This window comes from Mesorhizobium loti CJ3sym (genome assembly GCF_000472785.1).
GTDB lineage: Bacteria > Pseudomonadota > Alphaproteobacteria > Rhizobiales > Rhizobiaceae > Mesorhizobium > Mesorhizobium loti_E.
The window spans coordinates 56,145-226,182 of the sequence record NZ_AXAL01000013.1 but is presented as its reverse complement, the minus strand read 5'-3'; the positions used below and the strand labels follow the sequence as shown (position 1 = coordinate 226,182).

General features: G+C 62.9%; 164 protein-coding genes, 1 tRNA gene, 2 rRNA genes and 3 pseudogenes (1 of these 170 running past the window's edge). 78 read left to right on the top strand and 92 right to left on the bottom strand.

Translation table 11 applies throughout. The annotated features are described in order from the left end of the window. The 5 genes and pseudogenes from A3A9_RS0119840 to A3A9_RS0119820 all read left to right on the top strand — a co-directional run. Window positions 1-2,462, top strand: a 23S ribosomal RNA gene (locus A3A9_RS0119840); the annotation flags it as partial. A gap of 171 nt (window positions 2,463-2,633) precedes the next feature. Continuing rightward, a 5S ribosomal RNA gene (gene rrf / locus A3A9_RS0119835) occupies window positions 2,634-2,748 on the top strand. Window positions 2,749-2,952: 204 nt separating this feature from the next. After that, window positions 2,953-3,029, top strand: a tRNA-Met gene (locus A3A9_RS0119830). 148 nt (window positions 3,030-3,177) lie between these two features. Next, window positions 3,178-3,681: pseudogene (locus A3A9_RS0119825) on the top strand (FGGY-family carbohydrate kinase); the annotation flags it as partial. Further along, a complete protein-coding gene (locus A3A9_RS0119820) occupies window positions 3,678-5,294 on the top strand; it encodes a GMC family oxidoreductase (protein ID WP_027060329.1) in 1,617 nt (538 codons plus the stop codon). The pseudogene A3A9_RS0119825 and the gene A3A9_RS0119820, both read left to right, overlap by 4 nt. Before the next feature lie 5 nt (window positions 5,295-5,299). On the opposite strand, the gene A3A9_RS0119815 is transcribed toward A3A9_RS0119820, so the two are convergent. Continuing rightward, window positions 5,300-6,217, bottom strand: a complete 918-nt coding sequence (locus tag A3A9_RS0119815; protein ID WP_027060328.1) for a LysR family transcriptional regulator — start codon at window positions 6,215-6,217, stop codon at window positions 5,300-5,302. A gap of 132 nt (window positions 6,218-6,349) precedes the next feature. On the opposite strand from A3A9_RS0119815, the gene A3A9_RS0119810 reads away from it, so the two are divergent. Further along, window positions 6,350-6,988, top strand: a complete 639-nt coding sequence (locus A3A9_RS0119810) for a DsbA family protein (RefSeq protein ID WP_027060327.1) — start codon at window positions 6,350-6,352, stop codon at window positions 6,986-6,988. Between the two features lie 38 nt (window positions 6,989-7,026). Beyond that, window positions 7,027-7,638 carry an NAD(P)-dependent oxidoreductase gene (locus tag A3A9_RS0119805; RefSeq protein ID WP_027060326.1) on the top strand — a complete coding sequence of 204 codons (612 nt, stop codon included), beginning with the start codon at window positions 7,027-7,029 and terminating at the stop codon, window positions 7,636-7,638. On the opposite strand, the gene A3A9_RS0119800 is transcribed toward A3A9_RS0119805, so the two are convergent. Beyond that, window positions 7,639-8,442, bottom strand: coding sequence for a hypothetical protein (locus A3A9_RS0119800; protein ID WP_152536139.1), 804 nt, complete (start codon window positions 8,440-8,442; stop codon window positions 7,639-7,641). Between the two features lie 180 nt (window positions 8,443-8,622). On the opposite strand from A3A9_RS0119800, the gene A3A9_RS0119795 reads away from it, so the two are divergent. Continuing rightward, window positions 8,623-9,405, top strand: a complete 783-nt coding sequence (locus A3A9_RS0119795) for a DeoR/GlpR family DNA-binding transcription regulator (RefSeq protein WP_027060324.1) — start codon at window positions 8,623-8,625, stop codon at window positions 9,403-9,405. Window positions 9,406-9,454: 49 nt separating this feature from the next. Here the strand turns inward: A3A9_RS0119795 and A3A9_RS0119790 are convergent, their stop codons facing one another. Genes A3A9_RS0119790 through A3A9_RS0119755 form a run of 8 tightly spaced genes read right to left on the bottom strand, consistent with a single transcriptional unit; the run spans window position 9,455 to window position 18,208 of the window. Then, window positions 9,455-10,531 (bottom strand): ABC transporter ATP-binding protein, encoded by a 1,077-nt coding sequence (locus A3A9_RS0119790; RefSeq protein WP_027060323.1) that lies wholly within the window; start codon window positions 10,529-10,531, stop codon window positions 9,455-9,457. After that, window positions 10,528-11,328 (bottom strand): ABC transporter permease, encoded by an 801-nt coding sequence (locus tag A3A9_RS0119785; protein ID WP_027060322.1) that lies wholly within the window; start codon window positions 11,326-11,328, stop codon window positions 10,528-10,530. The genes A3A9_RS0119790 and A3A9_RS0119785 overlap by 4 nt, the downstream gene beginning before the upstream one ends. A gap of 2 nt (window positions 11,329-11,330) precedes the next feature. Beyond that, complete coding sequence (locus tag A3A9_RS0119780; protein WP_027060321.1) at window positions 11,331-12,191, bottom strand: ABC transporter permease; 861 nt, start codon at window positions 12,189-12,191, stop codon at window positions 11,331-11,333. A 59-nt stretch (window positions 12,192-12,250) separates the two neighbouring features. Then, window positions 12,251-13,255, bottom strand: a complete 1,005-nt coding sequence (locus tag A3A9_RS0119775; RefSeq protein ID WP_027060320.1) for an ABC transporter substrate-binding protein — start codon at window positions 13,253-13,255, stop codon at window positions 12,251-12,253. 59 nt (window positions 13,256-13,314) lie between these two features. Then, a complete protein-coding gene (locus A3A9_RS0119770) occupies window positions 13,315-14,784 on the bottom strand; it encodes an aldehyde dehydrogenase (protein WP_027060319.1) in 1,470 nt (489 codons plus the stop codon). A gap of 10 nt (window positions 14,785-14,794) precedes the next feature. Then, the gene (locus A3A9_RS0119765; protein ID WP_027060318.1) at window positions 14,795-15,832 is read right to left on the bottom strand and encodes an LLM class flavin-dependent oxidoreductase; all 1,038 of its coding nucleotides are present in this window, start codon (window positions 15,830-15,832) and stop codon (window positions 14,795-14,797) included. Further along, window positions 15,829-17,628, bottom strand: a complete 1,800-nt coding sequence (locus A3A9_RS46315) for an alpha/beta fold hydrolase (protein WP_027060317.1) — start codon at window positions 17,626-17,628, stop codon at window positions 15,829-15,831. The genes A3A9_RS0119765 and A3A9_RS46315 overlap by 4 nt, the downstream gene beginning before the upstream one ends. Continuing rightward, a complete protein-coding gene (locus tag A3A9_RS0119755; protein WP_027060316.1) occupies window positions 17,621-18,208 on the bottom strand; it encodes an amino acid synthesis family protein in 588 nt (195 codons plus the stop codon). Before A3A9_RS0119755 ends, A3A9_RS46315 begins: the two co-directional genes overlap by 8 nt. Before the next feature lie 134 nt (window positions 18,209-18,342). On the opposite strand from A3A9_RS0119755, the gene A3A9_RS0119750 reads away from it, so the two are divergent. Then, window positions 18,343-19,017: a GntR family transcriptional regulator gene (locus A3A9_RS0119750; RefSeq protein ID WP_027060315.1), complete on the top strand. Its 675-nt coding sequence runs from the start codon at window positions 18,343-18,345 to the stop codon at window positions 19,015-19,017. 6 nt (window positions 19,018-19,023) lie between these two features. Here A3A9_RS0119750 and A3A9_RS0119745 read toward each other — a convergent pair whose 3' ends face one another. Then, on the bottom strand, window positions 19,024-20,445 hold the full coding sequence (locus A3A9_RS0119745; protein ID WP_033838683.1) for an ROK family protein: 1,422 nt from the start codon (window positions 20,443-20,445) through the stop codon (window positions 19,024-19,026). Window positions 20,446-20,530: 85 nt separating this feature from the next. Next, window positions 20,531-21,439, bottom strand: coding sequence for a tagatose-bisphosphate aldolase (locus A3A9_RS0119740; protein WP_027060313.1), 909 nt, complete (start codon window positions 21,437-21,439; stop codon window positions 20,531-20,533). Between the two features lie 287 nt (window positions 21,440-21,726). Here A3A9_RS0119740 and A3A9_RS0119735 point away from each other — a divergent pair, with 287 nt between their 5' ends. The 4 genes from A3A9_RS0119735 (at window position 21,727) to A3A9_RS0119720 (ending at window position 25,953) form a co-directional block, all read left to right on the top strand. Next, window positions 21,727-22,626 carry a sugar-binding transcriptional regulator gene (locus A3A9_RS0119735; RefSeq protein WP_027060312.1) on the top strand — a complete coding sequence of 300 codons (900 nt, stop codon included), beginning with the start codon at window positions 21,727-21,729 and terminating at the stop codon, window positions 22,624-22,626. 437 nt (window positions 22,627-23,063) lie between these two features. Continuing rightward, complete coding sequence (locus A3A9_RS0119730) at window positions 23,064-24,041, top strand: ABC transporter substrate-binding protein (protein WP_027060311.1); 978 nt, start codon at window positions 23,064-23,066, stop codon at window positions 24,039-24,041. A gap of 102 nt (window positions 24,042-24,143) precedes the next feature. After that, window positions 24,144-25,205, top strand: a complete 1,062-nt coding sequence (locus A3A9_RS0119725) for an ABC transporter permease subunit (protein ID WP_027060310.1) — start codon at window positions 24,144-24,146, stop codon at window positions 25,203-25,205. Then, a complete protein-coding gene (locus A3A9_RS0119720) occupies window positions 25,198-25,953 on the top strand; it encodes an ATP-binding cassette domain-containing protein (protein ID WP_027043364.1) in 756 nt (251 codons plus the stop codon). The genes A3A9_RS0119725 and A3A9_RS0119720 overlap by 8 nt, the downstream gene beginning before the upstream one ends. A gap of 123 nt (window positions 25,954-26,076) precedes the next feature. On the opposite strand, the gene A3A9_RS0119715 is transcribed toward A3A9_RS0119720, so the two are convergent. From A3A9_RS0119715 to A3A9_RS0119695, 5 genes are all read right to left on the bottom strand, one after another. Further along, complete coding sequence (locus A3A9_RS0119715) at window positions 26,077-26,865, bottom strand: ATP-binding cassette domain-containing protein (RefSeq protein ID WP_027060309.1); 789 nt, start codon at window positions 26,863-26,865, stop codon at window positions 26,077-26,079. Continuing rightward, window positions 26,862-27,866: an ABC transporter ATP-binding protein gene (locus tag A3A9_RS0119710; RefSeq protein ID WP_027060308.1), complete on the bottom strand. Its 1,005-nt coding sequence runs from the start codon at window positions 27,864-27,866 to the stop codon at window positions 26,862-26,864. The genes A3A9_RS0119715 and A3A9_RS0119710 overlap by 4 nt, the downstream gene beginning before the upstream one ends. Beyond that, window positions 27,863-28,693: an ABC transporter permease gene (locus A3A9_RS0119705; RefSeq protein ID WP_027060307.1), complete on the bottom strand. Its 831-nt coding sequence runs from the start codon at window positions 28,691-28,693 to the stop codon at window positions 27,863-27,865. The genes A3A9_RS0119710 and A3A9_RS0119705 overlap by 4 nt, the downstream gene beginning before the upstream one ends. Further along, on the bottom strand, window positions 28,690-29,676 hold the full coding sequence (locus A3A9_RS0119700) for an ABC transporter permease (RefSeq protein WP_027060306.1): 987 nt from the start codon (window positions 29,674-29,676) through the stop codon (window positions 28,690-28,692). The genes A3A9_RS0119705 and A3A9_RS0119700 overlap by 4 nt, the downstream gene beginning before the upstream one ends. 267 nt (window positions 29,677-29,943) lie before the next feature. Continuing rightward, the gene (locus A3A9_RS0119695; protein WP_027060305.1) at window positions 29,944-31,554 is read right to left on the bottom strand and encodes an ABC transporter substrate-binding protein; all 1,611 of its coding nucleotides are present in this window, start codon (window positions 31,552-31,554) and stop codon (window positions 29,944-29,946) included. A 365-nt stretch (window positions 31,555-31,919) separates the two neighbouring features. On the opposite strand from A3A9_RS0119695, the gene A3A9_RS0119690 reads away from it, so the two are divergent. Next, window positions 31,920-33,110 (top strand): M24 family metallopeptidase, encoded by a 1,191-nt coding sequence (locus tag A3A9_RS0119690; RefSeq protein WP_027060304.1) that lies wholly within the window; start codon window positions 31,920-31,922, stop codon window positions 33,108-33,110. 191 nt (window positions 33,111-33,301) lie between these two features. On the opposite strand, the gene A3A9_RS0119685 is transcribed toward A3A9_RS0119690, so the two are convergent. Genes A3A9_RS0119685 through A3A9_RS0119675 form a run of 3 tightly spaced genes read right to left on the bottom strand, consistent with a single transcriptional unit; the run spans window position 33,302 to window position 35,784 of the window. Next, window positions 33,302-33,718, bottom strand: coding sequence for a cupin domain-containing protein (locus tag A3A9_RS0119685; RefSeq protein ID WP_027060303.1), 417 nt, complete (start codon window positions 33,716-33,718; stop codon window positions 33,302-33,304). A gap of 4 nt (window positions 33,719-33,722) precedes the next feature. After that, complete coding sequence (locus A3A9_RS0119680) at window positions 33,723-34,577, bottom strand: phosphoenolpyruvate hydrolase family protein (RefSeq protein ID WP_027060302.1); 855 nt, start codon at window positions 34,575-34,577, stop codon at window positions 33,723-33,725. A gap of 10 nt (window positions 34,578-34,587) precedes the next feature. After that, a complete protein-coding gene (locus A3A9_RS0119675; RefSeq protein WP_027060301.1) occupies window positions 34,588-35,784 on the bottom strand; it encodes a Tm-1-like ATP-binding domain-containing protein in 1,197 nt (398 codons plus the stop codon). A 50-nt stretch (window positions 35,785-35,834) separates the two neighbouring features. Here A3A9_RS0119675 and A3A9_RS0119670 point away from each other — a divergent pair, with 50 nt between their 5' ends. The 7 genes from A3A9_RS0119670 to A3A9_RS0119640 all read left to right on the top strand — a co-directional run bounded on the left by A3A9_RS0119670 (window position 35,835) and on the right by A3A9_RS0119640 (window position 42,536). Then, on the top strand, window positions 35,835-36,518 hold the full coding sequence (locus A3A9_RS0119670; RefSeq protein ID WP_027060300.1) for a TetR/AcrR family transcriptional regulator: 684 nt from the start codon (window positions 35,835-35,837) through the stop codon (window positions 36,516-36,518). A gap of 359 nt (window positions 36,519-36,877) precedes the next feature. Further along, a complete protein-coding gene (locus A3A9_RS0119665; protein ID WP_027060299.1) occupies window positions 36,878-38,194 on the top strand; it encodes an ABC transporter substrate-binding protein in 1,317 nt (438 codons plus the stop codon). Window positions 38,195-38,263: 69 nt separating this feature from the next. After that, a complete protein-coding gene (locus A3A9_RS0119660) occupies window positions 38,264-39,169 on the top strand; it encodes a carbohydrate ABC transporter permease (protein ID WP_027031165.1) in 906 nt (301 codons plus the stop codon). A gap of 1 nt (window position 39,170) precedes the next feature. Continuing rightward, a complete protein-coding gene (locus tag A3A9_RS0119655) occupies window positions 39,171-40,130 on the top strand; it encodes a carbohydrate ABC transporter permease (RefSeq protein WP_027060298.1) in 960 nt (319 codons plus the stop codon). Then, the gene (locus A3A9_RS0119650) at window positions 40,127-40,351 is read left to right on the top strand and encodes a hypothetical protein (RefSeq protein ID WP_027043349.1); all 225 of its coding nucleotides are present in this window, start codon (window positions 40,127-40,129) and stop codon (window positions 40,349-40,351) included. The genes A3A9_RS0119655 and A3A9_RS0119650 overlap by 4 nt, the downstream gene beginning before the upstream one ends. Continuing rightward, a complete protein-coding gene (locus A3A9_RS0119645; protein ID WP_027060297.1) occupies window positions 40,348-41,451 on the top strand; it encodes an ABC transporter ATP-binding protein in 1,104 nt (367 codons plus the stop codon). The genes A3A9_RS0119650 and A3A9_RS0119645 overlap by 4 nt, the downstream gene beginning before the upstream one ends. Beyond that, a complete protein-coding gene (locus tag A3A9_RS0119640) occupies window positions 41,451-42,536 on the top strand; it encodes an ABC transporter ATP-binding protein (RefSeq protein ID WP_027031161.1) in 1,086 nt (361 codons plus the stop codon). Before A3A9_RS0119645 ends, A3A9_RS0119640 begins: the two co-directional genes overlap by 1 nt. Before the next feature lie 12 nt (window positions 42,537-42,548). On the opposite strand, the gene A3A9_RS0119635 is transcribed toward A3A9_RS0119640, so the two are convergent. Both A3A9_RS0119635 and A3A9_RS0119630 read right to left on the bottom strand, forming a co-directional pair. Then, on the bottom strand, window positions 42,549-42,980 hold the full coding sequence (locus A3A9_RS0119635) for a DUF4437 domain-containing protein (protein WP_027060296.1): 432 nt from the start codon (window positions 42,978-42,980) through the stop codon (window positions 42,549-42,551). Between the two features lie 121 nt (window positions 42,981-43,101). Then, window positions 43,102-44,073: an AraC family transcriptional regulator gene (locus A3A9_RS0119630; RefSeq protein WP_027060295.1), complete on the bottom strand. Its 972-nt coding sequence runs from the start codon at window positions 44,071-44,073 to the stop codon at window positions 43,102-43,104. A 184-nt stretch (window positions 44,074-44,257) separates the two neighbouring features. Here A3A9_RS0119630 and A3A9_RS0119625 point away from each other — a divergent pair, with 184 nt between their 5' ends. After that, window positions 44,258-45,472: an MFS transporter gene (locus A3A9_RS0119625; RefSeq protein ID WP_027060294.1), complete on the top strand. Its 1,215-nt coding sequence runs from the start codon at window positions 44,258-44,260 to the stop codon at window positions 45,470-45,472. Window positions 45,473-45,510: 38 nt separating this feature from the next. On the opposite strand, the gene A3A9_RS0119620 is transcribed toward A3A9_RS0119625, so the two are convergent. After that, window positions 45,511-46,089 carry a TetR/AcrR family transcriptional regulator gene (locus A3A9_RS0119620; protein ID WP_027060293.1) on the bottom strand — a complete coding sequence of 193 codons (579 nt, stop codon included), beginning with the start codon at window positions 46,087-46,089 and terminating at the stop codon, window positions 45,511-45,513. A 96-nt stretch (window positions 46,090-46,185) separates the two neighbouring features. On the opposite strand from A3A9_RS0119620, the pseudogene A3A9_RS41245 reads away from it, so the two are divergent. After that, window positions 46,186-47,093, top strand: a pseudogene (locus tag A3A9_RS41245) (SDR family oxidoreductase). A 12-nt stretch (window positions 47,094-47,105) separates the two neighbouring features. On the opposite strand, the gene A3A9_RS0119610 reads toward A3A9_RS41245, so the two are convergent. Further along, window positions 47,106-47,453 (bottom strand): GFA family protein, encoded by a 348-nt coding sequence (locus A3A9_RS0119610; RefSeq protein ID WP_027060292.1) that lies wholly within the window; start codon window positions 47,451-47,453, stop codon window positions 47,106-47,108. Window positions 47,454-47,569: 116 nt separating this feature from the next. Here A3A9_RS0119610 and A3A9_RS0119605 point away from each other — a divergent pair, with 116 nt between their 5' ends. Continuing rightward, window positions 47,570-48,868, top strand: a complete 1,299-nt coding sequence (locus tag A3A9_RS0119605) for an amidase (RefSeq protein WP_027060291.1) — start codon at window positions 47,570-47,572, stop codon at window positions 48,866-48,868. A gap of 1 nt (window position 48,869) precedes the next feature. Here the strand turns inward: A3A9_RS0119605 and A3A9_RS0119600 are convergent, their stop codons facing one another. From A3A9_RS0119600 to A3A9_RS0119580, 5 genes are read right to left on the bottom strand one after another with little or no spacing between them, the layout of a single operon-like run. Continuing rightward, a complete protein-coding gene (locus tag A3A9_RS0119600; protein WP_027060290.1) occupies window positions 48,870-49,268 on the bottom strand; it encodes a hypothetical protein in 399 nt (132 codons plus the stop codon). A 42-nt stretch (window positions 49,269-49,310) separates the two neighbouring features. Continuing rightward, the gene (locus A3A9_RS0119595) at window positions 49,311-50,297 is read right to left on the bottom strand and encodes a hydroxyacid dehydrogenase (protein ID WP_027060289.1); all 987 of its coding nucleotides are present in this window, start codon (window positions 50,295-50,297) and stop codon (window positions 49,311-49,313) included. A 2-nt stretch (window positions 50,298-50,299) separates the two neighbouring features. Further along, window positions 50,300-51,019 (bottom strand): FadR/GntR family transcriptional regulator, encoded by a 720-nt coding sequence (locus tag A3A9_RS0119590; RefSeq protein WP_027060288.1) that lies wholly within the window; start codon window positions 51,017-51,019, stop codon window positions 50,300-50,302. Between the two features lie 2 nt (window positions 51,020-51,021). Continuing rightward, the gene (locus A3A9_RS0119585) at window positions 51,022-52,191 is read right to left on the bottom strand and encodes a mandelate racemase/muconate lactonizing enzyme family protein (RefSeq protein WP_027060287.1); all 1,170 of its coding nucleotides are present in this window, start codon (window positions 52,189-52,191) and stop codon (window positions 51,022-51,024) included. 60 nt (window positions 52,192-52,251) lie between these two features. Further along, window positions 52,252-53,139: a sugar phosphate isomerase/epimerase family protein gene (locus tag A3A9_RS0119580; RefSeq protein ID WP_027060286.1), complete on the bottom strand. Its 888-nt coding sequence runs from the start codon at window positions 53,137-53,139 to the stop codon at window positions 52,252-52,254. 402 nt (window positions 53,140-53,541) lie between these two features. Between A3A9_RS0119580 and A3A9_RS0119575 the strand changes: the two genes are divergently transcribed. The 3 genes from A3A9_RS0119575 (at window position 53,542) to A3A9_RS0119565 (ending at window position 56,862) form a co-directional block, all read left to right on the top strand. Continuing rightward, window positions 53,542-54,597: a sugar phosphate isomerase/epimerase family protein gene (locus A3A9_RS0119575; protein ID WP_027060285.1), complete on the top strand. Its 1,056-nt coding sequence runs from the start codon at window positions 53,542-53,544 to the stop codon at window positions 54,595-54,597. A gap of 11 nt (window positions 54,598-54,608) precedes the next feature. Beyond that, a complete protein-coding gene (locus A3A9_RS0119570) occupies window positions 54,609-55,796 on the top strand; it encodes a Gfo/Idh/MocA family protein (protein WP_027060284.1) in 1,188 nt (395 codons plus the stop codon). A gap of 214 nt (window positions 55,797-56,010) precedes the next feature. Then, entirely contained in the window at window positions 56,011-56,862 is an 852-nt protein-coding gene (locus A3A9_RS0119565; RefSeq protein ID WP_027060283.1) for a sugar phosphate isomerase/epimerase family protein, read from the top strand. Window positions 56,863-57,020: 158 nt separating this feature from the next. On the opposite strand, the gene phnE (A3A9_RS0119560) is transcribed toward A3A9_RS0119565, so the two are convergent. From phnE (A3A9_RS0119560) to phnG, 14 genes are all read right to left on the bottom strand, one after another. Beyond that, a complete protein-coding gene (gene phnE / locus A3A9_RS0119560) occupies window positions 57,021-58,388 on the bottom strand; it encodes a phosphonate ABC transporter, permease protein PhnE (protein ID WP_027060282.1) in 1,368 nt (455 codons plus the stop codon). A 1-nt stretch (window position 58,389) separates the two neighbouring features. Further along, a complete protein-coding gene (phnE, locus tag A3A9_RS0119555) occupies window positions 58,390-59,361 on the bottom strand; it encodes a phosphonate ABC transporter, permease protein PhnE (RefSeq protein ID WP_027060281.1) in 972 nt (323 codons plus the stop codon). Between the two features lie 55 nt (window positions 59,362-59,416). Further along, complete coding sequence (gene phnD, locus A3A9_RS0119550; protein WP_027060280.1) at window positions 59,417-60,325, bottom strand: phosphonate ABC transporter substrate-binding protein; 909 nt, start codon at window positions 60,323-60,325, stop codon at window positions 59,417-59,419. A gap of 88 nt (window positions 60,326-60,413) precedes the next feature. Beyond that, window positions 60,414-61,271: a phosphonate ABC transporter ATP-binding protein gene (gene phnC, locus A3A9_RS0119545; protein ID WP_027060279.1), complete on the bottom strand. Its 858-nt coding sequence runs from the start codon at window positions 61,269-61,271 to the stop codon at window positions 60,414-60,416. 132 nt (window positions 61,272-61,403) lie between these two features. Then, a complete protein-coding gene (locus A3A9_RS0119540; RefSeq protein WP_027060278.1) occupies window positions 61,404-62,114 on the bottom strand; it encodes a DUF1868 domain-containing protein in 711 nt (236 codons plus the stop codon). Between the two features lie 86 nt (window positions 62,115-62,200). Continuing rightward, the gene (locus A3A9_RS0119535) at window positions 62,201-62,818 is read right to left on the bottom strand and encodes a DapH/DapD/GlmU-related protein (protein ID WP_027060277.1); all 618 of its coding nucleotides are present in this window, start codon (window positions 62,816-62,818) and stop codon (window positions 62,201-62,203) included. Next, on the bottom strand, window positions 62,815-63,522 hold the full coding sequence (phnL, locus tag A3A9_RS0119530; RefSeq protein ID WP_027060276.1) for a phosphonate C-P lyase system protein PhnL: 708 nt from the start codon (window positions 63,520-63,522) through the stop codon (window positions 62,815-62,817). The genes A3A9_RS0119535 and phnL overlap by 4 nt, the downstream gene beginning before the upstream one ends. 208 nt (window positions 63,523-63,730) lie before the next feature. After that, window positions 63,731-64,507, bottom strand: a complete 777-nt coding sequence (gene phnK / locus A3A9_RS0119520; protein WP_027060275.1) for a phosphonate C-P lyase system protein PhnK — start codon at window positions 64,505-64,507, stop codon at window positions 63,731-63,733. Then, complete coding sequence (locus A3A9_RS0119515) at window positions 64,504-65,403, bottom strand: alpha-D-ribose 1-methylphosphonate 5-phosphate C-P-lyase PhnJ (protein ID WP_027060274.1); 900 nt, start codon at window positions 65,401-65,403, stop codon at window positions 64,504-64,506. The genes phnK and A3A9_RS0119515 overlap by 4 nt, the downstream gene beginning before the upstream one ends. Further along, window positions 65,400-65,918, bottom strand: coding sequence for a hypothetical protein (locus A3A9_RS44100; protein WP_152536138.1), 519 nt, complete (start codon window positions 65,916-65,918; stop codon window positions 65,400-65,402). Before A3A9_RS44100 ends, A3A9_RS0119515 begins: the two co-directional genes overlap by 4 nt. Then, complete coding sequence (gene fosX, locus A3A9_RS0119505; protein ID WP_027060272.1) at window positions 65,915-66,334, bottom strand: FosX/FosE/FosI family fosfomycin resistance hydrolase; 420 nt, start codon at window positions 66,332-66,334, stop codon at window positions 65,915-65,917. Before fosX ends, A3A9_RS44100 begins: the two co-directional genes overlap by 4 nt. Continuing rightward, window positions 66,331-67,443 carry a carbon-phosphorus lyase complex subunit PhnI gene (locus tag A3A9_RS0119500; protein ID WP_027060271.1) on the bottom strand — a complete coding sequence of 371 codons (1,113 nt, stop codon included), beginning with the start codon at window positions 67,441-67,443 and terminating at the stop codon, window positions 66,331-66,333. The genes fosX and A3A9_RS0119500 overlap by 4 nt, the downstream gene beginning before the upstream one ends. Before the next feature lies 1 nt (window position 67,444). After that, window positions 67,445-68,056 carry a phosphonate C-P lyase system protein PhnH gene (gene phnH, locus A3A9_RS0119495; RefSeq protein ID WP_027060270.1) on the bottom strand — a complete coding sequence of 204 codons (612 nt, stop codon included), beginning with the start codon at window positions 68,054-68,056 and terminating at the stop codon, window positions 67,445-67,447. Continuing rightward, window positions 68,056-68,517, bottom strand: coding sequence for a phosphonate C-P lyase system protein PhnG (gene phnG, locus A3A9_RS0119490; RefSeq protein WP_027060269.1), 462 nt, complete (start codon window positions 68,515-68,517; stop codon window positions 68,056-68,058). The genes phnH and phnG overlap by 1 nt, the downstream gene beginning before the upstream one ends. 112 nt (window positions 68,518-68,629) lie before the next feature. Between phnG and phnF the strand changes: the two genes are divergently transcribed. Continuing rightward, entirely contained in the window at window positions 68,630-69,379 is a 750-nt protein-coding gene (gene phnF / locus A3A9_RS0119485) for a phosphonate metabolism transcriptional regulator PhnF (RefSeq protein ID WP_027060268.1), read from the top strand. A 14-nt stretch (window positions 69,380-69,393) separates the two neighbouring features. Here phnF and A3A9_RS0119480 read toward each other — a convergent pair whose 3' ends face one another. The 6 genes from A3A9_RS0119480 to A3A9_RS0119455 form a co-directional block, all read right to left on the bottom strand. Continuing rightward, the gene (locus tag A3A9_RS0119480; protein ID WP_027060267.1) at window positions 69,394-70,410 is read right to left on the bottom strand and encodes a zinc-binding alcohol dehydrogenase family protein; all 1,017 of its coding nucleotides are present in this window, start codon (window positions 70,408-70,410) and stop codon (window positions 69,394-69,396) included. A gap of 130 nt (window positions 70,411-70,540) precedes the next feature. Continuing rightward, window positions 70,541-71,506, bottom strand: a complete 966-nt coding sequence (locus A3A9_RS0119475) for an ABC transporter permease (protein ID WP_027031130.1) — start codon at window positions 71,504-71,506, stop codon at window positions 70,541-70,543. Between the two features lie 25 nt (window positions 71,507-71,531). Further along, the gene (locus tag A3A9_RS0119470) at window positions 71,532-73,055 is read right to left on the bottom strand and encodes a sugar ABC transporter ATP-binding protein (protein WP_027060266.1); all 1,524 of its coding nucleotides are present in this window, start codon (window positions 73,053-73,055) and stop codon (window positions 71,532-71,534) included. Between the two features lie 157 nt (window positions 73,056-73,212). After that, window positions 73,213-74,208, bottom strand: a complete 996-nt coding sequence (locus A3A9_RS0119465) for an ABC transporter substrate-binding protein (protein ID WP_027060265.1) — start codon at window positions 74,206-74,208, stop codon at window positions 73,213-73,215. 335 nt (window positions 74,209-74,543) lie between these two features. After that, window positions 74,544-75,542 carry an aldo/keto reductase gene (locus tag A3A9_RS0119460; protein ID WP_027060264.1) on the bottom strand — a complete coding sequence of 333 codons (999 nt, stop codon included), beginning with the start codon at window positions 75,540-75,542 and terminating at the stop codon, window positions 74,544-74,546. 62 nt (window positions 75,543-75,604) lie between these two features. Further along, window positions 75,605-77,110, bottom strand: a complete 1,506-nt coding sequence (locus A3A9_RS0119455; RefSeq protein WP_027060263.1) for a UxaA family hydrolase — start codon at window positions 77,108-77,110, stop codon at window positions 75,605-75,607. A 249-nt stretch (window positions 77,111-77,359) separates the two neighbouring features. Here A3A9_RS0119455 and A3A9_RS0119450 point away from each other — a divergent pair, with 249 nt between their 5' ends. From A3A9_RS0119450 to gndA, 6 genes are all read left to right on the top strand, one after another. Next, the gene (locus A3A9_RS0119450) at window positions 77,360-78,262 is read left to right on the top strand and encodes a GntR family transcriptional regulator (protein WP_027060262.1); all 903 of its coding nucleotides are present in this window, start codon (window positions 77,360-77,362) and stop codon (window positions 78,260-78,262) included. Window positions 78,263-78,478: 216 nt separating this feature from the next. Next, a complete protein-coding gene (locus A3A9_RS0119445; RefSeq protein ID WP_027060261.1) occupies window positions 78,479-78,835 on the top strand; it encodes a DUF2946 family protein in 357 nt (118 codons plus the stop codon). Window positions 78,836-78,934: 99 nt separating this feature from the next. Next, complete coding sequence (locus A3A9_RS0119440; RefSeq protein ID WP_027060260.1) at window positions 78,935-79,480, top strand: copper chaperone PCu(A)C; 546 nt, start codon at window positions 78,935-78,937, stop codon at window positions 79,478-79,480. 39 nt (window positions 79,481-79,519) lie between these two features. Then, entirely contained in the window at window positions 79,520-80,038 is a 519-nt protein-coding gene (locus A3A9_RS0119435) for a YcnI family protein (RefSeq protein WP_027060259.1), read from the top strand. A gap of 54 nt (window positions 80,039-80,092) precedes the next feature. Then, window positions 80,093-81,730, top strand: coding sequence for a copper resistance CopC/CopD family protein (locus A3A9_RS0119430; protein ID WP_027060258.1), 1,638 nt, complete (start codon window positions 80,093-80,095; stop codon window positions 81,728-81,730). Between the two features lie 152 nt (window positions 81,731-81,882). Continuing rightward, on the top strand, window positions 81,883-83,310 hold the full coding sequence (gene gndA, locus A3A9_RS0119425) for an NADP-dependent phosphogluconate dehydrogenase (RefSeq protein ID WP_027060257.1): 1,428 nt from the start codon (window positions 81,883-81,885) through the stop codon (window positions 83,308-83,310). A gap of 223 nt (window positions 83,311-83,533) precedes the next feature. Here the strand turns inward: gndA and A3A9_RS0119420 are convergent, their stop codons facing one another. Beyond that, on the bottom strand, window positions 83,534-84,577 hold the full coding sequence (locus A3A9_RS0119420; protein ID WP_027060256.1) for a LacI family transcriptional regulator: 1,044 nt from the start codon (window positions 84,575-84,577) through the stop codon (window positions 83,534-83,536). A gap of 404 nt (window positions 84,578-84,981) precedes the next feature. Here A3A9_RS0119420 and A3A9_RS0119415 point away from each other — a divergent pair, with 404 nt between their 5' ends. From A3A9_RS0119415 to mgrA, 7 genes are all read left to right on the top strand, one after another. Then, window positions 84,982-86,238, top strand: a complete 1,257-nt coding sequence (locus tag A3A9_RS0119415; protein WP_027060255.1) for an ABC transporter substrate-binding protein — start codon at window positions 84,982-84,984, stop codon at window positions 86,236-86,238. A 175-nt stretch (window positions 86,239-86,413) separates the two neighbouring features. Further along, on the top strand, window positions 86,414-87,310 hold the full coding sequence (locus A3A9_RS0119410; protein ID WP_027060254.1) for a carbohydrate ABC transporter permease: 897 nt from the start codon (window positions 86,414-86,416) through the stop codon (window positions 87,308-87,310). After that, entirely contained in the window at window positions 87,307-88,230 is a 924-nt protein-coding gene (locus tag A3A9_RS0119405; RefSeq protein WP_027060253.1) for a carbohydrate ABC transporter permease, read from the top strand. The genes A3A9_RS0119410 and A3A9_RS0119405 overlap by 4 nt, the downstream gene beginning before the upstream one ends. After that, a complete protein-coding gene (locus A3A9_RS0119400) occupies window positions 88,230-89,330 on the top strand; it encodes an ABC transporter ATP-binding protein (protein WP_027060252.1) in 1,101 nt (366 codons plus the stop codon). The genes A3A9_RS0119405 and A3A9_RS0119400 overlap by 1 nt, the downstream gene beginning before the upstream one ends. A gap of 60 nt (window positions 89,331-89,390) precedes the next feature. Beyond that, complete coding sequence (locus A3A9_RS0119395; protein ID WP_027060251.1) at window positions 89,391-90,137, top strand: sugar phosphate isomerase/epimerase family protein; 747 nt, start codon at window positions 89,391-89,393, stop codon at window positions 90,135-90,137. Window positions 90,138-90,148: 11 nt separating this feature from the next. Beyond that, a complete protein-coding gene (locus A3A9_RS0119390) occupies window positions 90,149-91,291 on the top strand; it encodes a Gfo/Idh/MocA family protein (RefSeq protein WP_027060250.1) in 1,143 nt (380 codons plus the stop codon). A gap of 130 nt (window positions 91,292-91,421) precedes the next feature. Next, window positions 91,422-92,468, top strand: coding sequence for an L-glyceraldehyde 3-phosphate reductase (gene mgrA, locus A3A9_RS0119385; RefSeq protein WP_027060249.1), 1,047 nt, complete (start codon window positions 91,422-91,424; stop codon window positions 92,466-92,468). A gap of 76 nt (window positions 92,469-92,544) precedes the next feature. Here mgrA and A3A9_RS0119380 read toward each other — a convergent pair whose 3' ends face one another. Beyond that, on the bottom strand, window positions 92,545-93,642 hold the full coding sequence (locus tag A3A9_RS0119380; RefSeq protein ID WP_027060248.1) for a S1 family serine peptidase: 1,098 nt from the start codon (window positions 93,640-93,642) through the stop codon (window positions 92,545-92,547). A 397-nt stretch (window positions 93,643-94,039) separates the two neighbouring features. On the opposite strand from A3A9_RS0119380, the gene A3A9_RS0119375 reads away from it, so the two are divergent. Both A3A9_RS0119375 and A3A9_RS0119370 read left to right on the top strand, forming a co-directional pair. Beyond that, the gene (locus A3A9_RS0119375) at window positions 94,040-95,128 is read left to right on the top strand and encodes a trypsin-like serine peptidase (RefSeq protein ID WP_027031110.1); all 1,089 of its coding nucleotides are present in this window, start codon (window positions 94,040-94,042) and stop codon (window positions 95,126-95,128) included. 296 nt (window positions 95,129-95,424) lie between these two features. Further along, on the top strand, window positions 95,425-97,197 hold the full coding sequence (locus A3A9_RS0119370; RefSeq protein WP_245279080.1) for an MORN repeat-containing protein: 1,773 nt from the start codon (window positions 95,425-95,427) through the stop codon (window positions 97,195-97,197). A 182-nt stretch (window positions 97,198-97,379) separates the two neighbouring features. Here A3A9_RS0119370 and amrB read toward each other — a convergent pair whose 3' ends face one another. The 5 genes from amrB to A3A9_RS0119345 all read right to left on the bottom strand — a co-directional run bounded on the left by amrB (window position 97,380) and on the right by A3A9_RS0119345 (window position 105,514). Then, complete coding sequence (gene amrB, locus A3A9_RS0119365; protein WP_245279079.1) at window positions 97,380-99,074, bottom strand: AmmeMemoRadiSam system protein B; 1,695 nt, start codon at window positions 99,072-99,074, stop codon at window positions 97,380-97,382. Further along, a complete protein-coding gene (locus tag A3A9_RS0119360; RefSeq protein ID WP_051371025.1) occupies window positions 99,071-102,103 on the bottom strand; it encodes a caspase family protein in 3,033 nt (1,010 codons plus the stop codon). The genes amrB and A3A9_RS0119360 overlap by 4 nt, the downstream gene beginning before the upstream one ends. 2 nt (window positions 102,104-102,105) lie before the next feature. After that, window positions 102,106-102,819, bottom strand: a complete 714-nt coding sequence (locus A3A9_RS0119355) for a DUF4760 domain-containing protein (protein WP_027060244.1) — start codon at window positions 102,817-102,819, stop codon at window positions 102,106-102,108. Further along, window positions 102,816-103,193: a hypothetical protein gene (locus A3A9_RS0119350; RefSeq protein ID WP_027060243.1), complete on the bottom strand. Its 378-nt coding sequence runs from the start codon at window positions 103,191-103,193 to the stop codon at window positions 102,816-102,818. Before A3A9_RS0119350 ends, A3A9_RS0119355 begins: the two co-directional genes overlap by 4 nt. A 119-nt stretch (window positions 103,194-103,312) precedes the next feature. Beyond that, complete coding sequence (locus A3A9_RS0119345) at window positions 103,313-105,514, bottom strand: caspase family protein (protein WP_202596394.1); 2,202 nt, start codon at window positions 105,512-105,514, stop codon at window positions 103,313-103,315. Window positions 105,515-105,757: 243 nt separating this feature from the next. Here A3A9_RS0119345 and A3A9_RS0119340 point away from each other — a divergent pair, with 243 nt between their 5' ends. Continuing rightward, window positions 105,758-106,162 (top strand): Fur family transcriptional regulator, encoded by a 405-nt coding sequence (locus tag A3A9_RS0119340; protein ID WP_027060241.1) that lies wholly within the window; start codon window positions 105,758-105,760, stop codon window positions 106,160-106,162. Window position 106,163: 1 nt separating this feature from the next. Here the strand turns inward: A3A9_RS0119340 and A3A9_RS46495 are convergent, their stop codons facing one another. From A3A9_RS46495 to polA, 3 genes are read right to left on the bottom strand one after another with little or no spacing between them, the layout of a single operon-like run. After that, window positions 106,164-106,511, bottom strand: a complete 348-nt coding sequence (locus A3A9_RS46495; RefSeq protein ID WP_430515891.1) for a macro domain-containing protein — start codon at window positions 106,509-106,511, stop codon at window positions 106,164-106,166. After that, window positions 106,436-106,630: a hypothetical protein gene (locus A3A9_RS45250; RefSeq protein ID WP_202596392.1), complete on the bottom strand. Its 195-nt coding sequence runs from the start codon at window positions 106,628-106,630 to the stop codon at window positions 106,436-106,438. The genes A3A9_RS46495 and A3A9_RS45250 overlap by 76 nt, the downstream gene beginning before the upstream one ends. A gap of 7 nt (window positions 106,631-106,637) precedes the next feature. Then, window positions 106,638-109,589 (bottom strand): DNA polymerase I, encoded by a 2,952-nt coding sequence (gene polA, locus A3A9_RS0119330; RefSeq protein ID WP_027060240.1) that lies wholly within the window; start codon window positions 109,587-109,589, stop codon window positions 106,638-106,640. A gap of 525 nt (window positions 109,590-110,114) precedes the next feature. Here polA and A3A9_RS0119325 point away from each other — a divergent pair. The 9 genes from A3A9_RS0119325 to A3A9_RS0119280 all read left to right on the top strand — a co-directional run bounded on the left by A3A9_RS0119325 (window position 110,115) and on the right by A3A9_RS0119280 (window position 118,449). Continuing rightward, on the top strand, window positions 110,115-111,500 hold the full coding sequence (locus A3A9_RS0119325; protein WP_027060239.1) for a M20/M25/M40 family metallo-hydrolase: 1,386 nt from the start codon (window positions 110,115-110,117) through the stop codon (window positions 111,498-111,500). A 78-nt stretch (window positions 111,501-111,578) separates the two neighbouring features. Continuing rightward, window positions 111,579-112,199: a ribonuclease D gene (locus A3A9_RS0119320; protein WP_027060238.1), complete on the top strand. Its 621-nt coding sequence runs from the start codon at window positions 111,579-111,581 to the stop codon at window positions 112,197-112,199. Window positions 112,200-112,290: 91 nt separating this feature from the next. Then, complete coding sequence (locus tag A3A9_RS0119315; protein ID WP_027060237.1) at window positions 112,291-112,491, top strand: hypothetical protein; 201 nt, start codon at window positions 112,291-112,293, stop codon at window positions 112,489-112,491. Between the two features lie 168 nt (window positions 112,492-112,659). Beyond that, window positions 112,660-112,914, top strand: a complete 255-nt coding sequence (locus tag A3A9_RS0119310) for a GlsB/YeaQ/YmgE family stress response membrane protein (protein ID WP_027031098.1) — start codon at window positions 112,660-112,662, stop codon at window positions 112,912-112,914. Window positions 112,915-112,996: 82 nt separating this feature from the next. Beyond that, window positions 112,997-113,143, top strand: coding sequence for a hypothetical protein (locus A3A9_RS45245; RefSeq protein ID WP_027031097.1), 147 nt, complete (start codon window positions 112,997-112,999; stop codon window positions 113,141-113,143). Between the two features lie 28 nt (window positions 113,144-113,171). Next, window positions 113,172-114,086 (top strand): hypothetical protein, encoded by a 915-nt coding sequence (locus A3A9_RS0119300; protein ID WP_027060236.1) that lies wholly within the window; start codon window positions 113,172-113,174, stop codon window positions 114,084-114,086. 194 nt (window positions 114,087-114,280) lie between these two features. Continuing rightward, the gene (locus A3A9_RS39120; RefSeq protein ID WP_051371031.1) at window positions 114,281-115,249 is read left to right on the top strand and encodes a hypothetical protein; all 969 of its coding nucleotides are present in this window, start codon (window positions 114,281-114,283) and stop codon (window positions 115,247-115,249) included. Between the two features lie 98 nt (window positions 115,250-115,347). After that, the gene (locus A3A9_RS0119285) at window positions 115,348-117,633 is read left to right on the top strand and encodes a transglycosylase domain-containing protein (protein WP_027060234.1); all 2,286 of its coding nucleotides are present in this window, start codon (window positions 115,348-115,350) and stop codon (window positions 117,631-117,633) included. A gap of 63 nt (window positions 117,634-117,696) precedes the next feature. Next, the gene (locus A3A9_RS0119280) at window positions 117,697-118,449 is read left to right on the top strand and encodes an SDR family NAD(P)-dependent oxidoreductase (protein ID WP_027031095.1); all 753 of its coding nucleotides are present in this window, start codon (window positions 117,697-117,699) and stop codon (window positions 118,447-118,449) included. Between the two features lie 64 nt (window positions 118,450-118,513). Here A3A9_RS0119280 and A3A9_RS0119275 read toward each other — a convergent pair whose 3' ends face one another. After that, a complete protein-coding gene (locus A3A9_RS0119275) occupies window positions 118,514-119,698 on the bottom strand; it encodes an MFS transporter (protein WP_027060233.1) in 1,185 nt (394 codons plus the stop codon). A 100-nt stretch (window positions 119,699-119,798) separates the two neighbouring features. Then, window positions 119,799-120,719, bottom strand: a complete 921-nt coding sequence (locus A3A9_RS0119270; RefSeq protein WP_027060232.1) for a zinc-binding dehydrogenase — start codon at window positions 120,717-120,719, stop codon at window positions 119,799-119,801. Window positions 120,720-120,819: 100 nt separating this feature from the next. Between A3A9_RS0119270 and A3A9_RS0119265 the strand changes: the two genes are divergently transcribed. Beyond that, a complete protein-coding gene (locus A3A9_RS0119265; protein WP_027060231.1) occupies window positions 120,820-121,626 on the top strand; it encodes an AraC family transcriptional regulator in 807 nt (268 codons plus the stop codon). 268 nt (window positions 121,627-121,894) lie between these two features. Further along, a complete protein-coding gene (locus A3A9_RS42170) occupies window positions 121,895-122,953 on the top strand; it encodes a CBS domain-containing protein (RefSeq protein ID WP_027060230.1) in 1,059 nt (352 codons plus the stop codon). Window positions 122,954-123,025: 72 nt separating this feature from the next. Here A3A9_RS42170 and ybaL read toward each other — a convergent pair whose 3' ends face one another. From ybaL to A3A9_RS44090, 3 genes are all read right to left on the bottom strand, one after another. Beyond that, on the bottom strand, window positions 123,026-124,804 hold the full coding sequence (gene ybaL / locus A3A9_RS0119255; RefSeq protein WP_027060229.1) for a YbaL family putative K(+) efflux transporter: 1,779 nt from the start codon (window positions 124,802-124,804) through the stop codon (window positions 123,026-123,028). 221 nt (window positions 124,805-125,025) lie between these two features. Further along, window positions 125,026-125,472 (bottom strand): host attachment protein, encoded by a 447-nt coding sequence (locus A3A9_RS0119250; protein ID WP_430515890.1) that lies wholly within the window; start codon window positions 125,470-125,472, stop codon window positions 125,026-125,028. Window positions 125,473-125,665: 193 nt separating this feature from the next. After that, window positions 125,666-125,872, bottom strand: coding sequence for a hypothetical protein (locus A3A9_RS44090; protein WP_152536137.1), 207 nt, complete (start codon window positions 125,870-125,872; stop codon window positions 125,666-125,668). Window positions 125,873-125,898: 26 nt separating this feature from the next. Here A3A9_RS44090 and cysG point away from each other — a divergent pair, with 26 nt between their 5' ends. The 7 genes from cysG (at window position 125,899) to A3A9_RS0119215 (ending at window position 133,253) form a co-directional block, all read left to right on the top strand. Continuing rightward, window positions 125,899-127,350: a siroheme synthase CysG gene (cysG, locus tag A3A9_RS0119245; protein WP_027060227.1), complete on the top strand. Its 1,452-nt coding sequence runs from the start codon at window positions 125,899-125,901 to the stop codon at window positions 127,348-127,350. Further along, complete coding sequence (locus tag A3A9_RS0119240) at window positions 127,347-127,640, top strand: DUF2849 domain-containing protein (RefSeq protein WP_027031089.1); 294 nt, start codon at window positions 127,347-127,349, stop codon at window positions 127,638-127,640. The genes cysG and A3A9_RS0119240 overlap by 4 nt, the downstream gene beginning before the upstream one ends. A gap of 44 nt (window positions 127,641-127,684) precedes the next feature. Beyond that, entirely contained in the window at window positions 127,685-129,355 is a 1,671-nt protein-coding gene (locus A3A9_RS0119235; protein WP_027060226.1) for a nitrite/sulfite reductase, read from the top strand. Then, on the top strand, window positions 129,330-130,094 hold the full coding sequence (locus A3A9_RS0119230) for a phosphoadenylyl-sulfate reductase (protein WP_027060225.1): 765 nt from the start codon (window positions 129,330-129,332) through the stop codon (window positions 130,092-130,094). The genes A3A9_RS0119235 and A3A9_RS0119230 overlap by 26 nt, the downstream gene beginning before the upstream one ends. Window positions 130,095-130,205: 111 nt before the next feature. Then, window positions 130,206-130,739, top strand: coding sequence for a DUF934 domain-containing protein (locus tag A3A9_RS0119225; RefSeq protein WP_027060224.1), 534 nt, complete (start codon window positions 130,206-130,208; stop codon window positions 130,737-130,739). A 95-nt stretch (window positions 130,740-130,834) separates the two neighbouring features. Further along, the gene (locus A3A9_RS0119220) at window positions 130,835-132,442 is read left to right on the top strand and encodes a GMC family oxidoreductase (protein ID WP_027060223.1); all 1,608 of its coding nucleotides are present in this window, start codon (window positions 130,835-130,837) and stop codon (window positions 132,440-132,442) included. A gap of 190 nt (window positions 132,443-132,632) precedes the next feature. After that, window positions 132,633-133,253, top strand: a complete 621-nt coding sequence (locus A3A9_RS0119215) for a DJ-1/PfpI family protein (RefSeq protein ID WP_027031085.1) — start codon at window positions 132,633-132,635, stop codon at window positions 133,251-133,253. Window positions 133,254-133,298: 45 nt separating this feature from the next. On the opposite strand, the gene A3A9_RS0119210 is transcribed toward A3A9_RS0119215, so the two are convergent. Both A3A9_RS0119210 and A3A9_RS0119205 read right to left on the bottom strand, forming a co-directional pair. Next, window positions 133,299-134,321: a fatty acid desaturase gene (locus A3A9_RS0119210; RefSeq protein WP_027060222.1), complete on the bottom strand. Its 1,023-nt coding sequence runs from the start codon at window positions 134,319-134,321 to the stop codon at window positions 133,299-133,301. Window positions 134,322-134,461: 140 nt separating this feature from the next. Continuing rightward, entirely contained in the window at window positions 134,462-134,656 is a 195-nt protein-coding gene (locus A3A9_RS0119205) for a hypothetical protein (protein WP_027060221.1), read from the bottom strand. Between the two features lie 229 nt (window positions 134,657-134,885). Between A3A9_RS0119205 and grpE the strand changes: the two genes are divergently transcribed. Then, entirely contained in the window at window positions 134,886-135,518 is a 633-nt protein-coding gene (gene grpE, locus A3A9_RS0119200; protein ID WP_027060220.1) for a nucleotide exchange factor GrpE, read from the top strand. A 102-nt stretch (window positions 135,519-135,620) separates the two neighbouring features. Next, window positions 135,621-136,253 carry a trimeric intracellular cation channel family protein gene (locus tag A3A9_RS0119195; protein WP_027060219.1) on the top strand — a complete coding sequence of 211 codons (633 nt, stop codon included), beginning with the start codon at window positions 135,621-135,623 and terminating at the stop codon, window positions 136,251-136,253. 91 nt (window positions 136,254-136,344) lie between these two features. Here A3A9_RS0119195 and A3A9_RS0119190 read toward each other — a convergent pair whose 3' ends face one another. The 6 genes from A3A9_RS0119190 to A3A9_RS0119165 form a co-directional block, all read right to left on the bottom strand. Beyond that, window positions 136,345-137,220, bottom strand: a complete 876-nt coding sequence (locus A3A9_RS0119190) for a GNAT family N-acetyltransferase (RefSeq protein ID WP_033838676.1) — start codon at window positions 137,218-137,220, stop codon at window positions 136,345-136,347. A gap of 288 nt (window positions 137,221-137,508) precedes the next feature. Beyond that, a complete protein-coding gene (locus tag A3A9_RS0119185) occupies window positions 137,509-139,791 on the bottom strand; it encodes a PAS domain-containing hybrid sensor histidine kinase/response regulator (protein WP_027060217.1) in 2,283 nt (760 codons plus the stop codon). Window positions 139,792-139,946: 155 nt separating this feature from the next. Beyond that, window positions 139,947-140,936: an MDR family oxidoreductase gene (locus A3A9_RS0119180; protein WP_027060216.1), complete on the bottom strand. Its 990-nt coding sequence runs from the start codon at window positions 140,934-140,936 to the stop codon at window positions 139,947-139,949. Between the two features lie 54 nt (window positions 140,937-140,990). Further along, window positions 140,991-141,476, bottom strand: coding sequence for a signal peptidase II (gene lspA, locus A3A9_RS0119175; RefSeq protein ID WP_027060215.1), 486 nt, complete (start codon window positions 141,474-141,476; stop codon window positions 140,991-140,993). A gap of 13 nt (window positions 141,477-141,489) precedes the next feature. Continuing rightward, on the bottom strand, window positions 141,490-142,347 hold the full coding sequence (locus A3A9_RS0119170; protein WP_027060214.1) for a TrmH family RNA methyltransferase: 858 nt from the start codon (window positions 142,345-142,347) through the stop codon (window positions 141,490-141,492). A 17-nt stretch (window positions 142,348-142,364) separates the two neighbouring features. Next, the gene (locus A3A9_RS0119165) at window positions 142,365-143,450 is read right to left on the bottom strand and encodes a class I SAM-dependent rRNA methyltransferase (protein ID WP_027060213.1); all 1,086 of its coding nucleotides are present in this window, start codon (window positions 143,448-143,450) and stop codon (window positions 142,365-142,367) included. Window positions 143,451-143,582: 132 nt separating this feature from the next. On the opposite strand from A3A9_RS0119165, the gene A3A9_RS0119160 reads away from it, so the two are divergent. From A3A9_RS0119160 to A3A9_RS0119150, 3 genes are all read left to right on the top strand, one after another. Further along, on the top strand, window positions 143,583-144,272 hold the full coding sequence (locus A3A9_RS0119160) for a helix-turn-helix transcriptional regulator (protein ID WP_027060212.1): 690 nt from the start codon (window positions 143,583-143,585) through the stop codon (window positions 144,270-144,272). 73 nt (window positions 144,273-144,345) lie between these two features. Then, entirely contained in the window at window positions 144,346-144,726 is a 381-nt protein-coding gene (locus A3A9_RS0119155; RefSeq protein WP_027060211.1) for a VOC family protein, read from the top strand. After that, window positions 144,723-145,157 carry an EVE domain-containing protein gene (locus A3A9_RS0119150; protein WP_027060210.1) on the top strand — a complete coding sequence of 145 codons (435 nt, stop codon included), beginning with the start codon at window positions 144,723-144,725 and terminating at the stop codon, window positions 145,155-145,157. Before A3A9_RS0119155 ends, A3A9_RS0119150 begins: the two co-directional genes overlap by 4 nt. Here the strand turns inward: A3A9_RS0119150 and A3A9_RS0119145 are convergent. The 4 genes from A3A9_RS0119145 to sppA all read right to left on the bottom strand — a co-directional run bounded on the left by A3A9_RS0119145 (window position 145,154) and on the right by sppA (window position 147,867). After that, entirely contained in the window at window positions 145,154-146,119 is a 966-nt protein-coding gene (locus A3A9_RS0119145) for an ornithine cyclodeaminase family protein (RefSeq protein WP_027060209.1), read from the bottom strand. The two genes, A3A9_RS0119150 and A3A9_RS0119145, sit on opposite strands and share 4 nt — an antisense overlap. A 37-nt stretch (window positions 146,120-146,156) precedes the next feature. Beyond that, window positions 146,157-146,513 carry a hypothetical protein gene (locus A3A9_RS0119140; RefSeq protein ID WP_027060208.1) on the bottom strand — a complete coding sequence of 119 codons (357 nt, stop codon included), beginning with the start codon at window positions 146,511-146,513 and terminating at the stop codon, window positions 146,157-146,159. A gap of 31 nt (window positions 146,514-146,544) precedes the next feature. Continuing rightward, window positions 146,545-146,829, bottom strand: a complete 285-nt coding sequence (locus tag A3A9_RS0119135) for an integration host factor subunit beta (protein ID WP_006200394.1) — start codon at window positions 146,827-146,829, stop codon at window positions 146,545-146,547. 81 nt (window positions 146,830-146,910) lie between these two features. Then, window positions 146,911-147,867, bottom strand: a complete 957-nt coding sequence (gene sppA, locus A3A9_RS0119130; protein WP_027060207.1) for a signal peptide peptidase SppA — start codon at window positions 147,865-147,867, stop codon at window positions 146,911-146,913. Between the two features lie 357 nt (window positions 147,868-148,224). On the opposite strand from sppA, the gene lptC reads away from it, so the two are divergent. From lptC to ptsN, 6 genes are all read left to right on the top strand, one after another. Further along, complete coding sequence (lptC, locus tag A3A9_RS0119125; RefSeq protein WP_027060206.1) at window positions 148,225-148,938, top strand: LPS export ABC transporter periplasmic protein LptC; 714 nt, start codon at window positions 148,225-148,227, stop codon at window positions 148,936-148,938. Further along, complete coding sequence (locus A3A9_RS0119120) at window positions 148,925-149,524, top strand: LptA/OstA family protein (RefSeq protein ID WP_027060205.1); 600 nt, start codon at window positions 148,925-148,927, stop codon at window positions 149,522-149,524. Before lptC ends, A3A9_RS0119120 begins: the two co-directional genes overlap by 14 nt. Beyond that, window positions 149,524-150,342, top strand: a complete 819-nt coding sequence (lptB, locus tag A3A9_RS0119115) for an LPS export ABC transporter ATP-binding protein (protein ID WP_027060204.1) — start codon at window positions 149,524-149,526, stop codon at window positions 150,340-150,342. The genes A3A9_RS0119120 and lptB overlap by 1 nt, the downstream gene beginning before the upstream one ends. Window positions 150,343-150,616: 274 nt before the next feature. Further along, window positions 150,617-152,149: an RNA polymerase factor sigma-54 gene (rpoN, locus tag A3A9_RS0119110; RefSeq protein WP_027060203.1), complete on the top strand. Its 1,533-nt coding sequence runs from the start codon at window positions 150,617-150,619 to the stop codon at window positions 152,147-152,149. Window positions 152,150-152,412: 263 nt separating this feature from the next. Then, window positions 152,413-152,997: a ribosome hibernation-promoting factor, HPF/YfiA family gene (hpf, locus tag A3A9_RS0119105; RefSeq protein WP_027060202.1), complete on the top strand. Its 585-nt coding sequence runs from the start codon at window positions 152,413-152,415 to the stop codon at window positions 152,995-152,997. 82 nt (window positions 152,998-153,079) lie between these two features. Then, entirely contained in the window at window positions 153,080-153,544 is a 465-nt protein-coding gene (gene ptsN / locus A3A9_RS0119100; RefSeq protein WP_027031063.1) for a PTS IIA-like nitrogen regulatory protein PtsN, read from the top strand. Window positions 153,545-153,674: 130 nt separating this feature from the next. On the opposite strand, the gene A3A9_RS0119095 is transcribed toward ptsN, so the two are convergent. Both A3A9_RS0119095 and A3A9_RS0119090 read right to left on the bottom strand, forming a co-directional pair. Next, the gene (locus A3A9_RS0119095; protein WP_027031062.1) at window positions 153,675-153,929 is read right to left on the bottom strand and encodes a DUF1150 family protein; all 255 of its coding nucleotides are present in this window, start codon (window positions 153,927-153,929) and stop codon (window positions 153,675-153,677) included. A 64-nt stretch (window positions 153,930-153,993) separates the two neighbouring features. Continuing rightward, on the bottom strand, window positions 153,994-154,419 hold the full coding sequence (locus tag A3A9_RS0119090; RefSeq protein WP_027031061.1) for an Hsp20 family protein: 426 nt from the start codon (window positions 154,417-154,419) through the stop codon (window positions 153,994-153,996). Between the two features lie 291 nt (window positions 154,420-154,710). Between A3A9_RS0119090 and A3A9_RS0119085 the strand changes: the two genes are divergently transcribed. Then, complete coding sequence (locus tag A3A9_RS0119085) at window positions 154,711-155,652, top strand: nucleoside hydrolase (RefSeq protein ID WP_027060201.1); 942 nt, start codon at window positions 154,711-154,713, stop codon at window positions 155,650-155,652. Between the two features lie 39 nt (window positions 155,653-155,691). On the opposite strand, the gene A3A9_RS0119080 is transcribed toward A3A9_RS0119085, so the two are convergent. The 9 genes from A3A9_RS0119080 to A3A9_RS0119040 all read right to left on the bottom strand — a co-directional run bounded on the left by A3A9_RS0119080 (window position 155,692) and on the right by A3A9_RS0119040 (window position 162,469). Beyond that, on the bottom strand, window positions 155,692-156,306 hold the full coding sequence (locus tag A3A9_RS0119080) for a LysE family translocator (protein ID WP_027060200.1): 615 nt from the start codon (window positions 156,304-156,306) through the stop codon (window positions 155,692-155,694). Between the two features lie 107 nt (window positions 156,307-156,413). Further along, window positions 156,414-157,862, bottom strand: coding sequence for an amidase (locus A3A9_RS0119075; RefSeq protein WP_027060199.1), 1,449 nt, complete (start codon window positions 157,860-157,862; stop codon window positions 156,414-156,416). Window position 157,863: 1 nt separating this feature from the next. After that, entirely contained in the window at window positions 157,864-158,769 is a 906-nt protein-coding gene (locus A3A9_RS0119070; RefSeq protein ID WP_027060198.1) for a ribokinase, read from the bottom strand. A 144-nt stretch (window positions 158,770-158,913) separates the two neighbouring features. After that, window positions 158,914-159,399, bottom strand: a complete 486-nt coding sequence (locus A3A9_RS0119065; RefSeq protein WP_027060197.1) for a hypothetical protein — start codon at window positions 159,397-159,399, stop codon at window positions 158,914-158,916. Next, window positions 159,371-159,889 (bottom strand): hypothetical protein, encoded by a 519-nt coding sequence (locus A3A9_RS0119060; protein WP_027031055.1) that lies wholly within the window; start codon window positions 159,887-159,889, stop codon window positions 159,371-159,373. The genes A3A9_RS0119065 and A3A9_RS0119060 overlap by 29 nt, the downstream gene beginning before the upstream one ends. Beyond that, window positions 159,856-160,248, bottom strand: coding sequence for a hypothetical protein (locus A3A9_RS0119055; protein ID WP_027060196.1), 393 nt, complete (start codon window positions 160,246-160,248; stop codon window positions 159,856-159,858). Before A3A9_RS0119055 ends, A3A9_RS0119060 begins: the two co-directional genes overlap by 34 nt. 20 nt (window positions 160,249-160,268) lie before the next feature. Further along, a complete protein-coding gene (locus tag A3A9_RS0119050; protein ID WP_027060195.1) occupies window positions 160,269-160,739 on the bottom strand; it encodes a hypothetical protein in 471 nt (156 codons plus the stop codon). A gap of 220 nt (window positions 160,740-160,959) precedes the next feature. Next, complete coding sequence (locus A3A9_RS0119045; protein ID WP_027060194.1) at window positions 160,960-161,838, bottom strand: methylated-DNA--[protein]-cysteine S-methyltransferase; 879 nt, start codon at window positions 161,836-161,838, stop codon at window positions 160,960-160,962. A 136-nt stretch (window positions 161,839-161,974) separates the two neighbouring features. Then, entirely contained in the window at window positions 161,975-162,469 is a 495-nt protein-coding gene (locus A3A9_RS0119040) for a DUF2244 domain-containing protein (RefSeq protein ID WP_027060193.1), read from the bottom strand. Window positions 162,470-162,491: 22 nt separating this feature from the next. Here A3A9_RS0119040 and nth point away from each other — a divergent pair, with 22 nt between their 5' ends. Further along, on the top strand, window positions 162,492-163,298 hold the full coding sequence (gene nth / locus A3A9_RS0119035) for an endonuclease III (RefSeq protein ID WP_027060192.1): 807 nt from the start codon (window positions 162,492-162,494) through the stop codon (window positions 163,296-163,298). On the opposite strand, the gene A3A9_RS0119030 is transcribed toward nth, so the two are convergent. After that, entirely contained in the window at window positions 163,292-163,747 is a 456-nt protein-coding gene (locus A3A9_RS0119030; RefSeq protein ID WP_027060191.1) for a DUF2214 family protein, read from the bottom strand. The genes nth and A3A9_RS0119030 overlap by 7 nt on opposite strands. A gap of 210 nt (window positions 163,748-163,957) precedes the next feature. Here A3A9_RS0119030 and A3A9_RS0119025 point away from each other — a divergent pair, with 210 nt between their 5' ends. Both A3A9_RS0119025 and A3A9_RS0119020 read left to right on the top strand, forming a co-directional pair. Further along, window positions 163,958-164,497 (top strand): GNAT family N-acetyltransferase, encoded by a 540-nt coding sequence (locus tag A3A9_RS0119025; protein WP_027060190.1) that lies wholly within the window; start codon window positions 163,958-163,960, stop codon window positions 164,495-164,497. A gap of 63 nt (window positions 164,498-164,560) precedes the next feature. Next, window positions 164,561-165,661 carry an OmpA family protein gene (locus A3A9_RS0119020; RefSeq protein ID WP_245279078.1) on the top strand — a complete coding sequence of 367 codons (1,101 nt, stop codon included), beginning with the start codon at window positions 164,561-164,563 and terminating at the stop codon, window positions 165,659-165,661. 3 nt (window positions 165,662-165,664) lie between these two features. On the opposite strand, the gene A3A9_RS0119015 is transcribed toward A3A9_RS0119020, so the two are convergent. Beyond that, a complete protein-coding gene (locus A3A9_RS0119015; RefSeq protein WP_033838675.1) occupies window positions 165,665-168,142 on the bottom strand; it encodes an EAL domain-containing protein in 2,478 nt (825 codons plus the stop codon). Between the two features lie 250 nt (window positions 168,143-168,392). After that, window positions 168,393-168,848, bottom strand: a complete 456-nt coding sequence (locus tag A3A9_RS39115) for a hypothetical protein (protein ID WP_245279077.1) — start codon at window positions 168,846-168,848, stop codon at window positions 168,393-168,395. On the opposite strand from A3A9_RS39115, the pseudogene A3A9_RS46490 reads away from it, so the two are divergent. Further along, a pseudogene (locus A3A9_RS46490) lies at window positions 168,847-169,002 on the top strand (citryl-CoA lyase); the annotation flags it as partial. The gene A3A9_RS39115 and the pseudogene A3A9_RS46490 overlap by 2 nt on opposite strands. Window positions 169,003-169,164: 162 nt before the next feature. Here the strand turns inward: A3A9_RS46490 and A3A9_RS0119005 are convergent. Both A3A9_RS0119005 and A3A9_RS0119000 read right to left on the bottom strand, forming a co-directional pair. Continuing rightward, window positions 169,165-169,641, bottom strand: a complete 477-nt coding sequence (locus A3A9_RS0119005) for an NUDIX hydrolase (RefSeq protein WP_027060187.1) — start codon at window positions 169,639-169,641, stop codon at window positions 169,165-169,167. Window positions 169,642-169,765: 124 nt separating this feature from the next. Then, window positions 169,766-170,038, bottom strand: the 3' portion of a protein-coding gene (locus A3A9_RS0119000) for a hypothetical protein (protein ID WP_027060186.1). The gene runs 36 nt beyond the window's last position; 273 of the gene's 309 nt are visible here — the last part of the coding sequence; its start codon lies off the right edge, out of view; its stop codon occupies window positions 169,766-169,768.

Here is a 170,038-nt window from a genome sequence, read left to right as displayed (position 1 = left end):
CTTCTGGAAAGTAGGGCCATAGTGGGTGACAGCCCCGTACGCGTAATGCAATCAATCGTCCTCGAGTAAGGCGGGACACGTGAAATCCTGTCTGAAATTGGGGGGACCACCCTCCAAGCCTAAGTACTCGTGCATGACCGATAGCGAACTAGTACCGTGAGGGAAAGGTGAAAAGCACCCCGACAAGGGGAGTGAAAGAGTACCTGAAACCGGTTGCCTACAAACAGTGGAAGCCCAAGGTTCGTCCTGGGTGACCACGTACCTTTTGTATAATGGGTCAGCGACTTAGTGTGACGAGCAAGCTTAAACCGATAGGTGTAGGCGCAGCGAAAGCGAGTCTGAATAGGGCAATTCAGTTCGTCGCATTAGACCCGAAACCGAGTGATCTAGCCATGAGCAGGTTGAAGGTAAGGTAACACTTACTGGAGGACCGAACCCATAACTGTTGCAATAGTTCGGGATGACTTGTGGCTAGGGGTGAAAGGCCAATCAAACTCGGAAATAGCTGGTTCTCCGCGAAATCTATTTAGGTAGAGCGTCGACCGAATACCCCAGGGGGTAGAGCACTGGATGGGCTAGGGGTCCTCACCGGATTACCAAACCTAACCAAACTCCGAATACCTGGGAGTACTAGTCGGCAGACACACGGCGGGTGCTAACGTCCGTCGTGAAAAGGGAAACAACCCTGACCTACAGCTAAGGTCCCCAAGTTATGGCTAAGTGGGAAAGGATGTGAGGATCCCAAAACAACCAGGATGTTGGCTTAGAAGCAGCCATCATTTAAAGAAAGCGTAACAGCTCACTGGTCTAAATAAGGGTCTTTGCGCCGAAAATGTAACGGGGCTAAAGCCATACACCGAAGCTTAGGGTTTGGTCCGCAAGGGCCAAGCGGTAGCGGAGCGTTCTGTAAGCTGATGAAGCCATACCCGTGAGGGGTGGTGGAGGTATCAGAAGTGCGAATGCTGACATGAGTAACGTAAGGGGAGTGAGAGACTCCCCCGCCGAAAGACCAAGGGTTCCTGCTTAAAGCTAATCTGAGCAGGGTTAGCCGGCCCCTAAGACGAGGCGGAAACGCGTAGTCGATGGGAACCACGTTAATATTCGTGGGCTTGGAGGTAGTGACGGATCATTGAGGTAGTCCAATCTTATCGGATTGAACGGGCTGCTGCGTGGTTCCAGGAAATAGCTCCTCCTTATAAACCGTACCCGAAACCGACACTGGTGGTCTGGTAGAGTATACCAAGGCGCTTGAGAGAACTATGCTGAAGGAACTCGGCAAATTGCACGCGTAACTTCGGAAGAAGCGTGACCCTTTTCTACGCAAGTAGAGGAGGGTGGCACAGACCAGGGGGTAGCGACTGTTTATCAAAAACACAGGGCTCTGCGAAGTCGCAAGACGACGTATAGGGTCTGACGCCTGCCCGGTGCTGGAAGGTTAAGAGGAGGGGTGCAAGCTCTGAATCGAAGCCCCAGTAAACGGCGGCCGTAACTATAACGGTCCTAAGGTAGCGAAATTCCTTGTCGGGTAAGTTCCGACCTGCACGAATGGCGTAACGACTTCCCCGCTGTCTCCAGCATAGACTCAGTGAAATTGAATTCCCCGTGAAGATGCGGGGTTCCTGCGGTTAGACGGAAAGACCCCGTGCACCTTTACTATAGCTTTACATTGGCATTCGTAGTGGCATGTGTAGGATAGGTGGTAGGCTTTGAAACCTGGGCGCCAGCTCAGGTGGAGCCACCCTTGAAATACCACCCTTATTACTATGGATGTCTAACCGCGGCCCGTTATCCGGGTCCGGGACAATGTATGGTGGGTAGTTTGACTGGGGCGGTCGCCTCCTAAAGAGTAACGGAGGCGCGCGATGGTGGGCTCAGAACGGTCGGAAATCGTTCGCTGAGTGCAATGGCATAAGCCTGCCTGACTGCGAGACTGACAAGTCGAGCAGAGACGAAAGTCGGTCATAGTGATCCGGTGGTCCCGCGTGGAAGGGCCATCGCTCAACGGATAAAAGGTACGCCGGGGATAACAGGCTGATGACCCCCAAGAGTCCATATCGACGGGGTTGTTTGGCACCTCGATGTCGACTCATCGCATCCTGGGGCTGGAGCAGGTCCCAAGGGTATGGCTGTTCGCCATTTAAAGCGGTACGTGAGTTGGGTTCAGAACGTCGTGAGACAGTTCGGTCCCTATCTGCCGTGGGTGTAGGAATATTGAAAGGATCTGTCCCTAGTACGAGAGGACCGGGATGGACGGATCTCTGGTGGACCTGTTGTGGCGCCAGCCGCATAGCAGGGTAGCTATATCCGGACGGGATAACCGCTGAAGGCATCTAAGCGGGAAACCCACCTTAAAACGAGTATTCCCTGAGAACCGTGGAAGACGACCACGTTGATAGGCCGGGTGTGGAAGAGCGGCAACGCTTGAAGCTTACCGGTACTAATAGTTCGATCGGCTTGATCGTTCTCATTCCTTATGCTCATCTCGATTGGCGACAATCCTTTGGATTGCGCCGGGATGACAGGGCACATAAAGACCAGCGAACAGCCCCGAGAGGCCCCCGACAGCTCCGCTGCCGACGTCTCTCTATGCTCCTTCGCTCAAAAAGCTTCTCGAACAACGTGCGTTTTGCCGACCTGGTGGTTATGGCGGAGCGGCTGCACCCGATCCCATTCCGAACTCGGCCGTGAAACGCTCCAGCGCTGATGGTACTTCGTCTCAAGACGCGGGAGAGTAGGTCGCTGCCAGGTCTGCTAAATGCACGTTGAAACTCTCATCCAAAAATCGGATCGAGAGAAATCTTCTCTCTACGAACAGGCCCGCCAACGGGAACACGGGCCGCGAAAGCGGCCCTTTCATTTGGTGGTCAATATCGCAATCGCCCCTGGACGATTGCAGCATTAAGCAAGCAAACGCTTGCCTAGTTTAGCAAGCAAGCGCTTGCTAAGAGGTGACGCGGGGTGGAGCAGCCCGGTAGCTCGTCAGGCTCATAACCTGAAGGTCACAGGTTCAAATCCTGTCCCCGCAACCAAACTCTTGAAAATGGCCCGCCCTCGTGCGGGCCTTTTTTGTACCCGGATGGCGGGCAGACTGGCCCTGCGCTAATGTAAGCCATCGCTGACCGATGATCAAATAGCCACCATTTCGGCCTTTGCAACGCTTTTCGCGATGCAGCATGCTTGTCTCATCCTTCGGATCGGGCTTTTGAGAAGAACGGTCGCAATACGTCGGCGACGCGCGCCGGCTTCTACGGCATCGCCGGCTGGCACACGCGGGCACATCTGTTGCGGGCGCTGTTCGAGGGCGTCGCCTTCGAGCACAAACGCCATGTCGAGACGTTGCACAAAGCCGGCGCCGATTTCGATCATGTGGTGCTGTCCGGCGGTGGTTCGCGCAGCTCGGTCTGGCCGGAGATCTTCGCCGATGTGCTCGGCGTGCCCGTCACCGTGGCGCGCAGCCGCGAGACCGGAGCCTTGGGAGCAGCCATCGCGGGGGGCACCGGCGTCGGCATCTTCGCGGACTACAGCGCCGGTGCCGCCGCCATGACGGCCGCCGCCCGACAGTTCACACCAAACGAGGTGGTTGCCGAGGCATATGCACGGCGGTATCTGCTTTACAGCGAGATCAACAAGGCGATGGTGCCGCTATGGGAGCGCATCGCCGGACAAGAGGCCCGCACGTGACTGAAGCCTCACCGTCCCCGTTTGGCGATTATGACTACGTCATCGTCGGTGCCGGCTCGGCCGGCTGCGTGCTCGCCAACCGGCTCTCGGCCGATCCGCGCAACCGGGTGTTGCTGCTCGAAGCCGGCGGCAGCGACCGCTACCACTGGGTCGATATCCCGATCGGCTACCTCTTCTGCATGGGCAATCCGCGCACCGACTGGATGATGAAGACCGAGCCGGAGGCCGGCCTCAATGGACGCAGCCTCAACTATCCGCGCGGCAAGGTGCTCGGCGGCTGTTCATCGATCAACGGCATGATCTACATGCGTGGCCAGGCCGCCGATTATGATGGCTGGCGCCAGGCCGGCAATACTGGCTGGGGCTGGGACGATGTGCTGCCTTACTTCCTCAAGTCGGAAGACCATCATGGCGGCAAGGGCGCCATGCATGGCAGTGGCGGCGAGTGGCGCGTCGAACGCCAACGCCTGTCATGGCCGATCCTCGACGCCTTCCGGGATGCCGCCGAGGAACTCGGCATTCCGCGCACCGACGACTTCAACACCGGCACCAATGAAGGCTCCGGCTATTTCGAGGTCAACCAGCGCAATGGCGTGCGCTGGAACACGTCGAAAGCGTTCCTGCGTGGCATTGCCGCGCGCAAGAATCTGCGAGTCGTGATCGACGCCGAGACGGAGCGGCTCGAGTTCGAAGGCCGGCGCGTCACGGGCCTCGTCTTCCGAAAAGACGGTGGCCTGCATCGCGTGTCCGCCGGCCAGACCCTTCTTGCCGCCGGTGCCATCAACTCCCCGAAGATCCTCGAACTCTCGGGTGTCGGCCGGCCAGACCTGCTCTCGGGAATTGGCGTGGATGTCCGTCATGCCTTGCCGGGCGTCGGCGAAGGTTTGCAGGACCATCTGCAGATCCGCACCGTCTTCAAGGTCGCCAATGTCGCCACGCTCAACCAGCGCTACCACAATCTGATTAGCCGCGCGTCGATGGGGCTGGAATACGCGCTCAGGCGCAGCGGGCCGCTGTCGATGGCGCCGAGTCAGCTCGGCATCTTCGCCAGGAGCGATGCGCGTCTCGCAACACCTGATCTCGAATACCACGTGCAGCCGCTGAGCACGGATCGGTTGGGCGAGCCGCTGCATCGCTTTCCGGCAGTGACGGTATCGGTCTGCAATCTGCGCCCGGAAAGCCGGGGCACGGTGCATATGGGATCGTCCGATGCGCGCGAGGCAGCGAAGATCCAGCCGAACTATCTCTCTACCGAAGGAGACCGCAGCGTCGCCGTCGCTTCACTGCGTCATGTCCGCGGTTTGATGAAGGCAAAGGCGATAGCACGCTTTGCACCGGAAGAGATGCTGCCTGGTGCGCAATATGACGGCGACGAAGACCTCATCCGCAAGGCAGGCGATATCGGCACGACGATCTTCCACCCGGTCGGCACGTGCAAGATGGGCTCGGACCCGATGGCGGTGGTCGACGATCGCCTCAGGGTTCACGGGCTCGATGGGCTGCGCGTGGTCGATGCCTCGATCATGCCGACAATCGTGTCGGGCAACACCAATTCTCCCGTGGTGATGATCGCGGAGAAGGCGGCCGAGATGATCCTGCGGGAGTCTCGCTGACGGCATCACGCAATGGCAGCGCTGCGCGATCGTCTTTTCTCGGCAGCCGCCATCAGGTCGACAAAGGCGCGCACCTTGGCGGGCCGGAACCGGGCCGGTGGAAAGACCGCGTGGATGCCGCCGGTCGGCAAGGTCCAGTCGGCAAGCACCGGCACCAGCCGTCCCTCGGCGATATCGTCGCTGACGCTGTAGTCGGGGAAGATGCCGAGCCCGATGCCGGCGAGCACGCAGGCCAGGGAAGCCGGACTCTTGTCGCACATGATGACCGGGTTGAGCTCGGTCAGCACCTTTTCGCCATTTCTGGAAAACAGCCATTGGCCGACGCCACGCAGCTGGGCATTGCCGACCCAAGCCAGCGATCTCGCCTGGCGCGGGGTCGCGTCGCGCGGCAGGCTTGCCGCAAAGGCCGGGCTCGCCACCACGACCTGCCTTATCGTGCCCAGGCGCCGCGCCTGGTTGGAAGAATCGGCAAGCCAGCCGACGCGAATGCCAAGATCGATCTGCTCGTCAACCAGATTGCTCACCGCGTCATCGAAGATCGCTTCGACGCGCATCTGGGGATAAGCCTTCAGGTATGCCGCCATGACCGGCGCCACCATCTTGGTTCCGTAGTCGAGTGGTGCGGTCAGCCTCAGCATTCCGGCCGGTTCGACGGCTGCGTGAGAGATTTCTCCATAGGCCGCTTCCGCCTCGCGCAGAATGATCATCGCACGGTCATAGAAGAGGCGACCCTCGCCCGTCGGCGTGACACGCCGGGTCGTGCGCTGCAGCAGCGTCGCGCCCAGTTCTTCTTCGAGCCTGCCGATCTGATGGCTTACGACAGCCTTGGCGACGCCAAGCCGATCCGCGGCTGATGTGAACGAACCGGTTTCCATCACCGTGGTGAAGTAGACGAGACGGTTGAGGTTCAGAAGGTCGGCCAATGTGCTGCCTTTTGTCCGATTCAATCAGACAGTTTGTATTATTGGCGCCTGTTTATCGCAAGACCGCTGGCTGCCACATATGGCTCGGATATTTGACGGGCCGGGCTGCGGGCACCAAGGATGGCGACGACGATGAGCAATGCAGAAGTGACGTACCTTTTCGATCCGCTCTGCGGTTGGTGCTACGGCGCCACCCCGATGCTGGACAGGCTGTCGGCCATCGGCGCGCTTATCGAACTGCTGCCGACCGGCCTGTTCTCCGGTGCCGGTGCGCGGCCGATGGATGAAGGCTTTGCCGCCCATGCCTGGGCGAATGACCAGCGAATCGAACGTCTGACCGGACAGAGGTTCACGCAGGCCTATCAGCGCAATGTCCTCGGCATCCGTGGCACCTTGCTGGACTCGCATGCCGCGACCCTCGGCATCAGCGCCGCCGGCCTGGAGGACCCCAGCCGCCGGCTGACCGCTCTGAAGGCGATCCAGCGGGCGCGCTATGTCGATGGCCGCGATGTCGTGACTGTCGAAGGTGTCGTTGCCGTGCTCGTCGACGCTGGCATGGCGGATGCCGCCGCAATGCTGAAGCAGCCGACCGAGACATTGCTGACCGCTCACCTCGACCTGGTTGGCCGAGGCCGCGCGCTGTTCCAACGCTTGCATGCCAATGGCGTGCCTTCGCTTGCGGTCATTCGCAACGAAACGCCCCGGCTCATCGGTTCGAACGCGCTGTTCGGCAGCTTCGACAATCTTGTCGCCCATATCGCGGCGGCGTGATCTCTCTAACTGACCTCCAACAAAGACTGGAAAAAGACATGGCAAAAGTTGCTCTCATCGGCGCATCGGGCGCAGTCGGTTCGCGGCTGCTCAAGGAGCTCTCCGACCGTGGCCACACGGTCACCGGCATCGCGCGCAGCCCGGAAAAGATCGCGGCGCTGCCCGGCGTCACCGCCAGGAAGGGCGATGTCTTGGACAGGCAAGCCCTCACCGATCTGATCCGCGGCCATGATGTGGTGATCAGTTCGGTGCATTTTCTCGACAGCGACACCGACACGCTGATCGCCGCCGTGCGCGCTTCCGGTGTGAAGCGTTATCTCGTTGTCGGTGGCGCCGGCAGTCTTGAAGTCGCGCCCGGCAAGCGTTTGGTCGACACCCCCGAATTCCCCGCGATCTACAAGGCCGAGGCGCAGAAGGGCGCCGACTTTCTCGACACATTGAAGACCGTCGGCGACCTCGACTGGACCTTCCTGTCGCCGTCCGCCATGTTCATTCCGGGCGAGCGCACCGGCAAATACCGCCTCGGCAAGGACACGCTTCTCGCTTCGGACAAGGGCAGCAGCATTTCCTTCGAGGACTACGCCATCGTCATGGTCGACGAGATCGAGAAGCCTGCCCATGTCAGGCAGCGTTTTACGGTCGGCTATTGATCAAACGGCAGCGGCCGTGTCTCGATCGAGGCCGGCCGACGCCAGCCGCATCAAGGCTTCGCGAACGCCGACACGCCGATAGGTTTCGGTGACGAGGCCGTCCTGCCTCAGCTCCTGGCGGCGGCGTTCGACGAAGGCGCGTTCCTCGGCGGTCAAATCGTGCTCACGCTTGCGTAGCCAGTCCTGATAGGACGAATCGAGTTCCTTGACCGGCTTGGCCGCGGTCGAAACCGAGGCCGGCCGGCTGTCGGTGTAGCGGGGCCGCAAGGCACTGTTGGGATTGTATTCGGTCCGCCTGTCGTTGCCTGAAATGACCAGGTCGGGATCCGAAACCCGACCCGACGGGTCGTAGACGAAGGCCGATGCGATGCGGTCGAGCGCCGCATCGACTTCCTTAGGCCGATGCACGACCTCGCGTGGAGCGCGATCGGGAACCGCCAGCCTTGTGATGCCGCGATCATTGATGGCGTCGAGCACTTCACGATGATCGAGCGAGGTGATGATCTCGCGCCGGGCCGGCCAGAAATCATAGGGCGCATGCGCGCCATAACCCTTTCCGATGTGGAAGGCATAGATTTCGGGATAGACAGTCAGCTCCGTGCGGCGGCTCGGCTTGATGTCGTAAAAGGAGGTGATGGCGATCTGCAGCAGATGGGTGGCGCCGATGCCGCCAAGCGCATCGTCGATCACCAGGCCGAAGCGATCATGCGGATTCCAGTCCGGCAAGGCCTGCGCGATCGAGGCGGGCTTGCCGTCGATCTCGACGTCGAACATATCTGCCTTCAGCAATGTCACGACATGCATTGCGGTCTCCGTCATCTTCCGCCGATTCGTCGAAACGTAATCAAAACAGCAGCGCTTGCGCTTGTCAGCCGGCATCCGGCTTGAACCGTTCGAATCGAGGCAGGTCAGCTAGGTCTCGCGAGACTCCTTCCCCATCAGCGTCGGCATGGTTAATACTGCCGACTTCGCGGAGAATCGATCATGGAGCACAGCCGGCTATCGAAGAAGGAGCGGCATGCGCTTATCCTGTCGGAAGTGCGCCGCTCGGCCTCGATCCGTATCTCCAGGCTCGCTTTGCGCCTGGGTGTCGCCGGCGAAACGATCCGCCGCGACCTGATCGAGCTTGGTGATGCGGGACTGCTTAACAGAACCTATGGCGGCGCGACGATCTCGCTGGTGACCTCCGAGCCGGTGATCGCCGAGCGCAGCCAGACCATGATCGAGGAGCGTGCCAGGATCGGGCGTGGTGCGGCCGAACTGGTCGAGAAAGGCCAGATCGTGATGATCGATGGCGGCTCGACGACTTACGAGGTGGCGCGCAGTCTCTCGCAGCTGAAGCGCGAGTTGACCATCATCACCAATTCCATCGGCGTGGCGTCGGTGACTGGGGCCAATCCGACCTTCCGGGTTATCCTGTGCCCCGGCACCTATGACAGCCGCGAAGCCAGCGTGTTCGGCGAGGATACGGTGGAATTCGTCCGGCGCTACAATGCCGACATTGCTATCATCGGCGCCTCGAGCCTGTCGGTGGACGGGCCCAGCGACATGATCTCGGGAGCGGCGGCGGTCAAGCGGGCAATGATTGCGCGCGCGCTGTCGACAGCGCTGGTGGTGACCAATGACAAGTTCGGCCGCAACAGCCTCGAACGCGTCTGCGCGCTCGGCGAGCTGTCCGACATCGTCACCGATCGAGAGCCGCAACCGGCGCTGCGCGCTGTCATTGAGGCGGCTGGGACGGAACTTCACATAGTCAGCGACGGCTGATCGGAGCTACCGGAAGGCGAAGTCCGAATCTGCAGGAAGATGCCGGCCATCAGGCCGGGAACAGGAACGCCGAAGCGGGATCGAAAAAGATGCGCTGACCTGACGGGGCGGTGCTGTCTGCTTCTTTTGCGTCCGAGGTTGGCCTGACATCGATCTCGTCGCCGCCGGCCGTGCGCGCCACGACCCGCCGGCGATCGCCGAAGAAGGCGGTATCGACGATCTCGACGGCGAGTGCCGCACTTGTCGGCCCGGGCGTCAGGCGGAAGGCTTCCGGGCGCACCATCATCCGAACCTTCTGGCCTTGGCCGAAGGACGTTGTCGTCTTGACGCCGGTCACGATCGAGCCGTCGGCCAGGCGGATCGTCGATGCGCCATCCGCGGTTTGCAAATGCTCAGCCGACAGGAAATTCGAGTTGCCGATGAAGCCGGCGACAAACTCGCTCGCCGGTCTGAGGTAGAGATCCTCGCCGGTGCCGATCTGTTCGATGCGGCCTTCCCTGAACAGGGCGATGCGATCCGAAAGATGCAGCGCCTCCTCCTGGTCGTGCGTGACATAGAGGATGGTGACGCCCGTTTCGCGGTGGATGCGGCGGATCTCGGCCTGGATCTCCTGGCGCAGCTTCTTGTCGAGCGCCGACAGCGGTTCGTCCATCAACAGGATCGGCGGATCGTAGGCGAGCGCGCGGGCAAGCGCCACGCGCTGCTGCTGGCCGCCCGACAGCGCGCCCGGATGGCGGTCGGCGAAGTTTTCGAGGCGCACCAGTGCCAGCATGTCGGCGACCTTGCGCTTGACCTCGCCATCCGGGCGGCGGCGCACGCGCAGCGGAAAGGCGACATTCTCGGCGACGCTCAGATGCGGAAACAGCGTGTAGCGCTGGAAAACCATGCCGATGTTGCGCTTGTGCGACGGCACCGAAAGCAGCGACCTGTCCTCCAGAAGCACATCACCTGAGCTCGGATCCTGGAAACCGGCGATGGCGTAGAGCGTGGTCGACTTGCCGGAGCCCGACGGGCCGAGGAACGTCAGGAACTCTCCCTTGGGCACATCGATGGTGACGTCATGGACGGCGACGAAGGCGCCGAACGTCTTTCTCACCGCGCGTATGGACAGGAACGGTCGGGTCATCTGGACAATTTTCTGCGAAGGAGTGCGGTCACGATCATCAGGCACAAGGTCAGGCCGACAAGCAGGCTGGAGGCGGCTGCAACGACTGGGCTAAGGTCGGCGCGCAGGCTGCCCCAGATCTTCACCGGCAAGGTTTGCAAGGTCGGGCTCGCCATGAAGATCGCCACCACGACCTCGTCCCATGAGGCCAGGAAGGAGAAGATCGCCGCCGAGAAGATACCGATCCTGATCGACGGCAAGGTGATCCTCAGCCGCGCCTGCAGCGGGCTGGCGCCGCAGATTATGGCCGCGTCCTCGATGGATTTGTCAAAGCCCTCGAGCGCCGCGGTGATCGGAATGATGGCGAAAGGCAGCGCCAGGATGGTGTGGGCGATGACGAAACCGACCGTAGTGCCGGCGAGGCCGATGCGCAGGAAGAAGGCGTAGATGGCGATGGCGAACACGACTACCGGCAGCACCATCGGCGTCAACAGCAGTCCACGCAGGACCTGGCGTCCGCGAAATTCGCCCCTGACCAGGCTGAAGGAGGCGAACAGGCCGATGACGACGGCGAGGATGGCGGCCATGGCGGCAATCCGGGCGCTGGTCAGTGCGGCATCGATCCAGGTCGGGTCTGCCAGCAATTGCTGGTACCATTTCAGCGTCCAGCCGGGCGGCGGGAAGGCGAGCCAACGCGACGAGCCGAATGAGAGGAGCACGATGAAGACCACCGGCAGCAACAGGAAAGCCGCGACTGCCGCCGTGAAGCCGACAAGCGCCACGCGCAGCCATCCGAGCCTGTCATAGTCGAGCAGCATCCTCAGATCCCTCCGCCGGCGCGCTTGGCGCCGACCAGGCGAAGCTGGATCGCGTAGAGCGCCATGGTGACGACGAGCAGGACAAAAGCGGCCGCACTTCCGAGCCCCCAGTTGAGCAGCGACTGCACCGTCTGGGCGATCATCTCGGCCAGCATCATGTTGGATGTACCGCCAAGCAGGGCAGGCGTGACGAAGTAGCCAAGCGACATGACGAAGACCATCAGCCCTCCGGCGGCGATGCCGGGAAGCGACAGCGGCAAAAGGATGCGGCGGAAGGCCTCGAACGGGCTTGCGCCGCAAAGGGCGGCCGCGCGCAGCGTCATAGGGTCGATGGCGCGTAAAGTGCCGACCAGCGGCAGGATCATGAAGGGCAGCATGATGTAGACCATGCCGATGGTGACTCCGGCCAGATTGTTGATGAGCGGCAGCGGCTCATGGATGATGCCCAAACCCATCAGTGCCCTGTTGATCACGCCGGTGCGCTGCAGCAGCACCATCCACGCATAGGTGCGGGTGAGAAGGTTCGTCCACATCGACAGGATGATGATGCCGAAGACGATCGAGCCCAGGGCCGGCGGCATGATCGCCAGCATCCAGGCAACGGGGAAAGCCACCAGGATGGTGACGGCTGTGACGACCGATGCGACCAGGAAGGTGTTCAGGAACACCCGCACATAGGTGCCGCTGCCGAAAAGCGCCGCGTAGTTCTGCAGGCCTGGTTCGGGATCGGTGACGCTGCGCAGCAGCAAAGCGACCACCGGCACGATGAAGAACAGGCCAACCAGAAGCAGGGCCGGCAAGGCGCTGCCGCTGCCGGCTGGCAGGCCGGCAACCGAGCTGCGTCTGAAAGAACTTCCCTGCATCGAGCGGTCCTGTCTCGAAACGGCGCGCGCAAGCAGCGCCCCGTCGGTCTGCAACGGTGTCACTTGGTCTGCCAGGCATACCAGCGCGTGGCGATCTCGCCGCGGTGCTCGGCCCAGTAGTTCATGTCGAGGTTGATCTGGCCGTCGACATGGGCATCGGGCAGGGCCTTGACGGCATCGGCGGGCATCTCCGCCTTGGCCTTGGTGTTGATGGGCGCATAGCCGCTTGCCTCGGCGAATTTCGCCTGGCCGGTCGGGCTGGTCGCGGCGGCGAGGAACTTCATCGCGCTGTCCTTGTTCTTGGCGCCCTTCGGCACGACGAGCACGTCGGCTGCGGTGAGGTTCTGGTTCCAGGCGACACCGACATCGGTGCCATCCTGCTGGAGGGCGAAGACACGCCCGTTCCACAACTGACCGAACGCAGCCTCGCCGGAAGCAATCAGCTGCTGCGATTCAGCGCCGCCGCCCCACCAGACGATATCGGATTTGATGGTGTCGAGTTTCTTGAAGGCACGGTCGAGATCAAGCGGATAGAGCTTGTCCGCCGGCACGCCGTCGGCCAGCAAAGCGATCTCGATGACGCCCGGCGCCGACCATTTGTAGAAGGTCCGCTTGCCGGGAAACTTCTTGGTGTCGAACATGTCGGCCCAGCCGGTCGGTTCGCCCGTGACGGTGCCCTTGTTCCAGGCGAGCACGAAGGAATAGTAGAAGCTGCCAACGGAGTGCTCATTGCTGAAGCGCGGGTCGAGATCGGCCTTGGGCACGACCGCATAGTCGATCGGCTCCAGCAGCCCGTCCTTGGCGGCCTTGATGGCGAAGTCCATTTCCACGTCGACGACGTCCCAGGTGACATTGCCGGCGTCGACCATGGCCTTGAGCTTGCCGTAGTCGGTTGGTCCATCTTGCAACACCTTGATGCCGGAGCTGGCTTCGAAGGGAGCCGCCCAGGATTTGGTCTGTGCTTCCTGCGTGGTGCCGCCCCAGCTGGTGAACGCCATCTCGTCGGCCTTGGCGGCGGTCGCCGCGAGCAGTCCGGCCAGCAGGCCGGTCAAAATCAGTTTCATGTCATTCTCCTCTGTTGGTCTGTTCTTGTTTTTCTCAGTGCACCTGCGTCCCGCGGTTCTCAGCGCATGACGAAGGGATCGGGAATCGGCTCGTCCGAGGTGTTGATCCAGACGGATTTCGAGCGTGTGTAGTCTCTGATGGCATCGAGCCCGCCTTCGCGGCCGAGGCCCGACAGGCCGTAGCCGCCGAAGGGAACGAGCGGCGATACGGCGCGATAGGTGTTGACCCAGACGACGCCGGCATGGATGTCGCGCGCCATGCGGTGCGCCCTAGCGAGATTGCTGGTGAACACGCCCGAAGCCAGGCCGAAGGGCGTGTCGTTGGCAAGCGCCAGCGCTTGCGCCTCGGTGTCGAAAGCAACCACGCTGAGCACTGGCCCGAACAATTCCTCGCGCACGCAGGGCAGGTCGCTGCCGCCGGCATCGATGATGGTCGGTGCATAGTAGAAGCCGCTGCCGGCTGGCCGTGTTCCGCCAGTGATGAGCGTGCCGCCCGAGACAAGGCTCTCCGCGACGATCTTCTCGATCCAGTCCCGTTGGCGCAGCGTGGCGAGCGGCCCCATTTCGGTCGCCGGATCCTGCGGATCGCCGATGCGGATCACCTCGGCCTTGCGCTTCAGCCGGGCGAGGAATTCATCCTTCACCGAACGCTCGACCAGCAGCCGCGAGCCGGCGACGCAGCTCTGGCCGGTCGCGGCGAAAATGCCGGCGACCACCGCATTGGCGGCGCTGTCGAGATCGGCGTCGGCGAAGACGACGACCGGGCTTTTGCCGCCGAGTTCGAGTGTGGTGTAGGCAAGGTTCTCTGCTGTGTTCCTGACGATGGCACGCGCCGTCGACGGACCGCCGGTGAAGGCGACGCGCGAAACCAGCGGATGGCTGGTCAGGCGCCGGCCGCAATCATGGCCAAAGCCGGTGAGGATGTTGACGACGCCTGGGGGAAAGCCGGCCTCATGAACCAGTTCGGCAAAAGCGAGCAGCGGCGCTGGCCCGTCCTCGGAGGCCTTGAGCACGATGGTGCAGCCGGCGGCAAGCGCCGGACCGAGCTTGACGGCCGAGAGGAAGAGCTGGGAATTCCACGGCACCACCGCGGCAACGACGCCGATCGGCTCGCGGCGAATGGTGACGTCGAGATCCGGCTTGTCAACAGGCACATGAGCGCCTTCATGCTTGTCGGCCAGCCCGCCATAGTAGCGGTAGTAGTCACCGACATAGGCGATCTGGGCGCGGGTCTCGCGGATGATCTTGCCGGTGTCGCGTGTCTCGAGCTCGGCCAGACATGCGGCATTGGCAGCGACGAGGTCGCCGAGCTTGACCAGCAGCTTGCCACGCGCTGTCGCGGTCATCCTTTGCCATGGGTTTGAGCGCAGCGCGCGGTGCGCCGCCTCGACGGCACGGTCGACATCGGCTTCGCTCGCCGCCGGCATCCTGGCCCATGCCGCGCCGGTCGACGGGTCGACACTGTCGAACGTGGCGGACGGCTCGTCGAAGCGGCCGTCGATGAAGTTCCTGAAGGGGGCGTCGGTCATGGGCTCGCAATCAGAGGAAGGCCGGCATCACCCGGTCGATGAACAGTTGCAGCGATTTCATCTTGCGCTCGTGCGAAAGCCCGCTGTCGATCCAGATCGAGTACTGGTCGTAGCCAAGCGCTTCATAGGATTTCAGCCGGGCGATGACCTCATCGGCCTCGCCGATCACCAGGTTTTGCCTGATCTTGTCCGGCGCGTATTGCGGCATGGCCGCGATCTCGTCCGGCGTCAGCGGCTCCAATATGCCTTGATGCACTGGTTTCTTGTTCTGGAACCAGGCGCCGAACTGGCAATAGAAAGTCGACAGGTCCTGCGTGAGGCGATCGGCGTCGGCCGCGTCCTCGGCAACGAAGGTGTGCATCAAAAGCATGATTTCCGGTCGTTCGATCTCGGGATGCGCGGCGCAGGCGGCGTTGAAGCGCTGCATCAGGCTCGTCACCTCGTCATCGCCGGAAGCCAGCGGCGTTACCTGAACCTTGCATCCGTTGGCGACGGCGAAATCGTGCGAGTTCGGGTCGCGAGCCGCCACCCAGATCGGCGGGTAGGGTTTCTGCAGCGGCTTGGGCGAGGAGGTCGTGGCAGGGAATTGCCAGAACTCGCCGGAGAGTTCGAAGTCGCCGTCCCAGAGGCCGCGGATCGCCGGTATGATCCCGCGCATGCGCTGGCCGGCGCCCCAGGCGTCAAGACCGGGAAAGAGGCGCTGATATTCATAGCTGTAGGCGCCGCGCGCGATGCCGATGTCAAGCCGTCCGCCGCTGATGACGTCAGCCATCGCCGCTTCGCCGGCAAGCTTGATCGGGTGCCAGAAGGGCGCAATCACGGTTCCGGTGCCGAGGCGGATATGGCTGGTCTTGGCGGCGAGATAGGCGATGTTGATGAAGGGATTGGGCGAGATGGTGAATTCCATGCCGTGATGCTCGCCGATCCAGGCGGTCTCGAAGCCTGCCTGTTCGGCCATCAGGACCAACTCCTCGAGCTCGGTCACAAGCTCGGAATGCGGCTTGGCCAGGTCCGACCGTTCCATGTGCACGAAGAGCGAGAATTTCATCGCTGGTCACCTGTATTGACGGTGGAAGCGCTGGGTCTGGCGAGCGGCCGGACCTCGCCTTCGACATCGTTGCCGACATAGACGCCGAATGCATCCACCGAGCATTCCCTGATATAGCGGGTGAGCATCGAGCGGATCGCCGGATCGGCGATCTTCAATCCTTCGATCGCGTCGATCTCGATGAGCCTGATGCCGCGATCGCTGGAAGCGGGCACGTCGAACGTGCCGCGATAGTAGACATGTGTGCGTGAAACGGTTCCGGCGTCGTCCCAGACGGCGAACAGGAAGCCGAGCTGGGCCTCGATGGCCTTCGCAGCGAGCAGCCCTCGCAGACTTTTGCCATCGCCGGCCGAGCCCAACCCGCGGCCGCGCGGTAGCTCGAAACCGTCCGCGGTTTCCAGGAACAGGATCCGGCCACCATTTTCGAGGATGGCGCCGACATCGGTGCCAGGCTGGGTGGCGGCCAGCGCGTCCTGGCTGAGGCCGGGTGCGACATAGGCGCCGCGGCAATAGCCGAGCGGCTGCGCGGAATTGTGCTCGAAATCGCGGACGCGGCCGATGAGGATCGAATGATCGCCTGCCACGACCAGCCGCTCCATGTCGCAGTCGAAGGATGCCACGGAGCCGTCCAGCACGGGGCTGCCGGTGCGTCCCGGCCGCCAGGCGACTGAGGCGAACTTGTCGGCCGCTTTCGAGGCGAAGATGCCGGAGGCTGCCTTTTGACCCTCATTCAGGACGTTGATGGCGAAGCTTTTCGATGTCGCGAAGACGGGATGGCCAAGCGCCTTGTGTGCGATGCAGACCAGCACCAGGGGCGGATCGAGCGAGACAGAGGTGAAGGAGTTGGCGGTGAAGCCGCGGGGCTCGCCTTCGGGGCCGATCGTGGTGACGATGGTGACGCCGGTAAGGAAGGAGCCAAGCGCGCGGCGGAACTCGCCGCTGTCGAACCCGGTATTCGCCTCCGCAGTGCCGTTTTGCTCGATCGCTTCGTCCTCTGCGAGGAAGTCAACGATATGGCGCGTGGTGAGGTCCGGTGCCGCGACCGCCATCATGTGCTTCTCGCCCGGCAGCACCGTGCAGCGGCCATGCGGCGCCAGCCGTGCCATCGCGGCCGACATTGCGGGCGAAGAGTTCCTGTCCTCGGAGCCGGTCATGAACAGGGCCGGCACGGCCAGCGTCGGCAGGCGGTCAGCATGATCGCCGTCGGCACGAGCAAACAGGCGATAGGTGCGGGCATAGCCTTCCGGGTCGACCGCGCTCAGTGCGGATGCCGTCTTCTGTGCTGCCGCCTCCAACTCGGCCGGCACCGGATCTCCGAACCAGCGCGCGATGGTCTGTGCCGTGCCGGCCGTATCGCTGCGGCCGTTGAGCGCTACCGCACGCTGGCGAACGGCTTCGGCCAGTTCAGGCGGACGCCGGAACACGGCGTTCAGGGAAACGATCCGGTGGACGCGCTCCGGCGCGCGTAGCGCGAGTTCCTGGGCAACGAGCGCACCCATCGAGTGGCCAATGACGGATACTTTGTCGAGGCCGAGATGGTCGAGCAGGCGAACGGCCTGGTCGGCGTAGTCGGCCAGTTCCGGGTGCTGCGGTGGCAGCGGCGAAAGGCCATGGCCGAGCATGTCGATGGCGATCACGTCAAAGCCGCCGGCCATGCGCTCGATCTGCGGCCGCCAGATCGCGGCGTTCATGCCGACGCCGTGGATGAACAGCACTGGCGTGCCCGATCCGGCGCGGATGAAGCCGGTGCCGTCGGGAGCCGTTCCCTGTCGAGCCCATGCGGAAGCATCAGCCATGCACGTCCCCAAGCTCCTTGAGGTCCTGATAGCGGTCGCCGATGCGGTGATGCGGGCGACCGCCGATCGAAGCGCCAAGCGCGACCACCAGTTCGTCCGGCGCCGGCGCATCGCCGATCTGGAAATGCACGGTCAGGTAATGCGAGCGCCGTCCCTCGTCATTCTTGTCCATCAGCGGGATCATGATCGGCGTGTTTGGCCCGCCGCGCAGATTGGTGAAGGCAAGATAGGTCTTGGCGCCGACGGCGCGGCGATAATGATTGCCGAAATGCAGCGTGTGGATCAGCGCGGAGGCATGCTCGATCTCGCCCGACGTGCCGCAAATGGCGGCCTTGCCATAGCCCTCGATCGCCTCGCCGGAACCGGCGATCTCAATGATCTCGCGGGTCAGGATCTCTCCCAGCACCGGCGCGCAGGCGCGGATTTCGGGCGACAGATCGTCGGTGAAGCCGCGACCGGCCCAGGGATTGGTCAGCACCGCGGCGACGCCGACCAGGCGCAGCGGTCGGGGTGCAGCCTTGCCGCCTTCGATCAGCGTGTTCTCGGTATAGGTCACGATCTTGCGGATGGCAGGTTGCATGAAATCCTCGGGTCGGCGATGCCTTGGGACCATGCGATCCCCATATCATCTTATGGTATACCATGCTATGGAGCGCCAAGTACCTTGTCAACCGGGCATGGAATCTGTTTTCGTGGCGGCGCAGGAGGCAAGACATGCCAAACGACACGCTTCGCATCGACCGCAGCGCCAAGACCTTGAGGACGCTGGCGCTAGAGCGCATGCGCGAGGCGATCATGGATTTCCACTTCCAGCCTGGCGAAAGGCTGATCGAGCGGCCGCTTTGCGACCAGCTCGGCGTCAGCCGTTCCGTCGTGCGCGAGGTTCTACGCCAGCTGGAGGCCGAGGGGCTCGTGCAGATGATCCCGGGGCACGGGCCGGCCGTAGCCAGGCCGGACCTCGGCCGCACCGACGAGATCTATGAGCTCAGAGCGCTGCTGGAAGGCATTGCGGCCCGAGCCTGCGCCCTGTCGGCCACCGGCGAGCAATTGGCAACGCTCGAACGCGCGCTGGCGGATCTGTTCGAGGCATGGGCATCGGGGACGCCGCCGGCGGTGATGCGGGCGACGACGAAATTCTATGAGGCGCTGTTCGAGGCCGCCGACAAGCGCGTCGCCTGGGAAATTGTCAGCGGGCTAAATGTCCGCATCAATCAGCTTCGTTCGATGACCATCGTCTCGGCCAACCGTCGCGAAGCGGCCATCGCCGAGATGAACGAGATCATGGATGCGATCCGCGCACGCAAGCCGGAAGAGGCGGAAGCCGCGGCGCGGCGCCATGTCGAATCCGCCTGGCAGATCGCCCGCACGGCGCTGCGGCCGCCGGCATGAAGCCGCCTACGCACCGTTGGCCATGACCGTTCGCAACCAGGCCGTGATGGCATCGAAGTCGATCGGCTTGGTCGTGTCGACGTCGAAGAGCGGTCCGCGCCGCAGCGGTTCGGCGCGCTTGGCGAGCTCGATCAGTTCGGGAATATAGGCGGCCCCGGGATGGCCGGCGGGGCGCTGGTCGAGCCGGGCGCCATAGCGCTCGGCAAGGACTTCGCCAGGCGCGTGGCACCAGATTTCAACGGTCTGCTCGACACCGGCTTTTCGCAGATGATCCTCGAGAATCTCACGCGGCTGAAAGCCGAACCAGGCATCGACGACCACGGTGGTGCCGGCTGGAGCTTCGCCGACGACCGACCAGATCGCCTGGTAGCTGGCGCGGCCGAGCGTGCGGTTGAACAGGCGGTCGCCGCCGCCGAGCACTTCGAGGAACGGGTTCTTGATCGTGTCGAGCGCGAGCAACGGCCATCCCATGCGGTCGGCGATGCCGCGCGAGACCGTACTCTTGCCGCTGGCGGGGATGCCGTTGACGAGCACGGCGCGCCTGGCGCGGCTGGACTGGGCTGATGGCTCTGCCAGTGCCTGCAGGCCAGCGCCGATTACGCCGGCATCGTCGCCGAGCTGCGCGGGCTCGACGTGGCATTGGTACCAGGGCGCCAGTGCTGGCGCGCGGTCGAGCGCTGCATGTGCCGCCCGGCCGAGGCCGCCGCCAAGCAGCACCAGATCGGGCGCAAGCACGGCAACGGCCGTGTCGATGGCGGCACGCAGAGGCCTTGCCCAACCGTCCAGGATGCCGTGCGCCGTGGTATCGCCTGCCGCATCACGGGCAAAGAGCTGATCGACAGAAATGTCGGCGCCGAGCCCGGCGCGCGCAATGTGGCGGCCGAGCGCCGTGCCCGAACTGGTGGTTTCGACGCAGCCGCGGCGGCCGCAGGCGCAAACCTCGCCATTGACGTCGACAGTGATGTGGCCGAGCTGGCCCGCCGTTGCCGAGCCGCGCGTGATCCGCCGATCCTGAGCGACGGCGCCGCCAATGCCGGTGCCGATGGTGAACATGACGATGTTGCCATGGCCGCGCCCGGCGCCGAGCGCCATTTCGGCGGCCAGCGCCATGTTGCAGTCATTGTCGATGATGACGGGCTTGCCTGTCATGTCTTCCAGGCGTTGAGCCAGCGCAACCGAGGCGAGGTTGACATAGCCGCCCGAGAGGACGGCGCCGCGCCGCGCATCGACGCGGCCGGGGACACCGACGCCGATGGCCTTCACATCCGGCGTGTCGAGAAGGCGCACCATGTCGGCGATGCGGCCGAGCACTAGCTCCGGGTAGGGCGCGCTTTTCTCGGAAACGCGCTTGAGGATTTCACCGGTCTCGGAGATGCGGGCGGCACGCAGATTTGTGCCGCCAATGTCGATTCCTATGCTGAGAGGCATGGCGTCCTGCATTTGGTTTCACGCAATTCCGAACGCAAAACCGCTTCACACTTTTGCTGGAATAGCTCTAGTCCAAATTCGACTATCAGGCAGCGGCCTTCTGCCGGTAGTGCCCGATCACGGCCTGGATTTCACGCAATCGCGGCACTGCGATGGTCTTAAGCCTTTCGCGCTGGATGTCACGGTCGAGCGAGATGCAATCCTTCCACAGCGAGCGGCCGGCGATGACGCCCGAGGCGCCATTCTGCATGGCGATTTCGACCTGCCCGAGGAAGGTGGCGTGGTTGACGCCAGCCGAAAGCACCGCCCATGGCACCTCGCCGGCCATTGCAGTGATGTTGGCGCAGGCTTGTGGTGTTCCGGGATAGGGAAGCTTCAGCACCTTGGCGCCGCACTCCAGCGAGATCCTTGTCCCTTCTTCAACAAGCCATGGCGTTTTGGCCGCATAGTCCTCGGGGCTTTCCCCGTCGAGCTGATAGGTCAGGAATTCGACGACCAGCAACAGGTCCTCCTGTCCGAAATCGGCGATGCACTGGCGCAGGATGGCGATGTTGTGCTCGTTGGCTTCAGGCTTGTCGGCCCTGAGATACACCATGATCTTGCCCCCGGTGCCGCCCAGCGCCCGGACGCGGCGCGCGTCAATGTCGGGAACAAGGCGCGACAAGCGGTAGCCCTCGGGCGAGACATCAAAACCGGAGGCATCGAGGCCGATGAGCAGCGCCGTATCGCGGTTCAGTACGCCTTCGTCGACAATCCGCGGCACCGCGCAGAGCGGGTCGAGCAGCACGCAGGATGCAGCACTGGCGAGATAGCGGGTGATATCCGCCTTGGTGTCGCCAAGCATGTCGTTGGTGATCTTGGCCTGTTCGGCCGGATCGGACGCCAGCAAGGTCCGCATGCCGCCGCGCTGGTCGCAGGCGATGGCCACCATGGCCCCATCCTTGCCGCATATCTGCTGGTAGCCGCGCAGTTCCGCGGTGGTCATCTTGGTCATGGTCTCAATCCGATGTTGGCGCTCTCTCGCCGAGGGCGCGGATCCCGTGGAAACAACGATGTTCAGTTCTGCCCGCCTTGCCGGCAGGGAGATTTTTTGCGGCGGTGCCGCGCCATCCACCCTCGCGAACAGTGTCTCGCCGACCCTGCGGCCTGGAGCGGTCGCACGTTGCGAGTTGGCTGGATTTGCGCGATAACTCCCGTCGGCGTATGCGTGTGTAACACGTTGCTGAAAGGAATTGCAAGCTGTCTGTTCCCTCTATCCAGGATGCCACCGCATCGCGGACGATGCTGCACACGGTCGCCAAGCTGCATTACGTGGAGGAGATGTCGCAGGTCGACATAGCCCGACAGCTTGGCGTCTCCACCGCGACGATTTCGCGCCTGCTGCAGCGGGCCCGGGCGGAAGGCATCGTGCGGATCGAGGTTCTCGACCTGGCGACGCCGGAGGACATCACCAGGCAGCTGGTCGACGGGTTGAAATTGCGGGATGCCGCGGTGGTCGAGACGCCGGCGGCAGGCACGCTGGCGGCGCTCGCGGCACCGCTTGGCGGGCTGCTGAGACAGGCGCAACTGATGGCTGGCTCCGTCGTCGCCATCGGCTGGGGGCGCGCCGTACGCGAAGTGATCCGCGCCGGCCTGCCGCGTATTCCCGGCGTGCTGACCGTGGCCGCCACCGGCGGCATGCAGCAGCATGCGGCGCATTTTCAGGTCAACGAGTTCGTGCGGCTCGCCGCCGAGGAGTTCGGCGGCACGCCGCATTTCATCCATGCGCCTTATCTGCCGTCTACCGAATTGCGCGAGGTCTTCCTGCGCGACACCGTCATCCGCGACGCTGTTGCCTTGTGGGAGAAGACCGATGTCGCGATCGTCGGCATCGGCCTGCCGCATGCCATCAATGCACCCGAGGCAAGTGCCGCCACGCCGAGCGAGCAGGCGCTGGTTCATGCTGCCGGCGATGTGCTGCGCCATTATTTCGACGCCGAAGGCACGCTGATCGCCTGGGAAGGGGAGAGCCGGATGATCGCCATGTCGCCGACGCAACTGCGCGCCGTGCCGCTGGTGATCGGCCTTGCCGCGTCGCCCGAGAAGGCGACGGCAATCATCGGTGCCGTTCGCGCCGGGCTGATCAACACGCTGGTGACGGATACGAAGACGGCGCAGGCCATCCTAGCGGCGCTCGCGTAGCGACAGCAATGCTGCCGCGATCGGTGCTCGGGTGAGCCCAGGGCGTAGCCACGAAACCAGTTGTGTCGCCGAAGGCCCCGGGCAATAGTCGAGCGGGGCTCCGAGGAGCAGTCGCATGTTGTACGGTGTGAAAAACCCGGTGCTGTCAGCTCGGAAAAACCGAGTTGCAATTTATTTCTGCAAAGTGTTACAAGTTCAAACGCCCGCCGGCAAGGCGAGGCGTGGGGCACAGTTTGCCGGACCTCGCGGAGGCGGAGGAACGGGGCTGAGGCCAGATGTGCCGGTCGGCTGACCGGCTGACATATCTACTGGAGGGCGCTTGGGAGGAGCTGCCCGCGAAAGGCAAACAGGCGTTCCCGGCCGTCGGCATCCGAACGGATGGCGGCCATTCCAATGTCACTTGCAACGGCAGATCTGCCAACAATGAGGAGGATGTCATGAAGAAGATTGTTGCCGCGCTCGCGGCGCTCGCTGTCAGCGCGACCGTGCTGATCGCACCCGCACAGGCGCAGGACAAGAAATACACCATTGCGCTCATTCCGGGCCTGACTACCGACGGCTTCTACATCACCATGCGCAAGGGCGCCCAGGCGGCGGCCGACGCGCTTGGCGTGACCCTGGTTTTCCAGGGTGCGCCGGACTTCAACCCGGTCACCCAGGTGCCGGTGCTCGACGCGGTCATCGCCAAGAAGCCTGACGCGATCCTGATCGCGCCGACCGACAAGGTTCAGCTGGTCGAGCCGCTGCGCAAGGCCAATGACGCCGGCATTCCGGTCATCACCGTCGATACTTTCATCGGCAGCGGCGTCTACCAGACCGGTGCGGGCGATGCCGATTTCCCGCTGGCTTACATCGCCTCGGACAATGTGCTCGGCGGCGAGATCGCCGCACGCGCGCTGGCCACCGCCATTGGCGACAAGGGCAAGGTCTATGTGTCGAACGTCAAGCCCGGCATTTCGACCACCGACCAGCGCGAAGAGGGTTTCAAGAAGGAGATGGCCAAGCATACTGGCATCACCGTGCTGGAGACCCAGTTCAATGACGACGACGCCAACAAGGCTGCCTCGCAGTTGCAGGCGGTATTTGCCCGCAACCCCGACCTGGTCGGCGTGTTCGGCGCTAATCTGTTCTCGGCACTGGGCGCCGCCAACGGCGTCAAGCAGGCCGGACAGACCGGCACCGTCAAGGTTGTCGCCTTCGATGCACCGACCAGCATCGTTGACAACATCAACACCGGCCTTGTCGACGTGGCGATCGCCCAGCATCCCGCCGAGATCGGCTATTACGGCGTCGTCTCGGCCTATGCCCATCTGACCGGTCATTCGATCCCGGTCACCATCGGCACCGGCTTCACGATCATGAACAAGTCCAACATCGCGGACCCGAACATCTCGAAGTATCTCTACTCCGAGTAAGTCCGGACGAGCTTGGCTCCTCCCGGCTCGCCGGGAGGAGCCTGCGCCGGGTTCTCGCCGGAGGCGGGACCTTTTTGATGGCAGCCGCGCTGCGGAGTTTCCATGACCTCGACATCACCAGCCCAGCCGGCCGACAAGCATGTCGCCCCGCAAGCCGATCACGGCGACCCGGCCAGGAGCCTAATCGCCCGCATCGCCGAAGGGCGCGCCTGGCTGTTCCTCGCCGGCCTGATCATCTGTTTCGAGGTCTGGTCGCGGCTCGCCTTCGGCGCCACCTTCATGCTCAACCCATTCAACCTGCAGTCCATCGCCATCTTCGCCGTGGCGCCGCTGCTGCTGGCGACCGGCCAGACCTTCGTCATCATCTCCGGCGGCATTGATCTCTCGCTCGGCTTCATCATGGGCCTCGCCGCTGTCATCGCCGCGCACGCCACCAACATGGCCGGTGCTGCCATTCCCTTGCCGCTGGCGATGCTGGTGGGCATCCTCGCCTCGGTGATCGTTGCCGGCGTGCCCGGCGTCATCAATGGCCTGCTGATCTCGCGGCTCAAGGTACCGCCCTTCATAGGCACGCTCGGCATGTTCGGCGTCGCGCGCGGCGCTGCCTTCCTGCTTGCCGGTGGCACGACCGTGCCGGTGCAGAATTCCTGGTTCGCGCTGCTCGGCAACGGCAAGTTCTATGGCGTGCCCTATCTGGTGTTGATCACCGCGGTCTTCGTCATCGTGATGCACTATCTGCTTAGCCAGACCCGGTTCGGCCAGCACAATTATGCCATCGGTGCCAATGTGCAGGCGGCTCGGCGCGCCGGCATCGACATCAGGGGCCACATATTGCGGCTCTATGTGCTGTCGGCGATGTGCGCCGGCCTTGGTGGGGCGCTCTACGCCGCACGCTTCACCGCGGGAGCGGCGCAGGCCGGCGAGCCCTTGCTGCTCGACAGCGTCGCGGCCGTGGTGATCGGCGGCGCCAGCCTGTTCGGCGGCTCCGGCACCATCTTCGGCACCGTCGCCGGCGCTCTGGTGATCGCGGTCATCCAGTACGGGCTGGTCTTCGTCAATGTCGAGCCGTTCTGGCAGTTCATCGCCGTCGGCGTCGTCATCATCATCTCAGTCCTTATCGACCAGGCGCAGCGCCGGTTCAGTGGAGCCCGTCAGGATGAATAGCAGCAACCAGACCACGCCCCTGCTGGAAGTCCGCAATCTGTCGAAACACTTCGGCGCGGTGCGTGCGCTCAACGACTTCTCCATGGCCGTGCGACCGGGTGAGGTGGTGGCGCTGGCCGGCGACAATGGCGCCGGCAAGACGACGCTGATCAAGGCGATATCGGGTGTGTTCCAGCCGACTGGCGGCGAAATCCTGCTTCGGGGCCAACCAGTGACTTTCGCGACGCCGCAGGAGGCGCGCGAAAAGGGCATCGAGACGATCTACCAGGACCTCGCGCTCGCCGACAATCTGTCGATCGGCGCCAACATCTTCCTTGGCCGCGAACCGATGCGCAAGGCGTTCGGCTTCCTGCCGGTGCTCGACCGCAAGGCCATGGCCGAGGCGGCCAAGGCGACGATGGGGCGGCTCGACTTCCATGTGAGCCGGCTCGAAGCCCCGGTCAGCAATTTCTCCGGCGGCCAGCGCCAGGCCGTCGCCATCGGCCGCGCCGTCTACTGGGATGCGCAGATCCTGATCATGGACGAGCCGACCGCCGCTCTTGGCGTGCCGGAGCAACGCAAGGTGATTTCGCTGATCCATCAGCTCAAGGCGCAGGGGCGCGGCGTGATATTCATCTCGCACAATCTGCAGGACATCTTTGCGGTCTCGGACCGCATCGTTGTGCTGCGGCGCGGCGTCCAGGCTGGCGAGCGCAAGATTTCGGAAACCAACCATGACGAGGTCGTCAAGCTGATGGTCGGCGGTTAGAGCAATTCCAGGAAAAGTGTCCAGCGGTTTTCCGTCAGGAATTGCGTCAAAACAAAGAGTTAGAGCAGCTCGCCGTTTCCGTGAAACGGTGAACTGCTCTAAGCCGCAGCTTTCGAGGCACGGTTACGGCCGGCCAAGCGATCTGGTTCTGTTCAATCGGGGTGCTGCCGCCACCAGTGCCTTGCCGATGGCCGATTGCGGCGCGTCGATGACGTCACGGGCGTCGCCGCTCTCGGCAATCCGTCCGGCGTCGAGAAGGATAACGCGGTGGGCGACGGCGCGCACAACGCCGAGATCATGTGAAATGAAGAGATAGGCGATCCGTTCTTGGCGTTGCAGATCGAGCAAAAGCTCGAGAATCTGTCCGCGCACCGAGACGTCGAGAGCCGACACCGCCTCATCGAGCACGATCAGCGAGGGTTTCGTGGCGATGGCGCGAGCGATGGCGACGCGCTGCCGCTGGCCGCCGGAGATTTCGTGGATGGCGCGGGGCGCGAGATCTGCCGACAGCCCGACGCGTTCCAGCAATGCGGCTACGCGGCGCGGGCGCTCGGCGCGGGAGGCGATGCCATGGATGCGCAAGGGATCGTCGAGCACGCGCGCCACCGTGGCGCGTGGGTTGAAAGCAGCAAGCGGATCCTGGAACACCATTTGCAGGCGCGCGCGCTGTGCTCTTAGCGCGGCGCTACCCAAAGCCAGGAAATCATTGCCCTCGAATTCGATGCCGCCGGCATCCGGTTCGATCAGGCGGAGCACCAGCCGCGCGATCGTCGACTTGCCGCTGCCGGAAGGACCGGCCAGTGCCAGCGTTTCGCCGGGCTCGATGGTGAATGAGACGTCGTCGACGGCGTTGATGGTCTTGCCGCCGCGACGATAGCGCCTGGTAAGGTTGGACACCATGAGCAAACTCATGCGTGGAGCCCGGCCTGGTTCAGCAGTGGTTCGGCGTCGAGGCCGATATGGGCGTCGAGCAGCGCGCGTGTGTAGGCCTGGGTCGGAGCGCCGACAATCTGCGCGGTCGTGCCAAGCTCGACCAACTGGCCGTGGCGGAAGACGGCAATGCGCTCGGCAAGCTCGGCCGCCAGGGCGATGTCGTGGCTGATGAACAGCAGCGTCATACCATCCTCGGTCACCAGCCGCCGGATCAAGGCGACGATCTCGGCCTGCACGATGGTGTCGAGCGCGCTGGTTGCCTCGTCGGCGATCAGCAATTTCGGGCCGGCGGCGATTGCGGCGGCGATTACCGCGCGTTGCTTCTGACCGCCGGAGAGCTGATGCGGGAAGGCGTGCAGGGCTGAGTCCGGGTCGGGCAGGCGGACGCGTTCGAGGAGGGTTTTGGCCTTGGCGTATGCCTGCGGCCAGCTGAGGCCGAGATGGGTGCGGGCGACTTCGGCGATTTGTTTGCCGATGGGCATGACGGGGTCGAGGCTGGCGGATGGGTCCTGGAAGATGAAGCCGATGTCACGGCCGCCGAGGGGGATTTTGCTGGGCTCGGATTTGAAAGGCTGGCGTTCCGTCACACCCCCCTCTGTCCTGCCGGACATCTCCCCCGCAAGGGGGGAGATCGGCTGCTTCTCCGACGGCTCCCCTTCGGCAATGTAGGTGATTGGCGAAAGCGCAGATGAAGGAGCAATCTCCCCCCTTGCGGGGGAGATGTCCGGCAGGACAGAGGGGGGTGCCTCGGCACCGGAGGATAGCCAAGACCACGCAACGCTGCCTTTGATCCTAGCTGACGCCGGCAACAGTCCCGCAATCGCCAAAGCCAGAGTGCTCTTGCCTGATCCACTCTCCCCGATGATAGCCAGGCAGTCGCCAACCATAATGTCTAGGCTGATCCCCTTCAGCGCCGCCACCTCACTGCCATCGCGGCGGTAGGTCACCGTCAGGTCGCGGATCGACGCCAGCACGGTCACGACAGGCCTCTCCTGACCGCCGTCGTCTCGACAATGCCTTCACCGGTCAGATAGACGCCGAGCACTGTCAGCACCAGCGCTATGCCCGGTACGATCGACAGGAATGGGGCAGTACGCAACACGGCGCGGCCTTCCGCGATCATGCCGCCCCAGGTGACCCGGTTGGGGTCGCCGAGGCCGAGGAAGGAGAGTGCCGCTTCGGTGAGGATGGCGGCGGCGACGATCACCGAGGACATTGCCAGCACTGGGGGCAAGGCATTGGGCAGCACCTCGCGAAAGGCGATTTCGAGCGGATGCATGCCGATGGCTCGGGCGCTGGCGACATAGTCGCGTTCGCGAATGGAGAGGACTTCGGCGCGGGCGATACGTGCCGGTCCGGTCCAGGTGCCGAGCGCTATTGCCGCAACGACAACGCCAAGCGATGGCCCGACGACGCTGACGAAGGCCAGTGCCAGCAGGAAGCTCGGCACGGTCTGGAAGGCATCGGTGATGCGCATCAGCACCTCGTCGACGAGGCCGCCGGCGAAGCCGGCCAGCGTGCCGACCACAGAGCCGATGGCAAGCGCGGCCGCCGCCGCCGCAAGACCGACAGCCAGCGAGGTGCGGGCGCCATGGAAAAGCTCGGCCAGCACATCGCGGCCGAGCCGGTCGGTGCCGAGCGGCAGCGACCAATCATTGAACGGTGGCAGCAGCGCGGGCCCGGCAATCGCTTGCGGGTCGCCGGGAAACAGCAGCGGCGCGATGAGCGCCATCGCAATCAGTGCGCCCAGCAGGACAACGCCGGCGACCGCCTCGGGCGTTCGCAGAAAGCGACGCAGCGGGTTCATGCGCCGGCCTCGCTGGCGCCGACGCGCGGGTCGAGGAAGGCATAGGCGATGTCGACGAGCAGGTTGATGACTATGACCAGGACAGCGCTGACCAGGATGATGCCGAGCAGCAGCGGCGTGTCGCGCGAAGCCACGGCTTCCTGCGCCAGCCGGCCGAGGCCGGGCACGGAAAAGACGCTCTCGACGACGACGCTGCCGCCGAGCATCTGCGCCGATTGCAGGCCAAGCATGGTGATAAGCGGCAAGAGCGCGTTGCGGGCAACATGGGCGAGAACGATGCGGCGGCGCGAAAGCCCCCTGGCCCGGGCGGCCAGGACAAAATCCTGGCGCCAGGCTTCAGCCATGCCAGCGCGCATCATGCGCAGATAGAGTGCGAGGTAGATGAAGCCGAGAGCCGAAACCGGCAGGACAAGGTGGACGGCGATGTCGGCGGCGCGGGCAAGCCCGGTCTTGTCCGAGGCCAAGCTCTCGATGCCGCCGATCGGCAGCCAGCGCAGGTCGACGGCAAAGACAACGATCAACACCAGGCCGAGCCAGAAACCCGGCACGGCATAGAGCGCCAGCGAGCCGATCGACAGGAAGCGGTCGCGAAAGCTGCCCGGCCTGGCGCCAGCATAGATGCCGAGCGCCGAGCCCAGCCCAAAGGACAGCGCGGTGGCGCTGACCATCAGCAGCAGCGTGTTGGGCAGGCGTTCGAGGATCACGTCGCGGATCGGCCTGGAGAAGGTCACTGACTGGCCGAGATCGAGATGCAGCAGCGCCCAGAGATAGTTGGCCAGCCGCGTTAGTTCCGACTGGTCGAGACCCCAGCGATGACGCAGCAATTCGATCATGCCGGCATCGCCGCCGGTCGAGACGATGTAGGCATCGACGGCATCGCCTGGGGCGGCTTCGAGTAGGAGGAAGGTGCCTGTGATGACGATCAGCAGCACGAAGACGCTGCCGACGAGGCGACGGCGTATGAGGGTGAGGGCGCGGGTCATGGCGAAGCCGCACTCGGACTAAGCCATATGCGTCGAGTTCTACGGCGCCCCTCTCTGTCCTGCCGGACATCTCCCCCACAAGGGGGGAGATCGGCCGTTGTCTCTGTCTTCGCCAATTTCCGAAGCTGCAGGATTGAGCGAGGCGCAAAAACTGCCAATCTCCCCCCTTGTGGGGGAGATGTCCGGTAGGACAGAGGGGGGCGCGAAGGAATTCTCACCGTGGAAGCTGAGCACCCGACTACACGATGTGCAAGCCTTGAGAGTACACTACCCCGCCAGATACGTGTCCGCCCAGTTCGACACCGCCCAGCGCGGGTTGTTGGCGATATTCCCAACCGTATCACGCGCAACGCTGATGAAGCTCCATTCGGCGACGTTGATCAGTGGCAGGTCGGCGGCCACCTCCTTCTGGAACTCCTTGTAGAGGTCGGTGCGTGCCGATGTGTCGAGTGTCTCGGAGGCCCTGGCGATCAGCGCGTCGAGAGCATCGTTCTTGTAGCCGCCCTGGTTGGAGAACGGCACGCCGTCGGGAATGCCACTCTGCACCAGGATGGTGGTGGAGATCGCCGGGTCGCCGCGGAACACCGGTGGGCCGACGGCAAGGTCGAAGGCGTGGTCGGTGTAGACCGCCTTGATGTGCGCGGCCGAGTCGTTGTTGACCAGCTCTGCGTCGATGCCTATTGCCGCCAGCGCCTGGCGCAGATAGTCGCCGAACTGCTTGGTCTCGTTGAAATAGGGGGCTGGCAAAAGTTTCAGCGTAAAGCGCTTGCCGTCCGGGCCTTTCTTGTAGCCGGCCTCGTCGAGCAAGGCGTTGGCCTTGGCGACGTCGAATGGGTAGGTCGGCACGTCTGCGGTGTAGAATTGCGGATCGTTCTTCGGCACCGGGCCGGTGGCGGTGGCGGCATAGCCGAGGAACACGGTCTTGACGACGAAATCCTTGTCGATGGCATGCGCGATCGCCTGCCGCACTTTCACATCGGCCAGTTCCTTGCGGCGATGGTTGATCTCGACGACGAGCTGATAGGTCAGCCCTTCATAACCTTTGCTGATCACCTTCAGGCCCGGCACCTTTGAGATGCGGTCGAGGTCGGCCAGCGGCACGGCGGAGAAGGCGGCAAGCTGGATTTCTTCCGCTTCCAGCGCGCTCGCGGCCGACGTGCGGTCGGGCAGAACCTGGTAGATGATCTCGTCGAGGTACGGCTCGTCCTTGCCCCAGTAATCGGTGTTCTTCGTCAGCCGATAATATTGGCCGGCCTTGTACTCGCCGAACTTGAACGGTCCGGTGCCGATCGGTGCATTGTTGGCCGGGTTGTCCTCGATCTTGCCGACCTCGTAGATATGCTTCGGCACGACGCTCGACAGCGCCGGCAGCGCGTTGCGGATCAGCTGGAACGGCGTTGGCTTGGCGAATTTGAAGATGGCGGTGAGATCGTCCGGGGTCTCGACGGCAGCCAGATCCTTGAAAACGGTGCGGCCGAGGTTTTGCAGCGGCTTCCAGATCTGCAGCGCCGAGAAGGCGACGTCGGCGGAGGTGAACGGCTTGCCGTCATGCCATTTGACGCCGTCGCGCAGTTTGAAGGTTACCGAGAGCCCATCGGGGGCACCTTCCCAGGAGAGCGCCAGGCGTGGCGCAAGCCCGTCCTTGCCGTCGAAGGAGGCTTCAGCCAGCGTTTCGACGATCTTGCTGGAAATGAAGAAGACGCCGTTGGACGCGACGATCGCCGGGTTGAGGTTGCGCGGTTCGGAATCGGCGGCAAGCACCAGCCGGCCGCCCTTCTTCGGCGTCTGCGCCCAGCCTGATATCTGCATGGCGGTGGAGGCGAGCAGCATCGCCGAACCGGCAAGCATCTTGCGTCTGGAAATCGTGAAACCTGACATGATCGAACTCCGTCCTCTCCGCGACCCGATCGGCGCGACAACACCCCTCGGATGCCGGTACCGGCATCCTTGCGGCGGCGATTATGAGCCTTGCCGAGGGTTTCGCCAGAGACGGAATTGGCGCATCCTCGCTTGGCTTTGAAATTTTCGTCCGCTGGACCAGTTTAGAGTAATCGACCCACTCAGTCTATCTGGTAGGACCAGATTTGGCGAGCGGATGACGAATGACGACTTGGTGACCGCTGGGCCGCGCTCATAGCGGATTTCTGGCTAGACCAGAGTGCGCAAAATGGTGCAGATTTGATCGACAACCAAGGGATCGCGGCGCAACAGCCGGCGATCCCAGGCAATTCAGGGAGAGAGAGATGAACATTGCTCCAGGCAAGAGTGCCGTCAGCACTATTCCGTTTGACCAGGCGAGGGTCGACCGGTTGATGGAGGAGGCCGGCATCGATGTGCTGCTGGCGACGTCCAAGCACAACACGCAATATCTGCTGGGTGGCTATAAATTCATCTTCTTCGCCGCCATGGATGCGATTGGCCACAGCCGTTATTTGCCCATCGTCGTCTATGAGAAGGGTGGGCCGGATCACGCGGCTTATATCGGCAACCGCATGGAAGGCGGCGAGCACCAGAACCATCCGTTCTGGACGCCGACGCTGCATGCTGCCTGCTGGGGCACGCTGGATGCCGCCAACCTTGCCGTCGAGCATTTGCAGAAGATCGGCAAGGCGGGTGCGCGCATCGGCATCGAGCCAGGCTTCCTGCCGTCGGATGCCTACACGCTGATCCGCAAGGCGCTGCCGGACGCCAAGCTGATCGATGCGACAACGATGCTGGAGAGCATGCGGGCGATCAAGACCGATGCGGAGCTAGAGAAGCTGCGCACCGCCTCCGAGCTGATCACCGATTCCATGCTGGCCACCATCCAATGGGCGCGCGAAGGCACGACCAAGGCCGAGATGATCGAGCAGATCAGGCGCGAGGAGACCAATCGCGGCGCGCATTTCGAATATTGCCTGCTGACGCTGGGCGCCAGCCACAACCGCGCCGCCTCGCCGCAAGCGTGGAAGAAGGGCGAGGTGATGTCGATCGATTCCGGTGGCAATTATCACGGCTATATCGGCGATCTCTGCCGCATGGGCATTCTGGGCGAACCGGATGCCGAGCTGGAAGATCTGTTGGCAGAAGTCGAGACGGTGCAGCAGGCGGCATTCTCGAAGGTGAGGGCAGGCACCATCGGCGGCGATATGATTTCGCATGCCGAGGGCGTGCTGAAGGCGTCCAAGGTCGCGCCCTATACGGATTTCTTCGCCCACGGCATGGGCCTGATCACGCATGAAGCGCCGTTCCTGATGACCAACCATCCGGTAACCTATGAGGGCACCTATGCGACCAAGCCGCTGGAGAAAAACATGGTGCTGTCGGTCGAGACGACCATGCTTCACCCGACACGAGGGTTCATCAAGCTGGAGGATACGCTGGCGGTGACGGATGCTGGTTATGTGATGTTCGGTGATCGGGGCAGGGGGTGGAATAGGGGTGGGGTGGTTTAGCGCGAACGGCACTCCCCCTCACCCGGATTGCCATCCGAATTGCGAAGAGCAATTCGGGCCAATCCGACCTCTCCCCGAGGGGAGAGGAGCCTGCCGGCGCTGGCGCCCGTCTCTTCTCCCCTCGGGGAGAAGGTGGCCGCGAAGCGGCCGGATGAGGGGGCCTCGCCGCAGACTCGGAACGAGCGGGAGGATTACTGCCCAGCCGGAATCAGCCTGAAATCCGGCAACTCCCGCAAGCCCAATTCCGGTCCGGCAGGCGAATAGACGACAAACAGCTGCATCGGGCCATCACCGGTATTCAGCGTCGAATGAAATCGGCTTTCCGGCACATAGATGGTGCAGCCGGGGCCGACCTTCTCGACCACCGGATTGCCTTGCTCATCCTCGACCATCTGCTCGCCATGGCCGGAGATGACGAAGATGATTTCCTCGGCACCCGGATGGTTGTGGCGTGTGTGGCCCTTGCCGGAGGGCAGATCGACGACGCCGCCGGAAAAGCGCTCAGCGCCGTTCACTTCCGGCGCCACTGTCAGCGACAGTTTCCCCCAGTCGAAGCCGAACGCGCTGACGTCCTTCGGGTAGACAAACACCTTGCTCCTGTCGGTCATTTCCTCATCCCTTCTTTTTCTTCTGGTCATTCAGCGTGACGGCCTTGAAATCGGCGGTCTGCCTGGCGATCGCGGCTTCCGCCGGCAGCCGCTCCATCGAGCTCGCGCCATAAAAGCCGTGCAGACCCTTGCAGCGATCGAGGATGTAGCGGGCGTCGTCCGGCATCGAGATCGGCCCGCCATGACAAAGCAGGATGACATCCTTGCGCACCGAACGCGCGGCATTGGCGATGGCGTCGATCTCGACCACGCAGTCGTCGAGCGACTTGGCCGAGGTGGCGCCGATCGAGCCGCCGGTGGTCACGCCCATATGGGCTACGACGATATCGGCGCCGGCTTTCGTCATGGCGCGGGCCTCGTCGGGATTGAAGACGTAAGGCGTGGTCAACAGGTCGAGCTTGTGCGCTTCGGCGATCATGTCGACCTCGAGCCCGAAGCCCATGCCGGTTTCCTCGAAGCTCTGCCGCATATTGCCGTCGAACAGGCCGATGGTCGGAAAGTTCTGCACGCCGGAAAAGCCGATAGTCTTCAGCTCGGCCAGCAGCAGCGGCATGATGACGAAGGGGTCGGTGCCGTTGACGCCGGCCAGGACTGGCGTGTGTCTGACCACCGGCAGCACCTCATAGGCCATTTCCTTGACGATCTCGTTGGCATTGCCATAGGCGAGCAGGCCGGCGGCCGAGCCGCGCCCAGCCATGCGGTAGCGGCCGGAATTGTAGATGATGATGAGGTCGATGCCGCCGGCTTCCTCGGCCTTGGCTGACAGGCCGGTGCCGGCGCCGCCGCCGACGATCGGCACACCCTTGTCGATCATCCCCCGGAATTTCTTCAATATGTCCTTGCGCGGTATGGCTGGCATGTCAGGTCTCTCAGTGTCTGGCGATGTCGAGGAAGGCGGCGGTTGCCGCCTGGGCGAATTCGGGATCGTTGATGTGCAGCGGCAGGCGCGTCACGCGGCGCGTTGCCTTCGGCTTGATCGTGCGCTCGATGGCTTCGAACAGGATGGCATCGGCCTGCGGATCGAAGAAGGCGCCGCCCTCGATGTCGAGCGCCGAGACACCCTTTTCCGGAATGAGAAAATGCACAGGCCCCTCGCAAAGGGCGAGCCTGCCGCCGATCCATTCGCCGATCTGGCGGCATTCGTCCGCGGTTGTGCGCATCAGCGTGACGTTTGGATTGTGCTCGTAGAACAGCCGGCCGCGATAGCGTTCCGGAATGGTCGAGGGCGCCCAGAAATTGACCATGTCGAGCGCGCCGACCGAGCCGACATAAGGCAGGCCCGTGCGGGCAATCGCGCCGAAACGATCCTGCGTGGCCGGCAGCACGCCGCCGAACAAGAGGTCGCAGACCTCGGTCGTGGTGATGTCGATGACACCTGACAGCAGGCCGCTGTCGGCCAGCTTCTCCATGCTGCGGCCACCGGCGCCGGTGGCGTGGAAGACCATGCAGTCATAGATGTTGCGTAACTGGTCGGCGATGGCCGTCACGCAAGGCGTGGTGACGCCGAACATGGTGAGGCCGATCGATGGCTTGCCGTCGGGCAGCGGCGCCGGGCTTGCTGCCATGCCCGCTATGGCCTGGGCGGCATTGTGCAGGACAACGCGCGAAAGCCGGTTCAAGCCGGCCATGTCGGTCACCGATGGCATCATGATGATGTCGGAGACATCGACATAAGGGGCGGTGTCGCCGGAGGCGAGCGTCGAGACCATGATTTTCGGCAGGCCGAGCGGCAGCGCGCGCATGCCCGATGTGATGATCGATGTGCCGCCGCCGCCGCCAATGCCGATCACGCCTGATATGTCGTTGCGCGACTGGACGAAGCGGGTGAAGGCGACGCCCATGGCGGCAACCGCGGCGCCACGGTCATCGCCGCCGAGAACGGCTGTGTTGCCGTCCGGGTGATGGCTGGCCACCTGCTTCGCGCTGATGTCGACAGGAACGGTTGCATCGCGTGTTCCGACATCGACGCGAGAAACGGCAGCGCCCGTGGCGGCGACGGCATCGGCCAGGAAGGCGAGTTCCTCGCCCTTCGTATCGGCAGTGCCCACGACATAGATGCGCTTCATGGGCGTTTCCCAGCCATTGCAAATGTTTGAGACGCGCGTATCATATTGATATGGATATCTCACGTCAACAAGCCGCCACGAACGACGACACCGGTGAGAGAGCCGAGCGTGGACCTCGAGCGCGCACGAAACGGTTGATGCTGGAGACGGCGACAAGGCTGATGCAGGCGGGCGTGACGCCGTCGGTCAGTGAAGTTGCCGAGGCGGCCGAGGTTTCCCGCGCCACAGCCTATCGCTATTTCCCGAGCCAGGCGGCGCTGGTGCATGCCGTGGTTGACGAGGGGCTCGGTCCGATCCTGACCTGGCAATCGACCTCCGGCGATGCCGAGCGCAGGGTCGCTGAACTGTTCGACACGGCGATGCCGCGCATCGAGGCCTTTGAGGCGACGTTCAAGGCGGCGCTTAAACTATCGCTCGATCAGTGGGCGAGGCGCCAGGCCGGCACGCTGGACGGCGAGCCAGCCTTCACGCGCGGTCATCGCGTCGACTTGCTGCAGCAGGCGATCGCGCCGCTCAAGGGCCAGCTGCCGCCGCGTGACTTCAAGCGGCTGGCGCAGGCGCTGTCGCTGATTTTCGGTGTCGAGGTGCTGGTCGTGCTCAAGGATATCTGGGGGCTGGACAGCCGCAGGACGAGGTCCGTCGCGCAATGGGCGGCAGGCGCATTGGTGCGCGCGGCGGTCGCGGAATCGATCGATGAAGGAGGCGGCGTCGATTCAAGGGCGGTTGTCGAGTAGGGCCTATCTGGTTCGACCAGATTTGCATGCCGACTACCGATATTAGCCTTGGCGTGGGGTGCTGTGCAACGCCCGTGCGTATCACTGAGTAGGAAAACCATTGGAAAACAGGCAGATAAAGCTTGAATTCCGCAGGGACGATCAGGTCCGGCTGCCAAGAAAGGGCTTGACGCCGACGCAAAATTGGTAATACCAGATTAGGAAAGAAAAGTGGGTCGAAAGTGAGGGCTGCGATCCGTTTTCCGGCAGGGCGAGGAGGCCCGGAACCGGAAAGGTGCGATCACGGGAGGAACTACCAGGGCCGGCTTCGTCGCCGGCTCGCATGACAAGGTAGAATGCGCACAAGGGAGGAAATCATTATGCGCAAGTTAATGACCAGCGTGCTTGCTGGTATCGGCTTAACGCTTGCCTGCGGAACGTCTGTCTACGCGCAGGAAAAGTCGCTCACCATCTTCTGGGCCGAATGGGATCCGGCCAACTATCTGCAGGAACTCGGCAACGAGTACGAGAAGGAAACCGGCGTCAAGATCACAGTGGAAACCACGCCGTGGTCCGACTTCCAGACCAAGGCCTTCACCGAGTTCAACGCCCATGGCGACGCCTATGATCTGGTCGTCGGCGACTCGCAATGGCTCGGCGCCGGCTCGACCGGTGGCCACTATGTCGACCTCACCGACTTCTTTAAGAAGCACGACCTCGGCAATGTGATGGCGCCGGCGACGGTGAAATATTACTCGGAGTATCCCGGCAACAGCGGCAAATACTGGGCCATCCCGCTCGAGGGTGACGCTGTCGGCTGGTCCTATCGCAAGGACTGGTTCGAGGATCCCAAGGAAAAGGAAGCCTTCAAGGCCAAGTATGGCTACGACCTCGACGTGCCGAAGGATTTCAAGGCGCTGCGAGACATCGCGGAATTCTTCTACCGGCCGGATCAGAAGAAATACGGCATCGCCATCTATACCGACAATTCCTATGATGCGATGGCGATGGGTTTCGAGAACGCGCTGTTCTCCTATGGCGGCGATCTGGGTGACTACGCGACCTACAAGGTCGATGGCCACATCAATTCCGAAAAGGCGGTGGCCGCACTCGACGCCTACAAGGAACTCTACAAGTTCACGCCTCCGGGTTGGGCCAAGTCGTTCTTCGTCGAGGACAACCAGGCGATCACTGAAAACCTGGCCGCGATGAGCATGAACTTCTTCGCGTTCTTCCCCTCACTGATCAATCCGGCGTCCAATCCGAACGCCAAGAACACCGGCTTCTTCGCCAACCCGCCGGGACCGAACGGCGACCAGTTCGCCGCTCTCGGCGGTCAGGGCATTTCCATCATCTCTTACTCGAAGAAGCAGGAAGAGGCGACGAAGTTCCTTGAGTGGTTCATCAAGGACGAGACCCAGAAGAAGTGGGCGGCCCTTGGCGGCTACACCTGCAGCGCCGCGGTGCTCAAGTCGCCGGAGTTCCAGAGTGCCACGCCCTACAACAAGGCCTTCTATGAGACCATGTTCAAGGTGAAGGACTTCTGGGCCGTGCCGGAATACGCCGAACTGCTGCAGCAGCTCAACCAGCGCGTCTATCCCTACATGATCGGCGGCGAAGGCACCGCCAAGGAAACGCTGGACGCTCTGGCTACCGACTGGAACGCGACGTTCAAGAAGTACGGCCGCGTTCAGTAACAATCATGCATCACGGAGGGGGCGTTGGTGCCTCCTCCGTTTCTTTTTCTGCAAACGGGAGCAGGGGTCTTGGCGACCACGATGATCACAACGCTGGACAGGTCCTCGCGGGCGGTCGCGCGCGGCCTGAGCGACATTTCGATCCGCAACCTCTTCATTATCCCGACGGTCCTGTTCCTGATCGTCTTCAACATCTTTCCGCTGATCTATTCGCTTGGCTATTCCTTCACCGACTTCCGCGCGTCGACCAACGCGCCGGCGAATTTCGTCGGGCTGCAGAACTATCGCGACCTGCTCAACGACCCCTATGTCTGGTCCAACTTCGCCATTACCGCGAAATACGTCATCATCTCTGTCGCCGGCCAGCTGCTTGTCGGCTTCGGCGTGGCGATGCTGCTCAACAGGGATATCCCGCTCAAGGGTCTTATCACCACGCTCCTGCTGCTGCCGATGATGTTGTCGATGGCTGTTGTAGGGCTGTTCTGGAAGTTGCTCTATGACCCATCATGGGGCGTCATCAACTATGCGCTCGGGCTCGGCAATTTCGAGTGGCTGGCCGACCCAAAGATGGCGCTCTACGCGGTTGCGCTGACCGATATCTGGATGTGGTCGCCCTTTGTCATGCTGTTGTCGCTGGCCGGGCTGTCGGCGGTGCCGAAGCACCTCTACGAAGCCGCCGCGATCGATCGTGCCGGGCCGTTCTACACCTTCTTCCGCATCACGCTGCCGCTGGTGGCGCCGATCCTGATGATCGCGGTCATCTTCCGCACAATGGAAGCGTTCAAGACCTTCGACCTTGCCTACATCCTGACCAGCCAGCCGACGGCCGAGCTGATCTCGATCCGGCTCTACAAGATGGCGTTCCAGGAATGGCAGACGGGGCGTTCCTGCGCGCTCGCCTACATCGTGCTGATCATGGTGCTGGCGATCACCAACATCTACGTCAAATATCTCAACAAGGTGAAGGAGCGCTGAGATGGCCGCAGTCCGCACTTCTTCCGAAATCGGCTTCAACCGCATCGCCATCGTCGCCGTTTTGGTGGTGACCATCATCTTCCTGGCGCCGATCTACTGGATTGCCTCGACGGCGTTCAAGCCGCGCAATCTGGCCACGACCATCCCGCCGACGGTCGTCTTCCAGCCCGAGATTTCGCCCTTCGTGAAGCTGTTCACCAAGCGCTCGCAAATGCGCAGCCCGCCGTCGCCGGAAGAGTACGCGGCGGCCCCATGGTGGGAACGCGTCGTCTTCGACGGCGGCGAAAAGATCGTGCGCGACGGCAAGGACCAGGTGCAGTGGTCGGGCTATCCGAGCCGCTTCCTGAACTCGCTGATCATCGCCATCACCTCGACCGTGCTGGCGGTCGGCATGGGCACGTTCACCGCCTATGGCTTCTCGCGTTTCAAGGTTAAGGGGGAGGCGGATCTGCTCTTCTTCATCCTGTCGACGCGCATGCTGCCGCCGGTGGTGGTGGCGATCCCGATGTTCCTGATGTACCGCGCGGTCGGACTCAACGATTCCCACATCGGCCTGATCATCCTCTACACCGCCTTCAACCTGTCCTTCTCGGTGTGGCTGATGAAGGGCTTCATGGACGAGATACCGAAGGAGTATGAGGAAGCAGCCCTGGTCGACGGCTACACGCGCATGGAGGCCTTCTTCAAGATCGTGTTGCCGGAGGCCGCCACCGGCATCGCGGCCACCGCTGTGTTCTGCTTCATCACGGCGTGGAACGAATATGCCTTCGCGCTGATCATGACCAACCGCCGCGCCCAGACCGCGCCGCCCTTCATCCCGAGCCAGGTCGGCTCCGGCCTGCCGGACTGGACGGTGATTGCCGCCGGAACCTTCCTGTTCCTGCTGCCGGTCGCGATCTTCACCTTCCTGCTCCGCAACCATCTGTTGCGCGGCATGTCCTTTGGAGCGATCCGCAAATGAGCTTTCGCGCCATCAATCAGAAATATCTGGAGCCTGGTAGTCAAGTGCTCATGGTGCTCGGCATCGTAGCGCTCTGCCAGCCCTGGAACATGTTGCTGCACACATACGGCCTGACCATCATCCTGATCGGGCTAATCGGCTTCAACATCACCTCGAAGATCGCGCCTGAAGAGGAGGCCGGCACCGGTCATGCCGCGCGAAATCCGGGAGCACAGCATTGACCCAGATCGAGCTTCGCGGCGTCCAGAAGTTCTTCGGCGCCGTCCAGGTCATCAAGGACCTCAACCTAAAGATCGCGGACAACGAGTTCATCGTCCTGCTCGGCCAGTCGGGCTGCGGCAAGACGACGACCTTGCGCGCGGTCGCCGGGCTGGAAACGATCGACGAGGGCGACATCCTCATCGACGGCAAGCCGGTCCAGCATCTCAAGGCCGCCGATCGCGACATCGCCATGGTGTTCCAGTCGTTCTCGCTTTACCCGCATATGAGCGTCTACGAGAACATCGCCTTTCCCTTGCGCGCCACGCGCAAGAGCAAGGCGGAGATCGACCAGGAAGTGCGCTCGGTCGCCAAGACGCTGCAGATAACCGATCTGCTGGCCAAGAAGCCATCGGCGTTGTCGGGCGGCGACATGCAGCGTGTCGCCATCGGTCGGGCGCTGGTGCGACGGCCGAAGGCGATGCTGATGGACGAGCCGATCGGCGCGCTCGACGCCAAGCTGCGCGAGGAGATGCGCGCCGAGATCAAGCGGCTGCACATCAAGCAGGGCTCGACCACCATCTATGTCACGCACGACCAGATCGAGGCGATGAGCCTCGCCGACCGCATCGTCATCATGCATGAGGGCGTGCTGCAGCAGGTCGGCTCGCCCGACGAGGTCTATTCGCGCCCGGCCAATCTGTTCGTGGCGCAATTCGTCGGCAGCCCGGTGATGAATGTCGCCGACGCGGCGGTTGCCGAGACGGCGTCGTCGGCTTCGGTAACGGTGGGTGGAGCGGCTTCGGGTTTCGAGTTTCCGCGCACGCTGCTGTCGAAGCTCAACGGCCATGCCGGTGGCGAACTGGCGCTCGGCATCCGGCCGGAAGGCGTGCTCATTCGCCGTGACGCGGCGGAGGGGTTCATGGCGGTCGAGACGCAGATCGTCGAACCGCTTGGCTCCTTCGACATCGTCGACCTGAAGGTCGGCTCGAAGATGCTGCGCGCGCGCACCAAGAGTGGCTTCGTCGCCGGGCCGGGTGAGAAAGTCTTTGCCCGGATCGATCCGACGCAGGCCCATTTCTTCGACAAGGCAAGCGGCAAATCGCTTGATGTGAGACTGTAATGGCCCATATCCAGCTCAAGAACATTTCCAAGACCTTCGGCAACCACACGGCTCTGACCGGGCTCGATCTCGATATCGCCGATGGCGAGTTCTTCGTGCTGCTCGGCGAAACAGGGGCTGGCAAGACGACGACGCTGCGGCTGATCGCTGGTCTCGAAAAGCCCAGCGAAGGTCAGGTCTTCATCGACGGCGTCGATGTCGCCGACTGGGGCGCGGCCGAGCGCGACGTGGCGCTCGTGCTGCAGCAATACTCGCTCTATCCGCGCTACACGGTGCGGGAGAACCTTGAATTCCCGCTAAAGCCGAAGATCCGCCGTCTGCCCGACGCCGAGATCAAGGATCGCGTCGACCGCGCCGCGCGTACACTGCGGATAGAACATCTGCTCGATCGCAAGACCGACCGGCTGTCGGGCGGCGAGATGCAGCGCGTCTCGATCGGCCGCGCCATCGTGCGCAAGCCGCGTGTGTTCCTGATGGACGAGCCACTGTCGGCGCTCGACGCCAAGCTGCGCGAGGCGCTGCGCACGGAGTTGAAGAACCTGCAGATACAGCTTGGCGCCACCTTCCTGTTCGTCACCCACGACCAGATCGAGGCGATGTCGATGGGTGACAAGGTCGGCGTCTTGAATCATGGCCGCATCGTCCAGACCGGCACGCCGCACGAGATCTACAACAACCCGCGCGACACCTATGTGGCAAGCTTCGTCGGCTCGCCGCCGATGAACCTCATCGACGGCAGATTGGTGAACGGCCGCGCGGTGATGGCGCCGTTGAATTTCGAATTGCCTTTCTCAGGGGGAGCCAAGACGAGTGCGGCGACCGACGGTCGCCCGCTCGTCTTCGGCATCCGTCCCGAGGATGTCTATCTCGAGAGCGGCGCGCCGGTCGAGGCACGCGTCCACGATGTCGAGAACCATGGCGTGGAGAAGATCCTGACGCTGCGGGTCGGCGACACGACGCTGCGCGCCACGGTGCCGGCCAGAACCGATGTCGCCATCGAACAGCCGGTGCGCTTTGCCTGGAACCCGGACAAGGTTGTGCTGTTCGACAAGGGCAGTGGTGTCAGCTTGCGGCACGCGTCGTAAGCCGCACCTCGCCTATTTCGGCAGGTAGGTTTCGTAGGGCGTGTCGTTGAGCAGCAGGATCACGCACTCCGTGTCGGACAGACAGGCGTCGTCATGCATCTCATTGGCCTTCTGGGTCCAGTAGGATCCCGGAGGCAGTTCGACCTTGGTCGCTTCGCCACCTTGCGGCTGCCAATGTGCCCACAGCCCCTTTATGACCACCGCGCGGTAGTCGGCGGTGTGCGCATGGACCGGAGCCCGCCAGTTGCCGGGAACCTTCAGCAATGTTCCTGCCAGGCCCTTAGCCCTATCGCCCCACAGCGGTCCGAGGCGCTGCGGCTGGTCTGGCGCCTCGGCAACATAGGGGATCTTGTCGGCCGGAAGATAGCTGTCCTCAAGGGCGAAGGCGCGAGTGGGAAAGACGCACAGAGTGGCGAGCACTAGAAATGCAGAACGATTGGGCATGGCGGTTCCTCCGCCTGCCAGACTATGGCGGTTCTGCCGGCGTGCAATGACATGCCGTCCAAAAGATTTGGCAATTTCTCCAGCCCGGAGAGGGACTGACGGGACGTACCGAATCCGAATCTCAGCTGTGGGTGTTGCTGTCGCCGGTATTGCGCAGATGGCTCGGCGCCACGCCCATCACCCGCTTGAAGGCGCGGCTGAAGGAGGCTTCCGAGTCGTAACCCAGTTTCGCCGCCGTCACCGACACCCTCAAACCGTCGCGGGTAAGCCATTGCCGCGCCTGGTGCATGCGCACGCGCAGCACGTATTTGGCCGGCGTTTCGCCGACGACAGTGGCAAAGCGCTGGGCGAAGGCGGAGCGCGAAGCGCCCATCATCCTGGCCAGCGCCTCGACCGTCCAGTCGCGGTCGGGCTGCAGGTGAATGGCGGCGAGCACCTTGCCGACATCGGGATTGCGGACGGCGGCAATCCAGCCGGAGGCATCGCCGCAGCCATTTTCCACCCAGGAGCGGATGATGGTGGCGGCGAGCACGTCGGCAAGGCGCGCCAGAATACCGCCGGAACCGACCCGGTCCATCGTCACTTCGCCGGCCATGGCATCGAGCAAATGCTGGATGCCCGGCGCGTTGGTCATCAACTTATGCGCCTGCATCAGACTGGGCATCATGTCGAGCAGGGGGTGCGAGCCGTCGAGGTTGAAATGCATGCTGCCGCAGAACAGCAACGTCTTGCAGCCATCGCAGCCGTTTGAGACGTCGTAGATGTTGTCGCATACCGGTTCGATTGAGTAGCGGCCGATCGGAACGGGCGGCACGCCTGGCGCGCTGGCCAGAATATGCTCGTCGCCGCGCGGGATCAGCAGCGCGTCGCCAACCGACAGCTCGATCCACTCCTTAGATGGCGAGAACAGCCAGCAGCTTTGCTGCCCGATGAAATGGAATCGCGCCGCTTTCTGCGCGGGAAATGAAACGGCCCAGGGCTCGCCAAGCACGCAACGGCCATAGTCGACACCGTCGAGTCGCAAGCCGCGCAGCATGTCGCTCAGCGGGTCGCCGGACGCGGGCAAAGCAGCTTTGGACGAATTGTAGTTCATCTTGGTGTTTTTAACATGGAAACTCCAGGCCGTCACTCCCTATGTTGCAGTGCAGCCAAATGTTGCGGTGCAAACAGGCTGGAAGCCGGCCATACTGCCAAGCCGTGACGGCAAGGCATGTAACGGGTGGAAGCCCCGGTCGGTCATTCCCTATGTGGCGCTGCGAACAGACCGGAGACTGACCATGGCCGACCCCTCTACAGGCGTGATCGACGCCACACTTCCGAACCCCGCAGAATCCGACGAGAGAGCCGAACCGGCCTGGGGTGCCGTAGTCTCACTGGCGCTTGGCGTGTTCGGACTGGTCACCGCCGAATTCCTGCCCGCCAGCCTGCTGACGCCGATGGCGCGCGATCTCGGCGTCAGCGAAGGCGTGGCCGGGCAAGCGGTGACAGCGACCGCCATCGTTGCGGCAATCGCCGCGCCGACCATGGCGATCATCACCAGGCGCATGGATCGCAGGTTCGTGATGTGGATGCTGACAGGGTTCCTGATCCTGTCCAACCTTCTGGCCACCTTCGCCGCGTCGCTCACCGTGCTTCTGCTGGCCCGGGTTGTGCTCGGCGTAGCCCTCGGCGGTTTCTGGGCGATGTCGGCGGCCATGGCGCTGCGGCTGGTGCCGATGCGGCTGATGCCGCGCGCCATGTCGATCATCCTGACCGGCGTTTCGCTGGCCACCGTCACTGCTGCTCCTGTCGGGGCCTATGTCGGCGACATTTGGGGCTGGCGCACGGCCTTCATGATCGCGACAGTGGTCGCGGCGCTGGCGCTGCTGGTCCAGGTGGCGACCATTCCGAAGCTGCCGCCTGTGGGTGTCGCGAGTTTCCGCACCTTGCTCGAGGTGCTGGAACGGCCGTCGATCCGGGTGGCTCTGCTGGTCGTGCTGCTGGTCGCGTCCGGGCACTTTGCCGGCTTCACCTATGTGCGCCCCTTCCTCGAAAAAGTGCCGGTGCTCCACATCGAGACGATCTCACTCGTGCTGCTGGCCTATGGCATTGGCGGTTTCTTCGGCAATATAGCCGGCGGCATCCTGGCCGAGCGCAACCTCAAGACCGCGGTCGCGCTGGCGCCCTTGCTGATCGCCCTGGCGGCCGCCTCGATGCTGATCTTCGGCGCCTCGCCGACGGTCGCCGCTGCCGCCGTTGCCGCCTGGGGCTTTGCCTTCGGCGCGGTGCCGGTTGGGCTGCAGAGCTGGCTGGTGCGGGCAGCCCCCGACCAGGCCGAAAGCGCTGGCGGGCTGATGGTGGCGACGTTCCAGGTGGCGATTGCGCTCGGCGCCGTCTTCGGCGGCCTGCTGGTCGACCATGCCGGCGTCGCCAGCGCCTTCGCCTATTGCGGCGCGGCAACGCTGCTGGCAGCCATCGTGGTGTTCCTGCGCGGCCCCAAGCAGGCCGAATAGCCTCTCAATAGCCATCCCCGGCAGCGGCCCAAGAACCATCACGGTTTTCGGGCCGCTGTCCTTGTGATGGCGGCGACGAAACGGTTGAGACTGTCCTCGACATAGGCAGCCAAGTCGATCGTCGGGTCGAAACTCCACCACAGCAGCGATCCCTGCCAATGCGATGCCATCAGCAGGCCAATGTCCTGTGGCGGCGCGGGCATCTCCGCGAAGCAATCCGCAAGGATTTTGGACAGGGATGCCTTCCAGGCCGCACCCCGCGCCCGGAGCAGGGGATCGCGCAGATCCTCGCGCAGGACAAGCAGCCCTTCGGCATAGGACTCGATGCCGCCATAGCCTTGCGATAGCGCCATCAGCAACTCGATCGCGCCAGCCGGTGTCCTAGCGATCGTGATGCCCAGTGTCCTGGTCTTGTCGTCTAGATCATCCCAGGCATGCAGAAGAGTGCGTTGTTTCAACCGCGCCTTGTTTCCAAAACGCTGCACCAGAGTTGCGCCGGAAAGGCCGCAAGCCTTTGCCAGCCGATCGAAAGTGAGCGCCTCCGGACCATGCCCATGGATTAGCCGAAGCGCTGCCTCCAGCACCTGCTCGTCCGACTGGGTTTTTGGTCTTGTCATCTTGACATCTCAATATAACCGAATGATCATTTATATATGACGGGAGCGGCGGAAGCCAGCTCAGTTTATCGATCGTACCGTTTTCGGGAGAGTTCAATGACGTTGCAAGGAAAAGTCGCATTGGTCGCCGGCGCCACGCGTGGCGCCGGGCGCGGTATCGCTGTTGAGCTAGGAGCTGCCGGCGCCACCGTCTATGTCACCGGGCGCACGACACGCAGCCAAAAATCAGAGTATGCCCGATCCGAAACCATTGAAGAAACGGCGGAACTGGTCTCCGCGAACGGAGGCAAGGGCATCGCCGTACAGGTCGATCATCTGGTTGCCGACGATGTACGAAGTCTGGTCGAACGCATCCGCACTGAACAGGGTCAGCTCGACATACTCGTCAACGACATCTGGGGCGGCGAAAAACTGTTCGAATGGGACAAGCCTGTCTGGGAGCACAATCTGGAAAACGGCTTGCGCATGCTGCGGCTGGCCATCGACACGCATTTGATCACCGCCCATCATGCGCTGCCCCTCATGATCGAGCGGGCGGGCGGACTGCTGGTCGAAGTCACCGACGGCACGGCCGAATACAATGCTGACCCTACCGGCTGTCGCCCTTCTACGACCTGGCCAAGGTTGCGGTGAACCGCATGGCCTGGGCGCACGCCAAGGACCTTGCGAAACATGGCGCCACGTCAGTCTCGTTGACGCCCGGCTGGCTGCGCTCGGAAATGATGCTGGAGGCCTTTGGGGTGCGTGAGGAGAACTGGCGCGATGCAACCGCCACTGTGCCGCATTTCGTCATTTCCGAGACGCCGCGCTTCGTTGGGCGCGCCGTTACCGCCTTGGCGGCGGATCCGAACCGCGCGCGCTGGAACGGACAGTCGCTATCCAGCGGTGGGTTGGCGCAGGTCTATGGTTTCACCGACCTCGACGGTTCGCGGCCCGATGCCTGGCGCTATGTGCCGGAAGTGCAGGATGCCGGCAAGCCTGCTGACGCAACGGGTTACCGGTAAGGCAAAATTGCTTCAGGCCGAGCGGCCGTCGAAATCGAAGACCGACAGGGTGGACGGGTCGAGATCGGCGACGCAGTTGAGATTGACGTAGGCGTTGCGTTCACCGCCTTCGCGGACATCCTCGGCGAAAGGGTGGATGCCGCAAGTGCAGCAGAAGCGGTGCGCCATCGCGTGATTGCCGAAGGCGTAGGTGCCCAGGTCGTCGCCCCAGGCCAGGACCGTCAGGCTCCCGTGCGGGATGGCACTCAGCAAAGCGCCCTTGCGCGAACAGATCGAACAATTGCACCGGATGGCGCCGGTCAGGTCCGCCTTGAATTCGAACGCGACCTTGCCGCAATGGCAGCTGCCTTTGTACAGCATCAGCATCTTCCTATCGCTGGCAGGTGCAAAGGCACGCTGGCCGGGTTATCCGTTCCGCAGGCCAAATCGGCTGCTTGCCTTAAAGACGTTGCATCCTGGCGGAGTCCGACATCGACATGCAATCCATCCGCGATCGTCTCGAAATCATCCTGTCACGTCTTGCCAATCGGGCTGGAGACGAGAAGGTCTTCACGAAGCTCTATGCCGAGGCAGCGCGAGCCGCGGCCGATGCCAGCGATGCGCGCAAAAAGGCTGGCGTGACGCTCGGACCGCTCGACGGCACCATTGTCTCGATCAAGGATCTGTTCGATGTCGCCGGCGAGGCGACCACGGCTGGCTCACTGATGCTCAGAACTGCCACGCCCGCCGTGCGCGACGCGGCTATCGTCAGCCGGTTGCGTCAGGCCGGAGCTGTCATCATCGGCAAGACCAACATGACCGAATTCGCCTTCACCGCGATCGGCGACAACATGCATTACGGCACGCCAGGCAATGCCCTCGACAGCAGTCGCATTCCCGGTGGCTCCTCATCGGGTGCCGGCGTTTCCGTCGGCGAGGGGACGAGCGACATCTCGATCGGCTCCGATACCGGCGGGTCGATCCGCATTCCCGCATCGTTGAACGGCGTCGTTGGCTTCAAGCCGACGGCGCGGCGTGTGCCTTTGACCGGCGCCTTTCCGCTGTCTGGCACCTTGGACTCGATCGGGCCGCTTGCCCGAACCGTTGCGCAATGTGCCGCCGCAGATGCCGTGATGGCCGGCGAGGTGCCGACCGAGCTGGCGGCCATTTCGCTCGCGGGACTTCGCATTGGCATCCCGCGCGGCGTTCTTTTCGGCGACACGGAGGACAAGGTTGCAGAGGCCTTCGAGCATTGTGTCGGCAAGATCGAAAAGGCTGGCGCCCACATTGTGGACCTGGCGATCGACGACATGATCGCGGAGTTCCGCGCGGCCACCAAGCGCGGCTCGATCGCTGCGATGGAAGGGGCCGAAGTGCATGCCGATTGGCTGGCGACGGGCGCATCGGTGCCGGTCGATCCGCATGTCAGCGGGCCCTTGTCGCGGGCAGCGATGCTGCCGACGCCGGTCTATATCAGGGCCCTGCGCCGCCGCCGCGCGCTCATCGCTGCCATGGATGAGCGGCTGGCGTCGGTCGATATGCTGGCTCTGCCGACCACGCCGGTGACGGCGCCGACCATCGTTTCCCTGGCCGAGGATGCCGAACTGCGCGACCGTATCGAAGGCCTGCTGCTGCGCAACACACAGGTTGCCAACCAGTTCGACCTCTGCGCGATCTCGCTGCCGATGCCCGGCATGGCCCTACCGGCCGGACTGATGCTGGTGGCGCGCAACGGCCATGACCAGCGCCTGCTGCGGATTGCTGCTGCGATCGAGGCGCTCCTTGGCGGTGGATGATTTAGTATAATCCCCGCGATGAGCAGTGGTTGCGTTCTTTCATCGTCGCTTGCCGTTCGATAGCCTTGGCGACAATTACTTTCTGCACTTGTATGCCGCCTGTCGCTTTATCCGGGCGGCTTTCGATCCTGCCCCGAATGACGATCGAGCCATAGAAGAGCAGATCGGAAAGGTCGGGCCGCGCCTTGTCTTGTTGCGGCAATCCGCTGGTGTCTATCGTCACACCCTTGATGATCGTGCCGGAAGCAAGATCAAGCGCGCTGTTCGATGGGCAGGGTGCCTTGAAGCAGCGCAGCCCGTTGTCACAATAGACATAGCTGCTCTCGGTCGCGGCGAGTGCCGGCAAGGTGCAGATGGACGAGGCTGCGGCAAGCAGGAATGCGAGGCGAAGACCGGACATGGCTCTCAACGTCGCGGAGAATTGGGGCGAAACCGCGATGCGCTATATGTCGAGCGGAAACCGCTGCCGGTAGTGATCGACCACTTCGGGATTGCGCAGATTGACCGGCAGCTTGCCCGCCAGCACCAGCAAGGCTTCCCCCACCGCGCCGACGCCCATGCGCATCATCGATTCCTCGGTAATCCCCGCCATATGCGGGGTGATGATGACGTTGTCGAAGCCGAAATAGGGATGATTTGCCGGCAGCGGCTGCGTCGAAAACACATCGAGTGCGGCACCGCCGATACGGCGCTCCCGCAAGGCCTCGATCAGCGCGTCATCGTCGACGACCGGGCCGCGCGATACGTTGATCAAGAGCGCATTGGGTTTCATGCGGGCGATGCGCTCGCGGCTGATGAGACCGCGTGTTTCCTCGGTCAGCGGACAGCAGAGCACGATGATGTCGCTCTGTTCGACCAGCGCGTCGATGGAGAGGAAGCCGACCTTGTCCGGTGCAGGCTGCATGCTGCGCGTCGTTGCCACTACTTTCAGGTCGAAGCCATGCGCGGCGATATGGCCGACGGCCTGGCCAACGGCGCCGAGGCCGACAATGCCGATGGTCTTGCCGGCAAGCTCGCTGTTGGCATTGGCGTGCTCGCGGCCGGCGAGCCAGCCCTTGGCGCGCAGGTCGCGGTCGACCTTGCGGAATTGCCGCAGCAGCGCAAGTGCGGTGAACATGACGTGTTCGGCGACCGAGCGCGCATTGACCGCCGGTACGTTGGCCACCAGCACGCCGGCTGCGGTCGCCGCCTTCATCGGGATCATGTCGAGCCCGGCGCCATGGCGGATAGCCGCCCTCAGCTTCCAGGCGCCCTCGAAAAGCTGTGGCGGCAGGTGCGCGCGCACGATGACGATGTCGGCGTCCTTGGCTTCCCTGGTCAGGGTGACGGCATCGAGCGCCGAGGCAATGACAAGCTGGCCGGCGCCTGCCAACTTGGCCGAGGCGCGCGGGTGCAACGGGTGGGTCGACAGGATCTTTGGCTGGTCCACGGTCAGGCCTTTTCGAGTGCCGGGCTTGTGGGCGCAACCGCCTTGCCGCCCTCGATCAGGCCCTTCCAGTAGCTCTCCGCGCCTTGCAGATGGGCGCTCATCAGCGCCTGGGCGAGATTGCCGTCGCGGCGCAGCAGCGCCTCGTAGATCTGCACGTGCTCGGCATGCGAACGCACGCTGCGTTCGGGATCGTTGAAGTAGATCGGCAGACGCTGTTCGCCCATCAGATAGTAGACGCTGCAGATGTTGTGGAAGACGCTGTTCTTGGTGGCGCGCACGATCTCGAGGTGGAACTCGCGGTCCTCCTTGGCCAGGCCTTCGCCGGCGGCGATGCGTGCCTCGGAAGCCTTAAGGATCTCGCGCAGCCGTTCGAAATTCTCCTCGGTGGCGCGCGAGCAGGCAAGCTCGGCCGCCTTGATTTCGTGGATTTTGCGCAATTCGACCGTCTCGTAAATCTGCAAGGGATCGAGCGGCAGGCCGGCGCGGGCAAACAGCGCCAGCGCCTCGACGCTGGCCTGCTTGGTGTCGATGTATATGCCGGACTTGGCCCGTCGCTCGACGATGCGCATGGCTTCGAGGATGGCGAGCGCTTCGCGGATCTGGCCGCGACTGACGCCGAAATGCTCCGCCAGTTCCCGTTCCGACGGCGTCCGGCCCGTATCCTTGTCCGAATGGGAGAAGAGATAGGCTGCGAGTTCCGCGAGAAGGTTCTTTTCTTTCATCGTCAACTGCGTTGCGCGTGCGCCTCCAGGAATCGCTCCGAGATGGTGATTCCCAGACCCGGCCTTTCCGGGATCGCTATCATACCGTCCTTTGCTTCGACAGTCTCTTCGATCAGATCGTGGATCATCGGGTTGGCGCCGAGCGAATACTCGACGGTAAAACTGGACGGCGAGGCCGCGCAGACATGCAAGCCGGCGAAGAAGCAGGGCGCGCCGGCCCACAGATGCGGCGCAAAGCGTAAATTGAAGGCGCTGGCGATGGTGCCGATCTTCATCGCCTCGCTGATGCCGCCGCAAAAGGCGGGATCGGGCTGGAAGATGTCGGCGGCCTTGAGTACGGCGAGGTCGCGGAAGGCATAGCGTGTCGCCTCGCTCTCGCCGGTGGCGATCGGAACCGCACCCGAGGCGCGTACTTCAGCCATGCCCGGCTTGTCGTCGGCGATCACAGGCTCCTCGAACCAGGCGAGATCAAGGTCGTTGACGAGATGGATGAAGCGCTTGGCCTCCGCCACCGTATAGGTGCCGTGGGCGTCGACCATCAGCTCGACATCCGGACCGAGCGCTTGCCGTGCGGCGCGGACGCGGGCGGCCGAAATGTGGGCTGCGCCATCCATGGCGCCGACCCGCATCTTCAGCGCCTTGAACCCGCCCCTGGCGATATAGGATTTCAACTGCTCGCCGATGGCGTCGGCGGATGCCCAGCCGCCGGAGGCATAGGCCTGCATGCGGTCGACCTTGCGGCCGCCAAGCAGCCGCCAGACCGGCACGCCAAGCGATTTCCCCAAAATATCCCAGAGAGCGATGTCGACGGCGCTGATGGCGGCGATGCTCATGCCGCGCCGCGCCAGCTGCGGCATGGCATGGCCGGCGCGCGCCGCGCTGTCATGGCGCACGCCATTGTAAAGCATCTCCCAGATGATGCCGATATCGGCCGGGTCGCGGCCGATCAGTTGCGGCCCGACCTCGTGATTCAGCATATGGACGAGGGCGCCGTAGCTGCCGGCGCTGCCGGCGGCGTTCTTGCCTTCGCCCCAGCCGACCAGCCCGTCATCGGTTTCGATGCGCAGGATGGCGGCGTCGAAGGTCGTCACCTGGCCGAAGTCGCTGCGATGTTGCTTCGCGGCTTCGATCGGGATGCGGACCCACCAGGCTTGGACGGTCTTGATGCGCATGTCTTTCCCCAGCCCCGCCGCCGGTCAGGGCGGAAGGGCAAATTTCCCGGAAGCAGTCGACTACTTGATCAGCGGCAGCAGCGTTTCGGCGGTGATGCGCATCTGGTCGGTGTAGAATTTCTCGGTCAGCACGCTGGAGCCGTGGTCCTGGATGAACTTCAGCTGCTCGGGCGAGATATCGACCGGGTGGCGCTCGACCATTTCGGGATAGGGGGCCGCCGGCGTGCGGTCGACCGGGGCGACGAACTCGTTGGTCAGCGCGCCGTCGTAACCGACCTCCCGCAAGGTCGCGACGATCCTGGGCCAATCAATCTGGCCAAGGCCGGCGGCGAAGCGGTTGTTATCGGCGACGTGGAAGTCGAACAAGCGCTTTCCGACCTGGCGGATCGCATCGTGGACGTTAAATTCCTCCATGTGGATGTGGTAGGCGTCGAGGCAGACGCCGCATTCGGGGCTGACCGCGTCGGCCAGCGCCAGCGCCTGGGCGCCGCGGTTGAACAGATAGGTCTCGAAGCGGTTCAGTGGCTCGACGGCAATCTTGACGCCGACCTTCTTGGCGTGGGTGAAACACTCGCGGGTCGCGTCGACCACCCACTTCCATTCCTCTTCCTCAGTGCCATCAGGCACCACCTTGCCGACCGTCGCGGGGACGAGCGTGATGATCTCGCCGTCGAGCTCGCTGACCATGGTCAGCACGTCCTTGACGTACTGCACGGAGCGCTCGCGCTGGCCCTGGTTCCTGGCGGCAAGGTTGCGTTCGCCCAGCATCAAGGTCACCGCGCCCCAGCAACGGATGCCATGCTCCTTCAAGAGCGCCCGCGTTTCCTTGGTCTTGTATTGCTCGGGCTCGCCGGAAATCTCGATCGACTCATAGCCGAACTTCTTGATGCGCTTCAGCGTCACCTCCAACGGTTCCGCGCGCATCCAGTTGTGCGTCGAAAGATGCATGGTCTGTCCTTCCCAAATTCGTCCGTATGGTTTGCCTGCGACATGCATCGCCGAAAGACGACGCAAGGGTTCCTCCCCAAGGCATCCCCAGCCTTTTTCTCGCAAACTGGTTCGACCAATTGGGCCTGAAGCGAGGTCTACAGCAAATTCCCGGGAACGGCAAGAAGTGGGGCGCCGCAACTTTTTGTGCGAATTATTCCGTTGATTATATTGCAATATATGCCGATCCGTCGGATATACCGATGGCTTTGGCGATGCATTGCGAGGCTTGACCAAATTCCCCTATTTGGTAATACCAGAATGGCAGTGCCCGCAAAGCGCCCGGTGCGAAAAGACCAAAATGGCTGGCCCTGCTTCCAATCGGCGCTATGCTTGGTCGCGACACAATGAGGGAGGATGCCGATGCCGACGACAATGAAGGGCCCTGGACTGTTTCTGGCGCAGTTCGCGGGTGATGCAGCGCCATTCAATTCGCTGGCCTCGATCACCAAATGGGCCGCCGGTCTCGGCTACAAGGGCGTGCAGATCCCGACCTGGGATGCGCGGCTGTTCGACCTCAAGAAGGCGGCTTCTTCCAAAACCTATTGCGACGAGGTGAAAGGCATCTGTGCGGACGCCGGCGTCGAGATCACCGAATTGTCGACGCATCTGCAGGGGCAGTTGGTGGCGGTGCATCCGGCCTATGACGCGCAGTTCGACGGCTTTGCGCCGGCGTCGGTCCACAACAATCCCAAGGCGCGGCAGAAATGGGCGGTCGAACAGATGAAGTTCGGCGCCAAGGCGTCGCGCAACCTCGGGCTCAATGCCTCGGTCTCCTTCCCCGGCGCACTGGCCTTCCCCTATCTCTACCCCTGGCCGCAGCGGCCGGCCGGCCTGGTCGAGGAGGCCTTTGCCGAGCTTGGCAAGCGCTGGAAGCCGATCCTCGATATCTACGAGGACAATGGCGTCGATGTCGGCTACGAAATCCATCCCGGCGAGGACGTGTTCGACGGCGCCACGTTCGAGATGTTCCTCGACGCGGTCGGTGGCCACAAGCGCTGCAACATCAATTACGACCCGTCGCACTTCCTGTTGCAGCAGCTCGACTATCTCGAATTCATTGACATCTATCACGAGCGCATCAAGGCCTTTCACGTCAAGGACGCCGAGTTCAATCCGACCGGGCGGCAAGGCGTCTATTCCGGCTACCAGAGCTGGACCAATCGCGCCGGCCGTTTCCGTTCGCTCGGCGACGGGCAGGTGGATTTCGGCGGCATCTTCTCCAAGCTGACGCAGTACAATTATGATTCCTGGGCGGTGCTGGAATGGGAGTGCTGCCTGAAGCATCCTGAAGACGGCGCGGCAGAGGGTGCGCCTTTCATCCAGCACCACATCATCCGGGTGACGGAAAAGGCATTCGACGATTTCGCCGGCGGCGCGACGGACAAGAAAGTGCTGCGCGGCATGATGGGAATCTAGCGGAGAAGAACATGGTTGGTGCATCGAAGTCGGAAACGGGAGGCGGCCCGATCCGCTATGGCATGGTGGGTGGCGGGCAAGGCGCCTTCATCGGTGCGGTGCACCGCATCGCGGCGCGCATGGACAATGATTTCGTGCTGGTGGCCGGCGCGCTGTCGGCCAATCCCGAGCGTGCCAAGGCTTCGGCCGCCGAACTCGGGCTCGATCCGGATCGCAGCTATGCGTCCTATGCCGAGATGGCCAAGGCCGAGGCCAAGCGCCCCGACGGCATCGAGGCGGTGGCCATTGTCACGCCCAACAATGTGCACGTGCCCGCAGCCAAGGCCTTTCTAGAGGCCGGCATTCATGTGATCTGCGACAAGCCGCTGGCGACGACGCTGGCCGAGGCGAAGAAGCTCGCGGCGATCGTCGAGAAGACCGGCAAGGTGTTCGTGCTGACCCACAACTACACCGCCTATCCGATGATCCGCCAGGCGCGCGAGATGGTGGCCAAGGGGCAACTTGGCGACATCCGCATCGTGCAATCTGAGTACCCGCAGGACTGGCTGACTGAGGATCTCGCCGCCACCGGCCAGAAGCAGGCGGCGTGGCGCTCCGATCCGAAACAGGCGGGCGCGGGCGGCGCGCTGGGCGATATCGGCACGCATGCCTACAATCTGGCGCGCTTCGTATCCGGGCTTGAACTCGATTCGCTGTCGGCCGATCTCGACGCCTTCGTGCCGGGCCGGCAGTTGGACGACAATGTCAACGTCATGCTGCGCTTCAAGGCGGCAGGCAAGGCGCATCCGGCCAAGGGCATGATCTGGGCGAGCCAGGTGGCGCCAGGCCACGAGAACGGACTGAAGCTGCGCATCTATGGGTCCAAGGGCGGGCTGGAATGGGTGCAGGCCGATCCGAACTATCTCTGGTACACACCATTCGGCCAACCGAAACAGCTGCTCACCCGCAACGGCGCCGGCTCGTTGCCGGTGGCGGGCCGTGTCAGCCGCGTGCCGTCGGGCCATCCGGAGGGCTATCTCGAAGGTTTTGCCAACATCTATCAGGAAGCAGCGCGGGCAATCCGCGCAGCACGCAAGAAGGGTGGCAAGCCGGCAAAGGATGTCGTCTTCCCGACCATCCAGGATGGCGTCGAGGGCATGGCCTTCATCGAGGCCTGCGTCAAGTCTTCGAAGACGAATGGAGCCTGGACGAAGCTGTAGGCGCGCGCGCCTCCCCCTCACCCGGATTGCCAGCCGAATTGCGAAGGGCAATTCGGGGCAATCCGACCTCTCCCCGAGGGGAGAGGAGGAGGTGGCGCCGACGCTAAGTCTCTTCTCCCCTCGGGGAGAAGGTGGCCGCGAAGCGGCCGGATGAGGGGGCATGGCGCGAAGCAGGCGGAATAGCCAGCGCGCCGTCAAATGTGGGAGGGCGTCGATGAAGATCGGCATGTGCATGTTCTTGTGGACGACCAGCGTCTCGAAAAAGCACGAGGCGCTGCTGCGGGACATCAAGGCCACGGGCTTCGATGGTGTCGAAATACCGGTCTTTGCCGGTGTCCCCGATGACTACAAGAAGCTTGGCGATCTGCTCGACCGCATCGGGCTGGAGCGCACTGCGGTCTCGGCGATGGGCGATCCCTCGATGAACCTGATCTCGGCCGACGCGGCGACACGCAGGGCCGGTATCGACTACATGAAATGGGCTGTCGATTGCAGTGCTGCACTCGGCGCGAACACGCTGAGCGGCCCGCTGCATTCGACGCTCGGTGCTTTTTCCGGCAACGGCCCGACAGCCGTCGAGAAGAAGCGCTCGGTCGCCTCGCAGCGTGCCATTGGCGACCATGCCGGAAAGCGGGGGGTCACCATCGGGCTCGAGGCACTCAACCGCTTCGAATGCTATCTTCTCAACACGATGGCCGACCTGTCGGAGCATATCGATGCCATCGACCGGCCGCACATCAAGGCGATGTACGATACCTTCCACGCCAATATCGAGGAAGCCGACCCGATCGGCGCCTACACGAAGCATCGCGGCAAGGTCGTGCACATCCACATATCCGAGAACGATCGCGGCGTGCCGGGGCGCGGCAACATTCCGTGGAGAGAGACGTTCGCGGCGATCCGCAAGAGTGGCTATGACGACTGGCTGACGATCGAGGCGTTCGGGCGTTCGCTGAAAGACCTCGCAGCGGCGACCAAGGTGTGGCGTGATTTTTCCGAGACGCCGGAAGCGGTGTATCGGGATGGGTACAAGCATATCAGGAATGGGTGGAAGAAGGCCGCTTAGGGCATGTCGATATTCGGGTGAGGCCGGCCTGCAAATGCAGGGTTCCTGCGCTTCCGGTGCTCACGTACCCAAAAGTACGCTCCGCTCCGGTTCTCGTAACCCAGCATTTTCGACTCGGCCTGACCCGAATCTCAACATGCCCTGAGATGCTGAGATAGCTACCCCTGCTCAGCCTGGATCCTGTTGTAATCGTGGATCGTGCGGCTGAGCCTGCGGCGCAGGAAATTCGAGATGTTGTCGAAGATGAAGACCACCAGCAGGGTCAACAGCACCATGTAGAAGACGTTGGCCCAGTTGGAATTGGTGCGCATTGCTTCCCACAGTTTCAGGCCGATGCCGCCGGCGCCGACGGCGCCGATGATGGTGGCGCCGCGGGTGTTGGATTCCCATTGGTAGAGCGTCTGGCTGATGAACACCGGTATCACCTCCGGGATCACGCCGTAGCGCTGCACCAGAAGGCCGTTGGCGCCGGTCGAGACGACACCCTCCCGCGGCTTGTCGTCGATGTTTTCCAGCGCCTCGGAATAGGTTTTGCCGAGCGTGCCGATTTCGGTGAAGAAGATCGCCGCGCTGCCCGCCAGAGGACCAGGGCCAAAGGCGCGGGTGAAGAACAGTGCCCAGATCAGCATGTCGACCGAGCGCATGAAGTCGAAGAAGCGCTTGAGCACCTGGCTGAGTATGCCGCTCGGCGTGATGTTGCGGGCGGCGAAGAAGGCGAGTGGGAAGGCGACGATGCCACCGAGCAGCGTGCCCAGGAACGCCATGACGATGGTCTGTAAAAGCTTCGTCCAGACGTCGCCGTGCTGCCACTGGGCATTGTTCCAGATGTTGTCGCCGGCAAGCGCCAGGTTCGAGGTGCCCGGCTTCAGTTCGGGTCCGGAGATGATCAGCGAGGCCACGTCTCCGGCTGATTTGCCAAAGAAGGGCGAGCGCGTGTCGAAGACGAAATTGGCCCAGCCGAGGAAGCGCTTGCGCACCTTGACGCGGTCGACGGTGACGCGGACCTCGCCGGCAAAGCCCATCTTGGCGACCACTTCGTCGTCATGCGCGGTGATCCAGTCCGGCACTGGACCTGTGACCACCGGTTTGCCGCTGGTTAGCGCTACTGGCACGGTCTGGCCATTGGCCACGATGGTCGCCTGCGTCTTGTCGAAGGTGACGGATTTCGCCGGGCCGTCGATCGCCACCGTGTAGGTGCCGTCTGGACCTTTGATCACCCAGTCGGGGTTGGGGTTGTCGCCCAGCGCCGAGAAGCGCGGATATTTGGGCGTGATCTCAGGCTGGTCGAGACGGAATTCCGGCTGCAAATCATAGCTGACCCACTGCGACAGGAAGAGCGGCAGGCGCTCCCAGTGCGAGTCCCGCAGCACTTGCGGCAGAGTGAAGAACCACATGGCGTAGACGAGATAGAGCACGGTGCCGAGAAGCAGGAACAACGGGCCGAAACGCTTGTAGGCGGGGCGCCGGAACACTTGCGGAAAGCGTTCCTCGATCGCGCTGATTTCGTCTGCGGTCATCGCCGTCATATCAGGCCCCCATGACAAAGGCTTGCTCGCCGACGAGCTTGCGGCGCAGCCAGGCGGAGAACTGGTCGACGATGAAGATGGTGGTGAACAGCAGCAGCACCATGGCCAGCGTCTTGGCGCCGAAGCCGCGCGAGATGGAGAGCTTCAACTCCTCGCCGATGCCGCCACCGCCGACCGCGCCCATGATGGTCGAGATGCGGACGTTGATCTCGATCCGCAGCAGCGTGTAGGACATGAAATTGGGCAGCACCTGAGGCAGTCCGGCAAAGCGAACCCGCTCGAACCAGTTGGCGCCAACTGCCCGCAAGCCTTCCTCGGCCCGCATGTCGATGTTCTCGTTGATCTCGTAGAACAGCTTGCCCAGTGCGCCGATCGAATGCAGGCCGATGGCGATGATGGCTGCAACCGGGCCGATCGAGACGATGGCGGCGAACAGGCCGGCGATGACGATCTCGGGGAAGGCGCGTAGCAGCTCCATGAAGCGCTTGACGACCAACCGCAACACCGGATGCGGCGTCAGGTTGCGCGCGGCGATGAAGGAAAACGGCACGGCGAAGATGAAGCCGATGAAAGTCGAGACCAGCGCCACGTTCACCGTGGTCAGCATCAGCTCGAAATATTCGGGGATGTAGAAACCGCCCCAGACATAGATGCGGCCGAGCGGGAAATTGAATTCCTGCGTGCCGGTGTCGTGCGGCGAGGCGACGTCGAACAAAGCCCGCCAGACGTCGTTCCAGTCCTTGGGGACGAGCCAGCTCAGGAAATCCAGGATGTGCGGCAGCCGGTCGAAGAAGTGGCCGGCATTGGCTCCGTCGGCGAACCACATGCTGGCGAACATCGCGGCAAGCAGCAGGGCGACGCCAAGCGCCGTATAGAACCGGCGCAGCGACGTCTGGCGTCGCCAGGCATCGGCCATCTGGTGGGTGGCGCCAGAGGCGGCCGTCGCGGATGGGGCTGTCAAGGAAAGGGTCATGATCGGGGATGCAAAAAGGGCGGCGTTTTGAACGCCGCCCTCTTCGATTTCGCCGTTAGCCGCCGATGGCTGCCTTACGGGCTTCGACGATGACGTTGTAGAAGTCCGGCTTCACCGGGACGTAGCCGGTAAAATCGCCACCTTCGACGCCTTCGAAGCAGGCCTTGTCCTTCTTGGGCAGGTCGGTGAAGAAGGCGGCGAGCTTGGCGGTCATGTCGTCGCCGAGCGCGGTGCGCACGACCAGCGGGCCGTTCGGGATCAGGCCCGAGCGCCAGACTTCGACGAAGTCGTTGGGGTCGACGGCGCCCTTGGCGACTTCCTTGTGGAAGGTTCCGGAGGTGTAGCCGTTCTTGAAGTCGCCGATGCCCGAGGAATCGTCCACCGCCACGTCAACCTTGCCGTCGCGCACGGCCAGGACGTTGTTCTCGTGGCCGCCGTTGAACTGGGTCGACGCGAAGAAGGTCTCGTTCGAGGCACCGGTGGTCTTCGGGATCTGGGTCAGCGGGATCAGGTAGCCCGAGGTTGAATCCGGATCGGCGTAGCCGAGCTTCTTGCCCTTGGCCGACTTGATGTCGGTGATGCCGGAGGACTTCAGCGCCAGGCCGATCGAATAATAGCCGGTGGCGCCGTCGGTCTGCTGGGTGGTGAGGATCGGGGTGACGGCCTTCGGATCCTTGAGAACGACGGCTGCGTAGCCGGCAGCGCCGAGTTCGGCGAAGTCGAGCGTGCCGCCAAGCAGGCCCTGGATGACGCCGTCATAGTCGGCGGCCGGGAACAGCGAGACCTTCTCGAAGCCGAATTCGGCCTTCAAATGGTCGGCCAGGCACTGGTAGTTGCGCAGCCGGTCGGTCTCGTTTTCACCGCCGAGAATGCCGACGCGGAATTCCTTCATATCGGCTGCGTGAGCGGCGCTGGTGGCCATGGCGAGCACCGAAACGGCGCCGAAAACCATCTTCCTGAACATTGATATCTCTCCTGTAGGTTCCGGCCCCGCGCCGGCAGCGTTCTGATCTTGACAGTGCCCTTGACGCGGGCGGACGATCCGGTGCGGCTCAATAACCCGGAAATGCGGGTTCGAGCGGTCCGGCGGATGCTGCAATCTTTTGCTTGAAGGCAACGCTGGTGGAGGTAATGGCCTCCGATATCTCGCCGCCATTGCTGTCTGCGCCATAGACGAGACGCACGGCCTCGCGGTTGAGCTCTTCGGGCGGACCGTCGAAGACGACCTTGCCGGCGGCCATGCCGATGATGCGGTTGCAATAGGTGCGGGCGGTATCCAGCGTGTGGAGATTGGTGACGACGGTGATGCCTTCGCGCAAATTGATGTCCTGCAGCGAGTCCATCACCACCTTGGCGTTGAGCGGGTCGAGCGAGGCGATCGGCTCGTCGGCTAGGATCACCTTGGGCTGCTGCATCATGGCACGGGCGATGGCGACACGCTGCTGCTGACCGCCTGAAAGCGTGCCGGCCGGCTGAAGGGCGGTCCGGGCGATGTCGAGCCGCTCAAGCGCGGCCACAGCCTCGGCGCATTCGGCGCGCGAGAACATGCCGAGCAGGTTCGAGACGGTCGAACGGTGGTTCAGCTTGCCGAGCAGCACATTGGTCAACACGTCGAGGCGCGGCACCAGGTTGAACTGCTGGAAGATCATGGCGCAGTCGCGCTGCCAGCGCCGCAGCGGCGAGCCCTGCAGTTTGGAGACATCGGCGCCGTCAAAAAAAATCGACCCCTGGCTGGGATCGATGAGACGGTTGATCATGCGAAGAAGGGTCGATTTGCCGGCGCCCGAGCGGCCAATGATGCCGACCATCTGACCCTGCGGGATCGAGATGTTGATATCGCTGACGGCGGCGTTCTTGCCAAATCGTCGGCTGACACCGCGGATTTCGAGCGTGGCGGAAGTTGCTGACATGGGCAGGTTCCAGTCGGGACCATATTAATCGTCAGGCTCTCGCCTAACGCAGCCACATGAACCTGCCGTGTCGCCAGCATGTCAGTTTTGTAACGCTCCACAGACGCAGCGTCAGGCACTCGTTGCGGGCAATCAGCCAAGCACCAGCAATTCCTCGAAATGCTTCATGTCGTGGAAGGAGCAGAAGGCGGGGGCCTTGATCTCGATCACCGGTGCCTGCCGTGCGAAAAGCGCCAGGCAATCATCAAACAGCGCCTGCCATACGGCAGCCCTGTCGTCCGCCAGACGCTGGATCTGGTAGGCGAAGGTGATGTGGAAGACATAAGCGTCGTGATCGGGGTGCCGGTATCCGAACGGCACCGCGAGCGCATCGCGCCATTGACGCATGATGCGCACATCGTCATCCGTTGCGCCGGCGACGGTGAGGCCGGTCGGCACGACTTCGACCACCTTGATGTTGAACGGACCGAAGCCTTCGAAGCCTTTCAGCCGTTCCACATAAAGCCGGGTCATGGCATCGATGCTGGTGTCGAGCGGCATGTCCTGCGGCCAGTAGGGCAAGCGTCGCCGATATTCGATGATGCCCTGGAACAGCGTCATGTGCAGGCTGGAGACCGGCGTGAAGGCGAGCCGATCGGCATCCGGCATAGCCAGCATCTTCTCGCGCACCGCGAGCACGACAGCCTCGGACGGCGAACCGCTGACCAGGTGGCTGACGACGGTATTGCCGGGCTCCGTCAGGAAATTGCCTGAAATGTCGTAGCGCGTGCCGAGATGTGCCGGCGGGGCCGGATTGGAGCCGGCAAAGAATCCGGCGAGCGAGGGTCTGACGGTGTCGGGCATGGCGATCTCCTTGGGGGAGATGGCGTCCTGTCCGAGTCATGTGTCAAGGATGTGAACAGGCTCCCCTCTGACGAGGATGTGAGGGATTAGCCCTCGTATTTTTCCAGAAAAGCCTCCGCTGAAAGCTCACGGAAGTCCTCAAGGGAAGCGCGCAGCCTGGCATGATCCCAGTCCCACCAGGCAAGCGCCTGGTAGCGTTCGGCGGTTCGGCGGTCGAAGCGTTCGCGGATCGGCTTTGCCGGCACGCCCGCAACGATGGTGTAGGGGGCAACATCCTTCGAAACCACCGCGCCGGCGCCGACCGCCGCGCCATCGCCGACAGTGATGCCGGGCAGGACGGTCGAGCCGTGGCCGAGCCAGGTATCGTGGCCGATGGTCACGCGTTTGGCTCGGCGCTCAGCGAAGAATTCGCTCTCGTGCTCGGCATCGTCCCAATAGTCCGAGGCGCGGTAGGTGAAATGGTGCAGGGTCGGCCGCCAGGTCGGGTGGTTGGTGGCGTTGAGGCGCACGCTGGCGGCGATGTTGGCAAACTTGCCGATCGTCGCGCACCAGACGGCGCAGTCCTGCATCATGTAGGAATAGTCGCCGAGTTCACTTTCCGAAACCCGGCTGCGGTCGGCGATCTCGGTCCAGCGGCCAAGCGTCGAATTGTGCACTTCCGCCGTCGGGTGGACCAACGGCGTCTCCGACAATTTCCTGGTCATGCGGCGAGTTTTCCCGAAGCAAAGGCGGTGACGTCGATGATGCGGTCGGCAACCGCCTCGCGTACATCATGGTCGTGGAAGATGCCGAGCAGGGCGACACCGGCCGCCTTCTTGGCGGCGATGAGTTCAATCACCACGTCGCGGTTCTTGGCATCGAGCGAGGCGGTCGGTTCGTCGAGCAGCAGGATCGGGTGCTCGGTGATGAAGCCGCGCGCGATGTTGACGCGCTGCTGCTCGCCACCGGAGAAGGTCGCCGGCGGCAGCGCCCAGAGCTTTTCCGGCAGGTTGAGCTGCGCCAACAGTGCGCGTGCCTTGCCTCTGGCTGTCTCGCGCTCCTCGCCGCGTTCGACCAGCGGCTCGGCGACGACATCGAGCGCCGAGACACGCGGCACGGTGCGCAGGAACTGGCTGACATAGCCGATCGTTTGCCGGCGCACGGCAAGCACGGTGCGGGGGCTAGCATGGGCAAGATCGATCAGGCCGTCCTCATGCTTGACGATGATCTGGCCTTCGTCGACGGCATAGTTGCCGTAGAGCATTTTCAGGATCGAGCTCTTGCCGGCACCGGACGGGCCGCCGAGCACGGTGCATTCGCCAGCCTTGATCGAGAATGAGACACCGGCGACGACAGGCAGTTTGATGCCGTCGCGCAGATGCATGGTGAAGCTCTTTGCGACGTCGGAGACTACGAGAGGCGTCGGCATCAGAAGGTTCTCCAATCGTTGTTCGTCTGCGGGCCAGCACCCCCCTCTGTCCTGCCGGACATCTCCCCCTCAAGGGGGGAGATCACGCGCTTCATTGCTTTCGCCAAGTTTCGACGTTGCAAGGTTGAGCATGGCGTCAAAACTGCCGATCTCCCCCCTTGAGGGGGAGATGCCCGGCAGGGCAGAGGGGGGTGACTTGGCGCCATCATCAAACCTGCAGAATCGAGGAAACAAGCAATTGCGTGTAGGGCGCGCGCGGATCGTCGAGCACGCGGTCGGTGAGGCCGCTTTCGACGACGCGACCGTCCTTCATCACCATCATGCGCTGCGACAGCAGCCGCGCCACCGCGAGGTCATGGGTGACGACGATGGCGGCGAGGCCAAGATCGGTGACGAGCCCGCGCAACAGATCGAGCAAGCGCGCCTGCACCGAGACGTCGAGGCCGCCGGTCGGCTCATCCATGAACACCAGCCGTGGGCCGGTGACGAGATTGCGGGCGATCTGCAGGCGCTGGCGCATGCCGCCGGAAAAGGCGCGCGGCTCGTCGTCGATGCGGTCTTGCTCGATCTCGACGCGCGACAGCCAGTCAACGGCCGTGGCGCGGATCTTGCCGTAGTGGCGGTCGCCCACCGCCATCAGCCTTTCGCCGACATTGGCGCCGGCCGACACGGTCATGCGCAGGCCATCGGCCGGGTTCTGGTGGACGAAGCCCCAGTCGGTGCGCATCAGGAAGCGGCGCTCGGCCTCGCTCATGCGGTAGAGCTCGCGGAACTGGCCGTCGCGCATGCGGTAGCTGGCGGTGCCTGAGGACGGCAGCAGCCGCGTCGACAGGCAGTTGAGCAGTGTCGTCTTGCCGGAGCCGGATTCGCCGACGACAGCCAGGACTTCGCCCGGCCACAGCTCGAAGGAGACGTTGTCGCAGCCGACCCGCGAGCCGTAGAATTTGGACAGCGCTGAGACGCGCAGCAGCGGTTCGTCGGTCATTGCGCGGGCTCCATGTTTCCTGGGGCAAGATCGGCTTTGGGGGCAAGGTGGCCGCGATGGCCGTCAGCCCGCCGCTTCTCGCAGTAATCTGTGTCGGAGCAGACGAACATGTGGCCGCCATGGTCGTCGAGGATGACCTCGTCGAGATAGACATTCTCGGCCGCGCACAGCGCGCAGGGCTGGTCGAAGGTCTGCACCTCGAAAGGATGGTCCTCGAAGTCGAGACTGACGACTTCGGTGAAGGGCGGCACCGCATAGATGCGCTTCTCGCGGCCAGCGCCGAACAGCTGCAATGCCGGCGAGCGGTGCATCTTGGGATTGTCGAATTTCGGCGTCGGCGAGGGGTCCATCACATAGCGGCCCTCGACCTTGACCGGATAGGCATAGGTGGTGGCGATGCGGCCGTGCTTGGCGATGTCCTCGTAGAGCTTCACATGCATGAGGCCATATTCCTCCAGCGCATGCATTTTGCGCGTTTCGGTCTCGCGCGGCTCGAGGAAGCGCAGCGGCTCGGGGATCGGCACTTGGAACACCAGCACCTGGCCAGCCGTCAGCGGATGCTCGGGGATGCGGTGGCGGGTCTGGATAATGGTGGCGGTGGCGGTGTCTGTCGTCACCGCGACATTGGCGACCTTCTTGAAGAAGGCGCGGATGGAGACCGCGTTGGTGGTGTCGTCGGCGCCTTGGTCGATCACCTTCAGCACATCATCGGGGCCGATGATCGAAGCGGTGACCTGGACACCGCCGGTGCCCCAGCCATAAGGCATCGGCATTTCGCGCGAGGCGAATGGCACCTGATAGCCGGGGATGGCGATGCCCTTGAGGATCGCGCGGCGGATCATCCTCTTGGTCTGTTCGTCGAGATAGGCGAAGTTGTAGGTGGCGATGTCGGTCATGGCGATAACATCCGCTTTATGCTATTGAATTGGCGTCCAGGACGCGGGAACAGGGGTGAAATCGGATGACCCAAACCGGTTGGATACATCTTGGAATTCTGCTGCTGGTCTTTGCCGGAGCGGTTGTCTTTGTCCTTCGGCGCATGGTTCTGCCGGCGCCGAAAGAAGGCGCGCAGGGCGAGACTGTTGCGGGCTCCAGCGGTGGTTACGGCGGCGGCTCGATTGATGGCGGCGGGCACAGCTGAGGTTGTTGTGGAGCCTTCGATCTCCCTGCATATCGCGCCAGCTCGGGCCGAACTGAGATGATCCCAATTGGATGGCCTCTTGGACTGTTGCTGTTGGCAATCGGCGTTCTCGTGGTCTTTGTCGCCACGCGGCAGAGCCTCGCCAGGCAGAGAAGCCGTGCGGCCAACGACTCCTTCTATGGTGACAGCAGTCACCATAGCCATGGGGGAAACGATGGCGGCAGTCATGGAGGCGACGGTGGCGGCCATGGGGGCGGGCACCGAATTCATTGCACGGCCTCCAATCCCCTGGCGTAGCGCTTCAGCCGCTCATTGAGCGTGCCCGTGTGCAGTTCGAACATGTGGTTGTCGTCGTCGTAGAAATAGATTGACCTGCCTTCACCCTCGACGCGCGGACGTGGCGGGCGCATGTCTAGGCCCAGCTTGCCGACGCGCTCGGCGTAGCGGTCGAAATCGGCGTCATCGATCTTGAAGGCGATGTGGTTGTAGCTGCGCTCGGGCAGCTTCTCGCCTTCCATGATGGCGACCCAGATGTCACCGATCAGGAAGAATTTTTCGCGCGACAGCGAGAACTGTTCGGCATCGCTGGCGTAGACCTCGCGTGCATCGAACACGCCTTCAAGGATCGCGGTCATCCGCTCGAGATCCCTGACGATGAAGGTCATGTGGGACAGGCCTTGGATCATTCCGCGGCCTGCCGCTTCTCTTCGACCTTTGCCGGGCTCTCGCGGGCTTCGTATTCGGCGCGCATGCGGCGCACGAGGTCGAGTTCGGCCTGGAAGTCGACATAGTGCGGCAGCTTCAGATGCTCGACGAAACCGGTCGCCTGGACGTTGTCGGAGTGCGAGATGACGAACTCCTCGTCCTGGGCGGCGGCAACGACATCCTCGCCGAATTCCCTAGCGCGTAGTGCCCGGTCACAAAGCGCCATGGCCATCGCCTTGCGCTCGCTCTGGCCGAAGACGAGGCCGTAGCCGCGAGTGAATTGCGGCGGCGCCTTGGCCGACCCCTTGAACTGGTTGACCATCTGGCATTCGGTGACTCGAACAGCACCGAGGGGGGCTGCGAAGGGCAGTTCGGGAACGTCCAGTTCCAACTCGACCTCGCCGATGCGAATTTCGCCGACAAAGGGATGGTTGCGGGCGTAGCCGCGCTGGGTGGAATAGCCAAGTGCCAGCAGGAAACCCTCATCGCCGCGTGACAGCGCCTGCAGGCGGATGTCGCGGGCCATCGGGAATTCCAGCGGCTCTCGGGTGATATCGCCGGGGACATGGTCCTGCGGCATCTCGCCGTCCGGTTCGATCAGGCCTTCGCGGGCGAGAATCGCCGAGACGCGTGGCATGGCCTGCGCTTCGGTGTCACGCCGCAACGGCTCGGCGACATCGGTGCCGCCGGCAAGCTCGGGATCGAGCAGCCGGTGCGTGTAGTCGAAGGTCGGCCCAAGCAACTGGCCGCCGGGCAGGTCCTTGTAGGTTGCAGAGACGCGCCGTTCGACCCGCATCGCGCTGGTGTCGATGGCCTTGGAGTAACCGAAGCGCGGCAGCGTGGTGCGGTAGGCGCGCACCAGGAAGATCGCCTCGATCATGTCGCCGCGCGCCTGGACGATGGCGAGTGCTGCCAGTTCCCGGTCATAGAGCGAGCCTTCGCTCATCACCCGGTCGACACCCAGCGCCAGCTGCTCGACGATCTGGTCGAGGCGAAGTGCGGGCACCGATCGGTCGCCGCGCCGGCGGTCGGCGAGCAGGCTGTGGGCGTTGGCGATTGCGGCCTCGCCGCCTTTTACCGCGACATACATGCTACGCCTCCATCGTCTTGATGCGCGTCGTGCGCGGCAGGCAGGCTACGCCTTCAGCGGTGGCGAGAATGATGTCGACGCCGCGCGGAAAACGCTTGGTGTTCTGCTTCCACTGCTCGACGAAGTGGCGCGGCATCTGCGCCGGCGCGATCGTGGCGCTGGTTTCGATGCCAGGACCTTCGAGCAGCAGCGGAGCGCCTGAAGTGAGGTCGCCGACCTGCAGGATCAGGGTGGTCGAGCGGTCGGGGTAATCCTGCGTGCCCTGTGAATAGCCGTCGAGCGCCATCATTTCAGCCGGCGTGGCGACAAATGAGAAATGCGCATCGGCTGGCGTGTTGGCCAGCGGCGCGCCGCTGTGGAAACCAAGCCAGGAGCGGATCGCGGCGGAGGCGTGCAGGGCCGGGTCAAGCCAGAGCGGCGTGTCATTGTCGCAGAGCGCCAGGGCTACGGCGCCGGCGGTCGCCGAGAGCGGCGCCGGCGGGCGGGCCAAGGCCGGCAAAGGCTGCACGCTACCCGGCCGCGCCATCGCGTCCATGACGGCGCGGAAAACGGTCTGGGCGTTGAACACCGGATCGGCGAAACCGCCCTCGATCGATTGCGCTGCGATATCCATCAGTCTTCTCCGCGAACCATGGTGAAGAAATCCACCTTCGTAGCCGCCGTCTCGCCGCGGCGTTTTTCATGGGCAGTGGTGAGCGCCGATCTCAAAGGCGCGATCAGCCTGGCCTCGACCTCGGCGCGGCGGGCAGGATCCTGCCACAGCGCGTCGGCGATAGCCGCCAGCTTGGCCTTCTGCTTGTCGCGGCCAAGCGCGTAGCAATGGCCGACCTGTCCGGAGGGAAGGCGGACGGTGGCGCGGGTGACGGTCGCCTCGCCGACATTGAAGGGTGCGCCGCCGCCGCCGATACGACCGCGCAGCGTCACCAGGCCGGTCTCGGGACCGCGCAGCAGTTCGGCTTGCGAAGGCAGGCCGGCCTCGTTCCAGAGCCGGACGATATCGTCGCCGCTCGATTGCGCCAGTGTCGCCATGGCGGCCTTGCGCTCGGTCTGGTCGCGGGCTTCCTGTCCTCGCATCAGCAACATTCCTCTTGGCTAAATTTGTCTATTGATATAGACAACTATACAAATTATACATATTACCTAACGCGTGTCCATGACGGGTGGATGACAGGGCTGGGGGCGAGTCATGATTGGGCAAATGGCGGCCGACAGCATCGAGCGGCGCAGCGGCGTGTCGCTGTGGCGGCAGATTGCCGACAAGATCCTGCACGGAATTGCGGTGGGCGACTTCGCCGAGAATGCCGCGCTGCCGCCGGAAGTGGCGCTCGCCGAACGCTATGGCGTCAACCGCCACACGGTGCGCAGCGCCATATCGGCCCTCGTGCAGGAAGGTGTGCTGCGGGCCGAGCAGGGGCGCGGCACCTTCGTCTTGTCGCGCAAGCGGCTGTCCTATCCGATCGGCGCGCGCACGCGCTTTTCGACAGGCCTGCAAGGGCAGACGTCGGAACGGCATATCGTGCTGCTCTCCTCATCGGTCGAGCCGGCCAGCCAGCGTGTCGCCGAGGGGCTTGGCCTTGGCAGGGGGGCCGAGGTGATAAGGTTGGAGACGCGCGGTGAAGCCGACGGACGGCCTGTGTCACGCGCCGCCGGCTGGTTTGAGGCCAAGCGCTTTGCCGGCATCGACAAGGCGATGGCTGAGACCGGCTCGATTACCGCGTCGTTGGCCCGTTTCGGCATAGACGATTATCTCAGGCAGTCCACCGTGCTGTCGGCGCGCCACGCCGATGCGGCCGATCTCGCCGACCTCGCCCTACAGCCGGGCGCCATCGTTCTGGTGACGATCTCCGTCAATGTCACGCCTGACGGCCAGCCGGTCCAGTTTTCCGAGTCACGCTTCCCGGCGGAACGGGTGGAGCTGAAGCTGTCGGCGCTCTAAGCGTCCGTCGCAGTTTATCCAATCTCGATCACAGCCTTGATCAGGCCGGATTTCTCATGCGCCCATCTGGCGAGATCGCGCGGCGTATCGGCAAGCGAGGTGCGGTGGGTGACGAGCTTGGCCAGCGGTACGGCGCCGTTGCGGATCGAGGCAGCGACATGGTCGAAGTCGGCACGTAGCGCATTGCGGCTGCCGATTAGCGTCATTTCACGCTTGTGGAATTCCGGGTCGGAAAAGACGATGTCGTCCTTGACGACGCTGACCAGCACCAATGTCCCGCCATGCGCGACATGGGCGAAGGCTGACTGCACCGAGGCGGTGTTGCCGGTGGCGTCGAAGACCACGTCGAAGCCTTCGCCTGATGTCGCTTCCCCGACCAGATCGGGTACCGCTCCGCGTGAGCCGTCGAGGGTCTGGAAGCCGAGTTCGGCCGCCGCGAAGGCAAGCCGTTCGCTGCTCATGTCGAGCAGCGTCACGTCGAGCCCGGCGATGCGGGCGAAGATGGCGGTGCCGAGCCCGATCGGGCCGGCGCCGATGACCAGCGTGCGGGCACCGGCATCAGCCCTAGCACGCCGCACGGCATGCGCGCCGATGGCCAGGAATTCGACGGCGGCGGCGTCGGCCAGCGACAGGCCATTGGCCGGATAGAGGTTTTGCGCCGGCACCAGGATCTTCTCGCACATGGCTCCGTCGCGATGCACGCCGAGCACCTCGATCTTGACGCAGCAGTTCGGCTTGCCGTGCCGGCAGGCGATGCACTTGCCGCAGGACAGATAGGGATTGATGACGACCGGTTCACCAACCGCAAGGTCGACGCCTTCACCGGTCTCGACGATCGTTCCCGACACCTCGTGGCCCATGATGCGGGGATAGGCGAGGAACGGGTGCTTGCCCTCGAAAATGTGGTAGTCGGTGCCGCAGATGCCGACATGGCTGACTGCCACCAGCGCCCAGCCGGCAGGCGGTTTTCCAGGCGCGGGACGGTCTTCCAGGACAAGGTCGCCGGGCGAGCGGCAGACGACGGCTTTCATATCTTGATCCAGTCTGTCTCATTCTTGGAGCAATTCCTGTGGGAAAACGCTTCACACTTTTCCTGGAATTGCTCCGATGAAATCGCCGGCCCCGCTTGTGTGGCGGTCCGGCGATTGATTGCTCGTCGGCCTACTTGCCGCGGCGGCGCAGCCCGTCGAAATAGACGATGATGATGATCAGCGCGCCGGTGATGATGCGCTGCCAGAACGAATTCACGTTGAGCAGGTTGGCGCCGTTGTTGATGGTCGCCAGGATGAAGGCGCCGAGCAACGGGCCGTGCACCGACCCGACGGCGCCGAACAGCGAGGTGCCGCCGATCACCGACGAGGCGATCGCCTGCAGTTCCCAGCCTTCGGCCTGCGTCGGGTTGCCGATGCCGATACGGGCAGCGAGCAACACGCCGACGAAGGCGGCGCACAGGCCCGACAGCGTGTAGGCCATGTATATGGTGCGCTGGACGTTGACGCCGGACAGGCGCGAGGCCTCGGCGTTGGAGCCGACCGAGAAGAGATACCGGCCCCAGCGGCTGTGATGCAGGAACACATAAGCCGGAATGCCGACCAGGATGACCATCCAGAACAGGTTGGGGATGCCGATGAAGGAATTGCGCGAGAAAGCCGTGAAGCTGTCGCTGTTGATGTTGATCGAATTGCCGTTGGTCATCAGCAAGCCGATGCCGCGCAGCGAGGTCAGCGTCGCCAGCGTGATGATGAAGGGTGGCAGCCCCATCTTGACGATGCCGAAGCCATGGAACATGCCGATGGCAACGCCGACCAGCAGCGTCGCCAGAATGGCAAGCCATATGGGGACACCGGCATTGATCAGCAGGGCAACGATAACGGTGGCGAAGCCGACGACGGCGCCGACCGACAGATCGATGCCGCCGGTGATGATGACGAAGGTCTGGCCGACCGCCATGATGGCGATCATCGAGCCCTGGCGCAGAAGATTGGCAATGTTGTTGCCCGAGGCAAAGCTTGGCGTCGCCAAGGAGAGGATGATCCAGAGCAGCACCAGCAAAGCCAGCAGCGTCAGCCCGAACAGGACGTTGTAGTTCCGCTTCGGTTTTTCTACCGGTATGACTTCGGTGCTCATGGTTCCTCCGCTTCTTCTTTTGTTGTTAGCCGATCGCCTGCGTCAGCACGTCTTCATGGCTGGCGGCGCGAAAGCCGTGGCTGGCCACCAGCCTGCCGCGCCGGAACACATGCAGCGTGTCGGCGAGCTCATAGACCTCCGGCAGATAGGATGAGATCAGGATGATGCCGGCGCCTTTCGACAGCAGCGCGCCGAACAGGCGGTAGATTTCGGCCTTGGTGCCGACATCGACGCCCACCGTCGGCTCGTCGAAGATGAACAACTTGGCGCCGTGCGCCAGCCATTTGCCGATGACGATCTTCTGCTGATTGCCGCCCGACAGACTGGAGGCGAGTGCGCCGCGCGTTGGCGTCTTGATGCGCAGATCGGCAATCTGGCGGTCGGCTTGCGTCTTTTCCTGCGCGCTCGAAATCAGCAGATTGTTCGAAATGCGCTTGTAGATCGGCAGGTTGAGATTGAGGCCAACCGGCAAATTGAGACACAGGCCCTGATCGCGGCGGCTTTCCGGCGCCAGCGCCATGCCGAGCTTGATCGCGTCATGTTCGGAGTTGACCTGAACTGGCTTGTCTTGCCACAGAATCTGGCCGGCCGACTTGCGGTGGCGGCCGTAAAGCGTGGTGACGAACTCGCTGCGCCCGGCACCGATCAGACCGTACAGCCCGACGATCTCGCCGGCGCGAACCGTCATCGAGATATCCTCGAAGCCCTTGCCGGAGAGATTGCGTGCCTCGATGATGGCGGCGCCCGGCGTGAAGTGCTCCTTGTGATAGACCTGCTCGATCGAGCGGTTGATCATCATCTTGACCAGCTCGGCGTCATTGGTCTCGGCGATGTTGCGGGTGCCGACCAGCGTGCCGTCGCGCAGCACGGAAACACGGTCGGCGAGCTCGAACACTTCCTCCATACGGTGGCTGATATAGATGATCGTCACGCCTTCGCCCTTCAGCCGGCGGATCAGGGTGAAGAGCTGGTCGGCCTCCTTGCGGGTGAGGTAAGCGGTCGGCTCGTCGAAGATCAGGAATTTGGTGCCGCGCACGGTGGCGCGAGCTGCCGCGATCAGCTGCTGCTGGCCGATTGTAAGGTCGCCCAGCGTGACATGCGCCGGCAGGTCGAAGCCGAGATCGTCGATGATCTTCTGTGCTTCCTTGACCATGGCGCGCTGCTGCAGGATGCCGAAGCGGGAGTTCTCCTCGCCGAGGAACATGTTGGCGGCGACCGTCAAATGGCGGCAAAGCACGACCTCCTGGTGCACGGCATTGATGCCGAGCGCCATCGCCTCATGCGGGGTCGCGAGCGCTGCCGGCTGGCCTTCCCAGATCACCTCTCCGGAGGTGCGCGGCATGACGCCGGTCAAGAGCTTGATGAGGGTTGATTTGCCGGCGCCATTCTCGCCGACGATGGCGTGGATTTCGCCTGATTTGAAAGCAAGATTGACCGGCTTCAGCGCGTGCGTGCCGGGATAGCGCTTCTCCAGTCCCCGCAATTCGAGGATGGTCCGCCCTGGTTCCAGCGCGGGGGCGGGATGCAGGTCCTGCGCTGTCGAAATCATGGCAATCCTCCCAGATTGGTCTCACGGTTGGCAGGCGGCGAGGCTGTTACAGACCTCATTGGCAGCCTAGCCCAAGGCAGCGGATTGCCAAGCCGTTTGTGCCAGAAGCTGATGTTTCCGGGGCGCGGGGCCCCGGAAACAGTTTTCATGCCGATGCTTACTTGAGCTTCGGGTTGAGCAGCGCGTCGATCTTGGGATCCTTCATATTGTCCTTGGTCACCAGATTGGCGCCAGTGTCGACATTGGCTTCGACCTTCTCGCCCTTCGAGGCGGCGAGCGCGGTCTTGATGCCGTCATAGCCCATCCGGTAGGGATCCTGGACGACGAGGGCGGAAATGACGCCGTCGTTGAGGAACTTGATCAGCTTCTCGTCGCTGTCGAAGCCGACCAGCGCCAGCTTGCCGCCAAGGTTGTTTTCGGCGACAGCCTGACCGACGCCCTGCGCCATGATCAGGTTGGAGGCGAAGATACCCTTGAGGTTCGGGTTGGCGGTGATCAGGTCGGTGGCGATGTTGAGGCCGGTGGTGGCCTGGCCGTCAGCGTACTTGTCGGCGACCAGCTTGAGGCCCGGATATTTGGCCTTGAGCTGTTCGGTGAAGCCCTGCTTGCGCTGTTCGAGCGAGCCGGCGCCGGGTGCGTTGGTGATCAGGGCGACGTCGCCCTCGATCTTGCCGCCATTGGCGGCGCCGATGGCGGCTGCGAGGCCGTCGGCGGCGACACGGCCACCCTGGACGTTGTCGGTGGTCAGGAACGAAGTGAAGGCCTTGGAGTCGGCGCCGGAATCGATGCCGATGATCTTGACCTTGGCAGCGGCCTCATCGATCGGCTTGCCGAGCGCCTTGAATTCGGTCGGCGAGATGACGATCGCCGCCGGGTTGCTGGCGACGGCGTTTTCGAGGATCGAGATCTGGCCGTTGACGTCGGTCTCAGCCTGGGCGCCAAGCTCCGGCACATTGACGCCGAGATCCTTGCCGGCCTTGCGGGCGCCGGCCAGAACGATCTGCCAATAGAAGGACGTGGTGTCCTTGACGATGATCGGAATGGTCACGTCCGCCGCCGAAACCGGTGCCGAATGCATGACACCGGCGAGCATCGAAGCTGCTGCCAGAGCCATGAAGGCACGGCGGTTGAGTATGCTGGTTACGAATTTCATTTAGGATCCTCCCTACGTCGCCCGGTGAACGTTACGAAAGCTCGGTTCGGATAGGCGTGGCCCAAACAGAACTTTATCAATAAAAAACAGTTGCCATGTTTTGATAATGCATCGACCCGGGCGATGCAAGCGGTGTTTCGCGCCGGTCCTCCCATGAGGGCGGACACGCATTCACACGCTGCTCCTCCCTTGGCGCTGCCAACGCGCCCGTTTCGTTAGCAGTACATGGAATATTAATTCCATGTACTCGTCAATATGGAATGTTCATTCTTTTGGCGGGGTCGCGGATTTGTGAAGTTGGACCTCTCATCGAGCCTGTCAAAATGGTGTCGGTTTCACGCCAGGTTCTGCACCACCGTGTAAGGACGATATCGCTGATATTCCGTCTCCGGCACATCGACGTCGAGCAATTCGAGATTGCGTGTCAGGTTCGCCAGTTTGGCGGTGCCGGTCAGCACAGTGGCGACCGTCGGCTCGTGCAGGGGGAACTGGAATGCGGCCGCCGCTAGGGGATAGCCACCTTCGCCGGCGATCTTCTCCATGGCGTCGACCCGGTCGAGGACATCGCGGCTGGCGGGTTGGTAATCGAAATGCGCGCCTTGCACTGGCCCGGTCGCCAATATGCCGGAATTGAAGACGCCGCCGATGACCAGCGATGTCTGTTGTTTCAGGCACAAGGGCAGCAGTTCGGCTTCCGCGCTACGGTCGAGCAAGGAATAGCGGCTGGCGAGCAGGATGCAGTCGAGCGGCGCCCGGCGCATCACGTCGAGGCAGATCTGGACTTCGTTGACTCCGAGCCCATAGGCGGAAATCGTGCCGGCCCGTTTCAGCTCCTCGAGCGCCTTGAGGCCACCGTCCATCAGCTGGCGAAAGTGCAGTTTGTTCTTCTCGACGCCGTGCGTGTAGGCGCCGATATCGTGGACATACAGGATATCGATCTTGTTGAGGCCAAGCCGCGCATAGCTGAAATCGACCGAGCGCATGATGCCGTCATAGGAATAGTCGTAGTCCAGCGCGAAGGGCAGCGGATCGACATAGGCGTGATCGGGTACCTGGTCTTCAGGCACCGGTCGGAACAGGCGGCCGACCTTGGTCGACAGCACATAGGAATCGCGCGGCTTGTAGCGCAGGAAATCGCCGAAGCGGCGCTCCGACAGGCCAAAACCATAGAAGGGCGCGGTATCGAAATAGCGCAAGCCAGCTTCCCAGGCGCCTTGCAGCGTCTCCATCGCCTGTTCGCGCGAGCAGGCCCGATAAAGGCCGCCGAGCGCGGCACCACCAAAGCTGATCTCGGTGACCTCGAGCGCCGTCTGGCCGATGCGGCGTTTTTCCATGCGCAACCTCCCCGTTGCCCGCCGACATCCGGCCCGGCAAGTCTACCAGATATAAGTCGAATCTAGAGCGTCGCGCCGAGATGCCAGGGCACGAACTCGTTGTCGCCGTAGCCAAAATCCTCGCTCTTGGTCTTGCGGCCCGAAGCCGTCTCGACGATCAGTTCGAAGATCTCGCGGCCCATGCCGGCGATGGTCTTTTCGCCCGAGGCGATGACGCCGCAATTGACGTCCATGTCCTCTTCCATCTGGTGATACATGGTCGAGTTGGTGGCGACCTTGATCGATGGCGTCGGCCGGCAGCCGAAGCAGGAACCGCGGCCGGTGGTGAAGACGATGACATTGGCGCCGCCCGCGACCTGGCCGGTGGCCGAGACCGGGTCGTAGCCGGGCGTGTCCATGAACACCAGTCCATTGCCGGTGACCTTTTCGGCATAGCCGAACACGCCGTTGAGCGGCGTCTGGCCGCCCTTGGCGACCGCGCCCAGCGACTTTTCCAGGATTGTGGTGAGGCCGCCGCGCTTGTTGCCGGGCGAGGGGTTGTTGTCGATCGAGGCGCCGTGTTTAGCGACGTGATCTTCCCACCACTTCACATAGCCGTCGAGTTTCTTGGCGATCTCCGGCGTCGCCGCACGATAGGCGAGCAGATGCTCGGCGCCGTAGATTTCCGTGGTCTCGGAGAGAATGCCGATGCCGCCGACGCCGGCCAGGATGTCGACAGCGGCACCCAACGCCGGATTGGCCGTAATGCCGGACATGCCGTCGGAACCGCCGCATTGCAGGCCGACGACAATTTCGCTGACCGGGATCGGTTCGCGCTTCAACTGGCCGACTTCCTCGGCGATCTCGGCCAGCACCAACATCGCCTTTTCCACCGATTTGCGCGACCCACCGGCGTCCTGGATGTTGAAATGCCGTTTGCCGGCGGCGACACCCTTTTGGCCGTAAAGGGTGAGCTGGTTGACCTCACAGCCGAGGCCAACCATCAGCACGCCGCCGAAATTCGGGTGGCGGGCATAGCCGGCCAGCGTGCGGTGCAGCACCATCATGCCGTCGCCGGTGGCGCTCATGCCGCAGCCCTGGCCGTGGACGATCGGCACGAAGCCGTCGATGCCGGGATATTTCGGCAGCAAGGTCCGGTTGGCGGTGTCGGCGATGGAATGGCAGACGGTGGCCGAGCAATTGACGCTGGCGAGGATGCCGATGAAGTTGCGTGTGCCGGCGCGGCCGTCGGCGCGGCGATAGCCCATGAAGGTTCTGATACGGTCGGCCTCGGTCGCATGCTCGGCCTCACTTGGCGGTACCACCGGCAGGCGGCCGGCCTCGAACACCAGATTGTGCGAATGGACATGCTCGCCGGGCGCAATGTCCTGCGTGGCGCGGCCGATCGCCTGGGCGTACTTCACAACGGCTTCGCCGGCGGCGATCGGCTTGATCGCCACCTTGTGGCCGGGTTCGATCAGCGCGGTGGCGGTGGCACCGCCCGGCAGCACTGTGCCGATCTCGATGCGGCCATTGGCAACGGCGACGTTGTCGGCGGGGGACAGAAGGATGGTGTTGGAGACGTTCACGGGCGGTTTCCTGGGTGATCCTGGGATGCGCGCGGATTGACACGCGCCTGATAAGAGTTAATGTCTTTTATCGTGAAAAAACAGTTTTGCGTCAATTGTTTTTTCGCGGCAGTTCCACATGCGCGGTGATGGTGCTGCAAAAAACGAGCAGGACTTCTGAGGAAGCGATTCCCGCTTTTCAGGGTCATGGGAACGTCATATTGCGCTTCAAGCCGGCCGCCGCAAGCGCCGGCATGAATGGGTCAGGGGATGTCGAAGAGCAACAACGTCTACAAGGACGCCTATAACAGGTGCCTCAGGATGCTTGACGAGACGCGCAGCCTGCCGTCGGAACCGGAACTGGGCACGTTGCTCGGCGTCAGCCGCACGACGGTGCGCAGCATCCTTTCGCGCATGGAAGAGACCGGGCTGATCGCCTGGAACAAGCGCGCCAAGACGGTGCTGCGCGACCCGCGTCCCGACGATTTCTTTCCCGAGGAAGAGACCGACACGCTGGCCGAGATCATCGAGCGCTCATTCATGCGCAGGCTGCTCGCCGGCGGAGCCGAAGCCGGCATGCAGATCAATGAGCTTGAACTGGCGCGCGAGATCGGTGTCGGCACCACCAGCGTGCGCGAATTCCTGATCCGCTTCTCGCGCTTCGGCCTGATCGAGAAGCGCCGCAACAGCCACTGGGTGCTGAAGGGCTTTACGCGGGCCTTCGCGCTGGAGCTGACCGAGATTCGCGAGATGTTCGAACTGCGCTCGGCGGCTGCTTTCGCCGCTCTGCCGCCGGACAGCCCGGTCTGGGCCGATCTCGACCGGCTCGAAGAGCAGCATCGTGTTCTGCAGCGCGACATCGCCACGCGCTTCAACGAATTCTCGGAGCTGGACGAGCGCTTTCACAGGCTCATCCATCGCGCCTCGCTCAACCGCTTCATCGTCGATTTCTACGACGTCATCGCCATGATCTTCCACTACCACTACCAGTGGAACAAGGCACAGGAGCGCGAACGCAACGCAGTCGCGATCGGCGAACATCTTGCCTATATCGAGGCGCTCAAATCGCGCGACCTCGGCAAGGTCGACACCGCTTGCCGCAAGCACCTGAAGTCGGCGCGCCAGACATTGCTGACCTCGATACCCGAAAGCCGATCCTCACAAAAGTCCTGAGCTGCGTCGCGAGAGCCGTGACGCAGCTCAGGTTTCCGTTTTATGCATGTCGTTGTCCCAAAACCGCTGCGCACTTTTGGGCGACATGCACCAATCGCGCCGCGTTGCCGCAGCATCCAATTGCCGATTTTCGACCTGCTGCGGCCATGATAGGTATCCTTCCGGGAATTACTTGAAGAGGCTGATGGCTTGAGCCGCCGAGGGAGACGCTGGAGCATGCCGGTCGCGCTTGTCGCGGCCTATCTGCTGTTGCTCCAGTCGACGCTCGGCGCATTCGCCTTCGGCATCGGGCCGAATGCTGCACAACTCGACGCTTTCGGCAACGTCATCTGCACCCGCGACGGCGCCACCCAGCTTCCCGGCGGTGACCAGCACCCGTCGCATCTGCCGGCCTGCTGCACGCTTGGCTGCAGCATGTTCTCATCGGCCTTTGCGCCGCCGTCGGATGCCGGGCTGGCCCTGCGCAGTCTCTCCTTTGAAACAGTCGCCTTCGTCTTTCCGGCGAGCATTCATCTCGACTTTGCGCGCGAACGCTCGCCGTCGAACCCGCGCGCGCCGCCGCTGGCGGCCTGAGCCTGCTTGCCCCGGCGGAACCTGTCGCGGGCGCACCCATCCAAAGATCAAAATAGCTCGCGACCGGCAACGGCGCGATCATCACTTCATGGAGCAACCATGTCCCATTTTTCCCCTGTAGCGGCGGGCCTTATGTTCAGCCGCATTCTGTCTCGCTTCCAGGAGCGTCTCGGCATGGCCGCGCTGGCCTTTGCGCTGTTGTTCGTTGGCGCCCAATCCGTCCTGGCGCATGAGTTCAAGGTCGGCGATCTCGTAATCGAGCATCCCTGGTCGCGCGCCACGCCTGCCGGCGCCAAGGTGGCCGGCGGTTATTTCACCATCGTCAACAAGGGCAGCACGGCGGACCGGCTGCTGTCGATTTCCTCCGATATCTCTGAAAAGGCCGAGCTGCATGAGATGGGCGTCAAGGATGGCGTCATGACGATGCGGCCGGTTTCCGGCGGCCTGGAAGTACCCGCCGGCGGCAAGGTGGCGCTTGCGCCCGGTGGCTATCACCTGATGTTCGTCGGCCTGAAGCGGCAGCCCAAGCAAGGCGAGAAATTCGCCGCCACGCTGACTTTCGAGAAGGCCGGCACGGTCAATATCGAGTTCGCCGTCGAAGGCATGGGCGAGATGGGCGGCATGGACATGGACCACGACAATTGATCGCGCCGATCCGCAAATTTTGAAATCTGAGGGACCATCATGAACAAGTATCTTTTGGCAGCCGGCGCGTTTCTCGTGCTGGGGACGAATGCCGCCTTCGCGCACATCACGCTCGAAACCCAGGAGGCGGCGGTCGGCTCGACCTACAAGGCTGTGCTGCGGGTGCCGCATGGCTGCGACGGCAAGGCAACGACCGCCGTGCGCGTGCAGATCCCGGAAGGGGTGATCGCAGTGAAGCCGATGCCCAAGCCCGGCTGGACGCTGCAGACCAAAAAGGGCAAATACGATAAGTCCTACCAGCTCTACGGTCAGGCGGTGACCGATGGCGTCAAGGAAGTCGACTGGAGCGGCGGCAATCTGCCGGATGAATTCTACGACGAGTTCGTCTTCCGCGCGACGCTGACGGCGGATCTGCCGGTCGGCCAAAAACTCTACTTCCCGGTGGTGCAGGAATGCGATGGCGCCGCCGATCGCTGGATCGAGATCCCGGCGGCAGGCCAGGATGAGGACGCGCTGGAGAACCCGGCACCCGGCATCAAGCTGTTGCCGAAGAAGTAATTTTTCTCGCGGCGCGCTCTGCTCGCTAGAGCGCGCCGCGTCCCAAGGCATGACATGAGCGCAATATCTTCCCTGTATATGGTCGCCTCGACCGGCAAGTCGCTGGGCCGCATTGCCGCCGGCCTGCTGACCTTGACCATGGCGCTCATCGTCATGGCATCGGCAAATCAGGCCTTTGCCCATGCCGCGCTGATCAACACCGATCCGACCGACGGTGCGGTGCTGGCGCAAGCGCCAGCGCAGTTCTCGCTGACCTTCAGCGAGCCGGTTTCGCCGCTGGTGCTGACGCTGGTGAAGCCCGACGGTACGCCGGTCGCGCTGACATCCTTCCGCCTCACCGACCAGACAGTCGAGATCGACAATCCGCAGGCGCTCAAATCCGGCACGCATGTGCTGAGCTGGCGCGTCATTTCCGCCGACGGCCATCCGGTCGGCGGCTCGCTGCTGTTTTCGATCGGCGCGCCAAGCGAGCCGCCCGCCGTATCCGAAGCGGTCGACTGGCCGCTGCGGTCGGCGATCTGGATCGGAAAGGTCTTTCTCTACATCGGCCTATTCCTTGGCGCCGGCGGCGCCTTCGCGCTTGCCTGGCTGGCCGGGGATGGTCGCGCCGGTCAACGCTTTGTCACGGCCGCGATCCTGTGCGGGCTGGTCGCGGCTGCGTTGTCGCTGGGTTTTCAGGGCCTCGATGCGCTCGGGGCGCCGCTCTCCCATCTGGTGCAGCCGGTGATCTGGCGGACCGGGTTCGGCACCAGCTTCGGTTGGACAGTGCTGGTCGCCCTGATCGCGCTGGGGCTCGGCCTGCTGTCGCTGGCCGGGCCACGCATAGCCGCCAGGCCATTGGCGCTTGCCGGCCTGGCCGGTATCGGCGTTGCGCTTGCCGCCAGCGGCCATGCCAGCGCGGCCGAGCCGCAATGGCTGACGCGGCCCATGGTGTTCGTGCATGGCGTCGGTATCGCCTTCTGGACCGGCGCACTGGTGCCGCTTGGTCTCGCGCTGAAACGCCAAACGGCTGACGCCGTCACAGTCCTGCGTCGCTTCTCCTCGGCAATCATGCCTGTCGTGGCCGTGCTTGCCGTGGCCGGCGTTGTACTCGCCGCCATCCAGGTGCAGACGCCCTCGGCCCTGGTCAGTACCGCCTATGGCCGGCTGCTGCTGGTCAAGCTCGCGCTGCTGGTCTTCCTGTTCACGCTGGCCGCCGTCAACCGCTGGAAACTGACCGCCTCGGCGGAGGCGGGCTCAACGGAAGTGCAACGCAGGCTGACCCGCTCGATATCAGTCGAAATGCTGATCGTGCTGGCGATTTTCGGTGTTGCCGCTGGCTGGCGCTTCACGCCGCCGCCGCGGGCCCTGGCGATCGCTGCGGCGCAGCCGGTCTCGGTCCACATCCACGCGCTGCAGGCGATGGCCGATCTCAGCATCACGCCCGGCCATGCCGGCCCGGTCGCCGCCTCGATGATCATCATGACCGGCGATTTCGGGCCGCTCGACGCCAAGGAAGTCACGCTGGTGCTGTCGAAACCCGATTCCGGTATCGAGCCGCTGAAACGCGCCGCGACCAAGCCCGGCGATGGCAGCTGGCGTGTCGACAACCTCGTCATTCCGGTGCCCGGCCGCTGGACGGTGCGCATCGACATCCTGGTCTCGGACTTCGAGATGGTGAAGATCGAAGCGCCGGTGGACATCAGGCCGTAATCCGGGGATGTGATACCGTTGTCGAACGGGCTGCACGTGCGGCCTACAGCAACACAATTCGGCGAGGCGGTTGACGCGGCGCGAAAGGCCCGTCAATCATCCCGCCAAATCGCGGGCTCCAACCAACAAGATCCGAAAGCAGGGAAGAAACGATGGAAAAAGCCGAAATCGGCCTGATCGGCCTTGGCACGATGGGTTCCAACCTGGCGCTGAACATTGCCGAGCACGGGCACCGCATCGCCGTCTTCAACCGCACAAAGGCGCGTACCGATGCTTTTGTCGAGAATGCCGGCGCGCTCAGAGATATGGTTGTCCCTTGCTACAGCCTGGAAGAGCTCGCCGCTGCTATCAAACCACCGCGCCCGGTCATCATCATGGTGCTGGCCGGCAAGCCGGTCGACGAACAGATCGAAGCCTTGCGCGGCGTGCTGTCGGCCAATGACATCATCATCGATGCCGGCAACGCCAATTTCCGCGACACGATGCGCCGTTTCTCCGAACTGTCCGATTCAAACCTCACCTTCATCGGCATGGGCGTGTCCGGCGGCGAGGAGGGCGCGCGCCACGGGCCGTCGATCATGGTCGGCGGCACGGAGGATTCGTGGAAGCGTGTCGAAAACGTGCTGACCGCCATCTCCGCCAAGTTCAAGGACGAGCCCTGTGCCGCCTGGCTTGGCACCGACGGTGCCGGCCACTTCGTCAAGACCATCCACAACGGCATCGAATATGCCGACATGCAGATGATCGCCGAGATCTACGGCATCCTGCGTGATGGCCTCGGCATGGGACCGAAGGAGATCGGCACCGTCTTTGAAGATTGGAACAAGGGCCGGCTCAACTCCTACCTGATCGAGATCACGGCCAAGGTGCTGGCTGCCGACGATTCGAAGACCGGCAAGCCGGTGGTTGACATCATCCTTGATCGCGCCGGCCAGAAGGGCACCGGCAAATGGTCTGTCATCGAGGCGCAGCAGCTCGGCATTCCGGCGACGGCGATCGAAGCGGCGGTGGCGGCGCGCGTGCTGTCTTCGATCAAGGACGAGCGGCAGGCGGCGGAAAAAGCCTATGGCAATATCGGCGTGGCCAGGATTTCCGGCGACAAGGACGCGTTGCTGCACGATCTCGAACTGGCGCTGTTCGCCGGCAAGATCGCGGCTTACGCGCAGGGCTTTGCCGTGATGAGCGGCGCCTCGAAGGAGTTCAACTGGAACCTGCCGATGCCGACCATCGCCAAGATCTGGCGTGCCGGCTGCATCATCCGCTCGCAGCTTCTCGATACCATGGCCGATGCCTTCAGCAGCGGCGGAGCTTCGACCAATCTTTTGATGGCACCGGCCTTCATCGCCTTGATGAAGGAGGCGCATCCATCGCTGCGGCGCGTGGTGGCCAGGGCAGCCGAAGCCGGTGCGCCGGTGCCGGCGCTGTCTTCGGCGCTTGCCTATTTCGACAGCTATCGCCAAGGCCGCGGCACCTCGAACCTGATCCAGGCACAGCGTGACTTCTTCGGCGCGCATGGCTTCGAGCGCATCGGCGAGCAGGGTGCGTTCCACGGCCCGTGGGGCAGCGGCGCTGCCGGCTAGATAGAAGTCAGGTGAGGCCGGCCTGCAAATGGCGGCTTCCTGCGCTTCCCCGTTCTACTGCGTCGCAGTAGAACTGAGCTCACGTACGAAAAGTACGCTCCGGCCTTCGCCGGCCGAAGCCGTCATAAGTCTCTCCGCTCTATGAAGGCTACGGCCGGCGTAGGCCGGTTCTCGGAAGCTACCATTTTCGATTCGGCCTGACCCGACTCTCAAGTCGGGTCAGCTATCGCCGATAAACCTGAACCTCGCCTGGTTTGCTCAGCGACTGCAGCGAGCCGGGCTCGGCGCCGCCGATCCAGCCGAGCACCGCGCGGGCGAGTTCGGAACCGGCGAGGCGGAAGCTCTCATTGACGACGAACAGTTCGCGCCGGAACAGATGCAGAAATTCCGACGACTGTTTCGACACCACGTCGACGTCGCGGCCAAGCTCCAGCCCGGCGTCCTCGATGCCGGCGACGATGGCGAGCGTCGAAGCGGCGGCGCTGCTGACGATGCCGTCCGGGCGGTCGTTGCGCCGCATCAGCTGCGCGGTGCGTGTCCTGATCTGCTCGATCGACTGGTCGATGGTGACGGTGTTGAACGGCACCTCACTGACACCAACCTCGCTGAGCGCATCGGCAAAGCCGTTCACCGTGTGGCCGTGATAGGTCAGTCCGACGGGCGGCGCCAGCAAGGCAAACCGCTGCCTGCCCATGCCGGCTAGATAGCGCACGGCCTCGTTGGCGAAGGCGTAGTTGTCGAAGTCATGATAGGGATGCACCAGCCCCATATCGGTGCGGCCATGCGTGGCAAAGGGAATGCCGCGTTCCAACAGGTAACGGGCGCGGGCGTCGTCGGGCTGCGTGCGCGAGATGATGATGCCGTCGGCCGAACCCGTCTCCACCAGATAGCGCACGGGGTCCATGGGATCCTGTGAGCGCGAATAGGGCGTGACGATCAGATGGTAGGGCGTGTCGGCGATCACCGAGGTGACGCCGTAGATGATGTCCGAGACGAAGCTCATCAGCTCATGCTCGGTGTTCAAGACCAGCGAGATGACATTGGTCTTGCCGGTGCGCAGGCGCACGCCGGCGCGGTTGGGCCGGTAGCCGATCTGCTTGGCGACGAGCTGGACGCGACGCCTGGTTTCGGCGCCGATTTCCGGGGCATCCTTCAAGGCACGCGATACGGTGGTGACGCCAAGCCCGGTCATGAAGGCAAGCGTCTTCAAAGTCGGCCGCCCTTGCGCCGACGTTTCGTCGTTCTTTTCCGTACGCCGTCTGTCCATTCGTCCCGCCCGTCAGGCGCATAGCAGCCGCAGGCCGGGCCGGCAATCGCCGCGATCTGCGGCTCGGCATAATTTCAGGCCCGGCGAGGCGTCAATAACCTGAAACGTTACAGATTGCCATCTCATGGGCCGACCGATGACTATGGCAGCAGACACGAGATCATGAATTCCCTTGAGAATCCAAGGCGAAACGTCACCTGCAGCGCTCGTTTGTCGACTTCCATGACCTGTTTGGCTGTTTTGCGCTGCGATAGCTCATATTGCAACGCACAACGGAGCCCTTGTCGACGCATTTTGTTCGCGCCTCGAAAAAATATCGAGCAGCTTCGGTGCCCAGGGTTGCGCCATCCGTTTAATTGCCGTATCGAAAATCTGTAACGTTTCAGATTCTGGGAGGAACCGAAATGCGATACAGAGTTTTGACCGCTGCGCTGGCTGCGACGGCCGCGCTGCAGTTTGCCTGCCCGGCCAATGCCGCGGACCTGGAAGTGATCCACTGGTGGACGTCGAAGGGCGAGTCGGCGGCGGTCTCGCAGTTCGCCAAGGCCCTCGACAATGATGGCCATGGCGACAAGTGGGTGGACAGCGCGATTGCCCTTGGCGAAACCGCGCGCTCGACGGTGATGCAGCGTGTGCTCGGCGGTGATCCTCCCGCTGCGGCTCAGTTCAATCCCGGACGGCAGTATGAGGAGCTGATTTCGGGCGGCAAGCTGCTCGACCTCACCGACATTGCTACCGCCGGCAAGTGGGATCAGGTCATCCGCCCGAAGGCGATCGGCAGCGCCTGCCTCGTTGACGGCCACTGGTGGTGCGTTCCGGTCAACATTCATTCGAATTACTGGGCCTGGTATTCCAAGCCGGTGTTCGCGAAAGCCGGGGTGCCGGAGCCGAAGAGCCTGGCCGATTTCATCGCGGCCGCGCCGAAGATCAAGGAGGCCGGCCTCATTCCCTTCGCCATCGGCGGCGACGGCAATGGCTGGCAGATCCAGTTGCTGTTCCAGGACATGGTTACCGAGGCTCTCGGTGTCGCCAAGCGCGACGAGATGTATACGAAGAAGAGCGCCGAAATTGCCGGCGGCCCCGAGATGAAAGGCGTTTTCACGCAGTTGCGGACCCTGAAGCAGTTCACCGACAATGGCTACGCCAACCGCAACTGGAACGACACCACCAATCTGGTGATCACCGGCAAGGCCGGACTGCAGGTGATGGGCGACTGGGCGCGTGGCGAATTCGCGGCCGCCGGCATGACCGGCGTCAAGGATTTCGGCTGCATGATCGGCTTGAACGAGGCCAAGCCGGTGGTCAGCACAGACGGCGACATCATCGTCTTCTTCAAGCAGAACAATCCGGATGTCGAGGCAGCGCAGAAGCGTCTCGCAGCCCTGCTCATCAGCCCTGAGGTTCAGGTCGCTTTCAACAACGCCAAGGGTTCGATGCCCGTGCGTGGTGATGTCGACATGTCCACGGCCGACCCGTGCATGCAGAAGTCGCTGAAGGCGGTGGAAGACCCGGCCAACATCGTCACCGCAACGAACCGGTTCATCACCGAGAACACCAACCAGCAGCTCAACGAACTCGTGGCGCAATTCTTCGCGGATGACTCCATGACGGCTGACGACGCCACCGCGAAGTTCGCCACCATCATCGGAAATTCCGATTAGGAGCCGATCACTCCGAGGCGCCGCCGTTACAGCGGCGCCTCGGTTCGCCAAGGAAGAAGCCTTGCGGTGGGCTGACAATCGCAGGGCCGGTGGCTCGGAACCAGGCCGTGCGAAAGGCTGACTTTCGCGTCGGCAGGCGGCCCAGCGTGTCGGGAGAAGTGGAGAAAGACCGACGATGCAGAGGAGCTGGAGACACAGATTTCACCTGCCCGCCGTCATCGGCACGATACCGATGATCCTCGTTGCTGTCGGTGTCTTCGTGATCGGTATCGGCTTCTCGTTGCTCTGGTCCTTCACCAGTTCCAAGCTGTTCCCCTCCTATGATTTCGTCGGCCTGGCGCAGTACAGGCGGCTTTGGGCCGATAATCGCTGGCTCGTCTCGGTCAACAACATCTGGTTCTTCGGCCTGATGTCCATCGCCTGCAACATGGTGTTCGGCTATTTGCTCGCCGTCTTCATGGACCAGCGCATTCGCCAGGAAGACCTGTTCCGCTCGATCTTCCTCTATCCCTTCGCCATGTCGCTGATCGTCACCGGCCTTGTCTGGCAATGGGTGCTCGACCCCAATCTCGGCTTGCAGGCGGCAATGCGCAATCTGGGCTGGTCGAGCTTCAGCTTCGCCCCTTTGGTTGATGCCAACACCGCGATCTACGCGCTGGTCGTGGCGGGCATCTGGCAAGGCTCGGGGGTTACGATGGCGATCCTGCTTGCCGGCCTGCGCGGCGTTGACGAGGAGATTTGGAAAGCGGCGAGGGTCGACGGTATCCCGACGTGGCGTACTCATGTTTCCATCGTAGCGCCAATGATGAAGGGTGCCTTCGCCACCGCCTTCGTTCTCCAATGTGTCGGCGTGGTGCGCGTCTATGACCTGGTCATCGCCATGACAGGCGGTGGTCCCGGCATCGCCACCTCGATGCCGGCCGTCTACGTCATCCAGCTCATCACGGTCCGCCAGAACGTCGGCCAGGGCATGGCTGCGGCAACGATGATGCTGGTCCCGGTGCTGGTCGTGCTGGCTTTCAGCGGACTTGTGCTGTGGCGGCGAAAGCGTCGACAGGAGGCAGCCACATGACCGCCGCCCAGCTCACCGCCCAAGAACTGACGGATCGCGCCGGCCTCGTGCCCTTTGGGCCGAAACCGCGCCGGACATCGGCCGGCCGTATCGGCATCTACGCGTTCCTGATCGTTGCGTCTCTCTTCTTCCTGATCCCGGTCTACATCATGATCGTGACGTCGCTGAAGGGGATGCCGGAGATCAGGCTGGGACATCTTTTCAACTTTCCGGTCGAGCCGACCTTTCAGCCCTGGGCCGACGCCTGGCTCCATGCCTGCACTGGCCGTGATTGCAACGGCCTCAGCCCTGGCTTCTACAATTCGGTGAAGATCACGGTGCCGAGCGTGGCCATCTCGATCATCTGCGCATCGATCAATGGTTACGCGCTGACCTTCTGGCCCTACAAGGGCGCCAATCTGCTCTTCGGCTTGCTCGTGTTCGGCGCCTTCGTGCCGTACCAGGTCGTGATCTATCCCCTGATCATCGGACTGAGCTCGGTCGGGCTGTTTGCGACCCTCCCCGGCATCATCATCGTGCACACGATCTTCGGCATGCCGATACTGACGCTGCTGTTTCGCAATTTCTACGCAGCACTGCCGGTTGAGCTGTTCAAGGCGGCACGGGTGGACGGTGCGGGGTTCTGGCGCATCTTCTTCTCCATCATGCTGCCGATGTCGGTGCCGATCACCGTCGTCGCAGTCATCTTGCAAGTCACCGGTATCTGGAACGATTTCCTGTTCGGCATCGTCTTTGCCGGCCGGTCCAACTGGCCGATGACGGTGCAGCTCAACAACATCGTCAACACCACCACCGGGGTGCGGGAGTACAACGTCAACATGGCAGCTACCATTCTGACGGCGGCGGTGCCTCTGATCATCTACTTCGTCTCTGGAAGATGGTTCGTACGCGGCATCGCCGCCGGCGCGGTGAAAGGCTGATGGATATGGCTGAGAATGGTACCAGCGTATCGATCCAGGAGCTGTCGCTGAACTTCGGTGCGGTGTCGGTGCTGAAGACGCTCAATCTCGACGTCGCCGAAGGCGAATTCATCGTGCTTTTGGGTCCCTCCGGCTGCGGCAAGTCGACCTTGCTCAACTGTGTCGCCGGCCTGCTCGATATCTCCGAGGGCCGCATCTTCATCAAAGGCAAGAACGTCACCTGGGAAGAGCCCAAGGACCGCGGCATCGGCATGGTGTTCCAGTCCTACGCGCTCTATCCGCAGATGACGGTGGAGAAAAACCTGTCCTTCGGCCTGCGTGTGGCCGGATTGCCCAAGGACGAAATCGCCAAACGGATCGCGCGCGCTTCGGAGATCCTGCAGATCGAACCGCTGCTGCAGCGCAAGCCGGCCGCCCTTTCCGGAGGCCAGCGGCAGCGCGTGGCGATCGGGCGTGCGCTGGTGCGCGATGTCGACGTTTTTCTGTTCGACGAGCCGCTGTCCAATCTCGACGCCAAATTGCGCTCGGAACTGCGCGTCGAGATCAAGCTGCTGCACCGCAAACTGCAGAACACCATGATCTACGTCACCCACGACCAGATCGAGGCCATGACCTTGGCCGACCGCATCGCGGTGATGAAGGGCGGCGTCATCCAGCAACTCGACGCGCCGCAGACCATCTACAACCGCCCGGTCAACCGCTTTGTCGCCGGCTTTCTTGGCTCGCCGGCGATGAATTTCATCGACGGCAGGCTGGAGAAGGACAAGGGCGACTGGCACTTCACCGTCGAGGATGTGCGCATTCCGCTTAGCACCTACGCCTTCGAGAAGGAACCGGTGCCGGGGCCGGCCGTGTTCGGCATCCGTCCCGAGCATGTCGCCTTCAACAGCGGCACCGGCTGGCCTTTTACGGCTGATGCAACTGTCGAAGTCGTCGAGCCGATGGGCTCCGATACGCTGGTCTGGCTCAAGCTTGGCAAGCAGAATTTCACCGTCCGGGTGACATCGGAGCGCACCCCCAGGAATGCGGATGCGGTGAGCATCGGCTTCGACCCGATGCGGGCCTCGCTCTTCGATGCCCAAACCGGCAGCCGCCTTTAACTTCCCCCAAAATCCACCCTCCAAAGCCCAACCATCCCCCAAGCAGAACGGACAAAGACGATGAACTGGTCATTCCAACTTTACAGCGCCCGCAATTTCCTGCCCTGGACAGGCGTGCTCGCGACACTTGGCAAGCTCGGCTACACGCAAGTCGAAGGCTTTGGCGGCGTCTATGACGACCCCAAGGCCTTCCGCGCCGAACTCGACAAGAACGGTCTTGCCATGACGACCGGTCACTTCTCCATCGATGCGCTGGAGAAGGATTTCGACGGCGTGCGCAAAACAGCCGAAGCGCTCGGCATCAAGCTTTTGATCTGTCCCTATCTGTTGGCCGAACAAAGGCCGACGGATGCCGCCGGCTGGCGTGGCTTCGGCGAGCGTCTGGCCAAGGTCGGTGAGGTGGCCGCGAAGGCCGGCTACGGTTTTGCCTGGCACAACCATGATTTCGAATTCAAGGCACTCGCCGACGGTTCCGTGCCGCAGGATCACATCCTGTCTTCCGCTCCCGGCATCGGCTGGGAGATGGACCTCGCCTGGGTGGTACGCGGTGGCGCCGACCCGCTGCCGTGGATCGAAAAGCACGGCAAGCGCATCGTCGCCGTGCATGTCAAGGACATCGCCAAGCCAGGCGAAGGACTGGACGAGGATGGCTGGTCGGATGTCGGCCACGGCACCATCGACTGGGCTGGCCTGATCAAGCTGCTGCGGGCCAAGAGCGCGGCAAAATACTTTGTCATGGAACAGGATAACCCCAACGACATCGAGCGATTCGCCCGCCGCTCGCTCGCAACCGTCAAGAATTTCTAGGAACAATCATCATGGCAAAGAAACTGGGTATTGGCGTCATCGGCTGCGGCAACATCTCGAAGGCGTATTTTTCGCTGGCGCCGCTGTTTCGCGGCATCGAGATGCGCGCTTGCGCCGACATCAACATGGACGCGGCGAAAGCGCGGGCGAAGGAGTTCAAGCTGCGCGCCGAGACCGTTGAGGACCTGCTCAAGGCCGACGACATCGACATCATCGTCAACCTGACGATACCGGCGGTGCATTACGAGGTGTCGAAGCAGGTGCTCGACGCTGGCAAGCACGTCTATTCGGAAAAGCCGTTCGTGCTCTCGCTCAAGGAGGGCCAGGACCTCAAGGCACGAGCGGAAAAGAAGGGGCTGCGCATCGGCTCGGCACCTGACACCTTCCTCGGCGGCGCGCATCAGTTGGTGCGTGAGCTGATTGATGAGGGAAAGCTCGGCAAGATCACCAGCGGCACCTGCCACGTCATGGGTCACGGCATGGAGCACTGGCACCCCAATCCGGATTTCTTCTTCCAGCCGGGCGCCGGGCCGGTGCTCGACATCGGACCGTACTACATCACCAACCTGATCCAGCTGATCGGTCCGGTGAAGCAGGTGGCGGCCTTTACGACAACGCCGGCCAAGGAGCGGACGATTTCATCGAAGCCGCGCGCCGGTGAAAAGATTCCGGTCAACACGCCGACCACCATTCATGCCGTTCTGGAGTTCGAGAACGGCGCCGTGGTGACGCTGAACACCAGCTGGGATGTCTGGGCTCATGGCCATGCGCCGATGGAACTCTATGGCGAGGCGGGCACGGTGTTCGTGCCGGATCCGAATTTCTTCGGCGGCGAGGTGCGCATCACCGAAGAGGGCAAGCCGGTCAAGAAGGTGCCGAAGTGGAAGCACCCGCTTGGGGTGCCGAACGAGATGCACGGTCAGGGCATGATGGCCAACTACCGCACCTCAGGCCTTGCCGATATGGCGCTGGCGATTGTCGAGGGGCGGCCGCACCGCTGTTCGATGGAACTGGCGCTGCATGCCGTCGATGTGATGACCGGCATTTTGCGCTCGGGCGAAACCGGAAAGTTCGTCGCCATGCAGACCACTTGCGAGCGGCCGGCCGCACTCGGCGTCAAGGCTGCCAAGGAGCTGCTCGCCAAGAAAAAGTAGGTCTGGCGATTATCGATAATTTTCAAATCTCCCTCTCCCCGTTTCGCCGGGGAGGGGGTAAGGAGAGGCGAGCATCGATTCAATTGTTCCTTCCGGCGATCCCCGCGCCGCCTGATCCTGAGGATTTCCCATGCCCTATGTCGCCGCTGAAAACCGTTATGAAAAAATGATCTACAACCGCTGTGGGCGGTCCGGCCTCAAGCTGCCGGCAATCTCGCTTGGGCTGTGGCACAATTTCGGCAATGACACGCCGCACAAGACCAAGCAGGCGATCGTGCGCAAGGCCTTCGACCTTGGCATCACCCATTTCGACCTCGCCAACAATTACGGACCGCCTCCAGGTTCCGCCGAGACGGCTTTCGGCGAAATCCTGCGCACCGATTTCGCCGCCTATCGCGACGAGTTGATCATCTCGAGCAAGGCTGGCTACGAGATGTGGGCCGGGCCTTACGGCGAATGGGGCAGCCGCAAATATGTCCTGGCCAGCCTCGATCAGAGCCTGAAGCGGATGGGGCTCGACTATGTCGACATCTTCTATTCACACCGCTTCGACCCCGACACGCCGCTCGAAGAAACCATGGGCGCGCTCGACCATGCGGTGCGCTCGGGCAAGGCGCTCTATGCCGGCATCTCGTCCTACAATTCGCAGCGCACCCGCGAAGCCGCCGACATATTGAAGCAGCTCGGCACGCCGTGCATCATCCACCAGCCGAGCTATTCGATGCTCAACCGCTGGGTCGAGGAAGATGGCCTGCTCGACACGCTGGAAGGGTTGGGCGTCGGGTCGATCGTGTTTTCGCCGCTAGCGCAAGGCATGCTGACCGACAAATATCTCGGCGGCATTCCCGAGGGCAGCCGGGCCTCGCAGGGCAAGTCGCTACGCCCCGCCTTCATCAATGACAAGACCGTTGCCAACATTCAGGCGCTGAACGCGATCGCCGGCAAACGCGGCCAGACGCTGGCGCAGATGGCGCTGGCATGGGTGCTGCGCAAGGGGCGCGTGACTTCGGCGCTGATCGGCGCCAGCCGTCCTGAGCAAGTCGAGGACTGCGTCGGTGCGCTGAAGGTTCTCGATTTCAGCGATGCCGAACTGGCGGAAATCGATACTTACGCGCGTGAGTCCGACATCAATCTGTGGGCAGCTTCGGCCGAGCGCAAAGGCCCGCAGAGGAAGTAAACTTCGCGGACAAGCCGGCAAACAAAAACGGCGGGATTCTCTCCCGCCGTTTTCATGGCAAGCCAATCGTTCAGCCTCAGGGCGTCTTTGGCTTCTGGGCCGTGCCGAGCCCAACCTTGGGCTTTTCCGGCGCGGGCGCAGGGGTTTTCATCTTTGCCTCCACCCAACCGGTGTAGTTGGCGAGCCGCGTGTAGATGCCGTAGGCGTCCTTGTGGCCGCAGGCTGCAGTTCCGTCCGCCGGGCCTTCGCCCCAGCTGACGATGCCGACCTGGACCGGGCCGTTGGCGCCGGTCATGAACAGCGGGCCGCCGCTGTCGCCATTGCAGGCATCACGCACGCCGGTGGTGGTGCCGGCGCAGATCATGTTGTTGGTCAGCGGATCGTTCATGTCGGCGGCGATTGCGTTGGCTGCTGCGTCGATGCCCTTTTCGGAATAGCGCATGCGGTGGGACAGATCGCCCAGTGCTGCTTTCAAATCATGCGCATAGATGGCCTTGATGCCGGTGTTGCAGGCCTTGTTTGGCTCCAGGTCGAGGTCGGCAACCATCAGCGTGGTCGGGAACGTCCCGTCCTGCATCTTGCCCCAGCCGGTGACAGTGGTCTTGCCGGTGTCGGGGGTCGTCTCGTGGGTAAGCTTGATGGTCGGCGCATCGGCCGAGTCTTCGAGCCTGAGCAGGCCGAGGTCATTGTCGAGCGTCTGCTCGCTGTAGCCCTCGTTAACGATGACCTGCAACACCTTGTGACGCTTGCCTTCGCTGAGCTCCGTGGCGCCGGTCAGCACGGTGACAGCATCCGGCGAGATCGGCTTGCCCTTGTCGTTGAGGCAGTGCGCCGCCGTCAGCACCCAGTTCGGGGCGATCAGGCTGCCACCGCAGAATTGCGCATTCGCCTGCGAGGCCGGGTTCGGATCCAGCCTGCTGGTGGTGAGCAGAGCGACCTGGAACGGATAGGCGCCTTTCTCGGCCTGGTTGCCGCCATAGACGCGATCGGTGCCGTCGGGGTTCTCCGCCGCGGCCTTGGCCCTGGCGTCGGCAACCCGCTGCATCGGCGAGACCGCCGCTTCAGGCCTGACGGTGCTTTCATCCGCCCGGCCGGTGTTGATTGATGTGATGACAGCGGCGACGCCAAGCAGCGAAGCGGCAACCATGGGCCCGAACCGACTTGTGATCTGCACCTGAAACCTCCTGAGAATTCTCCCGCGCGGATCGACGCCAGGCATTGTGCAAGGAGGAGTGCCGGTCCGGCGACTTTGACGCGTGCCGTATCGAAACGACGCGCGACCGGTCACAAAACCGCATCCCACTTTTGCTAACCGTGCCCGCGAGCAGAACCCGCACAAAACCCTATAGCCCCCCACGGGCTACGTGGAAGCGATTTGTCATTGCCAATGTTGGATTATTTTAGGCAGTATACCCCGATTGGAATTTTTTGGCGGGGGCCTTGAAAATGACCGCCGAGAACAACGGTCGGGGGAATGCCGGTGAACAAAATCATTTTTCGGCGTCACCACGATCTCGACAATATTTCTGTATTTGGATCCAGTCCTTGCTGACTTTTGGGAGAGTCTCACCATGACAAAACTGACTAACACCATCATAGCGTCCGCATTGCTTTCCACTGCAATGTGGGTTGTTCCGGCTTTCGCCGCCGACCCCGGCTCCGCCAATGGCGGCAATGGCGAAAGCATGCGGGACGTATCTTCAGGCGACTTCAAGGCGGGTCGGGCAAAGCCAATCACGACACCGAAGCTGACTGACGAAGACAGCCGCGCCGCGCCGCTCACCGACGAGAAGACGGCTGTCAAATCCTATGGCATCGTCGGACGGTCCGCCGATGGCAAGGTGATCAAGATCGAGCCGAGCGAAGCTCTGCGCGAGATCATCATCAAGGAACTGAACGCGCCGGCCAATGGGACTGAAGGCGGCCCGCGCAAGACCGAGGATCCAGGGCTCGGCGAAGGCGAAGCCGGCCGCCAGGTTTTCGGCACCGACGATCGCGAGCAGGTCAAGAACACCAAGACCTATCCGTTCTCGGCAATCGGCTATCTCGAAGCCAAGTCGAAGACCGGTTACGGCAGTTGCTCGGCAACGCTGATCGGCCCGCGCACCGTGCTCACCGCTGCGCACTGCCTCTACAGCCATGAGGACAAGGACTGGTTGTCGGACTATCTGTTCGTGCCGGGCCTCAACGGCAGCACCAAGGACGACGCGCCGTTCGGCGCTTTCGACTATGAAAGCGCCTATGTGCTGCAGGGCTTCATCGACAACTACCAGGGTTATTATGGTTCTGTGATCCCGTGGGATCTCGGCATCATCACGCTGAAGCAGGATGTCGGCACCAACCTCGGCTGGCTGGGCTATGCCAACTATGACGATCTTGGCGACTTCACCGCCAACCTCGTCGGCTATCCCGGCGACAAGCCGATGGGCACGATGTGGAAGGCAAGCTGCGAAGTGAAGGCCGAAAACATCGCACCGGAATATTTCCAGTATGACTGCGATACGTTCCCGGGATCGAGCGGCAGCGCTGTCTATGCCTATGACAACAACTCCAAGCAGCGCATCATTACCGGTGTCAACGTGGCGGAAAGTCCCGAAGCGAACACCGCCGTGCGCCTGAACGCCGCCAACATCCAGTGGATCAACAGCCTGTATAAATAAGCAGGCTGGGCTCGCAATGAATGCAAAGGCGGCGGGTCAATCCCGCCGCCTTTTTCATGCCGACGCTTCCTGCGCGGCTCCCCTTGCACGAGGCCGACTCGCCGCTCTATCTCCTTGTTTTGACGCAATTCTCAAGGGAAAGCGCTACGCACTCTTCCCGGGAAAACCGCTCACACTTTTCCTGGAATTGCTCTAGGCTCGACTTGCCAAGGGGTTGGGGCATCCAAAGGGGTTATGGGATGGCGCGGGCAAGGGCAATTTTTGGGATCGCGGCGGCATCGATGCTGGGAGCGTTGATGCTTTCGCCGGTTTTCGCCGATCCGTCCACGCCGCCCGCCGGCGCCTGGGCTGAGCGCGTGCAGATCCTCTACCAGGCGGACACACGCTCCGTGCTGCGCCGGACCGTGCGGGTCTGGGACTTTCATCCGGAGAAGAACCTGGATTTCGTCTGGGAACCGGCGGCGGGCCAGTCGCCTGATGGGACGATCACTGGGGACGGTACCATCAACGGCAAGGGCAGGCTGGTGTGGCGGGTACGCGGCTCGGCGAGCTATGACCCGAAGACTGTCTACTCCAGCTACTTCGGCGGCCTCAGAAACGGCCGGGCCGATGGGCAAGGCCGGCTCGAACTGCGCTCGGGCGAGGTGTTCGACGGCGATTGGCTGTCCGGAGAACTCAACGGCAAGGGCATTCATATCGATGCCGGCGGCAACCGCTATGAAGGCCAGTTCGTCGCCGGCATCCCGAATGGCGAAGGCAGGTTGCTGTCGAAGACAGGCGAAATATTCGTCGGCTTATTTGTTGATGGGCTGAAGAATGGCAAGGGCCAGACGCGGCTCGCCGGCGGCACGGTCTATGAATCGCAATGGGTGATGGGCAGGGAGGTCGGTGGCTCGCGCCCGGACGTGCTGGCCGATGCCAGGGTCAGCGGCCTGCTCAAGGCGCAGGCCGGCGGCGGCGATGCCGACAAGGTCGAGATCGGCGTCGTCGTCGATCAGCGCATGACCCAGCAGGCCGACATGCAATACCAGCATCTGGTGCGCGACGAGGACATCGCGATTTACCCGACCGAAGCCCTCTACAACGATGCCTGGAACGGCACCGGGCAGGTCAACACCACGAATGTCTATGGCGGGCCGGACTGGGAGGATACGCCGGCCTTTGCCGAAGTCGACCTGAAGACGACGGACGAGTCCAAGGTCAAGCTCGACAGCCTGGAAATGAAGGTCGCGGCCAGCGACGCCTACCGCAAGCCGATGCTGTCGATCTCGGAGCATTTCGGCTGCATCGGCTTCCGGCCGGATTTCACGATCATCAACAATGGCTGGGGCGACGCCAAGGACATGAAGATGTCGATCCAGTTCACCACGGTGGACGAGGACGGCAAGCCAACGGGCCAGCCAAGCCGCATGTTCACCAAGGACGTCGGCGGTTTCGGCGAGGGCGTCGACGTCTCGATCAAGAACGTGCTCGACGAGGCCGGCGTCGATACGGCGAGCCTGGAGACGGGACGTTTTCCCTGTCCCTCGGTCGACAGTCTCAATGTCTGCCGCAGCCAGCTCACCAACAAGATCAAGTTCGGCGAGGTCGGCGACTATCTCGGCAATTTCAACCAGGCGATGACGCTGAACGCCATCGGCAAGTTCGACTATTCCTGGGCCGACGACGAAGGCCATGTCTTTCAACAGAGCGAGCAGTTTCGCGCCCAGATGACCATGGCTGTCTTCGAGACACCCGAATCGATGGCCGAATGCGGCGATGGCGGTGGTGGTAGCCCGGAAGCGATGCGCTACCAAAACATCGAATTCCCGATCGGCAAGCACGACTACACGATTCCCATGCCGGTGCGCGGCAACAAGAATATCAGCGCCTATACGGCACGGCTGAAGATGTGGTCGGCTATGTCGTCGGTCCACAGTTTCAGCATTGCCGCGCACTTCGCCGATGGCAGCGTGCGGGAGAGCAAGCCGGTGACCCTTTTCTATTTCAAGCCGAAGCGGTCGCTGTTCGAGACCAAGACCGAACCGGCGGCGTGTTATTTGCCGCGCCAGATGGCTGGCTGCGGCTAGGGTGTATTGATATTCAGGTGATGCCGGCCTGCGAATGGCAGTCTCCTGCGCTTCCCAGTTCTACTGCGTCGCAGTAGAACTGTGCTCACGTACCCAAACGTACGCTCCGCTCCGGTTCTCGTAGACCACCATTCTCGGCACGGCCTGACCTGAATCTCAACACACCCTGATCCAGGAGGCGCCTATTTTCTACCCATCTCGAAATAGTTGGGCAGCGGGATGAGCCTGGTGAAGATCGTGCCCTGGGCGAAGACGCGCAGTTCCAGCATCGATCCGGATGAGCGCTCAGCGCTCTGGTCGAACAGGAAATTGCCGAGCGAATAGACTTCCGCCACATCGCCGCCGGCAAGCGGGACGATCGCCTCGCTCGACACATGCGGATGGCCACCGACAATGGCCGAGACGCCACGCAGCCGCATCTCATCGGCAAGCATCTCTTCGCGCGCCGAGGGTTCGGTCTTGTACTCGCGGCCCCAGTGGACGAAGGCGACGACCGGCCGCTGCGCGTTCTCATGCAGCAGCCGGTCGAGCAAGGCAGGGGTCAACAGGTCGGTGTTCTTCGATCCGTTGGTGTCGATATCGGTCAGGCCGACAAGGTCGAGATCGGCAAGCGCCAGCGTTTCGCCCTGGCCGAAATGCGGGATGCCGGCCGCATCCAGCGCGCGCAGCGTCTCGGCATAGCCTGACGGACCGAGGTCGTAAGCGTGATTGTTGGCGAGGCTGACGCCGGCGACATGCAGCCGCTTGAGCATGCCGGCAGCGAGGTCTCCCGGCATCGCCAGCGTCATGTCGTCGATCGCTTCCGGCACGTTGGGCAGGATGATGCCTTCGAGATTGACGATCAGCGGCCGCGATCCGGTCAGCGACAGGATGCTGTCGACGATCTTGTCGGCAACACCGTCGCGGACCAGGACCTTCTTCATGGCGCGGCCGAAATTCACGTCACCGGCGAGATAATAGATCCTGTCCTTTGGCCGCGCCGGATTGTTGAAGCCGGGGCCGAAGGCGCCGAACAGCGCAACCACATAGCTGGTGGTGCGCTCGACATAATCCGATGTGTGTTCCTGCGAGTTCTCGTTGGCGACGACCAGCGGCTGTGCGCCGAACAATTCGCGCTGCAGTCTGGTCTGGATGTAGAGCGCGCCGACGGAATCGGCATGATCGGGCTGGCGCAGCGCTGCAATACCGTCGAGCGAGCCAGCGGCCAGCAGGTTCAGGGACTGCTGGTCGAAGCGCCTGGAATCATGCTGCGGCAGATAGTGCGAAAAGTCAGTGGATTCGACAATCAGCGTATCCTGATCGGCGATCGGTTTCAGCGCGTCGGCCAGCCTGTCCCAGTCGCCGCGCTTCGCCTTCACCGACATCGCTATCGGCACGATCTTCGCCTCGGGGAAATAGTGGTGCAGGAACGGCAGCATGGCACGCACGCCGTGCTCCTTGTCGAACAGGCAGGAGTCCTCGACCATGTCGCCATTCTTCTCCAGAAGGCGCACGGCATCGGTGTCGGCTGCTACCGGCCCAAGCACGGTGTCGAAGCCCCGTACCGTGGTGGCGTAGAGCTTGTGCGTCTTGTGAAAATGGTCCGGCGACAGGATGACGATGCGCTTGTAGCGGAAGCCGGACGCGGCGTGGAAGCCGAGTGCCACGAGGTCGGCGGCCAGGAGATGATGCGGCACCGTGATGCCGGTCAGCCGCTGGTTGGATGGCGGAACGTTGGCGACGTTTGCGATGGCGTCCTTGAACAAGGTGGCGTCGTCGTAGAAAGGCGGGAAGTTCTCGGTGCCGGACGGGCAGACGATGGGAGCGGCGAAGGTGGGGAGGGGTAGCGCGAGCATCGTGACTGCGAAGATCAGCAGGATGCCGGTCTGCCCCCTCACGGCTCAGCCAACACGATGTTCTCCACGCCGCCGACATAGTAGAACGGCTTCTGCTTCGACGACGTCAGCCGCACCACCTCACGCGAAATGAAATCGGCAAGGCCGAACAGCGTCACGCCGCCATCAGAAGTTCTCGCCTTGCCGCGCAGGCCTTCGAGGACCGAATAGGTGAAGACGCCGTGGCCGAGCTCCGGCAGTTCGGCAGCGGTGTTGTTGGCCGCGGTGGCGGAGAAGACGACGATGCGGGCGTCCTGCGCGTCCTTTTCCAGGCGCGGGTTGAAGGCGTTGGCGGCATGGCAGGTGTCGAGCAGCATGAAGCGCATGCCCTTGGCCCGCTCGACCGATTTCTGGATATCGCCCCAGTCGACAAGCGAGGAGCGCTTCCAGCGATCGGCATCCTGTTTGCGGCCATCGGTCGGGATGAAATAGTAATCCTCGTCGATGTTGATGCCGTGGCCGGCGACGAAAATGATTGTGGTGTCGTGCTCACCTGGCTTGTCGAGGAAATCGGCAAGCTGATCGTCGATCGTGTGCGAATCCGGCTCCATGATGTTGTCGGCGCTGGCGACCGTGTAGGTCTGCTGGGCCTTGTCCGGGCTTTCGTCGAGCGCCTCACGATTGACAAGAACCAGCGTCTCCATCGACGAGAACAAGGGCGCCGATTTCTGCGCGATCACCTTGAGGAATTCGGTGGCGTCGTCGACGGGATAGCGCAAATCGCAGGCGTGGCCTGAACAGGCGTCGGTCAGGAACGGATATTTGTCGACGCCGATGACCGCGACATAGAGCTTGCCCTTGGCTTCGGCCTTCTCGGTCTTCCTCGCCAGCGCCGTCACGCTGCGCTCGGTCAGGTAGCCATATTCATTGGTGCCGGTGACGCGGATGGTGTTTTGGCCGTCTTCGACCGGCACCTCGACGATGGTCTTGTCGCCGTCCACTGAGCGCGTGGCAATGTCGCCGACATTGCGGCTGTTCGACAGGATCGAGAAGCCGGAAACATCGGTTCCGGCCTCCCTGGCGCCTGTTATCTCGACGGCGACGTAGCCGTCGCGGACCTTGGTCTGGTCTTCAGCGAGGCGAATGCCGAATTCCGGCGGCTTGCGCTGCAACAGTTTCTGCAACTCGTTGTCGACGCCCGGTCGCATCTCCTTGACCGCCTGTTTTGCGCTGCGCAGGATGATGGCGCGGCGCACCATTTCCGGGCTCCAGAGATACTTCTTCAACTGGCCGGCACGGATGAAACGGCCTTCATGGTCGCGGCCCTGGTTAACCTGCCAGCCGATCAGCTTGTCGCCCTCGTCGGAGGAATAGTAGTAGCCCTGCGGCATCCAGGCGATCCATTGCGAGCCGGCAAAGAACATCGACACGATCAGCTCGTGCGTCTTCAGGTTCCATAGCCGCACCGTCTGGTCGGCGCTGCCGGTGACCAGAAGGCCTGATTTCTCCGAGGCAACCATGGCGTTGATTTCGCCGGTATGGCCGGTGAATTCGCCGGAAACCCTGGCGGTGGCCGCCTTGTATTCCAGCAGCGTGCCGTCATTGCCACCAGTGATCAGGCCAAGCCCGTTGTCGATCAGCGTGAAGGCGGAATGGACGAAGCCGTTGGTGGCATCGTTCTCGATCGAGCGCACCACCTTGCCGCCATTGGCGATCTCCAGCACCGCGTTTTCCAAGGCATCCTTGCCGCCTTGGGTGGCGTGCAGCGACCACTGGCCGTCGGTCAGCGCGGCGCGGGCAAACGAGCTTGGCTCCGTTATCGGCTGCGGATCCACGAAGAACCGCTCCGTGGTCGGCAGTTCCAGCCTCTTGTCCAACGCGCCAAGCTGCTCGGGGCAAGCCACGCGCTCGGGGCAGGGGTTGGCATTGCCCCAGGCGATGATGCCATTCGCTGCGTCGATGCCGACTGATGTCACCGGCTCGCCGGCTCCTTGTAGCAAAGCTTTACGTTCACCCGTCGCCGGGTCCCAGACCTGGATGGCGTTGCGGGTGCCACCGGCGGTCGCCACCAGGGAGCCGTTGGCACTGGCGGCGCTGGCATAGACCGTGCCGTCATGGCCGGCATAGTCGAGCAGCTTCTCGCCCGTATCGGTGTTCCAGACGACGGAGCGGTGCTTGTCGGCGCAGCGATAGCCGCAGGAGGCGACCAGCCTCGATCCCTTGGCGAAGATCAGCGAGCCGATGAGGAAATCCTGCTTCGGCATGGCCCGCGCCAGCGTGCCGTCTGCCGCACGCCAGAGCTGGACCTGGCCGTCCTTGCTGCCGGTGGCAAACAAGGTACCATCCTGAGACACGGCCAGCGCCATGACGCTGATGTCGCGCAATGGCTCGGCTTCGGCAGGCAAGGCGATCTCCTCGCCCTTGACCACGTCCCAGAGCCGGATGCCGTTGTCTGTGGTGGTCGCCGCCAGCCTGGTTCCCGCGGCCGCGAAGGCCAGCTTGTCGATGTGCCAGGAATCGGCGTCGAGCTTCTTGTCCAGTGTCCAGCCGGGCGCGGCCTTGTCGTCCTGTTTCCAGAGATAGATGACACCGTCGGCACCGCCGGCGGCCAGCGTCTTTCCATCGGGTGAAAAAGCGAGGTCATAGGTCGCGTAATCGGCGGCCTTGAGCACGGCCTTCATCTTGCCGGTGGCGAAGTCGAACAGTCTGATATCGCCATAAGGCGGCTTGTCACCGAGGCTGGCGCCGAAATAGCCGCCGGCGGCGATCGTCTTGCCGTCCGGCGAGATAGCGACGGTGAAGATCTTGCCGTCATTGCCGTTGCCGAGATAGCCGCGAATGGTGCGCAGCGTCACCCCGCTCTGCCAGTCCCAGATGCGGATGGTCTTGTCATCGGATGCCGAAACGAGATCCTCGCCGTCGGGTGTGAAGGCGAGATCGGCAATCCGGGCGGTGTGGCCCCCTGTATCGAGGTCGAGATGGAAATCCGGCGCGTCCTCGGCGCGGGCGACCGAGGCCGTGATCAGGGCTCCGGCCACTGCGAGCCAGCGGCAGGCATGTGTGAGGCGGGAACCGATCGCGACCCCTCCCATCGTTATTTGGTTTCGGCCGCCGGCGACCCACTGCGCACATAGGCCTCGATTGCTGTCGCAAAAGTGGGCGAACCCGCCTTGCGCTGCTTGTCGACATAGCCGGCAAAATAACTCCAGAACGAGGTGGCATAGTCGCGGAAATAGGCGTCGGTCACTTTGCGCGAGCACAGATCGCCGTCGACGCAGAAGGACAGGCGATTGAGGAAGTAGACTATGCGGTCGAAATTCTCGTTGAAGTCGGCGAGCGGCATGTCACCGCCCGTGGCTGTCATTGCCTCGATGCCGATGCGCGTCCGGAACACCTGTTCCTCGGTCGGCGAAGGGTTGGCGCTGAGCAGGTTGTCATATTTGGCGTTAAGCGCCGTGAGCCGATCCTTCAGCGCACGCTGCGCCTGCTGGTAATCCTTGTTTTCCCAGAGTTCGACCAGCGACATCGTCTGTTCGACACGCTTCTGCTCCTGATTGGCCAGGAACTGATAGACCGAAAACATCAAGGTAAAGATGATGGCGAAACGCACTGCCATGCCCGACCAGGCATAGACGAGCATACGCCAGTCTCGGTCGGTGAAGGGGTTGCTCTCCTTCTTGATCTCATGGCTGCTTGGCCACGGGAACCCTTCGGTGGTTTCAGGCAGTGTCTGTTTTTTTGCTGCCGGTGCCTTTGGCGGCGCGGCAACCGCAGTCTGCTGGCTGGTGGTGGCCGCCGGTTTTTTCATTTGCAGCTGTCCAGTTGAATCGTGGCGGAGGGATCAAGCACGATGCCTGGAGCTTCCAACTGTTTTTTGAGACACTGCAGCTGCGGATGGGAAACAATAAACTGCACGTCCGGTTCTACAGCTGTCTTGTTTGGCGAAGGCAATGCCTCGACGATACCGCGCGAGGCGCAGGTCGAAAGATCGACCACCACCGCGTCGCTGCTGGCTTTGGCGATCTGATCGTACTGGTCGAGGAAGCACGTTGCCAGTTCCGAATTGATGATGACTTGCTTGGCGCAAAGGCCGCAATCCTGTGCCGAGGCGTTGGCAATCAGCAATAGGCTGCCGGCAAGTCCGGTCACCGCTGCGTGCCAGGAAAACAAGGACTTCTTCACAATCGATCCTATCCGTTCATCGGTGACACGCACATGGGCGGCAGCCGGAATGTTCTCATATCGCGCCAATCGCGCAAGAGCCCGCGCAACAGGGCCATACGGCCCCGACAGGCATCCACTCAGGCGCGAGGCACCGTCTCCACCGGGAAGATCATCACCGCACCCTTCGGACCGCTCTTGTCGGCAAGCCGCATCACCGAGCGGGTCGTCGGCGCCATGCCGATGTCGGTGAGCATGTCGGAGAAGCTGGGAGCCCCCACGCCACGCGTCTTGGAGGCGACGCCATCCTGCGCCAGGAAGCTCAGATCTTCCTTCTCGCTTTCTGGCGGGGCTTCCGTCAGCACCGCGATCATCCGCTCCATGCCGAAGCTGGTGTCGGTGAAGGCGAGCAGCCCTTCCTCAAGCGTTGCCTGCGGGGCCAGGCGCTCGGCAACGATATGGGTGATCGAATAGTCGCTACCGACATAGAGCACGTTGATGTCGACCAGTTGGTCCGAGCTGTTCTTGGCCAGCACATGCACTTCGTCGCCCGGCGAGGCGCGGGGGACCACCGAAGCCTGCAACGGTTCGAGCCCATCCTTGTCGCGGCGTTTGATCTGGAACTGGACGTCGACGTCCTCTGGTTTGTAATCGGAGGCCGCCGCCAGTCGCGACAGGCCGGTCGCCCGGAAGATGGTGCGCAGATTTCTGGTCGTTGCATCGACCAGTTTCTGGCGGTCATCCGGATGGATGATAACCAGCGGCGGCTTGCTGCCGTCCTTCAGGGTCACGTCGCCCGATGCCGGCAGGAACCACAGCGCCGGCTTGTCGGTGGCGTCCTTGGCAGCGCCGGCAATGGCATTCTCGCGCATCACCGCAAATCTCAGCTCAGCACTCTTGCCGGGGTCGACCAGCTCGATGTTGAAGCCGGTCTCCTTGGCTGCGGCCAGTTCGTCGAGAACCGAATTGACGAGAGCCGTTTCCTTCTCCAGTCCCTTCGTCGCGGCCGGCCGTGCCACGGCTAGCTTGTAGTCGACGGCGATCTCCGCCACCCGCGCATAGGCGTTGGCGGGGATGGCAGCCATGTCCAGCGCCGGCTTCTTGTCGAACTCGACCGGCTTGACGTGACTCTCCAGGTTCTTGGCCGACTCCACTTCGAGATAGCCGACCGCATCCGACAGCGACGACAGCGCCGAGGGCAGGATGGCGAGCTTGCTGCCGGGGGTGAGGCGATGCAGCAGGCCGGCGCCGATCGTCGCCTCGCCATCCTTGATGACGATGGGCCACTGCATGACCGCGTCGGTCCTGTCGGTGCCGAAGACGCGCGCGTCGAGTTCGCCCTCGAACAGTGGGGTCGGCCGGGTGCGGCTGTCGGCCGAATATTGCTGCAGCACGGCTTGGCCAAGCTGGCGATAGGTGACGTTGGGGTTTTCGGCGAGCTTCGACAGGATGGTGAAGGTGAACAGGCCGAAGCGCGGCGCATCCGTCGTGCCCTTGGGCAACGGCATTTCCGGCGTCGTTTCCACCGTCTGGGCGGCATAGAAGGCGACCAGCTTGCCCTTGGTGATCGGCTCGCCGCCGGTCGGCGTCAGGTTGAAGGCGGGCTTGCGCGGCGCGTTCTCGTCGAGGTCACGCGATGCGCTTGCGACCGTGTCCTCATAGGTCTTGATGGCTGTCGCCCTGGTGGCCTCGTCGCCGCCGACCAGATCGGCGAACTCGACCTTGCGCTCCAGCTCGTCATCGACTTCGACGGCGCGCGTCGCGGTGCCGGAATGGCAGCAGTCGAAGACAGCCCAGACGAAGGCGCCCTTGTTGCGGATCGCGTCGAGCGCGTCGCCAATCTCATTGTCGACCAGCGCGTTCGGCACGCCGGCGTCGCGGTTGATCCATTTGTCGATGTCGACAGGCAGGAAAATCTCGTCCAGCCCGTCGGTCTCGTCGCCCTTGATCATTTCCGGTTGCTGCGCGCCGTGGCCAGACAAATGCAGATAGACGAAATCGTCGCGCTGAACCTTGGCGGCAAGATCGGCGAGCGCCGCCTTTATCGCGGCATGGGTCGGCAAGCCTTTGGCGCCTGGCACATCCTTGGCCAGCAGCGTGACGTTCTCGGGCGCGAACCGCACCGGGTCCGGCACATTCTTCAACAGATACTCGTGGACCAGGCCGGCATCGTTCTTCGGGCCGACCAGCCAGTTCCTCTGTGGCAGGTTCGGATATTCGGTGCAACCGACCAGAAGCGCATGGTAAGTGCGCGACGCGGCCAGCGCGCGGAACGATACCGTACCGGCGGCCATCAGCGCGGACGTACCGACGAGCAGCGTCCGACGTGTCAATTTGATCATGTTGCTTCCCCAAGCCCGATCGAATTTCCCAAGAGATGGCACCCTTGTCGATGAATCTTGTCAGTATTTTGAATGTTGCGCCTGTGATCAACCCACAATCGCTATTGTGCCGTCCCGACATGGATTGTCTGGCGCCGCAACAGAGGAGTGGCAAAGACGACGATTCGTCGCTATCTGAACGGGATCAGGCCGTTTGCACGCGCAAATCGCCTGCGGATGGCCCAGGACAAGTTGGAACATAACATGGCTGCAAGGGATGTGCTGACGAAAAACCAGGTGTGCGTGCTCGAAAAACTCGAGGCCGCCAGCGGGCCGCTCAGCGCCTACACTTTGCTCGACCAGCTGCGCGAGCGTGGTTTCCGCGCCCCGCTGCAGGTCTATCGCGCGCTCGACACGTTGGTGAAGTCCGGCTTCGTCCACCGGCTGGAAAGCATCAATTCCTTCGTCGCCTGCGCCGAACCGCACGACCACAGCCATTCGATGACGGCCTTCGCCATCTGCGACACGTGCGGGCAAGTGACCGAGATGTCCGACCACGATGTCGACCACCGGCTGAACGAATGGGTGCACTCGACGGGATTTGCCGCCAAGAAGGCGGTGATCGAATTTAGGGGCGTGTGTGCGAAGTGCCGGGCTGAGGCAGCTTAAGCTACGTCTCGAACTCGTTCAAGAATATCTCATAGACAACATATTGCGTGGCTCCGGGCGTGAGGTGCTCCACCAGGAGGGGTCTAACTTCGTCCTGCCACGAAAGCTTGCCCAACCCAGCTCCGATTTTTGGCAAGGCAACGGATTCTATCAAGTTCCTGTCAGCCCACTTGGCAAGTCCACGAACCGCCTTGCGCAGATAGGGTAGTGTGGCGTGATACATGTCGGGCTGGGTCGCCAGATAGACAAAGCCGGGCTGATCGCCATCCGGTTTCAGGGTCCAGAGTTGCCCCCTGTAAACTTCCCTGCCCGCGCGTGTTTCTTGAAAGCGGCTTGTACATTGGGCCACTTTTTCGAAATCTTCAGTGCGAGGCCGGTGCCAAGCCCCTCCTGATTGCCCTCGGCGACGCCCTGAGCGATGTAATTTTCTTTTGCGGCCAGCAGATCCCCCGCGACAAAGACAATCATAGGATTTTCAGTGCGCCTCGTCCCAGTTGTTGGCGGCCCGGGCGTCGACATGCAGCGGCACCGACATCGATACCGCCGGCATTGCCGCGTTTTCCATGACGTGGCGTACCACGGGGATCGTCGCCTCGACTTCCGCCTCGACCGTTTCGAAGATCAGTTCGTCATGCACCTGCAAGAGCATGCGGGCCGACAGCTTCGCTTTGTCCAGCGCTTCCTCCATGCGGATCATGGCGCGGCGGATGATGTCGGCGGCGGTGCCTTGCAGGCGGGCATTGATGGAAGCGCGCTCGTTGAACGCGCGCAGCGAGGGATTGGACGAGCGGATATCGGGATAGTGGATGCGGCGCCCAAAAATGGTTTCGACGAAGCCGTGCTCGCGCGCATAGGCCTTGGTCTCCTCGATGTAATCGCGGATGCCGGGGAAGCGCTCGAAGTACTTCTTGATGTAGTTGCTCGCTTCCTCGCGCGGGATCGACAGCTGGTTGGCGAGGCCGAAAGCCGAGATACCGTAGATGATGCCGAAATTGATCGCCTTGGCGCGGCGGCGGACTTCCGACGGCATGCCCTCCACCGGCACGTTGAACATTTCCGAGGCGGTGATGGCGTGGATGTCGGCACCATCGGCGAAGGCTTGCCGCAATTGCGGGATTTCGGCGACATGGGCGAGCACGCGCAGTTCGATCTGGCTGTAGTCGGCCGAGACCAGCCGATGGCTCTTGTCGGTGATGAAGGCAGTCCTGATCTTGCGGCCTTCGGCGGTACGCACCGGGATGTTCTGCAGGTTCGGGTCGGAGGAGGACAGCCGCCCCGTCGTTGTCGCGGCGAGCGCATAGGAGGTGTGGACGCGTTTGGTGTCGGGATGGATGAAGCCGGGCAAGGCATCGGTGTAGGTCGATTTCAGCTTGGTCAGCTGGCGCCAGTCGACGATCTTGCGCGGCAGTTCGTGGCCCTCGGCGGCAAGGTCTTCCAGAAGCTGCGCCGAGGTCGACCATTGGCCGGTCTTGGTCTTGGAGCCGCCGGGCAGGCCCATGCGGCCGAACAGGATGTCGCCGAGCTGCTTGGGCGAGCCGATGTTGATGCGCTCGCCGATGAGCTGGTAGATTTCCTCTTCCAGTCGCGCGGCACCTTGCGCCAGTTCGCCCGACAACCGCGACAGGATCTGCCGGTCGACCGAGATGCCGCGCTGCTCCATGCGCGCCAGCACCGGCACCAGCGGCCGCTCCAGACGCTCATAGACGGACACCAGGCCTTTGGCGGCAAGCCGGGGTTTCAACACCAGCCAGAGCCGCAGCGTCACATCGGCGTCTTCGGCGGCGTGAGCCGTCGCTCTGTCGATGTCGACCTGGTCGAAACCGACGGCGCTCTTGCCGGAGCCAGTCACGTCCTTGAGCACGAGCGGGGTATGGCCAAGCCATTTGTCGGCCAGCGCGTCCATGCCGTGACCATGCGGGGTGCCCGCATCGAGCACATAGGAGATCAGCATGGTGTCGTCGAACGGCGCGACGTCGACGCCGTAGCGGCTCATGATGACGAGATCGTATTTCAGGTTCTGCGCGATCTTGAGGACCGATTTGTCCTCGAGCAGCGGTTTCAGCACCGCCAGCGCCTCGCGAAGCGGAATCTGGTTTTCGAGCGCACCGCCGCCGAGCAGGTCGCCATTGCCGCTCTTGTGGGCGAAGGGAATGTAGCCGGCGCGGCCGGGCGCCGTGGCTATCGCCAGGCCGATCAGTTCGGCCTGCATCGGATCGCCTGACGTCGCCCTGACGTCGAAGGCGGTGACACCAGCCTCCCGCGCCTCGGCGACCCAGGCTTTCAGCGTCGCGATGTCTCGGATGCAATGATAGGCCGCCGTATCGATCTTGGCGGTGGCCGCCTTCTCCAGCCGCAATGCAGCCAGCAGGGAAGGGGTATCGCCTCGTTTTGACGTCTCCGTCGATCCGTCGGCTTGGCCTGGCTCTGTGCCGGTTGCGTTTCGCGCAGTGGGCGGCGCACCGGCGCCGACATCAGGGCCATGTGCGTTGTCGGCGCGTTCGACGGTCACCGAGACCGCCTGCACGTCGCCGGCCTCGGTGCTGGTCGCTTCCGCGACGCGGCGGGTCAGCGAGGTGAATTCCATGGTCTTCAGGAAGCCGATCAGTTTCGGCCCGTCCGGTGCGTGCAGGACGAAATCATCCAGCCCATCGGTCACCGGCACGTCGTTCTTCAAGGTTACCAGTTGGCGCGAGATGCGCGCCTTGTCGGTGTTGGCGATGATCGATTCGCGCCGCTTGTCCTGCTTGATCTCGCCGGCGCGGGCCAGCAGCGTGTCAAGGTCGCCGAACTGTTCCAGCAATTGCGCCGCCGTCTTCGGGCCGATGCCGGGCACGCCGGGCACATTGTCGACCGAGTCGCCGGTCAGCGCCTGCAGGTCGACCATCTTTTCCGGCGGTACGCCCCATTTCTCGATGACTTCGGGGATGCCGATCTGGCGGTCCTTCATCGGGTCGTACATGCCCACCGTGTCGCCGACCAGCTGCATCAGATCCTTGTCGGAGGAGATGACGGTGGTGTCGCCGCCGGCTTCGCGGGCGAGCCTTGCATAGGTGGCGATGAGATCGTCGGCCTCGTAGCCTTCGATCTCGATACATGGCAGGTTGAACGCCCTGGTCGCCTGCCGGATCAGGCCGAATTGCGGGATCAGGTCCTCGGGTGGTGCCGAGCGGTTGGCCTTGTATTCTGGATAGAGATCATTGCGGAACGTTTTCGAGGAATAGTCGAAGATGACCGCGAAATGCGTCGGCACAATGCCTACATCGGTGTTGCGGGCATCCTGCATCAGCTTCCACAGCATGTTGCAGAAACCTGAGACGGCGCCGACCGGCAGGCCGTCGGACTTGCGGGTCAGCGGCGGCAGGGCGTGATAGGCCCGGAAGATGTAGCCGGAACCGTCGACAAGGAAGAGATGATCGCCTTTTTTCATGCTGGCAGGGATAGCGCGGCGCGATGGCTTGGTCCATGCCAAAGACATTGCCAGGTATCGGTTCCGTCAAGACCCTGACAACTCCCGACTATGCAGACGTGCTCACGGGCACGTTACAAAAGTGTAACGTTGAGGCCCTTGAATCGCCACTTTCACAGACCCAAATACAGGTCATCGGCAGTTTTCGCCGAGTCCGGAGCAAGGCCCGTCCCCCGCCTATCCCGGACAATTGCGGCAGCCTATCCCCCCTCTCCGGGCTGCCGCATCGTTTCGAGTACAGGACCGCCGTGGTTTCCCCTCCACCACGGCGGTCTTTTTTTGCCTAAAGCGCATCGCGTTTCATCGGATTCATGCGATGCGCTTTAGGTCATTGTTTTTATGCATGTCGTTCTCCCAAAACCGGGGCCACTTTTGGGCGACATGCAGTAGCGGCAGCCGACGCGCGCCGTGGTCCAATGGTCCCGGGCTTTTCGTTTCGCCGCTCTGCCTTTACGGTTCCGGCACTGAATCGAAAGGCTAAGCGAAATGTCCGCAGTTTCCCCCGTCCTCGACCGTCTCGACAAGAATCTCGACCAGAGCCTCGAACGGCTGTTCGGCCTGCTCAGGATCAAATCGATCTCAACCGATCCGGCCTATGCCGCCGACTGCCGCAAGGCGGCGGAATGGCTGGTGGCGGAACTCAAGCTGATCGGCTTCGATGCCAGCGTGCGCGACACGCCCGGCCATCCGATGGTGGTTGCGCATCATGATGGGCCGGCTGGCGCGCCGCATGTGCTGTTCTATGGCCACTACGATGTGCAGCCGGTCGACCCGATCGAATTGTGGGAAAACGATCCGTTCGCGCCTGCCATCAAGGAGGTCGGGCCTGACCACAAGGTGATCACGGGGCGCGGCTCGGCCGACGACAAGGGCCAGTTGATGACCTTTGTCGAGGCTTGCCGCGCCTGGAAGCAGGTGCATGGCAATCTGCCATGCCGGATCACCATCCTGTTCGAGGGCGAGGAGGAGTCCGGCTCGCCCTCGCTCAAGCCGTTCCTCAAGGCCAATGCCGAAGAGCTCAAGGCGGATTTCGCGCTGGTCTGCGATACCGGCATGTGGGACCGCGACACGCCGTCGATCTGCGTCGGACTGCGCGGGCTGGTCGGCGAGGAGATCACGGTGAAGGCCGCCGATCGCGACCTGCATTCGGGCCTCTATGGCGGGGCCGCCGCCAATCCGATCCGCATCCTGGCCAAGGTGCTGGCCGATATCCACGACGAGGACGGCCATATCACCATCCCGGGCTTCTATGACGGCGTCGAGGAAACGCCGTCGCAGGTGCTGAAATCCTGGGAGACGCTCGGTGAGACGGCCGAGACCTTCCTCGGGCCTGTCGGCCTTTCGATCCCATCGGGCGAAAAAGGCCGCTCGGTGCTGGAACTGACCTGGGCGCGGCCGACGGCCGAGTTCAACGGCATCATTGGCGGCTATACCGGCAAGGGCTTCAAGACGGTGATCGCGGCCGAGGCTTCGGCGAAAGTGTCCTTCCGCCTCGTCCACAAGCAGGACCCGGCCAAGATCCGCGACGCTTTCCAGAAATTCGTCGAGGAGCGCATTCCGGCCGATTGTTCGGTCGAATTCCATCCGCATGGCGGCTCGCCGGCGATTCAGCTTTCCTATGATTCACCGTTCCTGGCCAAGGCCAAGATAGCGCTGTCGGACGAATGGCCGAAGCCGGCGGTAACGACCGGCAGTGGCGGCTCCATTCCCGTGGTCGGCGATTTCCAGACCTATCTCGGCATGGAATCGCTGCTGGTCGGCTTCGGCCTCGACGACGACCGCATCCACTCGCCCAACGAGAAATACGAGCTCTCATCCTTCCACAAGGGCCAGCGCTCCTGGGCGCGCATTCTGGACGCGCTGACACGCTGAGCGGCGGAAACGTCGTTTTCTTGTTGATTTTTCACCGGATCGCGGCGAGGACGGGGTACGCCGCGACCGGAGAAGACAATGGCCGATATCCGTTTCCACAAGCATGATCTGCCTGACCTCATGCACTACAATGTCGGGGCGGTGGCCATCGACACCGAGACGCTGGGGCTGAACCCGCATCGCGACCGGCTCTGCGTGGTGCAGATATCGCCCGGCGACGGCAGCGCCGATGTCATCCAGATCGCACCCGGCCAGAAGAAGGCGCCAAACCTCGTCAGCCTGCTCAGGAACCGCACTGTAACCAAGCTGTTCCACTACGGACGCTTCGATCTCGCCGTGCTCTACAATGCCTTCGGGGTGATGCCCGAACCGGTGTTCTGCACCAAGATCGCCTCGCGGCTGACCCGCACCTATACCGACCGGCACGGGCTTAAAGACATCTGCTTCGAGTTGCTTGGCGTGGGTCTGTCCAAGGCGCAGCAATCGTCGGACTGGGCCGCCGAGACGTTGTCGCCCGAACAGCTCGAATATGCCGCGTCCGACGTGCTCTATCTGCACCGGTTGCGCGATGTGCTGGCCGGGCGGCTGGCGCGAGACGGGCGGGCCAAGGAGGCCGATGCCTGCTTCCGCTTCCTGCCGACGCGTGCCAAACTCGATCTGATGGGCTGGGACGAAGAGGATATCTTCGCTCACAGCTGACGGCTCGAGCCAACCGGCTGGTGGCCGGCTGGAACCAGATGCCGACCGCCGCGTTTTGTCGGCGCAGTCCAACGGCTCAATGGGGGATAGGATGGCCGACCGCAAGCCAATATCGACAGCGCCAACCGACGGCTCCAAGGTCTCTGTCATGTGGAAGGACAGCGACGGCGTGGTCAACCAGTCCATCGCGCAATATCGCGACGGTGGGTGGTGGGTCTATACCGACAGCGACACCCAGAAAAAAGTCGAACCGACGAGCTGGCGGCCGGCCACGAGCGACGATGACGATTAGTTTTGACGCAATCCCCAAGGGAAAGCGCTACGCGCTTTTCCTGGGATTGCTCTGTTAAGCGCGAAGCTGGCGAGGCCTGCCGCTTTCGAATAGCCTGAAGTCGTTGATATCGGGGCCGATTCGGAGCCTTCCGCTCCGCGCTCGCCCTCTTGCTTGGAGGAAATCGTCATGGGTGTCGAAAGCCTGCTCGTCTTCATCATCATTGGTGCCATCGCCGGCTGGCTTGCCGGCCTCATCGTTTCCGGCTTCGGCTTCGGCCTGATCGGCAACATCATCGTCGGCATTATCGGCGCCTTCATCGCCGGCTGGCTTTTTCCGCGGCTCGGCTTCGCTATCGGCGGCGGCATTCTCGCTGCCATCATCAACGCCACGATCGGCGCCATCATCCTTTTGGTGCTGGTCAAGGTCCTGAAGCGAGCGTGAGGCTCGAGCTTTTCAACTGACGCAATTCCCTAGGGAAAACCGCTTCACACTTTTTCCTGGAATTGCTCCAAAGGAGCGCGCCATGAAGCAGAACACACTCTATCTTCTCATTGGCGCGCTCGTCGTCGTGGTCATCGCGCTTGGCGCCTATGTCTACCGCGAGCAGACGAAGCCGAAAGGCGTCGAACTCAAGATCGACGACAAGGGCATTTCGATCCAGCAGAACTGAGCCTGTCGGGCGGATGCAGGAGCGCGGCATGGGGGCTTCCGACGCGCCGGAAAACGACGATCCGGCCAGCATCACAGTTGCGGAATGGAAGCGGCTGAACAGGCCGCCGAGGCGTGGACCGCTGCTGCGCTATCACTGGCGGACTTTTCGCTTCCTGAGGACGTCCGCGCCGGTCAGCGATATGCAGGGGCGTGAGCAGGCGTTCCGTGATGCGATCGTCGCCACGGTGGCCTTCAACCGGCCTGATGTGATCGAATGGCAGATCCACCTCGTGCGCCGATACCTGGCTGAGCACGAGAGCTATATCGTCTTTGACAACAGCAAGAAGGATGCGGCAAGGGATGCCATCCGCGAGATCTGCCGTCGCCAGCACGTCCCCTATGTCGCCTTGCCGAGGAACAGGTTGGTGGTCAGCAGATCGCACGGCCAGGCGCTCAACTGGATCGTGCGGAATTTCATATCGAAGTTCCGGCCGGGGTTTTTCGGCTTCATCGATCATGACATTTTTCCGATGCAGCCGTTTTCAGTTCGCGACCAGCTGAATGGCAAGAGAGTCTACGGCAGCGTGCGGCGCGACACGCCGACCCCAGGCGGCTGGTTTTTGTGGCCGGCCTTCTCTTTCTTCGACGGAAGCCTGTTGCAGCAGCGGTTGGATTTCGCGCCGAGTTTCAAATTCCATATGGATGCGGGTGGCAGCAACTGGCCACTGCTTTATCGCTCGATCGATCCGGCGCTGGTCAGGTTCACCGAAAACAGACTGCTGCGCTTCGGCGAGGGCGACGACCCGCATGAGGATTTCTTCATGTCGATTGACGGCTGGCTGCATGTGACGAACGCCTCGAACTGGCGAAAGCAGCCGGTGGACAGGGGCGAGCACCTTGCCGCGCTGTTGCGGCAGGCAGGCGGCCCCGACCAGCCGGATGTGGCGTTCGCGCCGATCTGAAACGATCGGGGTTCGTCTCCACCTTGTTGACGCAACTGTTGAAGCCCGAGAATCCCTGCATTGCGCTTGACCGTCGAGGGCGCGATCAGGCTTAGTCGGCAACATCAAAGCGGGGCAGGCAGTCGTCAATGGGCCGGGAGCAGTTGGACAATTCTCGATCCCCTCCATCGATCAATCCCTTGGGCGGGTCGCAAGTGATCTCCGGGATCGATTTCAGGGCCAGCGAAGGGGTCCGAGCGGCGCTTTCGGCGATTGGGCGCACCGAGGATCTGCGTTTTTCACCGAACAATCGACTGTTGGCAATTGCCGGCTATTCACGCAAGCGCTTGCTGGTCCTGCGCGTCGACATCGAGGCCGGACCTGATGGTCCCGATGTCACGATCCACGATTTCATGGAGCTTACGTCAGGCAATATGGGCGAAATCCATGGCCTGGATTTCATTGATGACCGGACCCTGGTGATCGGCAACCGCGACGGGCACGTTGCGATCTTTGCCTTGCCAACCGAAGAGCCGGCCGGACAGAGCCGGGAGATAGCAGCCATTCGCCTGATAAAGGGCAGGGGGGTCTGCAGACTGAATTCGCCCGGCTCTCTCGCCGTCAGACGCGAGTCGCGCGGCCGCGTCAGCCTGTTGGTCTGCAACAACTACACGCATCTGGTTACGCGGCACGTGGTCAACCGCTGGCTTGGCTACCGGACGACGGGCAATCAACGGCTGCTGGAGCGTGGCCTCAACATTCCCGACGGCATCGCGCTCAGCCATGACTGTTCTTGGGTCGCGATCAGCAGTCACGGCACCCAGGACGTGAAACTCTACCGCCTGTCCGCGTCGCTTGGGCCCGACACCGAACCGGCCGGTGTCCTGCAATACGCCGGCTATCCGCATGGCGTGCGTTTCACGGCGGATGACCGGCACGTCCTCGTTGCCGACGCCGGCAGCCGGATGGTGCATGTCTACGCCAGAGACGGTGACTGGAACGGGGTCCGGGCCCCCGTGCGCTCGGTTGCGGTGCTCGACGAGGAAACCTTTCTTCGGGGCAGGGCCAGCCCCGAAGAAGGTGGCCCGAAAGGCCTCGACATCGACCGGTCGAACAAGGTCGTGGCGATGACCTGCGAGGAGCAGACGCTGGCTTTTTTTTCTCTCGCGTCAATGATCGGTTAGCGGGGGAGCAGCGCCGCTTCTGCTTAACCCGCCTTTAAACCGCCGCATCTACTCTGCAACCGGAGCGCCATTGGCACCGGGGATATCAAGCGCAGCGCATGGCGAACCGCAGAGACAGCCGCATCGAACCCAGTTTCGAGGGACCGCCGCAGGCGCGCTCCTCGACGGGTCTTTCGGTCAGCGAGGAGGATCGCGTCGTGCCAAGCAACCGCAAAGCCTCCGCAAAACGCAAATCGTCGAAGGTGAAATCCTCGCGTGGCGGGCGTGGCGGAAGCCGGCGCGGCCTGTTCGGCGTGCTTGGCCGGCTGTTCTACTGGTGCTTCGTGCTCGCCATCTGGGGCGGCATCGCGGTTGCGGGCGTCGTCATCTACTACGGCGCCAAGATGCCGGCGGCCACCACCTGGTCGATCCCTGACCGCGCGCCCAACATCAAGATCGTCTCGGTTGATGGCCAGTTGCTCGCCAACAGGGGCATGAGCGGCGGCGAGGCCGTCGGCCTGCACGAAATGTCGCCCTATATTCCGGAAGCCGTCATCGCCATCGAGGACCGCCGGTTCTATTCGCATTTCGGCGTCGACCCGATCGGCCTGTCGCGCGCCATGGTGACCAACTTGCTTGGCGGGCATTTCTCGCAAGGCGGCTCGACGCTGACCCAGCAATTGGCGAAAAACCTGTTCCTGAAGCCCGACCGCACGTTGGAACGCAAGGTACAGGAAGTGCTGCTGGCGTTGTGGCTGGAGCACAAGCACACCAAGGACCAGATCCTGGAAATGTACCTCAACCGGGTCTATTTCGGCTCCGGCGCCTATGGTGTCGAGGCGGCCTCGCGGCGTTATTTCGGCAAGAGCGCGCGCGATGTCACGCTCTCGGAAGCCGCCCTGCTTGCCGGTCTGTTGAAGGCGCCATCGAAACTGTCGCCGGCACGCGATCCCAAAGCCGCCGAGGAGCGCTCGCAACTGGTGCTCGCCGCCATGCGCGACGAGGGCAAGATCAGCGACAAGGAACTCAAGAGCGCACTCAGCGCGCCGGCAACGCGTGCGCCGTCCTACTGGACCGGCTCGGAAAATTATGTCGCAGACACCATCATGGAAGAACTGCCCGACCTGATCGGCGACGTGCGCGGCGACATCGTCATCGACTCTACCGTCGACCTGAATTTGCAAAAACTCGCCGAACAATCGATCCGCAAGCTGATCGACGACAGCGGCAAGAAACTCAACGTCACCCAGGGTGCGCTGGTGTCGATCGACGATTCCGGCGCGGTGCGCGCCATGGTCGGCGGCTACGACTATTCGACCAGCCAATTCGATCGCGCCTCGGAGGCGCGCCGGCAGCCCGGCTCGGCGTTCAAGCCGTTCGTCTATATGGCGGCACTCGAAGCAGGCCGCACGCCCGACAGCACGCGCAACGATGCGCCGATCAGGATCGGCAACTGGACGCCTGACAATTACGGCGGCAAGTATTTTGGCAAGGTGACGCTGGCGACGGCGCTGGCCAAGTCGCTGAACTCGGTCGCCGCGCAGCTCACCATGGAGGTCGGGCCGAACGCGGTGGTCGAGGCCGCTCACCGCATGGGCATCCAGTCTGACCTGCAGGCCAACACCTCGATCGCGCTCGGCACCTCGGAAGTGACGCCGCTGGAGCTGACCTCGGCCTATGTGCCGTTCGCCAATGGCGGCTACAAGCCGGACATCCATTTCATCCGCCGCATTACATCAGCTGACGGCAAGGTGCTGTACGACAGCGGCGGCGGCAACGCGCCGCGTGTGGTCAAGCCCGAGATCGTCGGCATGATGAACTCGATGATGATGGGCACGGTCGAGTTCGGCTCGGCAAAGAAGGCGGCTTTCGCCTGGCCGTCGGCCGGCAAGACCGGCACCAGCCAGAATTCGCGCGATGCCTGGTTTGTCGGCTACACCGCCAATCTCACCACGGGCGTCTGGTTTGGCAATGATGACGGCACGGCGATGAAGAAGGTCACCGGCGGCGCGCTGCCGGCGCAGGCCTGGCACGAATTCATGGTCGCAGCACACCAAGGTGTGCCGGCGCGGCCGCTGCCCGGCACCTGGAAATCGACACCAGCCGACACGATCGTGCCCGACGACATTCCTTCGGCCGACAACAACCAGCAGGCGCCGATTCCGTCCGCGTCGGTTGGTCGGCAGGCGCCGGCTCCCGTGGCGCCGCAAGCCGCGCCTGTCGCTCAGGCGCCGACGCCGGTACGTGCGGTGCGTCCCGCCCAGACTGTCGATGCCGATGGCTTCGACATGCCGGCTGACAATGGCACAACCGCATCGGTCGGGCATCCGGTACCCCCCGGCAGTGTCGGCGGTCCGCTGAAGAAGAAACAGACCTCGATCCTCGACATCCTTGGCGGCGGCTAAGCGTCAATCCGCCCCTCGCCAGCGTCGCGGCGTTCCGCTACATCTCCGCCCTGGAGATCCGACATGGCCGAGACCGACACCAGAAAAACCATCGTGCTGACCGGCGCCAGCCGCGGTATCGGCCACGCCACGGTCAAGCGTTTTTCACGCGAAGGCTGGCGCGTCATCACCTGTTCGCGGCAGGCCTTTGCCGAGGATTGTCCTTGGCCAGCGGGTCCAGAGGATCACATCAAGGTCGACCTCGCCGACCAGGAAGATGTCGGCATCGCCGTTTCCGAAATCCGCCACCGGCTGGAAGCGCATGGCGGCCAGCTGCATGCGTTGGTCAACAATGCCGGCATTTCGCCCAAGCTCAAGGACGGCAACAGCCGCATGGACTCGATCGACACGCCGATGCATGTCTGGCGCGACGTGTTCCAGGTCAACTTCTTCGCGCCGATCATGCTCGCGCGCGGCCTGTTCAAGGAACTGGCCGCGGCCAAGGGCTCGATCGTCAACGTCACCTCGATCGCCGGCACCCGCGTGCATCCGTTCGCCGGCACGGCCTATGCGACATCGAAGGCCGCGCTCGGCTCGCTGACGCGCGAAATGGCGCATGACTTTGGCCCGCATGGCATCCGTGTCAACGCGATTGCGCCAGGTGAGATCGACACCGCGATCCTGTCGCCTGGCACGGACAAGATCGTCGAGACGATCCCGATGCGGCGGCTCGGCAAAACGGCCGAGGTCGCCGACATCATCTTCTTCCTGTGCTCGCAGCAGGCATCCTATGTGACCGGATCGGAAATCCACATCAATGGCGGCCAGCACGTCTAGTCGCTCCCGGTTTTGATGCACCGGAGGGAAAAGCGCTGCGTGCTTTTCCCTGAATTGCTCCCTGTCAGATCGTTCTTGCCCGTCCCGCAAGGCTTCCCAGGACCGCCATCAGCAAGGTGATGATGGCGCAGGCGCCCAGAGCCAAACCCCAGCTCCCGGTCGCGTCATGGGCAAGACCGGCCAGTGGCGGGCCTGCTGCCGCCAGCGAATAGCCCAGGCATTGCGCCATTCCCGACAGTGCTGCCGCCTCCTGGCTGTTTGAGGCCCTCAGGCTGACGAAGGAGAGGCCTAGCATGAAGGCGGCACCGGCGCCGAAGCCGAACAGCGCGATCCAAAGTGCGGCAAGGGCCGGAAGCTGCCAGAGGCCGAGCAGCGAGAGGCATGTGGTCAGCGCCATGCCGATGGCCATGGCGCGCTGGTCCTTCATGCGCTTGACGGCCGTGCCGAGCAGCAGACCAGGGATCGCGATTGCCAGTTGACACAGCCCATGCAGCGAGCCCGCAGTTGCTGCCGGATATCCCGCCTCCGCCAGGATCGAGGGCAACCATCCGACGATCACGTAGAAGACCAGTGAGGTGAGGCCAAGAAAGCCTGTTACCTGCCAGGCAAGGGGTAAGCGCCAGAGGTGTCCTCGGTCATGCGTGGAGGATGCGGCCCGCTCCGGGGCGGCGGGCATTTGAAGTTGGGGCACCCAGGCAATCAGGGCCGCGACTGGAAAGATCAGCGTGCAGGCAAGCGAGAGGTGCCAGCTCGATCCCGGCAATTGAGCAAGCGGGATTACCGCTGTCGATGCCAATGCCTGCGACAGTCCGGACACGATGGCATAGAAGCCGGTCAGGCTGGCGACCCGGTTGGGAAAATCGCGTTTCAGCAGGCCCGGCAGCAGGACGTTGGCGACTGCAATCCCCGCCCCAATCGTACCGGTGCCGACGAACAGCGCCCAGAGAGGGCCGGTCGAGCGCAGGGCAATACCGGTCGCGACAACAAGCAGCGCTGCGAATAACGACCTCTCGATGCAGTATCGACGCGCCAGTCCGGCGGCGAAGGGTGAGATCGCCGCGAACGCCAGCAAGGGAAGGGTCGTCAGCATTCCTGCTTCGGCGGCGCTGATGCCGCTGGTTTCGCGGATCATGCCGAACATCGGCGCCACAGCGGTGATGGGCGCGCGAAGCGTCGATGCGATCAGCATGATGCCGATCAGGAGAAGTCCCTGACCGCCTGATGTTCTGACAATCTCTCTTACAGTCATTGCAGGCTCCTGCTGTGGTGCTTTGAAAATGGTCGCTAGATATCGTCAGCCACCTCCAGCTCGTGACTGAACGGGAGCCCGTTGGCTGAAAACTTTGGATTTATCTGGCTATGGTGAGGACAGCCTTGCCGCTGAAGCTGCGCTGTCGCAGGGCGTCCAGGGCCTGGACGATATCAGTCCACGGAACGGTCAAGGCGACGCGGGCCTCCAGCCGGCCGGGCGCAACGAGAGCAAGCAGCGAAGCAATGTCCGCGCCGATGCCTGAACCGGACGTGTAATAGGCGAAGGTCTGGAGCCGCGCCCCCTCATGGCCCGGAACGAACTGGCGGAAGCCAACGGGTGTGAGTTCGCCGCTGCTTGAACCGAACATGACGATGATCCCGCCTGGTGCGACGCGTTCGATCGCGCGGGCGAGGCTTTCACCGCCGACCGACTCGGTGATCAGCGAAAACGGCCCCTCGGCCTGCTCGATCGACTCGACAACTTGTTCGGCTCCCAACTGGCGGAGATCCTCGGCATGCCGTGCGGCGGCGATCGCGGTTACCGAGGCACCTTGCTCGCGGGCGATCTGGATCTGGAAACGGCCGACCGCCCCGCTTGCGCCGGTGATCAGCACCTGCTGACCGGCAAGGTCGCCGCCATGGCGCAAAGTCCTCAGCGCCGTCGTGCCTGCCACGGGAAGCGTGGCGGCGGAGGCGAAGCTGACCTCATCCGGCAGAATGGCGAGGCGGTCGGTTGAAACGGCGACCCGTTCGGCCCAGCCGGCCTCGTCGACCAAGGCGACGACCCGGGTACCGACACCTGGCCCGGAGCCATCGGCTGCCGCCCGCTCCACGAACCCAACGATGTCCTGGCCGGGGATCCAGCCGTCCTGACGTATGGCGAGCAGGCGCAGTTCGCCACGGTTCAGCGAGGCTGCGTGGACGGCGACCAGAGCCTCGTTCGCGCGAGGTTGTGGCTCATCCACTTCGGTGAATTTCAATCTGGCGGCGTTGTCGGACGAGATGGTGAGGGCGAGCATGGGGCACCTTTGCCAATTGGCGAGAACGACCCGAGCCTATCGATTTGTGCTGACGAATAATCTAGATATAAAAGCAATTGATCGCTAAAAACAGGCAATCATGAGACAGCCTCTTCGTTACCCATGGCTCAATTTCGACGTCGATGACGTCCTTGCCCCGGCGATTGCCGTGCGCGTCGACGTTACCGAGACCAAGGCTGAGGTGTCGCAGCATTGGCATCGCAAGGGGCAACTCGTCTTCGCGCTTGGCGGTGGTGTCACCTGCCGTGTTCCCAGTGGCCTGTGGATGGTGCCGCCGCATTGCGGCGTCTGGGTGCCAAGCCGCATGGAGCACAGCAACATCGCGACCGCCAATGCGCGGATTTTCTTCGTCTATATCGAGCCGGGTGCTGCCGAACTGCCCGATCGGTGCTGCACTCTGTCGATCTCGCCGCTGCTGCGCGAGGTCATCATCGAACTGTCGGACTGCGCGCCGGACGATGCACGGTGCACTTTCCTGGGAAGCGTCCTGCTTGCCGAACTGCCGGATATGCCTGTCCAGCAGTTGCATCTGCCTCTATCTTCCGAGCCGCGCTTGCGGCGGATCGCCGAAGCCTTGGCGGACGATCCCGCCGACCGCAGCACGCTGGCGGAGTGGGCCAATCGCGTCGCGCTCAGCGAGAGCAGTCTCGCGCGCCTCGTGGTGAAGGAGACGGGGCTCACTTTTGGGCGCTGGCGCCAGCAATTGCATCTGATCGTCGCGTTGCGGGAGCTGGCCTCGGGCGCCAGCGTGCAGCAGGTTTCGGGCGATCTCGGCTACGAGTCCGTCACGGCCTTCATCACCATGTTCAAGAAGGCGTTGGGCAAGCCGCCGGCAAAATACCTCAATGAACTATCCCAGGCCGGCGGTTCCGCATTCGTGGGCTGATCAACACGGTTGCGAGCGTGGTCGGGGCGACTCCGGCGACTCCGGCGGCTCGGCGTTACGGGGTCGCCGACCCATCTTCGCTCTGTGCTCGGGCCAAGCGTCCTATCCGACAGGGTCAGAGATCCGGATCAACGACGGCCAGCACGTGTGATCGGGCTGGTGGCTGAACTTTGGTTGACAACCAAGCAGGCACGCCCGCCGCTATTACAACTTGCAAATCTAAGGGAGTTGGCAGAAATAGGAACGCTAGTTCTAGGGGGAAGAAATCTTGGCGACCGACATAAAAGAGCTTAACAATATTGTTAAAGACTTAAAAGACGGCAAAACAGCAACTCCGGCTACGATAAGGGATTTTTTGAGTTGGTTCGGGGCTCAGAGGCGTACATCTGCAAACGTAGATTTCATAGACAAGCAATTGAAGAAGGCTGGCGTGCGCACAGTTCCTAACTATCTAAATATATGGGTTGACACGCCTATAGCCTTTGAACTTGTTGCTGAGCATCCGATTGAAAAAAACGGAGTCGAAATTAAAGATGTTGAATCCGATGCCAGTCAAGGTATTGGGGCCGAAGGTGATGAGCCATCGGCAGGCGATCCGTCTTATCGGATTGGTAGAATCGCTTCTGCCAACAATCCGCCAGTCAGCGTAAAACCGAACGCAACATTGTTGGAAGCAACTACTCTGATGCTTTCACGAAATTTTTCTCAACTTCCTGTCATGACGACTGAACGAGAGATAAAAGGGGTTATAAGCTGGGAGTCGATCGGTGCAAGATCAGCAGCTAATGTCGGAGGATCCGACGTTCAGTCATACATGGACGAACATCACGAGATCCCGGCAACTGCATCGTTATTTGTAGCTATCAAGACTATTGTTGAACACAATTATGTTCTCATTAGATCTTCTGACAGAAAAGTGTCGGGCATCGTTACCGCGACCGACATCGCCCTTCAATTCGAAGAGATAAGCACTCCTTTCCTCCTTTTAGCGGAAATCGAAAACAGCATCAGAATTTTGGTTTCGGCAAAACTCAGTATATCAGATGTCAAGAACGCCTGTAACCCGGAACATCTCCCAGCAGGGTTTTCAAAGATATCCGACCTTACGTTTGGCAACTACGTTAAAATCCTCGAAAATCCTCCGAGCTGGGAGAAGATTGGTTTGAAACTCGATAGGGCCACATTCTGTTCGGAATTGGTGGAAATCAATAATATACGAAACGATGTTATGCACTTCGATCCAGATCCGATAACTAGCAAAAATCTCTCTAAATTGAAGAACGTAGCAAAAATGTTTGATTTGCTTAGAAGCATAGGGGCATTCTAGAATCCCTCATGAACGCAGCTTGAGCGCAGATCGAGAGGATGCCGTTCGGATAGGCCGGTAGCCACAATCCGCTCAGTATCCCGATGTCTGCTCCACCTCGCTTCCCAGCACCTCCTCGACGATCCCGCGCGCGATCTCGCGTTCGCCCATGATGACCGTATCGGCGCCGAGCCCCTTGAGGTGCTCGACTTCTGCATCGGAGTGCGCGCGGGCGATGACGTTGATGCCGGGGTTGGCGGCACGCGCCCTGAGCACGATCTGGCCGGCCTCGAAGGCATTGGGGATGGCGAGGATCAAACGCCTGGCGCCTTCGGGATTTGCAGCGGCAAACACTTCGGCGTTGGCCGCATTGCCGGAGACGGTCTCGATGCCGTCCGCTTTCAGCTTCGCCAGCGTCTTGTCGGCGTCCTCGATGACAAGGAAGGGCAGAGCGGCCTTTTTAAGCGCCGCGCCGACGAGGTTACCGACGCGGCCATAGCCGATCAGGATCGCATGGTTGGTAAGTTCAGTCCTGGGCGGCGGACCATCTCCCCCCTTGGCTGCCGCCGCCACCGACACAACCTGTCCCGGTTCCGTCGCCGGTCCGATCGGCTTTGCCTCCATTGCAGGCGCCTTGCGGGCGGCACGGGCCTCGAGCCACGGCTTCATCCAGTCGATGACCAGGAACATCAGCGGGTTGAGCACGATCGACAGGATGGCGCCGGCCAGGATCAGGTCGCGGCCCTGTTCAGGCAACAGTTTCAACCCGACGCCGAGCTCGGCCAGGATGAAGGAGAATTCGCCGATCTGGGCAAGGCTTGCGGAGATCACCAAGGCCGTGGCCAGGGGATAGCCGAAGGCGATGACGATGACGAAGGCCGCCAACGACTTGCCGATAATGATGATGGCGAGCGTCGCCAGGATCGGCAGGCCGTTGCTGAGCAGGCTGAACGGATCGAACAGCATGCCGACCGAGACAAAGAACAGCACCGAGAAGGCGTCGCGCAGCGGCAGCGACTCTTCCGCGGCGCGATGGCTGAGTTCGGACTCACTCATGATCATGCCGGCGAAGAAGGCGCCTAGCGCCAGCGATACGCCGAACAGCTTTGCCGCGCCGAAGGCGACGCCGAGCGCGATTGCCAGCACCGCCAGCCTGAACAGTTCACGCGAGCCGGTATGGGCGACATAGTGCAGGATCCACGGGATGACCCTGCGGCCGACCACAAGCATGACGATGACGAAGGCAGCGACCTTGGCCAACGTGACACCGACGACGCCCCAGATGCCGTAGCTGGCAGGCAGCGACAGCAGGCCGCTGGCATGGGCATCAGCCTGTTCCTGGCCGCCGAGCACGCCGGCAAGCGCCGGCAGCAGCACCAGCGCCAGCACCATGGCCAGGTCCTCGACGATCAGCCAGCCGACGGCGATGCGGCCGCGCTCGGTCTCGATCATACGGCGTTCCTGCAAGGCCCGCAGCAGCACGACGGTGGAAGCCACCGACAGCGCCAGGCCGAAGACCAGCCCTGCACCCATCGACCAGCCGAGCATCCAGGCAAGCCCGGCACCGAGTGCGGTGGCAAAGCCGATCTGGACGATCGCACCGGGCACGGCGATGGCGCGGACCGACAGCAGGTCCTTCAGCGAGAAATGCAGGCCGACGCCGAACATCAGCAGGATGACGCCGATCTCGGCCAGTTCGTTGGCAAGGCCGGCATCGGCGACGAAACCGGGCGTGTTCGGCCCGACCAGCACACCGGCTACGAGATACCCGACCAGCGGCGGAATACGGAAGCGATTGGCGAGAGCGCCGAAGACGAAAGCCAGCCCCAGACCGGCGACGATGGTGGCGATAAGGGGCGTGTCATGCGGCATTGTCTATGGAGCGCCTTTCAAAGTAGCGATGCTGGATGTGCGCCGCCCGAAGCCGCCGCTCATTTGCAATATGGTGGAAGGGGTAACGGTGACGCAACCCGCAGGGGTGCGAAAATCGATGGTGAGGCCGCTAATACCTGACCGGCGGTTGTGAAACGCCGGCCCTATTTCAAGTCTTTCACGAGGGCGCAGCGTCTCGATCGGCGGCGATCAGCCTGATATCAAGCCGCCTTCAGCAACGCCTCGATCTCGAACAAAGCATGATTGGTCAACGTCTTGGGGATCTCGGCCGTGACCTTGTTCTGGACCTCCTTGTGCAGTTTCTTGCGCATCGTTCCGAGCACCAATGGCGGTGCGACAAGCACGATGTCGTTGAACTCGCCGCTATGCGCAAGCTTGTAGAGCCGCGCGGCAATCTCGTCGGCGAAACGTTCCTTGCCGATGCGGTGCCAGTCGGTGTCCTCAACCGCGCTGCGGTGCACAGACGGCCCGTCATTGTGCCGGCCCGGGCTGTCGGTGCCTTGCTCGCGGGTAGGCGGATTGTCCTGTTCCATCCGGTGCACGACTTCGAGATTGGGGTGCAGATTGTCGCCGGCATTTTTCAGGAAAAGCGCCTTTTCGCCGTCGGCCACCATGACCCAGATACCGTGCTTCAAATTGATGCTCATAATGGCGGGCTCCTTTTCCGCATCCTGGGCGCTTGCGTGCGCCCTGATGCTTGATTTTCTGGTTATCGACGGATGGGGAACGCGCCCTGAAGCGGTAATGTTCCAACCAAAAAGATCGTGCCGGCCACTCGCCATTCCAAGCGAGACGACACTCTTCGCGGGAGGTAGCTTTAATCTACTAAAAAGGTAGAATTTAGAAAAAACTGTTTTGCGGCATTTCTCTTGCCGCGTTAAAAGGAGGAGAAATCAAGGCCTGCGACAGCGGCTTGAATCCGCTTCCCGCTTTGATGTGGAATATTTTTCTCCTGCCTTTCACGGTTGCGAAAAAGCGATTGCCTGCCATCACGGGATGCGCGAGTGCTTTGCTTCTGGTTTTTCGCGTCCGGGCGTAAAACTGCAATCCTGTTCAGGATTCCGCTCGCCGCCATGTCGCACGTCACCCCCAAGCTCAATGCCTTTCCCGTCTTCATGCGGGTCGAGGGCGAAGTCGTGGCCATCGTTGGTGGCGGCGATGAGGCGCTCGCCAAGGCGCGGCTGATCGGACAGTCGAACGCGGTCCTGCGCATCATCGCCGAAAATGTCGAACCGGAGCTGTTGGCTTTCATTGCTCAGTCTGGCGCCAGCCATATTGCAGCCGCTTATGATGCCTCACAGCTCGACGGCGCAATCATGGTGTTTGCTGCCAGCGGCGATGAGGCGCTCGACCGCAGCGTCGCAGCGGATGCGCGCCGCTTGAGCATTCCGGTCAATGCTGTCGACCGGCCCGAGCTCTGCGATTTCTTCACCCCGGCGCTGGTCAATCGCGCGCCGGTCGCCATCGCCATTGGAACCGAAGGCGCCGGCCCGGTGCTTGCCCAGATGTTGCGCAGCCGGATCGACCAGATGCTGTCGCCGTCGCTCGGGTCGCTGGCAACGCTTGCCGCTTCGTTGCGCGGTGCGGCCGAGAAATTGCTGCCGAAAGGCAATGCCCGCCGCCGGTTCTGGAGCAGTTTTTTCCAGGGTGCACCGGCTCATGCGGTGGAAGCCGGCCAGCTGTCGCAGGCGCATGACGCAGCTGTGGATCTTCTGCTGTCGAACGCGCCGGCTGTGGGCCACATCGCGCTGGTCGGCGCGGGTCCGGGAGCCGAGGATCTTCTGACGCTGCGGGCGCATCGCCTGCTGATGGAAGCCGATGTCATCGTCCATGACGCGCTGGTTCCTGAGGCGGTCGTTGCCATGGGCCGCCGCGATGCCGAGCGTCTACCGGTCGGCAAACGCAAGGGCTGCCATACCAAGAGCCAGGCGGAGATCAACGCGCTGCTGGTTGAACTCGGCCGACAGGGCAAGCGCGTGGTGCGGCTGAAGTCGGGCGATCCGCTGGTGTTCGGCCGGGCCGGCGAGGAGATGGCGGCGCTGCGCGATGCCGGGATTGCCTATGAGGTGGTTCCAGGCGTCACCGCGGCTTTTGCCGCCGCTGCCGATTTCGAACTGCCGCTGACCTTGCGTGGTGTGTCGTCGTCGATGGTCTTCACCACCGGCCATGACCTCAAGGGCAATTCATTGCCGGACTGGGCCAGGCTTGCGATTTCCGGCGCCACTGTCGCCGTCTATATGGGCCGTTCGGTCGCGGCCGAGGTCGCCGGCCGGCTGATCGAGGCCGGCCTGTCGCCGGACACGGCGGTCGCCGTGGTCGAGAATGCCAGCCTTGCCAACCGGCGCCGTTTCCACGGCACGCTGGCCGACCTGCCGTCGCTGGAAGAGCGCGCCGATCTTTCCGGACCGGTCATGACCATCATCGGCGATGCCGTTGCCGGCGCCAATTTTGAACGGTCCGAGCCGCTGGCGGCACACAGGCATGAAAGCGCCGCCAAAGCGGCCGCAGCAGAGGTCGAAGAATGAAGATATTGACCGCCAACCGCCTGACCGACGGCATCGCCGTCTGGTATGCCGATGGCGGCTGGGCCGAGACCGTGGACCACGCCGACCTTGCTCATGACAAGGCAGCCGAGGATCGCCTGGAGGCGATCGGCGCCAAGGCCTATGCCGACAATGAAGTGGTCGACGTCAATCTGATCGATGCGGACGTCGTGAACGGTGTGGTCGAGCCGGTGCGGTTGCGCGAAAAAATCCGCGCCGCCGGCCCGACCATCCGCAGCGATCTCGGCAAGCAGGCCGAGCGGGCGGCGTAGCCAGGACACCAGTAAACGGGCGGACGCGCCCTGAAAGACGAAGCATGTACCGTTACGATGAGTTCGACCACGATTTTGTCCAGGCCCGCGTCGCCGAGTTCAGCGACCAGGTGGAACGCCGGCTGTCCGGCGAGATCACCGAGGACCAGTTCCGGCCGCTGCGGCTGATGAACGGCGTCTACCTGCAACTGCACGCCTACATGCTGCGCATCGCGGTGCCCTACGGCACGCTGAGCGGCAAGCAGCTGCGCATGCTTGGCCACATCGCCCGCAAATATGACAAGGGTTACGGGCATTTCACGACGCGCCAGAACATCCAGTTCAACTGGCCGGCGCTGTCGGACATTCCGGCGATCCTGGCTGATCTCGCCAGCGTCGAGATGCACGCCATCCAGACCAGCGGCAATTGCATCCGCAATGTCACGGCTGACCACTTTGCCGGGGCTGCCGCCGATGAGGCCGCCGATCCGCGCCCCTATGCGGAGATCCTGCGGCAATGGTCTTCGGTGCATCCGGAATTCTCGTTTCTGCCCCGCAAATTTAAGATCGCGGTGACCGGGGCCGAGCGCGACCGCGCCGCCATCCAGACGCATGACATCGGCCTGCATCTGAAGAAGAACGCAGCCGGCCAGCTTGGCTTTGCCGTCTATATCGGTGGCGGCCAGGGCCGCACGCCGATGGTGGCGAAAAAGATCCGCGACTTCCTGCCGGAAGCCGACCTTCTGTCCTACTGCACGGCGATCCTGCGCGTTTACAACCTCTATGGCCGCCGCGACAACAAGTACAAGGCGCGCATCAAGATCCTGGTTCACGAGACCGGCGTCGAGGAAATCACCCGCCAGGTCGAGGCCGAGTGGCAGGAGCTGAAAGACGCCGAACTGAAGCTGCCGGATGCCGACATCCGCGCCATCGAGACCTATTTCGCGCCGCCGGCGCTGACTGAGCGGCCGGAAGGCGACCAGGCGATCAAGCTGGCGCGCCTTGATTCCAAGGGTTTTTCCGAGTGGCTCGACCAGAATGTGGTGACGCATCGCCATCCCGATTATGCGGCGGTGACGATCTCGCTCAAGGGCATCGGCGAGGTGCCGGGCGATGCTTCCGACAGCCAGATGGAAGCGGTCGCCGACATTGCCGAAAAATACGCCTTCGACGAGCTGCGCGTCAGCCATGAGCAGAACCTGATCCTGCCGCATGTGGCGCGCGCCGACCTCAAGGCGGTCTATGATGCGCTGGTCGACATCGGGCTGGCGACGGCCAATTCCAATTTGATATCGGATATCATCGCGTGCCCGGGGCTCGACTATTGCGCGCTGGCGACGGCACGCTCGATCCCGATCGCGCAGGAAATCTCGCAACGCTTCGCCTCGCTGGAGCGGCAGCGCGAGATCGGCGAACTGAAGCTGAAGATTTCAGGCTGCATCAATGCCTGCGGCCACCACCATGTCGGTCACATTGGCATCCTCGGCGTTGAGAAGAAAGGCTCCGAGCTCTATCAGGTGACGCTGGGCGGCTCGGCCGACGAGAACACGTCGGTCGGCGAGATCATCGGCCGCGGCTTCTCGTCAGAAGAGATCACCGACGCCATCGAGCGGATCGTCGAAACTTATCTCGGGCTTCGGCTCAACCCCAGTGAAAGATTCATCGACGCCTACCGCCGTGTCGGTCCCGCGCCGTTCAAGGAGGCGCTCTATGCTGGCGAAACCAAGGCCGCTTGACCGCATCGCCGAAGTCGATGACGGCGTCGCCGCCAAGGCGGCGGGTCTTGACGCGCTTTACGGTCATCTGAAGCCGCTCGAGATCATCGAACGCGCGGCCCGCGAACTGTTTCATGACGAAATCGCTGCCGTGTCGTCCTTCGGCGCGGATTCGGCGGTGCTGCTGCACATGATTTCCGAGATCGACCGGTCGCTGCCGGTCATCTTCCTCGACACCGGCAAGCATTTCGAAGAGACGCTCGGCTACCGCGACGCGCTGGTCGCCGATTTCGGGCTGACCAACATCCAAGTGATCAAACCCGACGAAGCCGCGCTCGAACGGATCGACCCGACGGGCAGTCTGCACCAAAGCAACACCGACGCCTGCTGCGGCGTGCGCAAGGTCGAGCCGCTGGCGCGTGGCGTGGCGCCGTTCCGTGCCTGGCTCACCGGGCGCAAGCGCTTCCAGGCCTCGACGCGGGCTGCACTGCCGGTTTTCGAGGCGGTCGGCGCGCGCATTCGCATCAACCCGCTGGCGCACTGGACGACATCGGATCAGGCCGACTACATGCGCGCGCATGCGCTGCGCGAAAATCCGCTCGTCGCCTATGGCTATCTGTCGATCGGCTGCTTCCCGTGCACGCAACCGGTACAGCCGGGCGAGGACGCGCGCAGCGGCCGCTGGGCCGGTCATGCCAAGACCGAGTGCGGCATTCACCTGTCGGGACTGGAAGTGTCGCTGACCGACGCATCACTATAGGGTATGCTGATATTCAGCCGGCCTGCGAACGGCGACCTCCACGCGGAGGCCGCCGGTTTTGTGCGGGAGGGACTTTCAGCGGACTTGGATTTTGGGGCTTTAGGAATTCTGATGACTGAATCGACGACACCGGAGACCCGGCTCTGGACCCCGGAGGGTTTTCGTGAGGATGAGTGGGCTCATGCCGAAAGCGCTGACGCGCTGTCGGGCAATGGCCGCTTCATCCTGCCGCTGCAGGCGTTCCTCGACCTTGATCCGGAGGTACGCCGCTCGGCCAAGGAGCGGCTCGGAGTCGTTTTGCAGCCTGGTGATCAGCTTGAGAAGATCGCCGAACTGCTCGACCAGCTGTCGCTGGTGGCGCTGGTGTTTCCGGCCTTCAGCGACGGGCGTTCGTTCTCCAAGGCTGAACTGCTGCGCAGCCGCTATCATTTCGAAGGCGCCGTTCGTGCCACTGGCCAGGTGCTGGTCGACCCGTTGCCGCATATGCTGCGGCTGGGCTTCGACGAGTTCGAGATTTCAAACCCCGTGCTGTTGAAGCGTCTGGAAGAGGGCCGCACCGGCGGGTTGGGGCTCTACTACCAGCCGACCGCCGTGCCGGAGCCCAACGGCCCGAAATACTCTTGGCGGCGCGTTCGCAACAGCTGACGCTGCGGTAATTGCGCGCGTCTTTACATCAGCTCTGATCAGGCCTTCTCTTGGCTGCCCGGACGGAAACATCCGCCGGGTGCGAGGAGGAAACCATGGCTTTCGACTATGTCATCGCCGGCGGCGGGTCCGCTGGCTGTGCGCTTGCCGCTCGGCTTTCCGAAGACCCATCCGTCATCGTCTGCCTGATCGAGGCCGGCGGCGAGGGCAGGGACATGCTGATCCGCGCCCCGGCCGGCATTATCGGCATGCTTTCGGGTCGGCCGAAGATCAACAACTGGGCTTTCGAGACCGTGCCGCAGGACGGGCTTGGCGGCCGCAAGGGCTATCAGCCGCGCGGCAAGACTCTGGGCGGCTCCAGCGCCATCAATGCCATGCTCTATGTCAGGGGCCATCGCAGCGACTATGACGAATGGGCCGATCTCGGCTGTGACGGCTGGTCATGGGACGAGGTGCTGCCCTATTTCCGACGCGCCGAAAGCAACGAGCGCGGCACGGACGCCCTGCATGGCGGCGACGGTCCGCTGAAAGTCTCGAACCAGCGTTCGCCGCGACCGATCGCAAAAGCCTTCATCGAGGCCTGCGCGGAAAACCAGATCCGCATGACGGACGATTTCAACGGGCCTGAGCAAGAGGGCGCCGGCTATTTCCAGGTCACGCAATTTGCCGGCGGCGCGCGCAATGGCGAGCGCTGTTCGGCGGCCGCCGCCTATATCCATCCGGTCATGCAGCGGACCAATCTGACCGTGATCACACGGGCGCACGCCACAGGCATCGTCCTTGACGGCAAGCGCGCAACCGGCATCCGCTACCGCACTCGCCAGGGAGAGGCGGTGGCGCGGGCGTCGCGCGAGGTGATCCTCTGTGGCGGCGCCTTCGGTTCGCCGCAACTCCTGCTGTTGTCCGGTATCGGCCCGGCCGCCGAACTTGCCATGCACGGCATTCCCGTCACCCACGAATTGCCGGGTGTCGGCAAGAATTTGCAGGACCATCTCGATTTCATCGTCGGCTGGAAATCCAGGGATACCGATATGCTTGGCATAAGCCCGCGCGGCGCGGTCGGTTTCCTAGGGCATATCCTGCAGTGGCGGCGGGATGGCACCGGACTTATCGCCTCGCCGGCGGCCGAAAGCGGCGCGTTCGTGAAATCCGACCCGGTGCTCGATCGTCCCGACCTGCAATTGCAGTTCATCATCGGCCTGGTCGAGAACCATGCTCGCACGCTGCACTATGGCTTTGGTTTCTCCTGCCATGTCTGCATCTTGCGGCCGCACTCACGTGGCGAGGTCGGCCTGGTCAGCGCCGATCCGTTCGCCGCGCCGCGTATCGATCCGCGCTTCCTCGATGACGAACGCGATGCCGAGCTGTTGCTGAAGGGCGTGAAGCTCACCCGGCAGGTGCTGGGCTCTCCGGCGCTGGCGCGCTATCGGTACAAGGAAATGCACATCGCCGGGGCGCCAGGCGATGCCGACTTGATGGGACATATCCGCGCCCGCGCCGACACCGTCTATCACCCGGTCGGCTCTTGCCGCATGGGCGTCGACGAGATGGCGGTGGTCGATCCGCAATTGCGGGTCCATGGGCTTGAAGCCTTGCGGGTCGTCGATGCCTCGGTGATGCCGACGCTGATCGGCGGCAACACCAATGCGCCGACCATCATGATTGCCGAAAAGGCGGCGGACATGATCAAGGTGGCCGCCTGATTGTCATTCTGGTCGAACCAGCAATGCTGTTTTCGTTCACCCCTAAACGACATTGCGCGTGTTCTGTCGAGAATGAAGAAAACTGGTCGTACCAATTTGACGATTTGCACTTTCCCTTTCGCTGACCTGCCCTTAGGATGGGTGTATTATTTCGCAGCCCGAAATAAATGACACAAGGGAGGAACCGGGAATGGCTGGCAAGAAGATATTGATGCTCGTTGGCGAGTTCAGCGAGGAGTATGAGATTTTCGTCTTTGAGCAGGCCATGCATGCGGTCGGCCACACCGTGCATGTCGTCTGCCCGGACAAGAAGGCGGGCGATATCCTGAAGACGTCACTGCACGATTTCGAAGGCCATCAGACCTATACCGAAAAGCTCGGCCACGACTACATCCTCAACAAGACGTTTTCCGAGGTCGATCCGGCGCAATACGATGCGGTCTACGCAGCAGGTGGGCGCGGCCCCGAATACATCCGCATCGACAAGCGGGTGCAGGCGCTGGTGCGGCATTTCCACGAGGCCGGCAAGCCGATCTTCACCATCTGCCATGGCGTGCAGATCCTGATCGCGGTCGATGGCGTGGTGCGGGGCAGGGAAGTGGCCGCACTCCACTATTGCGAGCCTGAAGTGACGCTGGCCGGCGGCATTTATATCGATGTCGCGCCGACCGGCGCCCATGTCGACGGCAATCTCGTTTCAGCCAAGGGCTGGCCGGGCCTGTCCAACTTCATCCGCGAATGCCTGAAAGTGCTCGGCACGGAGATCCGCCATGGCGAGATCCTGATGCGCGATGAGCGCCAGGCGGCCTGAGCCGGTATGTTCAGGGCTGCCGCGCTCTTGGCGCGGCAGTTTTTTCTACAACGCCGCCCGTGCCTCGCGGAACGAGACCAGCTTGCGGCGGCTTTCATCCCACAGCGCCAGTTTGACGCAACGCAAGCTGTCGAGCAGCGTGACGCGGCCGATGCCGCGCAGTTCCGGATAATCGCGCAGCACTTCCTGCAGCCGGTAGCCCGGCACCTTGGCGGAGAGGTGGTGGACGTGGTGGACGCCGATGTTGCCGGTGAACCAGTTCAGCACCGGCGGCAGGTCGTAGTAGGACGAGCCATGCAAGGCGGCATGCTGGAATTCCCAGTCTTCGTCCTTTTCCCATTCCGTCTCCTCGAACTGGTGCTGGACGTAGAACAGCCAGACGCCGGCCGAGCCGGCCAAGATGACGATCGGCAGGTGGACAACCAGGAAGGCACCGGGGCCGACGGCCCAGATAAGCAGGGCTGCTGCAAGCGCGATGGCGAGATTGGTGGTCATCGATGACACCCAGGGCGTCAGTCCGCCGCGCATCATGCCGATCGGCAGCCTTTGCGAGAAGATGAACAGCCAGATCGGTCCCAACCCGAACATCACAAGGGGATGGCGATAGAGGCGATAACCAAGGCGACCACGCCATGACAGCTGCCGGTATTCGGCAACAGTGAGCGTCCTGATGTCGCCCATGCCGCGTTCGTCGAGATTGCCGGCGCTGGCATGATGCACGGCGTGGGCGCGCCGCCAGCAATCGTATGGTGTCAGCGTCAGGACACCGAGCGCACGGCCGATCCAGTCGTCGGCGTAGCGGTTGGCGAAGAAGGAGCCATGGCCGCAATCGTGCTGGATCATGAAGATGCGCACCAGGAACCCGGCCGCTGGAAGGATCAGGATCAGGCCCCACCAATGGCCATAGGCATAGGCTGCCGAGGACAGCGCCCAGAGCGTGGCGAACGGAATGAGGGTGATGGCCAGTTCGATGGCGCTGCGCCGCCGGTCCGGCTTCTTGTAGCGCGCCAGAATCTTCAACCAGGCGCGCTTGCTGTTGGCGGCCGCATCGGGGGAAATCATGTTCATCAGGAAGCATAGGCGGGGCGTGTGGCCTCCGCAAGGCGAGGATCACGTGAAATTACTGCGCGTAATTGACGCGCGATAGGCCGTTTCCAGGCCCAGCCGTCCAGAGGTCTGAAATACCGGAATGGCTAGGCGAATGGCACCTATTGGCGGCCACCGCCGGTGCTGCTCTCCAGCCGATCCAGCCGGTCCAGCAACTCTGTGAAGCGGTTGGGGATGTCGGCTTCGGGCCGGAAGGCCGGCAAGCTGCGCAGAAAGCGCGTCATCGCCTCGGCGCCGAACTGGCGCCTGACTTCGGCGGCTAGCCCTTCTCTCTTTTCGGCCTTGTTGTTGGTCATCGTTTCAAAATCCTTTGTCGGTTCCGAAACTCCTCCAGCAAGGGAATGGTTCCCCCATCACACCCCTGTGGCAAGCAAAGCCGGCGGTTACGGTAAAATTTGAATTAATATCGAAGGACCGCCATCGGGTGCCGTCCAGGCCTCGAGGTCGCTTGCCCCTTGATTTTTGGTCGCCAAACCTCGATATCGGGCACAAAATCCACACCATTCGAGATGACGGGAAATGGCGATGAGCGACCAGGCAAAAGACGAACGCGCGCCCAGTGAAGCCGAAGCGGCCGATGCCAATGCCGAGCGCACGGAAGGCAGCATCGACGGCGACTATGAAGCGCTTGTGCGGCTGCTGAAGGAAAATGAAGAGCTCAAGGACCGCGCGCTGCGCGTCGCGGCCGAGATGGAAAACCTGCGCCGCCGCACCGCGCGCGACGTGCATGACGCCCGCACTTACGCGGTTGCGAATTTCGCCCGCGACATGCTGTCGGTGTCGGACAATCTGCGCCGCGCGCTGGACGCCATTCCGGCCGAGGCCAAGGCGTCGGACGATGCCGGCTTCAAGTCGCTGATCGAAGGCGTCGACCTGACCGAGCGCGCCATGCTGTCTGCGCTGGAACGGCATGGGGTCAAGAAGCTCGCACCCGAGGGCGAGAAGTTCGACCCCAATTTCCACCAGGCAATGTTCGAAGTGCCCAATCCCGATGTTCCGGCCAACACGGTGGTCCAGGTCGTGCAGCCGGGCTATTCGATCGGCGAGCGCGTGCTGCGTCCGGCCATGGTCGGCGTCGCCAAGGGTGGCCCTAAGTTCGCAGCCGAGGCGCCGGTCGAACCGGGGCCGGTGAATGAGCAGGCGGAGAAGGATGCGTAGTTAGGGATTAGGCAGTAGGAAACCGACGCAGTCGTATCAAACGCGCGGCTTCGTGCTATTCATACGCAGTTCCTAATCCCTACTGCCTATTGCCTCATGCCCTTGAACCCCATCGCACTTCTCGACTATGCCGGTGTCGCCGTTTTTGCGGCGACCGGCGCCTTGGCTGCTTCGCGCAAACAGCTCGACATCATCGGGTTCCTGTTCCTGGCCAGCGTCACCGGCATTGGCGGCGGCACTTTTCGTGACCTCATCCTCAATGTGCCGGTGTTCTGGGTGATAAACCGCGACTATGTGCTGATCTGCGCGGTGGTGGCGGTGCTGGTCTTCTTCACCGCGCATCGCGTCGAATCCCGCTACAAGCTGCTGCTGTGGCTGGACGCCATCGGGCTGGCCGCCTTTTCGGTGATGGGCGCGGCAAAGGGCCTGGCTATCACCGGCTCGCCGGTCGTTTCGATCATCACCGGCATGCTGACCGCGACCTTTGGCGGCATATTGCGCGATTTGCTGGCCGGCGAGCCATCGGTGTTGCTCAGGCCGGAAATCTACGTCACGGCCGCCCTGGCGGGCGCCGCGATCTTCACATTGGGCGACGTCGCCCAATTGCCGCAGATTGTCTCGGGGTTGGCCGGTTTCGTCGTGGCGCTTGCCGTACGCGGCGGTGCGCTGCGTTTCGGCTGGTCGTTTCCGTCCTACAAGAGCCGGCCCGGCCGGCGGCCTGAGGATATTCCGTGAAAGGAAGCGAGTAGCGAATAGGGATGACAAGCCGCGGAATCGCGGCGTAGCCCTTGCTATTCGCTATTCGCTATTCGCTATTCGCTATTCGCTATGCCGCGAAGCGCTGCGCTTCCCCGCCATAGTAGTTGACGTAGCGCGCACCGATCTCCTTGACCGGCATCACCACGAAGACGTCGACGGTCGAGAATTCGCGGTCGATGACGCAGCCGTCGCCGATGCGGGCGCCAACCCTCAGATAGCCCTTGACCAGAGGCGGCATCGCCGCGATCGCTGCCTTGGCGTTGACCGCCTCGATCGGCATCAGGTCCATGGAGCAATATCGATCGGACACCGCGCGCACGTCCCAAGCCGAATTGGTGCGGCAGTGATGGGCGAGATAGGTGAGAGCCTCGGCATGCGCGGCCGGCACCGTGCCATGGAAGGAGGCGCAGCCGGTCATGACGCCGATTTCGTAATGATTGATATAGGCCCAGATGCCTTGCCACAGCGCCTCGATGGTGCGCTTCGAGCGGTATTGCGGCAAAACGCAGGAACGGCCGAGTTCGAGAAAACGCTGGCCGGGGTGACGGGCGATGAGCTTGGTCAGCTCGAATTCGCCTTCGGAATAGAAGCCGCCGGCGGTGGCCGCGATTTCTTGCCGCAGCAGGCGGTAGGTGCCGACGATGCGGCGATGTTCGGGGCCGGAAAGCGTGGTATCCAGGACCAGCAGATGGTCGCAGAGCGGATCGAACCGGTCGGCGTCACGGCGATCATGCGCCTGAAACAGGTCCTTCCTGGCGCCAAGTTCGTCGTAGAACACCCGGTAGCGCACTTCCTGAGCGGCCGCGATCTCGGCCTCGTTGCGGGCGAGCCGCACTTCGAGATTGCCGATACGGCCGAGTGCTGCGCCCTTTATGACGGAATCGACGTTACGTCCGGCAAGCAAGGCGCTGCTGGCGTTGGACCGAGTGTCACATTCCGGCATAACTGTATGCACGAGTGATTCTCCTTCGAGCCATCCCTCTTGGCACGGGGATACGGTGTAGGTGCAACAGGATTGTGACAGTACCGTGATACGGCGTCGCGGGCAATACTTCGTCGGCTGGCGAAAACGCTCAACCGGCTACGTTCGGTGAGGAAACATGAAACGCGGCGCATCTCGATCGGGTAGGGCGACGCGCTTCAGATCCTTCTTTTTCATGCATGTCATCCGCCCAAAATCGAGGAAATTTTTTGGCCGACATCCATCGGCCGCACGCCGGAAAAAGGCGGCTCAAGCGGCGAACTGGCCCTCGACGGCGTTGACCAGCGCCTCGGGGTCGAGCGGCTTGGTGACGAAGCCGCTGGCGCCGTGGGCGAGCACCGCATGGCGGGTCTTTTCCTGGCTGTCGGCCGACAGCACCATGATCGGCACGGGTGGCGCCGACGTTTCCTCCTCATGGCGGCGGATCGCCGCAATGGCGTCCAGCCCATCCATCACCGGCATATGCAGATCCATCAGCACCACGTCGAAACGGTGCTTGTGCCCGGCGCTGGTGACGGCCTCGACGGCAGCCTTGCCATTGCCGACCACCTTGACGCGGTGCCCTGCCTTCAACAGCGTGGCTCGCGCCAGCATGGCATTGATGTCGTTGTCTTCTGCGATCAGAACGGACAGGCCCTGCTGGCGCTCACCTGAGGCGCGAAGCGTTGGGGTGCGACGCTTTTCCGGCTGCGGCTGGGCAAGGGCCGGCGCATGGCTGGTCAAAAGCACACGCAGAAGCGTTCCCCCGCGCACCGGCCGGGCAAGGAAGGTCGCATAGCCGCTGGCGCGGAACTCGCCAAGCATGCCGCGGTCGGTCGGCGCGATCAGAGTAATGGCTTCGCAATCGGAAAAGCCGCTTTGGCGTAACCTTTTGAGCAGCCTTCCGTCACTTTCTTCCATGGCGGCATCGACCAGCAGCACGTCGCAGCCGCCGGCAAAGGGCGCAGCCTGCGCCACGCTGGTGGCAATACCGGCGGTGCCGCCATTGGCGCGGATGGTGCGGGCGATGGCGTCGGCCTCGACGGCGTTCCTAGACAGGATCACCGCGCGCCTGCCGGCAAGCGCGTTCAGCTGGCCCTGCGGCGCCTCCGTGGCCTCCGTGGCTGGGATTTCGAAGACGAATTCCGACCCTTGGCCAAGCCGGCTGGAGACCGAGATCGTGCCGCCCATGGCGGCCACCAGGCGCTTGGAGATGGCAAGTCCCAGCCCCGCCCCGCCATGCGTGCGCGTCGAGGTGCCGTCGGCCTGCTCGAACTCCTCGAAGATGCGCTCCATGTCCTCGTCGCGCAGGCCGGGACCGGTGTCGGTGATCGTGAAGCAGATGCGGTCGCTGGCCTCGGTACGGGCACGCGCGACGCTGACCAGCACGCCGCCGCCGTCGGTGAACTTGATGGCGTTGCCGATGAGGTTGAGCAGCACCTGCCTGACCCGGCCCGGATCGGCGGTGATCAATTGCGGTACATCGGGTTCGACGTGGCAGCCGAGGCCGATGTCCTTGGCGAAGGCGCGCGCGGCCAGCAATTCGATGATGTTGTCGGCGATCTCGCGCACCGACATCGGTTGCGGTTCCGGATCGAAGCGACCGGCCTCGATCTTGGAGTAGTCGAGCAAATCCTCGATCAGGGCGAGCAGGGCGCTGGCCGAGGTCGAGACGGCGCCGACATAGGTTTGCTGCTCCGGCGACAGGCTGGTATCGGCCAAGAGCCTCGCCATGCCCATGATGCCGTTCATCGGCGTGCGGATTTCATGGCTGACGGTGGCGAGAAAGCGCGATTTGGCCTGGCTGGCGTATTCGGCCCGCTCACGCGCGGTGATCAGCGAGGATTCGGCGCGCTTGCGGGCGGTGATGTCGCGGGCGATGGCGCGATGCGAGACCGCGCCGCTGTCCTTGTCGCGCACCGACAGTTCGATCCACGAGAACCAGCGCGGGCCGCCCGGCGCCCGGATGGCGACGTCAGTGGAACTCAGGCACTCGTGGTCGGAAAAGGCGGCATCGGGGACGATGCCGACCTCGACGCCGAGTTCGGCCAGTGTCTTGCCGGCAAGATCGCGCTGATCGGTTTCGACCAGATCGGCGAACACCTTGTTGGCAAAGACGATGTAGCCGTCGCGGTCACGATGGATGACGAGATCGCCAAGCGCGTCGATGAGACCGCGAAAACGCTCCTCGCTCTCCTGCATCTCCCACATGCGGTCGGCCAGCGTCTCGATCTCGGCGCGGCTGCGGGCGCTGGTCTCGTCAAGCAGCACCACGGTACGATGGACGCTGCGTCTGGCATGCAGATGCAAGCCAAGGCCGGCGAGGCCGGTGGCCAGCAAAGCCAGGCTGATGAAGATCGGCGCCCCGGTCAGATGCGCGAGGCCGGCGAGTATCATCATGGCAACGTAGGTTAGCAGCGGCAGACCTTCGGGCCTTACCACTTGCTGCTCGGGCACCAGCGGCGGCGCGGCGATAAATCGCCGTGCCGGCATGGGTGCCGCATCGACGTCGTCGCCAATATCTGCCTGTTGCGTGCCGGATTCCGCGATCATGCGAAACCTTTGCCAGACAGAGATTATGGAAAATTGCGGCGGATCGTTCGAATTTTAGCGGATGCGCATCTTTTTACCCGGTGTGCCGGACTTGTCGCCAGACAGTGTCAATTCCGTCAGCCCTTCGGGGCGGCGAACTCACCCAATCGGCGAACTCACATATCGACAACCACGCGTCCGCGGATCTTGCCCTCGACAATATCGCGCGCGGCGTCGATGATGCCGTCGAAGCCGATGGTCCTGGACAGGCCGGCGAGCTTCTGCAGGTCGAGATCGGAGCCGATGCGCCGCCAGGCCTCGAGGCGCACAGCCTTCGGCGCCATCACCGAATCGATGCCGAGCAGCGAGACGCCGCGCAGGATGAACGGGGCCACGCTCGACGGCAGATCCATGCCTCCGGCCAGGCCGCAGGCCGCGACCGCGCCACCATAGGATGTCATCGACAGCACGTTGGCCAGCGTGTGGCTGCCGACCGAATCGATGCCGCCGGCCCAGCGTTCCTTGGCCAGCGGCTTGGCGGGCTGGTTGAGTTCATCGCGCGATATCACCTCGGCGGCGCCAAGGTTGATCAGATAGGGGCTTTCGGCGTTGCGGCCGGTCGATGCAATTACGTGGTAACCGAGGCTGGACAGGATGGAGACCGCGACCGAACCGACGCCGCCGGCAGCACCCGTCACCACCACCGGGCCGCGATCGGGCAGGATGCCGTGCCGCTCGAGCGCCATGACGCTGAGCATGGCGGTGTAGCCGGCGGTGCCGACCGCCATTGCGTCATGCGCGCTGATGCCTTGCGGCAGCGGCACCAGCCAGTCGCCCTTGACGCGGGCGTGCGCCGCATAGGCGCCGAAATGCGTTTCGCCGACGCCCCATCCATTCAGGATGACCTTGTCTCCCTGACGCCAGTCGGGGTTGGAGGACGAGATCACCGTGCCGGCGAAGTCGATGCCCGGCACCAGCGGCCAGCGGCGGACCACCGGCGCCTTGCCGGTGATGGCCAGCCCATCCTTGTAGTTCACCGTCGTCGCCTCGACCGCGACGGTGACGTCGCCTTCCATCAGGTCGGCGTCGGTGAGGTCCGTCACGGCCACCGATTGCTTCTTGTCGGCATCGCGCGAGACGAGGATGGCTTTGAAGGTTTCGGGCATCTTTTTCTCCGCGAGCTTGCTTGGTGTGGACTGTGCGGCGATGGGCGCGCGGGGTCAATCTTTGGACGGCGTGGGCTCGCGCCGCCAGCCGATGAGTTCGTCGAAGACAACCAGCGCCGCACCCACGGAAATGAAGGCGTCGGCGAGGTTGAATACGTTGGCAAAGGACCAGACCGGTGTGTGGAACAGGATGTAGTCGATGACGTGGCCGTAGACGGCGCGGTCGATCAGATTGCCCAGCGCGCCGCCGATGATCAGGGCAAAGCCGGTGCGGGCTATGATATGGCCTGATGGCGTGCGGGTGGCGAGATAGAGCACGAAAGTGACGACCAGCACAGCGATGACCACCAGGCCGGTGTCACCGAAGGAGGAGAACATCGAGAAGGCGATGCCGGTGTTGTAGGTGCGAAACAGCGCCAGGAACGGCACCAGATCGACCTTTTCCTGAAACGGCAGGCCGGTCTCGACCAGGTGCTTGATCCATTGATCGAGCGCAATGGCCGCGACGACGAGCAGTGCGTAGGGGGACCATGATCTCAAGGGCGGGCAACCTTCATTGCTGGTCGGCGATGGGTTCGAGCTTCAGGGCGCCGCGCCGGATCTCGAACAGCATGATGCCGGTGGCGACGGCGAGATTGAGCGAATCGGCACGGCCCGCTTGCGGAATCCGGAGCAGCCTGTCGCAACTCGCCGCCAGGCTCTCAGGCAGGCCCTGCTGCTCATTGCCCATCATCAGCAGCACCGGCCCGCGGGAAAAATCGACCGAGCGATAGTCGACCGCGCCTTTCAGATGCGTGCCGGCGACGAGGCCCGAAAAGCCGCCACGCCAGGCAAGGAAAGCTTCGGTCGTCGCCTTGGCCACCGGCACGGCGAAGATCGAGCCCATCGTGGCGCGCACTGTCTCCACGGAAAACGGATCGGTGGTGTCGCCGACGAGGATGACGCCCTTGGCGCCGACGGCATCGACGGTGCGGATGACGGTGCCGAGATTGCCGGGATCGCGCACCCGGTCGAGCGCCACCCAGACATCGCCATTGTCGGCGCGGATATCCTTCAGGGCGAGGAATTTCTGCGAGAAGACACCGACCACCATTTGCGGGTTGTCGCGGCGGGTGATGGCGACAAGAACCTTTTCCGACACTTCGAGCACCGTGCCGCCGGCGGCAACCGTGCGCGCCGCGACCTTTTCCACCGCGGCATTGCCGCGCCCGGCCTTGGCGAACACAAGCGTCCTGATCTGCCAGCCGAGATCGAGCGCATCGATGACAAGCTTCAGCCCCTCGGCCATGAAGGCGTTCTGCTGGTCGCGGAATTTCTTCAAGGCGAGCGCCTTGATGTCCTTGATCAGCGGATTGGCAAGGCTGGTGACTTCCTTCACCTGGCCCGGTGCGCCGGCATGCCGTTCGTTCATTCAGGACTCCCGGGCATTCAGGCCACCCAGCGCGAAAACAGTGACGTCGAAAGCGCCCTGCCGGCGGATTTTTCGCGGATGATCAGCTCACCCGATTCAACCCTGCCGCCCATGCCGGCGAAGGTGTCGCGCATCAGAGCATGGATGGCGAAGAAGGAGGCGCGGATCGAATAGGCGGTCAGCACCACCGCCAGCGGCTTCGGCGTCAGGATCGCGCGGCAGAGGTCAGTCAATGCCGGCAGGTCCTCGAACAATTGCCAGACCTCGCCCTTGGGGCCGCGGCCATAGGCCGGCGGGTCGAACAGGATGATGTCGTAGCGGCTGCCGCGGCGCTCCTCGCGCTCGGCGAATTTCACCGCATCGTCGACGATCCAGCGGATCGGCTTGCTGCCAAGCCCGGCCATCTCCTGGTTTTCACGCGCCCAGCCGATCGCCTTCTTCGAGGCGTCAACATGGGTGACCTCGGCGCCGGCGCGGGCCGCCACCAGCGAGGCAAGGCCGGTATAGCCGAACAGGTTGAGCACCTTTACCGGCCGCCTGGCCGACGCGATCAGGCCTGCCATATGATCCCAATGCGAGGCCTGTTCGGGAAAGACGCCGACATGGCGAAACGAGGTGAAGCGGCCGAGATAGTCGATACCGTCATGCTTCATCGGCCAGGTCTCACCGAGTGGCGTCTTCGGGAAACGCCAGCGGCCAATGCCTTCCTCGTCGGTGTCGCCGGTGAAGATGGCGTCGGCCCGCTCCCAGTCCTTCGCCGGCAAGGCCTTCTGCCAGATCGCCTGGCCCTCGGGCCGCACGATGCGATAGGGGCCATATTGTTCGAGCTTTTCGCCGGCGCCGCTGTCGAGCAGGGCATAATCCGCGTTGGGTGCCACTTCCAGGATGACCGGAAGTTGCTCGGCGGGCAGCGCCCCGTCGCGGCGGGCGAGGATGCGCGGTGCGGCTTTCGGTTCGGGGCGATCATCGGTTCTGGCCTCGGGCCGCTCGCGCGGCCTGGCGTCCGGCCGTGCCGAGCCACGCGCCTCGTGCGGACGTGCGTCTCCCGTTCCGCTTTTTGCGGGCGGGCGGCTGTCGCGGCGTTTGTCGCGAAAAGACTTCAAGCGGGAGCATCTCCGAGCGGCGTGCCGCTTTTGGCATAGGGCAACCGGCTTCGCAACCAAGTCTGCCGTTACCTCTCCTGTTCATGTCGGCCAGCGATGGACCAATGTCAAAGAAACAGGCAAATCTGCTGGATGTCCCGCTCCGAACGCCTGCTTGATCTCATCCAGTGCCTGCGCCGGCACCGCCGGCCGGTGAGCGGGCGCACGCTTGCCGATGAACTCGGGATCTCGATCCGCACACTCTATCGCGACATCGCCACGCTGCAGGGGCAGGGCGCGCCGATCGAGGGCGAGGCGGGGCTCGGCTATGTGCTCAAGCCCGGCTTCATGCTGCCGCCGCTGATGTTCAGCGACGAGGAGATCGAGGCCATCGTGCTCGGCTCGCGCTGGGTCGCCAAGCAGCCGGACCGCCGTCTTTCGGCCGCCGCCGCCAACGCACTGGCCAAGATCGCTGCCGTGCTGCCCGACGATCTGCGCGAGGATCTCGATGCCTCGACGCTGCTGGTCGGGCCGCCCATGACGGCCATTGAAGGCATCGACCTCGGCGTCGTGCGGCAGGCCATCCGCAACGAGCGAAAACTCGGCTTTCTCTATCGCGACGCAGGCGGCGCCGTATCCGAGCGCGTGGTGTGGCCGTTCGCGCTCGGCTTCTTCGACAAGGTGCGGGTGGTGGTGGCGTGGTGCGAAATGCGGCAGGATTTCCGCCATTTTCGCGCCGATCGCATCTCCGGCCTCAACACAATCGATACGCGCTATCCGCGTCGCCGCCAGGTGCTGCTCAAGGAATGGCGGGCGACGTTCGACAAACCGCGTGGGTCATGAATGATACTGCCAGAAACTGACAGTATCCCGGCTATATCGAGCGCATCGAAACGCCGAACCTTGGAGAGCAGACATGACCACCCCGAATTTCGTTATCCTCTATGTCGACAAGCCGCTTGAAAGCGGCGCCTTCTACAGCGCGCTGCTGGGCCGCGAGCCGGTAGAAAGCGCGCCGACCTTCGTGCTGTTCGTGCTCGACAACGGCTTCAAGCTCGGCCTCTGGTCACGCCATACGGTCGAGCCGGCGGCAGAAGCGACCGGTGGCGGTTCCGAGATCGTGTTTGCGCTGGAGACGCCCGACGCGGTCGATGCCACGCATGCCGACTGGGCCGGGCGCGGGTTGAAGATTCTGCAGACACCGACCGACCTGGATTTTGGCCGCACCTTCGTTGCGCTCGATCCCGACAATCATCGTCTGCGTGTTTACTGGCTGAACGACGGGGAACAGAAATGAGCGCGTACTGGATCGCGGTTGCGTCGGCCGAACATGTCCGGCGCGGCCGGAAAGACGGCTTCATGCAGGTCAACCACGGCAAGGCGGCCCCTCTGCGCCGCGTCAAGCCCGGCGACGGCATCGTGTATTATTCGCCGACCACCGTTTTCGGTGAAAAGGACGGCCTGCAGGCGTTCACGGCAATCGGCACCGTGCGCGACGGAGAACCCTATCAAGGCGACATGGGCGCCGGCTTCACGCCGTTCCGCCGCGATGTCGACTGGGCGACGGCTGACGAAGCGCCGATCAAGCCGTTGCTTGACCGGCTGGAGTTCACCGCCGGCAAGTCGAACTGGGGGTATCAGCTTCGCTTTGGTCTGTTTCCGGTCAGCGCGGCCGATTTCACAGTGATCGCCGAGGCGATGGCCGCCAAAATGGCGGCGGTGGGCTAGGCCTTGAGTGCGTCGTAGACGGCAATGCCGGCGGCAAGGTCCTCGAGCGCGGCACCGACCGACTTGAACAGCGTGATCTCGTCGGAGCTCTCCCGGCCCTTCTTCTGGTCGCGCGCCAGTTCGTGCAAATCCGCGACGATGGCTTCCGGCTTCAGCAGGCCGGAGGCCAGGGGCTGGACGATGTCGCCGGCCTCCTTGGTGGCACCGGCGCGGGTGTCGACGTAGACGCGCGCGCGCGCGATCGCGTCATCATCGCTTTCGCGCATCGCCGGCGTGAAGCCGCCGACCAGATCGACATGGGTTCCCGGCCGCAGCAGCGCGCCCTTGACCAGCGGCGTGGTGGTGATCGTCGCCGAGGAGACGATGTCGGCCTGGCCAAGCTCGGCATCGAGATCGGTTGCGGCGCTGGCCGAAAAACCCTCGGCACGCAAATCGGCCGCGACTTTCTCGGCATTGGCCGGGGTCCGGTTCCAGATGCGGATAGTCTTGATCGGCCGCACGGCCGAATGCGCCTTGGCAAGGAACGGCGACAGGGCGCCGGCGCCGACCACAAGCAGCCGCGAGGCATCGTCGCGGGCGAGGTAGGATGCCGCCAGCGCCGAAGCGCAGGCGGTGCGCCACTGCGTCAGTCGCTGGCCGTCGATCAAGGCTTCCGGTTCGCCGGTGCTGCCATTGAGCAAGAGATAGAGCCCCATCACCGCCGGCTTGCCGATGGCGTTGTTGTCGGGCGAGACGGTGACGATCTTGACGCCGACATGACCGCCGGCCGAGGTGCCGGCGGCGTGGAAATCCGTCCATGCCGGCATCAGCAGCAAGGTCGAGGCCGCACCATCCGGTCGCTCGACCGCGTGATGATGCCTGACAGGTTGCACCGCGCCTTCGCGAAATGCCGTTCGCAATGTCTCGACCAGTCCGGGAAAGGTCAGCGCACGATCGACCTCGGTGGCCGAAATGGTCAGCATGAAAAGCTCCGTGGAAAGAAAGGCGCCGGCCGGCGGTTCAAGCGGTCGGCTTCGGCAATACCGGTCCTTGGGCTGACCCTTGGATCGGCCTCTGCGATGCCGATGGTGCGCGGCTGACCGCCTGGCGCAGGTTTTCCGCCTCGACACCGCGCTGGCGCGCCAGCTTGCGGTAGCGGCCCTGCTTGACCCAGGTCGCCAGGCTGCCGACCATCATCCCGATGGCGAGCGCCAGGAACAGGAAGATGAACAGCGGCAAGGTGAGCGTCAGCTTCGGATTGCCGGGATTGAACGGGTCCAGCGTGAAGGCGACGAGTTCGCGGTTGGCGACGGCCAAGGCGATCAGGATGATCGCCAGGGGCACGAAGACCACGATGAGCATGAAACGATTGAGCATTATGTTTTCCGTCGGAAGCTGGCGCTGACGCCTACTTGCCGCCGTTCAGCCTTTCGCGCAGTTCCTTGCCGGTCTTGAAGAACGGCACCCATTTCTCCTCGACTTCGACGGATTCGCCGGTGCGCGGGTTGCGACCGGTGCGGGCGGGGCGGTTTTTCACCGAAAAAGCGCCGAAACCACGCAGCTCGACCCGGTTGCCCTCGGCAAGGGCGTCGGTGATCTCATCGAAGATCGCGCCGACAATATTTTCGACGTCGCGCAGGAAAAGATGCGGATTGCGCGTGGCAATAATCTGCACAAGTTCGGACTTGATCATCAGACGGGTCCCCGAGAAAGCGGTTCGGTCAAAATTATCAGGATGATTTTATTTGCTTTTTTACTCGCCCCAACCGGCATCTCAAGGGTGCCAGACGGAAACGAGACCGTCAAGAAACAAGCGGTCGGCGCCAAGTTCGTGGATGACATCGCCGCTGTAATCCGGCAGGCCGAGCGCGCTGCCGATCGTTTTCACCATCGACTTGGACCACAGGAAACTCCCGCGACGGTCCGTGTCCTTCCATTCGACCACGTTGAGCTTGGCATCGACCCCCTTGGTCGCCAGCCAGTCGATCGCCTCGGTTTCGCCGCCGACGGCATCGATCAGCCCGTTGGCGAGACCCTGGCGGCCGGTGAAGATCGACCCATCGGCAAGCGCCAGTGCCTGCTCGTGCGTCATCTTGCGGCGGTCGGCGACGATGCCGACGAACCAGTCGTAACTGTCGAGGATGAGCTTGCGGACCATGGCGCGCTCGTCGTCATTGGTCGGCTTGAAGGGCGAGGGCGAGGCTTTGAGCGGTGAGGATTTCACCTCCTCCAGCTTGATACCGAGCTTGTCCATCAGGCCGCTGACGTCAGGATACTGGATCAGCACGCCGATCGAACCGACGATCGAGGTCTTGCGGGCAACGATATGGTCGGCCGCACTTGCGATCATGTAGCCCGCGGAGGCGGCGAGCGTACCGACTTCGGCCACGACAGGCTTGTCGGCGGCCACCTTGCGGACCTCCTCAAAGATCGATTCGCCGCCGACGGTGGTGCCGCCGGGTGAATCGATCGCCAAGATCACGCCTTTCACCTTCGACGATTTGCGGATGTCCTCCAGCCGCTTGATCAACTCCTCGTCCTCGGTGATCGTGCCTTCGATCCGGACCTTGGCGATATGGTCGACAGACGAGCCGCCGAGATCGTCGCCATAGAGCCATGCCGACAGCCCGATCACGCCGAGCGCGACGATGCCTATGGCCGCAACACGCCAGAATGTCAGCTTGCGCCGCAAACGGCGGCGGTCGATCAGGTCGTCGGCTCTCAATGCCATCGTCAGCCTCACAGTCGGCGGGAAGAGACGCTTTTAGACCATGATGTCTTGATCGGGAAGCTGTTCCGTCTTCCATGTGGCACGGCAAGCCGCGCGCGGCCATCCCATGCTGTCTGTTTTGTGACTGGCCTGCGCAAGGGACGCAAGGTAAGTGGGATGAATGGGGTGACGAAAAACGACGCAGGCGCGTCCATTTCTGCTATGAAGTGCCGGCTGTTGTGCTGACCTCGTTTTCGTTTGTACAACGGCAGTTGTCACATTTTTGCGGTTTTCGTGGGCTTGTGCTTGCTTGAGGGCACCGGCCCCCCACCTATAAGCGGTGCTCGCTGGCGGGCAGGGGTTTAGAAGAAAGCAGTCATGTTAGCGCGACCGAATGAACCGACCAGCCCAGAAATGGAGTTGGCTCCCCCGGCGGATGGCCCGACGCGGAGCGATGCGTTCGACCGCGCCCAGCGTCATTCGCGCCGCGTGCGCGTGCTCAAATTCGCCGTGCCCCTGGCTGCGGCGCTCATTGCTGTCGCCTTCCCGGTCTATTCCTATCTGGCCGCACCCGTCGCGATAGCGGTGCAGACGGAAGGTACCGCCTTTACCAATGGCAAGCTGGTGATGGCCAACCCCAAGCTCAACGGTTTCACCAAGCAGAAGCAGCCCTATTCGATGACGGCCCTGCGGGCGATACAGGATGTCAACACGCAAGGCATCATCGAGCTCGAAGGCATAGACGCCAAGGTGCCGGTCGGGCCGGACAATGTTGCCGCGGTCAAAGCATCGCACGGTACTTACGATCGCGATGGCAATACGATGAAGTTGACCAGCGACGTCACGATCACCACGACCGACGGCATGCAAGCCAAGTTCAAATCGGTCTTCCTCGACATGGGCAAAGGCACTATGAAGACGGATGATCCCGTCGATGTCAGCCGTGGCGGGTCACAGATCACAGCGAATTCCATGTCGGTCCAGGACAATGGCAAGGTCCTGGTGTTCGAGAACAGGGTGCGCGTCAACATAGATCCCGCCGCTCTGAAGGCGGCCGAGGCAAAGGGCGAGGAAGCGAATGTGGCTCAATAGTTCAATACGGCTTGCGGCCGCGACTTCGGCACTGCTCCTGCTGGGGCTGGGACCGTCGCTGGCACAGTCCGGCGCCGAAAGCCTGTCCGGCCTGAAATTGACCGGCGACAAGCCCATCCAGATCGAGAGCGACAAGCTCGAGGTTCGGCAGGCTGACAATGTTGCCGTGTTCACCGGCAATGTCACCGTCGTGCAGGGGCCAACCCTGCTCAAGGCCGGCAAGATGATGGTTTACTACATCAAGGACCCCAAGGCTGCTGCCAAGGGCACCGAGGCGGCGGGTGCTGCGATGACCGGCTCCGCCAACATCGATCACCTCGAAGTCAGCGACAGGGTCTATATCAAGTCGGATGACCAGGTGGCGACCGGCGACAACGGCACTTTCGACATGAAGACGCAGGTTCTGGTCCTGTCGGGCAAAGAAGTGGTGCTGTCGCAGGGCCCCAACGTGCTCAAGGGCTGCAAGCTGACCGTGCAGATGAAGACCGGCCTCGCTAACGTCGATGGTTGCGGCGGTCGTGTCATCATGTCGATGACGCCGCCACCGAAAGCGGATACGCCGAAATCGGGAGCGACGAACCCCTGATGGCCAGCCTGTCGTCGCTGACGGCGCGTCTTCCGGGACGGGCCGCCAGCAAGATTTCGGCGCCGGCCACGGTGACCGTCGATGTGGGAAAATTCAAGGGCACCTTGATCGCCAAGGGCCTGACCAAGAGCTACAAGGGCCGCAAGGTCGTCAGCGGCGTCACCATTGGCGTGCGTGCCGGCGAGGCCGTCGGGCTGCTTGGCCCCAACGGCGCCGGCAAGACGACCTGTTTCTATATGGTCACTGGCCTTGTGCCGGTCGATGAAGGCACGATCGAGATCGACGGCTTCGACGTTACCTCGATGCCGATGTACCGCCGTGCCCGGCTCGGCATCGGTTATCTGCCACAGGAAGCCTCGATCTTTCGCGGCCTCAATGTCGAGCAGAATATCCGCGCCGTGCTCGAAGTGGTCGAAAAGGACCGCAAGGTGCGCGAGCGTAGCCTCGACGAACTGCTCGAGGAGTTTCACATCAGCCATCTGCGCAAGGCGCCATCCATGTCGCTCTCCGGCGGCGAGCGCCGGCGCCTGGAAATTGCGCGGGCACTGGCGACGCGCCCGGCCTATATGCTGCTTGACGAGCCCTTTGCCGGTATCGATCCGATCGCCGTCGCCGATATCCAGCAACTGGTGCGCCACCTGACGGCACGCGGTATCGGCGTCCTCATCACCGACCACAATGTGCGTGAGACGCTCGGTCTGATCGACCGTGCCTACATCATCCATGCCGGCCAGGTGCTGACCCATGGCCGCGCCGACGAAGTGGTGGCGAACCCGGATGTGCGGCGGCTTTACCTCGGCGAGGGTTTTACGCTCTAACTCTCTTTTCCTGCGCTTTTCCCGGGAAACCGTACATGCTTTCCTGGAATTGCCTTTGTCGTGCAGAATTGCCTTGGGCGTGAAATTTGTTTCCTGACGCGATTTTTCACGCGCTGTAACCCTTTTTTGTACGGTTTTACTCCGAGATAACGCTCCGGTAAGTGAGTTTTGCTAGCTATTGCCTTGACAGGCAAAAGCCGGGCCAGTTTCTATGGGCGGCTGCAAAATTTCTGTCCGCGTGCGGATGCGTAGACGAGGCGTTTGAAACCGAACCATGGCGTTGGCGGCAAAACTACAGCTCCGACAGTCGCAGTCGCTGGTGATGACGCCGCAGCTGATGCAGTCGATTCGGCTGCTGCAATTCACCCATGTCGAGCTAGAGCATTTCATCGACGAGGAGATCGAACGCAACCCGCTGTTGGAGCGCGCCGAGCCGCAAGATGATGCCGCCAGCGACCAGGCGCAGAAGGCCGAGGCGGAGCCGCAGGGGACCGCTGACGGCGACTGGTTCGAGAATGAGACTCAGTGGAGCGCTGAGGCGATCTCGGAGAAGCTCGATACGTCGCTGGAGAACCTGTTTCCCGACGATCCCGGCACCAGCGAACGGCTCGGACCCGACCTGACGGCGCAATGGAAATCGGCTTCCGGCAATGGCAGTGGCAGCGGCTCATCGTCCGAGGGGCTCGACGCCGGCGACATGGCGGCGGGCGCCATCACCTTGCGCGACCATGTCAGCGAGCAGGTTGCACTCGCCTTCGCCGATCCCGCGGCGCGGTTGATCGCAGGCGAACTCGCCGATGGCCTCGACGAGACCGGCTACGTCAGGGTCGATCTCGCCGAGATCGCCACCCGTCTGGGCGCAGACGCAGCGGCCGTTGCCAAGGTGCTGGCGGTGTGCCAGACCTTCGAGCCGGCCGGCCTGTTCGCCCGTGATCTGGCGGAATGCCTGTCGTTGCAGCTTGCCGTGCGCGACCGCCTCGATCCGGCGATGAAGGCCCTGGTCGCCAATCTCGAATTGCTGGCGCGGCGCGATTTCCAGGCGCTGAAACGGATCTGCGGCGTCGACGAGGAAGACCTGCTCGACATGCTGGCCGAGATCCGGGCACTCGATCCGCGTCCAGGCATGGCTTTTTCGGGCGGCGCCAGCGACGCCATCGTCGCCGACGTCGAGGTGCGTGCGGCCAATGACGGCAGCTGGACCGTCGAACTCAATGCCGAGACGCTGCCGCGCGTGCTGGTCGACCACATCTATTTCGCCCAGGTCTCGCCGCATGCGAAGAACCAGGCGGAAAAGGATTTCCTGGCCGAATGCCTGCAAAACGCCAACTGGCTGACGCGCAGCCTCGACCAGCGGGCAAAGACGATCCTCAAAGTGGCCTCGGAAATCGTGCGCCAGCAGGATGCCTTCCTGGTCCATGGCGTGCGCCAGCTGAAACCGCTCAACCTGCGCACGGTGGCGGATGCCATCGGCATGCACGAATCGACCGTCAGCCGGGTCACCGCCAACAAGTACATGCTGACACCGCGCGGCGTGTTCGAATTGCGCTATTTCTTCACCGCCTCGATTGCCGCATCGGGCGGCGGCGACGCGCATTCGTCGGAAGCGGTGCGTGACCGCATCAAACAGCTGATCGATGAGGAGAAGCCCGTCGATGTCCTTTCGGACGACGCGATCGTCGACATGTTGCGCGAAAGCGGCGTCGATATTGCCCGGCGCACGGTCGCCAAGTACCGGGAAGGCATGAATATTCCGTCTTCCGTACAGCGTCGGCGCGAAAAACGGGCGCTGGCCAGCGCCGGGCGTTAAGGCTACCGGGTTCTCCACAAGCGGGCTGTTCATTGACAAGCCGCGGTGAAGTGGCTAGAAGCCCGCCCGCATGAGACGGGCTGACGCCCGCAGCGGATGGTCCGTCACGACGATGGTTTCGGGACGGTCAAAAAGGCGGCTTGTGATCAACCGGAAAGTTCGGATTTAAATCGGCGTTAGTGGCGCCGCAAAGCTTGTGCGCACGGATCACGAGTATAAACTCGGGCGAGTTTGAAGCCTGAGCAAGGAAGGTCAGTTTTCAGATGAATTTGCGCATATCGGGAAAGCACATGGATATCGGCGATGCGTTCCGCACACGCATCAACGATCGTGTCGGCGAAGCGATCGGCAAATATTTCGATCGCGGCTTTGCGGGACACGTCACTGTCATCAAATCGGGTTCGCGCTATTCTGCGGATTGCATGATCCGGCTGGATTCCGGCGCTTCGCTGCAGGCCACCGGCGATGCCCAGGAGCCGACACTGGCCTTCGAGGCCGCGGCCGACCGGCTGGAGACCCGGCTCCGGCGCTACAAGCGCCGTCTCAAATCGCACAATTCGGGCAATGGCAGTGGCGAGTTGACCGACATCGCCTATACGGTGATGGCGCCGCTTGCCGATGACGACGAGGAGATCGCAGAGGACTACGCGCCCGCCATCGTCGCCGAATCAACCATGACTCTGAGGACCATGTCGGTGGCCTCGGCGGTCATCGAACTCGATACCAAGGACAGTCCGGTGTTCGTTTTCCGCAACGCCGGAACCGACCATCTCAATATCGTCTATCGCCGGCCCGACGGAAACATTGGCTGGATCGACCCGTCCACGACCAAGGTCGCACAAGCGTGACGACCGAGGTCGCGCAGGGATAAACGCCGGCCGCACGAGGGGTGGGGACTGGTGACGGCAGGCGAACAAGGGATTTTCAAGCATGGATCTGAGCGATCTTATCAGCGTTCCGGCGATTTTGCCGGCGTTGAAGGCGAACTCCAAGAAGCAGCTTCTGCAACTGCTGTCCGAACGGGCAGCGGCGATTTCGGGCATTCCGGAGAGGGAAGTGTTCGACACCATCCTGCAGCGTGAGCGGCTGGGCTCTACCGGCGTCGGCAACGGCATCGCCATTCCGCATGGCAAGCTCGCCGGCGTGAAGCGCATCGCCGGTGTTTTCGCCCGGCTGGAAACGCCGGTCGATTTCGAATCACTGGATGACCAGCCTGTCGATCTGGTGTTTCTGCTGCTGGCGCCGGAAGGCGCGGGCGCCGATCATCTCAAGGCGCTGTCGCGCATCGCACGCGTGCTGCGCGACGCCGACACTGTGGCCAAGGTCAGAGGGACTCGCGACGCCACGGCTATCCACGCGCTGTTGTCGGACACACAGGCCTCGCACGCCGCCTGAAGCCGGATTTTTGAATGAGATCGCCGAGGGCCGCCGTGAGCGGCCCTTTTCGTTTCGGCCACCGATCGCCGATCTTTCTTTTGACGCAATTCCGAACGGAAAACCGCTAAGCACTTTTCCTGGAATTGCTCTAGTGAATAGCGACGGTGGTCAGGTCGTTTTCCATGGCACCGGCCAGCGCGCGGTCACGCGCATCGGCCAGCAGGATCGGCTGGCCGTTGGCGGCAAACAGCGCCCACAGTTGCATACCGGGCGCGATTTCGCCGAGATTGGGGAAGCGGCCGAGCAGTTCGTCGCTCGAGACCTTGCGCAGATATGCGACCGAGCCCTCGCCGAGATGGGCGAATTCGCCATTGGTCATGGTGATGTTTTCAGTTCTGGTCATTTCAAGCCTCCTTGGCGCGAGGACGCCGCTCAAGGCCATCCCGCATGAGAGCTATCGGCAAAGATCAGTCTTTCACCGATATGTTTATTTTCCGTACCAGCCGTTCGGACTCAGGCCGATCGAGGTCGATCGACAAAAGACCGTTCTTCAGCTCCGCCGCGATCACCCGCATGCCGTCGGCCAGCACGAAACAGCGCTGGAACTGGCGTGCGGCGATGCCGCGATGAAGGAATTCGCGCTCGGTGTCGTCGGTCTGACGGCCGCGCACGACCAGCTGGTTTTCCTCCGTCGTCACATCGAGATCGCTTTCGGCGAAACCGGCGACGGCCAATGTGATGCGCAACCTTTCGGTCGTGCCGTCGGGGCCGCTGAGGCGTTCGATGTTGTAGGGAGGGTAGCTGTCACCGGATTTCGCCAGGCGTTCCAGGGTCTTTTCCATGGCGTCGAAGCCAAGCAGAAGCGGGCTGGAAAAAGGCGTCATTCGGCTCATGTTACACTGTCCTCTCAAGAGCGACATAAAGTGGAAAAACCCGGATGGCATTTTTCCCGATGGCCTTGATATGGTCCGCCCCGCGACCAAGTTCAAGCCACCAGAAGACCCGCCCAAAAAGACCCGGCCTGGACTCACAGGAATAACCCAAAAAGGATCAGGTCGTGGACTCACAGGAATAATCGAGATGGCGCTTGAAACGACGCTTGGATGCAGGGAGAAGCGCCAAGGTCGTCCTTCAGGCGTGCGATCGGCCCGGTGAGCTCACGGTCAGCCAAACAAGGAATTGAAATGCCCCAATCACGCAAGATCATCATCGACACCGACCCCGGCCAGGACGATGCCGTCGCCATCCTGCTGGCGCTTGGCAGCAGCGAGCTGGAGATCGTCGGCATCACCGCCGTTGCCGGCAACGTGCCGCTGAAGTTGACCCAGAACAATGCCCGCAAGATCTGCGAACTGGCCGGCCGGCCAGAGATCAAGGTCTATGCCGGCGCCATCCGCCCGCTGGCGCGCACGCTGGTCACCGCCGAGGAAGTGCACGGCAAGACCGGCCTCAACGGGCCGCAACTGCCCGAACCGACGATGAAGCTGCAGGAGCAATACGCCGTCGATTTCATCGTCGAGACGCTGATGAAGGACGAGAGCGGCACCATCACGCTCTGCCCGCTCGGGCCGCTGACCAACATTGCGCTGGCGCTGATCCGCGAGCCACGCATCGCGCCGCGCATCAAGGAAATCGTTTTGATGGGCGGTGGCTTCTTCGAGGGCGGCAACGTCACGCCCGCAGCCGAATTCAACATCTATGTCGATCCGCAGGCCGCCGACCTGGTGTTCAAGTCCGGCATCCCGATCGTGATGATGCCGCTCGACGTCACCCACAAGGCACTGACCACGACCAAGCGCATACAGGCCTTCCGCGCGCTGGGCACCAAGGTCGGCACCGCGACCGCCGAAATGCTGGAATTCTTCGAGCGCTACGACGAGGGCAAATACGGCACCGATGGCGGGCCGCTGCACGACCCCTGCGTCATCGCCTATCTGTTGAAGCCGGAGTTGTTCAAGGGTCGCAACTGCAACGTCAGCGTCGAGACCGCCTCGGAACTGACCATGGGCATGACCGTCGTCGACTGGTGGGGCGTGACCAAGCGGGAAAAGAACGCCATGGTGATGCGCGACATCGACCATGACGGGTTTTTCGCCCTGCTGGTGGAGAGGCTGGGGCGGCTTTAGAGGTCTTTTACCTTCTCCCCTTGTGGGAGAAGGGAGATGTTATTTCGACCTTGAAAACGCCAGCCACAGGCCGCCGCCGACCATGAAGCTGCCGCTGATCCTGGACAGGAGCTTGATGCGGCTGGCCGAGAGCATGCGACCGGCGCGGCCGGCGGCCAAGGCATAGGTCGAATCCGACATGGCGGCGAAGATCATGGCGGTCAGGCCCATGACGACGATCTGCAGCGAGTAGTTGCCTTGCGGCGAAATGAACTGCGGGAAGAAGGCGCCGAAGAAGATAAGCGTCTTGGGATTGCTCAGCGCCACCAGCAGGCCCTGCAGGAAAAAACCGCCGCGCGGCTTCCTGCCGGTGCCATCCGCATTCAGCGTGCCCTTGGAGCGGAACATCTGCACGCCCATCCAGATCAGGTAGGCGGCGCCGATCAGCCTGACCCATTCGAACCAGTGGCCCATGCCTGAGATCAGCGTGTTGAGGCCGATGCCGACGATGGCGATCATGATCGCAAGGCCGGCCTGGGTGCCGGCGACATTGGCGAGACCGGCGCGGACGCCATGGCGGATGCTGTTGGCGATGATCAGCGTTACCGTCGGGCCGGGCACCAGGATGATGACGATACAGGCAAGGACGTAGGCGGCGTAGAGTTCCAGCGACATGGCTTTTCCCTTGGAATGCCGCTGACGCGGCGCGACTGGGGACAATCAATGCATGACGACAGTTTCCGCGCAAGACATGCGCGAAGCGCTGCGTTGTTGCACCCGGGTCAGGCGCCAGTCTGCCAGGGCAGTGTCGTCTCGTAGGCCGCCGCCGCCTTCAGCACGGCAAGGTCGCCGCGCGGCCGTCCGATCAGCTGCATGCCCATCGGCCGGCCCTGGTCGTCGAAGCCGACGGGAACATTGACCGCCGGACAGCCGCCCAGCGTGGCGTAGGCGGAAACCTGCATCCAGCGGTGATAGCTGTCCATCGCCCGTCCGGCGACCTCGCGCGGCCAGTGGGTGCCGATTTCGAAGGGGAAGACCTGTGCGGTCGGCAGGGCGATGAGGTCGAAGCGGTCGAAGATCGACAGCAGCGTGGTGTGCCAGGAGGTGCGCACGACCGAGGCCGCGCGGATTTGCGGCGCGCTGAGCCGCATCGCATTCTCGACTTCCCAGATGGCTTCGGGCTTCAGCAGGCCGCGCCTGGCGGGATCGTCGTAGTGGATTTTGAGCGCGCAGCCGCTGCTGGCCTGGCGCAACGTCACGAAGGCCTGCCACAGCGCCTCGAAATCGAAATCCGGCAGCAAGGGTTCAGTTGTGAAGGATGCATCCGCGAAGCGGCCGAGTGCCGCCTCGCATAGCTCAAGGATGCCGGGTTCGATCGGCAAATGGCCGCCGAGGTCACTGAGCCAGGCGATGCGACCGCCGGCTGACGGCACTGCGAGCCCTTCGAGGAACGAGCCGGGTTTCTCATAGGACAAGGGCGCCTGCGGGTGGTAGCCCGACTGCACGTCGAGCAGCAGCGCCATGTCGGCGACGTTGCGGCCCATCGGCCCCTCGACGCCCATCTGCGCATGAAAGACCTCGAAGTCCGGCCCGCCAGGCACAAGCCCCTGCGACGGCCGGAAGCCGTAGACATTGTTCCAGGCCGCGGGATTGCGCAGCGAGCCGCCAAAGTCGCTGCCGTCGGCGACAGGCACCATGTCGAGCGCCAGCGCCACCGCAGCGCCGCCGCTCGATCCGCCGGCGGTTAGCGCGGGATCGAAAGCGTTCAGCGTCGGCCCGAAGACGTTGTTGTAGGTGTTGGATCCCAGCCCGAATTCGGGGACATTGGTCTTGCCGATGATGATGGCGCCGGCCTCGCGAATGCGCTCGACGAAGAAATCGTCTTCCTGCGGCACGAAATCGGCGAAGATCGGCGAGCCGAAGGAAGTCCTGAGGCCCGTGGTCGAGGCAAGGTCCTTGATGGCGATCGGCAGGCCGAAAAGTGTCCCGGTTTCGCCATCGGCTCGCCTGATATCGGCGGCATCTGCCTCGCGCAGGATGTCGCTGCGATCGCGCAACGAGACGATGGCGTTGACCAGCGGGTTGACCGCCTCGATGCGGTCGAGGAAGGCGGTCACCACCTCGCGTACGGAAAGCTTCTTGTGGCGGATCGCGTCGGCCAGTTCGACAGCGGACAGGCGGCAGATGTCGCCGGCCGGCGGCACGGCATGTTTGGTTTGGAGGCGCATCATTTCAGCGGGTTTCCTGCAAAGCCTGATCGACATCCCTGGCAAGCGGGATCGCCGGCTGGGCGCCAGGCTTCAGGCAGGCCAGCGAGCCGGCCGCGCCGGCACGCGCCAGTGCCTTGTCGAGCGCCAGGCCGGACGAGAGGCCGGCGGCGAAATAGCCACAGAAGGTGTCGCCGGCGCCGACCGTGTCGACGGGGGTGATCTTCATCGCCGGAACGGTGAGGAAATCGGTCGGTGTCGCCGCCATCACGCCGTCGCCGCCGAGCGTGACGACGATGGTACGGCCGGTTTTCCCGGCGAAGTCGCGCATGCGGGCCGCCCGGTCGCGGCCGTTCAGCTTCAGAGCCTCGCCATAGAGGTCGAACTCGGTCTCGTTGGCAACGGCATAGTCGGCCTTGCCGAGAAACGCGGCTGCTTGACCCTGGAAGGGTGCGGTGTTGAGCACGGTGACGGCGCCGACGGCTCTTGCCTGGTCGAGCGCGGCATCGACGGTCGCCAGCGGGATCTCATGCTGCAGCAGCACGACATCGCCCTTTTCCAGCAAGGCCTTGGAAAGATCGCCGGGCACCACGGAGCCATTGGCGCCGGGGACCACGGCGATGATGTTTTCGCCATCGTCGCCGACCATGATCAGCGCCGTGCCGGTCGAGGCAAAGGTTTCTCCCACGCCCGACAGGTCGACCTTGGCTTGGCGCATCAGTGCCAGCGCCTCGGCGGCGAAACTGTCCTTGCCGACCGCGCCGACCATGCGCACCGAGGCGCCGGCGCGCGCGGCAGCCAGCGCCTGGTTGGCACCCTTGCCGCCGGGCGCGGTGGCGAAACGGGAACCGCTGACCGTTTCGCCGGGGCTCGGTAAACGGTCGACATTGGCGATCAGATCGAGGTTGATCGAGCCGATAACGATAATCAAGCAAGGCCTCCTGCCAGCGCAAGTTCAAGATGTCCAGAGCGTTCGGGCGAACGCAGGTCGTTCCAATCGCGCGGGAAGCTAGCCTGTAAGGCCGCGGCTTGCCAGACCACGCGAATGGTCCAGCTTGATTTGTGGTATCCTGGCCTATTCGCAGCGCACCGTGACGATGCCCTGATAGTTGCCGGCGGGAAAGATGCCGCTCGACTTGGTGGCGGTGAGATCGACCTGCATGCTGTGGGTGCCGTTGACGACCCTTTGCGGCACGCTTCCGTTGGTGTCGACACCCGAGCCATCGAGACGGAAGACCGAGGCGAAGGTCACATTGGTGCCGCCGCCGCTCGGCGCGGACGAAAATGCGGCAGGTGCCGGCGCCGAAACAGAATAACAGTCCAGCAAATTAAGTATCGAGCACAGCAGCGAGTTTGCCACCACCGTGGCGCTGGCGCTCGATCCGCCTGCCTGTTTGGAGCCCAGTATGCCGATGGCGGGATTTGCGGTCATTGTTCCCGATGCCCCGACCATGATGGTGCAGGTGCCGATGATGGCCGCCTGCACCGGAAGGCTGAAGCCGGCGAGGGCTGCCATCGCAAGCAGCGCGCGGTTATTTCTTCTTCCTCTTTTTCTTGCCATCGCCATTTCCAGTCCTGAGGCTCCAGCCCTCGTTGGCCCATCCGGGTGATGCGGCCGCGGGAGCAGTTGTGGCAACGCTTGCCGTCGTGCCGCCGTCGACATTGACGCCCATCTTCAACAGTTTGAGCTCCATCTGCAGGCGCTGCACCTCAAGTTCATAGAGCCGGCTGCAGTCGAGACGCTTCGGCGTCCGGCCAATCGGGATCACCACCCGGCCATAGGTGGCGACGTCATTGTTCGACTGGTTGTTGCCCCTGATGACGCCGAGATCGAGATAGGCACCGCTTCCGGAAACCGCCGAGCGGCAGGTGGTGCCGTCGGCAGCGTGTACCTCGTCCTGGCCCTGGGGCAAGGTAACGCCGGGCAAATTGAAGCCGGTCTCGTTCTGGTTGAGGTTGTAGACATCCTGGGCCAGAGCCGGCGCGGCGCTTGCGGTGGCAACCGCGAGTGCCAGCGTCAGGACTTGCGATGTCCAAAGAACTTTCCGCATATCTGTGCCTTTATCTGGGTCTGCTGATTGGGAAAGGGGATGCTTTCGGTACAGATACGCACCTTGCGGTCGGGGGCGCCGTCAAAGGGCACGACCACAAGGACGGGGCGGGAAGCCTGCGAAGGCAACTGGAAGACGCTGGGAGAGATTTTGGCCTCTACTGGCTGAAAATCCTGGTCGTAGACGTGGACTTCGATCTTGATCTTCTGGTCGTAGGGATTGGCCGGAAAAACGCGGACCGCGAAGACGTCGGTGAAACTGTTGACCTCGCCTCGCATCGGCGACATCGACTGGGCCACGGCGGCAACAGGTATCAGGCCGACGGCCAGCGCCGTCGCCAAGGTTCCAAAAAATGTCAAGGATGCCTCCTTCCCGAGGGCTATTCGCAGCGCACCGTTACCGTTGCCTGATAGTTTCCGGAGGCGAAGCGGTTGCTGCCGCCCTTGGTGCCGGCGAGGTGGACCGAGACGAGATCGGCACCGGGGGCAGTCAGGCTGGTGGCCGAGCCTGTCTCCGCGATCGTGTGGGTACCGCTGGTCGAATAGGTTGGCGTCCAGGTGATGGCGGTGGTGTCGGCGGCTGGCACCGTGGTGGTGGTGACCGGGTCTACGCTCAGCGACACACCTCCGGTGGTGGTAAGCGTGACCGTCCCTGCTGAGCCGCCGCTGTTGTGCGAGCTCAGCGATTGGAGATCGGGGCTGACCGTCATCGTGCCGTTGGTGGCGACCACCAGTGTACAGGTCGCGGTGATCGTGCCATTGAAAATGACATTCTGCGTCGTGGCTAACGCCGCTTGATTCATACAGGCGACCAGCATGGCTGCACCGAAGGCAGTGCGAAACAAATTCATCGAGACCTCCTATTAAGCCGGATTGCCCGAATTAATATGGGTCATCATCGCTTTATCGTGGTTAATTTAGGGTAAACTAAAATAGTTAGTTGAAGTAGCTGTTACGCAACCGGTGGGTTGTCGCGGGTTGCAATAAATAAAAACGTCACAGAATTGCTATCAATACTTCTCATCTGTAAGGATATGTAGATTTATACGGCAACAATTGGAAAATCGATATTCACGACGCTACTTGCCCCGCCTCCCAACCCAGGATGGCCCGCTTGCGGGTCAGGCCCCAGTGATAGCCGGTGAGGTCGCCGGACTTGCCGATGGCGCGGTGACAAGGCACAACGAAGGAGAGCGGGTTGGCGCCATTGGCGGCACCGACGGCGCGGCTGGCGCTCGGCGCGCCGATGCTGGCGGCGATCGAGGAATAGGTGCGCGCCTTGCCCATCGGAATCTGCAGCAGCGCCTCCCAGACGCGAACCTGGAAGTCGGTGCCGATCATGACGACATGCAGCGGCTGGTCGGGGCGCCACAGCGTCTGGTCGAAGATACGCGCGGCATAAGGACCGGTCCCCGCCATGTCCTCGACATAGATGGCATTTGGCCAGCGGCTGGACATGTCGGCGAACGATGCACGTTCTTCACCGGGGTCGCTGAAGGCAAGACCGGCAAGCCCGCGGTCGGTGGCCATGATCAGGGCGGTGCCGAACGGCGAGGCATGGTAGCCGTAGCGGATGGTGAGGCCAGCGCCGCGCGTCTTGTAGTCGCCCGGCGACATCGCCTCATGGGTGACGAACAGGTCATGCAGCCGGCCGGGGCCGGACATGCCCAGTTCGAACGAGGTTTCGAGCAACGGCATACCGGAATCCAGCAGCCGGCGCGCATGGTCGAGCGTCACCGCCTGCAGGAAGGCTTTTGGTGACAGGCCGGCCCAGCGGGTGAAGAGTTTCTGCAGGCCGGTCGGCGTCTCGCCGACCTCCTCGGCCAGTTCCTCCAGCGATGGCTGGTCGCGATAATCGAGGCTGATCTTCTCGATGGCGCGGCGCACGATCTCGTAGTCGCTGCCTTGCGGCGTAATGTCCTTTTTGAGGACTGCTGTCTGTGTGCTCATCGAACTGTCTCCCTGGCCCGGAATATCGCCCCTTGGGGCGCAGGCCGCCACCCGAAAACTTGCCTTCTTGCGCCTGTGGCTGACGAACGAGCAAATTCCAGCGAGGATAAAAGGGCGGTGCGCACCCGTTCGGGAATCAGCGCGCCTTGGCGGTCGCCAGCGCGCGCGAAAAGGCGGTGGCAAAACTCTCGCGGGATTCGGGGTCGAGAAAGCCGCCGATCGGCACGTTTTGGCCTTCCCCTTCTACTGTCATCCGGGTGATGCCGATCTCAGCGTGACGGGCAACCGAAAACCGTGCCCAGAACGGGTTGAAGCGATGCGCTTCCGATTTTCCCGAAGGGGCGGTCTTGCGGATGTCGAGGCTGGTGCGCGAGACCGACACCTCCTCGCGGGCGCGGGCGGCGCGGTAGTTGGAACGGAAGGCGATATAGACGGCGACAACGTCAAGCCCGAAGAAGCCGAACACCGGCCAGGCGCCGCGCGACAGGAAAAACGCGCCGGTGACCAGCCAGCCGAACAGCAGCGCGCCCATCAGGATCAGGAAGCCTGTCCTGCCCAGCGACCGGTGCGGGGTCAGCAATGCGTGAAAGAAGGGCTCGTCAGCCTTAAACGAGGCGTTTGTGTCGCTCATGACGGGATATTATAGGAGGGAAATGGCGAGCCCCAAGTCCAAAGATTCTTCCATGCCCAAAAATGAACCGTTGCCCGGACGGCGCGATGGTTCGAATGCCAAGCCGCGCCCACGGCCGGTGCGGCGAACTTCGCGCTACAGCACGGCCGAAGTGCATGAGATTTTCCGGCGCTTTTCCGTGCAGCGGCCGGAGCCGAAGGGCGAACTCGAACATGTCAACGCCTTCACCCTGCTGGTTGCGGTGGTGCTTTCGGCGCAAGCAACCGACGCCGGCGTCAACAAGGCAACGCGGGCGCTGTTCAAGGTTGCCGATACGCCGCAGAAAATGCTGGCGCTGGGTGAGGCCAAGGTCGGCGACTATATCAGGACCATTGGGCTGTGGCGCAACAAGGCCAAGAATGTCGTCGCATTGTCCGAGGCGCTGATCCGCGACCATGGCGGCGAGGTGCCTGATGACCGCGACGAGTTGGTCAAGCTGCCGGGCGTCGGGCGCAAGACAGCCAATGTCGTGCTCAACATGGCCTTCGGCCAGCACACGATGGCGGTCGACACGCATATTTTCCGCATCGGCAACCGGCTCGGCCTGGCGCCCGGAAAGACGCCTGAACAGGTCGAGCAGGGGCTGCTGAAGATCATCCCGGACGAATATATGCGCCATGCGCATCACTGGCTGATCCTGCATGGCCGCTATGTCTGCAAGGCGCGCAAGCCGGACTGCCCGGCCTGCGTCATCGCCGACATCTGCAAGGCGCAGGAGAAGACGACCAGCATTCCAGCGCCCCTGGTGCCGATCGCTCCGCTAGAGACGTCCGCCGCTGACGGTCAATAGCCGTAACCGCGCGCCATCGCCGCCGCGAAGACCGGGATCAGCAGGAAGACGAAGGCCTCGGCGCGGATATAGGTCTTCACCGAGGCCAGTTCGCTCGCCGGCACGGTGTAGGCGGGATTGGCTCTGGCCTGCCGGTTCCAGGAAATGAAGCGCACGGTCGGGATGATCGACAGGAGCCCGACAATGCCAAACGCCGCCATCTTTCCCCAGAACACCCAGTTGTGGACGTAGAATTCCCAGCCCTTGAGGCCCCAGACGACACGGCCGATGCCGACGATGATGATGAGCGCGGCAATGATGCCATAGTGACGGTCGATGCCGGCGAGCCGCTTGAGCGTTGCGGCGGGCAGGTCGCTGCGGATCAGTACGAATTCGGCGCCGATGATCCCTGCCAGGGAAAACACCAGCAGATGATGGACAATGGCAAGCACAAGATCGGTCGTGTCCATGGTTTTTCCCTTGGGTTTGAGCACCAGCCCGCGTTGAGGAGGTCGCGTCGCAAATGTGCTGAATCAGCCTGCCGGAAAAATAGCACCGTCGACCAGAATTCTCATAGCGGGCATGAGTATCGCCTCCCTGGATGATGGCGCGTCTTCTGCTGGCCCTTGCACCGCCGGGCCGATTTGCTAAGCGCGGACACCATCAGCGAGGCAAATCCCATGAACAATTCGCAAGCGACTGTCGCCCCCGTCATCGAGACGAAGCGGACTATCCTGCGGGCGCACCGGCTGGAGGATTTCGACGCCTATGCCGCCATGTGGGCCGACCCGACCGTCACCCGCTTCATCGGTGGCAAGCCGCGCACGCGTGAGGAAAGCTGGATGCGTTTCCTGCGGCACGCCGGCCTGTGGTCGCTGCTGGGCTACGGTTTCTGGGCCATCGAGGAGAAGGCGACGGGCCGCTTCGTCGGCGAGGCCGGGTTTCACGATCTGAAGCGTGATATCGAGCCGTCGATCGAAGGCATTCCCGAAGCCGGCTGGGCGCTGGCGCCGGCCGTGCATGGGGCAGGCCTCGCCACCGAGGTCGTCGGCCGGGTGCTCGCCTGGGGCGAAGAGATATTCGGGCGCGAGAAAACCGTCTGCATCATCGATCCGGAGAACACCGCATCGTTGAATGTCGCTGGCAAGGTCGGCTACCGCGAAGTGATGCGGACCACTTACCACGATGCCCCGACTGTCCTGCTCGAGCGGCGCCCCTGAGGCGTCATCGACTGGACATACCCGCTCTGCTAAGCATCGATCATCAAGCGAGGGGGATGATCGATGCATGCATTCAAGACGACAGTCATGAAATTCTTCTGGGCAGGGCTGGTGCTCATGCTGACGATGCGGCTTGCCGCAGCCGACGCGACGGTGCCGACCGCCGATATCGACGGCGCCGCCGACAACCAGCTGGCAAAGCGCTATGAAGGCTCCTTCATCGTCTCCTACCAGAAGCTTGCCTTCACCGATTTCAGCGTACCGCTGTCGCCCTTGAAGCCAAGTGCCGACCCGGACGCGCATGATGCGATGAACAACCGCGTCTTCGCGCCCGACAAGAAGGCCGAGGTCGAGGGCGCCTTGACCCGCATCGCCTATGTGCTGCCGGCCGAGCGCTCGCCGCTCGAGGTGCTGCGCAATTATCAGGATGTGATCAAGGCGGCCGGCGGCGAAGTGCTGTTCGAATGCAAGAAGGAGGAGTGCGGCGGCGCTGCTGACCGTTCGTCGAGCGGTGGCGGTGGCGACATGAGCCTGACGATGTATTCCTTCCACGAGAGCGATATCAAGGATGCAGCCTTCTCCAACGGCGCCTGCGCGCTGGCCACCGGCATCAACGACCAGCGCTATTTCGCGGCCAAGGTGCCGCAGGATGGCGGCGATGCCTATGTCACCGTGCAGACCTATTCGCTGACCGACGATCTCTACTGCAAGGCGCTCAACGGCCGCACCGTCGCCGTCGTCCAGGTGCTGGAACCCAAGGCGCGCGACAAGAAGATGGTGGTCGTCGAGGCCGCCAAGATGGCGGATTCGATTTCCGCCACCGGCAGCATTTCACTCTACGGCATCTTCTTCGATACCGACAAGGCGGTCATCAAGCCGGAATCGGAACCGACGCTCAAGGAGATTTCGACGCTTCTGGCAAACGAACCCGACATGGCGGTGATCGTCGTCGGTCACACCGACAATCAGGGCGCCTTCGACTATAATCTCGATCTGTCGTCGCGGCGTGCGCAAGCGGTCAAGAAAGCGCTGGTGTCGAAATATGGCATCGACGGCAAGCGGCTGACCGCGGCCGGCGCCGGCATGATGGCGCCTGTCGCCAGCAATGATGACGAAACCGGCCGTGCCAAGAACCGCCGGGTGGTTCTGGTCAAGCTGAACTGAGCTTCAGCCCGCCTTGCGGCGCAGCGTTCGTGCCAGATCGCCCCATGGATCGGTGGTGTCCTTGGTCGCCGATTTAGCGCACGGGCCGAGCAGCACCGTCGACGCATCGAACGGCTTCGGTCTGGCGATCCCATAGCCCTGGGCATAGTCGACGCCGATCGTCTTCAGGGCGGCGATGATGCCGTCGCTTTCGACGAACTCGGCGATGGTGCGCTTGCCCATGACCTTGCCGATATGGTGGATCATCTCGACCATGGCGCGGTCGATGCGATCCTCCACCATGTCCTTGACGAAGCTGCCGTCGATCTTGAGATAGTCGACCGGCAGGTGCTTGAGATAGGCGAAGGACGACATGCCGGAGCCGAAATCGTCGAGCGCGAAACGGCAGCCCAGGCTGCGCAGATCGTCAATGAAGCGAATGGCATTGGTGAGATTGGCAATGGCGCTGGTTTCGGTAATCTCCAGGCAGATCATGGCAGGCGAAATGCGGTGCACAAGGAATTGCTCGCAAAGGAAGCCGAGAAAGGTCTCGTCGCCGAAAGTCGCGCCGGAAAGGTTGATGGCGCATGTGCCGATCGGCGCCATGCCTGGATCCGCTTGCCGTGCGGCCAGGATGCGGAACGTGTTGCGCACCACCCAGCGGTCGATCAGCGGCATCAGGCCATAGCGCTCGGCCGCTGGAATGAAGCTCTGCGGGGTGACGAAGCTGCCGTCTTCGTCGGTCAGACGCAGCAGGATTTCGATATGTGCGCCGGCGTCGGCGACATCGTCGTTGAGAGGCCAGATTTCCTGGGCATGAAGCCTGAAGCGATTTTGATCGAGCGCGGCGTGCAGGCGCTGCACCCAGGCCATCTCGCCGAAGCGCTCACGCAAGGCCATGTCACCGTCGCTGTGGACCTGGACACGGTTGCGGCCCTTTTCCTTGGCCATGTAGCAGGCGACATCGGCGGCCCGCAGCGCTTCCTCGATCGTGACCTGTGCATTGGCGATCTGCACCATGCCGATGCTGACGCTGGTGTTGAAGGGCCTGTTATCCCAGGCGAAATGCAGATCCTGCACGGCCGCGCGCAACCGTTCGGCGGTGTCGGCGGCGGTTTCGCAGTCACTGTCCACGAGCAGCACGCCGAACTCGTCGCCGCCCAGCCGGGCCAGCACGTCCCCCGGTCGCAATTCGGTGGTCAGCAGCGCGGAAATCTGGCGCAGCAACTCGTCGCCCGCGGCATGGCCGCAGGTATCGTTGACCAGCTTGAACTGGTCGAGGTCGAGATACATCAAGGCGTGCTGCCGGGGCTGGTCCTGCAGTTCGACGATCGTCCTTTCCAACTGGCTTTCGAAATCGCGCCGGTTGGCGAGCCCGGTCAATGCGTCATGCGACGCCTGCCACGAAAGCCGCTCGATATAGTCCTCTTCGCGCGTCATGTCGTGGAAGGCGAGCACCGCGCCGACGACCTCGCCGGAAACGAGCAGCGGTGCGCCGGTCAGCGCGACGGGAACAACAGAGCCGTCCGGTCGCTGCAGCAGTTGCGGGCGGGCGCTGGAACGGCGCGGTTCGCCGGCCAGGAGACGCTCGACTAGCTGCGATTCTTCAACGCTGGTGTCCTTGTCGACGAGGCGAAACAGCGATGCGATCGGCTTGCCCCTGGCAGTGCCGACCGAGCAGGCCAGGAGTTTCTCGGCAACCGCGTTCATGTAGTCCAGCCGCCCGTCACGGCCAGTGCTGATGACGGCCTGGCCGATCGAAGCCAGGGTGATCTGGGCGCGCTCGCGCTCGGCATTGAGAGCCAGCTGGAAGGCCTGGCGCTGCGCCAGGAGCTTACGCGTGCGCCACACGGCAAGCAGGATCAACAAGGCAGCGGTGATGAGATTGGCTGATGTGAGCAACGTCTTGATGAAGCGCGATCCCTCGCCGAGGCTGTCCGAGAATGCCTTGGAAAGGGGGCCGATCTGACGATCAAGCTGATGGATCTCCGCCTTCCAGACACTGATCCGGGCCGCCGATGCCGGCCCCTTGGCCAGCGCCTCATGCATGGTGTCGCCGAGGTGCTGGATGGCGAGGATCAGGGGGTCGGCGGCCGTCCAGTGACGGACAGCAGCATCGAGGTAGCTGAAGCCGCGGAAGTTCTGGAACAGCCAAATCAGCCCGGCGACGTCGTCGGCATGATTTTCACCCCCCAGGAAACCGGCGCGCGCCGCCTTGATGTCGGGAGCGGGCTGCTCGAGCGCGAGGCGAGCCGCACGATCGGCCAGCGGGACGGCGATCGCAGCGCGATATTCGCTGAAGAACTCCTCGCTGCCGGTGTCGGCATAGAGGCTGAGAAAATAGATGGCGTGCTTTTGCCCCTTGGACCACTGACTTTCGCCGCCGACATAGGCACGAACCGCTGAAAGGGTGTAGAGGCTGAGGCTGGCGACCAGCGCCTGGATGAGGACGACGGCAATGAACGGCCAGACGAGCCCGAGAAGACGGGGGCTGGAGTCCATCGATGACGGCTTCTTCGAATTCACGGACGTGCCATGATCCTGTCAGCTGTCTGTCCGGCTGTTTCATGCGCCGGTTGAGACTATGTTCGTCCCTCATGTCGCACGGTTGGCGACAACAAGCCGGTATCACGCGGGACTTAACAGCGATTAAAGACCGACACTATTTGTCGAGACGATTCTTGCAGATGGCAGTCGAATATTACCCAGCGTTACTTAACTACTTTAAGTTGCATCAGATTGTATTGGGCCATCAGGGCTGCGCCGCGAGACTTGCCTGTTCCAGCATCGAGGCGTCCTCGCCGAAGGCACGCGTGGCACGAGCCGCCGCCTCGAGCAGCGGACGTTTCATGCGCTGAAGGAAGGCGGCGTCGACGCGCGTGCTCGGGCCAGCCAGTGTCAACGCGCCGATGAGGACGCGCCCCGGTCCGAACACCGGCACCGATATGCCCGCCGTCTCGGGGTCGCGGTCGCCGACGGCGAGGCAATTGAAGGTTCCGCGGATGGTCTCGTAGGGTTCGCCCGGCTGACCGGAAAACGCTGCAAGCACGCGTCCGCCCGAGCCGGCCAGCAAAGGCAACACGTCGCCTTCGCGGATGGTGTAGCGGATCGGATGCTTGGATTCGACACGGTAGAGACAGGTGCGGACGTCGCCTGAGCGGAAGTAGAAGGCAACGCTCTCCCAGCTACGCTCTGAAAGATCGCGCATGATCGGTAACAGGGTCGTCAATGGACGCTTTGCCGGCATCGCCGAGGCTGATGTGGCGCGGCGCAAGGGCAAAAAGATTCCGCTCAACATCGATGGCGTCACCGCCGTCATCTATGGCGAGCTCGGCTTTCCGCCGCCGCTGACACGCGGGCTTTTCGTGCTGTCGCGGTCGGTCGGCATTCTTGCGCATGCCTGGGAACAGTCGCAGCAGAGCGAGCGCAACAGGGGCCGCTGCCGCGCGAATGGCTGTGAACCCATACCGGCACGCCGCTGCGGCCTTTTCCTGAAGATGGCGACAAGGGCGGGTGCTCCTGCCTCAGGCGGGGTCAATCGGTGCTGGCCGGGGGATCGTCAGGGTCGCCACCAGGGTCGAGAGGTCAGGCTCGTCGATCAGCATCGCCGCGTCGGCCGGCGCCAGCCAGGCCCGCTGCCGCCGCTTGGCTTCCTGCCATTTGGCCAGTTCCTCGGTGACCTCAAGCAGATAGACGATGACGTCGACACGAATGAAGTTGTTGGCCAGCCGTTTCCAGTAGGAATAGGTGCCCGCCGGGTCCTTCAACGTCTTGCCGAGCACGCCGGCTTCTTCCATCGCCTCGATGGTGGCTGCCTTGCGGCCGCTTTTGCCCTTCATCGGCCATCCCTTGGGGACGATGAAGCGCTGTGTCGTCCTGGATGTGACCAGCATAACCTCGATGTCGCCAAGCGCGTTCCGCCGGAAGGGGATAGCCGCGACCTGGCGGATCCGCTCGCCTTTCTTGGCCTTGCGCACTGCCTTTTTCCTGGTGGCTGCCATCGATCAAATCCAGTCGCTCAAATGCCCCATAACGTGATCCGGCACCGTTGCAAGGCAAAACTGCCGCAACGACACCTGAAGGCGCCTACCATGTAAGTCGGCTAAATAAAAGAGTGCTCGCCTGTCAGCGGCAAGTGCTCACGGCGGTGCTGCCGATTATCTGTGTCTGGCAGCTTGGCCTGACCTGCGGCACGACCGGCGCAGGCTGCTGGACGATCACGCGGTCCTGCGCACGATACTGCTGTTGCTGCTGCTGAAATTGCTGCCGCTGCACCCGGTTCTGTAGGGTCTGCAGGTCGTTCTGCTGAACCTGAACCCTGCCGTTGGTCGAGGGGATGGTTATCTGTGCGGAGGCGGGCGAAGCCAAGCCCGCCAGAGCCACCGCGGCCAGCACTGC

Coding starts and splice junctions, on each gene's coding strand:
- A3A9_RS0119810 (WP_027060327.1), top strand. CDS start 6,350: ATGAGCAATGCAGAAGTGACGTACCTTTTCGATCCGCTCTGCGGTTGG.
- A3A9_RS0119805 (WP_027060326.1), top strand. CDS start 7,027: ATGGCAAAAGTTGCTCTCATCGGCGCATCGGGCGCAGTCGGTTCGCGG.
- A3A9_RS0119800 (WP_152536139.1), bottom strand. CDS start 8,442: ATGCATGTCGTGACATTGCTGAAGGCAGATATGTTCGACGTCGAGATC.
- A3A9_RS0119795 (WP_027060324.1), top strand. CDS start 8,623: ATGGAGCACAGCCGGCTATCGAAGAAGGAGCGGCATGCGCTTATCCTG.
- A3A9_RS0119790 (WP_027060323.1), bottom strand. CDS start 10,531: ATGACCCGACCGTTCCTGTCCATACGCGCGGTGAGAAAGACGTTCGGC.
- A3A9_RS0119785 (WP_027060322.1), bottom strand. CDS start 11,328: ATGCTGCTCGACTATGACAGGCTCGGATGGCTGCGCGTGGCGCTTGTC.
- A3A9_RS0119780 (WP_027060321.1), bottom strand. CDS start 12,191: ATGCAGGGAAGTTCTTTCAGACGCAGCTCGGTTGCCGGCCTGCCAGCC.
- A3A9_RS0119775 (WP_027060320.1), bottom strand. CDS start 13,255: ATGAAACTGATTTTGACCGGCCTGCTGGCCGGACTGCTCGCGGCGACC.
- A3A9_RS0119770 (WP_027060319.1), bottom strand. CDS start 14,784: ATGACCGACGCCCCCTTCAGGAACTTCATCGACGGCCGCTTCGACGAG.
- A3A9_RS0119765 (WP_027060318.1), bottom strand. CDS start 15,832: ATGAAATTCTCGCTCTTCGTGCACATGGAACGGTCGGACCTGGCCAAG.
- A3A9_RS46315 (WP_027060317.1), bottom strand. CDS start 17,628: ATGGCTGATGCTTCCGCATGGGCTCGACAGGGAACGGCTCCCGACGGC.
- A3A9_RS0119755 (WP_027060316.1), bottom strand. CDS start 18,208: ATGCAACCTGCCATCCGCAAGATCGTGACCTATACCGAGAACACGCTG.
- A3A9_RS0119750 (WP_027060315.1), top strand. CDS start 18,343: ATGCCAAACGACACGCTTCGCATCGACCGCAGCGCCAAGACCTTGAGG.
- A3A9_RS0119745 (WP_033838683.1), bottom strand. CDS start 20,445: ATGCCTCTCAGCATAGGAATCGACATTGGCGGCACAAATCTGCGTGCC.
- A3A9_RS0119740 (WP_027060313.1), bottom strand. CDS start 21,439: ATGACCAAGATGACCACCGCGGAACTGCGCGGCTACCAGCAGATATGC.
- A3A9_RS0119735 (WP_027060312.1), top strand. CDS start 21,727: ATGCTGCACACGGTCGCCAAGCTGCATTACGTGGAGGAGATGTCGCAG.
- A3A9_RS0119730 (WP_027060311.1), top strand. CDS start 23,064: ATGAAGAAGATTGTTGCCGCGCTCGCGGCGCTCGCTGTCAGCGCGACC.
- A3A9_RS0119725 (WP_027060310.1), top strand. CDS start 24,144: ATGACCTCGACATCACCAGCCCAGCCGGCCGACAAGCATGTCGCCCCG.
- A3A9_RS0119720 (WP_027043364.1), top strand. CDS start 25,198: ATGAATAGCAGCAACCAGACCACGCCCCTGCTGGAAGTCCGCAATCTG.
- A3A9_RS0119715 (WP_027060309.1), bottom strand. CDS start 26,865: ATGAGTTTGCTCATGGTGTCCAACCTTACCAGGCGCTATCGTCGCGGC.
- A3A9_RS0119705 (WP_027060307.1), bottom strand. CDS start 28,693: ATGAACCCGCTGCGTCGCTTTCTGCGAACGCCCGAGGCGGTCGCCGGC.
- A3A9_RS0119700 (WP_027060306.1), bottom strand. CDS start 29,676: ATGACCCGCGCCCTCACCCTCATACGCCGTCGCCTCGTCGGCAGCGTC.
- A3A9_RS0119695 (WP_027060305.1), bottom strand. CDS start 31,554: ATGTCAGGTTTCACGATTTCCAGACGCAAGATGCTTGCCGGTTCGGCG.
- A3A9_RS0119690 (WP_027060304.1), top strand. CDS start 31,920: ATGAACATTGCTCCAGGCAAGAGTGCCGTCAGCACTATTCCGTTTGAC.
- A3A9_RS0119685 (WP_027060303.1), bottom strand. CDS start 33,718: ATGACCGACAGGAGCAAGGTGTTTGTCTACCCGAAGGACGTCAGCGCG.
- A3A9_RS0119680 (WP_027060302.1), bottom strand. CDS start 34,577: ATGCCAGCCATACCGCGCAAGGACATATTGAAGAAATTCCGGGGGATG.
- A3A9_RS0119675 (WP_027060301.1), bottom strand. CDS start 35,784: ATGAAGCGCATCTATGTCGTGGGCACTGCCGATACGAAGGGCGAGGAA.
- A3A9_RS0119670 (WP_027060300.1), top strand. CDS start 35,835: ATGGATATCTCACGTCAACAAGCCGCCACGAACGACGACACCGGTGAG.
- A3A9_RS0119665 (WP_027060299.1), top strand. CDS start 36,878: ATGCGCAAGTTAATGACCAGCGTGCTTGCTGGTATCGGCTTAACGCTT.
- A3A9_RS0119655 (WP_027060298.1), top strand. CDS start 39,171: ATGGCCGCAGTCCGCACTTCTTCCGAAATCGGCTTCAACCGCATCGCC.
- A3A9_RS0119650 (WP_027043349.1), top strand. CDS start 40,127: ATGAGCTTTCGCGCCATCAATCAGAAATATCTGGAGCCTGGTAGTCAA.
- A3A9_RS0119640 (WP_027031161.1), top strand. CDS start 41,451: ATGGCCCATATCCAGCTCAAGAACATTTCCAAGACCTTCGGCAACCAC.
- A3A9_RS0119635 (WP_027060296.1), bottom strand. CDS start 42,980: ATGCCCAATCGTTCTGCATTTCTAGTGCTCGCCACTCTGTGCGTCTTT.
- A3A9_RS0119630 (WP_027060295.1), bottom strand. CDS start 44,073: ATGAACTACAATTCGTCCAAAGCTGCTTTGCCCGCGTCCGGCGACCCG.
- A3A9_RS0119625 (WP_027060294.1), top strand. CDS start 44,258: ATGGCCGACCCCTCTACAGGCGTGATCGACGCCACACTTCCGAACCCC.
- A3A9_RS0119620 (WP_027060293.1), bottom strand. CDS start 46,089: ATGACAAGACCAAAAACCCAGTCGGACGAGCAGGTGCTGGAGGCAGCG.
- A3A9_RS0119610 (WP_027060292.1), bottom strand. CDS start 47,453: ATGCTGTACAAAGGCAGCTGCCATTGCGGCAAGGTCGCGTTCGAATTC.
- A3A9_RS0119605 (WP_027060291.1), top strand. CDS start 47,570: ATGCAATCCATCCGCGATCGTCTCGAAATCATCCTGTCACGTCTTGCC.
- A3A9_RS0119600 (WP_027060290.1), bottom strand. CDS start 49,268: ATGTCCGGTCTTCGCCTCGCATTCCTGCTTGCCGCAGCCTCGTCCATC.
- A3A9_RS0119590 (WP_027060288.1), bottom strand. CDS start 51,019: ATGAAAGAAAAGAACCTTCTCGCGGAACTCGCAGCCTATCTCTTCTCC.
- A3A9_RS0119585 (WP_027060287.1), bottom strand. CDS start 52,191: ATGCGCATCAAGACCGTCCAAGCCTGGTGGGTCCGCATCCCGATCGAA.
- A3A9_RS0119580 (WP_027060286.1), bottom strand. CDS start 53,139: ATGCATCTTTCGACGCACAACTGGATGCGCGCGGAACCGTTGGAGGTG.
- A3A9_RS0119575 (WP_027060285.1), top strand. CDS start 53,542: ATGCCGACGACAATGAAGGGCCCTGGACTGTTTCTGGCGCAGTTCGCG.
- A3A9_RS0119570 (WP_027060284.1), top strand. CDS start 54,609: ATGGTTGGTGCATCGAAGTCGGAAACGGGAGGCGGCCCGATCCGCTAT.
- A3A9_RS0119565 (WP_027060283.1), top strand. CDS start 56,011: ATGAAGATCGGCATGTGCATGTTCTTGTGGACGACCAGCGTCTCGAAA.
- phnE (WP_027060282.1), bottom strand. CDS start 58,388: ATGACGGCGATGACCGCAGACGAAATCAGCGCGATCGAGGAACGCTTT.
- phnE (WP_027060281.1), bottom strand. CDS start 59,361: ATGACCCTTTCCTTGACAGCCCCATCCGCGACGGCCGCCTCTGGCGCC.
- phnD (WP_027060280.1), bottom strand. CDS start 60,325: ATGTTCAGGAAGATGGTTTTCGGCGCCGTTTCGGTGCTCGCCATGGCC.
- phnC (WP_027060279.1), bottom strand. CDS start 61,271: ATGTCAGCAACTTCCGCCACGCTCGAAATCCGCGGTGTCAGCCGACGA.
- A3A9_RS0119540 (WP_027060278.1), bottom strand. CDS start 62,114: ATGCCCGACACCGTCAGACCCTCGCTCGCCGGATTCTTTGCCGGCTCC.
- A3A9_RS0119535 (WP_027060277.1), bottom strand. CDS start 62,818: ATGACCAGGAAATTGTCGGAGACGCCGTTGGTCCACCCGACGGCGGAA.
- phnL (WP_027060276.1), bottom strand. CDS start 63,522: ATGCCGACGCCTCTCGTAGTCTCCGACGTCGCAAAGAGCTTCACCATG.
- phnK (WP_027060275.1), bottom strand. CDS start 64,507: ATGACCGACGAACCGCTGCTGCGCGTCTCAGCGCTGTCCAAATTCTAC.
- A3A9_RS0119515 (WP_027060274.1), bottom strand. CDS start 65,403: ATGACCGACATCGCCACCTACAACTTCGCCTATCTCGACGAACAGACC.
- A3A9_RS44100 (WP_152536138.1), bottom strand. CDS start 65,918: ATGAATTCGGTGCCCGCCCCCATGGCCGCCACCGTCGCCTCCATGACT.
- fosX (WP_027060272.1), bottom strand. CDS start 66,334: ATGATCCAAGGCCTGTCCCACATGACCTTCATCGTCAGGGATCTCGAG.
- A3A9_RS0119500 (WP_027060271.1), bottom strand. CDS start 67,443: ATGTATGTCGCGGTAAAAGGCGGCGAGGCCGCAATCGCCAACGCCCAC.
- phnH (WP_027060270.1), bottom strand. CDS start 68,056: ATGGATATCGCAGCGCAATCGATCGAGGGCGGTTTCGCCGATCCGGTG.
- phnG (WP_027060269.1), bottom strand. CDS start 68,517: ATGCGAGGACAGGAAGCCCGCGACCAGACCGAGCGCAAGGCCGCCATG.
- phnF (WP_027060268.1), top strand. CDS start 68,630: ATGATTGGGCAAATGGCGGCCGACAGCATCGAGCGGCGCAGCGGCGTG.
- A3A9_RS0119480 (WP_027060267.1), bottom strand. CDS start 70,410: ATGAAAGCCGTCGTCTGCCGCTCGCCCGGCGACCTTGTCCTGGAAGAC.
- A3A9_RS0119475 (WP_027031130.1), bottom strand. CDS start 71,506: ATGAGCACCGAAGTCATACCGGTAGAAAAACCGAAGCGGAACTACAAC.
- A3A9_RS0119470 (WP_027060266.1), bottom strand. CDS start 73,055: ATGATTTCGACAGCGCAGGACCTGCATCCCGCCCCCGCGCTGGAACCA.
- A3A9_RS0119465 (WP_027060265.1), bottom strand. CDS start 74,208: ATGAAATTCGTAACCAGCATACTCAACCGCCGTGCCTTCATGGCTCTG.
- A3A9_RS0119460 (WP_027060264.1), bottom strand. CDS start 75,542: ATGGAAAAACGCCGCATCGGCCAGACGGCGCTCGAGGTCACCGAGATC.
- A3A9_RS0119450 (WP_027060262.1), top strand. CDS start 77,360: ATGTCGAAGAGCAACAACGTCTACAAGGACGCCTATAACAGGTGCCTC.
- A3A9_RS0119445 (WP_027060261.1), top strand. CDS start 78,479: ATGCCGGTCGCGCTTGTCGCGGCCTATCTGCTGTTGCTCCAGTCGACG.
- A3A9_RS0119440 (WP_027060260.1), top strand. CDS start 78,935: ATGTCCCATTTTTCCCCTGTAGCGGCGGGCCTTATGTTCAGCCGCATT.
- A3A9_RS0119435 (WP_027060259.1), top strand. CDS start 79,520: ATGAACAAGTATCTTTTGGCAGCCGGCGCGTTTCTCGTGCTGGGGACG.
- A3A9_RS0119430 (WP_027060258.1), top strand. CDS start 80,093: ATGAGCGCAATATCTTCCCTGTATATGGTCGCCTCGACCGGCAAGTCG.
- gndA (WP_027060257.1), top strand. CDS start 81,883: ATGGAAAAAGCCGAAATCGGCCTGATCGGCCTTGGCACGATGGGTTCC.
- A3A9_RS0119420 (WP_027060256.1), bottom strand. CDS start 84,577: ATGGACAGACGGCGTACGGAAAAGAACGACGAAACGTCGGCGCAAGGG.
- A3A9_RS0119415 (WP_027060255.1), top strand. CDS start 84,982: ATGCGATACAGAGTTTTGACCGCTGCGCTGGCTGCGACGGCCGCGCTG.
- A3A9_RS0119410 (WP_027060254.1), top strand. CDS start 86,414: ATGCAGAGGAGCTGGAGACACAGATTTCACCTGCCCGCCGTCATCGGC.
- A3A9_RS0119405 (WP_027060253.1), top strand. CDS start 87,307: ATGACCGCCGCCCAGCTCACCGCCCAAGAACTGACGGATCGCGCCGGC.
- A3A9_RS0119400 (WP_027060252.1), top strand. CDS start 88,230: ATGGATATGGCTGAGAATGGTACCAGCGTATCGATCCAGGAGCTGTCG.
- A3A9_RS0119395 (WP_027060251.1), top strand. CDS start 89,391: ATGAACTGGTCATTCCAACTTTACAGCGCCCGCAATTTCCTGCCCTGG.
- A3A9_RS0119390 (WP_027060250.1), top strand. CDS start 90,149: ATGGCAAAGAAACTGGGTATTGGCGTCATCGGCTGCGGCAACATCTCG.
- mgrA (WP_027060249.1), top strand. CDS start 91,422: ATGCCCTATGTCGCCGCTGAAAACCGTTATGAAAAAATGATCTACAAC.
- A3A9_RS0119375 (WP_027031110.1), top strand. CDS start 94,040: ATGACAAAACTGACTAACACCATCATAGCGTCCGCATTGCTTTCCACT.
- A3A9_RS0119370 (WP_245279080.1), top strand. CDS start 95,425: ATGCTTTCGCCGGTTTTCGCCGATCCGTCCACGCCGCCCGCCGGCGCC.
- A3A9_RS0119360 (WP_051371025.1), bottom strand. CDS start 102,103: ATGGGAGGGGTCGCGATCGGTTCCCGCCTCACACATGCCTGCCGCTGG.
- A3A9_RS0119355 (WP_027060244.1), bottom strand. CDS start 102,819: ATGAAAAAACCGGCGGCCACCACCAGCCAGCAGACTGCGGTTGCCGCG.
- A3A9_RS0119345 (WP_202596394.1), bottom strand. CDS start 105,514: ATGATCAAATTGACACGTCGGACGCTGCTCGTCGGTACGTCCGCGCTG.
- A3A9_RS0119340 (WP_027060241.1), top strand. CDS start 105,758: ATGGCTGCAAGGGATGTGCTGACGAAAAACCAGGTGTGCGTGCTCGAA.
- A3A9_RS45250 (WP_202596392.1), bottom strand. CDS start 106,630: ATGATTGTCTTTGTCGCGGGGGATCTGCTGGCCGCAAAAGAAAATTAC.
- polA (WP_027060240.1), bottom strand. CDS start 109,589: ATGAAAAAAGGCGATCATCTCTTCCTTGTCGACGGTTCCGGCTACATC.
- A3A9_RS0119325 (WP_027060239.1), top strand. CDS start 110,115: ATGTCCGCAGTTTCCCCCGTCCTCGACCGTCTCGACAAGAATCTCGAC.
- A3A9_RS0119320 (WP_027060238.1), top strand. CDS start 111,579: ATGGCCGATATCCGTTTCCACAAGCATGATCTGCCTGACCTCATGCAC.
- A3A9_RS0119315 (WP_027060237.1), top strand. CDS start 112,291: ATGGCCGACCGCAAGCCAATATCGACAGCGCCAACCGACGGCTCCAAG.
- A3A9_RS0119310 (WP_027031098.1), top strand. CDS start 112,660: ATGGGTGTCGAAAGCCTGCTCGTCTTCATCATCATTGGTGCCATCGCC.
- A3A9_RS45245 (WP_027031097.1), top strand. CDS start 112,997: ATGAAGCAGAACACACTCTATCTTCTCATTGGCGCGCTCGTCGTCGTG.
- A3A9_RS0119300 (WP_027060236.1), top strand. CDS start 113,172: ATGGGGGCTTCCGACGCGCCGGAAAACGACGATCCGGCCAGCATCACA.
- A3A9_RS0119285 (WP_027060234.1), top strand. CDS start 115,348: ATGGCGAACCGCAGAGACAGCCGCATCGAACCCAGTTTCGAGGGACCG.
- A3A9_RS0119280 (WP_027031095.1), top strand. CDS start 117,697: ATGGCCGAGACCGACACCAGAAAAACCATCGTGCTGACCGGCGCCAGC.
- A3A9_RS0119275 (WP_027060233.1), bottom strand. CDS start 119,698: ATGACTGTAAGAGAGATTGTCAGAACATCAGGCGGTCAGGGACTTCTC.
- A3A9_RS0119270 (WP_027060232.1), bottom strand. CDS start 120,719: ATGCTCGCCCTCACCATCTCGTCCGACAACGCCGCCAGATTGAAATTC.
- A3A9_RS0119265 (WP_027060231.1), top strand. CDS start 120,820: ATGAGACAGCCTCTTCGTTACCCATGGCTCAATTTCGACGTCGATGAC.
- ybaL (WP_027060229.1), bottom strand. CDS start 124,804: ATGCCGCATGACACGCCCCTTATCGCCACCATCGTCGCCGGTCTGGGG.
- A3A9_RS0119250 (WP_430515890.1), bottom strand. CDS start 125,472: ATGAGCATCAATTTGAAGCACGGTATCTGGGTCATGGTGGCCGACGGC.
- cysG (WP_027060227.1), top strand. CDS start 125,899: ATGTCGCACGTCACCCCCAAGCTCAATGCCTTTCCCGTCTTCATGCGG.
- A3A9_RS0119240 (WP_027031089.1), top strand. CDS start 127,347: ATGAAGATATTGACCGCCAACCGCCTGACCGACGGCATCGCCGTCTGG.
- A3A9_RS0119235 (WP_027060226.1), top strand. CDS start 127,685: ATGTACCGTTACGATGAGTTCGACCACGATTTTGTCCAGGCCCGCGTC.
- A3A9_RS0119230 (WP_027060225.1), top strand. CDS start 129,330: ATGCTGGCGAAACCAAGGCCGCTTGACCGCATCGCCGAAGTCGATGAC.
- A3A9_RS0119225 (WP_027060224.1), top strand. CDS start 130,206: ATGACTGAATCGACGACACCGGAGACCCGGCTCTGGACCCCGGAGGGT.
- A3A9_RS0119220 (WP_027060223.1), top strand. CDS start 130,835: ATGGCTTTCGACTATGTCATCGCCGGCGGCGGGTCCGCTGGCTGTGCG.
- A3A9_RS0119215 (WP_027031085.1), top strand. CDS start 132,633: ATGGCTGGCAAGAAGATATTGATGCTCGTTGGCGAGTTCAGCGAGGAG.
- A3A9_RS0119210 (WP_027060222.1), bottom strand. CDS start 134,321: ATGAACATGATTTCCCCCGATGCGGCCGCCAACAGCAAGCGCGCCTGG.
- A3A9_RS0119205 (WP_027060221.1), bottom strand. CDS start 134,656: ATGACCAACAACAAGGCCGAAAAGAGAGAAGGGCTAGCCGCCGAAGTC.
- grpE (WP_027060220.1), top strand. CDS start 134,886: ATGAGCGACCAGGCAAAAGACGAACGCGCGCCCAGTGAAGCCGAAGCG.
- A3A9_RS0119190 (WP_033838676.1), bottom strand. CDS start 137,220: ATGCCGGAATGTGACACTCGGTCCAACGCCAGCAGCGCCTTGCTTGCC.
- A3A9_RS0119185 (WP_027060217.1), bottom strand. CDS start 139,791: ATGATCGCGGAATCCGGCACGCAACAGGCAGATATTGGCGACGACGTC.
- A3A9_RS0119180 (WP_027060216.1), bottom strand. CDS start 140,936: ATGCCCGAAACCTTCAAAGCCATCCTCGTCTCGCGCGATGCCGACAAG.
- A3A9_RS0119170 (WP_027060214.1), bottom strand. CDS start 142,347: ATGAACGAACGGCATGCCGGCGCACCGGGCCAGGTGAAGGAAGTCACC.
- A3A9_RS0119160 (WP_027060212.1), top strand. CDS start 143,583: ATGTCCCGCTCCGAACGCCTGCTTGATCTCATCCAGTGCCTGCGCCGG.
- A3A9_RS0119155 (WP_027060211.1), top strand. CDS start 144,346: ATGACCACCCCGAATTTCGTTATCCTCTATGTCGACAAGCCGCTTGAA.
- A3A9_RS0119150 (WP_027060210.1), top strand. CDS start 144,723: ATGAGCGCGTACTGGATCGCGGTTGCGTCGGCCGAACATGTCCGGCGC.
- A3A9_RS0119145 (WP_027060209.1), bottom strand. CDS start 146,119: ATGCTGACCATTTCGGCCACCGAGGTCGATCGTGCGCTGACCTTTCCC.
- A3A9_RS0119140 (WP_027060208.1), bottom strand. CDS start 146,513: ATGCTCAATCGTTTCATGCTCATCGTGGTCTTCGTGCCCCTGGCGATC.
- A3A9_RS0119135 (WP_006200394.1), bottom strand. CDS start 146,829: ATGATCAAGTCCGAACTTGTGCAGATTATTGCCACGCGCAATCCGCAT.
- sppA (WP_027060207.1), bottom strand. CDS start 147,867: ATGGCATTGAGAGCCGACGACCTGATCGACCGCCGCCGTTTGCGGCGC.
- lptC (WP_027060206.1), top strand. CDS start 148,225: ATGTTAGCGCGACCGAATGAACCGACCAGCCCAGAAATGGAGTTGGCT.
- A3A9_RS0119120 (WP_027060205.1), top strand. CDS start 148,925: ATGTGGCTCAATAGTTCAATACGGCTTGCGGCCGCGACTTCGGCACTG.
- lptB (WP_027060204.1), top strand. CDS start 149,524: ATGGCCAGCCTGTCGTCGCTGACGGCGCGTCTTCCGGGACGGGCCGCC.
- rpoN (WP_027060203.1), top strand. CDS start 150,617: ATGGCGTTGGCGGCAAAACTACAGCTCCGACAGTCGCAGTCGCTGGTG.
- hpf (WP_027060202.1), top strand. CDS start 152,413: ATGAATTTGCGCATATCGGGAAAGCACATGGATATCGGCGATGCGTTC.
- ptsN (WP_027031063.1), top strand. CDS start 153,080: ATGGATCTGAGCGATCTTATCAGCGTTCCGGCGATTTTGCCGGCGTTG.
- A3A9_RS0119095 (WP_027031062.1), bottom strand. CDS start 153,929: ATGACCAGAACTGAAAACATCACCATGACCAATGGCGAATTCGCCCAT.
- A3A9_RS0119090 (WP_027031061.1), bottom strand. CDS start 154,419: ATGAGCCGAATGACGCCTTTTTCCAGCCCGCTTCTGCTTGGCTTCGAC.
- A3A9_RS0119085 (WP_027060201.1), top strand. CDS start 154,711: ATGCCCCAATCACGCAAGATCATCATCGACACCGACCCCGGCCAGGAC.
- A3A9_RS0119080 (WP_027060200.1), bottom strand. CDS start 156,306: ATGTCGCTGGAACTCTACGCCGCCTACGTCCTTGCCTGTATCGTCATC.
- A3A9_RS0119075 (WP_027060199.1), bottom strand. CDS start 157,862: ATGATGCGCCTCCAAACCAAACATGCCGTGCCGCCGGCCGGCGACATC.
- A3A9_RS0119065 (WP_027060197.1), bottom strand. CDS start 159,399: ATGGCAAGAAAAAGAGGAAGAAGAAATAACCGCGCGCTGCTTGCGATG.
- A3A9_RS0119060 (WP_027031055.1), bottom strand. CDS start 159,889: ATGCGGAAAGTTCTTTGGACATCGCAAGTCCTGACGCTGGCACTCGCG.
- A3A9_RS0119050 (WP_027060195.1), bottom strand. CDS start 160,739: ATGAATTTGTTTCGCACTGCCTTCGGTGCAGCCATGCTGGTCGCCTGT.
- A3A9_RS0119045 (WP_027060194.1), bottom strand. CDS start 161,838: ATGAGCACACAGACAGCAGTCCTCAAAAAGGACATTACGCCGCAAGGC.
- A3A9_RS0119040 (WP_027060193.1), bottom strand. CDS start 162,469: ATGAGCGACACAAACGCCTCGTTTAAGGCTGACGAGCCCTTCTTTCAC.
- nth (WP_027060192.1), top strand. CDS start 162,492: ATGGCGAGCCCCAAGTCCAAAGATTCTTCCATGCCCAAAAATGAACCG.
- A3A9_RS0119030 (WP_027060191.1), bottom strand. CDS start 163,747: ATGGACACGACCGATCTTGTGCTTGCCATTGTCCATCATCTGCTGGTG.
- A3A9_RS0119025 (WP_027060190.1), top strand. CDS start 163,958: ATGAACAATTCGCAAGCGACTGTCGCCCCCGTCATCGAGACGAAGCGG.
- A3A9_RS0119020 (WP_245279078.1), top strand. CDS start 164,561: ATGCATGCATTCAAGACGACAGTCATGAAATTCTTCTGGGCAGGGCTG.
- A3A9_RS0119015 (WP_033838675.1), bottom strand. CDS start 168,142: ATGGACTCCAGCCCCCGTCTTCTCGGGCTCGTCTGGCCGTTCATTGCC.
- A3A9_RS39115 (WP_245279077.1), bottom strand. CDS start 168,848: ATGCGCGATCTTTCAGAGCGTAGCTGGGAGAGCGTTGCCTTCTACTTC.
- A3A9_RS0119005 (WP_027060187.1), bottom strand. CDS start 169,641: ATGGCAGCCACCAGGAAAAAGGCAGTGCGCAAGGCCAAGAAAGGCGAG.